204 protein-coding genes, 4 tRNA genes, 1 other RNA gene, 3 pseudogenes and 1 riboswitch (2 of these 213 only partly in view) are annotated in these 227,113 nt (G+C 72.5%); of the genes and pseudogenes, 87 read left to right on the top strand and 125 right to left on the bottom strand.

Annotation, left to right across the window (positions count from 1 at the left end):
* The 3 genes in view from F8R89_RS11615 to F8R89_RS11605 are tightly spaced (at most 50 nt apart) and all read left to right on the top strand, a layout consistent with a single transcriptional unit that may run on beyond the window.
* Positions 1–808, top strand: the 3' portion of a protein-coding gene (locus tag F8R89_RS11615) for an SCO2522 family protein (RefSeq protein WP_151783909.1). 173 nt of this gene lie to the left of the window's left edge; the window shows 808 of its 981 coding nt (coding positions 174–981); its start codon lies beyond the left edge, outside the window; the stop codon is at positions 806–808.
* Position 809: 1 nt separating this feature from the next.
* Positions 810–1,784 (top strand): SCO2521 family protein, encoded by a 975-nt coding sequence (locus F8R89_RS11610; protein WP_151783908.1) that lies wholly within the window; start codon positions 810–812, stop codon positions 1,782–1,784.
* A gap of 50 nt (positions 1,785–1,834) precedes the next feature.
* A complete protein-coding gene (locus tag F8R89_RS11605) occupies positions 1,835–2,764 on the top strand; it encodes a DUF6879 family protein (RefSeq protein WP_151783907.1) in 930 nt (309 codons plus the stop codon).
* On the opposite strand, the gene F8R89_RS11600 is transcribed toward F8R89_RS11605, so the two are convergent.
* Together F8R89_RS11600 and F8R89_RS11595 are read right to left on the bottom strand one after the other, a co-directional pair.
* Positions 2,748–2,942 (bottom strand): DUF397 domain-containing protein, encoded by a 195-nt coding sequence (locus F8R89_RS11600; protein ID WP_151783906.1) that lies wholly within the window; start codon positions 2,940–2,942, stop codon positions 2,748–2,750. The genes F8R89_RS11605 and F8R89_RS11600 overlap by 17 nt on opposite strands.
* A pseudogene (locus F8R89_RS11595) lies at positions 2,924–3,755 on the bottom strand (helix-turn-helix domain-containing protein). Before F8R89_RS11595 ends, F8R89_RS11600 begins: the two are co-directional and overlap by 19 nt.
* A 115-nt stretch (positions 3,756–3,870) precedes the next feature.
* Between F8R89_RS11595 and F8R89_RS11590 the strand changes: the two are divergent.
* From F8R89_RS11590 to F8R89_RS11575, 4 genes are all read left to right on the top strand, one after another.
* Entirely contained in the window at positions 3,871–4,077 is a 207-nt protein-coding gene (locus F8R89_RS11590; protein WP_151788077.1) for a hypothetical protein, read from the top strand.
* Entirely contained in the window at positions 4,074–4,289 is a 216-nt protein-coding gene (locus F8R89_RS11585) for a hypothetical protein (protein ID WP_151783905.1), read from the top strand. The genes F8R89_RS11590 and F8R89_RS11585 overlap by 4 nt, the downstream gene beginning before the upstream one ends.
* Positions 4,290–4,398: 109 nt before the next feature.
* Complete coding sequence (gene recO, locus F8R89_RS11580; RefSeq protein ID WP_062669369.1) at positions 4,399–5,145, top strand: DNA repair protein RecO; 747 nt, start codon at positions 4,399–4,401, stop codon at positions 5,143–5,145.
* A 27-nt stretch (positions 5,146–5,172) separates the two neighbouring features.
* Positions 5,173–6,012, top strand: coding sequence for an isoprenyl transferase (locus F8R89_RS11575; protein WP_151783904.1), 840 nt, complete (start codon positions 5,173–5,175; stop codon positions 6,010–6,012).
* Between the two features lie 62 nt (positions 6,013–6,074).
* Here the strand turns inward: F8R89_RS11575 and F8R89_RS11570 are convergent, their stop codons facing one another.
* The 5 genes from F8R89_RS11570 to F8R89_RS11550 form a co-directional block, all read right to left on the bottom strand.
* A complete protein-coding gene (locus F8R89_RS11570) occupies positions 6,075–6,476 on the bottom strand; it encodes a hypothetical protein (RefSeq protein ID WP_151783903.1) in 402 nt (133 codons plus the stop codon).
* Positions 6,477–6,601: 125 nt separating this feature from the next.
* Positions 6,602–7,018 carry a Fur family transcriptional regulator gene (locus tag F8R89_RS11565; RefSeq protein WP_055620854.1) on the bottom strand — a complete coding sequence of 139 codons (417 nt, stop codon included), beginning with the start codon at positions 7,016–7,018 and terminating at the stop codon, positions 6,602–6,604.
* Positions 7,019–7,078: 60 nt separating this feature from the next.
* The gene (locus F8R89_RS11560; protein ID WP_151783902.1) at positions 7,079–7,981 is read right to left on the bottom strand and encodes a metal ABC transporter permease; all 903 of its coding nucleotides are present in this window, start codon (positions 7,979–7,981) and stop codon (positions 7,079–7,081) included.
* Entirely contained in the window at positions 7,981–8,748 is a 768-nt protein-coding gene (locus tag F8R89_RS11555) for a metal ABC transporter ATP-binding protein (protein ID WP_151783901.1), read from the bottom strand. The genes F8R89_RS11560 and F8R89_RS11555 overlap by 1 nt, the downstream gene beginning before the upstream one ends.
* Positions 8,749–8,768: 20 nt before the next feature.
* The gene (locus tag F8R89_RS11550) at positions 8,769–9,737 is read right to left on the bottom strand and encodes a metal ABC transporter substrate-binding protein (RefSeq protein WP_151783900.1); all 969 of its coding nucleotides are present in this window, start codon (positions 9,735–9,737) and stop codon (positions 8,769–8,771) included.
* A gap of 163 nt (positions 9,738–9,900) precedes the next feature.
* Between F8R89_RS11550 and F8R89_RS11545 the strand changes: the two genes are divergently transcribed.
* The 3 genes from F8R89_RS11545 to F8R89_RS11535 are packed head-to-tail and all read left to right on the top strand — an operon-like array spanning position 9,901 to position 12,533.
* Positions 9,901–11,283 (top strand): glycine--tRNA ligase, encoded by a 1,383-nt coding sequence (locus tag F8R89_RS11545; protein WP_151783899.1) that lies wholly within the window; start codon positions 9,901–9,903, stop codon positions 11,281–11,283.
* Between the two features lie 49 nt (positions 11,284–11,332).
* Complete coding sequence (locus F8R89_RS11540; RefSeq protein WP_151783898.1) at positions 11,333–11,998, top strand: maltokinase N-terminal cap-like domain-containing protein; 666 nt, start codon at positions 11,333–11,335, stop codon at positions 11,996–11,998.
* Between the two features lie 7 nt (positions 11,999–12,005).
* On the top strand, positions 12,006–12,533 hold the full coding sequence (locus tag F8R89_RS11535) for a GNAT family N-acetyltransferase (protein ID WP_151783897.1): 528 nt from the start codon (positions 12,006–12,008) through the stop codon (positions 12,531–12,533).
* On the opposite strand, the gene F8R89_RS11530 is transcribed toward F8R89_RS11535, so the two are convergent.
* The gene (locus F8R89_RS11530; RefSeq protein ID WP_151783896.1) at positions 12,534–13,580 is read right to left on the bottom strand and encodes a chitinase; all 1,047 of its coding nucleotides are present in this window, start codon (positions 13,578–13,580) and stop codon (positions 12,534–12,536) included. It lies immediately after the preceding gene.
* Between the two features lie 182 nt (positions 13,581–13,762).
* Between F8R89_RS11530 and F8R89_RS11525 the strand changes: the two genes are divergently transcribed.
* Complete coding sequence (locus F8R89_RS11525) at positions 13,763–14,770, top strand: aldo/keto reductase (protein WP_151783895.1); 1,008 nt, start codon at positions 13,763–13,765, stop codon at positions 14,768–14,770.
* 41 nt (positions 14,771–14,811) lie between these two features.
* The gene (locus tag F8R89_RS11520) at positions 14,812–15,411 is read left to right on the top strand and encodes a TetR/AcrR family transcriptional regulator (protein WP_151783894.1); all 600 of its coding nucleotides are present in this window, start codon (positions 14,812–14,814) and stop codon (positions 15,409–15,411) included.
* A 4-nt stretch (positions 15,412–15,415) separates the two neighbouring features.
* On the opposite strand, the gene F8R89_RS11515 is transcribed toward F8R89_RS11520, so the two are convergent.
* From F8R89_RS11515 to F8R89_RS11495, 5 genes are all read right to left on the bottom strand, one after another.
* Positions 15,416–16,039, bottom strand: coding sequence for a GNAT family N-acetyltransferase (locus F8R89_RS11515; RefSeq protein ID WP_151783893.1), 624 nt, complete (start codon positions 16,037–16,039; stop codon positions 15,416–15,418).
* The gene (locus tag F8R89_RS11510; RefSeq protein WP_062669344.1) at positions 16,036–16,251 is read right to left on the bottom strand and encodes a hypothetical protein; all 216 of its coding nucleotides are present in this window, start codon (positions 16,249–16,251) and stop codon (positions 16,036–16,038) included. The genes F8R89_RS11515 and F8R89_RS11510 overlap by 4 nt, the downstream gene beginning before the upstream one ends.
* 94 nt (positions 16,252–16,345) lie before the next feature.
* Positions 16,346–18,613, bottom strand: a complete 2,268-nt coding sequence (locus F8R89_RS11505) for an ABC transporter permease (protein WP_151783892.1) — start codon at positions 18,611–18,613, stop codon at positions 16,346–16,348.
* The gene (locus tag F8R89_RS11500) at positions 18,610–19,302 is read right to left on the bottom strand and encodes an ABC transporter ATP-binding protein (protein WP_151783891.1); all 693 of its coding nucleotides are present in this window, start codon (positions 19,300–19,302) and stop codon (positions 18,610–18,612) included. Before F8R89_RS11500 ends, F8R89_RS11505 begins: the two co-directional genes overlap by 4 nt.
* A 171-nt stretch (positions 19,303–19,473) precedes the next feature.
* On the bottom strand, positions 19,474–20,919 hold the full coding sequence (locus tag F8R89_RS11495; protein WP_151783890.1) for an MFS transporter: 1,446 nt from the start codon (positions 20,917–20,919) through the stop codon (positions 19,474–19,476).
* A gap of 89 nt (positions 20,920–21,008) precedes the next feature.
* Between F8R89_RS11495 and dusB the strand changes: the two genes are divergently transcribed.
* On the top strand, positions 21,009–22,151 hold the full coding sequence (gene dusB, locus F8R89_RS11490) for a tRNA dihydrouridine synthase DusB (RefSeq protein WP_151783889.1): 1,143 nt from the start codon (positions 21,009–21,011) through the stop codon (positions 22,149–22,151).
* A gap of 15 nt (positions 22,152–22,166) precedes the next feature.
* On the opposite strand, the gene F8R89_RS11485 is transcribed toward dusB, so the two are convergent.
* From F8R89_RS11485 to F8R89_RS11475, 3 genes are all read right to left on the bottom strand, one after another.
* A complete protein-coding gene (locus tag F8R89_RS11485; protein ID WP_413251249.1) occupies positions 22,167–23,969 on the bottom strand; it encodes a CDP-alcohol phosphatidyltransferase in 1,803 nt (600 codons plus the stop codon).
* Between the two features lie 155 nt (positions 23,970–24,124).
* Positions 24,125–26,065, bottom strand: coding sequence for a glycogen debranching N-terminal domain-containing protein (locus F8R89_RS11480; RefSeq protein WP_151783888.1), 1,941 nt, complete (start codon positions 26,063–26,065; stop codon positions 24,125–24,127).
* Positions 26,062–27,513, bottom strand: coding sequence for an MGH1-like glycoside hydrolase domain-containing protein (locus tag F8R89_RS11475; RefSeq protein ID WP_225994368.1), 1,452 nt, complete (start codon positions 27,511–27,513; stop codon positions 26,062–26,064). Before F8R89_RS11475 ends, F8R89_RS11480 begins: the two co-directional genes overlap by 4 nt.
* A 121-nt stretch (positions 27,514–27,634) precedes the next feature.
* On the opposite strand from F8R89_RS11475, the gene F8R89_RS11470 reads away from it, so the two are divergent.
* From F8R89_RS11470 to F8R89_RS11460, 3 genes are all read left to right on the top strand, one after another.
* Positions 27,635–28,831 (top strand): ROK family transcriptional regulator, encoded by a 1,197-nt coding sequence (locus tag F8R89_RS11470; protein ID WP_151783887.1) that lies wholly within the window; start codon positions 27,635–27,637, stop codon positions 28,829–28,831.
* 406 nt (positions 28,832–29,237) lie between these two features.
* The gene (ppdK, locus tag F8R89_RS11465; RefSeq protein WP_151783886.1) at positions 29,238–31,958 is read left to right on the top strand and encodes a pyruvate, phosphate dikinase; all 2,721 of its coding nucleotides are present in this window, start codon (positions 29,238–29,240) and stop codon (positions 31,956–31,958) included.
* 332 nt (positions 31,959–32,290) lie between these two features.
* Positions 32,291–32,686, top strand: a complete 396-nt coding sequence (locus F8R89_RS11460) for a hypothetical protein (protein WP_225994367.1) — start codon at positions 32,291–32,293, stop codon at positions 32,684–32,686.
* Positions 32,687–32,819: 133 nt separating this feature from the next.
* Here the strand turns inward: F8R89_RS11460 and F8R89_RS11455 are convergent, their stop codons facing one another.
* Positions 32,820–33,620 (bottom strand): GntR family transcriptional regulator, encoded by an 801-nt coding sequence (locus F8R89_RS11455; protein ID WP_151783885.1) that lies wholly within the window; start codon positions 33,618–33,620, stop codon positions 32,820–32,822.
* Positions 33,621–33,860: 240 nt separating this feature from the next.
* Between F8R89_RS11455 and F8R89_RS11450 the strand changes: the two genes are divergently transcribed.
* Both F8R89_RS11450 and F8R89_RS11445 read left to right on the top strand, forming a co-directional pair.
* Positions 33,861–34,313 (top strand): ATP-binding protein, encoded by a 453-nt coding sequence (locus F8R89_RS11450; protein WP_151783884.1) that lies wholly within the window; start codon positions 33,861–33,863, stop codon positions 34,311–34,313.
* Positions 34,314–34,428: 115 nt separating this feature from the next.
* Positions 34,429–34,914: a hypothetical protein gene (locus F8R89_RS11445; RefSeq protein ID WP_151783883.1), complete on the top strand. Its 486-nt coding sequence runs from the start codon at positions 34,429–34,431 to the stop codon at positions 34,912–34,914.
* A 43-nt stretch (positions 34,915–34,957) separates the two neighbouring features.
* On the opposite strand, the gene F8R89_RS11440 is transcribed toward F8R89_RS11445, so the two are convergent.
* Entirely contained in the window at positions 34,958–35,761 is an 804-nt protein-coding gene (locus tag F8R89_RS11440) for a response regulator transcription factor (protein ID WP_192806356.1), read from the bottom strand.
* Positions 35,762–35,980: 219 nt separating this feature from the next.
* Here F8R89_RS11440 and F8R89_RS11435 point away from each other — a divergent pair, with 219 nt between their 5' ends.
* The 4 genes from F8R89_RS11435 (at position 35,981) to F8R89_RS11420 (ending at position 39,884) form a co-directional block, all read left to right on the top strand.
* Positions 35,981–36,589 carry a carbonic anhydrase gene (locus F8R89_RS11435; RefSeq protein ID WP_151783882.1) on the top strand — a complete coding sequence of 203 codons (609 nt, stop codon included), beginning with the start codon at positions 35,981–35,983 and terminating at the stop codon, positions 36,587–36,589.
* A complete protein-coding gene (locus F8R89_RS11430) occupies positions 36,586–38,250 on the top strand; it encodes a SulP family inorganic anion transporter (RefSeq protein ID WP_151783881.1) in 1,665 nt (554 codons plus the stop codon). The genes F8R89_RS11435 and F8R89_RS11430 overlap by 4 nt, the downstream gene beginning before the upstream one ends.
* Positions 38,251–38,426: 176 nt before the next feature.
* Positions 38,427–38,891 (top strand): excalibur calcium-binding domain-containing protein, encoded by a 465-nt coding sequence (locus F8R89_RS11425; protein WP_151783880.1) that lies wholly within the window; start codon positions 38,427–38,429, stop codon positions 38,889–38,891.
* A gap of 66 nt (positions 38,892–38,957) precedes the next feature.
* The gene (locus tag F8R89_RS11420; protein WP_151783879.1) at positions 38,958–39,884 is read left to right on the top strand and encodes an oxidoreductase; all 927 of its coding nucleotides are present in this window, start codon (positions 38,958–38,960) and stop codon (positions 39,882–39,884) included.
* Between the two features lie 10 nt (positions 39,885–39,894).
* Here F8R89_RS11420 and nirD read toward each other — a convergent pair whose 3' ends face one another.
* Genes nirD through F8R89_RS11405 form a run of 3 tightly spaced genes read right to left on the bottom strand, consistent with a single transcriptional unit; the run spans position 39,895 to position 44,065 of the window.
* On the bottom strand, positions 39,895–40,245 hold the full coding sequence (gene nirD / locus F8R89_RS11415) for a nitrite reductase small subunit NirD (protein WP_151783878.1): 351 nt from the start codon (positions 40,243–40,245) through the stop codon (positions 39,895–39,897).
* Positions 40,242–42,854 carry a nitrite reductase large subunit NirB gene (nirB, locus tag F8R89_RS11410; RefSeq protein ID WP_151783877.1) on the bottom strand — a complete coding sequence of 871 codons (2,613 nt, stop codon included), beginning with the start codon at positions 42,852–42,854 and terminating at the stop codon, positions 40,242–40,244. Before nirB ends, nirD begins: the two co-directional genes overlap by 4 nt.
* Positions 42,854–44,065 (bottom strand): NAD(P)/FAD-dependent oxidoreductase, encoded by a 1,212-nt coding sequence (locus F8R89_RS11405; protein WP_151783876.1) that lies wholly within the window; start codon positions 44,063–44,065, stop codon positions 42,854–42,856. Before F8R89_RS11405 ends, nirB begins: the two co-directional genes overlap by 1 nt.
* Before the next feature lie 193 nt (positions 44,066–44,258).
* Between F8R89_RS11405 and F8R89_RS11400 the strand changes: the two genes are divergently transcribed.
* Positions 44,259–45,041 (top strand): sulfite exporter TauE/SafE family protein, encoded by a 783-nt coding sequence (locus F8R89_RS11400; protein ID WP_151783875.1) that lies wholly within the window; start codon positions 44,259–44,261, stop codon positions 45,039–45,041.
* Between the two features lie 86 nt (positions 45,042–45,127).
* Here the strand turns inward: F8R89_RS11400 and F8R89_RS11395 are convergent, their stop codons facing one another.
* From F8R89_RS11395 to F8R89_RS11380, 4 genes are all read right to left on the bottom strand, one after another.
* Positions 45,128–45,796: a class F sortase gene (locus tag F8R89_RS11395; protein ID WP_151783874.1), complete on the bottom strand. Its 669-nt coding sequence runs from the start codon at positions 45,794–45,796 to the stop codon at positions 45,128–45,130.
* Positions 45,797–45,888: 92 nt separating this feature from the next.
* Complete coding sequence (locus tag F8R89_RS11390; RefSeq protein WP_151783873.1) at positions 45,889–46,407, bottom strand: hypothetical protein; 519 nt, start codon at positions 46,405–46,407, stop codon at positions 45,889–45,891.
* Positions 46,408–46,702: 295 nt separating this feature from the next.
* Entirely contained in the window at positions 46,703–47,629 is a 927-nt protein-coding gene (locus F8R89_RS11385) for an aminoglycoside phosphotransferase family protein (protein WP_151783872.1), read from the bottom strand.
* Between the two features lie 108 nt (positions 47,630–47,737).
* Positions 47,738–49,384: a M4 family metallopeptidase gene (locus F8R89_RS11380; RefSeq protein WP_151783871.1), complete on the bottom strand. Its 1,647-nt coding sequence runs from the start codon at positions 49,382–49,384 to the stop codon at positions 47,738–47,740.
* A gap of 101 nt (positions 49,385–49,485) precedes the next feature.
* On the opposite strand from F8R89_RS11380, the gene F8R89_RS11375 reads away from it, so the two are divergent.
* Positions 49,486–49,911 carry a gamma-glutamylcyclotransferase family protein gene (locus F8R89_RS11375; RefSeq protein WP_151783870.1) on the top strand — a complete coding sequence of 142 codons (426 nt, stop codon included), beginning with the start codon at positions 49,486–49,488 and terminating at the stop codon, positions 49,909–49,911.
* A gap of 4 nt (positions 49,912–49,915) precedes the next feature.
* Here F8R89_RS11375 and F8R89_RS11370 read toward each other — a convergent pair whose 3' ends face one another.
* Both F8R89_RS11370 and F8R89_RS11365 read right to left on the bottom strand, forming a co-directional pair.
* The gene (locus F8R89_RS11370; protein ID WP_151783869.1) at positions 49,916–52,081 is read right to left on the bottom strand and encodes a molybdopterin oxidoreductase family protein; all 2,166 of its coding nucleotides are present in this window, start codon (positions 52,079–52,081) and stop codon (positions 49,916–49,918) included.
* A gap of 101 nt (positions 52,082–52,182) precedes the next feature.
* On the bottom strand, positions 52,183–52,860 hold the full coding sequence (locus F8R89_RS11365; protein ID WP_151783868.1) for a vancomycin high temperature exclusion protein: 678 nt from the start codon (positions 52,858–52,860) through the stop codon (positions 52,183–52,185).
* Between the two features lie 222 nt (positions 52,861–53,082).
* Here F8R89_RS11365 and F8R89_RS11360 point away from each other — a divergent pair, with 222 nt between their 5' ends.
* The 4 genes from F8R89_RS11360 (at position 53,083) to dnaG (ending at position 59,017) form a co-directional block, all read left to right on the top strand.
* Entirely contained in the window at positions 53,083–53,952 is an 870-nt protein-coding gene (locus F8R89_RS11360; protein ID WP_151783867.1) for a sirohydrochlorin chelatase, read from the top strand.
* 481 nt (positions 53,953–54,433) lie between these two features.
* Positions 54,434–55,687 carry a deoxyguanosinetriphosphate triphosphohydrolase gene (locus F8R89_RS11355; RefSeq protein WP_192806097.1) on the top strand — a complete coding sequence of 418 codons (1,254 nt, stop codon included), beginning with the start codon at positions 54,434–54,436 and terminating at the stop codon, positions 55,685–55,687.
* Positions 55,688–55,817: 130 nt separating this feature from the next.
* The gene (locus F8R89_RS11350; protein WP_151783865.1) at positions 55,818–57,083 is read left to right on the top strand and encodes an NAD(P)/FAD-dependent oxidoreductase; all 1,266 of its coding nucleotides are present in this window, start codon (positions 55,818–55,820) and stop codon (positions 57,081–57,083) included.
* Positions 57,084–57,112: 29 nt separating this feature from the next.
* Positions 57,113–59,017: a DNA primase gene (gene dnaG / locus F8R89_RS11345; RefSeq protein WP_151783864.1), complete on the top strand. Its 1,905-nt coding sequence runs from the start codon at positions 57,113–57,115 to the stop codon at positions 59,015–59,017.
* On the opposite strand, the gene F8R89_RS11340 is transcribed toward dnaG, so the two are convergent.
* The gene (locus F8R89_RS11340) at positions 58,988–59,992 is read right to left on the bottom strand and encodes a nucleotidyl transferase AbiEii/AbiGii toxin family protein (protein WP_151783863.1); all 1,005 of its coding nucleotides are present in this window, start codon (positions 59,990–59,992) and stop codon (positions 58,988–58,990) included. The two genes, dnaG and F8R89_RS11340, sit on opposite strands and share 30 nt — an antisense overlap.
* A complete protein-coding gene (locus F8R89_RS11335) occupies positions 59,989–60,660 on the bottom strand; it encodes a hypothetical protein (RefSeq protein WP_151783862.1) in 672 nt (223 codons plus the stop codon). The genes F8R89_RS11340 and F8R89_RS11335 overlap by 4 nt, the downstream gene beginning before the upstream one ends.
* A gap of 139 nt (positions 60,661–60,799) precedes the next feature.
* Between F8R89_RS11335 and F8R89_RS11330 the strand changes: the two genes are divergently transcribed.
* Positions 60,800–62,101 carry an RNA polymerase sigma factor gene (locus F8R89_RS11330; protein ID WP_151783861.1) on the top strand — a complete coding sequence of 434 codons (1,302 nt, stop codon included), beginning with the start codon at positions 60,800–60,802 and terminating at the stop codon, positions 62,099–62,101.
* Between the two features lie 44 nt (positions 62,102–62,145).
* Here F8R89_RS11330 and F8R89_RS11325 read toward each other — a convergent pair whose 3' ends face one another.
* The 4 genes from F8R89_RS11325 to F8R89_RS11310 form a co-directional block, all read right to left on the bottom strand.
* A complete protein-coding gene (locus F8R89_RS11325; RefSeq protein ID WP_151783860.1) occupies positions 62,146–64,074 on the bottom strand; it encodes an ABC transporter ATP-binding protein in 1,929 nt (642 codons plus the stop codon).
* A complete protein-coding gene (locus F8R89_RS11320; protein ID WP_151783859.1) occupies positions 64,074–65,807 on the bottom strand; it encodes an ABC transporter ATP-binding protein in 1,734 nt (577 codons plus the stop codon). The genes F8R89_RS11325 and F8R89_RS11320 overlap by 1 nt, the downstream gene beginning before the upstream one ends.
* A gap of 212 nt (positions 65,808–66,019) precedes the next feature.
* Positions 66,020–67,468 (bottom strand): FGGY family carbohydrate kinase, encoded by a 1,449-nt coding sequence (locus F8R89_RS11315; RefSeq protein ID WP_151783858.1) that lies wholly within the window; start codon positions 67,466–67,468, stop codon positions 66,020–66,022.
* A 47-nt stretch (positions 67,469–67,515) separates the two neighbouring features.
* A complete protein-coding gene (locus F8R89_RS11310) occupies positions 67,516–67,824 on the bottom strand; it encodes a YtxH domain-containing protein (protein ID WP_151783857.1) in 309 nt (102 codons plus the stop codon).
* Positions 67,825–67,984: 160 nt separating this feature from the next.
* Here F8R89_RS11310 and F8R89_RS11305 point away from each other — a divergent pair.
* The 3 genes from F8R89_RS11305 (at position 67,985) to F8R89_RS11295 (ending at position 68,389) form a co-directional block, all read left to right on the top strand.
* Positions 67,985–68,057, top strand: a tRNA-Asn gene (locus tag F8R89_RS11305).
* A gap of 5 nt (positions 68,058–68,062) precedes the next feature.
* Positions 68,063–68,135, top strand: a tRNA-Asn gene (locus tag F8R89_RS11300).
* Positions 68,136–68,315: 180 nt separating this feature from the next.
* A tRNA-Ile gene (locus F8R89_RS11295) sits at positions 68,316–68,389 on the top strand.
* 599 nt (positions 68,390–68,988) lie between these two features.
* On the opposite strand, the gene F8R89_RS11290 is transcribed toward F8R89_RS11295, so the two are convergent.
* On the bottom strand, positions 68,989–69,594 hold the full coding sequence (locus tag F8R89_RS11290) for a SigE family RNA polymerase sigma factor (protein ID WP_151783856.1): 606 nt from the start codon (positions 69,592–69,594) through the stop codon (positions 68,989–68,991).
* Positions 69,595–70,177: 583 nt separating this feature from the next.
* On the opposite strand from F8R89_RS11290, the gene F8R89_RS11285 reads away from it, so the two are divergent.
* The gene (locus tag F8R89_RS11285) at positions 70,178–70,912 is read left to right on the top strand and encodes an alpha/beta hydrolase (RefSeq protein ID WP_225994366.1); all 735 of its coding nucleotides are present in this window, start codon (positions 70,178–70,180) and stop codon (positions 70,910–70,912) included.
* A gap of 71 nt (positions 70,913–70,983) precedes the next feature.
* Positions 70,984–72,258, top strand: coding sequence for an alpha/beta hydrolase (locus F8R89_RS11280; RefSeq protein WP_151783855.1), 1,275 nt, complete (start codon positions 70,984–70,986; stop codon positions 72,256–72,258).
* Between the two features lie 83 nt (positions 72,259–72,341).
* Here F8R89_RS11280 and F8R89_RS11275 read toward each other — a convergent pair whose 3' ends face one another.
* The 8 genes from F8R89_RS11275 to F8R89_RS11240 form a co-directional block, all read right to left on the bottom strand.
* Entirely contained in the window at positions 72,342–74,084 is a 1,743-nt protein-coding gene (locus F8R89_RS11275) for a VanW family protein (RefSeq protein WP_151783854.1), read from the bottom strand.
* Between the two features lie 194 nt (positions 74,085–74,278).
* Positions 74,279–75,418, bottom strand: coding sequence for a DUF475 domain-containing protein (locus F8R89_RS11270; RefSeq protein ID WP_151783853.1), 1,140 nt, complete (start codon positions 75,416–75,418; stop codon positions 74,279–74,281).
* A gap of 99 nt (positions 75,419–75,517) precedes the next feature.
* On the bottom strand, positions 75,518–75,802 hold the full coding sequence (locus F8R89_RS11265; RefSeq protein WP_225994365.1) for a DUF1876 domain-containing protein: 285 nt from the start codon (positions 75,800–75,802) through the stop codon (positions 75,518–75,520).
* A 365-nt stretch (positions 75,803–76,167) separates the two neighbouring features.
* Positions 76,168–77,202: a rod shape-determining protein gene (locus F8R89_RS11260; RefSeq protein ID WP_151783852.1), complete on the bottom strand. Its 1,035-nt coding sequence runs from the start codon at positions 77,200–77,202 to the stop codon at positions 76,168–76,170.
* Positions 77,203–77,456: 254 nt separating this feature from the next.
* Complete coding sequence (locus tag F8R89_RS11255; protein WP_151783851.1) at positions 77,457–78,797, bottom strand: carboxyl transferase domain-containing protein; 1,341 nt, start codon at positions 78,795–78,797, stop codon at positions 77,457–77,459.
* Positions 78,794–80,236, bottom strand: coding sequence for an acyl-CoA synthetase (locus F8R89_RS11250; protein WP_151783850.1), 1,443 nt, complete (start codon positions 80,234–80,236; stop codon positions 78,794–78,796). Before F8R89_RS11250 ends, F8R89_RS11255 begins: the two co-directional genes overlap by 4 nt.
* A gap of 161 nt (positions 80,237–80,397) precedes the next feature.
* Entirely contained in the window at positions 80,398–81,006 is a 609-nt protein-coding gene (locus F8R89_RS11245; RefSeq protein WP_151783849.1) for an O-methyltransferase, read from the bottom strand.
* A gap of 41 nt (positions 81,007–81,047) precedes the next feature.
* Positions 81,048–82,109, bottom strand: a complete 1,062-nt coding sequence (locus F8R89_RS11240) for a MerR family transcriptional regulator (RefSeq protein ID WP_151783848.1) — start codon at positions 82,107–82,109, stop codon at positions 81,048–81,050.
* A 133-nt stretch (positions 82,110–82,242) separates the two neighbouring features.
* On the opposite strand from F8R89_RS11240, the gene F8R89_RS11235 reads away from it, so the two are divergent.
* Positions 82,243–83,121 carry an ATP-grasp domain-containing protein gene (locus tag F8R89_RS11235; RefSeq protein ID WP_151783847.1) on the top strand — a complete coding sequence of 293 codons (879 nt, stop codon included), beginning with the start codon at positions 82,243–82,245 and terminating at the stop codon, positions 83,119–83,121.
* 13 nt (positions 83,122–83,134) lie between these two features.
* Here the strand turns inward: F8R89_RS11235 and F8R89_RS11230 are convergent, their stop codons facing one another.
* Positions 83,135–83,743 (bottom strand): hypothetical protein, encoded by a 609-nt coding sequence (locus F8R89_RS11230; protein WP_413251248.1) that lies wholly within the window; start codon positions 83,741–83,743, stop codon positions 83,135–83,137.
* A gap of 238 nt (positions 83,744–83,981) precedes the next feature.
* On the bottom strand, positions 83,982–84,551 hold the full coding sequence (locus F8R89_RS11220) for a DUF2269 family protein (protein WP_151783845.1): 570 nt from the start codon (positions 84,549–84,551) through the stop codon (positions 83,982–83,984).
* A gap of 186 nt (positions 84,552–84,737) precedes the next feature.
* Between F8R89_RS11220 and F8R89_RS11215 the strand changes: the two genes are divergently transcribed.
* The gene (locus F8R89_RS11215) at positions 84,738–85,511 is read left to right on the top strand and encodes an IclR family transcriptional regulator (protein ID WP_151783844.1); all 774 of its coding nucleotides are present in this window, start codon (positions 84,738–84,740) and stop codon (positions 85,509–85,511) included.
* Entirely contained in the window at positions 85,508–86,356 is an 849-nt protein-coding gene (locus F8R89_RS11210) for an SMP-30/gluconolactonase/LRE family protein (protein ID WP_151783843.1), read from the top strand. The genes F8R89_RS11215 and F8R89_RS11210 overlap by 4 nt, the downstream gene beginning before the upstream one ends.
* Positions 86,357–86,447: 91 nt before the next feature.
* Here the strand turns inward: F8R89_RS11210 and F8R89_RS11205 are convergent, their stop codons facing one another.
* Genes F8R89_RS11205 through F8R89_RS11195 form a run of 3 tightly spaced genes read right to left on the bottom strand, consistent with a single transcriptional unit; the run spans position 86,448 to position 89,690 of the window.
* Positions 86,448–87,851: an NAD(P)/FAD-dependent oxidoreductase gene (locus F8R89_RS11205; RefSeq protein ID WP_192806095.1), complete on the bottom strand. Its 1,404-nt coding sequence runs from the start codon at positions 87,849–87,851 to the stop codon at positions 86,448–86,450.
* Entirely contained in the window at positions 87,844–89,079 is a 1,236-nt protein-coding gene (locus F8R89_RS11200) for an MAB_1171c family putative transporter (RefSeq protein WP_151783842.1), read from the bottom strand. The genes F8R89_RS11205 and F8R89_RS11200 overlap by 8 nt, the downstream gene beginning before the upstream one ends.
* A complete protein-coding gene (locus F8R89_RS11195; RefSeq protein ID WP_151783841.1) occupies positions 89,076–89,690 on the bottom strand; it encodes a toxin-antitoxin system, toxin component family protein in 615 nt (204 codons plus the stop codon). The genes F8R89_RS11200 and F8R89_RS11195 overlap by 4 nt, the downstream gene beginning before the upstream one ends.
* 234 nt (positions 89,691–89,924) lie before the next feature.
* On the opposite strand from F8R89_RS11195, the gene F8R89_RS11185 reads away from it, so the two are divergent.
* Together F8R89_RS11185 and F8R89_RS11180 are read left to right on the top strand one after the other, a co-directional pair.
* Positions 89,925–91,433 (top strand): alpha-N-arabinofuranosidase, encoded by a 1,509-nt coding sequence (locus F8R89_RS11185; RefSeq protein ID WP_151783840.1) that lies wholly within the window; start codon positions 89,925–89,927, stop codon positions 91,431–91,433.
* 210 nt (positions 91,434–91,643) lie between these two features.
* Positions 91,644–92,303, top strand: a complete 660-nt coding sequence (locus F8R89_RS11180) for a DUF4360 domain-containing protein (RefSeq protein WP_151783839.1) — start codon at positions 91,644–91,646, stop codon at positions 92,301–92,303.
* A gap of 54 nt (positions 92,304–92,357) precedes the next feature.
* Here the strand turns inward: F8R89_RS11180 and F8R89_RS11175 are convergent, their stop codons facing one another.
* The 10 genes from F8R89_RS11175 to F8R89_RS11130 form a co-directional block, all read right to left on the bottom strand.
* Positions 92,358–95,789 carry a serine/threonine-protein kinase gene (locus tag F8R89_RS11175; protein WP_192806094.1) on the bottom strand — a complete coding sequence of 1,144 codons (3,432 nt, stop codon included), beginning with the start codon at positions 95,787–95,789 and terminating at the stop codon, positions 92,358–92,360.
* A 46-nt stretch (positions 95,790–95,835) separates the two neighbouring features.
* A complete protein-coding gene (locus tag F8R89_RS11170) occupies positions 95,836–96,501 on the bottom strand; it encodes a DUF7019 family protein (RefSeq protein ID WP_151788069.1) in 666 nt (221 codons plus the stop codon).
* A 106-nt stretch (positions 96,502–96,607) separates the two neighbouring features.
* The gene (locus tag F8R89_RS11165) at positions 96,608–98,242 is read right to left on the bottom strand and encodes a pyridoxal phosphate-dependent aminotransferase (protein ID WP_151783837.1); all 1,635 of its coding nucleotides are present in this window, start codon (positions 98,240–98,242) and stop codon (positions 96,608–96,610) included.
* A 127-nt stretch (positions 98,243–98,369) separates the two neighbouring features.
* Complete coding sequence (locus F8R89_RS11160) at positions 98,370–99,521, bottom strand: aldose epimerase family protein (RefSeq protein ID WP_151783836.1); 1,152 nt, start codon at positions 99,519–99,521, stop codon at positions 98,370–98,372.
* 58 nt (positions 99,522–99,579) lie between these two features.
* A complete protein-coding gene (gene mmsB, locus F8R89_RS11155; protein ID WP_151783835.1) occupies positions 99,580–100,824 on the bottom strand; it encodes a multiple monosaccharide ABC transporter permease in 1,245 nt (414 codons plus the stop codon).
* Complete coding sequence (gene mmsA, locus F8R89_RS11150) at positions 100,821–102,371, bottom strand: multiple monosaccharide ABC transporter ATP-binding protein (RefSeq protein ID WP_151783834.1); 1,551 nt, start codon at positions 102,369–102,371, stop codon at positions 100,821–100,823. The genes mmsB and mmsA overlap by 4 nt, the downstream gene beginning before the upstream one ends.
* 32 nt (positions 102,372–102,403) lie before the next feature.
* Positions 102,404–103,519, bottom strand: a complete 1,116-nt coding sequence (chvE, locus tag F8R89_RS11145; protein WP_383656236.1) for a multiple monosaccharide ABC transporter substrate-binding protein — start codon at positions 103,517–103,519, stop codon at positions 102,404–102,406.
* Between the two features lie 178 nt (positions 103,520–103,697).
* On the bottom strand, positions 103,698–104,660 hold the full coding sequence (locus tag F8R89_RS11140; RefSeq protein ID WP_151783832.1) for a hypothetical protein: 963 nt from the start codon (positions 104,658–104,660) through the stop codon (positions 103,698–103,700).
* A gap of 122 nt (positions 104,661–104,782) precedes the next feature.
* Positions 104,783–105,787, bottom strand: a complete 1,005-nt coding sequence (locus F8R89_RS11135) for a zinc-dependent alcohol dehydrogenase (RefSeq protein WP_151783831.1) — start codon at positions 105,785–105,787, stop codon at positions 104,783–104,785.
* Positions 105,784–106,941 carry a mandelate racemase/muconate lactonizing enzyme family protein gene (locus F8R89_RS11130; RefSeq protein ID WP_151783830.1) on the bottom strand — a complete coding sequence of 386 codons (1,158 nt, stop codon included), beginning with the start codon at positions 106,939–106,941 and terminating at the stop codon, positions 105,784–105,786. Before F8R89_RS11130 ends, F8R89_RS11135 begins: the two co-directional genes overlap by 4 nt.
* A gap of 313 nt (positions 106,942–107,254) precedes the next feature.
* Here F8R89_RS11130 and F8R89_RS11120 point away from each other — a divergent pair, with 313 nt between their 5' ends.
* Complete coding sequence (locus F8R89_RS11120; RefSeq protein ID WP_192806093.1) at positions 107,255–108,241, top strand: hypothetical protein; 987 nt, start codon at positions 107,255–107,257, stop codon at positions 108,239–108,241.
* A gap of 22 nt (positions 108,242–108,263) precedes the next feature.
* Here F8R89_RS11120 and F8R89_RS11115 read toward each other — a convergent pair whose 3' ends face one another.
* Positions 108,264–108,749 (bottom strand): MarR family winged helix-turn-helix transcriptional regulator, encoded by a 486-nt coding sequence (locus tag F8R89_RS11115; protein ID WP_413251247.1) that lies wholly within the window; start codon positions 108,747–108,749, stop codon positions 108,264–108,266.
* Between the two features lie 27 nt (positions 108,750–108,776).
* Here F8R89_RS11115 and F8R89_RS11110 point away from each other — a divergent pair, with 27 nt between their 5' ends.
* Positions 108,777–109,790 carry an NADP-dependent oxidoreductase gene (locus F8R89_RS11110; protein ID WP_151783826.1) on the top strand — a complete coding sequence of 338 codons (1,014 nt, stop codon included), beginning with the start codon at positions 108,777–108,779 and terminating at the stop codon, positions 109,788–109,790.
* A gap of 61 nt (positions 109,791–109,851) precedes the next feature.
* Here the strand turns inward: F8R89_RS11110 and F8R89_RS11105 are convergent, their stop codons facing one another.
* Positions 109,852–111,003, bottom strand: coding sequence for a serine hydrolase domain-containing protein (locus F8R89_RS11105; protein WP_151783825.1), 1,152 nt, complete (start codon positions 111,001–111,003; stop codon positions 109,852–109,854).
* A gap of 144 nt (positions 111,004–111,147) precedes the next feature.
* Here F8R89_RS11105 and F8R89_RS11100 point away from each other — a divergent pair, with 144 nt between their 5' ends.
* The gene (locus tag F8R89_RS11100) at positions 111,148–111,942 is read left to right on the top strand and encodes an EI24 domain-containing protein (RefSeq protein WP_151783824.1); all 795 of its coding nucleotides are present in this window, start codon (positions 111,148–111,150) and stop codon (positions 111,940–111,942) included.
* Here F8R89_RS11100 and F8R89_RS11095 read toward each other — a convergent pair.
* Complete coding sequence (locus tag F8R89_RS11095; protein ID WP_151783823.1) at positions 111,932–113,194, bottom strand: pyroglutamyl peptidase; 1,263 nt, start codon at positions 113,192–113,194, stop codon at positions 111,932–111,934. The genes F8R89_RS11100 and F8R89_RS11095 overlap by 11 nt on opposite strands.
* A gap of 107 nt (positions 113,195–113,301) precedes the next feature.
* Positions 113,302–113,883, bottom strand: coding sequence for a TetR/AcrR family transcriptional regulator (locus F8R89_RS11090; protein ID WP_151788068.1), 582 nt, complete (start codon positions 113,881–113,883; stop codon positions 113,302–113,304).
* A gap of 103 nt (positions 113,884–113,986) precedes the next feature.
* Here F8R89_RS11090 and F8R89_RS11085 point away from each other — a divergent pair, with 103 nt between their 5' ends.
* Positions 113,987–116,422: a glycoside hydrolase family 3 protein gene (locus F8R89_RS11085; RefSeq protein WP_151783822.1), complete on the top strand. Its 2,436-nt coding sequence runs from the start codon at positions 113,987–113,989 to the stop codon at positions 116,420–116,422.
* Positions 116,423–116,498: 76 nt separating this feature from the next.
* Here the strand turns inward: F8R89_RS11085 and F8R89_RS11080 are convergent, their stop codons facing one another.
* Complete coding sequence (locus F8R89_RS11080; RefSeq protein WP_151783821.1) at positions 116,499–117,476, bottom strand: aldose epimerase family protein; 978 nt, start codon at positions 117,474–117,476, stop codon at positions 116,499–116,501.
* Between the two features lie 10 nt (positions 117,477–117,486).
* Positions 117,487–118,377: an SGNH/GDSL hydrolase family protein gene (locus F8R89_RS11075; RefSeq protein WP_151783820.1), complete on the bottom strand. Its 891-nt coding sequence runs from the start codon at positions 118,375–118,377 to the stop codon at positions 117,487–117,489.
* Between the two features lie 249 nt (positions 118,378–118,626).
* On the opposite strand from F8R89_RS11075, the gene F8R89_RS11070 reads away from it, so the two are divergent.
* Complete coding sequence (locus F8R89_RS11070) at positions 118,627–119,121, top strand: DUF3145 domain-containing protein (protein ID WP_151783819.1); 495 nt, start codon at positions 118,627–118,629, stop codon at positions 119,119–119,121.
* Between the two features lie 88 nt (positions 119,122–119,209).
* Here the strand turns inward: F8R89_RS11070 and fabF are convergent, their stop codons facing one another.
* The 5 genes from fabF to fasR form a co-directional block, all read right to left on the bottom strand.
* Positions 119,210–120,481 (bottom strand): beta-ketoacyl-ACP synthase II, encoded by a 1,272-nt coding sequence (gene fabF, locus F8R89_RS11065; RefSeq protein WP_151783818.1) that lies wholly within the window; start codon positions 120,479–120,481, stop codon positions 119,210–119,212.
* A gap of 86 nt (positions 120,482–120,567) precedes the next feature.
* Positions 120,568–120,816, bottom strand: coding sequence for an acyl carrier protein (locus tag F8R89_RS11060; protein ID WP_004001566.1), 249 nt, complete (start codon positions 120,814–120,816; stop codon positions 120,568–120,570).
* 110 nt (positions 120,817–120,926) lie between these two features.
* A complete protein-coding gene (locus F8R89_RS11055) occupies positions 120,927–121,925 on the bottom strand; it encodes a ketoacyl-ACP synthase III (protein ID WP_151783817.1) in 999 nt (332 codons plus the stop codon).
* A gap of 16 nt (positions 121,926–121,941) precedes the next feature.
* Positions 121,942–122,853, bottom strand: coding sequence for an ACP S-malonyltransferase (locus F8R89_RS11050; protein WP_151783816.1), 912 nt, complete (start codon positions 122,851–122,853; stop codon positions 121,942–121,944).
* An 89-nt stretch (positions 122,854–122,942) separates the two neighbouring features.
* On the bottom strand, positions 122,943–124,148 hold the full coding sequence (gene fasR / locus F8R89_RS11045; RefSeq protein WP_151783815.1) for a fatty acid biosynthesis transcriptional regulator FasR: 1,206 nt from the start codon (positions 124,146–124,148) through the stop codon (positions 122,943–122,945).
* Positions 124,149–124,233: 85 nt separating this feature from the next.
* Between fasR and F8R89_RS11040 the strand changes: the two genes are divergently transcribed.
* Complete coding sequence (locus F8R89_RS11040; RefSeq protein ID WP_151788067.1) at positions 124,234–124,887, top strand: pirin family protein; 654 nt, start codon at positions 124,234–124,236, stop codon at positions 124,885–124,887.
* Between the two features lie 108 nt (positions 124,888–124,995).
* Positions 124,996–127,221, top strand: coding sequence for an MMPL family transporter (locus tag F8R89_RS11035; RefSeq protein ID WP_151783814.1), 2,226 nt, complete (start codon positions 124,996–124,998; stop codon positions 127,219–127,221).
* A 6-nt stretch (positions 127,222–127,227) separates the two neighbouring features.
* On the opposite strand, the gene F8R89_RS11030 is transcribed toward F8R89_RS11035, so the two are convergent.
* Complete coding sequence (locus F8R89_RS11030) at positions 127,228–128,043, bottom strand: serine hydrolase domain-containing protein (RefSeq protein ID WP_151783813.1); 816 nt, start codon at positions 128,041–128,043, stop codon at positions 127,228–127,230.
* A gap of 131 nt (positions 128,044–128,174) precedes the next feature.
* Between F8R89_RS11030 and F8R89_RS11025 the strand changes: the two genes are divergently transcribed.
* Both F8R89_RS11025 and F8R89_RS11020 read left to right on the top strand, forming a co-directional pair.
* Positions 128,175–128,654: a MerR family transcriptional regulator gene (locus F8R89_RS11025; RefSeq protein ID WP_192806092.1), complete on the top strand. Its 480-nt coding sequence runs from the start codon at positions 128,175–128,177 to the stop codon at positions 128,652–128,654.
* Positions 128,651–129,664, top strand: coding sequence for an aldo/keto reductase (locus F8R89_RS11020; RefSeq protein WP_151783811.1), 1,014 nt, complete (start codon positions 128,651–128,653; stop codon positions 129,662–129,664). The genes F8R89_RS11025 and F8R89_RS11020 overlap by 4 nt, the downstream gene beginning before the upstream one ends.
* Before the next feature lie 21 nt (positions 129,665–129,685).
* On the opposite strand, the gene F8R89_RS11015 is transcribed toward F8R89_RS11020, so the two are convergent.
* From F8R89_RS11015 to F8R89_RS11005, 3 genes are all read right to left on the bottom strand, one after another.
* A complete protein-coding gene (locus F8R89_RS11015) occupies positions 129,686–130,543 on the bottom strand; it encodes a DUF4429 domain-containing protein (protein WP_151788066.1) in 858 nt (285 codons plus the stop codon).
* Between the two features lie 58 nt (positions 130,544–130,601).
* The gene (locus F8R89_RS11010; RefSeq protein ID WP_151783810.1) at positions 130,602–131,819 is read right to left on the bottom strand and encodes an alpha/beta hydrolase; all 1,218 of its coding nucleotides are present in this window, start codon (positions 131,817–131,819) and stop codon (positions 130,602–130,604) included.
* A gap of 93 nt (positions 131,820–131,912) precedes the next feature.
* Positions 131,913–132,539 (bottom strand): TetR family transcriptional regulator, encoded by a 627-nt coding sequence (locus F8R89_RS11005; protein WP_151783809.1) that lies wholly within the window; start codon positions 132,537–132,539, stop codon positions 131,913–131,915.
* Positions 132,540–132,689: 150 nt separating this feature from the next.
* Here F8R89_RS11005 and F8R89_RS11000 point away from each other — a divergent pair, with 150 nt between their 5' ends.
* Positions 132,690–134,225: an MFS transporter gene (locus tag F8R89_RS11000; RefSeq protein ID WP_413251290.1), complete on the top strand. Its 1,536-nt coding sequence runs from the start codon at positions 132,690–132,692 to the stop codon at positions 134,223–134,225.
* Between the two features lie 217 nt (positions 134,226–134,442).
* Positions 134,443–134,748, top strand: a complete 306-nt coding sequence (locus F8R89_RS10995; RefSeq protein WP_151783807.1) for a small hydrophobic protein — start codon at positions 134,443–134,445, stop codon at positions 134,746–134,748.
* 163 nt (positions 134,749–134,911) lie between these two features.
* Here the strand turns inward: F8R89_RS10995 and aceE are convergent, their stop codons facing one another.
* Complete coding sequence (aceE, locus tag F8R89_RS10990; protein ID WP_151783806.1) at positions 134,912–137,659, bottom strand: pyruvate dehydrogenase (acetyl-transferring), homodimeric type; 2,748 nt, start codon at positions 137,657–137,659, stop codon at positions 134,912–134,914.
* Positions 137,660–138,022: 363 nt separating this feature from the next.
* On the opposite strand from aceE, the gene F8R89_RS10985 reads away from it, so the two are divergent.
* From F8R89_RS10985 to F8R89_RS10960, 6 genes are all read left to right on the top strand, one after another.
* Positions 138,023–138,460 (top strand): DUF3052 domain-containing protein, encoded by a 438-nt coding sequence (locus F8R89_RS10985; RefSeq protein ID WP_055620756.1) that lies wholly within the window; start codon positions 138,023–138,025, stop codon positions 138,458–138,460.
* A 116-nt stretch (positions 138,461–138,576) separates the two neighbouring features.
* Positions 138,577–139,035 (top strand): peroxiredoxin, encoded by a 459-nt coding sequence (locus F8R89_RS10980; protein ID WP_062667295.1) that lies wholly within the window; start codon positions 138,577–138,579, stop codon positions 139,033–139,035.
* Between the two features lie 148 nt (positions 139,036–139,183).
* Complete coding sequence (locus tag F8R89_RS10975; protein WP_151783805.1) at positions 139,184–139,759, top strand: calcium homeostasis/redox stress adaptation protein; 576 nt, start codon at positions 139,184–139,186, stop codon at positions 139,757–139,759.
* A gap of 115 nt (positions 139,760–139,874) precedes the next feature.
* Entirely contained in the window at positions 139,875–140,450 is a 576-nt protein-coding gene (locus tag F8R89_RS10970) for a TerD family protein (protein WP_151783804.1), read from the top strand.
* Between the two features lie 126 nt (positions 140,451–140,576).
* Positions 140,577–141,722, top strand: coding sequence for a DUF475 domain-containing protein (locus F8R89_RS10965; RefSeq protein ID WP_151783803.1), 1,146 nt, complete (start codon positions 140,577–140,579; stop codon positions 141,720–141,722).
* A 105-nt stretch (positions 141,723–141,827) separates the two neighbouring features.
* Positions 141,828–142,565 carry a TerD family protein gene (locus F8R89_RS10960; protein WP_151783802.1) on the top strand — a complete coding sequence of 246 codons (738 nt, stop codon included), beginning with the start codon at positions 141,828–141,830 and terminating at the stop codon, positions 142,563–142,565.
* A 15-nt stretch (positions 142,566–142,580) separates the two neighbouring features.
* On the opposite strand, the gene F8R89_RS10955 is transcribed toward F8R89_RS10960, so the two are convergent.
* Positions 142,581–143,396, bottom strand: a complete 816-nt coding sequence (locus tag F8R89_RS10955; RefSeq protein ID WP_151783801.1) for a TerD family protein — start codon at positions 143,394–143,396, stop codon at positions 142,581–142,583.
* Between the two features lie 186 nt (positions 143,397–143,582).
* On the opposite strand from F8R89_RS10955, the gene F8R89_RS10950 reads away from it, so the two are divergent.
* From F8R89_RS10950 to F8R89_RS10940, 3 genes are all read left to right on the top strand, one after another.
* Positions 143,583–144,752 (top strand): HpcH/HpaI aldolase/citrate lyase family protein, encoded by a 1,170-nt coding sequence (locus tag F8R89_RS10950; protein WP_151783800.1) that lies wholly within the window; start codon positions 143,583–143,585, stop codon positions 144,750–144,752.
* Between the two features lie 64 nt (positions 144,753–144,816).
* Positions 144,817–147,267: a phosphoribosyltransferase gene (locus F8R89_RS10945; RefSeq protein WP_151783799.1), complete on the top strand. Its 2,451-nt coding sequence runs from the start codon at positions 144,817–144,819 to the stop codon at positions 147,265–147,267.
* Positions 147,267–148,091 (top strand): HAD family hydrolase, encoded by an 825-nt coding sequence (locus F8R89_RS10940; RefSeq protein ID WP_151783798.1) that lies wholly within the window; start codon positions 147,267–147,269, stop codon positions 148,089–148,091. Before F8R89_RS10945 ends, F8R89_RS10940 begins: the two co-directional genes overlap by 1 nt.
* Positions 148,092–148,251: 160 nt before the next feature.
* On the opposite strand, the gene F8R89_RS10935 is transcribed toward F8R89_RS10940, so the two are convergent.
* From F8R89_RS10935 to F8R89_RS10925, 3 genes are all read right to left on the bottom strand, one after another.
* Entirely contained in the window at positions 148,252–148,473 is a 222-nt protein-coding gene (locus F8R89_RS10935) for an FmdB family zinc ribbon protein (RefSeq protein WP_151783797.1), read from the bottom strand.
* 9 nt (positions 148,474–148,482) lie between these two features.
* Positions 148,483–149,904, bottom strand: coding sequence for a hypothetical protein (locus F8R89_RS10930; protein ID WP_151783796.1), 1,422 nt, complete (start codon positions 149,902–149,904; stop codon positions 148,483–148,485).
* A 73-nt stretch (positions 149,905–149,977) separates the two neighbouring features.
* Positions 149,978–150,748 carry a DUF4097 family beta strand repeat-containing protein gene (locus tag F8R89_RS10925; RefSeq protein WP_151783795.1) on the bottom strand — a complete coding sequence of 257 codons (771 nt, stop codon included), beginning with the start codon at positions 150,746–150,748 and terminating at the stop codon, positions 149,978–149,980.
* A 220-nt stretch (positions 150,749–150,968) separates the two neighbouring features.
* Here F8R89_RS10925 and F8R89_RS10920 point away from each other — a divergent pair.
* Positions 150,969–151,040: transfer RNA gene (locus tag F8R89_RS10920), tRNA-Val, on the top strand.
* Positions 151,041–151,086: 46 nt separating this feature from the next.
* Here F8R89_RS10920 and F8R89_RS10915 read toward each other — a convergent pair.
* Positions 151,087–151,428: a hypothetical protein gene (locus F8R89_RS10915; RefSeq protein WP_151783794.1), complete on the bottom strand. Its 342-nt coding sequence runs from the start codon at positions 151,426–151,428 to the stop codon at positions 151,087–151,089.
* Positions 151,429–151,563: 135 nt separating this feature from the next.
* On the opposite strand from F8R89_RS10915, the gene F8R89_RS10910 reads away from it, so the two are divergent.
* Together F8R89_RS10910 and F8R89_RS10905 are read left to right on the top strand one after the other, a co-directional pair.
* Positions 151,564–152,289: a class I SAM-dependent methyltransferase gene (locus tag F8R89_RS10910; protein WP_151783793.1), complete on the top strand. Its 726-nt coding sequence runs from the start codon at positions 151,564–151,566 to the stop codon at positions 152,287–152,289.
* Positions 152,290–152,329: 40 nt separating this feature from the next.
* Positions 152,330–152,560 (top strand): DUF2277 domain-containing protein, encoded by a 231-nt coding sequence (locus F8R89_RS10905; RefSeq protein ID WP_151783792.1) that lies wholly within the window; start codon positions 152,330–152,332, stop codon positions 152,558–152,560.
* Between the two features lie 12 nt (positions 152,561–152,572).
* Here F8R89_RS10905 and F8R89_RS10900 read toward each other — a convergent pair whose 3' ends face one another.
* The 4 genes from F8R89_RS10900 to F8R89_RS10885 all read right to left on the bottom strand — a co-directional run bounded on the left by F8R89_RS10900 (position 152,573) and on the right by F8R89_RS10885 (position 156,494).
* Positions 152,573–153,205: a hypothetical protein gene (locus tag F8R89_RS10900; protein WP_151783791.1), complete on the bottom strand. Its 633-nt coding sequence runs from the start codon at positions 153,203–153,205 to the stop codon at positions 152,573–152,575.
* A gap of 124 nt (positions 153,206–153,329) precedes the next feature.
* Positions 153,330–153,950, bottom strand: a complete 621-nt coding sequence (locus F8R89_RS10895) for a DedA family protein (protein WP_151783790.1) — start codon at positions 153,948–153,950, stop codon at positions 153,330–153,332.
* A gap of 167 nt (positions 153,951–154,117) precedes the next feature.
* Complete coding sequence (locus F8R89_RS10890; protein WP_151783789.1) at positions 154,118–155,758, bottom strand: alkaline phosphatase D family protein; 1,641 nt, start codon at positions 155,756–155,758, stop codon at positions 154,118–154,120.
* 91 nt (positions 155,759–155,849) lie between these two features.
* Positions 155,850–156,494, bottom strand: a complete 645-nt coding sequence (locus F8R89_RS10885; protein ID WP_151783788.1) for an HNH endonuclease family protein — start codon at positions 156,492–156,494, stop codon at positions 155,850–155,852.
* Positions 156,495–156,866: 372 nt separating this feature from the next.
* On the opposite strand from F8R89_RS10885, the gene F8R89_RS10880 reads away from it, so the two are divergent.
* Positions 156,867–157,445, top strand: a complete 579-nt coding sequence (locus F8R89_RS10880; protein ID WP_151783787.1) for a TMEM165/GDT1 family protein — start codon at positions 156,867–156,869, stop codon at positions 157,443–157,445.
* A 238-nt stretch (positions 157,446–157,683) separates the two neighbouring features.
* On the top strand, positions 157,684–158,352 hold the full coding sequence (locus tag F8R89_RS10875) for an HAD family hydrolase (protein WP_151783786.1): 669 nt from the start codon (positions 157,684–157,686) through the stop codon (positions 158,350–158,352).
* Between the two features lie 157 nt (positions 158,353–158,509).
* Here F8R89_RS10875 and F8R89_RS10870 read toward each other — a convergent pair whose 3' ends face one another.
* A complete protein-coding gene (locus F8R89_RS10870) occupies positions 158,510–159,403 on the bottom strand; it encodes a peptidoglycan-binding protein (protein ID WP_151783785.1) in 894 nt (297 codons plus the stop codon).
* 284 nt (positions 159,404–159,687) lie between these two features.
* On the opposite strand from F8R89_RS10870, the gene F8R89_RS10865 reads away from it, so the two are divergent.
* Positions 159,688–161,757 carry an MDR family MFS transporter gene (locus F8R89_RS10865; protein WP_151783784.1) on the top strand — a complete coding sequence of 690 codons (2,070 nt, stop codon included), beginning with the start codon at positions 159,688–159,690 and terminating at the stop codon, positions 161,755–161,757.
* A 76-nt stretch (positions 161,758–161,833) separates the two neighbouring features.
* Here the strand turns inward: F8R89_RS10865 and F8R89_RS10860 are convergent, their stop codons facing one another.
* Positions 161,834–162,325 carry a GNAT family N-acetyltransferase gene (locus tag F8R89_RS10860; protein WP_192806091.1) on the bottom strand — a complete coding sequence of 164 codons (492 nt, stop codon included), beginning with the start codon at positions 162,323–162,325 and terminating at the stop codon, positions 161,834–161,836.
* Between the two features lie 190 nt (positions 162,326–162,515).
* On the opposite strand from F8R89_RS10860, the gene F8R89_RS10855 reads away from it, so the two are divergent.
* Both F8R89_RS10855 and F8R89_RS36170 read left to right on the top strand, forming a co-directional pair.
* Positions 162,516–163,058, top strand: a complete 543-nt coding sequence (locus tag F8R89_RS10855) for a hypothetical protein (RefSeq protein WP_413251246.1) — start codon at positions 162,516–162,518, stop codon at positions 163,056–163,058.
* A gap of 5 nt (positions 163,059–163,063) precedes the next feature.
* Complete coding sequence (locus tag F8R89_RS36170) at positions 163,064–163,732, top strand: hypothetical protein (RefSeq protein ID WP_192806090.1); 669 nt, start codon at positions 163,064–163,066, stop codon at positions 163,730–163,732.
* On the opposite strand, the gene F8R89_RS10845 is transcribed toward F8R89_RS36170, so the two are convergent.
* Complete coding sequence (locus F8R89_RS10845) at positions 163,721–164,164, bottom strand: DUF1992 domain-containing protein (RefSeq protein WP_151783781.1); 444 nt, start codon at positions 164,162–164,164, stop codon at positions 163,721–163,723. The genes F8R89_RS36170 and F8R89_RS10845 overlap by 12 nt on opposite strands.
* Before the next feature lie 98 nt (positions 164,165–164,262).
* Here F8R89_RS10845 and F8R89_RS10840 point away from each other — a divergent pair, with 98 nt between their 5' ends.
* The gene (locus F8R89_RS10840) at positions 164,263–164,655 is read left to right on the top strand and encodes an FHA domain-containing protein (protein ID WP_151783780.1); all 393 of its coding nucleotides are present in this window, start codon (positions 164,263–164,265) and stop codon (positions 164,653–164,655) included.
* 15 nt (positions 164,656–164,670) lie between these two features.
* On the opposite strand, the gene F8R89_RS10835 is transcribed toward F8R89_RS10840, so the two are convergent.
* A complete protein-coding gene (locus F8R89_RS10835) occupies positions 164,671–165,342 on the bottom strand; it encodes an O-methyltransferase (protein WP_151783779.1) in 672 nt (223 codons plus the stop codon).
* 269 nt (positions 165,343–165,611) lie between these two features.
* Here F8R89_RS10835 and F8R89_RS10830 point away from each other — a divergent pair, with 269 nt between their 5' ends.
* A complete protein-coding gene (locus F8R89_RS10830; RefSeq protein WP_151783778.1) occupies positions 165,612–167,666 on the top strand; it encodes a bifunctional glycosyltransferase 87/phosphatase PAP2 family protein in 2,055 nt (684 codons plus the stop codon).
* Positions 167,667–167,759: 93 nt separating this feature from the next.
* Here F8R89_RS10830 and F8R89_RS10825 read toward each other — a convergent pair whose 3' ends face one another.
* The 9 genes from F8R89_RS10825 to F8R89_RS10785 form a co-directional block, all read right to left on the bottom strand.
* A complete protein-coding gene (locus F8R89_RS10825; protein WP_192806089.1) occupies positions 167,760–168,176 on the bottom strand; it encodes a transglycosylase SLT domain-containing protein in 417 nt (138 codons plus the stop codon).
* Between the two features lie 325 nt (positions 168,177–168,501).
* Positions 168,502–169,329 carry an ECF transporter S component gene (locus F8R89_RS10820; RefSeq protein WP_151783776.1) on the bottom strand — a complete coding sequence of 276 codons (828 nt, stop codon included), beginning with the start codon at positions 169,327–169,329 and terminating at the stop codon, positions 168,502–168,504.
* Positions 169,326–171,011, bottom strand: coding sequence for an ABC transporter ATP-binding protein (locus F8R89_RS10815; RefSeq protein ID WP_151783775.1), 1,686 nt, complete (start codon positions 171,009–171,011; stop codon positions 169,326–169,328). The genes F8R89_RS10820 and F8R89_RS10815 overlap by 4 nt, the downstream gene beginning before the upstream one ends.
* A complete protein-coding gene (locus tag F8R89_RS10810) occupies positions 171,008–172,213 on the bottom strand; it encodes an energy-coupling factor transporter transmembrane component T (RefSeq protein WP_151783774.1) in 1,206 nt (401 codons plus the stop codon). The genes F8R89_RS10815 and F8R89_RS10810 overlap by 4 nt, the downstream gene beginning before the upstream one ends.
* The gene (locus tag F8R89_RS10805; protein WP_151783773.1) at positions 172,213–172,866 is read right to left on the bottom strand and encodes an SCO2322 family protein; all 654 of its coding nucleotides are present in this window, start codon (positions 172,864–172,866) and stop codon (positions 172,213–172,215) included. The genes F8R89_RS10810 and F8R89_RS10805 overlap by 1 nt, the downstream gene beginning before the upstream one ends.
* Positions 172,863–174,074, bottom strand: coding sequence for a prenyltransferase/squalene oxidase repeat-containing protein (locus tag F8R89_RS10800; protein WP_151783772.1), 1,212 nt, complete (start codon positions 174,072–174,074; stop codon positions 172,863–172,865). Before F8R89_RS10800 ends, F8R89_RS10805 begins: the two co-directional genes overlap by 4 nt.
* Before the next feature lie 117 nt (positions 174,075–174,191).
* Positions 174,192–174,354, bottom strand: a riboswitch (cobalamin riboswitch).
* A 168-nt stretch (positions 174,355–174,522) separates the two neighbouring features.
* On the bottom strand, positions 174,523–178,575 hold the full coding sequence (fxsT, locus tag F8R89_RS10795; RefSeq protein ID WP_225994363.1) for an FxSxx-COOH system tetratricopeptide repeat protein: 4,053 nt from the start codon (positions 178,573–178,575) through the stop codon (positions 174,523–174,525).
* A complete protein-coding gene (locus F8R89_RS36660) occupies positions 178,568–179,821 on the bottom strand; it encodes a TIR-like protein FxsC (RefSeq protein ID WP_151783770.1) in 1,254 nt (417 codons plus the stop codon). The genes fxsT and F8R89_RS36660 overlap by 8 nt, the downstream gene beginning before the upstream one ends.
* Positions 179,818–180,093: a hypothetical protein gene (locus F8R89_RS10785; RefSeq protein WP_151783769.1), complete on the bottom strand. Its 276-nt coding sequence runs from the start codon at positions 180,091–180,093 to the stop codon at positions 179,818–179,820. Before F8R89_RS10785 ends, F8R89_RS36660 begins: the two co-directional genes overlap by 4 nt.
* A gap of 149 nt (positions 180,094–180,242) precedes the next feature.
* Here F8R89_RS10785 and F8R89_RS10780 point away from each other — a divergent pair.
* Positions 180,243–180,636: pseudogene (locus F8R89_RS10780) on the top strand (aldehyde dehydrogenase family protein); the annotation flags it as partial.
* A pseudogene (locus tag F8R89_RS36655) lies at positions 180,572–180,712 on the top strand (ferredoxin); the annotation flags it as partial. The pseudogenes F8R89_RS10780 and F8R89_RS36655, both read left to right, overlap by 65 nt.
* A 16-nt stretch (positions 180,713–180,728) precedes the next feature.
* On the opposite strand, the gene F8R89_RS10770 reads toward F8R89_RS36655, so the two are convergent.
* Positions 180,729–181,355: a TetR family transcriptional regulator gene (locus tag F8R89_RS10770; protein WP_151783768.1), complete on the bottom strand. Its 627-nt coding sequence runs from the start codon at positions 181,353–181,355 to the stop codon at positions 180,729–180,731.
* Positions 181,356–181,563: 208 nt separating this feature from the next.
* On the opposite strand from F8R89_RS10770, the gene F8R89_RS10765 reads away from it, so the two are divergent.
* The 3 genes from F8R89_RS10765 to F8R89_RS10755 are packed head-to-tail and all read left to right on the top strand — an operon-like array spanning position 181,564 to position 184,795.
* Positions 181,564–183,000, top strand: a complete 1,437-nt coding sequence (locus tag F8R89_RS10765; protein WP_151783767.1) for a glycosyltransferase family 4 protein — start codon at positions 181,564–181,566, stop codon at positions 182,998–183,000.
* Positions 182,994–183,728: a class I SAM-dependent methyltransferase gene (locus tag F8R89_RS10760; protein WP_151783766.1), complete on the top strand. Its 735-nt coding sequence runs from the start codon at positions 182,994–182,996 to the stop codon at positions 183,726–183,728. Before F8R89_RS10765 ends, F8R89_RS10760 begins: the two co-directional genes overlap by 7 nt.
* Complete coding sequence (locus F8R89_RS10755; protein ID WP_151783765.1) at positions 183,725–184,795, top strand: prenyltransferase; 1,071 nt, start codon at positions 183,725–183,727, stop codon at positions 184,793–184,795. Before F8R89_RS10760 ends, F8R89_RS10755 begins: the two co-directional genes overlap by 4 nt.
* 40 nt (positions 184,796–184,835) lie before the next feature.
* On the opposite strand, the gene F8R89_RS10750 is transcribed toward F8R89_RS10755, so the two are convergent.
* From F8R89_RS10750 to F8R89_RS10730, 5 genes are all read right to left on the bottom strand, one after another.
* Positions 184,836–185,126: a hypothetical protein gene (locus F8R89_RS10750; protein WP_151783764.1), complete on the bottom strand. Its 291-nt coding sequence runs from the start codon at positions 185,124–185,126 to the stop codon at positions 184,836–184,838.
* 167 nt (positions 185,127–185,293) lie between these two features.
* Positions 185,294–186,010: a hypothetical protein gene (locus tag F8R89_RS10745; RefSeq protein ID WP_151783763.1), complete on the bottom strand. Its 717-nt coding sequence runs from the start codon at positions 186,008–186,010 to the stop codon at positions 185,294–185,296.
* A gap of 197 nt (positions 186,011–186,207) precedes the next feature.
* Positions 186,208–187,128 carry an N-acetylmuramoyl-L-alanine amidase gene (locus tag F8R89_RS10740; protein ID WP_151783762.1) on the bottom strand — a complete coding sequence of 307 codons (921 nt, stop codon included), beginning with the start codon at positions 187,126–187,128 and terminating at the stop codon, positions 186,208–186,210.
* A 46-nt stretch (positions 187,129–187,174) separates the two neighbouring features.
* Positions 187,175–187,825 (bottom strand): class I SAM-dependent methyltransferase, encoded by a 651-nt coding sequence (locus F8R89_RS10735; RefSeq protein ID WP_151783761.1) that lies wholly within the window; start codon positions 187,823–187,825, stop codon positions 187,175–187,177.
* Between the two features lie 101 nt (positions 187,826–187,926).
* The gene (locus F8R89_RS10730) at positions 187,927–189,669 is read right to left on the bottom strand and encodes an MFS transporter (RefSeq protein WP_151783760.1); all 1,743 of its coding nucleotides are present in this window, start codon (positions 189,667–189,669) and stop codon (positions 187,927–187,929) included.
* 182 nt (positions 189,670–189,851) lie between these two features.
* On the opposite strand from F8R89_RS10730, the gene F8R89_RS10725 reads away from it, so the two are divergent.
* The gene (locus F8R89_RS10725; RefSeq protein WP_151783759.1) at positions 189,852–190,394 is read left to right on the top strand and encodes a SigE family RNA polymerase sigma factor; all 543 of its coding nucleotides are present in this window, start codon (positions 189,852–189,854) and stop codon (positions 190,392–190,394) included.
* A complete protein-coding gene (locus F8R89_RS10720) occupies positions 190,391–191,305 on the top strand; it encodes a hypothetical protein (protein WP_225994362.1) in 915 nt (304 codons plus the stop codon). Before F8R89_RS10725 ends, F8R89_RS10720 begins: the two co-directional genes overlap by 4 nt.
* A gap of 24 nt (positions 191,306–191,329) precedes the next feature.
* On the opposite strand, the gene F8R89_RS10715 is transcribed toward F8R89_RS10720, so the two are convergent.
* Both F8R89_RS10715 and F8R89_RS10710 read right to left on the bottom strand, forming a co-directional pair.
* Positions 191,330–191,962 (bottom strand): response regulator transcription factor, encoded by a 633-nt coding sequence (locus F8R89_RS10715; protein WP_151788064.1) that lies wholly within the window; start codon positions 191,960–191,962, stop codon positions 191,330–191,332.
* 271 nt (positions 191,963–192,233) lie between these two features.
* The gene (locus F8R89_RS10710) at positions 192,234–193,727 is read right to left on the bottom strand and encodes a sensor histidine kinase (protein ID WP_151783758.1); all 1,494 of its coding nucleotides are present in this window, start codon (positions 193,725–193,727) and stop codon (positions 192,234–192,236) included.
* A gap of 298 nt (positions 193,728–194,025) precedes the next feature.
* On the opposite strand from F8R89_RS10710, the gene F8R89_RS10705 reads away from it, so the two are divergent.
* Entirely contained in the window at positions 194,026–194,883 is an 858-nt protein-coding gene (locus tag F8R89_RS10705; RefSeq protein WP_151783757.1) for a MaoC/PaaZ C-terminal domain-containing protein, read from the top strand.
* A 94-nt stretch (positions 194,884–194,977) separates the two neighbouring features.
* Here F8R89_RS10705 and F8R89_RS36165 read toward each other — a convergent pair whose 3' ends face one another.
* Positions 194,978–195,145 carry a hypothetical protein gene (locus F8R89_RS36165; protein ID WP_192806087.1) on the bottom strand — a complete coding sequence of 56 codons (168 nt, stop codon included), beginning with the start codon at positions 195,143–195,145 and terminating at the stop codon, positions 194,978–194,980.
* A 95-nt stretch (positions 195,146–195,240) separates the two neighbouring features.
* The gene (locus F8R89_RS10700; protein ID WP_151783756.1) at positions 195,241–196,395 is read right to left on the bottom strand and encodes a hypothetical protein; all 1,155 of its coding nucleotides are present in this window, start codon (positions 196,393–196,395) and stop codon (positions 195,241–195,243) included.
* A 247-nt stretch (positions 196,396–196,642) separates the two neighbouring features.
* Between F8R89_RS10700 and F8R89_RS10695 the strand changes: the two genes are divergently transcribed.
* Genes F8R89_RS10695 through F8R89_RS10685 form a run of 3 tightly spaced genes read left to right on the top strand, consistent with a single transcriptional unit; the run spans position 196,643 to position 199,436 of the window.
* Positions 196,643–197,497, top strand: a complete 855-nt coding sequence (locus F8R89_RS10695; RefSeq protein WP_151783755.1) for a Nif3-like dinuclear metal center hexameric protein — start codon at positions 196,643–196,645, stop codon at positions 197,495–197,497.
* Entirely contained in the window at positions 197,494–198,237 is a 744-nt protein-coding gene (locus tag F8R89_RS10690) for a zinc ribbon domain-containing protein (protein ID WP_151788063.1), read from the top strand. The genes F8R89_RS10695 and F8R89_RS10690 overlap by 4 nt, the downstream gene beginning before the upstream one ends.
* Positions 198,238–198,248: 11 nt before the next feature.
* Positions 198,249–199,436 carry a bifunctional RNase H/acid phosphatase gene (locus F8R89_RS10685; protein WP_151783754.1) on the top strand — a complete coding sequence of 396 codons (1,188 nt, stop codon included), beginning with the start codon at positions 198,249–198,251 and terminating at the stop codon, positions 199,434–199,436.
* Here the strand turns inward: F8R89_RS10685 and eda are convergent.
* A complete protein-coding gene (gene eda, locus F8R89_RS10680; RefSeq protein WP_151783753.1) occupies positions 199,419–200,051 on the bottom strand; it encodes a bifunctional 4-hydroxy-2-oxoglutarate aldolase/2-dehydro-3-deoxy-phosphogluconate aldolase in 633 nt (210 codons plus the stop codon). The two genes, F8R89_RS10685 and eda, sit on opposite strands and share 18 nt — an antisense overlap.
* 75 nt (positions 200,052–200,126) lie before the next feature.
* On the bottom strand, positions 200,127–200,909 hold the full coding sequence (gene yaaA / locus F8R89_RS10675; RefSeq protein ID WP_151788062.1) for a peroxide stress protein YaaA: 783 nt from the start codon (positions 200,907–200,909) through the stop codon (positions 200,127–200,129).
* Between the two features lie 72 nt (positions 200,910–200,981).
* On the opposite strand from yaaA, the gene F8R89_RS10670 reads away from it, so the two are divergent.
* A complete protein-coding gene (locus F8R89_RS10670; protein WP_151783752.1) occupies positions 200,982–202,418 on the top strand; it encodes an RNB domain-containing ribonuclease in 1,437 nt (478 codons plus the stop codon).
* Here the strand turns inward: F8R89_RS10670 and F8R89_RS10665 are convergent.
* Positions 202,369–202,992: a hypothetical protein gene (locus F8R89_RS10665; protein WP_225994361.1), complete on the bottom strand. Its 624-nt coding sequence runs from the start codon at positions 202,990–202,992 to the stop codon at positions 202,369–202,371. The two genes, F8R89_RS10670 and F8R89_RS10665, sit on opposite strands and share 50 nt — an antisense overlap.
* A gap of 11 nt (positions 202,993–203,003) precedes the next feature.
* A complete protein-coding gene (locus F8R89_RS10660; protein ID WP_151783750.1) occupies positions 203,004–203,756 on the bottom strand; it encodes a MerR family transcriptional regulator in 753 nt (250 codons plus the stop codon).
* A 149-nt stretch (positions 203,757–203,905) separates the two neighbouring features.
* Here F8R89_RS10660 and F8R89_RS10655 point away from each other — a divergent pair, with 149 nt between their 5' ends.
* Both F8R89_RS10655 and rnpB read left to right on the top strand, forming a co-directional pair.
* A complete protein-coding gene (locus tag F8R89_RS10655) occupies positions 203,906–204,445 on the top strand; it encodes a Uma2 family endonuclease (RefSeq protein ID WP_151783749.1) in 540 nt (179 codons plus the stop codon).
* Positions 204,446–204,499: 54 nt separating this feature from the next.
* Positions 204,500–204,901: RNase P RNA component class A (gene rnpB, locus F8R89_RS10650), an RNA gene on the top strand.
* Positions 204,902–204,919: 18 nt separating this feature from the next.
* Here the strand turns inward: rnpB and F8R89_RS10645 are convergent.
* From F8R89_RS10645 to F8R89_RS10590, 12 genes are all read right to left on the bottom strand, one after another.
* Positions 204,920–205,567: a hypothetical protein gene (locus F8R89_RS10645; protein WP_151783748.1), complete on the bottom strand. Its 648-nt coding sequence runs from the start codon at positions 205,565–205,567 to the stop codon at positions 204,920–204,922.
* Positions 205,491–207,104, bottom strand: a complete 1,614-nt coding sequence (locus F8R89_RS10640) for a DUF6177 family protein (RefSeq protein WP_225994360.1) — start codon at positions 207,102–207,104, stop codon at positions 205,491–205,493. Before F8R89_RS10640 ends, F8R89_RS10645 begins: the two co-directional genes overlap by 77 nt.
* Positions 207,101–211,081 carry a type VII secretion protein EccCa gene (gene eccCa, locus F8R89_RS10635; protein WP_151783747.1) on the bottom strand — a complete coding sequence of 1,327 codons (3,981 nt, stop codon included), beginning with the start codon at positions 211,079–211,081 and terminating at the stop codon, positions 207,101–207,103. The genes F8R89_RS10640 and eccCa overlap by 4 nt, the downstream gene beginning before the upstream one ends.
* Positions 211,078–212,001, bottom strand: a complete 924-nt coding sequence (locus F8R89_RS10630; protein ID WP_318841295.1) for a type VII secretion protein — start codon at positions 211,999–212,001, stop codon at positions 211,078–211,080. The genes eccCa and F8R89_RS10630 overlap by 4 nt, the downstream gene beginning before the upstream one ends.
* A gap of 327 nt (positions 212,002–212,328) precedes the next feature.
* A complete protein-coding gene (gene eccD / locus F8R89_RS10625; RefSeq protein ID WP_151783745.1) occupies positions 212,329–213,711 on the bottom strand; it encodes a type VII secretion integral membrane protein EccD in 1,383 nt (460 codons plus the stop codon).
* A gap of 13 nt (positions 213,712–213,724) precedes the next feature.
* Positions 213,725–214,015, bottom strand: coding sequence for a hypothetical protein (locus F8R89_RS36650; protein WP_151783744.1), 291 nt, complete (start codon positions 214,013–214,015; stop codon positions 213,725–213,727).
* 34 nt (positions 214,016–214,049) lie between these two features.
* Positions 214,050–214,928: an immunity 49 family protein gene (locus F8R89_RS10615; RefSeq protein WP_225994359.1), complete on the bottom strand. Its 879-nt coding sequence runs from the start codon at positions 214,926–214,928 to the stop codon at positions 214,050–214,052.
* A gap of 12 nt (positions 214,929–214,940) precedes the next feature.
* On the bottom strand, positions 214,941–217,358 hold the full coding sequence (locus F8R89_RS10610; RefSeq protein ID WP_151783743.1) for a hypothetical protein: 2,418 nt from the start codon (positions 217,356–217,358) through the stop codon (positions 214,941–214,943).
* Positions 217,355–217,747 carry a DUF6507 family protein gene (locus F8R89_RS10605; protein WP_225994358.1) on the bottom strand — a complete coding sequence of 131 codons (393 nt, stop codon included), beginning with the start codon at positions 217,745–217,747 and terminating at the stop codon, positions 217,355–217,357. The genes F8R89_RS10610 and F8R89_RS10605 overlap by 4 nt, the downstream gene beginning before the upstream one ends.
* Before the next feature lie 52 nt (positions 217,748–217,799).
* Positions 217,800–218,111: a pore-forming ESAT-6 family protein gene (locus F8R89_RS10600; RefSeq protein ID WP_151783741.1), complete on the bottom strand. Its 312-nt coding sequence runs from the start codon at positions 218,109–218,111 to the stop codon at positions 217,800–217,802.
* Between the two features lie 75 nt (positions 218,112–218,186).
* A complete protein-coding gene (locus tag F8R89_RS10595; protein WP_151783740.1) occupies positions 218,187–218,519 on the bottom strand; it encodes a hypothetical protein in 333 nt (110 codons plus the stop codon).
* A gap of 249 nt (positions 218,520–218,768) precedes the next feature.
* Entirely contained in the window at positions 218,769–219,404 is a 636-nt protein-coding gene (locus F8R89_RS10590; RefSeq protein WP_151783739.1) for a hypothetical protein, read from the bottom strand.
* Positions 219,405–219,508: 104 nt separating this feature from the next.
* On the opposite strand from F8R89_RS10590, the gene F8R89_RS10585 reads away from it, so the two are divergent.
* Entirely contained in the window at positions 219,509–221,038 is a 1,530-nt protein-coding gene (locus F8R89_RS10585; protein WP_225994357.1) for an esterase/lipase family protein, read from the top strand.
* Between the two features lie 46 nt (positions 221,039–221,084).
* On the opposite strand, the gene F8R89_RS10580 is transcribed toward F8R89_RS10585, so the two are convergent.
* Together F8R89_RS10580 and F8R89_RS10575 are read right to left on the bottom strand one after the other, a co-directional pair.
* Positions 221,085–221,423 (bottom strand): MazG-like family protein, encoded by a 339-nt coding sequence (locus F8R89_RS10580; RefSeq protein WP_151783738.1) that lies wholly within the window; start codon positions 221,421–221,423, stop codon positions 221,085–221,087.
* Positions 221,424–221,477: 54 nt separating this feature from the next.
* Positions 221,478–222,035 carry a DoxX family protein gene (locus F8R89_RS10575; RefSeq protein ID WP_151783737.1) on the bottom strand — a complete coding sequence of 186 codons (558 nt, stop codon included), beginning with the start codon at positions 222,033–222,035 and terminating at the stop codon, positions 221,478–221,480.
* A 145-nt stretch (positions 222,036–222,180) separates the two neighbouring features.
* Between F8R89_RS10575 and F8R89_RS10570 the strand changes: the two genes are divergently transcribed.
* Entirely contained in the window at positions 222,181–222,507 is a 327-nt protein-coding gene (locus tag F8R89_RS10570) for a nuclear transport factor 2 family protein (protein ID WP_151783736.1), read from the top strand.
* A 291-nt stretch (positions 222,508–222,798) separates the two neighbouring features.
* On the opposite strand, the gene F8R89_RS10565 is transcribed toward F8R89_RS10570, so the two are convergent.
* A complete protein-coding gene (locus F8R89_RS10565) occupies positions 222,799–223,563 on the bottom strand; it encodes an SDR family oxidoreductase (protein WP_151783735.1) in 765 nt (254 codons plus the stop codon).
* A 134-nt stretch (positions 223,564–223,697) separates the two neighbouring features.
* On the opposite strand from F8R89_RS10565, the gene F8R89_RS10560 reads away from it, so the two are divergent.
* Entirely contained in the window at positions 223,698–225,338 is a 1,641-nt protein-coding gene (locus F8R89_RS10560) for an alkaline phosphatase D family protein (protein WP_151783734.1), read from the top strand.
* On the opposite strand, the gene F8R89_RS10555 is transcribed toward F8R89_RS10560, so the two are convergent.
* Complete coding sequence (locus tag F8R89_RS10555) at positions 225,325–226,359, bottom strand: Gfo/Idh/MocA family protein (protein WP_151783733.1); 1,035 nt, start codon at positions 226,357–226,359, stop codon at positions 225,325–225,327. The two genes, F8R89_RS10560 and F8R89_RS10555, sit on opposite strands and share 14 nt — an antisense overlap.
* A gap of 89 nt (positions 226,360–226,448) precedes the next feature.
* Between F8R89_RS10555 and F8R89_RS10550 the strand changes: the two genes are divergently transcribed.
* Positions 226,449–227,113 carry the start of a multidrug effflux MFS transporter gene (locus tag F8R89_RS10550; RefSeq protein WP_151783732.1) on the top strand. The gene runs 715 nt beyond the window's last position, so the window shows 665 of its 1,380 coding nt (coding positions 1–665); its start codon is at positions 226,449–226,451; its stop codon lies beyond the right edge, outside the window.

Raw genomic sequence — 227,113 nt, 5'->3', positions numbered from 1 at the left:
CTCCGCCGCCCGGCGCGGCAAGCGCCCCCGCATCAGCACCTGCTTCCTCATCGACGACTACTTCAGCCGCTTCTCCACCCCGGCCGAACTCGTCCCGATGATCCTCAAGGAGGCCGAGAAGGCGGGCCTGGTCATCGACTACCTGGCCCGCGAGTCGGCCTGCGCGACCGCCGACCGGATCGAGCTCGCCGAGTCCGTCATGCACCGCCTGGTCGAGTCGCCGCCGCCCGGCAGCCACGGCTCCCGCCCGCCCGTCAGCCGCACCGGCTGGCTGGCCAACGGCGAGCGCAGCCCCTCGACGTCCCGCAGCGCCCTCGGCGCGGTCAAGGGCTGGGAGCCGCCGCAGGAGACCGCCGCCCGCAACCACTCCATCTTCATGGACGTCGAGCTGTGGTCGGAGAAGGACGGCCGCCGTCTGTGGTCCTGCCCCTTCCTCGCCGCCGTGTGGCAGCTCGCCCGGCTCGGCCTGCTGCGGCACCTGGGCGAGCCGGTCCTGGTGCCCACCGTGTGGGAGGGCGCGGACTTCCCGCAGGAGTGGGACCGGCTGCCGCCGGTGGTCAAGCTCAGCGACACCAACGCGGCGTTCAGCGCCTACCGGACGTGCAGTCTCATGCCGAACCGCTTCGTCGCCGTCGAGGACGCCGTACGGCTGATCCTCGACCAGATAGACGTCGACGCGGGGGCGCTGCGGCAGGTCGCCGAGCGGTCCGCCGCCGAGGGGGTGCCGGTGCCCGCCGCCGTCGCCCAGCGCGCCACCTACGTCTTCTACGAGGAGCCCGGCGACTCCGCCGAGGCCGAGGAGACCTGAGATGACGGCGGCCCCGGTCCACCCGGCGCGTTCGGTCCTCGCCTGCGGCGAGGTCCGCACCTGTCTGCTGCCGTCGCTCCAGGCCCTCGACATCCGGGCCGCCGCCCAACTGCTCCGGCTCCGCGCCGACGAACCCGTACGGGTCTCCGAGCGGCCCTCCATGCACGCGCTGTCACCCGAGGTGCTGACCGGCGTGGACTGCCGGCTGCCCTCGTCCAACGGCAGCAAGGTCCGGGGCGTCGGCACGGTCGCCGCCCGCGCCGCGTTGACCGAGGGCCGGCTCCTGCAGGCGACCGCCTGGTTCAGCGTGCCGGCCACCGGACCCGACCTGCGCCGGCCCTGGGGGCAGTACCTGGTGCGGCCGGGCCTCGTCGAACCGTTCGGCAGGCTGCCCGAGCAGGCCACCGCGGACGGGGTGCTGCGCGGCGCCGGACGCGGTGAGCTCGACCTCGGGGTGATCGCCGAGGGGCTGCTGGCCCAACTGCGGCGGCACGCGCTGCTGGACCGCCGGGTGCCGTTCAAGTCCAGCCCGACCCGGCTGCGGTGGGTGGCCCGGCGGGGACCGGCGGGGGAGCGGGCCTCGCTGACGAGTTTCACGCTCGCCGAGGGCGGACTGCGCACGATGGAACTGCGCCTCCCGGCCGACGTCCCGGCCGTCTCCGCCGCCGGTCTTTGCGAGGATCTGGCCCTGCACGACTGGCTTTTGACGACCGTTCAGCACATGCTGGACAACAGCAGGGTCGGAGCGGCGGGCGGTCCGCCCGTGATCGAGACCCTGCAACCGGTCGTCGTCCACCTGCTGCATCTGTGGATGCCGCGGGCCCACGTGGACCCCGCGCTGGCCCATCTGTGGGACGTACTGGAGGAGCGGCCGGGATTCTCCCGTCAGTGGGAGAACCTGAGCCGGCGCATCAGGGACCGACTGGCCCTGCAGGCCGTGGCGGCGCCGCAGCAGGCGCTCAGCGACGCGCGCTGAGGGGAGTCACCGCAGCACAACCGGAACCCGACGGGGGATGACAGATGAGCATGACGTCATTAGGGAACGGGAACGGCGGCCGCAACCAGCCGCAGACGCAGAACGCCGGACGGAACAAAGTGCTGCTCAGAGTGCTGGTCGCGGGCGTCGTCGGCGCCGTGACCTTCCTCCTGAGCGGTCTGCTGAACCAGGAGGACGACAACCTGTGGGAGTGGACGATGTCCATCTCCCTCGGCTGCACGGTGCTGATCGTGCAGTACCTGGTCGACTTCGGGGAGCGGTTCGAGAAGGTCGACCAGGGCTTCGCCGAGATCCTCTCCGCCACCGAACTGTTCAGCCAGGTCGACGGATCGGTGCTGCGCTCCGAGGAGGTCACCCGGCTCGTCCTCGGCTACACCCGGGTCCGTGAGCGCGGCGGCGACATCATGCAGGCCTTCGCCGAGAAGGAACTCGGGCGCCTGGCACGGATGATGGAGGGGCTGGGCAGCGGCACCGCGGACTGCCCCGGCGAGAACCACGAGTGGCTGATCGACCTCACCGACTGCACCAAGATGACCCTGGACGCCACCAGCACTTCCGTGGACCGGGAGTTCTGGTACAGCGGGCCGGCCGAGCGGTATCTCGCGGCGCAGGAGAAGGCGATTCGCCGGCGGGGCGTGGAGATCCGGCGCCTGTTCATCGTCCGCACCGAGGACGAGGTCACCCCCGAGCTGCGGGCGCTGTGCGAGGACCACCGCAGGCGGGGCATCGACGCGCGGATCGCGGTGCGGTCGCTGATGGAGGCCAACCCGAGGGTGAGCGACTTCATCGTCTTCGACGGCGAGCTGTGCCACGAGACCAAGCCGGACCAGGAGAACAACCCGGACAGCACCCTGCTGAGCGCCGACCCGGACCACATCGAGGACCACATCACGCAGTTCACGGACCTGTGGGCGGAGGCGGAGCGCCAGCAGACGCCCCGGGTCACCTCAGAGACGTGAGGAAGCCCTCCCAGGCATGGGCGGGGAACAGCAGCACGGGACCGTCCGAGGCGAGCTTGGAGTCCCGGACGGGGACGGTGCCGGGGATGCCTGCGGCGGCTTCCAGGCAGTTGCCTCCATCGCCGTTGCTGTAGGTGCTCCGGTGCCAGTGAGCGCCGCTCAGGTCGTCCGTGTGCATCGTCTGAAGTCCTCAGCTGCCGACTCGATCAGGGCCAGGGACGCGTCCGGAGACAGCGCGGCGCCCCTGAGCAGATCGTAGGCGCGGCTCGCACGCTTCACCACCGCCGGGTCGTCCAGGACGCTGCCCGAAAAGGACGTCTCGGTATAGGCAGTTGGCGGTGCGTCGTCGAACTCCATGAGGCGCAGCGAGCCGTTGTTCGCGGCCGCTCCCGCGGCGAACGGCAGCACCTGGAGCAGCACCTTGCGGCCGCGCGCGGCCGCCGCCAGATGCTCCAGCGCCCGCGCCGCGACATCCGGGCCACCGACCGGCACGCGCAGCACCGTCTCGTGCACGATGGCGCAGTACTCGGGCCGTGTGGCGTCCTCCAGGATCGCCGACCGCTCGGCACGCGCCGCGACCCGCTCCTCCACGAGATCATCCGTCGCGAACGGCTGCGTCGCCACGACGAGCGCCCTCGTGTACGCCGGCGTCTGGAGGAGCCCCGGAACGAGGGAGGGTTCCCAGTCGCAGATCCGCGTCGCCAGCCTCTCCAGCTCCGCCGTCCTCGCGAAGTAATCCGCGTACCGCCGGTCCCTGATGAGCTTCTGCCAGAGGCGCTCGAAAATACCGTCGGTCTGCAGGGCGTCGTCAATCCTCTGAGCGATATCCAGCTGAGGCTTTCGAAATCGCCTGTTCGAACTGGCCGATGTATCCGCCCGACACGAAAACCCGCGCCCCCAGTTCCGACTGCGTAATACCGGCGTTCTCCCGGCGCCTCTTCAGCTCCGCCCCGAAGAACTCCCACGCCGCCTGACGTGAACCGTTGGCCATGGCAACCCCCCCCTGCCCTGCGGTGCACTTGTAGTGCACGGACTCCCGCCGAGTGTAGGCGCCACGGGTCACTATGGACCGGGGATGCGTGAAATCCGAATTCGAGGGGAGCAAGGTGACGGAACGGCACTCGGCGCACTGCGTCGAAGAAGCGGAGGAAGTGGTGAAGGAATTGCGGGCCGCGCTGGAGAAGGCAGGAATTACGCTCCCGACACTCCGGATCGATCCGGCGAGTCTCGCGCGTGAGGCGCCGCGCCCGCTCGTCGAATTGGGCCGTTGCCCGGTGGACACCGCGCGGCGTCTCGCGGCGGTGCTGCGGTGAAGCCGTCCATCGGGTTGTATGTCTATGACACTCATTCGGGTCGGATCGGCGTGGTGATGGGCCACGAGGGCCCGTACGTCCAGCTGCGGCCGCACGGCGGCGGCAGGGAGTGGGACGCCGACCCGGCGTCCGTGCGCCCCGCGACCCCGGCCGAGCGGCTGCGCGCGGCCACGGCGTACGCGAACGCCCGCAGCAGGGGCGAGGTCCCCTGAGAGGGTGCCCCCGGCACTCAGCGCCACCGCCCCGGCACCGTCCGCACCGGCGGGGCGGTGGGGACCCCGACCGCACCCGCCGGTCACCCGCGTACGCGACAATGAGGGCATGAGTCTGTTCCGCGACGACGGCATCGTGCTGCGCACCCAGAAGCTGGGTGAGGCGGACCGGATCATCACCCTGCTCACGCGCGGGCACGGGCGGGTGCGGGCCGTGGCGCGCGGCGTGCGGCGCACCAAGTCGAAGTTCGGGGCGCGGCTCGAACCGTTCTCCCATGTCGACGTGCAGTTCTTCGCGCGGGGGAGCGAGCTGATCGGGCGCGGGCTGCCGCTGTGCACACAGAGCGAGACCATCGCCCCGTACGGCGGCGGCATCGTCACCGACTACGCCCGGTACACCGCCGGGACGGCGATGCTGGAGACCGCCGAGCGGTTCACCGACCACGAGGGCGAGCCGGCCGTCCAGCAGTACCTGCTCCTGGTCGGGGCGCTGCGCACTCTCGCGCGCGGCGAGCACGAACCGCACCTCGTGCTCGACGCCTTCCTGCTGCGCTCCCTCGCCGTCAACGGGTACGCCCCGAGCTTCGGGGACTGTGCCAAATGCGGCATGCCGGGACCGAACCGCTTCTTCTCCGTGGCCTCGGGGGGCTCGGTCTGTGTCGACTGCCGGGTGCCCGGTAGCGTCGTACCGTCGCCGCAGACCCTGGACCTGCTGGGGGCGCTGCTCACCGGTGACTGGGAGACCGCGGACGCCTGTGAGCCGCGGTACGTCCGGGAGGGCAGCGGGCTGGTGTCCGCCTATCTGCACTGGCACCTGGAGCGCGGGCTGCGCTCGCTCCGGTACGTCGAGAAGTAGAAGTAGCCAAAGGGAGACGAGAAACACATGGCCGTGAGTGGGTTCCTGGGGCGCCGGCGCCGCGAGTACAGGACGCCGGAGCCGCACCCGTCCGGTGCCCGCCCGCCCAAGCTGCCGGGCGAGCTGGTCCCGAACCATGTGGCGATCGTCATGGACGGCAACGGCCGCTGGGCCAAGGAGCGGGGCCTGCCGCGCACGGAGGGCCACAAGGTGGGCGCGGAGCGCGTGCTGGACGTCCTCCAGGGCGCGATCGAGATGGGGGTCGGCGCGATCTCCCTGTACGCCTTCTCCACCGAGAACTGGAAGCGCTCGCCCGACGAGGTGCGCTTCCTGATGAACTTCAACCGGGACTTCATCCGCAAGACCCGTGACCAGCTCGACGAGCTGGGCGTGCGGGTGCGGTGGGTGGGCCGGATGCCCAAGCTGTGGAAGTCGGTCGCCCGGGAGCTGGAGATCTCCCAGGAGCAGACCAAGGACAACGACAGGCTGACCCTGTACTTCTGCATGAACTACGGCGGGCGGGCCGAGATCGCGGACGCCGCGCAGGCGCTCGCCGAGGACGTGCGGGCCGGGCGGCTCGACCCGTCCAAGGTCACCGAGAAGACCTTCGCGAGGTACCTGTACTACCCGGACATGCCGGACGTGGACCTGTTCCTGCGGCCCAGCGGCGAGCAGCGCACCTCCAACTACCTGCTGTGGCAGAGCGCGTACGCCGAGATGGTCTTCCAGGACGTGCTGTGGCCGGACTTCGACCGGCGTGACCTGTGGCGTGCCTGCCTGGAGTTCGCCTCCCGCGACCGCCGCTTCGGCGGCGCCATCCCGAACGAGGAACTGCTGGCCATGGAGGGCCGCCAGGAAGAGGGCTGACCTGACGGGAACGGCCCCCTTCCACCGAGGCGGAAGGGGGCCGTTCGCGGTTCCGCTGACCTTTAGTGGTCGTTGAGGAACGTGTAGTCCTTGCACTCGCCGTCGGGCGCCCGGCAGAACTTGAAGCCGATGCGGGTGTTCTCCGGCAGGTCGAACTTGCCGCCCATGCTGGCCTTGCGGGTGGCGGTGTTGCCCTCGCCGCCGACGGTGAACGAGTAGCGCGGACTGCCGCTCGGGCTGCCGATGTACACGTTCATCGTCACACCGCGGCCGTCGGCGTCGTTGTCCTTGATCGTGACGACGTCACCGTACTCGTTGAAGAAGCCGGTGCCGCTCCAGTCGACACCCGGCACGTTCCCCCAGGCATCCCCCGTGTGCATGGTGTGGTCCGCGGCCGCCGCCGAATTGGCGACGGCCAGCACCAGGGCGGCGCTCGCGGCGGTCACACCAGCGATACGTCCCATTCTCAAGTTGTACTCCCCTGTTTCCTGTGTGGCTCCTGTGGTCGCAGAAGCCATGACGATCATACAAACACATGATCGGAAACAGGTCACTTGGTTATGTGATCCGGACAACTGCCCGGCACGGCTCAGCAGTTGGCGGACGCGCAGTCCGCGCAGGTGCCGAAGATCTCCACCGTGTGCGCCACGTTCACATAGCCGTGCTCGGCGGCGATGGCGTCCGCCCACTTCTCCACCGCCGGGCCCTCGACCTCGACGGCCTTGCCGCAGACGCGGCAGACGAGGTGGTGGTGGTGCTCGCCGCTGGAGCAGCGGCGGTAGACGGACTCGCCCTCGGAGGTGCGCAGGACGTCGACCTCGCCGGCCTCGGCGAGGGACTGCAGGGTGCGGTAGACGGTGGTGAGCCCGACCGAGTCGCCCTTGTGCTTGAGCATGTCGTGCAGGTCCTGGGCGCTGCGGAACTCGTCGACCTCGTCGAGGGCTGCCGCCACGGCGGCGCGCTGCCGGGTGGCTCGGCCCTTCACGGGCGGTCCTGCCGTCGTCACCGTTGCCTCCTCACGTCTGCGCCTTGCCCGCGCCATTGTGCCAGCCTGACCTGTGCCCGGTCAGACGCCGACCTTGCCCGCGCCGTCCCCGCTGTCCGGAACCGCGCACTCCACAGGGTCCCCGGCCGGCTGCGCCGCCGCCAGGGCCCGAGCGCGTCGCCGGGCCAGCGGGGTCGCCAGCGCGGTCAGCACGATGAACGCGCCGATGGTCAGCAGCACGATCGTCGCGCCGGGCGGGACGTCCTGGTAGTACGAGGTGACCGTGCCCCCGATCGTCACGGTCACACCGATCGCCACGGCGATCGCGAAGGTCGCCGCGAAACTGCGGGACAGCTGCTGGGCGGCCGCCACCGGCACCACCATCAGCGCGCTCACCAGCAGCAGCCCGACCACCCGCATCGCGACCGTCACCGTCACGGCCGCCGTGACCGCCGTGAGCAGGTTCAGCGCCCGCACCGGCAGGCCCGTGACCCGCGCGAACTCCTCGTCCTGGCTGACCGCGAACAGCTGGCGGCGCAGCAGCACCGTGATGAGGACCACGAACGCCGCGAGGACGCATATGGCCGTCACGTCCGACTCGGACACCGTGGACAGCGATCCGAACAGGAACGACAGCAGGTTGGCGTTGGCCCCGCCGGGCGCCAGGTTGATCAGCAGCACACCGCCGGCCATGCCGCCGTAGAAGAGCATCGCCAGGGCGATGTCGCCGCGGGTCTTGCCGTACCAGCGGATCAGCTCCATGAGCACCGCGCCGAACACCGAGACCAGCGTCGCGGTCCACACCGGCGACCAGGACAGCAGGAAGCCCAGGCCGACGCCGGTCATGGCGACGTGGCCGATGCCGTCGCCCATGAGCGCCTGGCGGCGCTGCACGAGGTAGATCCCGATCGCCGGCGCGGTGATGCCCACCAGGATCGCGGCGAGCAGCGCCCGCCGCATGAAGTCGTAGTCCAGGAATTCCATCAGCTCAGCAGTCCCGTCCGGATCGGTTCGGCGTCGTGAGCCGCGTGCGGGTGGACGTGGTCATGGCCGGGCAGCGCGTGCTGGCCGACCGCCTTCGGGGGCGGGCCGTCGTGCAGGACGCAGCCGTCGCGCAGCACGACCGCCCGGTCGATCAGGGGCTCCAGCGGGCCCAGCTCGTGCAGGACGAGCAGGACCGTGGCACCGGCCGCGACCTGCTCGCGCAGGGTGTGGGCGAGGACCTCCTGGCTGGCCAGGTCGACGCCCGCCATGGGCTCGTCCATGATCAGCAGCTCCGGCTCGGCCGCCAGGGCGCGGGCGATGAGCACCCGCTGGTGCTGCCCGCCGGACAGCGCGTCGACGGAGTCCTTGGCGCGGTCCGCCATGCCGACGAGCTCCAGGGCGTTCGCGACGGCCGCCCGGTCGGCCTTGCGGAACAGGCCGAAGCGGGTGCGCGAGAGCCGGCCCGAGGAGACGATCTCGGCGACCGTGGCGGGCACGCCGCCCGCGGCCGTCGTGCGCTGCGGGACGTAGCCGACCCGCGCCCAGTCGCGGAAGCGGGACCGGGGGGTGCCGAACAGCTCGATCTCGCCGGCGCTGACCGGCACCTGGCCGATGACGGTGCGCACGGCCGTCGACTTGCCGGAGCCGTTGGCGCCGAGCAGGGCGACGACCTCGCCGCGGCGGACGCCGAGGTCGATGCCGCGCAGGACCGGGCGCGAGCCCAGCTCGGCGCGGACGCCGCGCAGCGAAATGACGGACTCGCTCATGCCGTCCTCCAGAGAGTGGGTCATCGGGCGCCCAGCGCCGTCTTCAGGGCCGTGAGGTTGGCCTCCATGACCGCGAAGTAGTCGTCGCCCCTGGACTTGCCGGTGATGCCCTCCAGCGGGTCGAGGATGTCCGTCCTCAGTCCCGCGTCACGGGCGAGCGTCTTCGCGGTCTTGCCGGACACCAGGGTCTCGTAGAACACGGTGGTCACCCCGTCCGCCCGGGCCTCGTCGCGCAGTTCCTTGATCCGGGCGGGGCTCGGCTCGCTCTCCGGGTCGACGCCGGAGATGGCCTCCTGGGTCAGGCCGTAGCGCTCGGCGAAGTAGCCGAAGGAGGCGTGGTTGGTGAAGAAGACCTTGGTCTTGGTGTTCTTCAGGCCGTCGCGGAACTCGGTGTCCAGCGCGTGCAGCCGGTCGACCAGCGCGTCGGTGTTCTTCCGGTAGTCGGCCGCGTGCTCCGGGTCGGCCTTCGCGAACGCGGTCCCGACGCCCTCGGCGACCTCCGCGTACTTCACGGGGTCGAGCCAGACGTGCGGGTCGAGGCGGTGCTCGTCCTCGTCGGAGTGCTCCTCGCCGGAGTGCCCCCCGCCGTGGTCGTGGTCGTGCTCGACGTCGCCGTGGTCCTCCAGCTTCGTGAGGTCCGCGGCGTCGATCTTCGTCTTCAGGCCCGCCTGTTCGATGGCCTCGTCGACGGACGGCTGGAGTCCGCTGAGGAACAGCGCCGCGTCGGACTCCTCCAGCTCGGCCCGCTGATGGAGGCTGAGCTCCAGCTCGTGCGGTTCCTGGCCAGGTTCGGTGAGCGTGGTGACGTGCACATGGTCCCCGCCGATCCGCTCGGCGAGGAACTGCATCGGATAGAACGACGCGACGACATCGAACTTCCCGCCGCCGGCCGCGGCGCTGTCCGTCGAGCAGGCGGACAGGGAGCCGATCCCGAGGAGGGCGACAGCCGCGAGGGCGGCCCCGGATATGTGAGGTCGTCGTACGTTCATGACACTCATTTTCAACTGCACTGGAAACCATTGTCAACAAGCGTGTTCGGGCGTCCACGGAGCGCTACCGATTTGATTGGAGGGCAGGCCCCGCCGGTACCCTGAAGCATTCGCTGTAGAAGCGCCTCGCTTCGTCGCCCGTCGTCGTAATGAAGAGAGCACCGTGGCCGCCGACAAGATCGACACCATCGTCAGCCTGAGCAAGCGCCGTGGCTTCGTATTCCCCAGTAGTGAGATCTACGGCGGCACGAAGGCCGCCTGGGACTACGGACCGCTGGGTGTCGAGCTCAAGGAGAACCTCAAGCGCCAGTGGTGGCGTTACATGGTGACCTCGCGCGAGGACGTCGTCGGTATCGACTCGTCCGTGATCCTCGCGCCCGAGGTGTGGGTCGCCTCCGGTCACGTCGCCACCTTCACGGACCCCCTGACCGAGTGCACCTCCTGCCACAAGCGGTTCCGCGCGGACCACCTGGAGGAGGCGTACGAGGCCAAGAAGGGCCACGCCCCCGAGCACGGCCTCGCCGACATCAACTGCCCGAACTGCGGCAACAAGGGCCAGTTCACCGAGCCCAAGCAGTTCTCGGGTCTGCTGTCGACGCACCTCGGCCCGACCCAGGACTCCGGCTCCGTCGCCTACCTGCGTCCCGAGACCGCCCAGGGCATCTTCACCAACTTCGCCCAGGTGCAGACCACCTCGCGCCGCAAGCCGCCGTTCGGCATCGCCCAGATGGGCAAGTCCTTCCGCAACGAGATCACGCCCGGCAACTTCATCTTCCGGACCCGCGAGTTCGAGCAGATGGAGATGGAGTTCTTCGTCAAGCCGGGCGAGGACGAGAAGTGGCAGGAGTACTGGATGGAGCAGCGCTGGAACTGGTACACCGGTCTCGGCCTGCGCGAGGAGAACATGCGGTGGTACGAGCACCCGAAGGAGAAGCTCTCCCACTACTCCAAGCGCACCGCTGACATCGAGTACCGCTTCCAGTTCGGCGGCAACGAGTGGGGCGAGCTGGAGGGTGTGGCCAACCGCACCGACTACGACCTCTCCGCCCACGCCAAGGCCTCCGGCCAGGACCTCTCCTACTTCGACCAGGAGGCCGGCGAGCGCTGGACGCCGTACGTCATCGAGCCCGCGGCCGGTGTCGGCCGCGCGATGCTGGCGTTCCTCCTCGACGCCTACATCGAGGACGAGGCGCCCAACGCCAAGGGCAAGATGGAGAAGCGGACCGTGCTGCGGCTCGACCCGCGCCTCGCGCCGGTGAAGGTCGCCGTGCTGCCGCTCTCCCGCAACGCCGACCTGTCCCCGAAGGCCAAGGGCCTCGCCCAGGCGCTGCGGCAGAACTGGAACATCGAGTTCGACGACGCGGGCGCCATCGGCCGCCGCTACCGCCGCCAGGACGAGATCGGCACGCCGTTCTGCGTCACCGTCGACTTCGACACGCTCGAGGACAACGCGGTCACCGTCCGCGAGCGCGACTCCATGAAGCAGGAGCGCGTCTCCCTCGACCAGATCGAGGGCTACCTGGCGAGCCGCCTGATCGGCGCCTGACGCCCGGACCCCGCGTCGTATCCCCGGCCCGCCCGTGAGAATCTGCGGCATGGCCATCATCCACCGCACCACCCTCACGCCGACGAAACTGGAACTGCTCGCCGCCTGGCTGCCCTCGCGCCCCTGGTACGCCGGTTCCGGCGAGCCCCGGCCGGAGAAGGCCGGCGGCTTCCGGCTGGACGACCCCGCGGGCGAGGTCGGCATCGAGTTCATGGTGATCACCGACGCGTCGGCCCCCGAGGCGGCCGGATACCTCGTCCCGATGACGTACCGCGGCGCCCCCCTCGACGGGGCCGGACACGCCCTCATCGGCACCACGGAGCACGGCGTCCTGGGCCGGCGCTGGGTGTACGACGGCTGCCACGACCCGGTGCTGGTCGGCGAGTTGCTCGCCCTGATCGACGGGCGGGCCGAGGCGCAGGCGCAGAGCGTCTCCGACGCCGTCGACCGGGACGTCACCCGCTCCCGCACCGGCCCCGCGCTCAAGGGCGAACAGCCCGGCCTCCCCGTCGCCGAGGACCTGGCGCACGGCACCCGCGTGACCACGGCCGACGGCTCGCTCCTGCTGCACCGCGTGCTGAGCCCGGCCCCCCAGGGCGCCCCTGGGCTGCCCGGCGGCGCCCTCGGGCACGTCGGCGGCGTCTGGAGCCTGCCGGACGGCACCCGCGCCCACGGCCTCTTCGTCACCCTGCACGCCGGAACCGGCCAGGACTGACGGCCGTATGCGGACGCCCCCGCCCGGCGCGCGCCTCACCGACGGGACGGTCACCCTGTCCCCCCTCGGACCGGACGACGGTCCGGCCCATCTCGCGGGCGAGGACGAGCAGTTGATCCGCTGGCTCAGTGGCGGCCCCGGCACCCCCGAGGGCGTGGCGGCCTATCTGCGGCACTGTGCCGCGCAGTGGGCCGGCGGCGGCTCCCTGCGGGCCTTCGGCATCCGCGTGGACGGCGGCCGGACGCTCGCGGGGACGATCGACCTGCGCTTCGCGGCGGAGGGGCTCACGCGGGGGCAGGTGAACGTCGCGTACGGCCTCTACCCGGCCTGGCGCGGGCGGGGCCTGGCCACCCGGGCCGTCCGCCTGGTCTGCCCGTACGCGGCGGCCGAGGGCGCGCGGGCGGCCGTCATCCAGGTCGAGCCGGGCAACGCGGCGTCCGTCGCCGTGGCCCGCCGGGCGGGGTTCACGCCCGGCGGGCAGCGGTTCGCGGACGACGGGACGCTCTTCGACCGGTACGTCAGGGAGCTGCCGTGATCAGCGGCCCTGCAGCGCCTTGACGTTGTCGCCGAAGGTCCAGTTCTTCGAGCCGTCCCAGTTGAGCGACCAGGTCATCAGGCCCTTGAGGGCGCCGCCGTAGTGCCGCCACGCCTCGCCGACCTGGGCCGGTGCCAGGTGGCCGCCGCCCGCGCCCTGCTGCGCGGGCAGGCCCGGCACCTGCTTGTCGTAGGGGACGCGGATGGTGGTGCCCTGCACCACAAGGCCCTTGTCGAGGCAGTCGGTCTGGGCGACGAAGCCCTGGACGGTGCCGGCCTGGTAGGAGTCGCCGGAGCAGCCGTACAGGCTGCCGTTGTAGTACTGCATGTTCAGCCACCACAGGCGCCCGTTGTCGGCGTACTTCTTGATGACCGGCAGGTAGGCGCCCCAGATCGAGCCGTAGACGACGCTGCCGCCCGTGACGTACGCCGTCTCCGGGGCCATCGTCAGGCCGAAGCCGGACGGCATCCGGGCCAGGACGCCGTCGATGATCCGGATGAGGTTGGCCTGCGACGCCGACAGCTGGGCGATGTTCCCGCTGCCGGTCAGACCCGTCTCGATGTCGATGTCGATGCCGTCGAAGTTGTACCGCTTCAGGATCGGGACGATCGTGTCGACGAACCGGTCCGCCACCGCCGTCGAGGTGAGGTCGATCCCGGCGGTGGCGCCGCCGATCGACATCAGGATCGTGGCGCCGGCCGCCTTCGCCGCGCACATCTCCGCGGGCGTGGCCACCTTCACCCCGCTGTCCATGCCGTCCTCCCACAGCGCCGTGCCGTCGGAACGGATCACCGGGAACGCCGCGTTGATCACGTTGTAGCCGTGCCGCGCGATACCGGAGTCGGTGATCGGGGTCCAGCCGAAGGGCGGGTGGACGCCGTTGGCGGCGCCGTCCCAGTTCTCCCAGTAGCCCTGGAGCACCTTGCCGGCCGGTTTCGGCTTCACGGCACAGGTGTCGTCGGCGGACGCGGGTGCGGCGACGGGGAGTTGGGCGAGAGCGGCCGTCGTCAGCGCGACGGCGAGCACGCGCAGGGCGCGGCGGAGCATACGGGCCTCCCGGTGGGGGGTGCGGTGAGGTGTCGTAGGCATGACAGTGCTCGTGGTCCAGACCTTTCGTCAAGAGGTCTGGACCAGTGTTTCCGCGACGGGGGCCGATCGCGGCGAAGGTGGACTGGATTGACAGATGACAGATATTGAAATCTGTCATCTGTTACGGCACAGTGGAGGACATGACGATGCCAACCCGACCCCTCGGAACCACCGGCCCCCAGGTCTCCGCCCTCGGCCTCGGCTGCATGGGCATGTCGGCGCTCTACGGCGACGCGGACCGGGCCGAGTCGATCGCCACGATCCACGCCGCCCTGGACGCGGGCGTCACCCTGCTCGACACCGGCGACTTCTACGGCATGGGCCACAACGAACTCCTCATCGGCGAGGCCCTGCGCGCCGCGCCCGCCGAGCTGCGTGAGAAGGCGCAGGTCAGCGTGAAGTTCGGCGCGCTGCGCGGCCCCGACGGCGAATGGAGCGGCTTCGACGGCCGGCCCGCCGCCGTGAAGAACTTCGCCGCCTACTCCCTGCAACGCCTCGGCGTCGACCACATCGACGTCTACCGGATCTCCCGGCTCGACCCCGACGTCCCCATCGAGGAGACGGTCGGCGCCATCGCCGAACTGATCGAGAAGGGCCACGTCCGGCACGTCGGCCTCAGCGAGGTCGGCGCCGAGACGATCCGCCGCGCCGCCGCCACCGCGCCCGTCGCGGACCTGCAGATCGAGTACTCCCTGATCTCCCGCGGCATCGAGGCGGAGATCCTGCCCACCACTCGCGAGCTGGGCATCTCCGTCACCGCCTACGGCGTGCTCTCCCGCGGCCTGATCTCCGGGCACTTCACGCGCGACCGGCAGCTCGCCGCGCACGACTTCCGGGCCCACTCGCCCCGCTTCCAGGGCGACAACCTCCGGCACAACCTGGACCTCGTCGAGGCGCTGCGGAAGATCGCCGAGCGCAAGGGCGTCTCCGTCGCCCAGATCGCCATCGCCTGGGTGCTGTCACGCGGCGAGGACATCGTGCCGCTCGTCGGGGCCCGCACCCGCGAACGGCTCACCGAGTCGCTGGGCGCCCTCGACGTCACCCTGGACGAGGCGGACCTGACGGCGATCGAGGAGGCGGTGCCCCCGGGCGCCGCGGCCGGCGACCGCTACCCGGCCCCGCAGATGGCGCACCTGGGGACCGAGTAGTGCCAGCGGCGCGACCCGACACGCCGGGTACCGTCTAGGGCATGCCACCGACGTCCCCGACCCTGACCGCCGAGCGCATCCTCGAAGCGACCGAGGAGGTGCTGCGCCGCCACGGCCCGGCCAAGGCCACCGTGGTCGACGTGGCGCGCGCGCTCGGCGTCAGCCATGGCAGCGTCTACCGGCACTTCCGCACCAAGGCGGCGCTGCGGGAGGCCGTCACCAAGCGCTGGCTGGACCGGACGACAGAGCTCCTGGCGGAGATCGCGGACGCGCCCGGCCTCGACGCGGAGACCCGGCTGCGGGAATGGCTCGCGGCACTGTTCGCCGCCAAGCGCCGCAAGGCGTTCGACGACCCCGAGCTGTTCGCCACGTACTCGGTGCTGACCACCGAGACCGCCGAGTCGGTCGTCAGCGAGCACATCGACGACCTCACCGGCCAGCTCACCGCGATCGTGCGGGACGGCGTCGCGTCCGGCGACTTCACCGCCGCGGACCCGGCCGTGGCCGCCCGTGCCCTGTTCCGGGCGACCGACCGCTTCCACGACCCGCACTACGCCCGGGAGTGGGAACAGCCGGGCGTGCGGGACGACTTCGACGCCCTGGTGGACCTGCTGATCCGGGGGCTGCGGGCCCGCGCCTGAGCCGTCACCCGGTGCCGGACACCGCCGTGCTCCGCCCGAGGTAGGTCACCGGACCGGCGTCCGGCACCGCTATCTCGTGGAAGCCCAGGCGGTCGTAGAAGGCCCGCGCGCCGGTGTTCGCGGTCACCATGCACAGATGGACGGCCGGAACACCCCGCTCCCGCAGCGCCCCGAACAGCGTGTGCATCAGCGTCCGGCCGTACCCCCGGCCCTGCCAGCCGGGCAGCAGGTCGATGTGCAGATGCGCCGGATAGGCGGCCACCTCCGGCACCAGCATGCGCTCCGGGGTGTGCAGCAGCCGGGCGATCTCCTCGTCCGGCGTGCGGGGTTCGGCCGGATCCGGATAGCGCCCGGCGATCCGCGGCAGCCACTTCGCCCGGTACTCCGTCACGAACCGCGCGGTGTCCGCCGTCCCCACGACATAGCCGACGGCCCGCCCCCGGCCGTCGTCCAGCACGAACGCCAGCTCCGGCTCCAGGACGACGTACGGCAGCGCGAAGGCCGCCGGGAAGACACCGGGGTCCGCGTAGTACGGCCGGCTGTCCCCTCCCTGATGCGCCGTGCGCACACAGACGTCCTCGACCGCCGCGCGGTCACCTGGCTCGTACGGGCGGACATGACTCGTCATTCGCGCTGCGTCTCCGTCGGGTCCACGGTGGCCTGGTGGGCCTCCGCCAGGTGCTCCTCGGCCTTCAGCCACGGCAGGAACTGCGCCGCTCTGCGCCACCCGCAGGTCTCGCATCTCAGCGTGCGCTGCGGCCCCTTGCGCACGACCCGCACGACATGCACCCGCCCGTGCTGATCCCAGCGGCTCACCTTGCTCGTGTTGATCTCCAGCATGACGCCTCCAGCGTCCGGGGACAACGGCCCGTGGGGCGGGGCCGCGCAGCAAGGAGTGTGCAGTAACGCGCCGGACGGGCGATACCCCTCCGGGTCAGTCCCGGCGGATCAGCTCGGGGTCGATCCGCCGGCCCGTCAGCGGAAGCGTGCCGACGGCGGCGGCGACGAGGACCCCGGCGGCGCAGACCAGCAGCACCGGCACGCCCGCGCCGTCCCAGAACACCTCGCCGCCGCCCGTGACCAGGTAGGCGGTCTCCGCCAGCTTCCCCGCGACCAGGGCCAGCACGAGACCGATCGCGAGCGGCAGGACGACCTGGAGGCACTGGACCGCGCGCAGCACCCGGGGCCGGGCCCCGATCAGCGCCAGCGCGGTCACCTGCGAACGGCGTTCCACGGCCCGGTCCGTGACCGACACCAGGAACGCGGCGACCCCGATGACCAGGCCCATCACCATGCCCGCCACGAGGAGCGTCTTGATGACGGTGAGCTGCTGGAGCGCCTCGATGTTGACGCCGGCCGGGTCCACGTCGGCGGTCGGCGCGATCGCGCCGACGGCGTCCAGCACCGCGCGGACCGTCGACGGATCCGAGGACGAGGCCAGCACCAGGGTGGCCGACGCCGGGACGGCACCCGGCGGCAGTGTGTTGGGCGGGACCAGCAGGCCGGCGTTGGACACGTGCGTCACGCCCTGGCCCGCGTACCGCACGACCTCCTTCGGCACCGGGACCCGCAGGGTCAGCCGCCTGCCGTCCTTCCGCAGCGCGAACTCGGAGGCCCCGAAGGGCTCGTCCCCGGTGTTCGGGTCGGACAGCCGCATGACCTCACCGTCCTTGCAGCCCTCCACCCGGGCGGTCAGCGCGGTCAGTTGGGCGCAGGTGGCGACGAGGGCGTCGGCCTGGTCGTCGTCGGTGTCGCTGTCCAGGTCGTCGTCGAAGGACATCACTACGGCGGACACGTCCACGCCGGGGATCTCCCGCAGCCGCCGCTGCTGGTCCCCGCTCAACTGGGCCATCGGCAGCCCGTACTCCTGGATGGGTGAGGTGGTGCGCGAGACCTGGCTCAGCTCCACCAGGACGCCCTGGGCGAGGGACGCCGAGAACACCAGCAGGACCAGACCGGAGACCACGCGCAGCGCACTGCCCGGCTCGACCTCGTTGCGCCGCATGGCCAGATTGAGGGCGAGGTTCCCCGACCGGGCCAGCCGCCTGGCCAGCAGATACGACAGCAGGGGCAGCGCCAGGACCAGTCCGAGGCCGGTCATCAGGACCCCGGCCGGCATGAACAGGGCGTTGATGCCGTCGCTGCGGGCCGGGTGCTCGCCGAGGCCGGTCGCGGCGAAACCGGCGGTGATGCCGAGGCCGGTGACGAACAGCAGGCCCCAGCGGACGCGGGGCGCCCGGGGAGCAGCCGTACGGCGGGTCGCGAGCGGGTTCCTGGCCGCCGCGCGGGCGCTCGCCCGGCCGACGAACCAGGCCAGCGCCGGAGAGCCGAGAAGACAGACGGCCGCAGTCCCCGCCGACACCGCGCCGTCGGCGGCGTACCACTTCAGGCCGGGCAGCCCGGTCCGGGCGACGACCTGGTTGAGCAGCCAGAACTCGGCCAGGCCGAGCGCGGCTCCGAGCAGGGCCGCCATGACGGTCTCGGCGGCGTTGACCCGCTGGGTGCCCTTGGCGCTCATGCCCAGCAGGCGCAGCGCGGCGAGCCGGCGGTTGCGGCTGGCGGCGGACAGCCGCGCGCACACCGACAGGAACACCGCGAGGGGCAGCAGGACGAGGGTGGCCAGCGTGAAGCGGAGGGCCTCCAGGGTGGAGGGGTCGACCACCCGCGAGGGCGGGTAGTCCTTGCCGAACCCCTGCAACGCGCGTGCCTCGGAACCCAGTCGGGACCGGGTCGTGCCGACGTACGCGTACAGCTCGTCGGGACCGGTCAGACCGTCCGCGCCGATCAGGCCCTTCTCGACGCCCGGCAGCAGACCGCCCAGCCCGGGCTCGCGGCGCAGCTGCTCGTGCAGAGCGGGGGAGACGTACACCTCGCCCGGGCGGGGCAGCCGGTCCAGGCCGGGCGGCGGGGCGGGGACGTCCTCGCGGCCCACGGCGACGAAGACACGGCCGAACGGCCGGGAGCCGTGCGGGTCCCGGAACTCCCGCACCCACGTGGCCCCGCCCTCGGGCGCGCCGACGTGGAGGCGGGGCGTACGGGCGGCGGCCCGGCCGTCGTGGGCGTCGAGGATCGCCGGGATCGTGAGGACGAGGGCGAGACAGCACACACCGAGTGACCCGCCCAGCGTCATCAGCGCGAACCGGGCGCGGTTGCCCCGGCCGGAGCCCAGCAGCAGCCGCAGGCCGAGCAGGAACTCCCTCATCGCGCCGGCCCCTCGGGGGCGAGCACGCCGTCGGTCATCGTGTAGCGGCTGTCGGCGCGGGCGGCCACCGAGGCGTCGTGGGTCACCAGCAGCACGGCGGTGCCCTGCGAGCGGGCCAGTTCCAGGAACTCGTCGAGCACCGTGCCGGCGTTGGCGCTGTCGAGGGCGCCGGTCGGCTCGTCCGCGAACACCACGGCGGGCCGGTGCACCAGGGCCCGCGCGACGGCGACGCGCTGGTTCTGCCCGCCGGACACCTGCGACGGCCGCCGCTCCCGCAGATCGGCGATCCCGAGCCGGTCGAGCACCTCGACGGCGGCCTTCAGCGCGGGCCGCCTGCGCCGGCCGGCGAGCCGCAGCGGCAGGGCGGTGTTCTCCTCGATGGTCAGCTCGGGCAGCAGCTCGCCGTACTGGAAGACGAACCCGAACCGCTCCCGGCGCAGCGCGCTGATCCCGTCGTCGTCCAGCTCCGCGAACGACCGCCCCTCGAAGCTGACCGTCCCCCGGTCTACCGGCAGCACCCCGGCCAGGCAGTAGAGCAACGACGACTTCCCGGACCCACTGGCCCCGGTGATCGCCGCGACCTCCCCCCGCGCGAGCGCGAGATCCGCCTCCCGCACGGCAGGCGTGGAGCCATAGGCCAGGGCGACGTCCTGGGCGCGCAGAACGGGCGCGGACGCGGACGCGCACATGGAACTGGACGCACTGCTGTTGATCGTGTCCCCCGAGGTCCGGAGGGCCCCGGCTGGTCGGGCAGGGGCCCTGGGTCGTGCGATGACGTCGTGATCATCGGCAGCGCGGAACAGTAACAGCCCCTGTTCACCCGGTCATTGACGCTTCAATCGGGGCGATGCCCCGTACTGCTACGCCCCCGCCCGAACACCCTCCGATACCTCCGGCGCCTCCAGGGACTCCGCCGTGCGGGCCGCTGTCGTGCGGGCCCAGGGGCCCGTCGTGAGGAGGCCCACCAGGAGGACGAGGAGGCCGCAGGTGGCGACGATCCACCAGGCGGGGCGGGCCGCGGTGACGAAGGCGGTGCGGTAGGTGGCCGTGCCGACGCCGGAGGCGAGGACCGCGCCGACCACGGCGACGCCGAGGGCCTGGCCGAGCTGGCGGCTGGTGGAGGCGACGGCGGCGGCGACGCCCGCCTGGGCGCGGGGCATGCCGGAGACGGCCGTGTTGGTGATCGGGGCGTTCACGAAGCCGAAGCCGAGGCCGAACAGGACGTAGCCGAGGACGAGGGTGACGTTGGACGTCTCCGCCTCGAAGGCGGCGAACAGCACTCCCGAGACCGTCATCGACACGCCCGCTATGAGGAGGGGGAGGCGGGGGCCGCGGTTGCCGACCACGCGGCCCGCCAGCGGTGCGCACACGAAGCACAGCGCGGCCATCGGCAGCATCCACAGGCCCGCGTGCAGGGCGTCCAGGCCGCGCACGTTCTGCAGGTACAGCGTCGACAGGAACAGGAACCCGCCGAGCGCCGCGAACGCGCTGACCGCGATCACCGTCGCCCCGCTGAACGGCGCCGAGCGGAAGAACCGCAGATCGATCAGCGGCTCGGCGCGGCGGGGCTCATGGACGAGGAGGCCGACCAGGGCCGCCAGGGCCAGGCCCCCGAAGACCAGGACCTCGGCGGTCGGGGCGGTCGGGGCCTCGATGATCGCGTAGGTCAGCGCGCCGAAGAGGACCATGACCAGCACCTGCCCGACCGGGTCGGGGCGGCGCGGCCTCGCGGCCCGGGACTCCGGGACGAAGCGCAGGGTCAGCACCAGCGCCGCGAGGCCCACCGGCAGGTTGACCCAGAAGATCGACCGCCAGCCGACCGTCTCCACGAGCAGGCCGCCGATCAGCGGCCCCGCCGCCATGGAGATGCCGACCACCGCGCCCCACACCCCGATCGCCCGCGCCCGTTCGCGCGGGTCCGTGAAGGTGTTGGTGATGATCGACATGGCGACCGGGTTGAGCATCGACCCGCCGACGGCCTGCACCATGCGGAAGGCGATCAGCGCGTTCAGGTCCGGGGCGAGGGAGCACAGGGCCGAGCCGATCGTGAAGACGACCAGGCCCGCCATGAAGACGCGCTTGCGGCCGATACGGTCCGCCGTCGAGCCCGCCAGCATCAGCAGGGAGGCGAGGACGAGGGTGTACGCGTCGATCGTCCACTGCAGACCCGACGTGCTCGCGTGCAGGTCGCGCTGGAGCGCGGGCAGGGCCACGTTGAGCACGGTGTTGTCGAGGCTCACGATCAGCAGGCTCATGCAGCAGATCGCCAGGACCAGCAGGCGTCGGCGGTGGGACAGCTCGGGCATGCGGCCCAGCGTACGCCGATCTCGATAGTGCGTCTAACTAATGACCAGGCCATCCATTCGCACCCTGCGCCGTACGCGACAATGGGTGGATGCCCACGACCGTCCCGCCCGTGCAGATCGGCCCGCACACCGTCCGGCCGCCCGTCGTCCTGGCCCCCATGGCCGGGATCACCAACGCGCCCTTCCGCACCCTGTGCAGGGAGTTCTCCGGCGGCAAGGGGCTGTTCGTCAGCGAGATGATCACGACGCGGGCCCTGGTCGAGCGCAACGAGAAGACCATGCAGCTCATCCACTTCGACGAGAGTGAGAAGCCGCGGTCGATCCAGCTGTACGGCGTCGACCCGGCCACCGTCGGCAAGGCCGTCCGCATGATCGCCGAGGAGGACCTCGCCGACCACATCGACCTGAACTTCGGCTGCCCGGTTCCCAAGGTGACCCGCAAGGGCGGCGGCTCCGCGCTGCCGTACAAGCGGAACCTGCTGCGCGCCATCCTGCGCGAGGCCGTCAGCGGCGCCGGCGACCTGCCCGTCACGATGAAGATGCGCAAGGGCATCGACGACGACCACATCACCTACCTCGACGCCGGCCGGATCGCCGTCGAGGAGGGCGTCACCGCCATCGCCCTGCACGGCCGCACCGCCGCCCAGCACTACGGCGGCACCGCCGACTGGGACGCCATCGCCCGCCTCAAGGAGCACGTCCCCGAGATCCCCGTCCTCGGCAACGGCGACATCTGGTCCGCCGAGGACGCCGTACGCATGGTGCGCGAGACCGGCTGCGACGGCGTCGTCGTCGGGCGCGGCTGCCTGGGCCGGCCCTGGCTCTTCGCCGACCTGGTCGCCGCCTTCGAGGGGCGCACCGAGGACATCGCCCGCCCGTCGCTGCGCGAGGTCGCCGACGTCATGGTCCGGCACGCCACCCTGCTCGGCGAGTGGATCGGCGACGAAACGCGCGGTGTCATCGACTTCCGCAAGCACGTCGCCTGGTACCTCAAGGGCTTCGCCGTCGGCTCCGAGATGCGCAAGCGGCTCGCCATCACGTCCTCCCTGGAGGAGCTGCGCGCCGGCCTGGACGAGCTGGACCTCGACCAGCCCTGGCCCACCGGCGCCGACGGCCCCCGCGGCCGTACCTCCGGCAACAACCGGGTCGTCCTGCCGGACGGCTGGCTGAAGGACCCGTACGACTGCGCGGGCGTCGGCGAGGACGCCGAGCTGGACACCTCCGGCGGCTGACCGGCCGCCCCGGGGTCAGCCCTTCGACGGGTGCGGGGTCGAGCCGAACGCCGTCAGGAACCGGTCCCGGAAGGCGTCCATCCGCCACACCGGGGCGTCCTTCGCGGGCTTCAGGCCCTCCGTCCAGTGCCAATCGGCGATCTTCTCCAGCACCTTCGGGTCCTTCGCCACCACCGTGACCGGGACGTCACGGCTCGCCCGCTCGCCGCTGACCCGGGCGATCGGCTGATGGTCGCCGAGGAAGACGAGCACGGTGTCCTTCGTCCCGTAGCGCTCCAGCCACTGCGTGAGGCTGGTGACCGAGTACTGGATCGAGCGGCCGTACTCCTTCCGGGACGCGGTCGAGTCGGTGAGGATGTCCGACGGCCTGCGCCCCGCCTTCTCGATCGGCCCGAACACCGAGCCGTCGCCGACGTCGTCCCAGTCGACCATCTCCGGGATCGGCGCCCACGGCTGGTGGCTGGACGTCAGGATGACGAACGACATCAGCGGCCGGTCGTGCGGGCGCCCGTGCACCTGCCGCTGGAACGCCTCCAGCGCGTACTGGTCCGGCATCGTCGACCAGCTGAACTTCGGCCCCTCGTACCCGAGCCGATGGGCGTCGTACACCCGGTCCAGGCCGTACCACTCCGACTCCGGCCAGCCCTTCTGCACCCCGGGCATCACCCCGACCGTGTCCCAGGCGCCGCTCTTCTGGAAGGCGCGGGTCAGCGTGAGGTGGTCGCCCGCGGTGACGGTCCGGTAGCGCCGCTGGTTGTCGATCCACAGGCCCGACATGGTCGTGGAGTGCCCGAGCCAGCTGCTCCCGCCGTACGTCGCCGACGTCAGCCACCCGCTGCGCGCCCGATAGCCCGCCGTCGCCAGCGCCTGCGTGCCCGCGTCGAGGGTACGGCCCACCCCGGGCGCCATGACCGGGTCCTCCAGGGCGCTGCGGCCGTAGCTCTCGATGAACGTGAAGATCACGTCCTTGCCCCGCAGACCGCGCAGCAGCTGGTCGGGCGGCGTGTTCCCGAACGTGTCCGCCTTGGCGGTCTCGGCGAACGCGGCCTCGTCCCGCAGCGACTCCACCGTCCGCACCGCGTGCGTCTTGAGGACGCCGGCCGCGCGGTCGGACGCCACCGGCAGCCCCGCCAGCTGCAACCCCAGCGCGGCGCAGACGACCCAGACCACCCCGGCGGCGAGCGCGCCCCGGCCGGCCCGGACCCGGTGCCGGGCCAGCACGTTCGCCAGCCGGACCGTGGCCGCCGCCAGCACGGCGATCAGCAGCAGCGCCAGCACGACGAGGCCGACCGCCGCTCCGGTCGCCACGGCCCCGCCGAGGGTGTCGGCGACGTACGACTTGGCGTCCGGCAGCAGGCTCCAGTCCAGCGCGGCGTTGAAGCCGCGGCCCAGGTATTCGTGGAAGCCCATGTCGAGCAGGTTCAGCAGCGTCACCACGGCCAGCCCCACCCCGTACACCACCGCCGCCACCAGCCGTGGCCGCCGCGGCAGGACGACCACCACGGCCACACCGAGGATCGCCTCCGCCGGGACCCGGGTGAACCGGTCCGGCCGCAGCCCGGGGAACGTGTTCGGCAGGAGCAGCGCCCCGATCACGAGCAGCGCGGCGAGCGCCGTGACCGACAGGCTCAGGACCCGGGCGGCCGTGGGATACCGGGTGCGCCAGGCACGGAGGCGGGCGAGACGGGACCCGGAGGCGGGCGGGTCCTCCTCGGGAGCCCCCACGGTCCCTTCCGCGCCTTCGCTCTCCGCCGAGGCCGCCGCTCCGGTGGAGTCGTCGTCGGGGCGGCGTCGGCTGAGGCGTGTGAAGACAGGCACCCGGAGGTCCTTCCCGTACGAAAGCCGGTGGGGTGGCGGACCCGGCGTGGGGGCCCGGGTCCGCCACCGTTCCGTACGGGCGGGTGACCTGGTGCGTTCAGGCGGCCGGGCCGGGACCCGGCAAACAGCGCGCACACACTCGGCCAACTCCGGTGTCAGGCGCCCCCGACGGCCGTCAGGAGCGCCAACGGGGCCGCCGCCGAACGGGATTCACGGAGACACGCGTGCGGGTACGGCACCGGGCCCGCCGGATGCGTGTCGCGGCCGTAGCCCGCGATGACCTCCGGCAGCCGGTGCCCGGTCGCCGTCGCCGCGTCGACGAGCCCGTGCGCGACCGTGCGTGCCTCGTCGTGCAGCCCGTAGCGGGCCAGGCCCAGGGCGATCAGCGCGTTGTCGTGCGGCCAGACCGAACCCCGGTGGTAGGAGAGGGGGTGATAGGCCGCCTGACCGGAGGCCAGCGTGCGCACGCCCCAGCCCGAGAAGAAGTCCGGCTCCAGCAGCCGCCGGCCCACCGCCTCCCCGTACTCCTTGTCCAGCAGCCCCGACCACAGCAGATGCCCCGCGTCCGACGCCAGCGCGTCGAGCCGGTTGCCGTCGCCGTCGAGGGCCAGCGCGGGGAAGTCGTGCTCCCGCATCCAGAAGTCCCGCTGGAAGCGGTCGCGCAGATCGGCGGCCGCCTGCTCCAGCAGCGCCGCGTACGTCTCGTCGGCCCACACCGTGCGCGCGAGCACCGCCGTGCGGCGCAGGGCGTCGTACGCGTAGCCCTGGGCGCCCGCGGCCATCACCGGGCCGCCGGGGCGGGTGCCGTCCGCCGAACAGATGGCGCCGGGGGAGTCCTTCCAGTTCTGGTTGGCGAGGCCGCCCCGGTCGGCGCGGTACACCAGGTAGCCGCGCGAGGTCAGCCCTCCGTGGTCCAGCATCCAGCCGACCGCCGCGCGGGCGTGCGGCTCCAGGCGCCGGGCCAGGGCGGTGTCCCCGGTCCGCTCCACGTACGCGCCGAGGACGACGAGGAAGAGGGGCGTGGCGTCGACCGAGCCGTAGTACCGGGCGTACGGCACCTGCCCGAAGTGCGCCAGCTCGCCGTGCCGCACCTCGTGCACGATCTTGCCGGGCTGGGCGACGGACTCGGCGTCGGTCGTCGTCGCCTGCGTCGCCGCCAGGGCGGACAGCACGGCGGCGGCCGGCCGCGGGTGGTACGGCAGCGCGAACAGCGAGGTCAGCAGCGCGTCCCGGCCCAGCATCGTCAGGAACCAGGGGGCACCGGCCGCCGGCACCCGCAGGTCCTCCCCGTCGAGGCCGGTCGCCGGGACCTGGAGCGCGGCCAGGTCCGCCAGCCCCCGGGCGCACGCGGCGGCCAGCTCGGGCCAGCCGGTCGGGAAGGCGACGCCCTCCACGAACTCGCTCTCCTGCGCCAGCAGTTGACCGGCGAGCGCGCCGGGGGAGCGGGGCACGCGTAAGGCCCGCGCGTCCCCGTGCGGGCGGGCCATCACCCGCAGCGTCAGCTCGGTGGTGCCGTGCGGTTCGAGGTCCAGGGACCACACCAGGCGGCGGGCGCCGGTCCCGGTCTCCTCGACGGCGTCCGGCTCCGGCTCGGCCGTCACGGTCGTCGTCGACCGCCAGGTGCCGCGCCGGTAGCCGAACTCCACGCCGTGGTCGAGGACGTGGCGGGAACGGGTGGCGCCGGACTTCACGTAGGTGCGGTGGTCGGAGCGCAGTTCGAACTGGTCGGCGAAGTCGGCGTCGGCGGTGACCGCGAGACGGATCGTCGTCGGGACGGGCCGGTTGCTGGTCACCCGCAGGCACTCCACGAACGACCCGTCCCCCACGCCCTGTTCACGGAAGAGGGTGTACGCGGGCGGCTCCGAGCGCCCGCCGCGCGGGACCAGGACACAGCGCGCGGTGTCCCCCTCGGCGACCGGGGTCAGCGCCTCGGGCACCGCCCCGTCCACGGTGAGCTGCCAGCGGCTGAGGTGCCGGGCGTCGCGGACGAACAACCCGTCCGGGGAGCCGATGCCCCGCACCCCGCTGATGTCCCCGCCGTCGCCGACGGCCGCGAACGTCCCCCCGTACACGAGCAGATGATGCCGGTCCGTCATCGCCGGTCCCCTCCCTTGACTCCCTTGAGTTCCCTGACGTCCTCGAACTCCCCGGCGGTGGCCGCGCCGGGACCGCCGGCCCCGTCGGCCCCGTCGTGCAGCAGATCGAGGGTGAGCGCGGCGGTCCAGCCGAAGCCGGTCGCCCCGCAGGCGGCGCCGGTGTACGGGTCGACGTACTCGGCGAAGTCCGAGGCGGCGGCGAGGTCCAGCAGGGCCGTGCGCAGGGCGCGGGCCCGCTCGTGCTCGCCGTGCACGCGCAGGCCCCGCTCCAGCAGCCAGCCGGTGTTGAACCAGGCCGGGCCGCGCCAGTAGCGGTGCGGGTCGAAGGCCTCGCCGAGCAGGTCGTACGACGGGGCGAGGCGGGTCGTCGTGCCGAGGCCGAAGTGCGGGCCGTGGGCCGTGCGCACCAGGCGGGCCGTGATGTCCCGGGGCAGCGTCGGCAGCAGCAGCGGGATCAGCCCCGACACACAGCGCTCGGGGATCAGGCCGCCGCCGCGCACGTCCCGGCAGAGGAACATCCCGCGCGCCGGATCCCAGGTCCGCTCGATCAGCGCCGCCGTGAGCCGCTCGGCGCGCGCCCACCGGGCCGTGCCGGTCGCGCCGAGCTCCCGCGCGATCCGGGCGAGCGCCTGCTCGGAGGCGATCAGCAGCGCGTTGAACGCCGGGTCCTCGACGGCGAACTCGCCGCCTCCGTCGGCGTATCCGCCGTCCCGGTAGTCGGCGGCCAGCCGCACGTACCGCCCGTAGTCCAGGTCCGTGGGACGGTCCTCGGGCGAGCCGTGGTCGAGGTCGGCGCGGCGGAAGGTACGGGCCGGGGCCGGGGTGACCCGGGAGAGCGGGGCGTCCCAGGCCGGGCTGTTGTCCATGCCCTGCTCCCAGGGGTGCACGACCGACGCCAGACCGCCGCCGCCCAGGTCGCGGCGGTGCAGCAGATAGCGGTGCCAGGCGGCCAGCCGGGGATACACCCGGGTGAGGAAGCCGCGCGCCCGCGACAGCCCGGGGTCCGCGCGGTGCACCAGCCAGGCCGCCAGGGCGTGCACCGGTGGTTGCACGATGCCGGAGGTCTGTACGGTGCGCGGGGCGCCCGCCGCGCGCCCCGCGGTGGAGGAGCGCCAGAAGTCGGGGCTCGGGAAGTACGCGTCGAGCGGGACGGAGGGGTTGAACACGATGTGCGGGATCCGCCCGTCGCCCCACTGGGCGCCGAGCAGCGTCTCCAGCTCGGTCTGCGCCCGTAACGGCGAGACGTGCCGCAGGCCGATCGCGATGAACGCCGAGTCCCAGGACCACTGGTGGGGATACAGACTGCGGGCGGGCACCGTGGAGCCGCCGGTCCAGTTCTCCGCCAGCACGCGGGCCGCCCTGACGTGCGTCCCGGCCGGGTCCGGGGGTGGATCGTATGCGATGTCAGCTGCCGTGCGAAGCGCCGTGAGTTGGGCGGTGCGATCCACTCGGGACTCCCCGAAAGACATCCGGCCGACCGGGTTCGGTCAGGGCCACCGTAGAGTTACGTCTATTTAACACGCAAAACTCAATATGTAATGCAAGCTTGAGAAACACAAGGGGGTGTGCATGAGCGCACGGGGTCAGGTCAGCGCCGGGGAACTGCTCCAGCTGGTGCGGAGCGGACGGGCCGTCACACGCGGTGCGCTCCAGCAGGCCACCGGGCTGTCCCGGGCCACCGTCGGACAGCGCCTGGACCGGCTGTTCCGGGCGGGCTGGCTGCGCGAGGGCGCCGGGGGACCGGTGGACTCGCCGCTCGGCGGACGCCCCTCCATCACCCTGGAGTTCGACGACTCCCACGCCGTCGTCCTCGCCGCCGACCTGGAGACGCGGCACGCGCGCGCCGCCGTCCTGACGCTGACCGGCGAGATCCTCGCCGAGCACAGCGGCACCCTGGTCGTCGAGGACGGGCCGGACGCGGTGCTGGGCGACCTCGGCCGCTGGTTCGGCGAGCTGCTGGAGAAGTCCGGACACCGCGCCGAGGAGGTCTGCGGCATCGGGCTCGCGGTCCCCGGACCCGTCGACACCGACTCCGGACGCGTCGTCCAGCCGCCGATCATGCCGGGCTGGGACGGCTACGACATAAGAGGGCGGCTGGCCAGAGCCTTCATCGAGGCCACGGGCGCCCCGCGGGTCCCGGTCCTGGTCGACAACGACGCCAACCTCATGGCGTACGGCGAACAGCGCACCCACTTCCCGGACTGCTCCGCGTTCGTGCTGGTCAAGGTCTCCACCGGTATCGGCGCCGGGGTCGTCGTGGACGGCTCGCTCTTCCGGGGCGTCGACGGGGGCGCCGGCGACATCGGGCACATCCGGATCGGTGCGGAGGCGCGCTGCCGGTGCGGTTCGTACGGCTGTCTCGCCGCCGTCGCGAGCGGCGGCGCCGTGGCCCGGCGGCTCGCCGAGGACGGGGTGCCGGCCGCCTCCGGCTCGGACGTACGGGATCTGCTCGCGTCCGGGCACCCGGCGGCGTCCGCGCTGGCCCGGGAGGCCGGACGGCAGGTCGGGGACGTCCTGGCGACCGTGGTGACGCTGCTGAACCCCGGGGTGCTGATGGTCGCCGGGGATCTGGCCGGGACGGCGTTCCTCACGGGGGTGCGGGAGCTGCTGTACCAGCGGGCGCTGCCGCGCTCCACCGCTCATCTGCACGTGGTGACCTCGCGGCTGGGGGAGCGGGCCGGTCTGGTGGGCGCCGGGGCGCTGGTCGTGGAGCATCTGTACGCGCCGGAGCGGGTGGAGGAACGGCTGGTGGCGCTGGGGGTGTGACGCCGGCGTTTCTGTCCCGCGACGGCGTCCGCATGGTGAAATCCGGGTCCCTGTGGCAGCGTGATTCTCGCCACCCTTGATAAGGGTGACGCTCAGATGAGCGGATCTTGAGCGGCTGCACTTCTCCAAAGGGTGGCACTCCGTGCCACCCTTTGATCGTTCATCGATCGAACTCAGACGTGCGGTAAGCCCGCTCATGTGAGCGGTACTGCCTGCTTCTGCAGGGTGGTGTGTTCAAGAAGTGAAAACATGAGGCCGTCCTGGCTTGCCAAGCTTTGACTTTCGATCCACTGGCGGACGGGTGGTTACAGGCGTATGACGCGTCGGTGGACGTACCCAGGCGCCTTCGATCTGGGTATGTTCCTCGCCGTCAGGGCAGCCACCACGTCCTCGAGGGAGTCGAGCCGTGTCGGAAAACAAAGATCCTCACGTAACGAAGTTCGTTTACGACTTCACCGAGGGAAACAAGGACCTCAAGGACCTCCTGGGTGGCAAGGGCGCCAACCTCGCCGAGATGACCAACCTGGGACTTCCCGTACCTCCCGGCTTCACCATCACCACCAAAGCCTGCAAGGTCTACCTCGACAGCGGCGAGGAGCCGGCGGCACTGCGTGACGAGGTGAGTGCGCACCTCGACGCCCTCGAGCAGAAGATGGGCAAGAAGCTCGGCCAGGCCGACGACCCGCTGCTGGTCTCGGTCCGCTCCGGCGCGAAGTTCTCGATGCCCGGCATGATGGACACCGTCCTCAACATCGGTCTCTCCGACAAGTCGGTGCAGGGCCTCGCCAAGCAGGCCGGCGACGACCGCTTCGCGTGGGACTCCTACCGCCGGCTCATCCAGATGTTCGGCAAGACCGTCCTCGGCGTCGACGGCGACCTCTTCGAGGAGGCGCTGGAGAAGGCCAAGGAGGTCAAGAAGGTCACGGTCGACACCGACCTGGAGGCCGCGGACCTCAAGAAGCTGGTCACGGCCTTCAAGAAGATCGTCAAGAAGGAGGCCGGCCGGGACTTCCCGCAGGACCCGCGCGAGCAGATGGACCTCGCCATCAAGGCGGTCTTCGACTCGTGGAACGGCGACCGCGCGAAGCTGTACCGCCGCCAGGAGCGCATCCCGCACGACCTCGGCACCGCCGTCAACGTCTGCTCGATGGTCTTCGGCAACCTCGGCCCCGACTCCGGCACCGGCGTCGCCTTCACCCGCGACCCCGCCTCCGGCCACCAGGGCGTCTACGGCGACTACCTCCAGAACGCGCAGGGCGAGGACGTCGTCGCGGGCATCCGCAACACCGTGCCGCTCGCCGAGCTGGAGACGATCGACAAGAAGTCGTACGACCAGCTGATGCAGATCATGGAGACGCTGGAGAACCACTACAAGGACCTCTGCGACATCGAGTTCACGATCGAGCGCGGTCAGCTGTGGATGCTCCAGACCCGCGTCGGCAAGCGGACCGCGGGAGCCGCGTTCCGCATCGCCACGCAGCTCGTCGACCAGGGCCTGATCGACGAGACGGAGGCTCTGCAGCGGGTGAACGGCGCCCAGCTCGCTCAGCTGATGTTCCCCAAGTTCGACGAGCAGGCCAAGGTCCAGCAGGTCGGCCGCGGCATCGCGGCGTCGCCGGGCGCGGCGGTCGGCAAGGCGGTCTTCGACTCGTACACGGCCGTCAAGTGGTCGCGTTCGGGCGAGAAGGTCATCCTGGTCCGCCGTGAGACGAACCCCGACGACCTCGACGGCATGATCGCGGCGGAGGGCATCCTCACCTCCCGCGGTGGCAAGACGTCCCACGCGGCCGTCGTCGCGCGCGGCATGGGCAAGACCTGTGTCTGCGGCGCGGAGGAGCTGGAGGTCGACACCAAGCGCCGCCGGATGACGGTGCCCGGCGGACACGTCGTCGAGGAGGGCGACGTGATCTCCATCGACGGCTCCAGCGGCAAGGTCTACCTGGGCGAGGTCCCGGTCGTCCCGTCCCCGGTCGTCGAGTACTTCGAGGGCCGGATGCACGCGGGTGCCAGCGACGCCGACGAACTGGTCGAGGCCGTGCACCGGATCATGGCGTTCGCCGACCGCAAGCGCAGCCTGCGGGTGCGCGCCAACGCCGACAACGCCGAGGACGCGCTGCGCGCCCGCCGGTTCGGCGCCCAGGGCATCGGCCTGTGCCGCACCGAGCACATGTTCCTCGGCGACCGCCGTGAGCTGGTCGAACGCCTGATCCTCGCGGACACGCAGGAGGACCGCGAGGCGGCCCTCGCGGAACTGCTGCCGCTGCAGAAGAAGGACTTCGTCGAACTCTTCTCGGCGATGGACGGCCTCCCGGTGACGGTCCGCCTCCTGGACCCGCCGCTGCACGAGTTCCTGCCGGACATCACCGAGCTGTCGGTCCGCGTGGCCCTGGCGGAGTCCCGCCAGGAGCCCCACGAGAACGAACTGCGCCTGCTCCAGGCCGTGCACCGCCTGCACGAGCAGAACCCGATGCTGGGCCTGCGCGGCGTACGCCTCGGCCTGGTCATCCCCGGACTGTTCACCATGCAGGTCCGGGCGATCGCGGAGGCGGCCGCCGAGCGCAAGAACGCCAAGGGCGACCCGCGCGCCGAGATCATGATCCCGCTCGTCGGCACGGTCCAGGAGCTGGAGATCGTCCGCGAGGAGGCCGACGCGGTCATCGCGGAGGTCGAGGCGGCGACCGGCACCAAGCTGAAGCTGTCGATCGGCACGATGATCGAGCTGCCGCGCGCCGCGCTGACGGCGGGCCAGATCGCCGAGGCGGCGGAGTTCTTCTCCTTCGGCACGAACGACCTCACCCAGACGGTGTGGGGCTTCAGCCGCGACGACGTGGAGGCCTCCTTCTTCACGGCCTACCTGGAGAAGGGCATCTTCGGCGTCAGCCCCTTCGAGACGATCGACAAGGACGGCGTCGGCTCCCTGGTCGCCGCCGCCGCGAAGGCCGGCCGCGCCACCCGCCCCGACCTGAAGCTCGGCGTCTGCGGCGAGCACGGCGGCGACCCGGAGTCCGTCCACTTCTTCCACGAGGTCGGCCTGGACTACGTCTCCTGCTCCCCGTTCCGCATCCCGGTGGCCCGCCTCGAGGCCGGCCGCGCGGCGACGCAGTCGGAGGGCAGCGACCACCGCTGACCCCAGTGGGCCGGCGCCGGCCGCTGCCCCACCCCCGAACCCGGAGTCGCCGTCCGTCCCCGACCCTCAACACCGATGGGCGGCGACTCCGGAGCACGAAGAAGGGCGGCACCCGTGCGGGGGTGCCGCCCTTTCGTGCGTCAACTGCGAAACCGCAAAGGCGCGTCGCTAGTCAGGTCATACGAGGTTCGGTGGCATTGGCTGCCGTTGAACCCGTGCGAGAGTGCGGTGCCCTTGTTGTGCCCTTGGGCACCGTTGAAGTTGGGCCTGTCCGATGGGTCGTATGAGCTGAACGGGGACGTGGCCTACTGTTCGCTGAACGGAGGGGCCGCATGACGCGCGATACAGCTGAAGCAGAGGCGGGGATGAAGGGGATCACGTTTCCTGCCTGGCACGGAAAGCACTACGTGACGCTGGCTGAGCTACTCGTTCGCCTCGGCAGCTTCGGCCTGGGCCTGACCTGGCGCGTCGAGTTCGACGAGATCGTCGATCCTCGCTGTGTCGAGATGGAGAGACGGTCCGCCGACGCCGGCATGGACACGTTGACCTTGTTGTCGCTGACGACCCCCTTCCTTCAGTTGATCGACGCCGAAGCACGTGGATTCGCCGAGGAGAGGCTGGTGCTCGTCCTGACCGAATGCGACAGTTCCTCCTGGGACATCAAGGCTGTTGACGAGCGCGTACTCAACGAACTTCGCCACCACTACCCGGGTGCCGAGGATCTCTGAACGGGGCACTTCACTCCGGACGCAGCCATGAGCGGATCGCTGCCACGGTGACCGGTCCGTCAGTCTTTGACCTGGCGTCAGGCGAGTACACGCCAGGCGACAAGATCCCCTCGGGAACTACGGTAGGTCTGAATCAGGCCGGGTCGCCAGGTGCTGTGTCGGTGTTCGTGAGGTCAGCGTCTGCGGCGAAGTCGTATTCCAAAACGTAGGACGAGGCGTCCAGAGTCATCTCGTTGACCTCGACGGGGCGGCCTTCGCCGGTGAACGCGGTGCGGCAGATGAGGATGACCGGGGTGCCCGGGGTCAGGGCCAGTTGAGTCAGTTCGTCCGGCGACGGCATGCGTGAGCGGATCTCCTCGCGGAAGTGCACCGGCTCCTGGCCGAGTTCGGCGAGTCTGGCGTAGGTGCCGCCCGGCCCGGTGTCCTCCTCGGTGATGGCGGACCCGGCCACCAGGGACAGGGGGAGGTAGCTCGTTGCGAGCAGGACCGGCTTGTCGTCCACGACGAAGCGCCGGCGCCTCACGCACACGACGTCTTCGGCGGCCAGATCCAGCACCGCACTGATGTGGGCGGGAGCCATCTCTTCGGACACGGAGATGTGATCGACTTCCAGCACCCTGGACTCGGCGTCCACTGACCAGATCGAGCGGCCGTTGCCCCACTGGTCACGGGCCAGTCGCTGGATGCCGCGTCGGCGGAGCGGGCGGAAGGCCCGGACGAACACGCCGGCTCCCTTCCGGGCCTCGGCGATGCCCTCGTCCCGTAGGACGCCGAGTGCCTGCCGGGCTGTCATGCGGGCCACGCCGTGCGTGGCCATGAGGTCGTTCTCTCCCGGGAGCCGATCACCGGGACCGTACTCGCCCGACCGGATCGCCTCGCGCAAAGTGTCTGCGATCCGCTGGTACTTGGGCCGACGGTCGTCGGTAGCAGCCATCCCGGAACCCTCCTCGCTTCTCTAGACGCCTTAGGCCATAGGTCAGGTGCGGGCTTGCTGCGCGTAGCCGTCCCGTCGCTCATTCCGGCACCCCCTGGACGTTTTCCTTGACATCTCTAGAGAGGTGGCGGGATGGTCCAGATGTCTAGAGAGGTCAACCCGACTGGCCTCTGTCTGAGGCGTGGGGTGCCCTCATGCGGTCTGCGGCGGCTCCCTGCCTGTAGCGAGGAGAAAGCGCTGATGGCGTTTGTGATCGACCGTGACCCCTGTGGCGCATCGCCGAGACTCGGGGCGATGGCCCTGGACCCGGCGCCCGAGTCCGTCTCTCAGGCTCGACGCTGGTTCCGGAAGCTCATCGCCCCGTACGAGCCCGCCTGTTCGGTGGATGACTGCGTTCTGCTGATCTCGGAGCTGGTGACCAACGCGATCCTCTACGGACGGTCCGACGAGGAGCGGGTTGTTCGGGTCGAGTGGTTACGGAAGGGGTCGTCACTGCACGTGGAGGTGCACAACCCGGGATTCCCTGCGAGCGTGCGCCTCAGGCGACCGGACGCCGACGACGCTCACGGCCGTGGGCTGCTCCTGGTCGACTCCATCGCCGCTTCCTGGTACTCCGGGCCAAGCCGCTTCGGCGGAACGGTGGTCTCCTTCGAGTTGGCTGACGCCTGGCCTTCATGCCGTCGCGCACGATGACGGAGAGCCGCATCCGGGGCCTTTGCGCTGGTGCCTTCGGCGGTGTGCGAACCGCCGTAGCCAGCCACAGGTGACGACATCTGGCGTTGTCAGTGGGGCGTGGCAGTCTGCACGCATGATCTCCGTCACCGAGCTCAGGCTCTTCGCCGACTACTTTCAGATTCACGTCGCCGATGCCGAAGGCGACGGTGATCTGAGTGAGGCGTGGACCGCGGAGGCCGTCGCCGATCATCTCGCGGTGGTCGAGGACGCGTTGGGCGTCGGTACCGCCGTCAATGTCCACGTGGCCGTCACAGTCGAGCTTCTTGAAGGCGAACCTCGTGATGACCGCGAAGAGTTCGATCATGTCGTCGAGGGCAGTCTCCGTGTGGCGTCGGGGCGGCTCGTCGTCATGGGGTGTACGGACTACGGCCCGGACGCGGCCACGTTCTCGGTCGCCCCCGGTCGGCATCGGGTTCGGGTGTCCCGGAGCAATCTGGCGCGGGCGATCGAGGCCGACGTCGAGTCGGACGCCAGTCCCGAGACCGTGGAGAGAGTGCGGCTTCAGGTGTGGCCGGGGGTGGCGCGAGCGGTGGACGTTCTCAAGCGGTGGGGTGTGTAGGGCTCACGCCGGTGGTTCCCAGGAGGGGACAGCAGTCGGTGGGTCATGGGGACGGTACTCGCCGGCCGCCGGGTCCCGGTCGCACCGCCAGGCGGAAGCCGACTCCGCGCAGTGTCTGGATCCATGCCGGGTCGCCCAACTTTCGGCGCAAGGAAGCGATGTGGACGTCCAGCGTCTTGGTGGGGCCCTCGTAGTGCGGGTCCCAGACGCGGTCCAGGATCTGTTGCCGCGAGTACACCGCCCCCGGGTCCTCGCTGAGCAGTGCCAGCAGTTCGAACTCCTTCGGGGTGAGGGTGACCGGGATGTCGCCGACCCACACCTGCCGGGTGCGGCGGTCCACGACCAGGGGGCCGGGTGCCGTGTGAGGCGTGGCCTCCTCGTGTGGTGGCGCGGTCGTCTCCGTGCGCAGGCGGTTCATCAGTGTCTGTATGCGTTCCCGGTCCGACGCCGCCCGCGGGGGCCGGGCCTCGTCCGGGGGTGACGGGGCCGTGCGTCGCGTGCGCCGGGTGACCGCCCGTACGCGGGCCACCAGCTCCCGTACGCTGAACGGTTTCGCCAAGTAGTCGTCGGCGCCCAGCTCCAGGCCCAGTACCCGGTCGGCCTCCTCGTCCCGCGCGCTCAGGATGATCACCGGCACGTCCGAGACCTGGCGAATGCCCCGGCACACGTCGATGCCGTCCATGTCCGGCAGGCCGAGGTCGAGCAGGACGACGTCGCCGTACGCGCTGCGCAGGCCCTGCGCCCCGGTGGTCACGTGATCCACCGTCAGCCCGTAGTGCCGCAGCCCCTCCATCAGAGGTTCCGCGATCGTCCTGTCGTCCTCGATGAGCAGCACTCGTATGCCCATACCCATGCCTGTGTCCATGCCCATGCGTTCTGCTCTCCGTGGATTCCGCAGCAATTCCTGCCCTGGGCTCGACACGTTACAAGAACTGATCCTGCACAGGGAGTTGCGGGAGATTGTGGTCAAGGGCTGGACGCGTATTGTCTTTCTCTTAACCTTCCTCTGGGGCAGCCTCCCCTACGGTGCTGTGAACAGGCCGAACTTCCCCCCTAGGAGGCTGCGTTGAAGGCACTGCTGGATCGTGCGCGCTCGTTCAGGCGCTGGGTCGATTTCGAAAGCGGCGAATACCGGAAGCTGGCCGAAGGGCAATATCCCGAGGCGCTCTTCATCACCTGCTCGGATTCCCGGGTCATACCGGCGCTGATTACCGGCGCCCGGCCCGGCGAGATATTCGAGCTGCGTAACGCGGGGAACATCGTGCCGCCGTACGGCTGCCCCGGTCCGTCCGGGGAGGCGGCCACCATCGAGTACGCGCTGGAGGTGCTCGGAGTTCAGGACGTCGTCGTGTGCGGTCACTCACACTGCGGGGCGATGGGCGCCCTGAAGTCCGGCGACGATCTGTCCCGGCTCCCCGGCGTGGACGCCTGGCTGGAGCTGGCGCGCCCCGAGCTGACGCCGGTCCTCGCCTCCGCCTCCGACGACGACCCGTCGCTGCCCGACGTGTCGCAGGGCAACGTCGTCAACCAGCTCGGCGTCCTGCGGTCGTACCCGGTGGTGCGGCAGCGCATGGAGGCCGGGCGGCTGCGGCTGCACGGCTGGTACTACGAGGTCGACACCGGTCAGGTGCACGAGCTGGAGGGCGACGGCCGGTTCCGGGTGCATGCCGCATGAGCGGGGCGCACGCACGCGGCCGGACCCGGAGCCGGCAGGCCCCCGCCCAGACCCGGACCCCGGCGGCGGACCGGCCCGACCTCGTCAACGAGATCACCGCCTCCTTCGTCGTCTTCCTCGTCGCCCTGCCGCTGTGCATCGGCGTCGCCGTCGCCTCCGGTGTCCCCGCCGAACTCGGCATCATCTCCGGTGTCGTCGGCGGCCTGGTCGTCGGCGCGATCCGGGGCAGCACCCTCCAGGTCAGCGGCCCGGCCGCCGGGCTCGCCGCGCTCGTCGCCGAGACGGTGGCCGAGCACGGCCTGGCCCTGCTCGGGGTGATCGTCCTGTGCTCCGGCGTCCTGCAGATCGTCCTCGGCGTCGTCCGGCTCGGCCGGATGTTCCAGGCGATCTCGCTGGCCGTCGTACAGGGGATGCTGGCCGGCATCGGGCTGCCGCTGATGTTCAGCCAGCTCTATCCGATGGCCGACGCCAAGGCGCCCGGCGCCCCCCTCGACAACATGGCGGGCGTCCCGGACCTGATCGCCGCCGTTCTGGCCGATCCGCAGGCCGTGATCGCCACACTGCTCGGCATCGCGACCATCGTGCTCAGCTTCCTGTGGAAGAAGGTCCCCGGGGCGGCCGGCAAGATGCCCGCCGCGCTGGTCGCCGTCGGTGTCGGTATCGCGGTCGCCGCGCTGCCCGGCGTGGAGGTGAAGACCCTTCAGGTGGGCAACCTGCTCGGCTCGGTACGGATGCCGGGGCCCGGGGACTTCGCGGGGCTCGCCGACGTGGCGGTCCTGACCTCCGTCGTCACGTTCACGGTCATCGCCTCCGCCGAGAGCCTGTTCACGGCGGCCGCGGTGGACCGGATGCACAGCGGCCCGCGCACCCGCTACAACACCGAGCTCATCGCCCAGGGCGCCGGCAACACGCTCGCCGGACTGCTCGGGGCCCTGCCGATCACGGCGGTCGTCGCCCGCAGCTCCGCCAACGTCCAGGCCGGTGCGAAGACCCGGCTCTCCCGCACCCTGCACGGCCTGTGGCTGCTGGCCTTCGCGCTGCTGCTGCCGCAGGTGCTGGCGCTCATCCCGATCTCGGTGCTCGCGGGCGTCCTCGTGCACAGCGGCTGGAAGCTGTTCGCGCCGGCGGAGTTCCCCAGGATGTGGCGGCAGGACCGGGGCGAGTTCGTCGTCATGACGGTGACGACCGTGGTCATCGTGGCGACGGCTTTGCTCGAAGGCGTGCTCGTGGGGCTCGCGGCGGGGGTCGTGCTGGCCGCGCTGCGCATGTCGCGGACGGTGATCCGGCAGCACGTCGAGGAGGACACCGCGAAGGTCGTCATGGCCGGCAACGCGACCTTCCTGCGGCTGCCCGAGGTCATCGAGGCCCTGGAGGCGGCCGCCTCCTCCGGCAAGCCCCGTATCCGCCTCGACCTGACCGGGGTGACCCATCTGGACCACGCCTGCCGCAACCAGGTCGAGGAGTTCACGGCACAGCAGCGGGCCGCCGGCCTCCGGGTGGAGCTGCTGATGCCGGGCCCCGCCAGGACGGAGGCGCCCGCCAAGGCCCCGGCGGCGCCCGGCCCGGACGCCGAGTGGTTCTACCTGGACCCGGACCCGGAACCGCTGTCCGTGGACGACATCGTCCATGCGGAGAGCTACCGTCCGGTCACGTCACGTTAGGGTCACGGGTCTCCCATATCGCCCCGGCGCCTCCGTGGCCCGTGGCTAGGTTCGTCACCTCTTGAACCACCTCTCGGAACCGTTCGGGCCACTCGGACCACGCGTGTCACACACGCGCCGTCGTGCCACGTCGCCGTCGCCCGAGCCGTCTCCGAGTCATCAGGGAAGGACCCGCCGTGAACCCGCTCCGCACCCCCGGCGCCCTCGTCGCCGCGCTGGCCCTGGCCGCGCTGCCCGCCACCGCCGCCGCCCACGACGGGAACCACCCGTTCACGAACTGCGCCGAGGCGTACGCCAGCGGGTACTCCGACATCCCCCGCGGCGACCGGCACTACGGGTCCCATCTGGACCGGGACGGCGACGGCCTCGGCTGCGACAGCCCGCCCGCCGGCTTCGTCCCGGCCGACGACAAGGGCTCCGACGACACGGGGGCCGAAGAGACGACGTCCGAGGACAAGGCGTCCGACGACGAGAAGACCGGGGTCGGTGCCGCCGCGGACGACGGCGGCCGGGACGGCACCGACCTCGCCGAGACCGGCGGCTCCGACAGCACCCCGTACATCGCGGCGGGCGGCCTGGTCGCCGTCCTCGCCGGGGGCACGGTGATACTGGCGGTGCAGCGGCGGCGTACGAACCGCTGACGCGCGGCGGGCCGGTCCGGTCGTTCGTAGGCTGGCATGACCGGTACCGCGCGGAAGGAGCCCCACATGTCCCGCTGGAGCCCCCGTGACATCCCCGCCCTCGACGGCCGGACCGCCGTCGTCACCGGGGGCAACGGCGGCATCGGCCTCGCCACGGCACGGGAGCTGGCGGCCCACGGGGCGCGGGTGGTGCTCGCCTGCCGCAGCGAGGCCCGGGGCGCGGCGGCGGGGGACCGGCTGGTGACGGAGGTCCCCGGAGCGCTGGTCGAGGTGCTGCGCCTGGACCTGGCCGACCTCGGCTCGGTGCGCGCGTTCGCGGAGACGTTCCCGTACGGCCGGCTCGACCTGCTGGTGAACAACGCCGGGGTGATGGCCCTGCCGTACGGGACGACGGCCGACGGGTTCGAGACGCAGTTCGGCGTCAACCACCTGGGGCACTTCGCGCTCACCGGACTGCTGCTGCCCCGGCTGCTCGCGACGCCGGGCGCGCGCGTGGTGACCGTCTCCAGCCCGGCGCACCTGATGGGGAACATCGACCTGCGCGACCTCAACAGCGAGCGCCGGTACCGGCGGTGGACCGCCTACGCCCGCTCCAAGTCGGCCAACCTGCTCTTCACCCACGAGCTGGCCCGCAGACTGGCGGCGCGCGACGCGGACGTGGTGGCCGCCGCGGCCCACCCCGGCTACGCGGACACCGGGCTCCAGGCCGCCGGGCCGCGCATGGCGGGCAACCGGACCGGCGAACGGCTCGCGCACCTCGGCAACCGCCTGTTCGCCCAGCCGGCGACGGCGGGCGCGCTGCCGGTCCTGTACGCGGCCACCGCGCCCGGCGTCCGCCCCGACTCCTTCACGGGCCCGGCGTTCCTCGACTGGCGCGGCGCCCCCGCCCCCGCGCGGCGGGCCTCCTGGACGACGGACGACCGGGCGAGCGCCCTGCTGTGGGAGCACTCGGCCCGGCTGACCGGCGTGGACCCCGAGGCCCTGAAGCCCTGACGAAGCTTCGTCAGCCCGCCCGCACCTCGTACGTCGTCACCCGTACCGCCTCGTCGTCCAGGCACTGGCCCGTCTCCAGGTCGAACCGCTGCTTCAGCAGCGGGGAGGCGACGAAGGGCCGGCCCCGGTGCGTGCCGGTCAGGCCGCGGGAGAGGACCGCCGCGCCGCCGAACGGGTCGCGGTTGTCGATGGCGTACAGGCGGCCCGACCGGTCCCGGAACAGGGCCACCTGGCCGCCGTCCGGCAGCAGGGCCGCCACGCCCCGGCCCGGCAGCAGCCGGGAAAGGTCGCAGACCGGCAGCCAGTGGCCGCCCACCCGGACGTGGACCTTCACATCGGTGATCTCGGGAGCCAGGGTCATCGCTGGGCGCTTCCTTCCAGGACGTCGTCGGCGCGGGGACGCAGGCCGATGGACAGCAGGGGCAGGTCGGGCTTGATCTGGCCGCGCTCCGGGACGAAGCCGACGACCGGGTCGGGGGTGTCGGGCGCGTTCACGAAGGACACGAACCGCGCCAGTTTCTCGGGGTCGTTGATGGTCTCGGCCCACTCGTCGCGGTAGTGCGAGACATGGGCCGCCATCAGGGACTCCAGCTCCTCGCAGATGCCGAGGGAGTCCTCCACGACGACCTCGCGGACGTGGTCCAGGCCGCCCGGGATGCGCTCCAGCCACACGCTGGTGCGTTCCAGACGGTCCGCGGTGCGGATGTAGAACATCAGGAACCGATCGATCAGCCGGATCAGTTCGGCGTCGGACAGGTCCTGCGCCAGCAGGTCCGCGTGGCGCGGGGTGGCGCCGCCGTTGCCGCCGACGTACAGGTTCCAGCCGTTGGCGGTGGCGATCACGCCGAAGTCCTTCGACTGGGCCTCCGCGCACTCGCGCTGGCAGCCGGACACCGCCGACTTCAGCTTGTGCGGCGACCTCAGCCCCCGGTACCGCAGCTCCAGGTCGATCGCCATGCGGACCGAGTCCTGCACGCCGTAGCGGCACCAGGTCTGCCCCACACAGGACTTCACCGTGCGCAGCGACTTGCCGTAGGCGTGGCCGGACTCGAAGCCGGCGTCGACGAGCCGGGCCCAGATCAGCGGCAGCTGCTCGACGCGGGCGCCGAACATGTCGATCCGCTGACCGCCGGTGATCTTCGTGTAGAGGCCGAAGTCCCGGGCGATCTCGCCGATCACGATCAGGCCCTCGGGGGTGACCTCGCCGCCGGGGATGCGCGGGACGACCGAATAGGAGCCGTTCTTCTGGAGGTTGGCGAGGAAGTGGTCGTTGCTGTCCTGGAGGGCCGCCTGCTCGCCGTCCAGGACGTAGCCGCTCGCGCCGATCGTGGGGGCGAGGGACGCGATGACCGACGCGACCGTGGGCTTGCAGATCTCGCAGCCGTCGCCGCCGCGGGCGCCGTCGCGGCCGAAGCGGTCCAGCAGGTCCTGGTAGGTGGTGATGCGCAGGGCGAGGACGATCTCGTACAGCTCCTCGCGGGTCTGCGCGAAGCAGCCGCACAGGCCCTTGTCCACCTCGACGCCGGACGCCTCCAGCTCGGCGGTGACGAGCTGGCCGAGCACCTTCACGCAACTGCCGCACCCCGTACCGGCCTTGGTGCACTTCTTCACCTCGGGCACGGTGGTGCAGCTGTGCTCGGTGACCGCGCCGCGGATCGTGCCCTTGGTGACGTTGTGGCAGGAGCAGATCACCGCCTCGTCGGGCAGCGCGGCCGGGCCGAGCTGGGCGGGGGCGCCCGCGCCGGCCGGCAGCACCAGCGACTCGGGGGAGACCGGCGGGACCGAGCCGGTGAACGCCCGGAGCGTGCCGTACGCCTCCGCGTCCCCGACCAGGATGCCGCCGAGCAGGGTGCCGTCCCGGCCGACGACCAGCTTCTTGTACAGGCCCGCGCGGGAGTCGGAGTACACGACGTCCAGGCAGTCCTCGGTGGTGCCGTGCGCGTCGCCGAAGGAGGCCACGTCCACACCGAGCAGCTTCAGCTTGGTGGACAGGTCGGCGCCGGTGAAGGACGCCTCGTCGTCGGCGATCGTCGCGGCGGCCGTCTCCGCCTGCTCGTAGCCGGGGGCGACCAGGCCGTACACCCGGCCGTCCACGGCAAGGGCGCACTCGCCGATCGCGAACACCGACGGGTCGGACACCGTACGGCAGCGCTCGTCGACCGCGATGCCGCCGCGCTCGCCGACCGTGAGGCCGCAGTCGCGGGCCAGCTGGTCGCGGGGGCGGACACCGGCGCTGAACACCACCATGTCGGTGGCGAGTTCGGAGCCGTCGGACAGCTTCATCCCGGTGACGGCACCCGCGTCGTCGACCACGATCTCCTGTGTGCCGACCCCCGTGTGCACGCTCAGGCCCATGTCCTCGATGGTGCGCAGCAGCGCGGCGCCGCCGCCCTCGTCCACCTGCACCGGCATCAGGCGCGGCGCGAACTCCACGATGTGCGCCTCCACCCCGAGCCCCTTGAGCGCGCCGGCGGCCTCCAGGCCCAGCAGTCCGCCGCCGACCACGGCACCGGTGGTGGCGCGGGCCTTCGCGTACTCCTCGATCGCGAGCAGGTCCTCGATCGTGCGGTAGACGAAGCAGCCGTCGGCGTCCTTGTTCGGCACCGGCGGCACGAACGGGTACGAGCCGGTGGCGAGGACGAGTGTGTCGTAGGCGAAGACCTCGCCGGAGCGGGCGGTGACCTTGCGGGCCTCCCGGTCGACGTGGACCGCCGGGTCGCCGACGTACAGCTCGATGCCGTGCGTCTCGATGAACTCCATGTCGGTCAGCGACAGGTCCTCGGGTGTGCGGCCCGAGAAGTACGAGGTGAGCGCCACACGGTCGTACGCCGGACGCGGCTCCTCGCACAGCACGACCACGCGGTGCGTGGCGGTCAGGCCGCGCTCGGCGAGCGCCTCGAGGAAGCGCTGGCCGACCATGCCGTGGCCGACGAGCACGATCGTGGGGGTCGCCCCGGGGGTGGCCGTCATCAGGAGCCTCCATCGTTGGTGAGCAGGTGCAGCAGGGGGGCGTCGCCGGGGAGCGGCTCGGCGCCCTCCCAGGCGCGGGCGAGCGCGCCGACGGTGCCGAGTTCGCCGACGAGGACCCCGCCGACCAGGCGGTCGTCGCGGACGACGACCTTGCGGTAGGTGCCGCGGGTGGCGTCGGCGAGCTGGACGACGTCGTCGCCGGGCCGGGCCTCCGTCTCGCCGAACGCGGCGAGGTCGAAGAAGCCCTCGCCGGCCAGCGTCAGCCGGGTCAGCGCGCGGGTGCCGGTGTAGCGGGCGGCGCCGTCCCCGGCGAGCGAGGCGGCGAGCACGTCGGCCTGTTCCAGCGCGGGCGCGGCGAGCCCGTACACGGTCCCGGCGTGCTGCGCGCAGTCGCCGACGGCCCGGATGTGCGGGTCGGAGGTGCGCAGCTCGTCGTCGACGACGACGCCCTTGGCGACGTCCAGGCCGGCGGCCGTGGCGAGCCCCACCCGGGGGTGCACCCCGCAGGCCAGGACGACGAGGTCGGCGTCGAGCGCGTACCCGTCGGCCATCTCGACCGAGCGGACCGCCCCGCCGACGCAGAGCACGTCCCGGACGCGCAGCTCGGTGTGGACCTCGACGCCGAGGCCGGTCAGATGCCGCCGGACCAGCGCGGAGGCGGCCGGGTCGAGCTGGCGTTCCATCAGCCGCTCGGACTGCTGGGCGAGCACGACCTGGGCGCCGCGCAGCGCCAGCGCCCGGGCCGCGGAGACCCCGAGGAGCCCGCCGCCGATCACGACGGCCCGCACACCGGGCCGGACCGCCTTGGACAGGCCGAGGCAGTCGTCCAGGGTGCGGAAGGCGTGGACGCCCTCCGGCAGCACGTGGGCGGGGGTGAACAGGCCGCGCAGCGGCGGCAGCACCGGGTTGGAGCCGGTGGCCAGGACGAGGGTGCCGTACCCGATCGACCGCCCGTCCTCGAGGCGCACGGCGCGTGCCGTCCGGTCGATGCCGGTGACCCGGCCCCGGACCAGTCCGGCGGGCTCCGGCAGGGCGATCACGTCCGGGCTGTAGCGCCCGGCCAGCACCTCGGCGAGCAGGACCCGGTTGTACGGGCGGTGCTCCTCGTCGCCGACGAGCGTCACGTCCGTGCCGAGCTCGCCGAGCCGCCGGGCGAGCCGTACGCCCGCGAGGCCGGCGCCGATCACCACCACACGCGTATTCGAGGTCATGCCGACGAGCCTGCGGGCCGGGTGTTTCCCGGCAGCATCCCCTCTGTTTCCCGTGCGGAACGCTGCCCTCAACAGGGGCGGGGTACGGATGTGAGGGTTCGACGGGCCAGGTCGGGGGCGGTGTGAGGCGGGCCGGAGCGTGGACGACCCTCAGATGAATGGGCCGTGCACGCACCGATGTAGGGTCTCGGCCATGCCCGACATATCCCTGACCACGGTCGTCGTCCTGTGCCTCGCGGCCCTCGCGGCCGGATGGATCGACGCCGTGGTCGGCGGCGGGGGACTCTTGCTGCTGCCCGCCCTGCTGCTCGGCCTGCCCGCCGGCACCCCGGCCGCGTACGCGCTCGGCACCAACAAGGCGGTGGCGATCGTCGGTACGACGGGCGCCGCCGTCACCTACGTCCGCAAGGCGCCCGTGGACGTCGGGCTCGCCGTGCGCATCGGGCTCGCGGCCCTCGCCGGCTCCAGCGGCGGCGCGTTCTTCGCGGCCGGCATGAGCACCGAGGTCCTCAAGCCCGTGATCATGGTGGTGCTGCTAGCGGTGGGCGCCTTCGTCATCCTGCGCCCCGCCTTCGGTACGGCCCCGGCGTCCGGCCCGGTCTCACCCCGCCGCGTCCTCGCCGCGATCGGCCTCGCGGGCCTCGGCATCGGCTTCTACGACGGTCTCATCGGCCCCGGCACGGGCACGTTCCTGGTGCTCGCGCTCACCGCCGTGCTGCACCAGGACCTGGTCACGGCCTCCGCGACCGCCAAGATCGTCAACTGCTGCACCAACGCCGGGGCGCTGGCCACCTTCGCCTGGCAGGGCACGGTCTGGTGGCAGCTGGCGGCCGTGATGGCGGTGTTCAACCTGGCGGGCGGCACGATCGGGGCCCGTACCGCCCTGAAGAAGGGCAGCGGCTTCGTCCGGATCGTGCTGCTGACGGTGGTGTTCTCGCTGGTGGCGAAGCTGGCGTACGAGCAGTGGCTGGCGTGACCGGCGGACCGGCTGCTCGGCTGTCCGGCTGTTGGGCTGCTCGGCGGGCCGGCTGGCCTGCGGACCGACGGACCGGCTGACCGCTCTCAGCGGCTGCCCGTCAGATGCGCGAAGACGACCACGTTGCCCCGGTAGCCGGTCGCCCGTGAGTAGCCGCCGCCGCAGGTGATCACCCGCAGCTCGGGCCGGGCCGCCGGGCCGTACACCTTCTCGTCCGGGAAGTTCTTCGCGTCGTACACCTCCACGGCATCCACGGTGAACACGGCCGTGCCGCCGTCGCGCCGGTCCACCTCGATCGTGCCGCCCTTGCGCACGGCACCGAGCCGGTAGAACACGGCGGGCCCGTCGGCGTTGTCGACGTGTCCGGCGACGATCGCGGTGCCCGTCTCCCCGGGCGTCGTTCCGGACTCGTACCAGCCCGCGAGGTCCGGGCGTCCGGCGGGCGGCACGTCGAGGCTGCCCGAGGACGTCAGCCCCAGGCCGGTCAGCGGCGCGTCGACCCGGATCGCGGGGATGCGGATGCGGTCGGGCGAGGAGGAGGGAAGGGCCCGCGCGGCGGTTCCGGCGGCCCGCGCGCCGGCGCCCGGCGCGTCGGTGCGGGCGGCCTGCGCCGCCGACGGCTGCGGCGGAGGGTGCTCGGCGCCGCCGGCCAGCAGCAGCACGGCACAGCCGAGCGCCAGCACACTGGCCGCGGCTATCGCCACGTCACCCATCCTGCGGTCACTGCGCACCTGTGCCTCCTGGGCTCTCCTCATCGGCCCTCATCCCCCTCCGGGCCGCGAGGGGCGTCGGACCCGGAGGGGGAGAGGACGTGCGGTACCGGCGGACGGACAGCGGAGGGTGTCCGTCAGATCCCGTCGCCTCTCGCCCGGCGATGCAGGAGCCAGGTACCGCCCGCGGCGGCGACGGCGAGAGCCGTCACACCGGCCGCGGTCCGCACGGGGTCGTGGCCGAACGCGCCGCCGACCCCCGTCTTCACACTGCCCCGTGGATGCGTCTGGCCGCGCGGCGCGGTCAGCGTGACCACCAGGTCGCCGGTGACCCGCTTGCCGCCCTCCGCGCAGGTCGCGACGATCTCGTACGTGCCCGGCTGCGCGCTCGGCGGCACCCGGAACACCCCGGCCGCCTGCTCGTCGTGGGTGCTGGGCGCCAGCGTGAACGATCCGGCGCCCACCGCGCTGGCGTCACCGGCGGCGGCGCCCCGCGGGCAGAACTCCGTGTGCACGGTGACCTCCCCGCCCGGCTCGACCGAGGACGGGAACACCTCCAGGCCGCCGCTGTCCCCGCCGTACGCGGGGGTGACGACGAGCCCCACGGCGCCGGCGGCCAGCGCGGCCCCGGTCAGCAGACGGGCGGTACGTCGCATCGATGCTCCTCCGAGCGGAACACGGCCCGCGGCACCCCCATGTGCCGCCGTCTCGGCCGAGCCCCTGCCCTACCGAGGAAAGTCGCAGCGGCCCGCGAGCGCTTGTCGAGACCGGTCCGTGAGCGGGGTGAACGGGTGCCGCGGGGGCCGCCCATGACCCCGGCGCGGACGCCGTTTCAGCAGGTCATCGAGTCATCGGCGGCGCCGGAGGAAGCGAATCGGTTGTCCGGCGGGACACGCGTGTGAACGGGTGACGCGACCCCCGTTCCATGAACCCCGACCCTCCGCCCGCGTGTCACCGGTCGGCCAGCACCTCGGCCACCGTCCGCCGGGCCACGGTCGCCAGGACCGGGTTGGTGCCGTTGCCGCAGGTGTCGCCGTAGTGGTGCTCCGCCGTCAGGCCGAAGCGCAGGGCCCAGCCCCGGCCGCGCTCCCAGGTGGCGTCGTCGGCGCCCGCCGCCGCGCGGAAGACCTCACGGGCCGGGGCGTCCAGGAGGGTCCAGGTCGGCATGAGGTCGGCGGCCGGGTCGCCGGTGCCGAAGCAGCCGAAGTCGATGACGGCGGTGAGCCGGCCGGCGGAGGTCAGCAGATTGCCCGGCAGGAGGTCGCCGTGCAGCCAGACGGGGGCGCCGTCCCGGTCGGGGACCCGGAGCACGGCCTCCCACACCTCGGTGGCCGCCCGCGCGTCCAGGGTGCCGGCCGCCCCCAGGTCGCGGATCGCGTTCCGTACGTCGGCGTCGCCCGCGCGGACCGGGCCGCCCCGGTACGACGGCGGGCCGCCGGCGGCGTCCACCGAGCGCAGCGCGGCGACGAAGCGCCCCAGTTCACGGGCGGCCGCGGCGAGGTCGGCGGGCGGGGCGTCGAAGGCGTCCGCGCCGTCCAGCCAGGCGTACACCCCCCACGGCAGCGGGTACCCGGCGTCCGGCTCGCCCAGCGCGAGCGGCGCCGGGACCGTGAGCGGCAGGTGCGGGGCCAGCCGGGGCAGCCAGTGGTGCTCGGCGCCGACCTGCCTCCCCCCGCCGGGCAGCCGCGGCAGCCGCACGACGAGGTCGGGGCCGAGCCGGAACATCGCGTTGTCGGTCCCGGCGGACGCCACGCGCCGCACGGGCAGTCCGGCCCAGCGCGGGAACCGCCCGGCGACCAGCCGCTCCACCAGCGCCTCGTCGATGTCCAGTTCGCCGGCGCGCATCCGGACCGGGGGCGACTCGGGGCTGGACGGCATATGGCTCCTCAGGACGTGCGGGCGGGCGTCGGCCGTCAAGGTACGGGCCCGCACGGCGGCGCGGCCAGCCGTTTTCGCCCCGGCCGGACGCGCCCACCACCCCTGCGGTCAGGCCACGTTCACGGCCTTCCAGGCGGCGCCCACCGCCGCGTACTCCGTGCTGCCGGCCCCGTACAGGTCCTTCGCCGCGTTCAGCGTGGCCGTACGGGCGCCCGCGTACGTCGTGGAGGACGTCATGTAGACCGTCAGCGCCCGGTACCAGATCTTGCCGAGCTTGGCCCGGCCGATCCCGGTGACCGTCGAGCCGTCGCAGGTGGGGGAGTCGTAGCGGACGCCGTTGAGGGTCTTGGCGCCGCTGCCCTCGGCGAGCAGGTACGCGAAGTGGTTGCCGACCCCGGACGAGTAGTGGACGTCGAGCCCGGAGACGGACGAGCTCCAGCAGTCCGCGGACTCGCCGTCCCGCGACGGCTTGTCCATGTACCGCAGGGCGTCCCGGCCGAGCCCGGAGCGCACGACCCGCTCACCGATCAGGTAGTCGCCGGGCTCGGCGGCGTTGTCCGCGTGGAACTCCACGAGCGTCCCGAAGACGTCGGACGTGGACTCGTTCAGGCCGCCCGACTCGCCCGAGTACGTCAGGCCCGCCGTCTTGGACGTCACGCCGTGCGACATCTCGTGCCCGGCGACGTCCAGCGACACCAGCGGGCCGAGCTGGGTGCCGTCACCGTCGCCGTAGGTCATGCAGAAGCAACTGTCGTCCCAGAAGGCGTTGTTGTAGTCGTTGCCGTAGTGCACACGGTTGAACGAGCCCTTGCCGTCGCCCGCGATGCCGTTGCGGCCGTGCACGTCCCGGTAGTAGTCCCAGGTGACGTCCGTGCCGTACTGGGCGTCCACCGCGACGGTCGAACGGTCGCCGGTGGTGCCGTCGCCCCAGTGGTCGTCGGCGTCGGTGAACACCGTGGCCGGGGCGCGGCTCAGACAGATCGTCAGGATGCACAGGTCCGTCTTGTTCGCGGCGTCACCTGTGTACGTGCCGCCGCGCGTCGGGTCCTTGAGCTGGTACGACGGCTGGGAGCCGGACGTCTGGAGCGGGACCGTGCCCGCGTACAGCGACTTCCCGTCGCCGGACGCGGTCTCGATGCCGTCCCACGCGTCGATCCGGTCGCCGGTGCGGGCGTCGGTGAGGACCGTGCGGGCGACCGGGTTGCCGAGGGAGTCCTGGGCGGCGGCGTCGGTCCGCCAGGCCAGCCGCGGGGTGCCGTGCAGGGCGTCCACGACCAGCTCGGGGCGGGTGGTGAGCCGTCGCAGCGTCTGCCCGGCGTGGACGGCGCGCAGCACGCCCGCCGCGAGGTCGGCCGCCTTCGGCGCGGCGATCCGCGGGGTGACGCTCGCCAGGGAGAGGGTGCCGCGCGTGGCGCGGGAAGCGCTCCGGTAGGTGCCGTCCTTCGCCAGGTGGACGACGAAGTCGCCGCCGAGGACGGGCAGTCCGCGGTAGGTGCGGTCGTAGCGGACGTGCTGGGCACCGTCGGCGTCGACGACGACGTCCCGTACGGACGTGTCCTGGCGGGGCGTCAGGCCCAGCGTGCCCGGCATGTCCTCGAGGACCGCCGCCGCGTTGCGCAGCGCGGTGGCCCGGGTGGGTGTCCCGTCCGCCCCGGCGGTGGGGGACAGGGCGGTGGCCATCAGGGCGGCGACGGCGACGGCGACGCCCGCCACGGCCGGACGGGAACCCTTGAAGTGCGGCCGTATTCGGCTCATCGCTCTCCTCGATCTCGGCGGTGACCAAGATTCAAGAGGGCGTGCGCATGCCATGACCAGGGTGACGCCGTGGAGGTGTGTGAGGAGAGAGAATCGTTTCCGTGACCCTCTCTCCCCGACTGCCGTTCTTCGTCTACGGCACCCTGCGCCCCGGCGAGCCCCACCACGGCACCCTGCTGCGCGGCCGCACCCTCACCGAGGAGCCGGGACGCCTGCGCGGAGCGCTGCTGTACGACGGCCCCGGCTACCCGTACGCCGTGGAGGAGCGGGGCGCCGGCACCGTCGAGGGCGACCTCGTCACCGTCCGGCCCGATGACTACCCGGAGTTGCTCGCCGCGCTCGACCGGCTGGAGGAGTACCGCCCGGGCGACCCGCGCAACCTCTACGAGCGGGTCGCCCGCGAGGTCCTGCGCACCGGCGACGGCACGCCCGTCCGCGCCTGGGTGTACGTCGCCGCGCCCGCCGTCGCCGCCCGCCTGCGCACCCACGGCACACCGCTGGCGGGCGGCGACTGGAAGGCACGCTGAGTCCTCAGGGCTCGACCGTCTCCAGGCGCACCGCGCACGTCTTGAACTCCGGCATCCGGGACGTCGGGTCGAGCGCCGGGTTGGTCAGGGTGTTGGCGCGGCCCTCGCCCGGCCAGTGGAACGGCATGAACACCGTGTCGGGGCGGATGCCGGAGGTGACCCGGGCGGGCGCCACCGCCCGGCCCCGGCGCGACACCACGGCCACCGGATCGCCCTCGGCCACCCCGAGCCGTGCCGCCAGCCGCGGATGCAGCTCCACGAACGGTCCCGGCGCCGCGCTGTTCAGCTCCTCGACCCGGCGGGTCTGCGCACCCGACTGGTACTGGGCCACCACCCGGCCCGTCGTGAGCAGCACCGGGTACTCCTCGTCGGGCTCCTCCGCCGCCGCCCGGTGCGCCACCGGCACGAACCGGGCCCGCCCGTCGGGCGTGGCGAACCGGTCCAGGAACAGCCGGGGCGTGCCCGGGTGCGGGACGGCCCCCGCCTCGTCGCCGGCCGCGTCGTCCTCACGGGCCGGGTCGTCCGCGTGCTCGGTGACACCGTCGGCGTCCGGCGGCGCGGGGCACGGCCAGAAGACGCCGTTCTCCTCCGCCAGCCGCTCGTAGGTGATCCCCGAGTAGTCCGCGGCACCGCCCGCGCTCGCCCGCCGCAGCTCCGCGAAGACCTCCTCCGCGTCGACGGGGAAGCCCTTCTCCAGCCCCTCGTCCGCGCCGAGCCGCGCCGCGAGTTCGTGCAGGACCTCCAGGTCGCTGCGGACCCCCGGCGGCGGGTCGACCGCCCGGCGGCGCAGCAGCACCCGCCCCTCCAGGTTCGTCGTCGTCCCCGTCTCCTCCGCCCACTGCGTCACCGGCAGCACCACGTCCGCGAGTTCGGCCGTCTCCGACAGCACGACGTCGCACACGGCGAGGAAGTCCAGCGACCTGATCCGCTCCTCGACATGGGCGGCGCGCGGCGCCGACACCACCGGGTTGGACCCCATGAGCAGCAGCGACCTGATGTCACCGCCCAGCGCGTCCAGCAACTCGTACGCGCTGCGGCCGGGGCCCGGCAGCCGGTCCGGGTCGACGCCCCACACCCCGGCGACGTACCGGCGGGCGGCCGGGTCGTCCAGCTTGCGGTAGCCGGGCAACTGGTCGGCCTTCTGGCCGTGTTCGCGTCCGCCCTGCCCGTTGCCCTGCCCGGTCAGGCAGCCGTAGCCGGACAGCGGCCGGCCCGCCCGGCCCGTCGCCAGGCACAGGTTGATCCAGGCGCCCACCGTGTCGGTGCCCTTGGACTGCTGCTCGGGCCCGCGAGCGGTCAGCACCATGGCGTGCTCCGGCGCGCAGAACATCCGTACCGCCTCGCGCAGTTCGGGGACGGACACCCCCGTGATCCGCTCCACGTACTCCGGCCAGTGCGCCATCGCCGCGGCCCGCGCGTCCTCCCAGCCGGACGTCCGCTCGCGCACGTACTCCTCGTCGACCCGGCCCTCGGCGACGACCAGGTGCAGCAGGCCGAGGGCCAGCGCGAGATCCGTGCCGGGGCGGGGCGCGAGGTGCAGATCGGCCTGCTCGGCGGTCCTCGTGCGGCGCGGGTCGACGACGATCAGGGTGCCGCCGTTGTCCCGCAGCTCCTGGAAGAACCGCAGCGCCGGCGGCATGGTCTCCGCGAGGTTGGAGCCGACGAGGATCACACAGCCGGTGCGCGGGATGTCCTCCAGCGGGAACGGCAGCCCCCGGTCCAGACCGAACGCCCTGATCCCGGCCGCCGCCGCCGACGACATGCAGAACCGGCCGTTGTAGTCGATCTGCGAGGTGCCGAGCACAATCCGGGCGAACTTGCCGAGGCTGTACGCCTTCTCGTTGGTCAGCCCGCCCCCGCCGAACACCGCGCACGCGTCCGGGCCGTGCTCGGCGCGGGTGCGGGCCAGCCCCTCGGCGATCCGGTCGAGGGCCTCCGGCCAGCTCGCCGGCACGAGCGCCCCGCCGGACCGCACCAGGGGTGTGGTCAGCCGGCCCCCGGGGGCCAGCACCGCCGGCGCCGTACGGCCCTTGCCGCACAGCGCGCCCCGGTTGACCGGGAAGTCCGGGCGCTCGACCACCGCGACGCCCCCGTCCTGCGAGGGCGTGAGGTTCATACCGCACTGCAGGGCGCAGTACGGGCAGTGCGTGGGCGTCGCGATGTTCGGCATGCCGTTCAGCGTGCGTCGGCCGTGTTACGTGCGCGGCGGCTCCCCGGTTACACGGGCGGCACGGTGACCTCCCCGCGCGCCCGGCGGCGCCGTGAGGCCCGCTACCGGGCCGTGGCCAGCGCGTCCGCGACCCCGGTCTCGCGCCGGCCGAGGAAGCGCGGGTCCGGTTCGACGACGGCGTCCAGCGCCGCCTTGCCCGCCGCGAACAGCTCCCGGACCCCGCCGTAGTACCAGGTGACGTCGTGCCGGGCGGCCACCCCGACGCCGTAGCTGGCGACCCCGGCCTCCTCGCACAGCGCCACCGCCCGCCGGATGTGGAAGTCCTGGCTGATCAGCACCGCCTCGTCGACCCCGAAGATCTTCTTGGCCCGGACACAGGAGTCCCAGGTGTCGAAGCCCGCGTAGTCGCTGACGATCCGGGCGTCGGGCACGCCGTGCCGGACCAGGTAGGCGCGCATCGCGTCGGGCTCGTCGTAGTCCTCGCGGCTGTTGTCCCCGGTGACGAGGACGACCTCGATCCGTCCCGCCCGGTACAGCCCGGCCGCCGCGTCCAGCCGGTGCGCGAGGTACGGCGACGGCTCGCCGTCCCACAGCCCGGCCCCGAAGACGACGGCGACGTCCGTGCGCGGCACGTCGGCGGCGGTGCGCAGCCGGCCCTCGGTGGCCAGCCGCGTCCAGGTGGCCGGCAGCAGCGCCAGCACGCCCGCGGCCATCACGGCCCGCACGAGCCGCCGGCGCCCGGCACGGGTGCGCGGCAGACGCGGCCTCCGCAGACGCATCCCGGCCCCCTTCCCGTACGGCTCCCCGTGAGCCCCCGCCTCCCAGGACGCCCCGGCGGCGGGCACGGTTCACCCGCCCCCGCGTGACGGTCTTCACCCCGCGCGGACGGAACCGCAGGTCAGACGGCCTCACACCAGCCCCCGCCCGGACCGTGAACCCGGCGTAAGAACCCGTCATTCCCGCGAAACGGCACAGCAACCTCACCCCGCCACCATCGGTCCATGACGGCGTCGAACCCCCTGCACGACGAGTCCCCGACGGCCCACCTCGACAGTACGGCGCACCTCATGAACCGGATCAGCAGCCAGCTCGCCCGCCAGCTCACCCTCGTCGGCCCCGACGGCAGACGCCGCCCCGAGCCCCCCGCGCTCGTCGTCGTCGCCCACGGCAGCCGCGACCCGCGCGCCCTGCGCACGGTGACCGCCCTGCTCGACGAGGTCCGCGCGCTGCGCCCCGGACTGCCGGTCCACCTCGGGCACATCGAGCTGAACGAGCCGCTGCTCGCGGACACGCTCGCCGCCCTTGGCGACCGCGAGGCGATCCTGGTCCCCCTGCTCCTCGGCCGCGGCTACCACATCAAGCGGGACATCCCGGGCATGGCCGCCGCTTCCCGGGTCCGCGCCCGGGTGGCCGGCGCGCTCGGCCCGCACCCGCTCCTCGCGGAGGCGCTGCACGCCCGTCTGACGGAGGCCGGCTGGCGCACGCCCGAGGACGAGGCCACCCGCCGCACGACCGCCGTCGTCCTGGCGGCGGCAGGCTCTCGCGACCCCGAGTCCAAGGTGGACACCGCACGCACGGCCCGCCTCCTCGCCGCCCGCCTGGGCGTCCCGGTCGTCCCCGCCTACGCCACGACGGCGTCCCCGACCGTCCCCGACGCCCTCGCGGCCCTCGCCGCGCGGGGCCGCACCAGGGTCGCGGTGGCGTCGTACTTCACGGCCCCCGGCCGCTTCGCGACCCAGTGCGCCGACCAGGCCCCCTGGCTCGCCTCGTCCCCCCTGGGCACCCACCCCGCGATGGCCCACCTCCTCCTCCACCGCTACGACCACACGGCGGCCCCGTCGACGGCCACCCCATCCCTGGCGACGGCCTGAACCGGGGACTCACGCCGCACCCGGGCCACGGCCCCCCACTCGCTGAGCCACGACCACGAGCACCTGGCGCTCCCCGCCCGGGCCTCGGAGGACCGCACCCACCGGTCCGCCGGCCCACCACCACGGGCCCGCCCTCGACCTGAACCTCCGTGCCGCGCCCAGGCCCCACGGGCCACCCGCGCCGCCCGCTCGCCGGCCCACCGCCACGGCCGCACCGGCCCCTCACGGCCCCGGCCTCGACTCCGGCCCGCGCCGCGAGCTGCCAAGGACCCGGCGACGGTCCGCGCTCTGCTCGACGGCGACGACCGCACGGCCGCCCCGCGACGGCGGCCCACGCACCCCGCCCACCTGAAGCCGGCTGGCGCCGCAGGCCGGTAGCGGCCCCCACCACGACCTCAGGCCGGCGCCGGCCCCGGCCGAAGTCCCCGTCGGCGGGCCGGCGGGGCACCCCGTACCCTCCCTCTCGCCGTACTGTCGACGCATGTACTACGACGAGTCGGCAGTCGAACGCTGGGCACCGGAACCCGACAAGCGCCCCGGGCGTACGGCCTTCCAGCGGGATCGGGCCCGTGTGCTGCACTCGGCCGCGTTGCGCAGGCTCGCCGGCAAGACGCAGGTCGTGACGCCCGGGACGCACAGCAACGCCTGGGACCCCAGCCCCCGTACCCGTCTCACGCACTCCCTGGAGTGCGCCCAGGTCGGCCGGGAGCTCGGCGAGGCGCTCGGGTGTGATCCCGACCTGGTGGAGGCCGCCTGCCTCTCGCACGACCTGGGGCACCCCCCGTTCGGGCACAACGGCGAGGTCGCGCTCAACGAGTTCGCCGAGGACTGCGGCGGGTTCGAGGGCAACGCCCAGTCCCTGCGCCTGCTCACCCGGATCGAGCCCAAGCGGTTCACCCCGGAGGGCTCCGTGGGACTCAACCTCACCCGCGCCACCCTCGACGCCGCCACCAAGTACCCGTGGCCCCGCGGCGCCCACCCCACCGACCCGCGGTCGCCCAAGTTCGGCGTCTACGAGGACGACCGGCCCGTCTTCGACTGGATCCGCAAGGACGCCCCCGGCACCCGCACCACCTTCGAGGCCCAGGTCATGGACTGGTCCGACGACGTGGCGTACTCCGTGCACGACGTGGAGGACGGTCTGCACGCCGGGCACATCGACCCCAACTGCCTGCACGCCGAGCCGGAGCGCGACGCCGTCTTCGCCGTCGCCGTCGGCCGGTACGTGCCCGCCGACACCGACCCCGCCGAGCTCGCCGAGGCCCTGGACCGGCTCCTCGACCAGGAGTGGTGGCCGCACGGCTACGACGGCTCGGCCGTCGCCCAGGCCCGCCTCAAGGACGCCACCAGCCAGCTCATCGGCCGGTTCTGCCTGGCCGCCGAGGGCGCGACCCGTGCCGCGTACGGCGGCGGGCGGCTCACCCGGTACGCCGCCGAACTCGTCGTGCCGCGCGCGACCCGCATGGAGTGCGCGGTCCTCAAGGCCGTCGCCGACCGGTACGTCATGCAGCGCGCCGAGCAGGAGCGGCTGCGCGCCGACCAGCGCGTCGTCGTCGCCGAGCTGGCCGAGGCGCTGACCGCCCGCGCCCCCGACGGACTGGACCCGCAGTTCCGCGCGCTGTTCGACGCGGCCGGCGACGACCGCGCCCGCAAGCGCGTCGTCGTCGACCAGATCGCCAACCTGACGGACGCCTCGGCCCGCGCCCTGCACGCCCGCCTCAGCGGCCGGTCCTGAACCCGCCCCCCGTCCCGGCGACCCGGGCACCCGAAAGTGACCCTGCGTGGCCTGATCGGGTCACCCCCCCTTCCCGCATCACGCTGGGTGCGGGACGCTCGTGGGGCGGCACCTTACGAGGAGGCATGAAGTGGTCGACGCGGATCAGACATTCGTCATCGTCGGAGGCGGGCTGGCCGGCGCCAAGGCGGCCGAGACGCTCCGCGCGGAGGGCTTCACCGGGCGGGTGATACTGATCTGCGACGAGCGTGACCACCCCTACGAGCGACCGCCCCTGTCCAAGGGGTACGTCCTCGGCAAGGAGGAGCGCGACACCGTCTTCGTGCACGAGCCCGCCTGGTACGCGCGCAACGACATCGAGCTGCACCTCGGGCAGACCGTCGACGCCATCGACCGCACCGCGAAGACGGTCCGGTTCGGCGAGGACGGCACCGTCGTCCACTACGACAAGCTGCTGCTCGCGACCGGCGCCGAGCCCCGCCGCCTGGACATCCCCGGTACCGACCTGGCCGGCGTGCACCACCTGCGCCGGCTCGCGCACGCCGAGCGCCTCAAGGGCGTCCTGACCTCCCTCGGCCGGGACAACGGGCACCTCGTGATCGCCGGCGCCGGCTGGATCGGCCTGGAGATCGCGGCGGCGGCCCGTGAGTACGGCGCCGAGGTCACCGTCGTCGAGCACGGCCCGACCCCGCTGCACGGCGTGCTCGGCCCCGAGCTCGGCGCGGTCTTCGCCGAGCTGCACCGCGAGCACGGGGTGCGGTTCCACTTCGGGCGGCGCCTGACGGAGATCGTCGGGCAGGACGGCATGGTGCTGGCCGCCCGCACCGACGACGGTGAGGAGCACCCGGCGCACGACGTCCTCGCGGCCATCGGCGCCGCCCCGCGCACCGCCCTCGCCGAGGCCGCCGGCCTGGAGATCGCCGACGCCGCGCACGGCCGCGGGGTCGTGGTCGACGAACGGCTGCGCACCTCCGACCCCGACATCTACGCGGCCGGAGACGTGGCCTCCTTCCCGCACGCCCTGTTCGACACCCGGCTGCGGGTGGAGCACTGGGCCAACGCGCTCAACGGCGGCCCCGCCGCGGCCCGCGCGATGCTCGGCCGGGACGTCACCTACGACCGCGTGCCCTACTTCTTCTCCGACCAGTACGACCTGGGCATGGAGTACAGCGGATGGGCGCCCGCGGGCTCGTACGACCAGGTCGTGATCCGCGGCGACGCCGGCAAGCGCGAGTTCATCGCCTTCTGGGTGAAGGAGGGCCGGGTGCTCGCCGGAATGAACGTGAACGTGTGGGACGTGACCGAACCCATCCAGAAACTGATCCGCTCCAAGGCCCAGGTGGACACCGAGAACCTGGCGAACCCCCACATTCCACTCGAAGACCTCATCCCTTGAGTGTCCGTCCCGCCCCGTAGAATTCACGCGTGGCAGGACGGATCAACGACGAGGACGTGAAGGCGGTACGGGACGCGGTCCCGATCGACGCCGTCGTCTCCGAGTACCTCCAGCTGCGCAACGCCGGCGGCGGGAATCTGAAGGGGCTGTGCCCCTTCCACGACGAGAAGTCGCCGTCCTTCCAGGTCAGCCCCAGCAAGGGACTCTTCCACTGCTTCGGCTGCCAGGAGGGCGGCGACACCATCACCTTCGTGATGAAGGTGGACCACCTCTCCTTCTCCGAGGCCGTCGAGCGCCTCGCCGCCCAGGCCGGCATCACCCTGCGCTACGAGGAGGGCGGCTACAACCCCTCCCACCAGCGCGGCGAGCGCATCCGCCTGGTCGAGGCCCACAAGATCGCCGCCGACTGGTACATGGAGCAGCTCGCGACCAGCCCGGAGGCCGACACCGGCCGCCAGTTCCTCGCCGAGCGCGGCTTCGACCAGGCCGCCGCCCAGCGCTTCTCCGTCGGCTACAGCCCGCAGGGCTGGGACCACCTCACCCGCTTCCTGCGCGGCAAGGGCTTCACCGACAAGGAGATCATCCTCTCCGGCCTGGCCCAGGAGGGCCGCCGCGGCCCCATCGACCGCTTCCGGGGCCGCCTGATGTGGCCGATCCGCGACATCGGCGGCGACGTCGTCGGCTTCGGCGCCCGCAAGCTCTACGAGGCGGACAACGGCCCGAAGTACCTCAACACCCCCGACACGGCGATCTACCGGAAGTCCCAGGTCCTGTACGGCATCGACCTCGCCAAGAAGGACATCGCCAAGGCGTCCCGCGCGGTTGTCGTCGAGGGCTACACCGACGTCATGGCCTGCCACCTCGCCGGGGTCACCACGGCCATCGCGACCTGCGGCACCGCCTTCGGCGGCGACCACATCAAGATCCTGCGCCGGCTCCTGATGGACAACGGCTCGGCCCGCGTGATCTTCACCTTCGACGGCGACGCCGCCGGCCAGAAGGCGGCCCTGCGCGCCTTCGAGGACGACCAGAAGTTCGCCGCCGAGACCTACATCGCGATCGCCCCCGACGGCATGGACCCCTGCGAGCTGCGCCTCGCCAAGGGCGACGACGCCGTCGCCGACCTGGTCGAACCACGCACCCCGCTCTTCGAGTTCGCGCTGCGCCAGATCGTCGTCCGCTACGACCTGGACACCCCGGCGGGCCGCGCCGCGGCCCTCGACGAGGCCGCCCCGATCGTCGCCCGCATCAAGAACAGCGGCGCCCAGCACGAGGTCGCCGTCCAGCTCGCCGGCATGCTCGGCATCCTCGACACCCAGTTCGTGGTCAAGCGGGTCGCCCAGCTCGCCCGGTGGGCCCGCGAGCGCGGCGGCCGCGGCCCGGCCCCGTCCTCCCGCGGCCCGCAGCAGCCGTACGACGCCGCGCCCCGCCCCCGCGCCACCGGCCCGGCCCTCACCCTGCGCAACCCCGTCTACGCCACCGAACGCGAGCTGCTGAAGCTCGCCCTCCAGCGCCCCGAGCTGGTCTCCCCGGCGTTCGACGCGTACGGCGTCGACGAGTTCACCGCCGCGCCCTACGCCGCCGTCCGCCAGGCGATCATGGACGCGGGCGGCGCGGAGTTCGGCATCCAGGACCCGCAGGAGTACCTGGTCCGGGTCCGGGACGCGGCCCCCGACGACCAGGTCCGCGCGATGGTCACCGAGCTCGCCGTCGAGGCGATCATGCGCAGGACCGTCGACGAGAACTACGCGGGCGAACAGCTCGTCACCGTCCGCCGCCGTGCCGTCGAGCGCCGGGTCCGCGACATCCAGAGCCAGCTGACCCGCCTCGGCGCGGGCGGCGACCCGGCGCAGCTCGCCGCCGTGCAGAACGAGCTGTGGGTCCTCCAGCAGTACGACCAGGCGCTACGCGCCCACGGGGCCGCCGCCCTCTGACCGGCCCTCGAACGTCGGCGCCACCGCCCGGACCAGCCGGTCCACGAACGCCTGCTCGTCGTCCGCGTACTGCGGATACTCGGTGACGAAGTGCCGCCACTCGACGAACCCGAGCGCCTCCACGACGTTGCCGAAGCCGACGTACTCCTGGTACGGGTAGGGCCACTCGCCCGAGAGCCGGAACACCTCGTGCAGCAGCTCGTACGGCAGCGGGTGCCGCTCGGCGAGCAGCACCGCGTCGTACAGGTCCTTGCCCTGCGCGTGCATGTCGTTGATCAGCCACATCATCTTCCAGGCCAGCGACAGCGCGGGCGTGGCCGCCCAGAGGACGGCACCCCCCGGCAGCTCCACGGGCTCGGGCGGCTCGGGCAGCCGCTCGTTGAAGACGAAGTCGAGCTGGACGTGCCCCTCCGGAAGCCCCGGCGCGCTCCACGGCAGGACCATCCGGCGGCCCGGCACCCGCTCGTAGGTCCAGATGTCCTCCACGACGGCGCCCTCGGCCGACACCCGCACGCCGTCCCCGGACGCCTCCCCGGCGGCCCGCGCGATCCCGTCGAGCATCCGCGCGGTGCGCTCCTCCTCCATCCGCCAGGTCTCCGGCACGACGACGAAGTCGAGGTCGCCGGGCTCCCGGGCGGCCTCGCCGAACCAGACGGACATCAGCACGCTGCCGCGCAGCACCAGCGCGTCGGCCCACTCCGACCCGGCGATCGCGTCGAGGACCAGGTCCAGCGCCCGGCGCCGGGCCGCCCGCCAGGCGTCCGTGCGGTCGGGGTCGGCGAACGCGGGGTCGGTGGCGCGGTACGCGTTGTAGTGCTGCTTCATGCTCGGGTCGAACACCAGGCGCTGCGACACGTCCTCGCCGGGCACCGTCCGCAGCGTCAGCGGCAGGTCCTTCGCGCGCCGCGTGGCGTCGTCCAGCTCCTCGCGGGGCATCTCGCGCCACAGGCTCCACTTCCGCCAGGACCCGCTCATCGCCGCCTCTCCCGCGTCATGACGCCCCCGGCCCGCGCGCCGGAGGTCTCCCCGGCCGGTCCGTCGATCCACCCGTCGATCCATCCGTCGTCCACGGACAGATCGCTGTCGTACAGCACGAACTCCCGCTCCACGTCCACCACGTCGAGACCTGCCAGTCCGGCCAGCAGCCCCTCCAGGGCGCGTCCGGCGCCGGCGGCGTCCACCCCGCGGCACCGCTGCGTCACGAACCGCTCGTGCCGGGCGCCGACCACCCGGCGCGGGTTCCACGACAGATGCGCGCCGTACGGCACCACCCGGTCGGCCAGGGCCCCGAGATCCGTGTCCGCGGGCAGCCGCAGCTTCACATGGTGCTCGAAGTACTGCCCGCCGCCGCACGGCCCGGCCGGCACCTCCGGAGCCCAGGGCGCCGACTCGACCTTCACACGCACCGGGCTGAACCCGCCCGCCCGCAGCCGCGCCGCCACCTCCTCGGCGCCGGCCGCCGCCGCGGCCCACGAGGGCGCACCGGTCAGCGTGAGCATCGGCTGCGACGGCACCCGGCCGCGGGCCAGTTCGATACAGGTCAGCTTCAGACCCGCGGCGGCCGCCCAGCGGCGCAGCCGCCCGGACGCGGCCGCGTCGGCGCAGGCCACCGTCACATGGGTCTCGTACAGGGATCCGGACACCGCCGCATCGTGTCAGACCCCGCCGCGCACGGGCATCCGGGTTTCCCCGCCGACATCACCCCGTGGTCACGGCCCGATCGCAAAAAGTCACCGCACGCCCCTCGTGGCGGCGATGTGTCGTACCCCACACTGGGGGGCGGTGCCTGAGTCCTCGGAGCGCGGCCGGTCCGTCCCCCACGGATCCCACACCCCCGCGGTTCCGCTCATCGCGTACGGGACGGACAGCGGCGAGGCCGCCGACTCCGCCCTCGAAGCAGCGCTGCCGTACGCCTCGGCAGCGATCACCCTGGAGGTCGCCCCCGTGCAGACCCAGACCCTCGCCGAGACCGACACCCGCCCGGACGGCGCGGCGCCGGACGCGGACGACGACGTGCTCGCCGCGGTCCCCCCGCAGAGCCGCGTCGCGCACCACCCGGAGTCGGAGCCGCAGGCCCCGCCCGAGCCGCCGGACCCGCCCGCGGAGGCGCTGGACGAGGCCACCGAGCCGGTCGAGGCGCCGCTCCCGGCCCGGGTCCGCCCCGACACGGCGGGCCCCACCTCCGACCTGTTCCGCCAGTACCTGCGGGAGATCGGGCGGATCCCGCTGCTCACCGCCGCCGAGGAGGTCGAGCTGGCCCGCCGGGTCGAGGCCGGCCTGTTCGCGGAGGAGAAACTCGCCCGCACCCCCGACCTGGAGAGCCGGCTCGCCCAGGACCTGGACCGGCTCGTCGTCCTGGGCCGGATGGCCAAACGGCGGCTCATCGAGGCCAATCTGCGGCTCGTCGTGTCCGTCGCCAAACGGTACGTGGGACGCGGCCTGACCATGCTCGACCTCGTCCAGGAGGGCAACCTCGGACTGATCCGGGCCGTCGAGAAGTTCGACTACGCCCGCGGCTACAAGTTCTCCACGTACGCCACCTGGTGGATACGGCAGGCCATGTCCCGGGCCCTCGCCGACCAGGCCCGCACCATCCGCGTGCCCGTGCACGTCGTCGAGCTGATCAACCGGGTCGTCCGCGTCCAGCGCCGCATGCTCCAGGAACGCGGCTACGAGCCGACGCCGGAGGAGGTCGCCGCCCACCTCGACCTGCCGCCCGAGCGGGTCAGCGAGGTGCTGCGCCTCGCGCAGGAGCCCGTCTCCCTGCACGCCCCGGTGGGCGAGGAGGAGGACGTCGCCCTCGGCGACCTCATCGAGGACGGCGACGCCACCTCGCCGGTGGAGTCGGCGGCGTTCCTGCTGCTGCGCGAACATCTCGAGGCGGTCCTGTCGACGCTGGGGGAGCGCGAACGCAAGGTCGTGCAACTGCGGTACGGGCTCGCGGACGGCCGCCCGCGCACCCTGGAGGAGATAGGCCGCATCTTCGGCGTGACCCGCGAACGCATCCGCCAGATCGAGTCCAAGACCCTCAACAAGCTGCGCGACCACGCCTTCGCCGACCAGCTGCGCGGCTATCTCGACTGAGAAGGGGCCGCTCACACCAGGCGAGCGGCCCCCGCGACCGTTCCTCAGTCCACTTCGGCCACGGCCTGCGCGAACTGCGCCTTGTACAGGCGCGCGTAGGCCCCGTCAGCCGCCAGCAGCTCGGCGTGCGCGCCCTGTTCGACGATCGCGCCGTTCTCCATGACGAGGATGGTGTCCGCGTCCCGGATCGTCGACAGCCGGTGCGCGATGACGAACGACGTCCGCCCGTGCGCCAGTTTGGCCATCGCCTTCTGGATCAGCACCTCGGTCCGGGTGTCGACCGACGACGTCGCCTCGTCCAGCACCAGGATGACGGGGTCCGACAGGAACGCCCGCGCGATCGTGATCAGCTGCTTCTCGCCCGCGCTGACCCCCGACCCCTCGTCGTCGATCACCGTGTCGTACCCGTCGGGCAGCGTACGGATGAACCGGTCGGCGTGCGCGGCCCGCGCCGCCTCCTCGATCTCCCCCCGGGTGACGTCCCGGGCCGCCCCGTACGCGATGTTGTCCGCGATGGTGCCGCCGAACAGCCAGGTGTCCTGGAGCACCATGCCGATCCCGGACCGCAGTTCGTCCCGGGACATCCGCGCGATGTCGACGCCGTCGAGCGTGATGCGCCCCGACGACACGTCGTAGAACCGCATCAGCAGGTTGACCAGCGTCGTCTTCCCGGCGCCGGTCGGGCCGACGATGGCGACCGTGTGGCCGGGCTCCACCGTCAGCGACAGGTCCTCGATCAGCGGCTTCTCCGGCTCGTACCGGAACGACACCTTCTCCAGCGCCACCCGGCCGCGCAGCTCCTCCGGCCGCACCCCCGGCACCGGGTCCGCCGACTGCTCCTCGGCGTCCAGCAGTTCGAAGATCCGCTCGGCGGACGCCACACCGGACTGCACGAGGTTCGCCATCGACGCGACCTGCGTCAGCGGCATCGAGAACTGCCGCGAGTACTGGATGAACGCCTGCACGTCACCGATGGACAGCGCGCCCGACGCCACCCGCAGCCCGCCGACCACCGCGACCAGCACATAGTTGAGGTTCGACACGAACAGCATCAGCGGCTGCATGATCCCGCTGTTGAACTGCGCCTTGAACCCGGCCTCGTACAGCGCCTCGTTCTGCTCGGCGAACTGCCGCGCCGACTCCTCCTGCCGGCCGAACACCTTGACCAGCGTGTGCCCGGTGTACATCTCCTCGACGTGCGCGTTCAGCTTGCCGGTGGTCCGCCACTGCTGCACGAAGTGCGGCTGCGAGCGCTTGCCCACCCGGGTGGCCACGACGAACGACAGCGGCACGGTCACCAGCGCGACCAGCGCCAGCAGCCACGACACCCAGAACATCACGGCCAGCACGCCGATGATGGTCAGCACCGAGTTGATCAGCTGCCCCATCGACTGCTGGAGCGTCTGCCCGATGTTGTCGATGTCGTTGGTCGCCCGTGACAGCACCTCACCGCGCTGCCGCTTGTCGAAGTACGACAGCGGCAGCCGCGACAGCTTCGTCTGCACGTCCTCGCGCATCCGGTACATCGTCCGGTTCACGGCCCGGTTCACCAGCCGCGTCGCCACCGCCATCAGCAGACCCGCGGCGCCGAACACGGCCAGCGCGACCAGCAGCACGTTCCCCACGGCCGTGAAGTCGATGCCTTGACCCGGCGTGAAGTCGGTGCTGCGCAGCATGTCGGCGATCCGGCCGTCACCGCGCTCCCGCATCGCCGCGAGGACCTGCTCCTTGGTCATCCCGGGCTCGAACTGCCGCCCCACGATGCCCGCGAAGACCAGGTCGGTGGCCCGGCCGAGGATCTTCGGCCCGGCGACCGACAGACCGACGCTGACCACGACGCACGCCAGCAGCGTCCAGATGGTCAGCCGCTCCGGCTTGAACAGGGCGACGAGCCTGCGGCCCGACACCTTGAAGTCCAGCGACCGCTGGTCGGGACCGCCGCCGGCCATCATCCGTCCCATGGGCCCGGCCATCAGGCGGCCTCCGCTTCCGTCAGCTGGGAGAGCACGATCTCCCGGTACGTCTCGTTGTCCGCCATCAGCTCGTGGTGCCGGCCGGTGCCGACGACCTGCCCCTCGTCGAGCACGACGATCCGGTCCGCGTCCCGGATCGTCGACACCCGCTGGGCGACGATGACGACGGTCGCCTCGGCGGTCTCCCGCGACAGCGCCGAGCGCAGCGCGGCGTCCGTGGCGTAGTCGAGGGCGGAGAAGGAGTCGTCGAACAGGTAGATCTCCGGGCGCTGCACCAGCGTCCGCGCGATCGCGAGGCGCTGCCGCTGCCCGCCGGAGACGTTCGTGCCGCCCTGGGCGACCGGCGCGTCGAGCCCGCCCTCCAGGCGTTCCACGAACTCCCTGGCCTGCGCCACCTCCAGCGCGTGCCACAGCTCGTCGTCCGTGGCGTCCGGATTGCCGTAGCGCAGGTTCGTCGCCACCGTGCCCGCGAACAGGTACGGCTTCTGCGGGACCAGGCCGACGGTACGGGCGAGGAGCCGCGGGTCGATGCCGCTCACGTCCTCGCCGTCGACGAGGACCTGGCCTTCCGTGGCGTCGAACAGGCGGGGGACGAGCCCCAGCAGGGTCGACTTGCCGCTGCCGGTCGAGCCGATCACCGCGGTCACCTCACCGGGCCGGGCCACCAGGTCGATCGACTTCAGCACCGGCTCCTCGGCACCGGGATAGCGGAAGCCCGCGCCCCGGATCTCCAGATGCCCGTGCCGGCGCAGCTCGGTCACCGGCGCCTTCGGCGGGATCACGCTGGAGGAGGTGTCCAGGACCTCCTGGATGCGCTCGGCGCACACCTCGGCGCGCGGCACCATCATGAACATGAAGGTGGCCATCATCACGGACATCACGATCTGCATCAGATAGGCGAGGAACGCCGTCAGATCGCCGATCTGCATGCCACCGCTGTCGATCCGGTGGGCGCCGAACCAGACGACCGCGATGGACGACAGGTTCACCACCGTCATGACGATCGGGAACATCAGCGCGAGCAGCCGGCCCGTGCCCAGCGCCATGTCGGTGAGCTCGGTGTTGGCCTTCCGGAACCGCTGCTGCTCGTACTCGTCGCGGACGAACGCGCGGATCACCCGGTTGCCGGTGATCTGCTCGCGCAGCACCCGGTTCACCGTGTCGAGCCGCACCTGCATCGCCCGGAACAGCGGCCGCAGCCGGCGCACGATCAGCGTCACGCAGATGCCGAGCACCGGCACCACCGCGACCAGCACCCCGGACAGCGGCACGTCCAGGCCGAGCGCGAGCACGATCCCGCCGACGCACATGATGGGCGCCGAGACCATCAGCGTGAACGTCATCAGCGCCAGCATCTGCACCTGCTGGACGTCGTTCGTGGTCCGCGTGATCAGCGAGGGCGCCCCGAACTGGCCCACCTCGCGCGCCGAGAACGACTGCACCCGGTCGAAGACGGCGGCCCGCACGTCCCGCCCGAGCGCCGAGGCGGTGCGGGCGCCGTAGTACACGGCACCGACGTTGCACACGACCTGCGCCAGCGAGATGCCGATCATCAGCGCGCCGAAGGACATGATGTAGCCGGTGTCGCCGGTGACGACGCCCTTGTCGATGATGTCCGCGTTCAGGGTGGGCAGGTAGAGGGTGGCGCACGTCTGCAGGAACTGCAGCAGCACCAGCCAGCCGATGGGTTTTCGGTAGGGCCTGAGATAGGTCCGCAGGAGTCGTATGAGCACGCTGCTTCTCTCGGAGTGATCGGGTCGGCGACGGGGCGGTGGCTTGGTTGCCCCTGGCCCCTATCGTCCGACACTCCCGCGGCGTTACCTCAACCGATTAAGCCGTCGGCGGCGCTCCGTACGGCCATCCGGTGCGCCTTCCTACCGGCCTCTTACCTTCCGCTCACGTCCGGCCCTCGGGCGTCCTACGCGTCCCACGCGTTCTGCGCGTCCTACCGGAACGCCCCGGGATGCGTCTGCTCCCGCACCGACACGAACTGCTGGCGCACCGCCTGGCCCACCGCCAGCTCGTCGCCGGGCTCCAGCACCTGGCCCGCCGGTCCCTGCCAGAGCGGCGGGGTCCGCGGGTCGAGAGTGCCCTGCGTGGCACCCAGCGCCCACGCCGCCTGCCGGGCCGCGCCGATCGCCGCGTAGTCGGCGGGCTGCGGGACCACGACCTGCGTCCCGAACAGCGACGGCGCCGCCGCCTGTACGGCCGGCAGCTCGGCGGCCGCCCCCAGCAGGAAGACGCGCCGCACCTCCACGCCCCGGCCGCGCAGCACGTCCAGCGCGTCCGCGAGCCCGCACAGCATGCCCTCGAACGCCGCCCGCGCCAGATGCTCCGGCTTCATCGACTCCCGGCGCAGCCCCGACAGCGTGCCCGCGGTGTGCGGCAGGCTCGGCGTCCGCTCACCCTCCAGATAGGGGAGCAGGACGAGGCCGTGGGCGCCCGGCGTCGACTTCATCGCGAGGTCGGACAGGCTCTCCAGGTCGGGCAGCGACAGGAGTTCGGCGGTGCCGCGCAGCGTGCGCACCGCGTTGAGCGTGGTGACGACCGGCAGATGCATCCCGGTCGCGTCGGCCAGCGACGTGATGATCCCGGAGCCGTCCATGAGCGCCTCGGGGTGCACCGCCATCACGGACCCGGACGCGCCGAGCGAGACGACCGCGTCGCCCAGCCCGATGCCGAGCCCGAACGCGGCGGCCATGGTCTCGCCGGTCCCCGCGGAGATCAGCAGCCCCTCCGGCGTCGTACCGGCCGCCTGCGAGGGGCCGATCACCTCGGGCAGCATGGCCGCGTGGCCCAGCGCCAGCTCCACCAGGTCGGAACGGTAGACACCGCCCGCCGCCGACCAGTACCCGGTGCTGGAGGCCCCGCCCCGGTCCGTGGTCCGGCGCACCGGCCGGCCGAGCAGCTGCCACACCAGCCAGTCGTGCGCCTGCAGCAGGACGGCGGTGCGCGCCGCGTGCTCCGGCTCCGTCTTCGCCAGCCAGCGCAGCTTGGTGACCGGCTGCGCCGCCTGCGGCACGCACCCCACCGCCTGCGCCCACGCCTCGCGCCCGCCGAGCGCGTCGATCAGATCGGCCGCCGCGACCTGGGCACGTTTGTCGCCGCCGGTCATCGCGGGGCGCACCGTGTTGCCCTGCGCGTCCACCGGCACCAGCGCGTTCTGCTGCGCGGACACGCCGATGGCCTGCACGCCCTCCAGCAGTCCGCCGCCGGCCGCCTCACCGAGGGAGAGCAGCCACGCCTGCGGGTCGACGTCGGAGGGGCGCCCGCCGTCCGGCGACTCCACCGGGTGCGGGGCATACCCCTGCCTGAGCACGGCACCCGTGTCCGTGTCACAGACGACGATGCGAGTGAAATCGGGCGAACTGTCCAGCCCGGCGACTATCCCCATGGCCCAGATTGTGCCGCAGTATCGCGCCGGGCCGGGCCGGGGGCCGCTCAGGTGTTGCTGGTGCCCCAGTCGTCCTCGCCGCCTCCGTTGTGCGCGCTGCGTTCACGGAGGTTGCGGACGCGATCGGCGACTGACGCGGGAACGCGGTCCCCGACCTTGTCGCTGACCGTGTGGTACGCCTTGCCCGCGAAGACCCGGCCCTGCTGGGCCGCCGTCTCGGCGGTGTTGCGCACCGCGGGGTTGTGGGAGATCTCCCTGGCCGTCTTCTTCAGCTGCTCGTAGCGCTCGCGTCCGGCGCGAGTGCCGAGCACGTAACCGACGGCGAGTCCGACGACGAACGTGAGCCGGTAGCGCATGGCGGCCACCCTTCCCTTGCCTAGGTCCCTGATGCGGCGTCGGCGCCCCGGGGGGAACCGATTGGCGGAGCACCCCCCTGCTTGCGCTAATGTATGTGTCGCAGCGAGCGCACGCCCCCTGGCGAATACCCAGGTAGGTACGTTCGATGCAACGAGGCATTCCTCCGTAGCTCAATTGGCAGAGCAGCCGGCTGTTAACCGGCAGGTTACTGGTTCGAGTCCAGTCGGGGGAGCTCGGTCCTCCGTAGCTCAATTGGCAGAGCAGCCGGCTGTTAACCGGCAGGTTACTGGTTCGAGTCCAGTCGGGGGAGCATGCTGAACGAGGACCCCCGAAGGGGTCCTTTTTCATGCCGCCCCTCCTGCGGAGGGAACCGCGCAGGTCGGAGCGGTGTCCTTCAGGGCATGCGAAGTCGACCATACGAAGCAGGAGATCGTATGAGCGGCTATGCTGCGGCAGACGGCGCGCACACATGTACGCGACACGCCGCTATGGGGCGGTAGCTCAGCCGGTTAGAGCAGCGGACTCATAATCCGTCGGCCGTGGGTTCGAGTCCCACCCGCCCCACTCGGCACTTCTCTCAGAGAAACGTTTCTACCTGCGGAGCAGTGGAACGAGGGCTGCCCCTCCAGGGGCGGCCCCGTGCGTTCGTCCAGTTCAAGATCCGGGGACCTGCCGGGGGACACGCGACGGCTCAGGGCACGGCGCGCTCCGGTGGTGCACGCGGAGGGTCGGCAGGCCGGACAGCCCCACCAGAAGCGTCGGACCACCAGTGAGACGCGGGCCGCCGCCTGCGCCGCGTGGGACTCCGGACCGGGTGGGTGCGCGCGGCGGTCCGTGCCGTACGCGGCAAGACACGACTTAGGGGGCGACCGGGCCGGGTGTCCTGTCGGGTGGGGAGGGGGCGGGGGAAGGCGACGCGGTGCTGCTCGGGCTGGCCGGAGGCGGGGTGTCGGCGGGTAGTGCCGGATCACCTTGTGAGAGGAGGCGCGGCAGTATGAGGAGCATGGTGGCGAGTACGGCGGCCAGTGCGGCCAAGGCGGCCTTGCGCAAGCCGGGGCCGATGACCACCTGCCCGTGAGCCGGTGCAGGGGCAGATGGGCGCAGAGCGGTGATCTGCTCGGCCCGGGCCTGCAGTGCGGCGCGCAGGCGATCTTCGACTTCTGTCATGAGGCCTCCTCCAGTCTTCTGGCCAGGGCTGCGATCGCCCGGCTGGCGGTGGACTTCACGGCGCCGCGGGAGAGACCGAGCGTGGTGGCGATGTCCGCTTCGGTCATGTTGGACCAGTACCTGAGAACGAGGACCTCTCGCTGGCGCAGGGTGAGCTGCCGCAATGCGCGCAGCACTTCCTGGTGCTCCTCTTTGAGGAGGACCTCGTCTTCGGGTGGGGGCGCTGGAAGGACGCGCGGAGGGATGAAGGCGCGCACGGTACGGCGCCTGCGCAGCACGTCCCGGGAGGTGTTGACGACGCTGCGCCGTACGTAGGCCTCGGGGTCGGCGATGCTGTCAAGCGCGTCGCCGTGCCGGCGGTAGAGCCCTGCAAAGGCTTCCTGGACGACGTCCTCGGCGGTGGGGATGTCATCGACGAGGAGGACAGCCAGGCGCACAAGGTCGAGTCTGCGGTGGCGATAGAGCATGCCGATCTCTTCGGACGCCGTATCGGCGGGTCGTCCCTTTGAGCCGGGGTCTATTCGGCCCTGGGAGATGCGTGCGAGCAGCCACCTCCACCGGCTGTGGGGGAAGGAGCCTTCACAGGCCAACGCGGCAGCCATCGGCGCCCTTTCCCGTGGACGGCGCGGCGGCCTCCAGACGACGAGTGCTGGGTCCGGAGTGCGGAGGGAGCGCCGGGCGGGCGCCGCAGCCGGTGCTCCGGCAGAGGACTTCTGGCATGAGGGTCGAACCTGTCGGGTGATGCGAATAGGGGCAGGGCTCTGGGAGGGCGCCCTTTATTGAAAGGACGTATGGGGGCCCCTCAGGTTGCAGCCTGCCGTACGGAACGGGCGGGCATCGGCACGCGGACGGGTCGGCACCTTCCGAAGATTGATCGGGCCGCCACCCGCAACCTCGGTCGCCCCCGTACGTCTGTCAGGGCGTAGGAGGCAGGTTCCGGCTTGGCTCCGGGGTAGAGACGTCCGCTTCGGACCGTGCGCCGAGGCCACCGGATGAGATCCGAGGAACAGTGTGCTGAAAGTCAGAAGTGCCGCCGCGGCGCTGGCCTGTGCGGCCATGGTGTCGGGATGCGCGGGCCCGATCGGCGAGCGGTCTCGCGGCGCGGAGGCGTCCACCGCGCCCACCGCACGAGTACCGTCCGTGGTGGGGAGCAGCGCTCCAGCCGCGCCACGCGATCATGAACCGGTGGCGTACACACCGAGCTGGCCCGACCGGACGGTGCGCACGGGACGGGGGCATTTCGTCAATACGTGTGTGCCGAAGAGCTTGAGGAGCAAGGCCACCACCCTGACGACCAGTGATGGTGTGCACTTGTCGGCGCTGGTCCTGGGAGAGGGGCCTGACGGCGTGCTGCTGGACCATGAGCAGGGCTACAACATCTGCTCGTTCGTCGACATCGGACGCGAACTGGCACAGCGTGGCTATCACGTGGTGATTCCCGAGTACCGCAATCACGGGGCGTCCGAGAAGTCGGCCGACAACGAGCACATCGACCGTGACGCCCGGGCAGGGCTGGCTGAACTGCGCCGTGTCGGTGCCACGCGGGTCTTCCTGGCCGGGGCGTCGTGCGGAGGGACGACGGCGGCGATCGCCGGCGCGGACACGCCCCTTCGAGTGACGGGCCTTTTGATGATGTCCTCGCCCGCTCGATGCGGTGGGCTGGACGCCGTCGCCGCGGTGAGGAAGTACAAGCTGCGTGTTCCGACCATGCTCGTGGTGTCTCCCGGTGACATGGAAGGCGCGGTGGAGAAGCAGGTCCGTGAGGTGTACGCCGCCTCTTCCGCCCGCAACAAGGAGCTCGTCATCGACAAGAGCGGGTTCCACGGAACGGACATGATCAAGCGGACCGGAGCCGCAGGGACAGCGCTGCACAACCGGGTCATCACGTTCGTGACGGACTCCTACGCCGCTTCCCGCTGACACGAGTGGTGCCACGTTCGCCCGGGCCGAAAGGCAGCCCGGGGGCGTGTTGCGTACAGATGGAGTCATGGGTGAACAAGCACAAGCGTTTCAAGACTTCGGTCCGCCTGCTGACCGGGTCGGTGGCGGGACTGACCCTCGCGGCAGCCGCCTTGACGTACACGGCGACGGCGGATGCCACGGGGGCGGGCGGGGCGTACGGATCCTCTGCGGACGCGCCCGGGGGCACGAGGACGGTCCGCTATGACCTGGGTGATGAGGCCTGGCATCTGCCGCAGACGGGCGAGCCGGTCGAATTGAGCGGTGTGGTGCACTATCCCGCCGACCTGGGTGAGGGGCGGCATCCGCTGATCGTCATGCTCCACGGCTGGCACGAGAGCTGCGCCGACCGGCAGGCCGAGGCCGTACGCACGGCCGCGGAGGACAGTGGCGACGATGCCGCGTACGCGGCTGCCAGTGCCAGACTGTTCGCCTGGCCCTGTGCAAAGGGAACGCCCGCCCTGCCCAGCGAGGACGGGTACGACTACCTCGCCCGCGCGCTGGCCGCGGAGGGGTTCGTCGTGGTCTCGGCCGGCGCGAACGGCATCAACGCCTCCTCCGTGTCGGGCGACGAGAACGCCGCAGCGCGGGCCGATCTCATCAACCGGCACCTGCGCATGTGGCAGAAGCTCAGCACCAGCGGAAAAGGAGAACTGGCCGGGAAGTTCACGGATCCGGTGACCGGCGCGGCACGAAGCGTTGGATTCGTCCACCACCTGGACCTGGGCAAGGTGGGAGTCATGGGGCACTCTCGGGCGGGAGCCGGGGTCACCTGGCAGGCTGCGGACAGCCATCGGGGGCAGTGGCCCCGGGGCGTGAAGGTCAAGGCGGTGGCGGCGCTGGCACCCGCCTACAACGTGATGACGGAGAACATGTCCGACTACACGATCACCAGGACGCCCTTCGCGGTCGTCAGGGGAACGTGTGACGGACAGGTGGGCGGTGAGGCGTTCGCGTTCGCGGCCGACGCGGCCAAGGGGAATCGCAGCGGCTTCCACCGGTTCGCGGTCCGCGGGGCCAACCACAACTACTTCAACACGCAATGGTCGCCCCGGAGCGGCCAGGTCGCGGCCTCCGACGACGCCACGCCGGTCGAAGGGCATCCCGGGCAGTGCACCGACCACGAGGGTTCGACGCCGACCACACACCTGACCGAACCGCAGCAACGCCATGTCGCCATCACCTACCTCGGTGCCTTCTTCCACCGGTACCTCGACACCGACACGACGCAGGACCCCGTGCTGACGGGCGCCCGGCACCCCGTTGCAGCCATCACTGAAGTGGATGTGACAGCCTCCACGCCCTGAACGGCAGCCACACGTCCGGACGGGTCATCGCCACCGTGCCAGCCGGCCGTCCAGGGACGATCGACCAGGCCGTTGCCGGGAACTCACTCGCAGACGATCTCGTCCCGCGGGTCGTAGTGCGTGCGGAACGGCTCCCGCTTCACGACCCGTCCGTCCTGGACGAAGACCCGCTGCACGGTGACGTCGAATCCCTCCAGTGGGGTCTGCGGGACGCACTGGTCGCCGCTCAGGACCTTGCGCTCCGGCTGCTTCAGGTTGGTGCGCGGGCCCTTCTCCGAGCCGATCTCGTCGTACTTGCGGGTGCCGAGGAACGAGATCGTCACCGAGTGGTCGGTGGACTCGGCCTGGATGTACAGGGCGTGGCCGGAGTCGTTGGTGAAGCGCAGGTCCAGGCTGCCCCAGGCGACCGTGGCCTCCCGGCCCTCCGGGTAGCGCTCGATGTAGAACGAGTGGGCGCCGTGCTCGACCGGCTTGACGCCCGCGAACCACAGCGCGTTGTAGATGGTCGTGGCGACGGCGGAGACCCCGCCGCCGGGCGCCTTACGGAACTCGTCGTCGTAGATCATGATGCCGTCGACGAAGCCGTTCTCCGGGGTGCGTTCGCCGACCCTGCGGTTGAAGCTCCACGTCTCGCCCGGCATCACGACCGAGCCGTTGATCAGCTCCACCGCGCGGCCGATGTTGCGGGTGCGGTAGGGCGCCGGCTCGAAGTTCACCGTGAACGACGACATCCGCTCGCGCAGGCCCAGCCGCTCGACGTTGGCGCGGGTCACCTGAGGCTCGCTCACGCGCGTCGCGATCTCCCCGCTGCGCGCGGCGCCCCGCCGGGTCAGCAGCGGCAGTACGGCCTTGCCGAGCGCCTTGTCGGTGACCACATGGCCCGCGTGGCCGTCCTCGGCGACCCCGACCCGGTCACCGACCAGGCGCAGCTCGGCGTTGGCGGCCCGGGTGGGCAGGGCGGACAGCGGCCGGGCCACCGCCGGGTCGGCGCGCAGCCCCGCCGCGTCCAGCTTCGGTTCGAGCCGGCCCTCGGCGTCCGGGCGCATCGTCAGATACCGGCCGAGGACGGGCTGCTCGACGGTGAAGCGGTGCCCGGCGGCGGTGAGGGTGACGGGCGCCGACATGGCGGGACGGGCGAACTCGCGCACCGCCCGGTCCAGCTCGCGCTCCGTCACCTTCGGCGCGGTCGCGCGGGCCGGGAGCGCGGTGACGGCACGGGCGTCGCCGCGCTGGAAGGCGTCGCGCAGCGGGTCGAGGGCGGCGTCCGTGTCCAGGGCGTACCCCGGGTGCGGTGCGACGGTGCGGACCTCGCCGTTCTCGAACGAGACGGCGCCCTCGCGGACCTTCTGGTCGGCGTCCCGTGCGACCTTCCTCAGCTCGGCGCGGGCCTTGTCCTCGTCGACGCTCACCGACGGCTCGACCGGCCCGCCCGAGCGGAACAGGCCGCCGATCACGGTGAACGGGTCGAGGGCGCCGCTGCGGCTCGCCCGGTCGACGGTCCGCTCGTGGTCGAAGGCGAGGCCCAGCCGGCGGGGGTCGACGGTGCCCTCGCGGTCGCCGACCGTCACCCGGAGCTTGCGGGCGGCGGCCGGGGCGAGGCGGTCGTCCAGCTTGTGCACGGCCTCGGCGCGGCTGAGCCCGCCGATGTCCACGCCCCGCACGGTCGTCCCGTCCTCTATGTCCCCGCCGGCCGCGAGGAGCCCCGCGAGATACAGGCCGCCGAGGCCCACGGCCAGGGTGCCGCCGGTCAGGACGTAGGGGCGGGCGGAGGCCGCGCGGGACGACGGGCCCGTTCGCGGCGATGAGGGGGCGCGGCGCAGGCGCATGGGTCTCCCGGGCGGACGAGTGCTGGACGGAGCGCCGCGAGGCGCGGCGCTGTGCGCGAAGGCAAACACATCCAGCTAGCCATAAGCGGATGAAAACGCCTATGTCGAACACCACGTATGGTCCGGATCACGCGTGCGAAGCAGCCGCACGGCCCCGCGAACACGCCCTCACGCCCGCTGCGGGGTGATATGTCTCACGTGCCCGTCCGGGCCTCCTCGGACCGCTCCGGGTCCTCGTCCCCGGCGGCCGCGAGCGCCCGGTTGCGGCGCACGGACGCCAGGAAGGACGAGGCGATCAGGACCACGCCGACCAGGCCCGTGATCACCTCGTTGATCTCGTAGCGGATGGTGACCAGCAGGATCACCGCGAGGGCGCCGATGGCGTAGTGGGCGCCGTGCTCCAGGTAGACGTAGTCGTCGAGGGTGCCCTGGCGGACCAGGTAGACCGTGAGGGACCGGACGTACAGGGCGCCGATGCCCAGGCCGAGCGCCATCCAGAAGATGTGGTTGGTGATGGCGAAGGCGCCGATCACCCCGTCGAAGGAGAACGACGCGTCCAGGACCTCCAGGTAGAGGAAGAGGAAGAACGCCGCCTTGCCGGCGAGGGCGGCGACCGGACGTCCGCCCCCGGTTCGGGCCCGCTGCTCCTCCTCCTCGTGCTCGCGTTCCTCCTCCGCCTCCAGACGGCTCTCGAAGTGCGAGGACAGACCGCCCACGGCGAGATAGGTGATCAGCCCCGCGACCCCGGCGAGCAGGACCGTGGCCGCCTTGTCCGCGTGGCCACCGCTGACGTGCGCGTGCCCGGCGACCGTCGTGGCCGCGACCAGCAGCACGATCAGCGCCACGCAGGGCGCCAGCAGGTCGATCCGCCCGAGCCGCGCCAGCGGGCGCTCCAGCCGGGACAGCCAGGTGATCTCCCGTTCCTCCAGGATGAACTCCAGGAAGATCATCAGCAGGAACATGCCGCCGAACGCGGCGATCGCCGGATGCGCGTCGGTGACGAGGGCCTCGTAGCGGTCCGGGTCGTCCAGCGCCAGCCGTACGGCCTCGGCGGGCCCGACCCGGGCGCTGATGGCGACGATCACGACCGGGAACACCAGCCGCATGCCGAACACGGCGATCAGCACGCCGACGGTCTGGAAGATCCGCTGCCAGAAGGCGTTCATCCGCTTCAGGATCCCGGCGTTGACGACCGCGTTGTCGAAGGACAGCGAGATCTCCAGCACGGACAGGATCAGTACGACCCCGAACGCCTCCCAGCCCCACAGCCACGCCGCGAGGACGAGACCGATCACCGTGACGCCCATCGACCAGCCGAAGGTCCTCAGCAGCATCGCTCTCCAGGGGGTCGGGCGGCGCTCGGCGCGCGCGGCGGACGGACGACGGCCCCACCAGTACCAGGGGGATCACGGTGTAAACCGGGCCGGCGTCGCTCAGGGGCGTTCCCAGGCGCCCTGCGGCGCGCGGTCGGCCGGGCCGGCCAGCGCGACGATGTGGTCGGAGGCGACGTCGTGCAGCCGCAGCGCCAGGTCCTCCAGGGCGCGGCAGGCGGCCAGCTCGTCGCCGACCTCGGGGACGCTGCGGTCGACGGGGTTGCGGTGGGCCGTGCCCCGGCCCGTGACGGTCGACGTGTCCGGGGTCGTCAGCACGGCTTCGGCGAGGGTGTCGTCGCCGTCCTCGGTGATGTGGATGCGGACGGTCCAGTTCTTGTCATCCATCGCGATCACTTCCATGGGAAGAGGTCCCTACGCACGAGCGTGCGCCTGTTCCCCCGGCCGGGTCCACCCCGCCTTCCCCGAGGGGCCGTCTCCTCCCACGGGAGCACGTCCGCTTCCAACCGCTCCCACCGCGGAGGCATGACAACTGCCTCCGTGGGCACGATGTGCCGAAAGGTTGCGAAGAGAAGACTGGTCGCAACGGACCCGACGGACCAGGAGGGCGCCATGAAGGGCCAGACGTACGTACGCGTTCGGGTCACCCGCCGGCCGGCCGCTCCCCGTGACACACGGGGCGAGATCGACCGGCGCACTCCCTCGGGCCGGATCCTTCCCTACTGACCTGACCTGACCTGACCTGAACGGGCTCAGGTCGCCGGGTCCAGCTCCAGCGGCTCGATCCGGCCCTCCAGCATCGTGCCGAGACCCTGTACGGCGCAGACGTCGGGCCGTTCGGCGATGTGCACCGGCATGCTGGTGGCCTGCCGCAGCATCTCGTCGAAACCGGGGAGCAGGGCGCTGCCGCCGACCATCATGATCCCGCGGTCGGCGAGGTCGGCGACCAGGTCGGGCGGGCAGTCCCGCAGCACCTTGCCGATGCTGTCGAGGACGGCGGTGAGCGGCGTCTGGATGGCGTCCCGCACGGCCGCCGTGTCGACCCGCACGGACCGGGCGAGCCCGGTGCAGACGTCCCGGCCGTGGATCTCCGTGGACGCGGGGCCCTGCGCGGTGAGCCCGTTGCCGGACAGCGCGAGCTGGAGCGGCCGTACGTTCTGGCTGGGCAGCATCAGTTCGTGCTGGTGCCGCAGGTGCTGCACGATCGCGTGGTCCACGGCCTCGCCGCCGACCCGGATCCGCTCGGCCGTCACGATGTTGCCCAGCGACAGCACGGCCACCTCGGTCGCGGCGGCCCCGCACACCATGATCATGCTGGCCTCGGGCTGCTCCACGGGCAGTCCGCAGCCGACGGCGGCGGCGATCAGGGTGTCCACCAGCTCCACCCGGCGGGCGCCGAGGCCGACCAGCGTCTCGATGGCGGCGCGCTGGGCGAGCGGATCGGCGTCGTGCGGGGTGCAGACGGCGGCCCGCAGGAAGGGCCTGCGGCGCAGACCGCGGCGCATCTTGTCGCCCAGGAGGTGCCGCAGCATGCGCTGCGCCATCTCGATGTCGACGACCGTGCCTCCCGAGACGGGCCGGACGACGCGGATGTAGTCCGGGGTGCGGCCGGTCATCCGCTCCGCGAACTCGCCGACCGCGATGAGCGCGCCCGTGCGGGTGTTGACGGCGGCGGCGGACGGCTGGTCGACGACGAGCCCCGCGCCCTTCACATAGACGCGGGTCCTGGCCGCTCCCAGATCGACGGCGAAGTGGCAGCGTCGCAGCTGCTCCAGCGTGGCGGTCATGGTGGTCCTCCCGAGAGCGCAGACCATGGGTCCGCCGGGTGGGTGGCGGGCCTCGCGTGGGGTGCGTGGTCGTGGTGTCGCGAGACCGTGCGTGGGGCGGCCTCCCTCGCATCGTGCGCGCCGCCGGGTGCCGGTCGCCTTCTGGAGGGGGCCGGGCGGGGTGCCGCTGAATGGGGGGTTCTGTCCCTGAGGGGGCGTCAGACGGCGTGTCGGAGCGCGGGGAGCGGGGCCGGTTCGGCTAGGCCACCGCCTCCCTAGCCTTCGACGACGCCCCGGATCAGCCCCGCCTCGACGAGGTCCTGCGGGCGCAGGCGCAGCTGGTCCGCCGTCGCGTCCACCTCGTCCGGGCCGCGCTTGAGGATGGCCGCCGCGAGTTCCGGGGCGATCACCGAGAAGTAGCTGTCCGGGGTGGCCCAGGTGTTGCCCGGTGCCGCGAGGGCGAGCGCGCCGCCGGAGCCGCCCTCGCCGATCAGCAGGGTCGTCACCGGGGTGCGGACCGACGCCAGCACCGTGAAGAGGTCCGCGATGGCCGCACCGACGCCCGCGCGCTCCGCCTCCGCGTCGTTCGCGGCGCCCGGCGTGTCCACCAGCGTGAGCACCGGGATGCCGAGCCGGTCGGCGAGCCGGATCAGCCGGGCGGCGGTGCGGTACCCGGCGGGCCGGGTCGCCGTCCCCGTCTGCGCGGCGTACGCGACCGTACGGCCCTCGTGCTCGCCGAAGCCGCACAGCATGCCCTCCGGGTCCGCGCCGCCGCACCGGTCGCCGGTCAGGGCGACGCGGTGGGTGAAGTAGGCGTCCAGATAGCGTGCCGCGCGCGGGCGTTCGGGCGCTCGGGCGCGCCGCACCGCGTCCCGGCCCGAGACCGGCGCCCCGGTGGCGCCGCCGAGCGCGCGCGGCGGGGGTGCGGCCTCGCCGGACGGTGCCGTCAGCAGCCGCAGCCAGCGGCCGAGTTCGTGACGCAGCCGGCCGGGGCGGACCAGCGCGTCCACCGCGCCGGACGCCAGCTGGGCCTCGGCCGTATAGGCGGACGGGTCCGCGTCCGGCGGGCGGACCCGGGAACCGGCGAAGCCGACCTGGGCGCCGGGCAGCGCGAGCGTCACGTCGGCGCCCGCGCCGAGCGTCGCCCAGCCGCCGCCGGTCGTCGGGTCCCGCAGCACCGCGATCTGCGCCAGCCCGGCCTCCCGGGTGAGCGCCGACTGCCGTGCCACCCGCTGGAGCTGGGTGAGGGCGAGCATGCCCTCCTGCATCCGGCTGCCGCCCGTCGCCACCAGCGGCACCACCGGCAGACGGTGGGCGCGGGCATGGGTGTACGCCGCCTCCAGCCGGTCCCCGGTGCGCACGCCGAGCGAGCCGCCGAGATAGCCGAACTCGAAGGCGATCAGCATCGCGCGGGTGCCCTCGACGCTGCCGGTGCCGCACACCACGGACTCCCGCTCGCCGGTGCGGGCGGCGGCCAGGGCGCGGGCGTCGCCGTAACCCCGCCAGTCCAGCGGGCCGTCGGGGCGGTCGCCGGGCGGGACACCCACAGGGGGGAGTTCGGTGAAGTCCTCGGCCACCAGCGAGATGACCTGGCGGGCCGTCAGGCGTTGCGTCATGCGCCCAGCGCCCGCTTCATGATCTTCCCCATGTCGTTGCGGGGCAGGACGTCGAGGTAGCGCACCCGGCGCGGGCGCTTGTGCGGGGCAAGCCGCCCGGCGACATGGCCGGCGAGTTCCTCCGCCGACGGGGGCTCCCGCGGGTCCGCCGGGACGACCCAGGCCACGATCCGCTCGCCGAGGTCCGGGTCAGGCTCCCCGGTGACGGCCGCCTCCCGCACCCCGGGGTGCTCCAGCAGGGCGTTCTCGATCTCCCCGGCGCCGATCTTGTACCCGCCGCTCTTGATCAGGTCGGTGGCCTTGCGGCCGACGATACGGACGTAGCCGTCGGGGTCGCGCACCGCCATGTCGCCGGTGCGGAACCAGCCGTCCGCCGTGAAGGCGTCCCGCGTGGCGTCGGGCCGGTTCAGGTACTCCGTGAACAGGTTCGGGCCGCGCACCTGGATCTCGCCGACGCTCTCGCCGTCGTACGACGTCAGCGGGGTGCCGTCCTCCTCGACCAGCCGCAGCTCCACGCCGGGCAGCGGGACGCCGACCGTGCCGGCGCGGCGCTCGCCGTCGGCGCGGACGCTGGTGTTCATCAGCGTCTCCGTCATGCCGTACCGCTCGACGACCCGCTGCCCGGTCGCGGCGGTGATCCGCTCGTGGTCGTGGACGGGGAGGGCCGCCGAACCGGAGACGAGCAGGCGGGCCTTGCCCAGCGCCTGGGCCAGGCCCGGATCGTCCGGCAGCGCCCGCGCGATCCGGTGGTACATCGTCGGCACCCCGAACAGCATGGTCGCCCCGTCGTGCAGCTCCCGCGCGACCCCGTCGGTGCCGAACCGGCCGAGGTGGCGCAGCGATCCGCCGCGGCGCAGCGGACCGAGTACGCCGAGGACGAGTCCGTGCACGTGGAACAGCGGCAGCCCGTGCACGAGGACGTCCTCGCCGGTCCACGCCCAGGCGTCCGCGAGCGCGTCCAGGGTGTGGACGACGGCCCGGCGGGGGATCACGGCGCCCTTGGGCGGGCCGGTGGTGCCGGACGTGTAGACGACCAGCGCCGCCGCCTCGCCGGGCACCTCGGTGCCGGGGAGCGGGCCGTAGGCGCGTACGTCCACGTCGATGCGCTCCAGGTCGGCCAGTGGGGCGGGCAGTTCGTCGCCCGGGGCGGCGAGCACCGCCGAGGGCGCGCTGTCGGACAGGATGTGCCCGAGCTCCCGCTCCCCGGACCTCGGGTTGAGCGGGACGGCGGCGACCCCCGCCTCCAGCGCGGCCACCACCGCGACGGCGGTCTCCAGCGCGGGCGTCGCCCAGACCGCGACGCGGTCCGCGCCGCCGATCCGCGCGGCGAGGGCACCGGCCACGGCACCCAGCTCGCCGTAGGTCAGGGCGCGGTCGCCGAACCGCAGGGCGGGCCGCCCCGCCGGGGCGTCCACGAGGGCCGGGAAGAGAGAGGACACGCGTCGTACTCCTTGACTGCTCGACAGGGACGGCCGATCGACCGTCCGACGGACACCTCGGGCACCACGCTTCCTCCGTACACCATCCGCCGCCGGAAGAAACGCCCCCGGTCCACGCCGGGCGCGGCGGCCGGAAGGGGGCCCCGGCACGCCGACGTGCGTCAGCCCCGGTCCCGGCGCCGCACCCCCACCAGCGCCGCCAGGTCCCCGGCGAGCGGCAGTTCCACCGTGTCCAGCGCCGGGTGCCGCAGCCAGTGCATCCGGGGCCGGTCCACCTCACCGCCGTACCGCGGGGGCCAGCCGGTGGCCGGGGTGAAGTCGTCGACGACGACCCGGCCGCCCGGCACGAGCAGCCGGACCGGGTCGGCCACGCCGTCCCCGCCCTTGGCGGCACCGCCCCCGTCCAGCACCAGCAGGTCGTACGGCCCCCGCTCCGCGATCCGCCGCCAGTCGCCGTGCAGGATCTCCACCTCGGGCCGCTCGGCGAACACCTCGGCGGCGAGCCGCGCCCGTTCGGCGTCCCGCTCCACGCTGACCAGCCGCACCCCCGGCCGGGCGCCCTCCGCGAGCCAGGCCAGGCCCACCCCGCAGCCCGTGCCCGTCTCACCGATCAGCCGCCCTGCGCCGCCCGCGAGGGCGTACAGCAGCCGGCCCTGCTCCGGGCGGCAGGAGTGGACGAACCCATGGGCGCGGGCCACGGCGAGGGCGCGCTCCACGAGCGGCGGAAGCCGAACTTCCGTGGCGTGGGCGTCCGTTCCGGCGAGCGACATGGCCCCGATCCTGCCGTACCGGCCGCCCGCCGGGGGCGTGATCAAGCCGCGCGGCCGACCACGTCCGCCACCACACAGCTGACGTTGTCCGGGCCGCCGGCCTGCATCGCCGCCTCGATCAGGGCCCGTACGGTGTCGTCCGGGTCCCCGGCGGAGGCGAGCAGTTCACGGACGCGGGCGTCGGGGACGGCGGTGGTCAGGCCGTCCGAGCAGAGCAGGTAGCGGTCGCCGGGCCGGGCGTCCTGGAGCCGCAGATCGGGCCGGGCACCGGAGGACAGGGCCTTCACCAGCAGCGATCGCTGCGGGTGCGTGACGGCCTCCTCCGGGGTCAGCCGGCCCTCGTCGATCAGCGACTGCACCATCGTGTGGTCCTCGGTGATGCGGAACAGGGCGCCGTCGCGCAGCACATAGGCGCGGCTGTCCCCGATGTGCACCAGCGCCAGCCGCGACCCCGTCCACAGCAGGGCCGTCAGCGTCGTCCCCGCCTCATCGCCGCCGTCGGCCGCGTCCCGGACCGCCTCCGTGGCACCCCGGACCGCGTCCTCCAGCACGTTCAGCACGTTGCCCGCCGGGAGTTCGTCCGTGTCCAGGAAGCGCAGCGCCTCCACGGCGGCGGCGCTCGCGGGCGCGCCCGCCGGGCCGAAGCCGTCGGCCACCGCGAGCAGTCGGCCGCCCGCGTAGGCGGTGTCCTGGTTGGCGGGGCGGACCAGGCCCCGGTCCGAGCGAGCGCTGTAGCGCAGTTCCAGCATGGTGTCGTCCTTCCTCGGTTCCGTCAGCAGCTGTCCGACGAGGAACCCGGCGAGATCGCGCCGCGCGGCCGTGTCCGCCTCGACCCGCGCCCAGTAGGCGCGGATCTCCCGGGCGGCGGCGGCCGGAGGCAGCGCGCACACCTCGCGGATGAGGGCCAGCGGCATCCCCAGCCGGCGCAGCCACGCCACCAGCCGGGCCCGCTCCAACTGGCCCACCGCGTAGTAGCGGTAGCCGGTGTCCGGGTCGACCCGGTGCGGCCGCAGCAGCCGCAGCTCGTCGTAGAGCCGCAGGGCCTTGGGCGACAGCCGGCAGGCCCGCGCGAAGGCCCCGATCGTCAGCTCGTCCTCACGCATCCGGTTCCCCCTCGTCCGTTCGCACCGATGCTGTGGCTTCCCCGAAGGGGAAGGTCAAGCGGCCCGTACCGGTTCCCTCCGGCGCGCTTGTTAGCCTGCGCATCGCAACGCCCCCCAGCCCGGAGGAACCGTCGTGCCGCCCCGCATAGCCCTGGTCACCTGCCGTCCCCGGCCCGACGTCAGCGAGGACCGGGACCTGCCGGTGCTGGTGCGGGCCCTGCGCGAGGCGGGCGCCGGCGCCGACGCCGTGTTCTGGGACGACGATGGCGTCGACTGGGGCGCCTACGACCTCGCGGTGATCCGCTCCACGTGGGACTACAGCTGGCGGGCCGCCGAGTTCCTGGACTGGGCCGGGCGGTGCGGCGCGGCGACCCGGCTCGCCAACCCGGCGGCCGTGGTCCGCTGGAACGCCGACAAGCGCTACCTCGGCGACCTCGCGGCGGCCGGCGTCCCCGTCGTCCCCACCCGGTACGTGACCCCCGGTGACACCCCCGGCCTGCCCGGCGGGCACGAGTTCGTCGTGAAGCCCACGTCCGGCGCGGGCGCCCGGTTCGCCGCCCGGTACGCGCCGCACGAGCACGGCACCGCGCTGCGGCAGCTCGCCCGGATGCACGCCGACGGCCTCACCGCGATGGTCCAGCCCTACGTCCGCGCCATCGACACCGGCGGCGAGCGGGCCCTGCAGTTCTACGGCGGGCGCCTGCTGCACGCCAGCCGCAAGGGCGCCGTCCTCACCTCCGGCACCCCCTACGACCAGCGCAAGGTCGCCCACCCCGGCCTCGAGCCCTGGACGCCCACCCCGGCCGAACTCTCGGTCGCCGAGCGCGCCCTGGCGGCCGTACCGGACGCGGCCGGGCTGCTGTACGCGCGCGTGGACCTCGTCGACGGGGACGACGGGCTGCCTCAGGTGATGGAACTCGAACTCGTGGAGCCGAACCTCTTCCTGTCCGTGCATCCCGGCTCGGTGGCCCCGGTGACCGAAGCGATCCTGGCCGCCGCGGGCACGGCCTAAGGCGTGTTTCGCCCTAGTCGGCGACCGCCACCCGCTGCAACAGCCCCCACGTGAACTCGGCGGTCACCTGCCGCCGCGCCCCCGAGCCGTCCGGTGCCGTGAACGCCAGGCCCCAGCGGGTCGGGGCGCTGCCCTCCAGCGGGCGGGCCGGCGCGAAGGCGCGGGCCGCCTCGTCGACCGTGCACGACCAGGGCGTCAGGTCGTCCAGGGTGCGCAGCACCGGCGCCGGGGCGTCCGGGGCGCGCACCAGCCACTCGTTCCACACCGCCCCGCCCGGTGCGAGCAGCACCTCGAAGCGCAGCGTCGGCCACAGCGGCACCGGCCACCGCCACGCCTCGCAGTCCAGGTCGCCGACCCTGCGGGACACCACCGACTCGGGCGCGCCCAGCACCGAGCGGTAGCGGGCGGCGGAGCCGCGTGCCCGGGGCGAGCGGACCATCGCCTGCCAGCGCTTGTTCGCCTCGCGCATCTCGGCGAGGGACACCCCCAGCTCACGGCGTGCGTCCTCGACGAGACCGGGGTTGTGGTCGGCCATCCGGCGCAGCAGGACGAGCTGGAAGTGCAGGGGGGTGAACGGACCGGCGGCGTGCGGTCCGCCGGCGGGGCGCTTTCCGGAGGGCATGGGACCCATGGTCGCGCACCGGTCCGCCGGGACGGCGGCCGTCGGGCCGGAACAGCACCGAGTTGACGTGGCGGGGCCCGCGGAACGGCGGCACCCGGCGCGGCAGGCCCAGCGCGACGACGTACGAGCGCCGGAGGCGGCGGCTCGGCTCCGTGGAACCGGCGTTTCGAACCCGAACCGGGCCCGCGCGCCCGGCGGTTGACGGGCGTCCTGGGCAAGACGCCCCGACAGCGGCCCGTCAGGCGTCCTGGCGGACCCGCCGGCCCGCGCCGGACCGGGCGCGGGACGCCTCCTCGCGCTGCCGGCGTCCGCGCCGGGTCAGGCCCCAGGGCTTCAGTACCGAGATCACCGTCATGAAGACGTACGCGGACAGCGACACCACCGGGCCCATCAGGACGTCCTGCGTGTCCGGCAGCGGCCCGCCCGCGGCGACCCCCGCGACGGCGTCGTTCACGGCGGGCCGCAGGACGAGGGCGGTGGCCGCGGTGGTGGCCAGCGTCAGCCAGAACTTCGTGTACACCCAGCGGTGCCGGGCCAGCCCCCAGTGCGTGCCCAGCGACAGCACGAGCCCGCTGACCAGGGTGAGCAGGGCGAGCGGCAGCAGCAGCCAGTCGGCGAACAGCTTCATGGCCCGCACGGACGCCTCCACGGCCGCCGCGGACCCGGTGGTCGCCGCGGTGGTCCCGAGCGCCAGCAGTCCGAGCGTGAGCCCGAGCCAGCCGGCGGAGGCGATGACATGGACGACGAGGAGGCCCCGGCGGGCCGGGCGGCTCAGCCTCGTGGCGGTGGGGGAAGCGGTGGACGACATGGGCACCACGCTGCCGCGGAACAGCCCCGGAGGCGTCTGACGGCGGGAGTAACCCGGCGTACTGGCGAGGGAGTAGGCGCGCGGCCATTGCCGGGCGGTAGGGCTCCGACTAGCCTGTGTTCGTCATTCCGATCGGCTGTTGAAATATCGAACGCAGCCTCTTCGACACCAAGGAGGAGGCCGGACGTGGGACGCCTCGTACCTGCCGTGACCCGGGCTCTGGACATCCTCGAGCTCTTCCTCGACGGGGACGGCACGCTCTCCGCCCCCGACATCGTGCGCCGGCTCCAGCTGCCGCGCACCACCGTGCACGAGCTCGTCACCACCCTCGCCGCCCGGTCGTACATCGTGCAGGTGCCGGGCCAGCCGGGCCGGTACCGGCTGGGCGTACGGCCGTACCAGCTCGGCAGCCGGTACGCCGAGCAGCTCGACCTCGCCGCCGAGGGCCAGCAGGTCGCCCGGTCCGTCGCCGAGACCTGCGACGAGACCGTGCACGTGGCCATCCTGGAGGGCACCGACGTCATCTACATCGCCAAGGTCGACTCGACGCACGCCGTGCGCATGGTGTCCGCCGCCGGGCGCCGGCTGCCCGCCCACTGCACGTCGGTCGGCAAGATGCTGCTCGCCTCCCTCCCCGAGGCGGAGCTCGCCTCCCGCCTCCCCGACGGCGCCGCACTCGCCGCGATGACACCGAACAGCATCACCGACCCGGCCGTGCTGCGAGAGGCCCTCGCCGGGATCCGCGAGCGGCAGATCGCCGTCGAGAACCGCGAGTCCAACCCGGACGTCTCCTGCGTGGCGGCGCCCGTACGGGACCGCACCGGGCAGGTCGTCGCCGCCCTGTCCATCTCCGTCCCCATGATCCGCTGGAGCGAGGAGCGCCGCGCCGAGCTGGAGCAGCTCGCCGTGAAGGGTGCCGCCGAGCTGTCGGAGCGCCTCGGCCACCGGGGTGCGGCATGAGCGCGGCGTACGAGGTGGCGGTGCGGGCCGAGGCCGAGCTGGGCGAGGGCCCGACCTGGGACCCCGCGGCCGGTCACCTGCTGTGGATCGACATCCTCAACTCCCGTGTGCACACCTACGACCCCGCCTCCGGGCACCGCTCCGTGCGGACCGCCCCGCAGCACGTCGGCGCCGTCAAGCCCCGCGCGGGCGGCGGACTCGTGCTGAACCTGCGGGACGGCGTGGGCCTGCTGGACCCGGACGGCGGCTTCCGCTGGCTGCACCACGAGCCGGTGCCCGGCCGCCGCGCCAACGACGCCGCCGTCGCCCCCGACGGCTCGCTGTGGGCCGGCACCATGCGCTACGACGAGGCGCCCGGCGGCGGCACCCTGTCCCGGATCACCGGCGACGGCACGGCGGAGGTCGTCCTCGACGACGTGACGGTGAGCAACGGCACCGGCTGGAGCCCCGACGGACGCCTCATGTACTACATCGACACGCCGACCCGCCGGGTGGACGTCTTCGACCACGACGGCGGCCGGGTGACGAACCGGCGGCCCTTCGCCGGGATCGAGGACGGCGCCGGCTTCCCGGACGGGCTGACCGTCGACGCCGAGGGCGCCGTCTGGGTGGCCCTGTGGGACGGCTCCGCGGTACGCCGGTACACCCCTGACGGGACGCTGGACCGGGTGATCACCTTCCCGGTGCCCCGCGTGACGGCGTGCGCGTTCGGCGGACCCGGCCTGACCGACCTGTACGTCACCACGGCCCGGGTCGGCCTGGACGCGCCCCCGCCCCTGGCCGGCTCCCTGTTCGTGGTGCCGGGCGCGGGCAAGGGGCAGGCGCAGCCGGCCTTCGCGGGATAGCGCCGAGGGCGTGTTCCGCAAGTGGCGTCGTGCGCCCGGAGGGCGTGGCGAGCCAGGCGGGACTTCGCGGACACGTCCTACGGGACAGCCCTTAGGAGAGGCCCGCGTTCTTCCTCTCCTCGGCCGTCAGCGGCGGCCCGGTGAGCCGGGGCTTCAACGGCCCCACCGCCGCCGCCAGCAGCACCGACGGGCTCAGCAGCACCTCCGCCCGCCGCTCCAGCGACGTCACATCGGTGACGCGGCGGGCGATGCGCCCGTTGCCCGTGGCCGTGTGCATCAGCCGGTCCACGTACCCCGCCACCAGCCGGTCCCGCAGGGTCGGCCCGGTCTCCGTGGCGCCCGGGTAGAACACGTCCTGGCCGATCGCCAGGTCCCAGGCCGCCCCGACCGGCCGCGCCACGGCCTTCTGGATCCGCCGGGCCAGCCCCGCCGCGCCCCAGCCGTGCCGCCGGACCGTCTCGCGCAGGATCAGCGCGCTCTGCGCCCCGACCGCCATCCCGTGCCCGTACACCGGGTTGTACGCGGCCAGCGCGTCGCCGAGGACGGTGAAGTTCTCCGGCCAGGCCGGCATCCGCTCGTAGTAGTGGCGGCGGTTGGCCGTGGTCCGTGTGAAGGAGACGCCGGAGAGCGGTTCGGCCCGCGCGAGCAGGTCGCCGATGACCGGGTGCCGCAGCTCCTCGCGGGCGAACCGCGCGAAGTCGTCGTCGGAGGAGCCCGGTTCGCCGCCCCGGGTGCCGCTGAGCGTGACGAGCCAGCGGCCGTGCTCGATGGGCAGCAGCACCCCCGCCCGGCCGGGGCCGCCCGCGCGCGGGTCGGCCTGCACGTTGACCACCGGGAAGCCGTCCCGGGCCGGCTCGGGCGCGAGGTGCAGCCGGCTGGCGTACGCGAGCCCGGAGTCGACCTCGCGCCGCACCGGCGCGGGAAGCCCGAGCGCGGCCAGCCAGCGCGGCGCCGCCGAACCCCGGCCGGTGGCGTCCACGACCAGCCCTGCCTCCAGGGTGCTCTCCCGCCCGTCGCGCCCCCGCAGCCGTACGCCCGTGACCGCCCGCGCGTCGCCGAGGAGGTCCACGACCTCCGTGCCGTCGCGCAGTTCGATCCGCTCGTCGGCCAGGACGAGCGAGCGGACCGTCGCGTCGAGCAGGTCCCGCCCGGCCAGGACGATGTGGTGCGACTCGGGCCAGCGCCGGAACCAGCCGCGCGGCGACAGCGCGACCATGTCCGTGGTGATCGGCGCCCGGCGGGCCCCGGCCGCGCGCAGCGCCTCGCCGACGCCCGGCAGCAGCTCCTCCATCGCCAGCACCCCGCCCGACCACAGCAGATGCACATGGCGGGACTGCGGCAGGCCCTTGCGCGGGTCGGGTCCGGCGGGCAGCACGTCGCGCTCCACCACGACCACCCGGTCGGCGGACCCGGCCAGGGCCCGCGCCGCGAGCATGCCGGTATGCGATCCCCCGAGGACCACGGCGACTCTGGCGGGGGAGGGACGTTCACTCATGCGCGGACATGCTCTCTGCCGGGACGGCCGCGCGGGCGCGGACCGCCTTGATCTCGTCGGGCCTGCGCAGGACGCCGGAGACGGCGTGGATCTCGCGCAGCAGATAGGTGGTGTCGGGCTCGGCGGCGCCGTCGCCGTCCGGGACCCGGCGGCCGCTCTCGACGGCGTCGAGGATCGTCACGGCGACGGCCAGCGCCTGGGCCCGGTCCGGACCGGCGCCGAGTGCGAGGGCGGCGGCGTGGGCGCGCCGGCGCAGATCGTCGTCGAGATGGCGGGAGAGCTGGAGCAGCGCGTCCCGGATGTAGGTCTCGCGGCGGATCAGCCGGATCTCCGGCGCGGCCCGCAGCACGAACGGCTCGTGCCGGCCGGCGACCGGCCGCAGCAGCCGGGCCAGCGGTCCCAGCGCACGGCGCCGGCGCCGGACCAGCAGCCGCTCCTGGAGGTACTGTCCGGCGTGCGGGACGATCACGCCGACGGCGACCATCGTGGCGCCGATACAGGCGGCGGACGGGGCGACGTTGGTGTTCAGCCAGTCCAGGTCGTGCCCGGTCCAGCGGGCGATGATCGCGGTGAACTTGGCCGCGCTGAACGCCAGGTTGGTGACATAGCCGACGCTGAGGAACCGCAGCCCCCAGCGCAGCCAGCCGTCCAGGCCCTCGGTGCGGATCCAGGTCCAGATCAGCCGGGCGGTGATGAGACAGGCCACCGTGTGCACGATCAGGTAGAGGAGGATCTCCTCGCGCATGAACGGCGTGGACGCGTAGTAGGTGTCCAGGTCCTCGATCTGCTCCACGGGGACGTCGGCGAGCGCGAACAGCACCCACAGCGCGACCACGACGGTCGCGTACACGGAGACCACCCAGCGGGTCGCGCGCCGGGTCCGCTCCCGGCGGTCGGTGTGGCCGCCGCCGCGCCAGTGCACCACGAGCAGCAGCCAGGACGCGGACAGCGCGGTGATCAGGGAGTACACCCAGGGCGCGGCGATGTTGGGGACGCCGACGACCCGGTTGGTCCAGGCGATGGTGCCGGGGGCCGCGAAGACGAACACCATGCAGGCGAGCAGCAGCAGACCGCCCACGGCCCGCAGCAGCGGATCGCGCCACAGCTTCACGATGCTGGGCAGCTTGATCGCCAGGGCCGCGCCGAGGACGAGACCGGGGAGCCAGAAGGAGATGTAGAGGCCGGAGAGGAACTCGACCGGGCTCTCCGCCAGTTGCGGGTGGTTCACCGCGTCCTGCCTCCGCGTCCGCGATAGCCGAGCGAGCGGTGGACCGGGTCGGCCGAGGCGCCCTGTCCCTCGCCGGCCACCAGGGTCCGTACGGCGGCGGCCAGCCGGTGCCCAAAGTCGTCGGCCTCCGCCTCGTCGGTCTGCCGGGAGCCGTCGCGCGCGGCCACGGTGAGGGCCACGTCGTCCCAGCCGGGCCGCCCGGCGAGGGCGTGCGCGGCGGCGGTGCCGACGCCGTGGTGGTGGTGCCGGTGCCCGGCGTGCAGATGCCACAACTCGTGGCCCAGGATCACCAGTTGCTGGACCGATTCGGCGCGCTCCTCGACGATGACGAGGTCGAAGTCCTGGAACTCCACCCAGAGTCCGGTCACCTCGATCTCGTCGGGGAAGCGCTCGAAGCGCAGTTCGACGGGCCGGCCGCCGCGCCGGGCGCTCATCCGCGCGCACAGCGCGTGGCACACCTCGCGTACTCCGGCCGGGGCGCGGTCCCCGGAGCGGACGGCGGCGCTCAGGTCGCGGATCAGGTGCCGCATCGCGACGCCGGTGTGGGCACGCCGCAGCCGTAGCGCCGAAGCGACCCGGGCCGCCGTCGTGCGCGCGCCCGCGATGTCCATCGCACCCCCTGTTCCCCCCCCGCCGCCTCGACGGGCTGTTCGAGCCTACGCGGCCCCCGGTGTCCCCGTCATGCGGTCCGGCGACCGTCGTTCAACGGCGAACGACCGCCGCTCCGGGATCCTTTCCAGGGCATTGACGGGCAAGCGCTTGCACCTTACGGTCCCGTCCGAAGTCACGCACGCAGTTCGGTATTTCGTACAGACGGCAGCCCGCCCGCATCCCGAGAGGCGCCCATGACCACCGCCCGCTTCACCCTCGACCCCGCCTTCACCGTCGGCGACGTCGACCCCCGGCTCTTCGGCTCCTTCGTCGAGCACCTCGGCCGCTGCGTCTACACCGGCGTCTTCGAGCCGGACCACCCCACCGCCGACGAGCGGGGGCTGCGCCAGGACGTCCTCGACCTCGTCCGGGAGCTCGGCGTCACCGTCGTGCGCTACCCCGGCGGCAACTTCGTCTCCGGCTACCGCTGGGAGGACTCCGTGGGCCCCGTGCACGAGCGCCCCCGCCGTCTCGACCTGGCCTGGCACTCCATCGAGACGAACCGTTTCGGCCTCTCCGAGTACCAGGACTTCCTGCGCAAGACGGGCGCCGAGCCCATGATGGCGGTCAACCTCGGCACGCGGGGCGTCGCCGAGGCGCTGGAGCTCCAGGAGTACGCGAACCACCCCGGGGGCACCGCCCTGTCGGACCTGCGGATCGCGCACGGCGACAAGGACCCCTTCGGCATCCGGCTGTGGTGCCTCGGCAACGAGATGGACGGCCCCTGGCAGACCGGGCACAAGACGGCCCGCGAGTACGGCCGGATCGCGGCGGAGACGGCCCGCGCCATGCGCCAGTTCGACGGCGGCACCGAACTCGTCGTCTGCGGCTCCTCCAGCCGGTCCATGCCGACCTTCGCCGCGTGGGAGGCGACCGTCCTGGAGGAGACGTACGAGCTGATCGACCACATCTCGCTGCACGCCTACTACTGGCCCGAGGACGGCGACGTCGACTCCTTCCTCGCCTCCGCCGTCGACATGGAGTCCTTCATCGAGGAGGTCGTCGCCACCGCCGACCACGTGGGCGCGCGGCTGAAGTCGAGCAAGCGGATCACGCTGTCCTTCGACGAGTGGAACGTCTGGTACCTGCCCGAGTGGGTGGCCCGCTCGAAGACCTTCCCGCAGGACGAGTGGCCCGAGGCCCCGCGCCGGCTGGAGGACAGCTACAGCGTCACGGACGCCGTCGTCCTCGGCTCGCTGCTCATCGCCCTGCTGCGGCACGCCGACCGGGTCGCCGTCGCCTGCCTCGCGCAGCTCGTGAACGTGATCGCGCCGATCATGACCGAGCCGGGCGGCCCGGCGTGGCGCCAGACGACGTTCTTCCCCTTCGCGCAGGCCGCGCGGTACGGCCGCGGTCAGGTGCTGGTCGTCCGCGTGGACACGCCGACGTACACGACGCGCAAGTACGGCGAGGTCGGCCTGCTGCACGCCACCGCGGTCCGCGCCGAGGACGGCTCGGTCACCGTCTTCGCGGTCAACCGCGGCCGGAGCGGGCCGCTTCCGCTGGAGGTGGACCTGCGCGGCCTCGACGTGACCCGGGTGGTGGAGCACAGCGCCCTCGCGGACGCGGACCCGGACGCCCGCAACACCCTGGACGACCCCGAGCGGGTCCTGCCGCACGCCGTCGAGGGCGCGGCGGTGCGGGACGGCCGGCTCACGGCGGTGCTGGAACCGCTCTCCTGGAACGTGATCCGGCTGGCCTGAGCCGGGCCGGGGGGCGACGGCTGCACACTACAGTCGATTTACCTTCAACTACCATATAAATGGCCGGAGTTGGCCCCTGTGGAGGGCGCTTTCCGCCCCCTACGATGCGTACGCCTCCGGCCTTCACAGAAACCCCACCTTTTCTTCAAGGGTTCAACCAGGGTGGGCCGGGCCGGGGGCGCAGCCACCCCCCATCCCGAGGAGAGATCCATGGCACGTGGACTCCTGAGACTGCTGCTGAGCGGAGGCGCGCTGACCGCCCTGCTCACCGCGGCCCTGCCCGCCCACGCGGACCCGGCGTTCGAGGACCCGCCGCCGGACAAGATCGTCATCAAGGTCGCCACCGTGAACGGCTCCGGCTGTCCCCAGGGCACCACGGCGGTCGCCGTGTCCGAGGACAACACCGCCTTCACCGTGACCTACAGCGACTACCTCGCCCAGGTCGGCGGCAACTCCGACCCGACGGCGTTCCGCAAGAACTGCCAGCTCAGCCTGGTCGTGCACGTCCCCGGCGGGTTCACGTACGCCATCGCCAGCGCCGACTACCGGGGCTTCGCCGCCCTCCAGCCCGGCGCCAACGCCATGCAGCGGGCCTCGTACTACTTCCAGGGCTCCCCGAGCACCCAGTTCCGCAACCACCCCTTCAACGGCCCGCTCAACGACAACTGGCAGGCCACCGACGAGACCGACTGGGCGCAACTGGTCTGGGCGCCCTGCGGAGTCCAGCGCAACTTCAACATCAACACCGAGCTGCGCGTCAACCTCGGCTCGTCCTCCCCGAACAAGGTCAGCTTCATGACCATGGACTCCACCGACGGCGACATCAGCACGGTCTACCACCTGGCCTGGAAGGAGTGCCCGAAGAAGTAGCCCCCGCCCCGCACGGACACGGCCGGCCCCGCCACCTCCCGCCGGGGCCGGCCTTCACACGGACGGAGGCTTCCCGCCGCCACCGCCGGCGGGCCGCCGGACGTCCAGCTCCCAGTCGATCTCCCACAGTCGTACGACCTGGTCGGCACCCCCGGAGACGGCGAAGCGCCCGTCGGCGCTCAGGACGGCCGCGGCGACCTCACCCGTGTGTCCTCTGAGGGTCTGCAGGCAGGAGCCGTCGGTCACGTCCCACAACCGCACGGAGCCGTCCCAGCTCCCCGAGAGCGCGTAGCGGCCGTCGGCGCTCCAGCACACCGCGTGGACCGCGCCGGTGTGCCCGGCGAAGGAGCGCACACACAGCCCCGAGGGAAGAGCCCAGAGCCGCATGACGTGATCCGCGCCGCCGGTGAGCACGAACGCGCCGTCCGCGCTCAGCGCCGCCGCGCCCGGCGAGGACGGCGTCTCCAGCCGGTGCAGGTCGAGACCCGTCTCCACGTCCCAGACCCGCACGGTGCCGCCCCGGCCGAGCGTCAGTGCCAGCCTTCCGTCCGCGCTCAGCCCACCGGGACCGCCGCTCACCCTCCCCTCCAGGGTGTGCAGCACGTGCCCGGTCTCCAGCTCCCACACCACCGTCGTCGCGGCGTCTCCGCCTCCCCGGCCGACGAGGGCCAGCCGGTCCCCGGCACCCATCGACACCGAGCCGTGGACCCCCGGGGGTGTCTCCAGACGGTGCAGGACCCGGCCGCTCTCCGCCTCGCTCAGGTGCACGACGCCGTCGTCGGACCGGATGAGCGCGAGCCGGCCGTCGGCGCCGAGACCACTCGCGTCCTGTCCGTTGCGGCCCTCGAACACCCGCAGACAGCGGCCGGTCGACGCCTCCCAGAGCCGGACGGTGCCGTCCCAGCCGCCCGACAGCACCAGCCGCCCGTCGGCGCTCGCCGACACGGAGTGCACCCGGTCGGTGTGCCCCTCCAGTGCCCTGGCCTGCCAGACCGCCCGTACTCCCACCCGCACCGAGGAGAGCGAGAGGGCGTGCCAGGCGTCCAGCGCCCGCGGATGGCGCTCGTGACGCGGGGAGGACCGGGCCTTCTCCACCTGCCGACGGGCCGCGGCCCACTGTCCGGCGGCGAGGTGGCGCTCGGCGGAGTCGAGCAGGCGTTCCACGCGCAGGTCCAGTCCGGCCAGCTCGGCGTGCGAGCGCGGCCGGCTCGGCCGGAGCGGGGCCACGTGGCGGTCGTCCCCCCGTGTCCCCCACACCCGGACGTCACCGTTCTCACCGGCGGAGAGCACCCGGCGACCGTCCGCGCTGACGGCGACCGCGCGCACGGCACCGGTGTGCCCGTCGAACGTGCGCAGACACCGGCCGGTGGTCACGTCCCACAGCCGTACGGTGGTGTCCCGCCCCCCGGAGACGACCGTCCGGGAGTCGGCGCTCAGCCGGACCGCCGCCACCGAGTCCGTGTGCCCGGACAGGACGCGCAGGCAGCGGCCCGTGGCGACCTCCCACACCCGGACGGTGCCGTCATCGGAGCCCGAAACGGCCACAGTGCCGTCCTCGCTCATGCACACCGCGCCGACGGACCGGTCGTGACCTTCGAACGTGCGCAGACAGCGGCCGCTCGCCGCCTCCCAGAGCCCGAGCACGCCGTCCAGCCTCGCGGACAGCACCGCCCGCCCGTCGGCGCTCGGCCAGACGGGATGCACGTCGAGTGTGAACAGCGCGGAGGAGTCGCCGAGAGCGCACCAGTTGCCTTCCGAGTCCCACATGCGGACCATCGGGCCGCCGGTGCCGAACACGAGCAGCTGGTCCTCGGCGCTCAACCGGACGGAATGCACGGTCGTGTCGCTCACGTGCTCCCAGACGCACGCGCCCGCCTCCGTGTCCCACAGGCGCACCGTGTGATGCCGGCCGCCGTACACCTGCTCCACCCCCGCCGAGAGGATCAGCGTTCCGTCGCCGCCGAGACAGAGCGAGAACACGTCGCCGCTGTGGGCGGGGAACATCTCGAGAGGCTCGCCGGTCTCCGCGTCGAACAGCCGGATCAGTCCCTCCCCGTCCCCGGTCGCTGCCAGGCGCCCGTCCGGACTCAGATCGCAGGTGGCCGTCCCGGTGTGACCGAACCTGTGCAGCGGGCCGGCGGTCGCCAGGCCGTCGGAGCGGGCGTGCTCCAGGGCCGCCCGTACCTCCGCGTTCTCCGGCTCGTCGCGGGCCGCCTCCTCCAGCAGGGGCAGCGCGTCCTCCAGGGAGCCGCGTTCCAGGTGCACCTCGGCGAGCAGATGCCGCTTCACCCGGGCGACGGCCTCCGTCGCGGCGGGCACACTCTCGAGGCCGTGCACGAGCGCGTCGTCGGTCAGCCGCCCCGCCCGCCACCGCAGCAGACCGAAGTCGTACGTGGCCTCAAGGTGCCGCGGGTCCGTCGCGAGGGCCTCGGTGAACGCCGCCTCGGCCTCCTCGAACCGCCCGAGGTCCACCAGCGACAGCCCGCGGTTGTTCAGCTCGTCGGCCCGCAGCCGGACCGATTCGGGAGCCGGACGCCGATAGGAACGGCCCACCCGCGACGCGTGGACGTCGAGGAGCCGGGCGGTGATCTCGTCCATGCCGCGCGGCCGTTCGGCCGGATCCTCCAGCAGACACTGCGCCAGCACCTCGGCCAGCGGCTCCGGCATCGCGAGCCGGCCGCCGTACGCACGGCCCCACCGGCGGAGATCCGCGAGCACCGCCGCGGCGGACGGGCCGGCGAACCAGGTGATCCGGCCGAGGAACATCTCCAGCACGGTGACCGCGAAGCTCCACACGTCGCTGCGCCGGTCCAGCGGCCGGCCCGCCACCTGCTCGGGCGAGGCGTAGGCGGGGGTCATGCCGCCCACGGTGACCAGGACCGTGGCGTCGGGCGGCGATCCCGGTCCGGTCGTGCCGCCCCGCCCCCGCGCCGTCCGCGCCAGGCCGAAGTCGGTGACGCGTGCCGTGCCCCCGGAGTCCAGGACGATGTTCGCCGGCTTGACGTCCTGGTGGATCACACCGCGCTCGTGCGCGTGCCGCAGGCCCCAGGCCGTCTGGATCGCGATGTCGAGCACCCGGGCCAGCACCCTGCGGGAGCCGCCGCGGTACAGCCTGCCGTCGTCGATCCAGTCGCGCAGACTGCCGCCGTCCAGGTACTCGGCGAAGACGCGGGGGACGCCGCCCAGCGAGCGCACGTAGTGGCAGGTGCAGACGTGCGGGTGCAGCCCCAGCGACACCCAGGTCTCGGCCTCCCGGACGAAGCTCTCCCGGTCCTCGCGGTGCGCGAGCACGTCGGCGAGCGGTGTCTTGACGGCGAGGTCGGTGTTCCAGGCCAGATGACGGACCCGGTGGACCACCCCTGTCATCCCCTGCCCGAGGACGTCCCCCACCTCGTACAGACCGTCGACGGTGTCGCCCGGGGACCACACGGCGCCGGTGGTGTCCGCCGATCCGCCCGTTCCGTCCGCACGGAGGGACGCCGGCACCGTCGCACGGGGATCGACGCGCCCGCCCGGGGCGCGCCCCGCCGCGTCACTCGTCCGTCTGCGCCACATAGAGCGGTGTGCCCACGACGACGTTCAGCTCCTGTCCCTGATCGTCGGTGATCAGCCCCGACAGCAGCCGGCGTGCGAGGAACTCGGAGGGCTCGCCCGGCCCGCGCAGGGCCCGGTCGAGCCGTGCGACCTCGCGCAGCGTCCCCTCCTTGCTCCGGGCCGACTCGCCACGAGGAGGTCCCGCTGGGGCCGTCGCCGGCCGGTCGGCGGCGCCCTCCTGCAGCAGCCGGAACAGGGACGGGAGCATCGAGTGACCCATGAGACCGGACTCCGGAGGCACGCGCCGCCCGACGAGGTGGTGCGCCGAGCCGATGAGCGCGACGACCGTCCCGGCCTCCCGGCCCATCATGAGGAGCGGCCCGTCGGGGGCCGGGCCGAACCCGGACGTCCGCAGCTCGCACTCCCCGCGGAACCACGCCGACGGCTCGGACATCCACGAGATGTCGTGGTCGCGGTCGAGGTACGCCTCGACGATGTCCAGCCGGCCATACAGACCCGCCTGGGCGGGGCCCTTCTGGACCGTCAGGCCGACGACCTGAAGATCGACCTTCAGCTCGGTCGCCAGACCGGACAGCAGTCTGGGCGGGATCTGCCCGAACAGCATGTCCACTTTCGCCTCGGACACATACGCGTAGTAGCGCACGATCCCCCCGGTCGTCGTCCTGTCCCACACGGGCCACCCGGCATGACTGCCATGAGCAGGTTAACCATAGGACGCGCCACCGCCGCTCGAGTTGAGCGGGCGGCCGCTACCCGGTCTGCCCCATCCCCGCCGCGTTCGGCCAGCTCTGGGCCTGGGGCCAGCCGGTGGCCGGGGCCGGGGCGAGGCCCGGGACCGGGCCCGTGGTGCCGCGGACCTGGGCCGCGGTGAGGCCGCCGCGCGCGGGCACGCCGGGCGGGGTCGGGCCGGGCGGCACCATCGTCGCGGCCGGCGCCACCGGGGACGGGAACGGCATCGGGGTCGGGGTGGGCTGCGGAGCCGGGGCAGGCGCGGGGGCCGCGGCCGCCGCGGCCGGTACCGGGGCGGGCGCCGGCATGGGAGCGGGTGCGGGAGCCACCGGCGCGGGCGCGGGTGCGGGCGCGGGAGCCACCGGCATCGGGGCCGGCATGGGGGCGCCGCCGCCCTGCGGGACCGGCTGGGGCGCCGGCTGCGGCTGGGGCACGGCCGTGAAGCCCGCCCCGTTGGTGGAGCCCACCAGGCGGTCCACGGCCGCCGTACCCGAGCTGTAGCTGGTCCCGTTGCTCAGCTCCGGTACGGCGGCTCCCCTCCTGGACCCGTAGAGCACCTGCTCCAGGCCGGACACCAGGCGACGCACGTCCACCTGGGGGCGCACCACGAGTCGCAGGAAGCGGCTGGACGAACCGATCTTGTTGCCGCACTCACGGACCAGGATCCGGTGCTCGGTGAGCAGCCGGTCGCGGACCACGGTGCCCTCGGCGCCGACGGGGAGGCGCACGAAGAGGAAGTTGCCCTGGGACGGGTACACCGTCAGACCGGGCAGCGCCGAGAGGGCCCCCGCCATCTCCAGCCGGTCCTTGCGCACCTGCTGGAGGCTCTGCGCGTACTCGGCGCCATGGTCCTTCAGCATGAACACCACGTGCTCGGCGAAGGAGTTGAGGTTCCACTTCGGCAACATCGAGCGGACCATCCGGGCGAGCGCCGGGTTGGCCACCAGGTAGCCGAAGCGGATGCCGTGCAGGCCGAAGTTCTTGCCGAGGCTGCGCAGCACGATGACGTTGGGCCGCAGCATGGCCTCCTGGACGACCGACGGCTCCTGCTCGGCGTCCGCGAACTCCAGGAAGCTCTCGTCCACGACGATCAGGTCCAGATCGGCCATGGCGTCCATGAACTGCACGATGGCGTGCTTGTGCAGGAAGCCGCCGTCGGGGTTGTTCGGGTTGCAGATCACCGCGACCCGCGTCCCCCTGGCCCGGATGAACTCGGCGTACTGCGCGAGGTCCAGGGCGAACCCGCTGGACTCCTGGAGCGGGAACATGTCGACCCGCTTGCCCGTCTCCATCGGCTGGTCGGTCCAGCGGCCGAACGTGGGGACGGGTATGGCCAGGGACTCCCGGACCATCAGATGGTCGATCCAGGTGATCAGCTCGGTGGAGCCGTTGCCCATCGCCACGCACTGCGGCGGAAGCTGGAGCAGGCTGCACAGCTCGGCCGTGATGGTGTCGGCGCTGCTCGGGTAGTACGTGATGATGTCCCGCAGCTTCCCCGCCATGTCCTCGAACATCTCGGGCGTCGGGAAGTACGGGTTGCAGGGGATGCAGAAGTCGACCGGGCCGGCCCCGTCGCCGCCCTCGCGTGTCAGCGCCGCCATCGACGGGCTGTGTGCCGCGGTGCTGCGGAACAGCGAGGTGACGTTGTCGGCCATGGAACCTCCGTATGGGGCGGGCCCGGCGGGGACGACCGGGCCCGTCGTGCTTGGGTGGCCCGCGCGGGGGAGCACGGGCCGCCCCTACATACGGAGGTTCGGATGACGCCGTTCAATCACCGCTGAATCAGCGGGTGAACGAGTGCACCGTCGTGGATCGGTAGGTCTGGCCCGGTCGCAGCACCGTCGACGGGAACGACGGACGGTTCGGCGAGTCCGGGAAGTGCTGGGTCTCCAGGCACAGTCCGTCGCCCTGCCGGTAGACGCGGCCGCCCGTGCCGACCAGGGTGCCGTCGAGGAAGTTCCCCGAGTAGAACTGGAGCCCCGGCTCGGTCGTCGCGATGCGCAGGGTGCGCCCCGAGGACGGGTCCTTGAGCGTGGCGACCCACTCCGGGCGCGGCGAGATCCCCTTGTCGAGCACCCAGTTGTGGTCGATGCCCTGGCCGTACAGGAGCTGCTGGTGGGGCTCGCGCAGGTCCTCGCCGACCGCCTTGGAACGGCGGAAGTCGAAGGGGGTGCCGGCGACGCGCGCCAGTTCGCCGGTCGGGATGAGGCCCGAGTCGACGGGGGTGTAGCGGGAGCCGTCGATCTTCAGCTCGTGGTTCTCGATCGTGCCGCTGCCCTCGCCGGCGAGGTTCCAGTAGACATGGCTGGTCAGGTTGACGACGGTCGCCCTGTCGGTGGTGGCCGCGTAGTCGATGCGCCAGTCGCCGTACTTGGTGAGGGTGTACGTCACCTTCACGCGCAGGGTGCCTGGGTAGCCCATCTCGCCGTCGAGGGACGTGTAGTACAGGTGCAGGCCGACGTCGGTGCCCTTGGTGAACGGCTCGACGTCCCACACCCGCTTGTCGAACCCCTTGGCGCCGCCGTGCAGGCTGTTCTCGCCGTCGTTGACGTCGACCTGGTACGTCCTGCCGTCGAGCGTGAAGCGGCCCTTGCCGATCCGGTTGCCGTACCGGCCGATCAGCGCGCCGAAGTACGGGCTCGACGCGACGTAGTCGTCGAGGGAGCGGAAGCCGAGGGAGACGTTGGCGTACCGGCCCCGGCGGTCGGGGACCTCCAGGGACTGCACCACGCCGCCGTAGGAGAGGACCTTCATCCGGGTGCCGCCGTTGGCGAGCGACCAGCTGTGGACCTTCGTGCCGTCGGAGAGGGTGCCGAAGAGGGACCGGACCGGGGCCCGGCCTCCCGTGCCGTGCGCGTGCGCGTCGCCGAGGGTCGCGGCGGTGATGCCCGCCGCCGCGGCACCGGCGATGACCGTGCGTCTGCTCATGTCCATGTGCGGCTCCTGTTCAGGAAGGCGGGCCCCGCCGGAGCGGCGGGGCCCGTGCGTGGACCTACGAACCGACCTTGCGCTTGTTCCACACGTCGAAGCCGACCGCCGCCAGCAGCACCAGGCCCTTGATGACCTGCTGCCAGTCGGTGCCGATGCCGACGAGGTTCATGCCGTTGTTCAGCACACCCAGGACCAGACCGCCGATGATCGCGCCGAGGACGGTGCCGACACCGCCGCTCATCGACGCGCCGCCGATGAACGAGGCCGCGATCGCCTCCAGCTCGAAGTTCAGGCCGGCCTTGGGGGAGGCCGCGTTGAAGCGGGCGGCGAAGACCAGACCCGCCAGGGCCGCGAGCATGCCCATGTTCAGGAAGACCAGGAAGGTGACCTTCTTGTCCTTCACACCCGACAGCTTGGCCGCGGGCAGGTTGCCGCCGATGGCGTAGATGTGGCGGCCGATGATCGCGTTGCGCATGACGTAGCCGAACCCGACGAGCAGCACCCCGAGGATGAGCAGCACGATCGGGGCGCCCTTGTAGCTGGCGAGCAGCATCGTCAGCGTCAGGATGGCGGCGGAAAGCGCCACCAGCTTCAGCAGGAACAGGTTGAACGGCGGGACGTCCAGCGAGAACTCCTGCTGCCGGCGGCGGTCCCGGAACTCCTGGAAGACCACGACCGCGATCATCGCGAAGCCGAGCAGCAGCGTGAGGTTGTGGTAGTTGGTGTCCGGGCCGACCGTGGGCAGGAAGCCGTTGGCGACCTTCTGCAGCCCCTCGGGGAACGGGCCGAGGGTCTGGCCCTCCAGGAAGATCTCCGTCAGACCGCGGAAGATCAGCATGCCCGCCAGGGTCACGATGAACGACGGTATGCCGCCGTACGCGATGAAGAAGCCCTGCGCCGCGCCCGCGAGCGCGCCGACCGCCAGGCACAGCAGCACCGCGAGCGGCCAGGGCATGTCGTGCTTGACCATGAACACGGCGGCCATGGAGCCGACGAACGCCGTCAGCGATCCCACCGACAGGTCGATGTGGCCGGCGATGATGACCAGCATCATGCCGATCGCGAGGATCAGGATGTAGCTGTTCTGCAGCACCAGGTTGGAGACGTTGCGCGGCAGCAGCAGGTCGCCGTCGGTCCACACGGCGAACAGCACCACGATCAGGCCGAGCGCGATCAGCATGCCGTACTGGCGCATGTTGCGGCGCAGGCCCTCCAGCACCAGCTGGAGCAGTCCGTCGCCGCCGTCCCGCGCGCTCTTCCCCGGCGGCGCGGGGGCCGGGCTCTTGGCGGTCACATCCGTGCTCATCGGGTTACCTCTTTGTCCTTCGTCATCTGACGCATCAGCGATTCCTGCGAGGCCTCTTCGCGGGAGAACTCGCCGGTCAGCCGGCCCGCGGCCATCGTGTAGATGCGGTCGCACATGCCGAGCAGCTCGGGCAGCTCGGAGGAGATGAAGACGACCGCCTTGCCCTGGGCGGCCAGCTGGTCGATGACCGTGTAGATCTCGTACTTGGCGCCGACGTCGATCCCGCGCGTGGGCTCGTCCAGGATCAGCACATCGGGCCCCGCGAAGATCCACTTGCTGAGGACGACCTTCTGCTGGTTGCCGCCGGACAGCTTGCCCACCGGCTCGAAGACGGTCGGCGCCTTGATGTTCATGGACTTGCGGAAGCCCTCGGCGACCTGCCGCTCGCCGTGCTCGTCGACCACGCCCCGCTTGGCGACCTTGCCCAGCGCGCTGAGCGAGATGTTGCGGTTGATGGTGTCGATGAGGTTCAGGCCGTAGTGCTTGCGGTCCTCGGTGACGTACGCGATGCCGTGCTTCACCGCCTCCGGGACGGACTTGGTGCGGATCTCCTTGCCGTCCTTGAGGACCGTGCCGCCGTGGTAGCGGCCGTAGGTGCGCCCGAAGACGCTCATCGCCAGCTCGGTGCGGCCGGCGCCCATCAGCCCCGCGATGCCCACGATCTCGCCGCGCCGCACCTGGATCGACACGTCGTCGACGACCTTGCGCTGCTGGTCGATCGGGTGGTGCACGGTCCAGTTGCGGATCTCCAGGGCGGGGGCGGCGCCCTCCTCCGGCTCGTGCGGGGTGCGCTCGGGGAAGCGGTGCTCCAGGTCCCGGCCGACCATCCCGCTGATGATCCGGTCCTCGGTGGTCTCCGGGGCCTTCACGTCGAGCGTCTCGATGGTCCGCCCGTCCCGCAGGATCGTCACCGAGTCGGCGACCCTGCGGATCTCGTTGAGCTTGTGGGAGATGATGATCGAGGTGATGCCCTGCTTCTTCAGCTCCAGGATCAGGTCCAGGAGCTTGCCGCTGTCCTCGTCGTTGAGGGCCGCGGTCGGCTCGTCGAGGATGAGCAGCTTCACCTTCTTCGACAGCGCCTTCGCGATCTCCACGAGCTGCTGCTTGCCCACGCCGATGTCGGCGACGCGGGTGTCGGGGTGGTCGGACAGCCCCACCCGGCGCAGCAGTTCGGTGGCGTGCCGCAGCGTCTCCCGCCAGTCGATGAAGCCGCCCCGGGCGTGCTCGTTGCCGAGGAAGATGTTCTCCGCGAGGGAGAGGAACGGCGACAGCGCCAGCTCCTGGTGGATGATGACGATGCCGCGCTGCTCGCTCGCCCGGATGTCCTTGAACTCGCAGACCTCGCCCTCGAAGAGGATGTCCCCCTCGTAGGTGCCGTGCGGGTGGACTCCGGAGAGGACCTTCATCAGCGTGGACTTGCCGGCGCCGTTCTCCCCGCAGATGGCGTGGACCTCGCCCTGCCGGACGGTCAGGGTGACGTCCGACAGCGCCTTGACGCCGGGAAAGGTCTTGACGATCGAGCGCATTTCCAGGACGGGTCCCGCCATGGTCGTGCCTTCCAATCAGAGTGGGCCGGCGGTTAGTTGAGGTCGCTCGCCTTGATGTAGCCGGAGTCCACGACTTCCTTCTGGTAGTTGGTCTTGTCCACGGCGACCGGCTCCAGCAGGTAGGCCGGGACGACCTTCGAGCCGTTGTCGTAGGTCTTGGTGTCGTTGACCTCGGGCTTCTTCTTGTTGAGCAGGGAGTCGACCATGTTCACGGCCACCTTGGCGAGTTCGCGGGTGTCCTTGTAGACGGTCATCGACTGCTCGTCGGCGATGATCGACTTCACCGAGGCGACCTCGGCGTCCTGACCGGTGACGACCGGCAGCGGCTTGCTCTTGGAGCCGTAGTCGTCCGACTTCAGGGCGGAGAGGATGCCGATGGAGATGCCGTCGTACGGCGAGAGCACCGCGTCGACGCGCTCGCTCTTGTACGCCGAGGTGAGGATGTCGTCCATGCGCTTCTGCGCGGTGCCGCCGTCCCAGCGCAGGGTGGTGACCTGGTTGAGGGCGGTCTGCTTGGAGCGGACGACGAGCTGCTTCTTGTCGATGTAGGGCTGGAGCACCTTCATCGCGCCGCCGAAGAAGTAGCGGGTGTTGTTGTCGTCGTTGGAGCCGGCGAACAGCTCGATGTTGAACGGGCCCTTCTTGCCGTCCTCCAGGCCCAGCTTGTCGACGATGTAGCTGGCCTGGAGCTGGCCGACCTTCTCGTTGTCGAAGGAGGCGTAGTAGTCGACGTTCGGGGTGCCGAGGATCAGCCGGTCGTAGGAGATGACCGGGATGTTCGCGTCCTTGGCCTGCTGGAGGACGTTGTTCATCGACTTGTTGTCGATGGCCGCCACGATCAGCGCCTTGACGCCCTGGGTGATCAGGTTCTCGATCTGCGAGACCTGCTGGTCGGGGTCGTCCTCGCCGTAGACCAGCTTGGTCTTGTAGCCCTTGGACTCGAGGTTCTTCACGACGTTGTTGCCGTCGGCGATCCAGCGCTCGGAGGACTTGGTGGGCATCGCGATGCCGATCGTCGCCCCCTTCGTGCTGGCGTTGTCGTCCTTGCTGCCGCCCTCGCTGTCCTGGCCGCAGGCGGTCAGGGTCAGCGCGAGGGAGGCGACGGAGGCCATGGCGGCGAGTGCGGCTCTGCGACTACGCATGATCATCATCCTTGATGTGAGTGGAGCGGGGCTCGGTCGTGCTCGGGTCCGGTCGGTCCGGGTGCCGCGTGGGCGAATGCGAGGACGTGTCCGGGGCTGTTCGGGTCGGCTGGTCCGTCGCCCGAGGGTGTGTGGGATTGTGTTCGCCTGCGTCCGCTTCTGTGAAGGGGGTTTCGCCGGAACGTTATGCGCGTGTGTCGAAACGCGTCAGCGTTCCGGGCAGCCGTGAGCCGAGGGGCGCCATCGCGCCGTCGGCCCCGTGCCGCGCGAGCAGGTCCAGGGCCAGCCGTCCGCGCCGGACGCGTTCCCGGGCGGTGGCCAGCGTGAGCTCTCTCATGTGGTGGCCGTAGGGGTAGATGCCGGGGGCCTTGGAGAGCCCGAACTTCAGGTACAGCGGGGCGCCGCGCCGGATCAGCTCGGCGACCTCGTACATGCGCACATAGCCGCCGAGGTCGTCGGGGGCCTCGATGTACATGTCCATGGGGGCGGCGGAGACCCGCCGGATCTCCGTGAGGTGATCCAGCGTCAGGTCGCTCGGCACGTTCACCGAGTCGGCGCCCAGCCGCTCGTACACCGCGTACGCGGCCGGGTTGACCGGGCCGATCAGGGCGCTGACCTTCAGGGTGGTGTCGGCCGGGATGAGGCCCGTGACGCGCGCCCGGTGCAGCGTCCACAGCACGCCCTCGTCGGCGACCAGCAGGCACTTCACGCCCAGTTCGGTGGCGCGCACGGCGTCCTCGACACAGCCGGCCACCGCGTCGTGGCCGCGGGCGCGCAGCCCGGCCCCGCGGGAGTCGGTGCGGGTGGAGCCGCCGATGTCCCAGGTGCCGCGCGGGCCGGTGAACAGGCAGAGCTCGATGTCCCGTTCGGCCGTCGCCTCGACCATCTCGGTGATCTCGGCGTCGGTCAGCATCCACACACCGCTGCCCTGGCTGATCCGGTGGATCGGCACGTCCAGCCGCGAGGCTTCCTTCAGGACGACGGCCAGCGCCTCGGGGCCCTCGCACGAGGGGATCTCGGTGCGCCAGCGGCCTCCGCCGGGGAAGGTGTGGGGCGAGGCGTCGGCGGGGGAGGGGTCGGGCGCGCCCAGGCCGAGGGCGGCGAGTGCCTGCTCGCCGGGTCGTCGGGCTGCGGAGGCGTCGGTCACGGGATGTCCTTAGTGTTCGGTATTTCGGACGAGGTTCGCGTCTTCGGGTGTGCGGGACCTCGGTGGTACGCCGGCACGGGGACCGTCAGGGCGCCCCCGTCCCGGCGTACGGCCAAGGCCGCTCAGGGCCGGAGGAGAACCTTGCCCACCTTCGGGTCGCCGGAGCCCACGAGCTCGATCGCCTGCGGGAACTCCGTCAGCGGCAGTTCGTGCGTGACCAGTGGCAGCGGGTCGAGGAGACCGGCGGAGAACACCCGCACCGCGTGCGCCCAGGCGTCCGGCGGCGCCCCGAAGACGGTGTGCACCTCCAGCTGGCGTACGACGAGATCGGTCGGGTCGAGCCCGTGCGCGCCCGGCGCCGGGATGCCGGTGAGCACCAGGCGCCCGCCCCGCCGCAGCAGCGCGGCCGCGGTGCGCGCGGCGTCGGCGGACCCGGCGGTCTCCACGACGACGTCGTAACCGCCCGGCAGTTCCTCGTCCTTGGTGCGGAAGCCGGTGGCCCCGTACGCCCGCGACAGCTCCTCCCGGTCCCGGCGCGTCCCCACCACCAGCAGCTCGCCGGGCGAGTTCGCCGCCAGGAACTGCACGGCGAACATCCCGAGCGTCCCGGTGCCGACCACGGCCACCCGCTCGCCCGGCCGGGCGCCCGCCTTCAGCGCGGCCGCCGCGATACAGGCGGCCGGCTCCAGCAGGGCGGCGGCGGTCAGGTCGCAGTCGTCCGGCAGGACGTGCAGCAGCCGGGCCGGGAGCGTGAGCGTGGCCGCCATGGCCCCGGGCTGGGTGAACCCGGTCTCCTCGTACCCCGCCTCGCACAGCGTCGTCTCACCGGCGTGACAGCGGTCGCAGACCTGGCAGTTGCGGAACCCCTCGCCGACGACCTTCCGGCCGACGAGCCCCTCCGGCACCCCGGCACCGACGGCGGCGACGGTCCCGGACCACTCGTGGCCCGGCGTCAGCGGGTAACGGACGTACCCCTCGGGCCGGTTGCCCTGGTACAGCTCGCGGTCGCTGCCGCAGATGCCGGCCGCGTGCACCCGCACCAGCGCCTCGCCGGGACCGGGGTCACGCGGCGTGTGGGCGGCGAGCCGGTGCCGGCCGGGCGCCTCGACGACGACGGCGGTGCTCATCGCGTCCCCTTCGGCTTGCGCTGCTCCCAGCCCTCGGCCCACAGGTCGAACCGGGCCTGCTGCTGCGGGAACTCGGCGGCCGCGTCGGCGTCGAACTCCACGCCGAGCCCGGGGGCGTCGGAGAGGTGGAAGTAGCCGTCCACGACCTGCGGCGCGCCCTTGACCACCTTCTTGATCTCCGCGTCGGCGAAGTCGTTGAAGTGCTCCAGGATCTTGAAGTTGGGGGAGGTGAACCCGACCTGGAGGGAGGCCGCGGTGAGCACCGAACCGCCGACGTTGTGCGGGGCGACGAGCGTGTAGTGCGTCTCGGCGGTCGCGGCGAGCTTGCGGGTCTCCCAGATGCCGCCGATGTGGCCGACGTCGGGCTGGATGATGTCGGCGGCCTGGCTCTCGAACAGCTCCCGGAACTCGATCCGGTCGTGGATGCGCTCACCGGTGGCGACCGGGATGTCGACCTTGGCGGCGACCTTCTCCAGCGCCTTCAGGTTCTCCGGCGGGCAGGGCTCCTCCAGCCAGGCCGGCTTGAACGGCGCCAGCTCGTGCGCGAGACGGACGGCGGTGGCGGGGGAGAAGCGGCCGTGCATCTCCAGCATCAGCTCGGCGTCGGGGCCGATGGCGTCCCGTACGGCCTCGATGAGGGAGACGGCGTACAGGGTCTGCTGGTGGTCGAGCTCGAAGTGGCCGGTGCCGAAGGGGTCGATCTTCAGCGCCCGGTAGCCGCGCTCCATCACCGCGCGGGCGGCCTTGTGGTACGCCTCGGGCGTGCGCTCGGTGGTGTACCAGCCGTTCGCGTACGCCTTCACCTTGTCGGTGACCTTGCCGCCGAGGAGCTGCCACACGGGCACCCCGAGCGCCTTGCCCTTGATGTCCCAGCAGGCCATCTCGATCACGGCGATGCCGGACATCACGATCTCGCCCGCGCGGCCGTAGTCGCCGTACTTCATGCGGCGCACCAGGTCCTCGACGGCGAACGGGTCGGAGCCGAGGATGTGGTTGGCCTCGGCCTCGCGCAGATAGCCGATCAGCGCGTCGGTGTGGCCCAGCATCCGGGTCTCGCCGACTCCGGTCAGCCCCTCGTCGGTGTGCACCTGGACGTAGGTCAGATTGCGCCAAGGCGTCCCGACCACGTGTGTGCTGATTCCGGTGATACGCACGGCAGTTGCCCCTTGCTGCGTCGTCGGCCCATTCGGTTGTGCACCCGGCGATGTTCGATATTTCGTCACACGTTCGAAATGCTGACGTGACAGTAGGGAGGGGGCGACGGGGGTGTCAATGGGTCGCGCGCATAACGGTTTCGACACTGCTCGCGGTCCCCGATGCGGCCCCTTCGTCGCGGAGCGTGCGGGGCGTGTCTGGCGTGTCCTGGCATATCCGCCAACTGGTCATGCCTCTGCGCATTGTTGTCCACAAAACTTTCACAGGGGTGACTAGGAACGGTACGCGTCCGGAACCTAGTCTTCCCGCGTCATGGACTACTGCCACCCGTGCCGACGGCACCTGAACGGCGCACTCGCCTGTCCGGGGTGCGGCGCCACGACCGAACAGCCGCATGTGTACGCGGACGCCCTGGCCGGCGCCGCGTACCCGCCGCCGGCCGAGCGGTCCCCGGGCGCGCCCGCGGCGTACGCGGGGCAGTACACCGGCACGGAACCGGACGCTCCCGAGGGCGCGGACGCCCCCGCTGACACCGGCGGGCTCGCGGAGGCGGCACCGGTGGCCGGCCGGGCCGCGCGCCGGGCGGCGCAGCGACGCGGCCGCAGCCGCCGGCGCGCCCGCGACGAGCGGGACGCCCCCGCCGTCCCGGAGGACGGGCACACCGGCCCGGACGGCTACGACGACTCCGAGGAGTACGACGACCCGGAGGCGTACGACGACGAGGACGGCGACGAGGACGAGGCCGGGGCCGGCACGAGCCGCCGGGACCGCAAGGCCGCCGCGCACCGCCGCAGACGGCGCCGGACGCTGCTGATCGCGGCGGGCTTCGTCCTGGCCGCCGGCGGTCTGAGCCTCGCCGAACTCGGCATGGACGCCCCCGATGACACCCCTCCGACGGCCGCGGCCGGCGACTCCTCGGCGGACGGCGGCGCAGAGGGTGAGGTCGAGGCGTCGCCCGGCGCCACCGGCGCCACCGTCCGCACCGGGGCGGGCGCGGCCTCGGGCGGCCCGTCCGCGTCCCCCTCCGCCTCCGCGTCCGGCAAGGACGAGGACGAGGACAAGGACGACGAGGACGGGAAGAAGGACGAGGACGCGGACGGGGACGGCACCCCGGACCCGGAGTCCTCGTCGGAGGAGACGGCGGGCACCGGCGCCGGTACGCCGCCCCCGGCCCCCGACCCCACGCCGACCTCGGGCGGCGGCGGCGACCCCGACCCGACGGAGGACCCGGCCACCTCGGAGCCGACGCCCGACCCCAAGCCGACGGAGTGCAAGCGTTTCCTCTGGTGGTGCACGTAGTCGCTCGCCGGGGGAGCGGGCGTCAGTCCGCCAGCATCCGGCGCAGCAGATCGCGCAGCGCCAGCCGCTCGTCCTCCGACAGGCCCGCCAGCGGCTCCCGGGCGAACCGCAGGGACTCCCGCAGGTTCCGGGCCACCTGACGGCCCTCCCCGGTCGCGGCGGCCAGCTTCACCCGCCGGTCCGCCGGGTCCGGCCGGCGCTCCACCAGGCCCCGTGACTCCAGCCGGTCCACGATGCCGGTCACGTTCGACGGCTCGCAGCGCAGCCGCTGGGCCAGCTTGCGCATCGGCAGCGGCTCCAGCGAGAGCAGGCTCAGCAGCCGGGCCTGGGCGCCGGTGAGCGCGTGCTCCGCGGCCGCCTCCTCGTACTCCGCGTGATAGCGGGCCACGACCGCGCCGATGAGGTCGACGACCTCGAAGGTCAGCTCGTCCGGGCGGTTCGTCCTGGGTGGAGTGGTCACTCGTCCAGGGTAACGGGTTACTTGACATCCTGAAATATTCAGGCGCATGGTTGTTTCAGGTACTGAAGTATTTTGATGGAAGGGCACCCTGTGATCAACCGCGAATGGCACCTCGTCTCCCGTCCCGTCGGCTGGCCCAAGCCCGAGGACTTCGCCCTGGTCGAGACCGAGGTGCCCACCCCCCGCGACGGCCAGGTGCTCGTCCGCAACACGTACGTCTCGGTCGACCCGTACATGCGGGGCCGCATGTCGGCCGCCAAGTCGTACGCCGACCCCTACGAGCTCGGCAAGGTCATGCAGGGCGGCGCGGTCGGCGAGGTCGTCGCGTCGAACGCCGAGGGCATCGCGGTCGGCGACCACGTCCTGCACTTCTTCGGCTGGCGCGAGTACGCGGCCCTGGACGCGCGGCACGCCGTCAAGGTCGACCCCGAGGCCGCGCCCCTGTCCACGTACCTCGGCGTCCTCGGCATGACCGGTCTCACCGCCTACGCCGGACTGCTGCGCACCGCCGCCTTCAAGGAGGGTGACGCGGTGTTCGTCTCCGGCGCGGCCGGTGCCGTCGGCAGCCAGGTCGGCCAGCTCGCACGGCTCAAGGGCGCCTCGCGCGTCATCGGCTCCGCAGGCTCCGACGAGAAGGTGAAGCTCCTGGTCGAGGAGTACGGCTTCGACGCCGCCTTCAACTACAGGAACGGCCCCGTGCGCGAGCAGCTGCGCGCCGCCGCCCCGGACGGCGTCGACGTGTACTTCGACAACGTCGGCGGCGAGCACCTGGAGGCGGCCATCGGCTCCCTCAACCTGAACGGCCGGATCGCCGTCTGCGGCATGATCTCCGTCTACAACGACACCGAGCCCGCCCCCGGCCCGCGCAACCTCGCCCGGCTGATCCAGACCCGCGGCCGTATCGAGGGCTTCCTGGTCGGCGACCACTACGACCTGCGGCCGCAGTTCGTCCAGGAGGTCGGCCCCTGGGTCGCCTCGGGCGAGCTGAAGTACCGCGAGACCGTCGTCGAGGGCATCGAGAACAACCTGGAGGCGTTCTTCGGCGTCCTGCGCGGCGACAACATCGGCAAGATGATCGTCAAGCTCTGACGGTCCGGCCCGCGAAGAGGCCGCGCCCCACGCAGGGGGCGCGGCCTCTCCGCGTTCCCGGTCAGACGGCCAGCGCCGCGGTGTGCACCGCCCGCACCAGCCGGTCGTTCTCCACGGCCGCACCGCCCGGGTAGGCGTAGCGGCGCCGCGTGTAGCCGTACGCCAGACCGCTGCGCGGGTCGGCGAACGCCTGCGAGCCGCTCGCCCCGGCGTGCCCGAACGCACCGGCGCCCAGGAACGGGTACCAGGGGTCCGACACCGCCTGGAAGCCGAGCCCGAACGACTTGTACGTCCGGGACACCAGGTCCTGGCCGGTGGAGTGGATCTGGCCGACCTCGGCGACCGTGTCCGGCTTCAGCAGCGGCGGGCGCCCGCCCAGCCCGCTCACGGCCGCCGCGTACATCCCCGCGAGACCCCGCGCGGAGGCCACACCGCCCGCCGAGGCGGGCCCGTTCGCCCGCACCGCACGGGAGTTGGGGTAGTCCGCGAGCTGCCCCGGCATCGGCACATGCGTGTTGAAGGCGATCGAGGCCAGCGTGTGCGGTCCGGCCGGCACGGCGTCCAGCTCCGCCTGCTGCTGCGGCGTCGGCTCCATCGGCTGCACCGAGCGGTAGCGGTCCTCCAGCGCCTCGGGCAGCCCGAGGAAGAAGCCCAGGTCGTGCGGGGCGCGGACGCGCTCCTCGTAGACCTCCTGGAGGGTGCGGCCGGTGGCGCGCCGCACGACCTCGCCGGTGAGCGCGGCGACGCTGAGCGCGTGGTAGCCGAACGCCGTGCCCGGCCGCCAGAACGGCCGCTGCCCGGCGAGGCGTTCGGCGATCGCCCGGTCGTCGGCCAGCTCGTCCAGCGTGAACCCGGCGTCGAGTCCGACCACCCCGGCGCGGTGCGCGATCAGCTCGCGCAGCGTGATCCCGGCCTTGCCCTCGGCCGCGAACTCGGGCCAGTACGAGGCGACTTCACGGTCGAGGTCCAGTACCCCGTCCTGGACGAACAGTGCCACCACCAGATGGGCCGCGCCCTTGGACGACGAGAACACCCCGTAGAGGGAGTCGGCCCCGGCGCCCGGGCCCGCCCACAGGTCGACCACCCGTTCGCCGTGCACGTACGCGGCGACCTGGCCCTCGTAGTCCGGCCGTTCCGTGGCCACGAACGCCGCGAACTCCTCCCGTACCGCCTCGAAGCCGTCCGCGACCGTGCCGTGGATCTCCGGTGCCATCCGCTCTCCTCACCTGGCCCCTGATGTCTGCCGTGCTCACAACACCCGCCCCGGCCCGGCCCATTCCCCGCGATGGGGACGCCGTGACCGGGCACCGAAGCCGCCGTGACGGCGGTGTGACACACCCCGTCTACAGTGATCCGCATGCGCGATCTCGGTGCCGGTTTCAGGTTTCTCCTCAAGGGCCAGCGATGGGTGGCCCGGCACGGCAGGCAGTACGGCTTCGGGCTGATCCCGGGCCTGATCACCCTGGTGCTGTACGCGGCCACGCTGGTGGCCCTCGCGCTGTGGGGCCAGGACCTCGTGGGCTGGTCCACCCCGTTCGCCGACGGCTGGGCGAGCCCATGGCGGGGCCTGTTCCGCGGGTTGCTCACCGCCGTCCTGTTCGCCCTGGCCCTGCTGCTGTCCGTGGTCACCTTCACCGCCGTGACCCTGCTGATCGGCCAGCCCTTCTACGAGAGCCTCTCGGAGCGCGTCGACCGGGACGTCTCGCCCGACGGCACCGCGCCCGAGTCCGGGCTGCCGTTCTGGCGGGATCTGTGGATCTCCGGCCGCGACAGCCTGCGGATCGTCGTGCGCGCCGCCGTGTGGGGCGTGCTGCTGTTCGCGGCCGGCTTCATCCCGGTCGTCGGGCAGACGGTCGTCCCGGTCCTCGGTGTGGTCGTCACCGGCTTCTTCCTCACCGAGGAGCTGACGGCGGTCGCCCTCCAGCGCCGCCGCGTCGAGCTGCGCGAGCGCCTGACGCTCCTGCGCTCGCGCAAGATGCTCGTCTGGGGCTTCGGCACTCCGCTCGCCGCCGCCTTCCTGGTGCCGTTCGCCGCCGTGTTCCTGATGCCCGGCGCGGTCGCGGGCGCCACGCTGATGGCCCGGGAGCTGGCGGGAGAGGAGACGCGGGAGGACGAGCCGGGCGAGCCCGCGGGCGAGAAGGTCACCCGGTGACCGGACTGCCGGCCGCCACCGTCAGGATCGTGCGCACCTGGGCGATGATGTCCAGCCGGTTGCGGACGAACTCCGGGTCCGTCACCGCCCCCGACGCCGGGTCGGTGTTGCCCGCCCCGAACTGCAGCACCGGCGTGTGCACATGCCCGCCCGGCAGCACGTCGTGCAGCCCCAGGCGGTCGCGCAGCAGCGTCGCCCGGTAGGCGATCTCGTTGGACAGGTAGTCCCCGCCGCCGCCGGCCCGGGCGCTCGACCCGGGCGTCGGCCCGTCCGGCCGGACGACGGCCTCCGTGCCGCCCGCCGGGATCTCGGTGACGCTCGTGTTGTCGTACACGGGGAACCGGCCGGTGGGCGCGGCGACGATCGCCGCGTACGGCAGGGTGGTCGTCGTCCACTGCGGCTGCGAACCAGGGTCGGCGACCGGGGCCAGGCCGGTGCTGGAGGCGTTCTCGTTGTCCGGGAACCCGCCCCGCCAGGCCCCGTTGGTCCGCTCCACGTCGAACCGCCCGACCCGGCCCTGGCTCACGGTCATGAACAGGTCGACCCGCCCCAGGTGCGGCCGCAGCGCCCGCTCCACGGTCCCCTCGGCGAAGTCCCGCCAGCGCACCGGGAAGACGGCGGTCTCCACCCGCGCCGGACCGGCCGCCGTCCGCACGACCGTGCCGTCCAGCGCCAGCGCGGCCGCCCCCGACGGGTTGGAGATCCGGATGTCCCGGTCCAGCGTGAACGGGTCGAACCCGGTGACCAGGATGCGCCGGACGCCCTTCTCCCGCGGCAGCCGGAGGTCGCCCTGCCCGCGCGAGGTCCGCTCCAGCGCGTCCAGCAGTGCGGCCCGCCGCCCCTCGTCCAGGGCGAAGCCCGGCTCCCAGGTGCGCAGTTCCCGTGTCATCGTCAGCCGGGCCCAGTACAGCGGCCGGTCGTCGTCCCGGCTCAGATCGCCGCCCGCCGGACCCCGCCCCTGCGCCCGGTCGACGGCCCGCCGCCACAGCGCCGTCCCGTGCCGCTCGACGGCCCGGCGGGCCGCCGCGTAGCCGTGCGCGCCGTCCAGGGCGCGGGAGAAGGCGGCGGTGGCGGCGCCGAACCCGGAGCGGCGCAGGATCTCCTGGGGGGCCGCCTGGGTGAGCCGCCGCTCCTCGACGGTGGGGGCGGCGGCGGTCCTGGGGGTGGCGGCGGCGGTGCCGGTGGCGGGCGCCGCGAGGCCGGTCAGCAGGGCCAGGGCGAGCACTCCGGTCCGAACACGGGGGGATATCACGGCAGTTCGGGTCCTTCCGTCACGGTGGGGGTCGTGCGGGACGCCGGAAGTATCGCGTGACGGGAGAGGTCCACGCCATGGTGCGTGCGCCCGTCCGTCCGCCGCCGTCAGCTCCGCGGCTCGCCGAGCAGCCGCAGGAAGTCCCGGAACGCGCCCGGCATGTCCACCGACGCGGGGTCCAGCAGCCACTGGTACTGCAGCCCGTCCATGACGGCGACCAGCAGCGGGGCGGTGCGCTCGGGCGTCAGCCCGTTCGGCAGCCGGTCGCCGTACTCGGCGCGCAGCATCTCCGCCATGCTCGCCCGCACCCGCGTGTACCGCTCGGAGAAGTACGCCCGCGCCGGATGCCCGTCCGTCACGCTCTCACCGAGCAGCGCCGAGAAGGTCTGCACGATGCCCGGCCGCATCGCGTTGTACTCGACCAGCGCGGCCAGCAGATCGACCCGCCACCGGCTGTCCGGCACGGCGTCCCACCGGTCCCGCTCCTGGAGCACGGCGACGAGCAGCGCGTCCTTGGTCGGGAAGTGGTGCATCAGGCCCTGCTGGGTGAGCCCCACCCGTTCGGCGACCGCGGCCAGGCTCGCGCCCCGGTAGCCGCGCTCGGCGATGACCTCCAGCGCCGCCCGGACGATCTCGGCGCGGCGCTCCTCGCCCCTGACCCTCGCGTTCATGGCGTCACCGTACGGGATGCGCCCGCCCCTCATGTAACACGCGGATAACGAAACCTACCGGTCGACAGGTGACCGATGCAGGATGGTGCCCACAGCCCGGACTCGACGAGGAGGCACCGCGATGGCGGGAACGCGCACCCAGGCCGATGCAGCACGTGAGGCGGTCGTGGAGGCGGCCCTCGCCCGGCTCGACCTCGACGCGAAGACACGGCTGCTCTCCGGCCAGGACATGTGGACCCTGCCCGCCCTGCCCGAGATCGGCCTGCCCTCCCTCGTGATGTCGGACGGCCCGATCGGCGTCCGCGGGGTGCGCTGGACCGCCGACGACCCGTCCGTCGCCCTGCCCTCCCCGACCGCCCTGGCCGCCGCCTGGGACCCGGACCTCGCCCACCGCGCCGGCGTCCTCCTCGCCCAGGAGGCCCGCCGCAAGGGCGTCCACGTCCTGCTCGCCCCCACCGTCAACCTGCACCGCTCCCCGCTCGGCGGACGCCACTTCGAGGCGTACAGCGAGGACCCGTACCTCACCGGGGTCATCGGCGCGGGCTATGTCTCGGGCGTCCAGTCCGGCGGCGTCGGCACCACCGTGAAACACTTCGTCGCCAACGACGCCGAGACCGAGCGCTTCACCGTGAACAACGTCGTCGGCGAACGCGCCCTGCGCGAGCTGTACCTGGCGCCCTTCGAGCACATCGTGGAACACGCCAGCCCCTGGGGCGTGATGACCGCGTACAACACGGTCAACGGCACGACCATGACCGAGCACCGGCGCCTCGTCGAGGAGGTGCTGCGCGGCGAGTGGGGCTTCGACGGCGTCAACGTCTCCGACTGGGCGGCCGCCCGCGACACCGCCGCCGCCCTCGACGGCGGCCTCGACATCGCCATGCCCGGCCCCCGGACCGTCTACGGCGAGGCCCTCGCCCGGGCCGTGCGCGCCGGGGAGGTCCCCGAGGCCCGGGTCGACGACGCCGTGCGCAACGTCCTGCGGCTGGCCGCCCGCGTCGGCATCCTCCCCGGCGCCGAACCGGCCGTCACCGCCCTCCCGCCCGAGACCGACGGCCCCGCCCTCGCCCGCGAGATCGCCCGCCGCTCCTTCGTCCTCGTCCGCAACGAGAACGCCCTGCCGCTGCCGCCCGGCGGCACCGTCGCCCTGATCGGCGGCGCCGCCCGCGACGCCCGCGTCCTGGGCGGCGGCTCCGCGACCGTCTTCCCGGCCCGCACCGTCTCCCCGCTCGACGGCCTCACCGCCGCCCTCCCCGAAGGCGCCCTCACCTACGCCGTCGGCGCCGACCCCAGCACCGAACTCGGCGTGGCCGACAAGGGGTTCACCCTGCGGGCCGTGTGCCGGGACGCGTCGGGGAACGTCCTCGGCACCGGCTCCGCGCCCAGCGGGCACATCCAGTGGATGGGCTCCGACCTCCCCGACGGCGTCACCCACGAGACCCTGCACAGCGTCGAGCTGACCGGCACGTTCACCCCGCGCGTCACCGGCGCCCACACCTTCGGCGTCAAGGGCATCGGCGCCTTCACGCTCGTCATCGACGGCACCACGTACTACGACGACGTCCAGCGCCCCACCAAGGACGACCCGTTCATCAGCTTCTTCGGCGCCCCCGTCCCGCGCGCCCAGCCCGAACTCACCGAAGGCGCCCCCGTCGAGGTCTCCCTCACCTACGTCGTCGAGCACCCCGAGGACGCCCCGCTCAGGGTCGTCGGCTTCACGCTGGCCCACCAGGAGCCGCTGCGCGACCCCGACGAGCTCATCGCCGAGGCCGCCGAGGCCGCGCGCGCCGCCGACACCGCCGTCGTGGTGGTCGCCACCACCGAACGCGTCGAGTCGGAGGGCTTCGACCGCATCGACCTGCGGCTCCCCGGCCGCCAGGACGACCTGGTCCGCGCCGTCGCCGCCGCCAACCCCCGCACGGTCGTCGTCGTCAACTCCGGGTCCCCGGTGGAACTGCCGTGGCGCGACGAGGTCGCCGCCGTGCTGCTCGGCTGGTTCCCGGGCCAGGAGGGCGGCGCCGCCCTCGCCGACGTGCTCACCGGCGCCGAGGAGCCCGGCGGACGGCTGCCCACCACCTGGGGCTCGCTGGCGGACGCCCCGGTCACCGAGGTCGTCCCCACCGACGGCGAACTCGCCTACACCGAGGGCGTCTTCATCGGCTACCGCGCCTGGGAGAAGGCGGGCCGCGCCCCGGCGTACCCGTTCGGGCACGGCCTCGGCTACACCACCTGGGCGTACGAGTCCGCCGAGGTCAAGGGCGCCACGGTCCGGGTGCGGGTGCGCAACACCGGAGAGCGGCCGGGCCGCGAGGTCGTCCAGGTCTATCTGTCGCCCGCGGAGCCGGACGCCGGACGGCCCGCGCGGTGGCTCGCCGGGTTCGCCGGCGTCTCCGCCGAGCCGGGGGAGAGCGGCGAGGCCGTGATCGAGTTGACCCGCCGGGCTTTCGAGGTGTGGGACGAGACGACCGAGGCGTGGACCTTTGTGAAGGGTTCGTACGAGATTCAGCTCGGACGCTCGATCTCCGACCGCAGGCTGACCGCGACGATTAACGTCTGATCCGGGAGAAGTACCCAGGAACAGCCCCGGTCCGGGCCCTGACACCGGGACCGGGGCTCGGGCCTTCCCCCGCCCGTCAGCGCGCCGAGAAGGCGTACACCGTCTCCGACCGGTACACCTCGCCGGGCCGCAGCACCGTGCTCGGGAAGTCCGGCCGGTTCGGGGAGTCCGGGAAGTGCTGGGTCTCCAGCGCGATGCCGTCGCCGGGGGAGAAGGGCGCGTCCAGCTTGTCGGCCGTGTACAGCTGCAGGCCGGGCTCGGTCGTGGCCACCGTCAGCACCCGCCCGGTCGAGGGGTCGTACAGCTCGGCGACCTCCCGCGCGTCCTCCGTGACACCCTTGTCCAGCACGAAGTTGTGGTCGTACCCGGAGCCGACCTTGCGCGTCCGGCGGAAGTCGAAGCGGGAGCCCGTGACGTCCTCCAGGACGCCGGTCGGGATGAGGTCCGCGTCCACCGGGGTGAACCGGGAGGCGTCCAGCCGCAGTTCATGACCGCCCGCGTCACCGGCGTCCGCGCCCGCGAGGTTGAAGTAGCTGTGGTTGGTCAGATTCACCACGGTCGGCGCGTCCGTCACCGCCTCGTACACGAACCGCAGCGCCCCGTCGGCCTCCAGGGTGTACGTCGCCGTCACCTCCAGGCGCCCCGGGAAGCCCTCCTCGCCGTGCGGGCTGACCCTCGTCAGCCGCAGCCCGTGCTCGACGGGCGTCACGTCCCACACGCGCTTGTCGAAGCCCCGGGCGCCGCCGTGCAGCGAGTTCGGCGGGGTGTTGGGGTCGAGCGCGTAGGTGACCCCGTCCAGCGGGAAACGGCCGCCCGCGATCCGGTTGGCGTACCGCCCGATCAGCGCGCCGAGATACGGCCCGGTGTGCGTCACGTACCCGTCGAGATCGGCGAACCCGAGGACCACGTCGGCCGTCCGGCCGTCCCGGTCGGGCACCTCCAGTGACTGCACGATCCCGCCGTACGACAGGACTCGCGCCCGAACGCCCGCGCGCTCCAGGGTCCAGCGATGGACCTCCGTGCCGTCGGAAAGTGTGCCGAAGTGTTCGCTCATGAGCGGAACACTAGTTCGTGACCGTCCGGTAGGCGATCTCCGCCAGCCGCGCCTGCCCGTCGACGCTCGGATGGAAGAAGTCCCACTGGCTCAACTGCGCCTGCCCGAAACGGAAGTCATGCACCGCGCCGCCGTCGAACCGGCAGCGGCGGTCCTTCGCGCAGACGTCCCTCAGCACCGCGTTGTACGCCTCGACCCGGTCCTGCACGGTCGCCCGGCGCTCGTTCGCCTCCGCCGTCAGGGACTCCGCGTCCCCCAGCATCGACGGGCAGATCCCCAGCTTCCACACCTGACGGCCCATCGGGCTCGTCCGGCCCTGCTCCCACAGCCGCATCAGATTCGGCACGCTCGCCACGTACACCTGCGACTTCGGCAGCGACCGGCGCAGCGTGCGCAGCGCCTCCTCGAAGCTCGCGCGGAACTCGGCCACCGGCGTCATCGAGCCGACCGACCTGCGGCAGGCGTCGTTGGCGCCCGCCATCACCGTGACCAGCTGCGGCCGATGCGTCACGGCCCGCGCCATCTGGCCGGGAACATCACCCATCCGGGCCCCCGTCACCGCGAGGTTCCAGCTGCGCTCCGCCGCCTTCTGCCGGCCCAGCAGCCGTACCGCCAGGCTGTCGACCGCCGGACGGGTGCCGGTCGCCCAGGACACCTCGGGGCAGTCCGACAGGACCGCGCAGGCGTCGAAGCCGGTGGTGATCGAGTCGCCGACCGCCGCGACCGAGGCGGGGCTGCGGTCCCACACCGGCGTCGGCCTCGGCGAGGGCCGCGCGCCCCGCGCCGCCGTCCCCGACGGGGCGGGGCCGGCGCCGCCCACGGCATCACAGCCGGACGCGCCCAGCACGGCCGCGGTCACGGCGGCGAGGACCACGCGTGGGACAAGCCGTCGCATCCGCATACCCGTCCATCCCCTCGTCGGACCCGTCGAACTGTCCAACCCATGAGACCTCACCCGGGTTCCCGGGCCGCGCATGCAACGGCTCACACCCGTACAAGCGTCCTGCCGGGTGAATGGCGGGCGTTTCACGGCCCCGGGACCGACGGTACGTCACACTCCTCGCCCCGCCGCACGGTAGCCTCGCCATCGAACGTGGTCCCCGGCCACGCCCGCCCGATCGCAAGATGTCCGCTCAGCCCGGAGGTCCCGGTGACGACACGTGGAGTTCTGTACGTGCACTCCGCGCCGCGCGCGATGTGCCCGCACGTCGAGTGGGCCGTCGCCGGGGTGCTCGGCACGCGCGTCAACCTCGACTGGATCCGGCAGCCCGCCGCGCCCAGCACCTGGCGCTCGGAGTTCTCCTGGCAGGGCGAGGCCGGCACGGCGTCCAAGCTGGCGTCCGCCCTGCGCGGATGGCAGATGCTGCGCTTCGAGGTGACCGCCGAACCCTGCCCCACCGCCGAGGGCGAGCGCTACAGCTGCACCCCCGACCTCGGCATCTTCCACGCCGTCACCGGCATGCACGGCGACATCCTGATCCCCGAGGACCGGCTGCGCGCCGCCCTGACCCGCGCCCAGCGCGAGGAGGCGGACCTGGAGGCCGAGATCGCCAAGCTGCTGGGCAAGCCCTGGGACGACGAGCTGGAACCCTTCCGGTACGCGGGCGAGGGCGCGCCGGTGCGCTGGCTGCACCAGGTGGTCTGACCGCCGGCCTGACGGCCGCTCACCCCCGGGCACACGAAAGGGCCCCCGCCTCGAAGGCGGGGGCCCTTCCCATGCGTACGGGGGTCGCTCAGACCGTCCGGAACGCCAGGACCACGTTGTGCCCGCCGAAGCCGAACGAGTCGTTCAGCGCGGCGATACGGCCCTCCACGGGCAGCTTGCGGGCCTCGCCGCGGACCACGTCGGCGTTCGCCTCGGCCTCCGGGTCGAGGTTCTCCACGTTGATGGTCGGCGGGGCCACCCGGTGGTAGAGCGCGAGCACGGTCGCGACGCTCTCGACACCGCCGGCGCCGCCCAGCAGGTGACCGGTCATCGACTTGGTGGCGGAGACGGCCATGTGGTCGGCGTCGTCGCCGAAGACCTTGCGCAGCGCCTTCAGTTCGGCGATGTCACCGGCCGGCGTCGACGTGGCGTGCGCGTTCACGTGCACGATCTCCGCCGGGTCCAGGTCGGTGCGGTCCAGCAGGTTCTGCAGGGCGTGCGAGATGCCGCGGCCCTCCGGCTCCGGCTGCACGATGTCGTGCGCGTCGGCGGAGATGCCCTGCCCGACCGCCTCGGCGTACACCCGGGCACCGCGCTTCGCGGCGTGCTCGGCGGACTCCAGGACGATCACGCCGGCGCCCTCGCCGAGGACGAAGCCGTCGCGGGCGACGTCGTAGGGACGCGACGCGCCCTGCGGGTCGTCGTTGTTCTTGGACATCGCCATCATGTTGCCGAACGCGGCGATCGGCAGCGGGTGGATGGCCGCCTCCGTGCCGCCCGCGATCACCACGTCGGCACGGCCGGTGCGGATCATCTCGATGGCGTAGCCGATGGCCTCGGCGCCCGAGGCGCACGCCGACACCGGCGTGTGCACGCCCGCGCGGGCACCCACGGCCAGACCGACGTTGGCGGAGGGGCCGTTCGGCATCAGCATGGGGACGGTGTGCGGGGAGACGCGGCGGACGCCCTTCTCCTTCAGCACGTCGTACTGGTCGAGCAGCGTCGTCACACCGCCGATGCCGGAGGCGATGACCGCGCCCAGCCGGTCGGGGTCGACGTTCGGGTCCTCACCGGCCCTGGCCTCGAACCCGGCGTCCTTCCACGCCTCCTGGGCGGCGACCAGCGCGAACTGCGCCGAGCGGTCCAGACGGCGGGCCTGCGGCCGCGGGATGACCTCGGTCGGCTCCACGGCGATGGTCGCCGCGATACGGACCGCCTGGTCGGCGGCCCAGTCCTGCTCCAGGGGCTTGACGCCGGAACGTCCGGCGACCAGGCCCTCCCAGGTAGAGGCTGCGTCGCCACCCAGCGGTGTGGTTGCGCCGATACCGGTGACGACCACGGTGCGATTGGTCGGGCTCACGGGAATTCTTTCTCCAACGGATACGAGGATTCAGCGGCGCCACCGCCGGGTGGCGGGGCAGTCGGCCCAGAGGCCGGATCGGCGGATCAGCCCTGGTGCTTGAGGATGTAGTCGGTCGCGTCGCCGACGGTCTTGAGGTTCTTGACGTCCTCGTCGGGGATCTTCACGTCGAAGCGCTCCTCGGCGGCGACGACGACCTCGACCATGGACAGCGAGTCGACGTCCAGGTCGTCGGTGAAGGACTTGTCCAGCTGGACGTCCTCGACCGGGATGCCGGCGATCTCGTTCACGATGTCGGCGAGACCGGCGACGATCTCTTCCTGAGTGGCGGCCATGGTGGCGCTCCTTCGTTGTTGTTCAGGTTCTTCAGAGGGTTGGGCGCCCGCCGCACAGGCGGCAGGTGGTGCGCGTCCCGTGCCGGTTCACATGATCCGGCACGGAGTGCCTAGGGGAGAGTAACGACCGTGGCGGCGTAGACGAGACCCGCCCCGAATCCGATGACGAGCGCGGTGTCGCCGCTCTTCGCCTCGCCGGTCGCCAGGAGCCGCTCCATCGCGAGCGGGATCGAGGCGGCCGAGGTGTTGCCGGTGGTGCGCACGTCACGGGCGACCGTCACGTGCTCCGGCAGCTTGAGAGTCTTCACCATCGAGTCGATGATCCGCTCGTTGGCCTGGTGCGGGATGAAGACGTCCAGGTCGTCCGGGGCGATGCCGGCCGCGTCCAGCGCCTGCTGGGCGACCTTCGCCATCTCGAACACGGCCCAGCGGAAGACCGCCTGGCCCTCCTGCGTGATCGCGGGGAACTTGTCCGTGGAGCTGTCGTACTCGTTCCACGGCACGGTCTGCTTGATCGTCTCGGACTTGTCGCCCTCGGAACCCCACACCGTGGGGCCGATCGCCGGCTCCTGGGAGGGGCCGACCACGACCGCGCCGGCGCCGTCGCCGAACAGGAAGGCCGTGGCACGGTCCTCCAGGTCGGTCAGGTCGCTCAGCCGCTCCACGCCGATGACGAGGACGTACTCCGCCGAGCCCTCGACGATCATGCCCTTGGCGAGGGTGAGGCCGTAGCCGAAGCCCGCGCAGCCGGCCGAGATGTCGAAGGCGGCGGCCTTGTTCGTGCCGAGCTTGTCGGCGATCTCGGTCGCGACGGCCGGGGTCTGCTTGAAGTGCGAGACGGTCGAGACGATCACGCCGCCGATCTGCTCGGCCACGATGCCGGCGTCGGCGATCGCCTTGCCGGACGCCTCGATCGACATCGCGGCGACCGTCTCCTCGTCGTTCGCCCAGTGCCGGGTCTGGATGCCGGAGCGCGAACGGATCCACTCGTCGGACGAGTCGATCTTCTCCAGGATCACCTCGTTGGGCACCACCCGCGTGGGCCGGTACCCGCCCACACCGAGGATGCGTGCGTACGGGGCGCCCTTGCTGGGCTTCAGCTTCGCCATGCTCCGGGGCTCCTTGTCAGGCGTGCTCTGCGACGAGCTCGCGAGCAGCGTCGAGATCGTCGGGGGTCTTCAGCGCCAGGGTCTTCACACCCGGCAGCGCGCGCTTGGCCAGACCGGTCAGCGTGCCACCGGGGCACGCCTCGATGAGGGCCGTCACGCCGAGCTCCTTGAAGGTCTCCATGCACAGGTCCCAGCGGACCGGGTTGGCGACCTGGCCGACGAGGCGCTCCAGCACCTCGGTGCCGGTGGTGACCGCGCGGCCGTCCTTGTTGGAGACGTAGGCGACCTTCGGGTCGGCGGGGACGAGCTCCTTGGCGGCCTCGGCCAGCTTGTCCACGGCCGGGCCCATGTGGTGCGTGTGGAACGCGCCGGCGACCTTCAGCGGGACGACCTTGCGCACGCCCTCGGGCTTGTCCTCGCCCAGCGCGGCCAGCTGCTCCATGGTGCCGGCGGCCACGATCTGCCCGGCGCCGTTCATGTTCGCCGGGGTCAGGCCCAGCTTCTCCAGGTGCGCGACGCTGACCTCGGGGTCGCCGCCGAGCAGCGCGGACATGCCGGTCTCGGTGATCGCGGCGGCCTCGGCCATCGCCAGGCCCCGCTTGCGCACGAGGGTCAGCGCGGCGGTGTCGTCGAGGACACCCGCGTAGGCGGCCGCGGTGATCTCGCCGACGCTGTGGCCGGCGACGGCGCCGGGGACGATGTCACCCAGTGCCGCGGCGGACAGCAGGCCGGCCGCGACCAGCAGCGGCTGGGCCACCGCGGTGTCCCGGATGGCGTCGGCGTCGGCCTGCGTCCCGTAGTGGGCGAGGTCCAGTCCGATGGCGTCCGACCAGGCGCCGAGGCGGTCGGCGGCACCGGGCAGTTCGAGCCAGGGGGTCAGGAAGCCGGGCGTCTGGGCGCCCTGGCCGGGAGCGACGAGTACGAGCACTCTCACACTCTCTCTTGGGGACGGCCGACGCCGCCCGTGGGGACAAGGACGAAGAACACGAGGGGGTTTTGTGGACCCCCGACAAAAGACTAGAGCTGAAGATCGCCGTCGGCCAGACGCCCCAGGATCAGCGCGATCCGCAGCGTGAACGCGGAGCGTACATCGGACGGTGACCAGCCGGTGACGTCAGTCACACGTCGGAGCCGGTAGCGCACGGTGTTGGGATGGACGAACAGCATCCGCGCGGCGCCCTCCAGACTGCTCGCCTGTTCGAGATAGACGGACAGCGTCTCCAGCAGCGCCGACCCCGCCTCCTCCAGCGGTCTGTAGATCTCCTCCACCAACTGCTCGCGCGCGCTGGGATCTCCGGCGATGGCGCGCTCCGGGAGGAGGTCGTCCGCGAGGACCGGGCGCGGCGCGTCCTGCCAGGCCGTGCACGCCTTCAGCCCGGCGGCCGCCGCCTGCGCGGACCGCGTGGCGGCCAGCAGGTCCGGCACGACGGGCCCGGCGACCACCGGGCCGGCCGCGTACGGGCCGATCAGCGACTTGGCCACCGCCAGCGGGTTGTCGCTGCCGCCCGCGATCACCACCAGCCGGTCCCCGAGGACGCCCGTCAGCACCTGGAGCTTGGCGTGCCGGGCGGCCCTGCGGATCGCCTCCACGGTCAGCTCGCTGTCGCCGTCGGGCGCGGTGCCGAGCACCACGCAGACGTTGTCCGGGGAGTTCCAGCCGAGCGCGGCCGCACGGGAGACGGCGCCCTCGTCGGCCTCCCCGCTGAGCACGGCGTTCACCACGAGGGACTCGAGACGGGCGTCCCAGGCACCGCGTGCCTCGGCGGCCTGGGCGTAGACCTGCGCGGTGGCGAAGGCGATCTCCCGGGCGTACACCAGCAGCGCCTCGCGCAGCACCCTCTCGTCGCCGGGCGCCGCGACCTCGTCGATCGCCGACTCCATGACCTCGATGGTGGTGCGCACCATCTCCACGGTCTGCCGCAGCGTGATGGCCCGGGTCAGCTCGCGCGGCGCGGTGCCGAAGACGTCGGTGGAGATCGCCTGGGGCGCGTCGGGATGCCGGAACCACTCCGTGAACGCGGCGATGCCGGCCTGGGCGACGAGACCGATCCAGGAACGGTTCTCCGGGGGCATGGCCCGGTACCACGGCAGCGTCTCGTCCATGCGCGCGATGGCCTGCGCGGCGAGCGAACCGGAGGACTTCTCCAGGCGCTTCAGGGTCGCGGCGTGGGCGTGGACGTCGTGCGCGGCGGCTTCGGACTTTCGGGTTACGGGTTCGGGCACGGGGACAAGACTGCCTTATCGGGACGCCCGAGCGTGCCGGAGGGTCGCCCGCGGACTCCCCGGTGGGTCTACGGTGGTCCCCGTGATGGACGTACGGCGCGCCGGAGAGCGCTATCCGGGAGGGGATCCGGCCGCGGGCATCACCTCCCGCCACGCCTTCTCCTTCGGCCCGCACTACGACCCGGACAACCTCCGGTTCGGCGCGGTCATCGCCTGCAACGAGGAGCGGCTCGCGCCCGGCGCCGGATTCGACGAGCACCCGCACAGCCACACCGAGATCGTGACCTGGGTCGTCGAGGGCGAGCTGACCCACCGCGACTCCACGGGCCACGCCACCGTGGTGCGCCCCGGCGACGTGCAGCGCCTCAGCTCGGCGGGCGGCGTCCGGCACGTCGAACGCAACGACGCCGACGTGCCCCTCACCTTCGTGCAGACATGGCTGGCGCCGCTGGCCCCGGGCGGCGACCCGGCGTACGAGATCGTCCGCGGCATCGCCGACTCCACCCCGTACGCCGTCCCCGAGGCCGGCGCGATGCTGCATGTGCGGCGGCTCGGGGCGGGGGAGCGGACGGCCGTACCGGACGCGGCGTACCTGTACGTGCACGTGGCGCGCGGCGAGGTGCGGCTGGCCGGACAGGAGCTGGGTCCGGGCGACGCGGCCCGCGTCACCGGCGCCGCGGACCTGGAGGCGGTCGCGCTCACCCCGGCCGAGCTGCTGGTCTGGGAGATGGCCGGCTGACCCGCGTCAGCCGAACGGCCCACGCGGGCCCCGGCAGCGGATGCCGGGATGATCCACCCGGCGTCCAATGAGGGGGTCAGTGACCGCTCGGCAGAGAAGAGCCGGGGCATGGCCAGACGCAACACCGCTGGGGACCGGGGCGACGACGTTCCGGTGGGGGGACTGCGACGGCTCGGCCAGTGGTGCGCGCGCCACTTCGTGATCGTGATCGCCGCCTGGGTCGTCGCCCTCGGCGTGCTCCAGGCCCTCAACCACCTCCACGGCGGCGAGTACTCCGACAACTTCGCCCTGTCCGACGTGCAGTCCGAGAAGGGCCTGGACGTCCTCAAGGCGCACGACCCGCAGGCCGGCGGCTACAGCAGCCAGATCGTCCTGCACGACGCGGACAAGCCCCTCAGCGCGGCCGGCTCGCAGCTGTCGACCGCCGTCGCCGACCTGCAGAAGCTCCCGCACGTCCTGAGCGTGCAGAACCCGCTGGAGGCCACCTCCACCAAGGTCGGGCCGGTGTCCTCGGACGGGAGGACGGGCTACATCACCATCCGCTTCGACGAGCAGCCCTCCCTCCTCGGCGACAGCTATCTGGACGGCGTCGACAGCGCGGTGGAACCGCTCAGAAAGGCCGGCGTCGACGTCGAGTACGGCGGCTCGCTCGGCGAGCTGGAGCGGCCCGCCGGCAACGACCGGACCAGCGAGGCGATCGGGTTCGGCGTCGCCGTCGTCGTCCTGCTGATCGGCTTCGGCAGCGTCGCCGCCGCCGTCCTGCCGCTGGTCTCCGCCCTGATCGCCGTGGTCGGCGGACTGGCCTGCCTCGGGCTGCTCGCCCTCGCGTTCACCTTCGCCACCGTCTCGCCCACGCTGGCCACGATGATCGGCCTCGGCGTCGGCATCGACTACGCCCTCTTCCTGCTCACCCGGCACCGGCAGAACCTCATGGACGGCGCCGACCCGGTGCGCGCCGCCGGGCACGCCGCCGCCACCAGCGGACGCGCGGTCCTGGTCTCCGGCACCACGGTGATCGTCGCCCTGATGGGCCTGTGGGTGTCCGGCGTGACCTTCATCGGCCTGCTCGGCGTCGCCGCGGCCGTCACGGTCGTCTCCGCCGTCCTCGGCGCCCTCACCCTGGTCCCGGCCCTGCTCGGGCTGGTCGGCCGCGGGATCGACCGCTGGCACGTGCGCCGGCCCATCGCCGAGACCGAGGCGGGCGGCGACACGGCCCAGGGCACCTGGCACCGGTACGCGAAGCGGGTGGAGCACCATCCGTGGCGGTACCTGTCGGCCGGTGTGGTCACCGTCGCGGTGCTCGCCATCCCGGTCTTCTCGATCCAGCTCGGGCACATCGGCGACGGCGCCGACCCCACGTCCTTCACCGACCGGCGGGCCTTCGACCTGATGACGGACGCGTTCGGCGCGGGCTCCAACGGGCCCCTCACCGTCGTCGTCGACCAGAGCGACGTACCGGACTCGCAGCGCTCCGACCTGGCCTCGAAGACCCAGCAGGCCCTGGACGACGCGTCCGGCACCTCCTACGTCAGCCCGCTCCAGCCGACGCAGGACGGCGACGTGCTGGTCGGCACGGTCTACTCGGCGGTGTCCCCGCAGAACAAGGACACCACGAACCTCGTCAACCGCCTCTACGACCACACGCTCCCCGACGCGGCCTCCGGCACCGCAGCCAAGGGCTACGTCACCGGGACGACCGCCGCCCAGGTCGACTTCCGGGACATCGTCGCGGAGCGGCTGCCCTGGATCATCCTCGTGGTGGTCGGCCTGGCCTTCCTGATCGTCCTCGCGGTCTTCCGCGGCCTGCTGGTCGCCGTCAAGGCCGCCGTCCTCAACGTCCTGTCGATCGCGGCCTCGTACGGCGTCGTCGTCGCCGTCTTCCAGTGGGGCTGGGGCGGGCCCGCGCTGGGCGTGCACGGCAAGGTGCCCATCGAGTCCTATGTGCCGATGATGATGTTCGCGATCATCTTCGGCCTGAGCATGGACTACGAGATCTTCCTGCTGTCCCGGGTGCACGAGGCGTGGAAGCGCACCGGGGACGCCAAGGACTCCGTCGCCCACGCGCTGGAGATCACGGCACGCGTCATCACCTGCGCGGCGCTGATCATGGTGAGCGTCTTCGCCGCCTTCATCATCAGCGACAACATCGTCGTGAAGATGCTGGGGCTGGGGCTCGCCGTCAGCGTGCTCATCGACGCCACCGTGGTCCGCCTGCTGATGGTGCCGGCCGTGATGACGCTGCTCGGCGAGCACGCCTGGTGGACGCCCCGGTGGCTGGACCGGATCCTCCCGCACATCGACACCGAGGGCACCGGCGAGAAGCCGGCCCGCTGACCGGGGCTACACCTCGGCGAGCACCGCGTCCGTGAAGGGCGGCCACACCTCGGCCGCCCACGGCCCGAACGCCCGGTCCGCGAGCGCCACACAGGCCACGCCCGCGTCCGGGTCGACCCACAGGAACGTCCCGGACTGGCCGAAGTGCCCGAAGGTTCGCGGCGAGGACGTGGCGCCCGTCCAGTGCGGCGCCTTGCCGTCCCGGATCTCGAAGCCCAGCCCCCAGTCGTTGGGGTTCTGGTGCCCGTACCCCGGCAGGACGCCCTTGGTGCCCGGGTACTGCACGGTCATCGCCTCCGCGACCGTCCGCGGGTCCAGCAGCCGGGGCGCCTGCACCTCCGCCGCGAACCGCAGCAGGTCCCCGACCGTGGACACACCGTCCTTCGCCGGGGAGCCGTCCAGTGTCGTGTCCGCCATGCCGAGCGGCTCCAGCACCGCCTGGCGCAGATACTCCGCGAACGGGATGTCGGTCGCCTTGGCGATGTGGTCCCCGAGCTGCTCGAACCCGGCGTTGGAGTACAGCCGCCGCTCCCCGGGCGGGGCCGTCACCCGGTGCTCGTCGAACGCCAGCCCCGAGGTGTGCGCGAGCAGATGCCGCACCGTCGAGCCCTCGGGCCCGGCCGGCTCGTCCAGCTCGACCGCGCCCTCCTCGTAGGCGACCAGCGCCGCGTACGCGGCCAGCGGCTTGGTCACCGACGCCAGGGGGAAGCGGTGCCCGACGGGGCCGTGGGTACCGAGGACCGTGCCGTCGGCGCGGACGACCCCGGCGGCGGCGGTGGGAACAGGCCAGTTCTCGATCAGTGCGAGGCTGCTCAGCGACATGCCGTCGAGCTTAGGGGGTGACGCCCGCACCTCCGTCGGGCAGGAGGGCCATGGGCTTCAGGCCATGTCCCCCGCGTTTCTCACCGTTTCCGCTTGCTTGGAGCGCACTCCAAGGCCATAGCGTGGACGGTATGACGGTGATGGAGACCACGAGCACCGACAGCTGCGCCGCCCCGCGCCCCGACCGGCGCCCCCAGGGCCAGGACAGCTACACGATCAGCGAGGTCGTCGCGTTCACCGGCCTGACGGCCCACACCCTGCGCTGGTACGAGCGCATCGGCCTCATGCCGCACATCGACCGCTCGCACACCGGCCAGCGCCGCTACAGCAACCGGGACCTGGACTGGCTCGACCTCGTCGGGAAGCTCCGGCTCACCGGCATGCCGGTCGCCGACATGGTCCGCTACGCCGAGCTGGTGCGCGCGGGCGACCACACCTTCGGCGAGCGCTTCGAGCTGCTGGAGACGACCCGCCGGGACGTCCTCGCCCGGATCGCCGAACTGCAGGACACCCTGGCGGTGCTCGACCGGAAGATCGACTTCTACGCCGGCGCCGGCCGCCGCTTCGAACAGGAGAAGTACATGCACGAGACGACGGAGCAGGCCGGATGAGCGACGGCAGGATAGCCACCGCGCGCCTCGGCGCCGACGGACCCGAGGTGGGCGTCCAGGGCCTCGGCTGCATGGGCATGAGCTTCGCGTACGGCCCCTCCGACGCGGACGCCTCCCGGGCCACCCTGGAGCGCGCGCTGGAACTCGGCGTCACGCTGTACGACACGGCGGACGCGTACGGCGGCGGCGAGAACGAGCGGTTCCTGGCGCCGTTCTTCAAGGCCCACCGCGACGAGGTGGTGATCGCCACCAAGTTCGGCCTGGCGATCCACCCCGACGACCCCACGAAGCGGATCATCCGCAACGACGAGCCCTACATCCGCCGGTGCGTCGAGGCGAGCCTGAAGCGGCTCGACGTCGACGTCATCGACCTCTACTACCTGCACCGCCGCCAGGTGGAGGTGCCGTTCGAGGAGACCGTCGGCGTGATGGCGGACCTGGTCCGCGAGGGCAAGGTGCGCCGGCTGGGCCTGAGCGAGGTCACCGCCGGCGAACTGCGCCAGGCGCAGGCGGTGCACCCCATCGCGGCCGTCCAGTCCGAGTGGTCCCTGTTCAGCCGGGACATCGAGTCCGCCGTCGTCCCGGCCGCCCGCGAGCTGGGCGTGACCCTGGTGCCGTACTCCCCGCTGGGCCGGGGCTTCCTCACCGGGTCCTTCGCCCGCGCCGAGGAGCTGAGCGCCGACGACTTCCGCCGCCAGCAGCCCCGGTACACGGGCGAGAACGCCTCCGCCAACGCCGCCCTGCTCGAGCCGATCCGCGCCCTCGCGCAGGCCCGGGGCGCGACGCCCGGCCAGATCGCCCTGGCCTGGGTCCAGCAGCGCGCGGCGGTGCACGGCCTGCCCGTGATCCCGATCCCCGGCACCCGCAGGCCCTCCCGGGTGGAGGAGAACACGGCGGCGACCCGTATCGAGCTGGACGCGGCGGAACTGGCCCTGCTGGAGCCGCTGGCGCGGCGGGTGGCCGGCACCCGCTACGCCGACATGTCCTTCACGTCCGCCGGCCGGGAGTAGGACCCGGCGCGGCCGGAGCCGTCACAGCTCGGCGAGCAGCTCCGCCTTCTTGCCGGCGAACTCCTCGTCCGTCACCAGCCCCGCCTGGTGCAGCTCGCCGAGATGACGGATCCGCTCGGCGATGTCGGCCGGGTCGCGCCGCGGCGCCCCGGCCGGCGGCACGGCCACCGGTTCCGCCCGGCGGACCGCCGCGAGGACGGCCGCGGCGAACGGCAGCGACTCGTGCACCGGCCCGTACCCGAGTCCGAAGACGACGGCGGCCGGGTCCTGGTCGGCCTGCGCGGGCTGCTGCGAGGAGTCCCGGCGCAGCAGGCGCAGATGCCCCTCGAAGACCTCGGGCGAGCGCCACTCGACACCGCTCAGCTCGGCCACCGGGAAACTCTGGTCGCCCGCCTTCCACTTCGCCGAGGACGCACCCGTCCAGAACCACCTGAAATGGACGATTTTCCCGTCGAACGAGGCTTTTCCGTCATATGCCTTGAACTGCAACGGCACGTCGGGCGCGCCCACCAGGAAGTCCTCGGCCGAACCGGAGTCGGTCAGCCGCTCCCGCACCTCGTCGCGGTAGTACTCGGCGAGCGTCTCGCGCTCGGCCGGCAGCACCAGCCGGTACGGATCGCCGCCCTCCTTCAGCTGTCCCGCGGCCGCCGCCAGCAACGGATCGGCGCCCGGGCGCAGTTCGAGCCGCAGCACCACGGTCCCGCGTCTGCCCGGCGTCAGCGTCGCGTCGGCGATCGCCCGGTAGGGGACGCGGCGCTCCCCGAGGGCCTGGAACAGCTTCGGTGTCCGAAGGCCCCGTTCATAGCGGATGAGCACGGAGTCGGACTCGAACTCCCAGGCGGCATGAAATCCGGCCAGTACGTCACCCATGCGGCTCATCGTATGCGGCACGTGTTCCTCCGTCCCCACCCCGCGCACACCGCAGTTCCTCTCGTCTCTACGCGCGTCCGGCCGGCGCGGCGTCGGACAGGCCCGCACGGCACCCGACGGTGCCGTCGGCGCACCGCACCGACTCGTACGCGCCGACCCCGATCTCCGCGAAGTTCGTCACACTCTCCGTGCCGGGCTCGAAGTAGCCGCTGTGGCCCTTCGCGTCCCGGGCCGACAGCACCCGCGCGCCGAACGCCGAGGACACCGGGTCCTCGCCGTGCCCGAGGCCGCCGAGTTCCAGATACGGCACGTCCTGCACCCAGTCGTCGGCGTCCCGCATCGCCCACACGTGCGCGGTGGTGCGCAGCTGCGAGGCCCGCTCCACCCGCATGCCGGGGCTGCCCGCGACCGCTATGTCGGTGACCCGGCCCGGCAGTTCCCGCGCGGCCAGACCGCACAGCACCGAGCCGTAGCTGTGGCAGAACAGCGAGACGGGCGAGCGGCCCGGCAGCGCCCGCACCAGCGCGTTCAGCCGGACGGCCCCGTCGGCGGCGCGCGTCGCGGTCGCCGAGTCGAGGCCGAGCCCGCCGGGCGTCGTGTAGTCGGCCCAGGCGATGACGGCCGTACGCGTCGACGGCGCGGCCGCGCGCTCGGCGTCGTACAGCGAGCGGGCCATGCCGACCGGCGCCGAGTACTTGCGGTGCGTGCGCTGGAAGGTGAGCACGTCGGTGTCGACGCCGGGGACCACGACCGAGACCCGCTCGGCCCGGTCCAGGTCGCCGAAGACCTCCGCGGCCCGTCCGCCGCCGGCCGGGTCGAAGGCGAGGATCTGGCGGTCCGAGCGCAGCAGGGACCCGAAGCGCTCCTCGCGCTGGGCCGCGGCGCGCTGCCCGTCCGGTGTGAGACCGCTGTCGTGCACGCGCTTGTGCTCGACCTCACGCGCCTCGCGGAGCGCGACACGGTTGGCGCGGTAGCGCAGTTCGGCCGGGGCGCCGTTCATGTTGCCGACCGCGAGCGGATAGCGGCGCACGAGATGCGACCGCTGCTGCTCCGTGAGGGAGGTGAAGAACGAGGCGAGCCGGGTGGGGGAGGAGTCCGCCGCCGGAAGCCGGTGACCGGCGAGACTGCCGTGTTCCCAGGCGCTGAGCGAGGCCTCGAGCGGGGCGGCGCCGCGATGGTGCCGCAGTGCGGTCCAGCCCGTCGTCGCCAGCATCACGAACACGACGGCCAGTGCGAGCAGAGCGCGCCAGACGTTCAGTTGCGGGGTGGTGTCGAAGGAAGTCACTGGGAGGACACACTAGGAGAACCAGCGGGTCTCGCGTGAATCAAGTGACACGGATCACGTTTTGATCAAGGTTGTGTGAACGGGCCACCTTTCTCAGTGCGTTCGCCAGCTCCCGGTGAGCGCAGGACCGACCTGTTCCAGGTGCTGCACCGCCAACGCCCGTATGGCGTCCAGGCTTGTGTCGCCGCCCGTGGACCAGCACCGTTCCGTGAGCCGCATCACCCCGCCGAACACGGCCACCGCCAGCCGCGGCCGCGGGTCGGCGTCGACGTCCACGCCCTCGCGCTCGGCCAGCACCCGCGCGATCGCCTCCTCGATCTCCAGCGAGCGCCGCAGATGGGCGGCGAGCAGGACCGGCGTCGACTCGATCACCTGGTACATGCGCAGGAAGACCTCGACCGGCGCCACCGACTCGACCACCTCGCTGAGCGAGTCCCAGCTGTCCAGGACGGCCTGCCGCAGCGCCTCCATCGGCGCCTCGTGCGGCGGCCGGTCGCGCACCGCCCGCAGGAAGTGCGTCTCCGTCATCTCCTGCAGTGCGAGGGCGGCCTCCTCCTTGCCCGCGAAGTACCGGAAGAACGTGCGCTGCGACACGTCGACCGCGCCGGCGATGTCGTCGACGGTGGTGTCCTCGTACCCCCGTGTCGTGAAGAGCTCCAGCGCGGTACGCAGCAGTGCTTCCCGGGTGCGCTGCTTCTTGCGTTCGCGCAACGTTTCCATACGTGTCAGTTACCGACTTGTGAATTGGTTTGTCAATTGTCAGTGACTGTCACTAGCCTCGAACACATGACTAGTCAGACCACCATCGACACGACGGGGTCGGGGGGCGACGCGCCGGCGGTCCCCTCGGACGCGACGTCGGCCAAGGGGATGCGCGGACACCCCTGGCTCACGCTCATCACCGTCGCAGTGGGGGTCATGATGGTGGCCCTCGACGGCACCATCGTGGCCATCGCGAACCCCGCCATCGGCGAGGACCTGAAAGCCAGCTGGTCCGATCTGCAGTGGATCACCAACGCGTACTTCCTCGCGCTGGCCGTCTCCCTGATCACCGCCGGCAAGCTCGGCGACCGCTTCGGGCACCGCCAGACCTTCCTCATCGGCGTGGCGGGCTTCGCCGCCTCCTCCGCCGCCATCGGGCTCTCCCAGGGCATCACGATGGTCATCGTCTTCCGTGTCTTCCAGGGCCTGTTCGGCGCCCTGCTGATGCCGGCCGCGCTCGGCCTGCTGCGCGCGACCTTCCCGGCCGAGAAGCTCAACATGGCCATCGGCATCTGGGGCATGGTCATCGGCGCCTCCACCGCCGGCGGCCCGATCCTCGGCGGTGTCCTCGTCGAGCACGTCAACTGGCAGTCGGTGTTCTTCGTCAACGTGCCGGTCGGCGTCCTCGCCGTCGCGCTCGGCGTGTGGATCCTGCTCGACCACCGCGCGGAGAACGCGCCGCGCTCCTTCGACCTGCTCGGCATCGCCCTGCTGTCCGCCGCCGTGTTCTGCCTCGTCTGGGCCATCATCAAGGCCCCCGAGTGGGGCTGGGGCGACACCGGCGTCTGGGCGTTCATCATCGCCTCGCTCGCCAGCTTCGGCTTCTTCGCCTACTGGGAGACGAAGGTCAAGGAGCCGCTGATCCCGCTGGGCCTCTTCCGCTCCGTCCCGCTGTCCGCGGGTGTGGTGCTGATGGTCCTGATGGCCATCTCCTTCATGGGCGGCCTGTTCTTCGTCACCTTCTACCTGCAGGGTGTGCGGGGCCTGGGCCCGGTCGACGCCGGTCTGCGCCTGCTGCCCCTGACCGGCATGATGATCGTCGGCTCCCCGCTCGCGGGCGCCATGATCACGAAGGTCGGCCCGCGCATCCCGCTGGCGGGGGGCATGGCCCTCACCGCGCTCGCCATGTACGGCATGTCGACGCTCGACACGCACACCGGCAGCGGCGTGATGTCGCTCTGGTTCGCCCTGCTGGGCCTGGGCCTCGCCCCCGTCATGGTCGGTGCCACCGAGGTCATCGTGGGCAACGCGCCGCTGGAGCTGTCCGGTGTCGCCGGCGGTCTGCAGCAGTCCGCGATGCAGGTCGGCGGAAGCCTCGGCACGGCGGTGCTGGGTGCCGTCATGGCCTCCAAGGTCGACAACGACCTCCCGGGCAACTGGACGGACGCGGGACTCCCGCCGCTCGCCCCGGAGCAGCTGGAAGGGGCGGCGACCGCCGTGCAGAAGGGCGGCGCCCCCGTGCCTCCGGGCACCCCCGAGGCGATCGCCACGAAGATCACGGACGTCGCCCACGACACCTTCATCTCCGGTATGAGCGCGGCCTCCCTGGTCGCCGCCGGTGTGGCCGTCGTCGCCGTCCTCGTCGCCTTCCTCACCAAGAGGGGCGAGAACGCGGGCGCCGGAGTGGGCGCCGCGCACATCTGACGCGTGCGAACGGAGGGGTTCGCGGCGGGAGTTCCCTCATCAGGGTGACAACGCCGCGGATCCCTCCCGTCGTCCGGTCCCGCAGGTGACAGTAAGTCAAGCCGGGGCCAGCGGCGCGCTGCCGGAGGGGGACAGCGCGCCGCGGTCCGGCCGGGCGGGAATGAAGTCCGCCGCAGCGGTTACTCGTCAAGTCCAACGCCGAACCAGGGAGTTGACGATGGCGGGCTTCGGACATGGCACGCGCAGGCACCCCCGCTCACGTGGCCGGACGTGGTCACGGACCGGGCCGGATCGCGCGACGCTGGGAATCGTCGGAGCCATCTGCGCGGTCGCCGGATTCTTCGTACTGGGCATCATCCTCGGCCCGGTGGCGATCGTCTGCGGCTGGCTGGCCATGGGCCGCTCATGGTCGGGAGCCCGCCCGGTCCCCGCCCTGGTGGCGCTGGTCCTGGGCGCGATCGACACCCTGCTGGCGCTCATCTGGCTGGCGGGTGCGGCCGGCCCGGGCATCGGCCTCGCCTGACCCGCCCGGCCCCACGGCGGCCACCGCCGTGAAGGGCCGCGCCGGCGGGTCACCCGGCGCCCTGATGTTCCCTTCGGCCCGAGCGCCCTTCCGTACATGACGACGGGGTGGGGCGCCCCGCGGATCACCCGCAGGGCGCCCCACCCCGTCGCTCTTGCCGTACCTACGCGTCGCCCCCGGCCGCCCCCGGGTCCGCCGCCGTGACATCGAGCAGCTGGTACCGGTCGATGGCCTGCTTCAGGGCCGAACGGTCCACCTTGCCCTCCCTGGCCAGCTCGGTGAGCACGGCCAGCACGATCGAGTGCGCGTCGATGTGGAAGAACCGCCGCGCCGCGCCCCGCGTGTCCGCGAAGCCGAACCCGTCGGCACCCAGCGACTGGTACGTGCCCGGCACCCAGCGGGCGATCTGGTCCGGCACCGACCGCATCCAGTCGGAGACGGCCACGAACGGCCCCTCGGCACCGCTCAGCTTGCGCGTCACGTACGGCACGCGCTGCTCCTCCTCCGGATGCAGCAGGTTGTGCTCCTCGCAGGCCACCGCCTCGCGCCGCAGCTCGTTCCAGGAGGTGGCCGACCAGACGTCCGCCTTGACGTTCCACTCCTCGGCGAGGATCTTCTGCGCCTCCAGGGCCCACGGCACGGCCACACCGGACGCCATGATCTGCGCCGGCACCGAGCCCGAGCCGCCCTCGCTCAGCCGGTAGACGCCCTTGAGGATGCCCTCGACGTCGACGTTCTCGGGCTCGGCCGGGTGCTGGATGGGCTCGTTGTAGACGGTGAGGTAGTAGAAGACGTCCTCGCCGTGCGGGTGCTCGGCATCGCCGCCGTACATCCGGCGCAGACCGTCCTGGACGATGTGCGCGATCTCGAAGCCGTACGCCGGGTCGTAGGCGACACAGCCCGGGTTGGTCGAGGCCAGCAGCTGCGAGTGCCCGTCGGCGTGCTGCAGTCCCTCACCGGTCAGGGTCGTGCGCCCGGCTGTGGCACCCAGGACGAAACCGCGCGCGAGCTGGTCCGCCATCTGCCAGAACTGGTCACCGGTGCGCTGGAAACCGAACATCGAGTAGAAGACGTACACCGGGATCAGCGGCTCGCCGTGCGTGGCGTACGCCGAGCCCGCCGCGATCAGCGAGGCGGTGCAGCCCGCCTCCGAGATGCCGTCGTGCAGCATCTGGCCCTGCGGGGACTCCTTGTAGGCGAGCAGCAGATCCCGGTCGACCGCCTCGTACTGCTGCCCGAGCGGGTTGTAGATCTTCGCGCTCGGGAAGAACGAGTCCATGCCGAACGTGCGGTACTCGTCCGGCGCGATCAGCACGAAACGCCTGCCGAGCTCCTTGTCCCGCATGAGGTCCTTCAGGAGCCGCACGAACGCCATGGTCGTGGCGATCGACTGCTGACCCGAGCCCTTCTTCACGGTCGCGTACGTCTTGTCGTCCGGCAGCGCCAGCGGCTTCGACCGCACGACCCGGGTGGGCACATAACCGCCGAGCCCCTTGCGGCGGTCGTGCATGTACTGGATCTCCTCGGAGTCGCGCCCCGGGTGGTAGTACGGCGGGAGACCGCTCTCCAGCTCCTTGTCGGCGATCGGCAGATGCAGCCGGTCCCGGAAGCGCTTGAGGTCGTCGACCGTCAGCTTCTTCATCTGGTGCGTGGCGTTGCGGCCCTCGAAGTTGGGGCCGAGGGTCCAGCCCTTGATCGTCTTGGCGAGGATCACCGTCGGCTGGCCCTTGTGCGCCTTGGCCGCCGAGAACGCCGCGAAGATCTTGCGGTGGTCGTGACCACCGCGGCCCAGGTGCAGGATCTGGTCGTCGGTCATGCCCTCGACCATGGCGCGCAGCCGCTGGTCGTCGCCGAAGAAGTGCTCGCGGATGTACGCGCCGGTCTCGGTGGCGTACGTCTGGAACTGGCCGTCCGGCGTGGTGTTCATCTTGTTGACCAGGATGCCGTCGCGGTCCTGCGCGAGCAGCGGGTCCCAGGAGCGGTCCCAGATCAGCTTGATCACGTTCCAGCCGGCGCCGCGGAAGATCGACTCCAGCTCCTGGATGACCTTGCCGTTGCCCCGGACGGGGCCGTCGAGGCGCTGCAGGTTGCAGTTCACCACGAACGTCAGGTTGTCCAGGCCCTCGCGGGCGGCGATGGACAGCTGGCCCAGCGACTCCGGCTCGTCCATCTCGCCGTCGCCGAGGAACGCCCACACGTGCGACTTGGAGGTGTCCGCGATGCCGCGGGCCTCCATGTAGCGGTTCATCCGCGCCTGGTAGATCGCGCCGATCGGGCCGAGGCCCATGGAGACGGTCGGGAACTCCCAGAAGTCCGGCATCAGCCGGGGGTGCGGGTACGAGGACAGGCCGTGCGGCGCCTTGGACTTCTCCTGGCGGAAGGCGTCCAGGTTCTGCTCGCTGAGGCGGTCCAGCAGGAAGGCGCGCGCGTAGATGCCCGGCGAGGCGTGGCCCTGGAAGAAGACCTGGTCGCCGCCGTCGCCCTCGTCCTTGCCGCGGAAGAAGTGGTTGAAGCCCACGTCGTAGAGCGACGCGGAGGAGGCGAACGTGGCGATGTGGCCGCCGACGCCGATGCCGGGGCGCTGGGCCCGGGACACCATGACCGCGGCGTTCCACCGGGTGGCGTTCAGGATCTTGCGCTCGATCTCCTCGTTGCCCGGGAAGAAAGGCTCGTCCTTGGTGGCGATGGTGTTGACGTAGTCCGTGCTGCGCATCTCGGGGACCGCGACGCGCCTCGCGCGGGCCCGTTCGATCAGGCGCAGCATCAGATAGCGGGCCCGCTCCCGGCCGCGCTCGTCCACGGCGGCGTCGAGGGAGTCGAGCCACTCCTGGGTTTCCTCGGGATCGAAGTCAGGAACCTGACTCGGAAGGCCGCCAATGATGATCGGGTTGCGATCTGAACCGGAAGCCACGCTGTTCCTTACCTGTCAGAGGGCCGTGATTCTGGGGTTTCTGGGTGCGCTGCACCGCTCCCCATCGTGTACCTCGGGGGACCGGACGTCATCTCTACTGTTGGGTAACCGGCGTTTGGACAACGGTCGAGTGCCCCCGAAGGGTTCCCAAACTCACAAAGGGGGCACATTGGTGTGGTGCACGTCACCACGGAGCCATGTTCGGGTGCCAGGAGTTGCGGTGACACGTTCCGGATCGTCACCGTTTCGGCGGTCCGGACGGCCGGGTACTTGCGCGATCCGCCCCGCCCGTGTGGACTACGGCCAATGCTTCGCGCACGCGCGTGGCTGAGTTATTCCCAAGACATGATCAGGAGGCAACCCGTGAGCGCGACCGCGGACCACGCGGAGGAGCGGACGAGCCCTGCCGTCAGGCTGGGGTTCCAGCCCGAGCAGGTGGTCCAGGAGATCGGCTTCGACGACGACGTCGACCAGGAGCTCCGCGAGGCCATTGAGGAAGTCATCGGCAGCGAGCTGGTGGACGAGGAGTACGACGACGTCGCCGACGCCGTGGTGCTGTGGTTCCGCGACGAGGACGGCGACCTGACGGATGCGCTGGTGGACGCCACCACGTACATCGAGGAGGGCGGCTCCATCCTCCTCCTGACGCCGAAGACGGGCCGAGACGGCTACGTGGAGCCCAGCGACATCTCTGAAGCCGCGACCACGGCGGGGCTGTCGGCGTCCAAGAGCGTCAGCGTCGGCAAGGACTGGAGCGGCAGCCGGCTGGTGACGCCCAAGGCCGCGAAGTCCAAGAAGTAACCGGTGGCTGAGCCGGGCCGGACCCCAGGGCCCGGCCCGGCCTCCTGTGCGGCCCCCGGTGGCCGCTGCATAGGGTGGACACCACCCGGACAGCCCACCGAAGGGACACGACGACGATGGCGATCCAGGTCGGCGACAAGGCCCCCGACTTCGCGCTCAAGGACAACCACGGCCGCACCGTGCGGCTCTCCGACTTCCGCGGCGCGCAGAACGTCGTCCTGCTCTTCTACCCCTTCGCCTTCACGGGCGTCTGCACCGGCGAGCTCTGCGCCGTACGGGACAACCTGCCGCGGTTCACCGACCGCGACACCCAGATCCTCGCCGTGTCCAACGACTCCATCCACACCCTGCGCGTCTTCGGCGAGCAGGAGGGCCTGGAGTACCCGCTGCTCAGCGACTTCTGGCCGCACGGCGAGGTCAGCCGCGCCTACGGCGTCTTCGCCGAGGACAAGGGCTGCGCCGTGCGCGGCACCTTCGTCATCGACAAGGAGGGCGTCGTCCGCTGGACCGTGATCAACGCCCTGCCGGACGCCCGCGACCTCAACGAGTACGTCGAGGCACTCGACGCGCTCTGATCCACTTCGTCACCGACTCGACGCCGACACCCGCGATCGGTGGGTACAAGCCCTGCGAGCGACGGGAACCCGTCACTAGGATCGAGTCGTTGATCCGATACCGAACGCACGGCGGGGCTCCCGGCCCCCGGACATCAATGGAGGACTCGTGGGAGTCAGCCTCAGCAAGGGCGGCAACGTATCACTGACCAAGGAGGCCCCCGGCCTCACCGCGGTCATCGTCGGTCTGGGGTGGGACGTCCGCACCACGACCGGCACCGACTTCGACCTCGACGCCAGCGCTCTGCTGCTGAACAACACGGGCAAGGTCGCCAACGACCAGAACTTCGTGTTCTTCAACAACCTCAAGAGCCCCGACGGCTCCGTCGAGCACACCGGTGACAACACCACCGGTGAGGGCGAGGGCGACGACGAGCAGATCAAGGTGAACCTGGCGAGCGTCCCGGCCGACATCGAGAAGATCGTCTTCCCGGTCTCGATCTACGACGCGGAGAACCGCCAGCAGTCCTTCGGCCAGGTGCGCAACGCCTTCATCCGCGTCGTCAACCAGGCCGGCGGCGCCGAGATCGCCCGCTACGACCTCTCGGAGGACGCGTCCACCGAGACGGCGATGGTCTTCGGCGAGCTCTACCGCCACGGCGCGGAGTGGAAGTTCCGTGCCATCGGCCAGGGCTACGCCTCGGGTCTGCGCGGCATCGCGCAGGACTTCGGGGTCAACGTCTGACGTCACCCGGCGTGCCCGTCCGGGACACGTCCGGCCGTTTCCGGCGCCGTACCGTTTCGGTGCGGCGCCGGACGCGCAGAACAACCGAGAAGCACCACCTGGGGAGGACCACATCATGGGCGTCACGCTCGCCAAGGGAGGAAACGTCTCCCTGTCCAAGGCCGCACCGAATCTCACCCAGGTGATGATCGGGCTCGGCTGGGACGCGCGTTCCACCACCGGAGCCCCCTTCGACCTCGACGCCAGCGCCCTGATGTGCAGCGGCGGCCGGGTCATGGGCGACGAGTGGTTCGTCTTCTACAACCAGCTCAAGAGCCCCGACGGCTCGGTGGAGCACACCGGGGACAACCTCACGGGTGAGGGCGAGGGCGACGACGAGTCGATCCTGGTCGACCTGTCGAAGGTGCCCGCCCAGTGCGACAAGATCGTCTTCCCCGTCTCCATCCACATGGCCGACGAGCGCGGCCAGGCCTTCGGTCAGGTCAGCAACGCCTTCATCCGGGTCGTCAACCAGGCCGACGGCCAGGAGCTCGCCCGCTACGACCTCAGCGAGGACGCCTCCACCGAGACCGCGATGATCTTCGGCGAGGTCTACCGCTACCAGGGGGAGTGGAAGTTCCGCGCGGTCGGACAGGGGTACGCGTCGGGTCTGCGGGGCATCGCCATGGACTTCGGGGTGAACGTCTCATAACGCGATATGGGCAAAACCCGGGTCCGGGTGGGGTGCGCCACGACACCGACATAGACTCCGGGTTCAAAGTTTCGTAAAGCCGAGTACGGCGCGGGGGAGCCCCGTACACACAGGATTGGGTAGCCAGTGCTTCTGAAAACCTTCGGCTGGTCGTTCGTGGTCACCGCGCTCGGCCTGGTCGCAGCGGTCCTCTTCGGGGGGTGGACCGCTCTCGGCATCGTGGCGATCCTCTCGGTCCTGGAGATCTCGCTGTCCTTCGACAACGCGGTGGTCAACGCCGGGATCCTGAAGAAGATGAATGCCTTCTGGCAGAAGATCTTCCTCACCGTCGGCATCCTCATCGCCGTGTTCGGCATGCGCCTGGTCTTCCCCGTCGTGATCGTGGCGATCAGCGCCCAGCTCGGGCCGATCGAGGCCGTCGACCTCGCGCTCAGCGACAAGGACCGCTACCAGCAGCTCGTCACCGACGCCCATCCGTCGATCGCCGCGTTCGGTGGCATGTTCCTGCTGATGATCTTCCTCGACTTCATCTTCGAGGAGCGGGACATCAAGTGGCTGGCCTGGCTGGAGCGGCCGCTGGCCAAGCTCGGCAAGGTCGACATGCTGTCGGTCTGCATCGCGCTCATCGTCCTGCTGATCTCCTCGCTGACCTTCGCGGCCCACGCCCACCAGCACGGCGGCGCCCACGTCGACAAGGCCGAGACGGTCCTGCTCTCCGGCATCGCCGGCCTGATCACGTACATGATCGTCGGCGGTCTGTCCGGGTTCTTCGAGGACCGCCTCGAGGAAGAGGAGGAGCGCGAGCACGAGGCCGAGGAGGAGGCCGAGCGCAGCGGCAAGCCCCGCTCCGCGGTCGCCCTGGCCGGCAAGGCCGCGTTCTTCATGTTCCTGTACCTGGAGGTCCTGGACGCCTCCTTCTCCTTCGACGGTGTGATCGGCGCCTTCGCGATCACCAACGACATCGTCCTCATGGCCCTCGGCCTCGGTATCGGCGCGATGTACGTCCGGTCGCTGACGGTCTACCTGGTCCGCCAGGGCACCCTCGACGACTACGTCTACCTGGAGCACGGCGCGCACTACGCGATCGGCGCGCTCGCCATGATCCTGCTGGTCACCATCCAGTACCAGATCAACGAGATCATCACCGGCCTGATCGGCGTCGTGCTGATCGGCGCCTCCTTCTGGTCCTCGGTCCGCCGCAACCGCGCCCTCGCGGCCGCGGAGGGAAAAGCGGAGACCCCGGACAGGACTGAGGTGTCGTCCGGGGTGTGACACCCCCCAGGGTGAGGAACGCTCTGAGCGGGGCGGCCGGACGTCCGGCCGCCCCGCCGGTTTTGTGCAGGGACACGAACGTCCTGCGGGACGTGGGGGGCGGACATGGGCTTCTTGGACGGGCTCTGGCGTGGACGGGCGGCCGAGTTCGACTCGGGCAGCGCGTCGTCGAACGCGATCGAGCTGACGAAACGGCACGACCGGGTCTCGCTCACCCGGCAGGGAGCGGCCACCGGCCATCTGCGGATCAACCTGACCTGGCGCATGCGGACCTCCGACATCGGCGGGTCCCAGCGGGAGAGCCTGCTGCGGCACCCCTTCAAGGCGCTGCGGCCCCCGGAGGTCCTCGGGCACAGCCAGAGCATGGTCAACGTCGACCTCGACCTCGGCTGCCTGTACGAGCTGTCCGACGGCACCAAGGGCGTCGTCCAGCCGCTCGGCGGCTTCCTCGGCGACGTCAACGCGCCGCCGTACGTCAAGCTCAGCGGCGACGACCGGTTCGGCTCCGCGTCCGGCGAGACGATCTACGTCAACCTCGACCACCGTGACGACATCAAGCGGCTGCTGGTCTTCGTCTACATCTACGACCAGACCCCGGCCTTCGACCGCACCCACGCCATCGTCACGCTCTACCCCAGCAACGGGCCCCGCATCGAGATCGGCCTGGACGAACGGCACCCCCAGGCCCGCTCCTGCGCGGTGGTGACCATCGAGAACGTCAAGGGCGAACTGTGGGTCCGCCGCGAGGTCAAGTTCGTCTACGGCTTCCAGGCCGAGCTGGACCGCCTCTTCGGCTGGGGCCTGCAGTGGGGCCGCGGCTACAAGAGCAAGGCCGAGCACTGAGCGGGACGGCCCCGCTCAGCGTCCGATGAACTGCGGGCCCTGCGGAGGCAGCCGGACCTCCGGTGCCGGGCCGGGCGTGGTCGCCGGGGGCGGATAGCCGTACCCCGCGGCGGCGGCCGTACCGGCCGGCTGGGGGTAGCCGTACGCCGGCTGGGTCGGCGGCGGCTGCTGCGGATAGCCGTACGACGGCTGCGACGGCTGCGGCGGCACCACCGTCGTGGGCTGCTCCGGCGGCAGCGGCTGCGACACCTCGGGGACCTGGGCGGCCGGCGGCTCCTGCGCCGCCTCCGACTCGTCCACGGAGATCCCGAAGTCCGTGGCCAGTCCCTTCAAGCCGTCCGAGTAGCCCTCGCCCAGCGCGCGGAACTTCCAGCCCTCGCCCCGGCGGTACAGCTCGCCGCAGATCAGCGCGGTCTCCGCGCCCGTCTCCGGCTTGATGTCGAAATACGCCAGCGGCTCGCCCTCGGCCACCGAGGCGTCGTACAGCGCGATACGCAGGTCCCGTACGCGGTCGAACGGGACACCGTCCGCCGACGCGACGAGCAGAATCTGGCCGACGGCCGCCTCGACACCGCTCAGGTCTGTCTGGATCGTGTCGGTGAGGCCCTCGGCGCCCTGCTTCTTGCCGAGCCGCCACACCGTCCCCGAGGGGTGCCGGGGCTGGTTGTAGAAGACGAAGTCCTCGTCGGAGCGCACACGGCCGTCGGGGCCCAGGAGCAGAGCGGAGGCATCGACGTCGGGGACCCCCTGCCCGGGTGTCCAGCGCAGCACGGCGCGTACCGTGGTGGCCTCCAGCGGGATGTTCGACCCCTTCAGCATCGCGTGCGTCATACGGTCATCCTGCCCTCTCCGTCCTGGTCACGACAACGCGGGGTACACGGTGTGTGCGCGGATGTGCGGGTCCGCGTTACCAGAAATTCATGCCCGTCGGGAACCCCCGACATGGGTATCTACGTACTATTACCGGCCACCTGTGAAGAGGTCACAGGGGCCACTGAGTCACCACGGGGGAGCTCCATGCGTCATTTCGGGCACATCGCCCCAGAGGTGCGTCAGCGCCTGTTCCACCGGGAGCCGAGCGCCTTCACCGCGGACTCCGCGCCCCGGCTGCTCTCCGCCGCCCTCGGGGCCACGCTCTACAGCCCCGCCACCCGGCCCCGGCTGACCGACGACATCGTCAAGCAGCGCGACCGCGGCGTGGTCTCCATGGTGCTGTGCCTGGAGGACTCCATCGGCGACGAGGACGTGTCGGCCGGCGAGGAGAACCTCGTCGCCCAGCTCACCGACCTCGCGGCCCGCCCCGACGCCGACGACCCGCCGCTGCTCTTCATCCGCGTGCGCACCCCCGAGCAGATACCCGACCTCGTCCGCCGCCTCGGCCCCGCCGTCCGGCTGCTGTCCGGATTCGTCCTGCCCAAGTTCACCGAGGAACGCGGCATGCCGTTCCTGGAGGCCCTCACGGACGCCGAGACCGACAGCGGACGCCGGCTGTTCGCCATGCCCGTCCTCGAGTCGCCCGAGCTGCTCTACCGCGAGTCCCGCGTGGAGACCCTGGAGGGCATCTTCCGGGCCGTCGACAAGTACCGCGACCGGGTCCTCGCGCTGCGCCTCGGCGTCACCGACTTCTGCTCCTCGTACGGACTGCGCCGCGCCCCCGACATGACCGCCTACGACGTCCAGGTCGTCGCCTCCGTCATCTCCGACGTCGTCAACATGCTCGGCCGCGCCGACGGCACCGGGTTCACCGTCACCGGGCCCGTCTGGGAGTACTTCCGCGTCCAGGAGCGCATGTTCAAGCCGCAGCTGCGCCGCAGCCCCTTCCTCGAAGGGCAGGCCGAGGCATTGCGCGAAGCCCTCATCGAGCACTCCATGGACGGCCTGCTGCGCGAGATCACCCTCGACCACGCCAACGGCCTGCTCGGCAAGACCTGCATCCACCCCTCCCACGTCCTGCCCGTGCACGCGCTGTCCGTCGTCAGCCACGAGGAGTTCAGCGACGCCCAGGACATCCTCAGGCCCGACCGCTGCGGCGGAGGGGTGCTGAGGTCGCAGTACACGAACAAGATGAACGAGGTGAAACCGCACCGCGCCTGGGCCGAGCGCACCCTCCTGCGCGCCGAGGCCTTCGGCGTGGCCAACGAGGACATCGGCTTCGTGGAACTGCTCGCCGCCGGCATACCGGCCTGACCGGACCGGCAACCGCTCGGCCGGGCCCACGACGGGACGCCCGGCCCCTCGATCCAAGGGACGCATGAACAACGCAGTGAACAACGGGGTCTGGTCCGGAAGCTGGGTCGCCGAACGGCTCGGAGTCCAGCTCGTGGGCGACGACACGCTCACCGACCTGCTGGGCCTGGCCCTGCGCCGCAACCCGAAACGAGCCCACCTCCTCGTCTCGAACGTGCTCGGCAAGCACGTACCCCAGTCGCCCACCGTCGTCCACGGCGCCGGCCACGGCCTCGGCCGCCGCGTCCGCGACCTGCTGGGCGACGAGGACGCCGCCGCCGCGGTCGTCCTCGGCTACGCCGAGACCGCCACCGGCCTCGGCCACTGCGTCGCCGACGGCCTCGGCCTCGCGCCCTACCTGCACTCCACCCGCCGCCCCGTCCCCGGCGTCGCCCGCGCCGGCGGCTTCGAGGAGTCCCACTCCCACGCCACCTCCCACCTGCTGCTCCCCGAGGACCCCACCCTCCTCGTCGGCGACGGGCCCCTCGTCCTCGTCGACGACGAGTTCTCCACCGGCAACACGGTGCTGAACACCATCCGCGAACTCCACGAGCGCTACCCGCGCCGCCGCTACGTCGTCGTCGCCCTCGTCGACATGCGCTCCCCGGCCGACGCCGGCCGCCTCGACGACCTCGCCCGCGAGATCGGCGCCCGCGTCGACCTCGTCACCGCCGCCACCGGCACCGTACGGCTCCCCGACGGCGTACTGGAGAAGGGCCGGGAACTCGTCGCACGCCACGAGACCCCGCCCCCGGCCCCCACCGGCAGCACGGCACCCGCGCCCACCCGCGTCGACCTGCACTGGCCCGCCGGCCTCCCCGACGGCGGCCGGCACGGCTTCACGCCCGCCCACCGCACCCGGCTGGAGCACGCCCTGCCCGCCATGGCCGCCCGCCTGGCCCAGGCCCTCCCCGACGGCGCCCGCCGCGTCCTCGTCCTCGGCTTCGAGGAACTCATGTACGCGCCGCTGCGGCTCGCCCGCGAACTCGAGCAGACCACCGGCCTCGACGTCCGCTACTCCACCACCACCCGCTCACCCGTCCTCGCCGTCGACGACCCCGGCTACGCGATACGCACCCGCCTCGTCTTCCCCGCCCACGACGACCCCGCCGACGGCCCCGGCGAGCGCTACGCCTACAACGTCGCCGGCGCCGGCTTCGACGCCGTCGTCACCGTCGTCGACTCCACCGCCGACACCCCCGCCCTGCACGCCCCGGACGGACTCCTCGCCCAGCTCGCCGCCCAGACCCCGCACGTCCTGCTGGCCGTCGTCCCCTCGTACACCCCCGGACCCCTCGCCCTGCCCGAAAGGCCCCCGATGCTGCCCGAGCCCCTGCGCGGCCCCGCCTTCTCCTCGTACGCCCCGGAAGAGGTCGGCTGGCTGCTCCAGGACCTCTCGGACGTCACCCTGGAGGCACCCACCGAGGAACGCGAGGAGGCCATCCAGAGCGGCGGCGCCCACTACGCCGAATCCCTGCCCGTCGAGTACCAGCCCAGCGAGCAGTACCAGGAGCTCTTCCACAGCGCCCTCGAGGAGTCCGCCGCCCGCCTCGCCCAGGCCGTCGGCGCCGTCACCGAGATCGTCCTCGCCGAACGCTCACCCCGGCCCGTGCTCGTCTCCCTCGCCCGCGCCGGCACCCCCGTCGGCATCCTCATGCGCCGCTGGGCCCACTTCCGGCACGGCCTCGAACTGCCCCACTACGCCGTGTCCATCGTGCGCGGCCGCGGCATCGACGCCAACGCCCTGCGCTGGCTCGCCCGCCACCACGACCCCCGCGACGTCGTCTTCGTCGACGGCTGGACCGGCAAGGGCGCCATCACCCGCGAACTCGCCACCGCGATACGCGAGTTCGAGACGACCGACGGCATCACCGGCTTCGACCCCGAGATCGCCGTGCTCGCCGACCCCGGCTCCTGCGTCCGCACCTACGGCACCCGCGACGACTACCTCATCCCGTCCGCCTGCCTCAACTCCACCGTCTCCGGCCTGATCTCCCGCACCGTGCTGCGCGCCGACCTCGTCGGCCCGCACGACTTCCACGGTGCCAAGTTCTACCGCGAACTCGCCGGCTCCGACGTCTCCGTCGCCTTCCTCGACGCCGTCTCCGCCCGCTTCCCCGACGTCACCGACAGCGTCGACGCCACCGCCAAGGAACTCCTCTCCACCGACCGCACCCCCACCTGGGAAGGCTGGGCCGCCGTCGAACGCATCAGCGAGGAGTACGGCATCCACGACGTCAACCTCGTCAAGCCCGGCGTCGGCGAGACCACCCGCGTCCTGCTGCGCCGCGTCCCCTGGAAGATCCTCGCCCGCGCCGGAGCCGGCGCCGACCTCGACCACGTCCGCCTGCTCGCCGCACAACGCGGCGTACCCGTCGAAGAGGTCCCCGAACTCCCCTACACCTGCGTCGGGTTGATCCACCCCAAGTACACCCGCGGCGCCACCGGCGCCGACGGCCGGGCGGTGAACCTCTGATGCCCGTCATCGTCGCCAGCGACCTCGACCGGACCCTGATCTACAGCTCCGCCGCGCTCGCGCTCACCATGCCCGACGCCCGCGCCCCACGTCTGCTCTGCGTCGAGGTGCACGAGAGCAGACCGCTGTCCTACATGACCGAGACGGCCGCCCAGCTGCTCACCGACCTCGGCGACCGCGCCCTCTTCGTCCCCACCACGACCCGCACCCGCAAGCAGTACCAGCGCATCAACCTGCCCGGACCGCCCCCCACCTACGCCATCTGCGCCAACGGCGGGCACCTCCTCGTCGACGGCGTCTCCGACCCCGACTGGCACGCCCAGGTCACCGCCCGCCTCGCCGACCAGTGCGCACCCCTCGCCGAGGTCCAGGACCACCTGATGGCCACCGCCTCCCCGGCCTGGGTACGCAAGCACCGCGTCGCCGAGGACCTCTTCGCCTACCTCGTCGTCGAACGCGAACTGCTCCCCGAGGAATGGGTGAAGGAACTCGCCGTCTGGGCCGAGAACCGCGGCTGGACCGTCTCCCTCCAGGGCCGCAAGATCTACGCCGTCCCCAAACCGCTCACCAAGAGCGCCGCCCTGCGTGAACTCGCCCGCCGCACCGGCGCCGAACTCACCCTCGCCGCCGGGGACTCCCTGCTCGACGCCGACCTGCTGCTCGCCGCCGACCGGGGCTGGCGCCCCGGCCACGGCGAACTCGCCGACACCGACTTCACCGCCCCCGCGGTCACCGCCCTGCCCGAACGAGGCGTCCTCGCGGGCGAACGCATCCTGCGGGAGTTCCTGAAGGCGGCCGGCACGACAGCCGGCGCAACGGGCTAGTGCTGTGACAGGGAAGGTTCGCCGGGAAGCTCGCGGCGTCCGGTGCGGTGCATCGCAAGGCGGAGCATGACCCGCGTACTGGATGTACTCGGGTCATGCGACAACGCGGCGAGGTGCCGTGCCGGGCGCCGCGAGCCGGTGAACTTTTCCGGTCACAGCACTAGCCGCAGCAGCCCCCGCCGCAGCAGCCGCCACCGCCCCCGCCGGACGCCTTGGGCGCCGCGGGGGCGCTCGCCGTCCCGCCGACGGCCACCGTCGACAACAGCTTCACCGTGTCGTCGTGCCCGGCCGGGCAACTCGCCGGAGCGGACGACTCCGCCATCGGCCGGCTCAGTTCGAACGTGTCGCCGCAACTGCGGCAGCGGTACTCGTAGCGAGGCATGACCCCAGGTTAGCCCGGCCCATGACCGCCGCCCCGCTCCTCACGGATCTGCGCCACCACCCGCGCCACCGACTGCCGCACCGCCTCCGTCTCCGTCAGGAAGTGCCAGTAGTCCGGATGCCGGCCCTCCAGCGAGCCCGCCGCCCGCTCCAGCCGCGCCACCGACTCGTCCAGCGGACGCGCGTGCCGCGGATCCGGCGTGTTCCGCCCCGCCATCGCCAGCCGCTGCGCGTCCCGGATCGCGAACCGTGTCCGGTCGATCTCCTGCTGCGGATCCTTCTGCACCGCGTTCAGCCGGCGCAGCCGGTCACCCGCCGCCGACACCGACTCGTCCGTCGTGTTCAGCAACGCCCGCACCGTCGACAGCAACGCCGTCGCGTCCGGCCAGCGCTGTGCGTCCCGCGCCGCCCGCGCCTCCCGCAGCTTCACCTCGGCCTGCCGTACATTCTCCGCGGCCGCCTCCGGCACCCCCTGCAGGTCCTGCCAGCACGCCGCCGTGAACCGCCGCCGCAACTCGCTCAGCACCGGCTCCACCTGCTCCGCCCGCGTCGTCAGCGCCTGCGCCCGCGTCCGCAGCGACACCAGCCGGCGGTCGATCTCCGCCGCCCGCTCCGGCAGCCGCTCCGCCTCCGCCCGGATCGCCCCGGCCTCCCGCGCGACCCGCTCCGCCCGCTCCAGCGTCTGCGGCACACCATGCCGCCCCGCACCCTCGTTCAGCAGCGTCAGCTCCGGCCCCAGAGCCGCGAGGCGCGCCGCCAGATCGTCCGCCCGCAGACCCGACTCCCGCACCGCGTCCAGCGCGTTCGACGCCGCGAGCAGCCCCTGCCGGGCCCGCTCCACCGCCGGCGCCAACCGCGCCAGCTGCGTCTCCGCCTTCCCCAGCAGCGGCCCCAGCCCGTCCGCGAACCGCTCCAGCTCCCGCCGTACGCCGTCCAGGTCGTCCTTCGCCCGGCTCAGCTCCGCACGGGCCCGGCCCGCCGCCGCGGCCTCCAGGTCGTCACGGTCCAGATCGTGCGCGTCGACCGCCTCGATATAGCGGTGGCTCGCCTCGTCGATCCGCCGGCCCAGCGCGTCGAAGCCCTCGATCGCCCGCCGCGCTGCCGGCGAGTCGTCCACGGCCGCGATCGTCTCTATCGAGATCCGCAGATCCCGCTGCGCGGTGTCCAGCTCGTAGAAGGCGGCCGCGGCGGCGTCCTTCGCGGCCTGCGCCTCCGCCCGCTGGTTCTCCGCCCGCCCGCCGAACCAGCGCCGCGTCCCCCCGCCCGCGAACGCGGCAGGCAGCGCGAGGACGGCGACGACGGGAAGGGCGAGGGCCGGCATCAGGGGGGCCAGGGCCCCGAGCGCACGGGATCGGACCCGGCGTACAGGACGGTGCCGCCGCGTCACGGGCGGCACGGACGGCGAGTTCGGCTGCGGAGGTGTCGCCGTCACATCCCTCTCCCGTGCTGTCATTCACCCTGCCGGTGTCATTCTCCCACCGGTGAAGGACGAACACACGGGCCGGTCAGTTCACCGTTCGCACGGTGATGTTCCCATCACCGCTGTGCGCACTGATCCGCCGGGAGCTGGAGGCGTCCCGCGGCACGGACACGTCGACCGACCCGTCCCCGGCCTCCGCGTCCACCCGGTACCCGGCCCGCGGCACCTCGACCGTCACCGAACCGTCCCCGCTCCGCGTCTCCACCAGATCCGGCACGCTCCCCAGCGACAGCCGTACCGACCCGTCCCCGGACTTCGCCCGCACCTCACGCGACGTCACATCGAACACCCGCACGGAACCGTCCCCGGTCTCCAGGTCCAGCGCCCCACTGGAGTCGCTGACCTGCACCGACCCGTCCCCCGTCTTGATGTGCAACGGGTCCTCGAACCCCCGCGCCCGCACACTCCCGTCCCCGTCCAGCACCCGAACGGTGACCCCGCGCGGCACCTCGATCCGGTGCTTGGCGGCACAGTCGGCGACCACCCCGGAGCACTTCTCCCGCAGCACCAGCCGGTCGTCCTTCATCGACCAGGTCACCTTCGGATCGTCCCCGAACATCACCGACCCCTCGAACCACCGCGTCACCTCCACCGCTCCGGCCTCGTGCCCCTCGGCGGCGACGATCTCCAGCGCCGAGTCGTCCGAGTCCACGGTCAGCGTCCGCCCCTCCAGCGCGAACGACCGGTGCTCCGGCTCCTTGTCGTCATCGGCGGACGCCCCGCACGCACTCACCCCCGCGACCAGCGCCACGAGCACCCCGGCGACGGCGATCCGAGCGGGAACGGTACGGGCCATGACGATCTCCCCCTGAACTGTTCCGGACCCGTCCACGGCCCGGACTCCGACGATGCTCCGACCGTACGGACGCATCCGCCGCGAGAGGATCCGGCCCACCACCGGACCGGGGGTGGGGGTAGCCCCCGGTCCGGTGGTGGGCCGCCCGGGGAGGCCCGGGACCCCGGATATGGGTTTGCGGCTCGACGCCGGGGACAATGTAGGCTGTCGACTCGTTCTCGGGTGCGTAGCTCAGGGGTAGAGCGCCTGCCTTACAAGCAGGATGTCGGCGGTTCGAAACCGTCCGCGCCCACACGGAAGGAAGGACCCCGGTCGGGTGACCGGGGTCCTTTCGCGTGTCAGGGGGTCTCCTCCGGCCTCTCGTGCGTGTGCTTGAGCTTCATCCGGGCGTCGACCCGGGCCGCCCCGTCGAGCTGCGACCAGAAGCGGTGGCCGCTGACGAACACCGCGAGTTCGTGTTCGCGGCGGCGCAGCTTCTCGACCTCGGCCTGTTCGTCCTCCGTCCAGCCGGGGGAGGCCGGGCGCTCGATCTTGCGCCAGCCGTTGTCGTCGCTGAAGCCGTCCAGGGGCACGACCGACCAGGGGAGCCTTCTCAGCAGGGCCGACAGCTCGGCCCGGACCTGATGCAGCTCCTCCTGACCGGCGCGGAGGTCACTCGGAAAGTCATAGGGCGTAGCCACGGCTCAATGCTACGCCTGTTCGATTTAGGGGTGCGAGTCGCTTCGGGAGGTTCATGCGAACGGGTGTGTGGGGGGCGTATGTGGACGCGGAAATCCGGTGGTCCGGGCGTGGTCCGGCCGCCTACGGTCGGGCGCATGGTGGACGACTCTTTCGGGCATCCGTGGCTCGCCGCGTTGTACGACCCGCTCGACCCCGACCGCAGTGACCTCGACGTCTATGCCGCGATCGCCGAGGAGTTCGGGGCGCGGAGCGTGCTGGACATCGGGTGTGGCACGGGGGTGTTCGCGTTGCTGCTGGCCGACCGGGGGATCGAGGTCGTCGGTGTCGATCCCGCCCTGGCGTCCGTCGATGTCGCCCGGGCCAAGCCGGGGGCGGAGCGGGTGCGCTGGATCCACGGGGACGCGACGGCGCTTCCGCCGCTGCGGGTGGACCTCGCGACGATGACGGCGAACGTGGCACAGGCCGTCGTGGAACCGGCCGGCTGGCGGGGGACGTTGCGGGGGGCCCGTGAGGCGCTGCGGCCGGGCGGGCGCCTGGTGCTCGAGACGCGGGATCCGGCCCGGCGGGCCTGGGAGGAGTGGACGCCCGAGCGGTCCCGCCGGGTGACGGAGGTGCCGGGGGTCGGGGCGGTCGAGACGTGGTTCGAGTTGCTGGACGTGCGGCTGCCGCTGGTGTCCTTCCGGTCGAACTTCGTGTTCGGCGCGGACGGGGCGGTGCTGGCCTCGGAGTCGACGCTGCGGTTCCGCGAGCGTGACGAGGTGGAGGCCGATCTGGTCGCGGCGGGGTTCGTGGTGGACGAGGTGCGGGACGCGCCCGACCGGCCGGGCCGGGAGTTCGTCTTCGTCGCGCGGCGTCCCTGAGAAATTCACGCGGCGGGCCCGTCGGGGGGAGACTGGGCGCATGTGCCGCAGCATCAAGACACTCCGTCCGCCCGCGATGCCCGAGGAGGCGACGGAGGACGAGATCCGCGCCGCCGCCCTCCAGTACGTGCGCAAGGTGTCGGGTTTCCGGGCCCCGGCCGCGCACAACCGCGAGGTCTTCGACCGTGCCGTCGACGTGATCGCGCAGGCCACGGCCGAGCTCCTCGACGGCCTGGAGGTCAGGGGGCAGGCCGCCCGGCAGGCGGGGTGAGCCGGCCCGGCGTCAGTAGCGCTGCGCCTTGGCGATCTCCGCGGTCAGCCGGGGCTCGGGGGGCTTGCGGCTGATGGCGACGGGCTCGGCGCGTTCGCCGGGCTCGAGGTCCTCGGCGCCGACGAACCGGGTCTCGACGACCTTGCCGTCCGGGTCGCGGAAGTCGACCTGCACGGCGTAGGACGCGGTCTTGTCCGTGCGGTTGGTGATGGCGACGACGACGGCCAGCAGGTTGCCGGTGTCGGCGCGGGGCTTGCCGGTGAGGGAGACGTCGGCGGTGGCGTTGCCGCGTCCCTTGACGTCCTCGAGCTGCTTCTGTGCGGCGTCGTTGGCCCGTTTGACCTCCGCCGACACCGAGGCCTCGAACTCGGAGGCGCGGGCGGAGGCGGAGGACGCGGCGGCCGAGGCGCGCTCGCGGGCGGAGGCCTCCAGGGAGGACAGGCCGGGTGCCGGTGAGCCGGAGAAGGAGGCCGTGTCGGGGGGTGTCGGCGTGGGGCGGGCGGACGCGGCGCCGTCGCCGTCGTCGTCCCCGCCGCACGCGGCGAGTCCCGTGGCGCCCAGCACCGCGAGGAGGAGTGCGGCCAGGGCGGTGCGTGCGCGGGGCCGTCGGGGTGGTGTCGTCGCCTTCGGCGCGCGAGCGCTCATGGGGGTCCCTTTCGGACGCGAACACATCGGCCGGGCCAGGCGGCCTTCGATGTGACCCATCGTGCACGCGGAGGGGCCTCCCGGCCACTCAGGGTCACGGGAGGGTGTGGTCGGGGACGGACTTCTAGGCCGGGCTGCGGCGGACCAGGAACGTGGCCACGGCGCCGGCGCCGAACAGGGCCGCGACGGAGACGAGCGTGGCCACCCAGGTCGCGCCGAGCCACTGGGCGCCGAGGTAGCCGAGGGCGACGCTGTAGACGGCCCAGGCGAGGCCGGCGACGGCGGACCAGGGCAGGAAGTCGCGGGGGCTGCGGCGGGTGGCGCCGGCGCCGAAGGAGACCAGGGAGCGGCCGGCCGGGGCGAAGCGGGCGAGGACGACGAGGGCGCCGCCGCCACGGGACAGCGCGGCGCCGAGACGTTCCTGCGCGGCGGCGAGCCGGCGGGAGCGGGCGAGGGCGCGGTCCAGGCGGGGTCCGCCGCGCCAGGCGAGCCGGTAGGCGACGAGGTCGCCGAGGACGGAGGCCGTGGCGGCGCACAGGATGAGGGCCAGGATGTCGGGGACGTCGTCGGGGACCTGGCCGGTCGCGGCGCCGGAGCCGGCGGCCGCCGCCGTGGCCGCGGTGATGACGAGGACGCCGCTGGGCAGGACCGGCAGGAACACGTCCAGCAGGACCGACAGCCCGACGGCCGCGTAGATCCATGGGGCCGCCGTCAGCGATCCCACGTCCGCGAGACTTTCGAGCACCGCAACTCCCCGGTTTCACCCCCGTGGCCAACCGTGCCGCGGTGTCGCGGGGGAGCGGCAGGAGCGGCCTGTGTCAGCCATACAGCGTACGCCGCTGGTGTGACATCCGGTTCATCGGGGGCTCGTGTGTTCGGTGTGATCTGTCCAGCTCGTCGCACGGACGGGTGTCAGCGGGTGAGGTCGGTCTCCATGACCGTCCGCAGCCGTGCGGGTGCGCCGCGTCTCGCGCGGGCCTGCTCGAGCCGTAGCCGGGCGCTGCGTCCGCTGAGGGTCAGGGTCATCAGCTGGTTGCCGAACCAGGGCCCGCCGGTGCGGCGCCAGTCGATGGTGGGGCGCCGGGAGCGGCCGTGTCCGGCGACCCGGCCGCCGAGGCCGCGCGCGAGCGCGCTCCAGCCGAAGCGGAAGCCGAACCGGATGGCGGCGGGGATCGCGTTGTGCACGGGGGAGCAGGTGAGCTGGAGGACGCGGGCGCGGGGGCCCTCGTCGCCGGGCCAGGTGGGTTCGGCGACGTAGGCGTGGTGGACGTCGCCGGACAGGACGCACACGGTGGCGGGGGCGTCCGGGCCGGACCCGGCCTCGGCGACGAGGTCGGTCAGGGCGTCGAAGGACTCGGGGAAGGCCGCCCAGTGCTCCAGGTCGGCCGCCCGCCGCAGCTTCTCCCCGAAGCGGGCCCAGCGCTCGCCGCGGGAGCCCCGGCACAGGGCGGCGTCCCAGGCCTCGGCGTCGTGCACGAGGTGGGGCAGCAGCCAGGGCAGGGAGGTGCCGATGAGCAGGTGGTCGCAGGTCTCGGGCGCGTCGAGCGCCTGTTCGCGCAGCCAGCGCGACTCGCCGGGGTCGAGCATGGCGCGGGTCTGTTCGTCGAGGACGCGGGCGGCGCGGGTGTCCACCATGAGCAGGCGTACGCGGCCGAAGTCGCGCCGGTAGCTCCAGCGCACGGAGGCGGGTTCGGCGTCCGCCCGGCAGGCGAAGTCGCGCAGCAGTTCGGTGCCGTCGGGGACCGCGCGGACGGCGGCGTAGAGCGGGTCGGCGGCGAGTTCGCCGGGGGAGAGGTTCCCGAGGTGCTGGTACACCCAGTACGACATGAGGCCGCTGAGCAGGCGTTCGCGCCACCAGGGGGTGGCCCGCATGTCGGCGAGCCAGGCCGCGGAGGTGTTCCAGTCGTCGATCACGTCGTGGTCGTCGAAGATCATGCAACTGGGCACCGTGGACAGCAGCCAGCGCACCTCGGGGTCGAGCCAGGACTCGTAGTAGAGGGCGGTGTACTCCTCGTAGTCCGCGACCTCGGCGCCGGGCGGGTCGTCCAGGTCGCGGCGGGCGGCGAGCAGGCGGCGGGTCGCCTTGGAGGTCTCGTCGGCGTACACCTGGTCGCCGAGGAGCACGAGGACGTCGGGGCGTTCGCCGTCGGGTCCCGCGGCGATGCGGGTGGCCAGGGTGTCGAGGGCGTCGGGGCCGACAGGGTCCTTCTCACCGGCGGGGGCGGCGGCCCAGCGGCAGGAGCCGAACGCGAGACGTACGGGGTCGCCGGTCGCGGACGTGCGTATGACGGAGGGCGGGAACGGCGAGCCGGGCGGCGGCCACACCCGGGCACCGCCGAGGTGCACCTCGTAGGGGTGGTCGGTGCCGGGGGCGAGTCCGGTCACGGGGATCAGCGCGTAGTGGTGGCCGGCTATCTGGAAGGTGTCCGCGGTGCCGGCGGACCGGCCGGCGACCCGTACCTCCGCGGTGCAGGGGCGGCTCGTCTCGACCCATATGGTCGCGGCCGAGTCGTCGGCGTACCTCAGCAGTGGTCCCAGGCGCAGTTCCGCCACGTGATGCCTCCTCCGTCGCCCCGTACGGTACGGAACGACGGAGGGGGACCGACAGGCCCCTGCGATCACGGATTCACGGTGATCGCGGCGCTCAGCAGTTCGCGAGGTACGAGGTGAGGGCGGACTTCTCGGCCGAGTCGACGGAGAGGTCGTAGTAGTACTTCACCTGCACCCAGGCGCGGACGTAGGTGCAGCGGTAGGCGGTGCGGGAGGGCATCCAGGTGGCGGGGTCCTGGTCGCCCTTGGACTGGTTGACGTTGTCGGTGACGGCGATGAGCTGGGGCCGGGTGAGGTCGTTGGCGAACGCCTGGCGGCGGGAGGTGGTCCAGGAGCCGGCGCCGGAGTCCCAGGCCTCGGCGAGCGGGACGACGTGGTCGATGTCGAGGTCGGAGGCGGCGGTCCAGGTGGCGCCGTCGTAGGGGGAGTACCAGCTGCCGCTGGTGGCGGTGCAGGCGGAGTTGGTGACGACGTTCGTGCCGTCACGCTTGAGGACGGTCTCGCGGGTGTTGCAGGTGCCGGACTGGGTGATCCAGTGCGGGAAGAGGTCGCGGTCGTAGCCGGTGCGGTTCTCGGCGGCGACGGTGAGCTGGGAGAGGTAGCCGCGCGCGGTGGCGGCGCTGACCGGGGTGGGGAGGGCGGCGGAGGCCGTCGGGCCGTTGAAGAGTCCGGCGGAGGCGATGACGCCGGTCAGCGCCGCGAGTATGCTGACGCGTCGACGCGCGTAGAACGTGGGCATGCGAACTCCCTTGTGGGGTGGGGGTGTTGGCGTCCGGGCATGGGCATGCTCGCGACGCCGTGTTGCGGGGAGGTGTGCGCGCGGTAAGAAGTTAGTGGCGCGTACATGACATAACAAGGTTTACGGCGAAACGTTTCGCGTATGATGGGGGCAGCAGAAGGGGAGTAGCTCTTCGCCGGACCGTCGACATACTGCTCAGCTCGTCTGAGCCGGCGCCCGGAGGCGGACCTCGGTCATGGGGTCGGCCAGCGAGACCTTCGGCAAGCAGTGCACGTCCGTACCTCCGGTGCGGGCGACCCGTGCGCTGCCGTGCCGAGGTGTCGCAGTGCGGAACACACTCTCGGCGGGGCAGCCCCGACCGATTGAGGACCCTTGATCAGCCTGACCGTGGCGGCCGTCGTCTTCGGCGTCGTCTTCCTCGCCGAACTGCCCGACAAGACCGCGCTCGCCGGACTCGTGCTCGGCACCCGTTACCGCGCGTCGTATGTCTTCGCCGGTGTCGCCGCCGCCTTCACCGTGCACGTCGTGCTCGCCGTGGCGGCCGGCAGCGTGCTGACGCTGCTGCCCCAGCAGATCGTGCACGCCGTGACCGGCCTGCTCTTCCTGGGCGGCGCGGCCGTGCTGCTGCTGAAGAAGGACGACGGCGAGGAGGAGATCCGCAAGCCGGAGAACCAGTCCTTCTGGAAGGTGTCCGGCGCCGGCTTCATGCTGATCCTGGTCGCCGAGTTCGGGGACCTGACGCAGATCATGACCGCCAACCTCGCCGCCCGCTACGACGACCCGCTCTCCGTCGGCATCGGCGCCGTGCTGGCGCTGTGGAGCGTGGCCGCCCTCGGGATCGTCGGCGGCAAGGCGCTGATGCGCCGGGTGCCGCTGAAGCTGATCACCAGGATCGCGGCGCTCGTGATGCTCGGCCTGGGCGTGTGGAGCCTCTACGAGGCGATCGCCTGACGGCCGGCGGGTACGCGTGACCCGTACGGCGGGTACCCGTGACCCGTACGACGCGAGCCGAACGGCCGGTGAACGTTTCCGGATGCGGTGGCGCGAACGGGCCTCGGTTTTGTACCGTAGAAAAACAAAGTGGCTCCGCCCGTTTTCCCTGACCGGCGGGCGGATCCACCTTGTCCCTCCCGGGGGCCGCCAGGCCGCCCCGGCACCCCCGCGCCACACCCCCCGCTTGGAGTCGTCGATGCCGGCCGCCGCCGTCCCCACCGTGCTCACCGCCCGCGCCCTCCTGCTCGACATGGACGGCACCCTCGTCAACTCCGACGCCGTGGTGGAGCGCATCTGGCGCCGCTGGGCCGACCGGCACGGGCTGGACGGCGACGAGGTGATGAAGGTCGTGCACGGACGGCAGGGGTACGCCTCGATGGCGCTGCTGCTGCCCGGGCGGCCCATGGAGCAGAACCACGCGGACAACGCGCGCATGCTCGCCGAGGAGACCGCCGACATGGACGGCGTGGTGCCGGTGCCCGGCGCGGCCGCGTTCCTCGCCTCCCTGAGTGGGCTGCCGCACGCCCTGGTCACGTCGGCCGATGTCGCGCTGTCCACCGCGCGGATGGGGGCCGCCGGGCTCGCGCTGCCGGATGTGCGGGTGACCGCCGAGTCCGTGGGTGCCAGCAAGCCGGACCCCGAGGGCTTCCTCAAGGGGGCCGCCGAACTCGGTGTCGATCCGGCCGACTGTGTCGTCTTCGAGGACTCCGGTGCCGGTATCCAGGCCGGGCGGGCCGCGGGGATGCGGGTCGTGGGGGTCGGGCCGCGGGCCGGGCTTCATGGGCCCGACGTGCTGGTTCAGGACCTGCGGCAGGTGCGGGTCGAGGCCGGCGAGGGCGGGGCGATCCGGCTCGTCGTCGGCTGACGGCCCGCGTGGGGCTCGGGCCGGGTTTTCCCGCCCCCGCCGCCCCTGCCCGTCCCGTCCCCGGGGGCTGCCGCCCCCGGACCCCCGCTTCGGCCCTGGACGGGCCTCGTCCTCAAGCGCCGGACAGGCTGATCATCACGGGCTTCGTCGTCACGTGTCAGGGCTCGCTGGTCTCCGACTCCAGGCGCTCCCGTGTCTTCGCGTCGTACACGCCCCACTCCTGTGGCCAGATGCCCCGGGCCCACTGGTAGCGGGAGACCGCGTCCGTCACGTGCTGGTCGTAGGTGCCCCGGGCCGGCCGGTTGTACAGGCGCAGTTGGGTCAGGCGCAGTTCCAGTTCGACGACCTCCGGGCCCTGGGAACCCCGGCGCAGCACGGGCGGCTCCGGGTCGGCCGCCAGGTTGCCGTCCGCCGGGGCGGTGCTCGCGGCCGTGCTGGGGCTCTGTTCCGGTTCGGCCGAGGGGGACGGTGTCGGGGAGGCACCGGTCTCGGAGGGGGACGGGGACGACGACTCCGTCGGGTCGGTGGACGGGGACGCGGACGCCGACGCCGACGCGGAGGCCGACGGGGCGACGGCGGTGGCGCCCGGCGCGCGTGTCGTCTCCGACGTGCTCGCCGACGGCGCCGGCACGCCCGCCCGGACGTCCTTCGGCTGTGCCTCGTCCCGCGACGGGGCGTCGTACGCGAACAGCCCGCTCGCCAGGCCCGCCGCCGCGACCACGGCGACCACCGCGGCGCCCGCGCCGAGCAGGACCGTCCGCCGGCGCCGGCCGTCCCCCGCGGTGCCGCTGCCGCCCCGGTCCACGACCCGCAGGGTGGCGGTGGCCGGGTCGAACAGGCTCAGGTCCTGGGCGCTCGGCGCGCTCGCCCCGGGCGCCAGCGGCGTGGGCAGCGCGGAGGCCGGCGCCGGGACCGCGCGCAGCGCCATCGTCTCCCCCTCGTCCGGCGCGCCCTCGCCCTCCAGCTCCACGTATGGGCGTATGCGCAGCGGATCGAAGTCCTCCGCCGCGGCCGCCTCGGCCGTACGCGCCTCACGCAGCGCGTCCGACACGTCCTGGGCGCAGCCGCACTCCGGGGTGCGGTCGGCCGCCCTCGCCGTCCCGCACCGCGGGCACGCACGGCCGTCCGGGCGCTCTGTGCCCCCGGCCCCCTCGGTTCCCCTCGGCTCCGTCACGCGTCGGTCCCTCCCCTCGCGAACTCCCCAGATTATGCAGACGCCCTCCACGGCTTCTTCGCATACCCCGGAGAAGACCCGCTCCCCGGAGGACTCAACAGGCCATAACGGGATACAGCGATCACGATGGAGGGGAAAACGAGACCGTCGGGAGGTCTTTCATGGCCGGGGATGCGCACGGCAGTGCGGGGGGTGTGCGGGACACGCAGCCACCGAAGAGGCGGGCCGAGCCGCACGAGAACGTGCCCGGCAACGTCCTCGTCTCCATCGGCGCGCTGCTCCTCGGCATGCTGCTCGCCGCGCTCGACCAGACCATCGTGTCGACCGCCCTGCCGACCATCGTCAGCGACCTCGGCGGTCTGGAGCACCTGTCCTGGGTCGTGACGGCCTATCTGCTGGCGTCCACGGCCGCCACCCCGCTGTGGGGCAAGCTCGGCGACCAGTACGGACGCAAACGGCTCTACCAGATCGCCATCGTCATCTTCCTCGTCGGCTCCGCCCTGTGCGGCATGGCGCAGGACATGACCCAGCTCATCGCGTTCCGCGCCCTGCAGGGGCTGGGCGGCGGCGGCCTCATCGTGCTGTCCATGGCGATCGTCGGCGACATCGTCCCGCCCCGCGAACGCGGCCGCTACCAGGGGCTGTTCGGGGCGGTGTTCGGCGCCACCAGCGTCCTCGGGCCGCTCCTCGGCGGCGTGTTCACCGAGCATCTGAGCTGGCGGTGGGTGTTCTACGTCAACCTGCCCGTCGGCGTCGTCGCGCTCGCCGTCATCGCCGTCGTGCTGCACATCCCGCGCCGGGGCACCAAGCACGTCATCGACTACCTCGGCACCCTCCTGATCGCCGCCGTCGCCACCGGCCTGGTGCTGGTCGCGTCCCTCGGCGGGACGACGTGGGCGTGGGGCTCGGCGCAGATCGTGGGGCTCGCCGTGGCCTCCGTCGTGCTCGGGCTCGTCTTCGTCGCCGTGGAGCGGCGGGCCGCCGAACCCGTACTGCCCCTCAAGCTGTTCCGGGTGCGCACGTTCACGCTGTCCGCCGTCATCAGCTTCATCGTCGGCTTCGCCATGTTCGGCGCGATGACCTACCTGCCGACCTTCCTCCAGGTCGTCCAGGGCATCAGCCCCACCCTGTCCGGGGTCCACATGCTCCCGATGGTCGCCGGCATGCTGCTGTCGTCCACCGGGTCCGGGCAGATCGTCAGCCGCACCGGCCGCTGGAAGGTCTTCCCGATCGCCGGCACCGGGGTCACCGCCCTGGGCCTGCTGCTTCTGCACCAGCTCGACACCGGCACCTCCACCGCCCTGATGAGCGTGTACTTCTTCGTCTTCGGGCTCGGCCTCGGCCTGGTCATGCAGGTCCTCGTGCTGATCGTGCAGAACGCCGTCCCCTACGAGGACCTCGGTGTCGCCACCTCCGGCGCCACGTTCTTCCGCTCCATCGGCGCCTCGTTCGGCGTCGCCATCTTCGGCACGATCTTCGCCAACCGGCTCGACGACCTCCTCGTGGACGCCTTCCGCGGCGTGGAACTGCCGCCCGGCGCCTCCCTCGACGGCCTGCAGGCCGACCCGCGCGGCATCGCCGGACTGCCCGCCGCTCTGCGCCCGGCCGCGCTCGACGCCTACGCGACGGCCATCACCGACGTGTTCCTGTACGCCGTCCCCGTGGCCCTGCTGGGCTTCCTGCTGGCCTGGTTCCTGCGCGAGGACAAGCTGCGCGGCTCGGTGACCGCCCCCGACGTCACCGAGACCCTGGCCAGCAACCCGGTCGAGCGCTCCTCGTACGACGAGGTGTGCCGGGCGCTGTCGGTGCTCGGTACCCGGGAGGGCCGCCGGCGGATCTACGCGACCATCACCGAGCGGGCCGGGTACGACCTGCTGCCCGCGGCGAGCTGGCTGCTGTTGCGGATCAAACGGTACGGCTGGGTCGAGCCGGTCGTCCTCACCGAGCGCACCTCCGTGCCGCTGCGGGTCGTCCTGGAGGCCGCCCGGCAGATCGAGGGCCGCGGACTGGCCGTCCGTGAGGGGGTCGACCTCGTGCTCACCGACCGGGGCCGCGAGGTCGCCGAGGACCTGGCCCGCGTCCGGGAGGAGTCTCTGGCCGAGATGCTGGGCGACTGGTGGGGGCCCGACCGGCCCACCGACCTGGTCCAGCTGGTGAAGGAGCTCAACTCCGAACTGTGCGGCTCCGACCGGGAGCAGCCGCACAACGGGGTGCGGCCCGCGGAGGCGTGAGCCGGGGCGAGGCGGAAGCCGCGACGGGAAGCGTGCCGAGACGGGAGGCGCGCCGAGACGGGAGCCGTGGCGGGCGTCAGGCCAGCGTCTTGGCGAACCAGTGCTCGGCGTACACGTCGTCGTTGTGCGGGGCGGTCTCCGCGTAACCGAGCCGGGCGTACAGGGCGCGGGCCTCCACCAGGTCGTGCCGGGTGTCGAGGACCACGCGGGCGGCGCCGAGAGCCCGCGCCGCCTCCTCGGCGGCCCGCACCAGCACCGGGCCGCCGCCCCGGCCGCGCAGCGCGTCGCCGACGAACACCCGTGTCAGCTCGGCCGTTTCGGCGTCCAGCAGCCGCACACCCGCCGTGCCGGCCGGCTCGCCCGCCCACCGGGCCACCAGCAACGCGCCGCGCGGGGGCCGCAGTTCGTCCCAGGTGGGCGCGGCGATCTCCCGCTCCAGCTCCGCCGGGTCGGTACGCCGCCCCTCGTGCAGCAGGTACCAGCGGTCGCTGACCTCCGTGTAGTACGCCCGCCAGAGCGCGACGGCGGCGGGGGAGTCGGGGAGTTCGGGGGTGACGGTCCAGGACATGGCCGCCATCGTGGCACCGGGGTCCGGGCGGAGGCACCTCGTTAGTTCGGGGGACGGCCTCGCGGGAGGACGGAAGGACGGACAAAAGCCGTATACCGTGAACGGCCGTATCCTGTACGCCCGATGGCCGTTTGAGACGCCCTTTACCGGCAACCCGACGTCCATGTCAACTGGCGTGATCATTCTGATCGTGATTGCGGTCGTCGTCGTCCTCGGCGTGGCCGCCCTGGCCCTGCGCACCCGTGGTGCCCAGGGCAGCCGGGGCCTGAAGCGGCGCTTCGGCCCCGAATACGAACGGGCCGTGGCCCGCCACGACGGGGACACCAAGGCGGCCGAGCACGAGCTCGCCCAACTCGTCGAGCGGCACGGCGGGCTGAAGAAGCGCGCCCTGGACCCGGCCGACGCCGAGCGCTTCGAGACGCGCTGGACGGCGGCCCAGGAGCACTTCGTCGACGCGCCCCGCGAGGCGGTCACGGAGGCCGAGCGGCTGCTCGCCGAGGTGGCGGCGGCCCGTGGCTTCCCGGCCGGCGACCGGTACGAGGAGCAGCTGGAGGCGCTCGCCGTCCACCACGCTCCCCATGTGCAGGGCTACCGGCACCTGCACCACGTCGCCCGCAACGGGTCCGACACGGAGGAGATGCGCGCGGCCCTGCTGGAGGGGCGCGGCCTGTTCGAGGAACTCGTCGGAGGGCCCCGACGGACCCCCGAACGCACCCATGCGGGGAGGAGCTGAGGCACATGAAGGACGTCACCGACACCGACGCACGCGAGGACGCCCGGACCGGGACCGCCCCGGACCGGTGGCCCACCGCCCCGGACGACGGACGGACCGGCACGCGCGAGGGCGGCACGCAGGAGGCCGCCGGCCTGCGCGACGCCGGGGAGCGCCACACCCCCGGCACCGGCCCGGACACCAAGTCCCTCGCCGGGACGGCACCCGAGACCGACGGGACGCGCGGCACGCAGGACGTGCCTGGCACCGGGACCCATGGCACCGGTACTCACGGCACCCACCGCACCGCTACTCACGGCACGCACGAGACGCACGGCACCCACGCCCCCGGCACCCCGGGCACCGGCGAGCACGCCACCCCCGGCACCGGCACCGGGACCCACGGCACCACCGGCGCCGCGCACGCCGCCCTCCTTCCGGAGGGCGAGCGGGACCGGCTGGAGCTGCGGGTGCGGGACGCCGTGACCCACTTCGTCGACCGGCCGCGGGCCGCCGTCGAGGAGGCCGACGGGGCCGTCGAGGACCTGCTGGGACGCCTCACCGAGGCTCTGGCCGAGCGGCGCCGCACGCTGCGCGGGTCCTGGCAGGACTCCGACGCGACCGCCGACACCGAGCAGCTGCGTCTGGCGCTGCGCGACTACCGCGAGCTGGCCGAACGGCTGCTACACGTCTGACCCGTCCGTCCCGTCCGCCGCCGCCCGGCGTCCCTCCCGGCGCTGCCGCCACTCCCGTACGACCTCGTCGACGTCGTACGGCCGGCGGCCCAGGGGAGGGCCGGGCGGCGGCTTCAGCAGCATGTCGCGGATCTTGACGTTGACGTCCGTGACGATCTTGCGGGCGGCGCGCTCCGTGGGCGCCGCGTACGCCGCCTCCAGCGCGTCCTCCGCCTCCTTGCGCAGCGCCAGCGCCGGGGGCAGCACCGACAGGCCCTCACGGGCCATCTTGCGCTTCACCCACCACAGTTCGTCATACGGCTCCTCCAGATCGCGCGGCAGCGGCCGGCCGGCGCCGGGCAGGCGGTCGAAGTCGCCGCGCCCCTGCGCCTCGCTGATCTGATGGTCGACCCAGGACTCGAACGGCACACCGGGGGGCTTTCGCTCGGTCATGAGTTCATTGTGCCGGACACGATCGCGCCGGGCGATTTATCATGCGGCGTCGATGGTCGAACCGGCCGTCGGGCAAGGACGTTTCAGGAGGAGCGCACGTGCTCGAACTCACCATGGCCGCCGTGTCCGCGGCGGACGAGGGCGCCACGGCCGGCATGCTCATGGCCGACGCGCCCAGCGAGCCGGGCGCCGTGCTCCGGGTCGGCCGGGACAAGTCCGTGTGCCGGCTGGCGACCCCCGACGACTGGCTGTTCGTCTCCCGCGTCCACCTGGAGTTCCAGTGCGCCGCCGACGGCAGCTGGCACGTGACCTGGCTGCGCGGCTCGCAGGCCGACCCGTCCTCCGAGGTGGGGATGACCGTCGCCGGTCAGGTGCGGCCCATCGGGTACGGCCAGACCGTGTCGCTGCCGAGGGGCGGCAGCGGCGAGATCGTCGTCCACGACCGCACCGCCCCGCGCAGCGTCAACGTCGGCTTCTACCACGAGGGCTGAGCGCGCCCGCCCCGGTCACGCCCGCACCCGGGCCAGCAGGAACCCGTCGTAGCCCTTGGCGCCCACCGTCTGCACCGCCGTCGCGGTCAACCGGGGGTGCCGGCCGATCAGTTCCACGGCGGCCCGGGTGCCCCGGATGTCCGGCGCGTCGCTGTCCGCGTCGAGGACGGCGCCGCCCCGCACCACGTTGTCGACGACGATCAGGCTGCCCGTGCTGGTGAGCCGCAGCGCCCACTCCACGTAGTGCGGGTTGTTCGCCTTGTCGGCGTCGATGAACACCAGGTCGAAGGGCGCGGGGTTCTCGTCGGCCAGCTTCGGCAGCGACTCCAGGGCCGGGCCGACCCGCACCTGCACGATCCGGTCCAGGCCCGCCCGCGCCAGGTTGCGGGTGGCGACCTCGGCGTGCCGGGCGTCGTACTCCAGCGTGACCAGCCGGCCGTCCGCGGGCAGCGCGCGGGCCAGCCAGATCGTGGAGTACCCGCCGAGCGTGCCGATCTCCAGGATGCTGCGGGCGCCCTGGATCTCGGCGAGGAGCCGCAGCAGCTTCCCCTGCGGCGCCGTGACGCTGATGCTCGGCAGGCCCGCCGCGTCGCTCTCGCGCCGGGCCGCCTCCAGGGCGTCGTCCTCCTGTGCGATCTGGTCGGTGAAGTACGCGTCGACATCGCCCCAGAGCTGAGACTCGCTCATCGCATGGCCTTTCGGACTGCCGGCCGGGCGCACCGGCCGGATCGCGGCTGACGTTCCAGGATCCCCGACGGCGCGGCGCCCGGGGCCACCCGCGCGCCGCCTCACCGGAGGCGAACGGGCGGACCGCCGACTATCGTCACGGAAAAAGGTGAAGATGTCAGGCGAAATGGGGCATGCCTGCTTCTCCCCGAAGGACGGTACGAGCCGTCCGGCGTTGCGAAGATCCCCGTCGACCCGCGGGGCACATCGGGGCGGGAGGCCGACGAGGCGTGGCGAAGGCGGAGCACCGAGGGCGGCCGGCCGAGGCAGCCGGGGCCACGGCGGCCGGCACCGTCCAGGCACGTGTGCGGGCGATCCGGCTCGGCCTGTGGATGGTCGCCGCGTTCCTCGGCGCCCGCCAGGTGGCCGCCGTCCTCGGCAGCCCGCGCGGCGAGCGGCTGACCGACCTGGAGACCTGGGTCGGCCCGGCCGGCGTCCTGCACCTCGAAGGCTCGCTGTACGACTCCGAGCGGTTCACCGGCACCCCGTTCGGCGGGCTCGTCCTCAAGCCACTGACCCGGGCCGCCGAGGAGGCGCTCGGCTGGGGCTGGACCTTCGGCACCCTCCTCCTCGTCGTCGCCCTCGGGCTGGTGGCCGCCCGCGCCCTGCCACCGCCGGTCGGCCGGCGCACCGCCGTGCTCGCCGCGCCCGTCGCGATCAGCCTGCTGATGGTGTCGCTGCCGGTGCGCACCGCCCTCCACCTCGGCCAGACCAGCATCATCCCGGTCCTGCTCGTCCTCCTCGGCTGCTTCGCCGTGCGCGGGGAGCGGTTCAGCGGGGTGCTCATCGGCGTCGCGGCGGCCCTCCAGCCGACCCTGCTGCTGTTCACGCCCCTGCTGTGGTGCACCGGACGGCGGCGGGCCGCCCTGTCCGCCGGGGCCGCGTTCACCGCCTGCACGCTGCTGGCCTGGGCTGCGATGCCCCGTGACTCGGCCACCTACTGGGTCCACCACATCGCGGGGCTCGGCCTGGGCGGGCCCGCCGACGGCCTCGCCAACCAGTCCCTGCACGGCGCCCTGCTCCGGTTCGGCCTGACCGGGCCCCTCGAGATCGTCCTCCTGCTGGTCCTCGGTGCCGCCGTCGCCGTCCTCGCGCTGCGCCGCGCCGTGCGCTACGCCCGCGACGGGCAGCTCCTGCTCGCCGTCGCCGTCACCGGCTGCGCGGTGATCGTCGTCTCGCCCACCGCCTGGCAGCACCAGCTGCTGTGGGTGCTGCTCGCCGTCGTCGGCCGGGTCGGCCGGCGGGCCGGCGACCGGTACGCGTGGCCCGTCGCGATCGTGCTGGTCATGACACTGCCGGCGGACACGCTCGTGCCGGACAAGGTGGTCTTCCAGCCGCTGCGCGCCGATCTCGTGCTGTGCGCGGCGCTCGCCACGGCCGTCGTCGTGCCGTTCCTGCCGCGCACCTCGCCGTACTGGCGGACCCCGGTGCCGACGCGGTACGCAGACCCGGTGCCGTCCCGGTTCCGGCACATCCCGCTCGTGTCCTTCCTGCGCCGGGCGGTGAGCCGGCCCAACCTGCTCTTCGAGCTCGTGCTGATCCGCGTCACCTACTACGCCTACGCGCAGATCCGCCTCGCCGCCGCGGGCCCGTCCTCCGCGTCGGGGCGGGCCACCGCCGAGGAGCACGGGGCGCAGATCCACTCCGTCGAACGGGCGCTGGGCATCGACATCGAGCGCTGGGCCAACCACGCCGTCGTCGCGGCCGGCGGCCTGCGGGACTTCTTCGACTTCTACTACGAGTCGTTCCACTTCGGCGTGCCACTGGTGATCCTGGGCCTGCTGTACTGGCGGCGGCCCGTCGACTACCGCTGGGCCCGCACCGCGATCGGCGTCGCGACGCTCCTCGCCCTGGTCGGCTTCTGGCTCTACCCGCTCGCGCCGCCCCGCCTCATGCCGGGCCTCGGCGTCGTCGACACCGTGAACGGCCCGCAGGACTTCACCCAGCCCGACTACGGCACCCTCACCGAGCTCACCAACCAGTACGCGGCGATGCCGTCCCTGCACTTCGGGTGGTCCCTGTGGTGCGGTGTGGTCGTCGCCGTGCTCGCCCCGAGACGCTGGATGAAGGCGCTCGGCCTGCTGCACCCGCTGCTCACGGCGACAGCGATCGTCGTCACCGGCAACCACTGGGTGCTGGACGCGGTGGGCGGCGCGCTGGTCGTGGCGGCGGGCTTCGCGGTGACGTACCTGTTCCAGGGCCCGCGCGCCCGGACGGTCACCGCGGGGGAGAAGCGCAACCGCAGCGATCCGCGGGCCGCGGTGAGGGGCCGTACTCGGAGCTGATCCGGTACGCGCCCGAGCGCCGGCGTGCCGTGACGGACGAAAGCGGCGACCCGGGGATCGTGGGTCGCCGCTTTCGGTACAGGGTCGGCCGGATCAGTACCAGCCGTTGGACTGCCAGAAGCCCCAGGCGCCGCACGGGCTGCCGTAGCGGTCCTTCATGTAGTCGAGGCCCCACTTGATCTGGGTGGCCGGGTTCGTCTTCCAGTCCGAGCCCGCCTCGGCCATCTTGTCGCCCGGCAGCGCCTGGACGAGTCCGTAGGCGCCCGACGAGGAGTTGGTGGCGTGCGGGTTCCAGTCGCTCTCATGGTCGACGATCTTGGAGAAGCACTGGAATTGCGCCGAGTCCGCGATCATCTTCTGCGCGACCCGCTGGGCCGAGGAGGCGTCGCCCGTGGCGGCCTGGGCGGGCGCCGAGGCGAGCAGGGTGCCGGCCGTGGCGGCTGCCAGGACCGTACCGGCGAGGGCCTTCTTCGGGGCGGAGAGGCGGCGGAAGGCGGAGACGGCGGACACGGAGAACCTTTCGTACGGGGACGGGGGCCGCGGGCGGGCCGGCCACAAGGGCCCGGCATGCGTCGGCGCCGAGGCCCTGAGGGCACGTCGGCGCCGTGCGACGTCCTCTACCAAAACAGGCGCGGCACATGTCCGCAATGAGCCCATTTGCTAGTGGTGGCCGTATGCCGGGGGTGGGGTGTCCGTGTGACAGGGATCTCCCTGCGCAGGTCGGAGGGTGTTTTGGTGCGGTCATGACAGCCCTGTGGCCCACTAGGGCGGATCGTAGGTGACCTGGGTCATGTGGGATGGTTCACCGCGCCCCTGACAAGGGGCGCACGAGCGCTCACCGTCCGGGTGCGTCGAACGTGACCGGGCTCTCGAAAGCGGCCCGCCGCGTCGCCCGGCGCAGCGCCTTCAGCACCGCCGGACCCAGTACGGCCGTCAGCACCACGGTCACGATCGCCCGCCCCAGGTCCCAGCCGAGCGACGTGGCCACACAGTAGGCGGCGAACCGCGCCAGATTGGCGAGCGGTCCCAGCTCCGGCGCCGGGGAGATCGTCGAGGTGTCCTTCGGCAGATACGGCCAGCCCGCCATGTTCATCACCGTGCCGTACGCGAAGGCGGCGAGGAAGCCGTACGCCGCCAGCAGCGCCACCTCCGCGCGGCCCCGCAGCCGCTCCGCGCCCGGCAGCAGCCCCGCGCCCATGGTGAACCAGCCCATCGACAGCATCTGGAACGGCAGCCACGGCCCCACCCCGCCCGTGAGCAGGGCCGACGCGAACATCGTCACCGAGCCCAGGACGAAGCCGAAGCCCGGACCCAGCACCCGCCCGCTGAGCACCATCAGGAAGAACATCGGCTCCAGCCCGGCCGTCCCCGCGCCGATCGGGCGCAACGCGGCCCCCGTCGCCGCGAGCACGCCGAGCATCGCCACCGCCTTCGGGCCGAGCCCCGACTCCGAGATCGTCGCCGCCACGACCGCGACCAGCAGCATCAGCAGCCCCGTGAACAGCCACGGCGCGTCCTGCGCGTGCGCGTTCACCTGGGAGTCGGGCACGGCGAGGAACGGCCAGCCGAGCGCGGCGGCCCCCACCGCGCCGACCAGCACGAGGGCCGCCACGGACCGTGGCCCCAGCCGGACGGGCCGGGTCCGGTTCCCGGTGCCGCTCATGACAGGGCCTCCTGGACCTGGCCGACGGTCAGCCACCGCCGCGGGGCGAGGATCTTGGTGACCTGCGGGGCGAACGACGGGGAGGACACGACGACCTCGGCGGTCGGACCGTCGGCGATCACCTCGCCCTCCGCGAGCAGCACCACCCGGTGGGCCAGCTCCGCCGCCAGCTCCACGTCGTGCGTGGCCAGCACGATGGCGTGCCCCTGCCCGGCGAGGTCCCGCAGCAGGGCGACGAGATGCGCCTTCGCCGCGTAGTCGAGGCCCCGCGTCGGCTCGTCCAGCAGGAGCAGCGGCGGCCGGGCCGTCAGGACGACCGCCAGCGCGAGCGTCAGCCGCTGGCCCTCGGACAGGTCCCGGGGGTGGAGGTCGTCCGGGACGCCCGGCAGCAGCCTGGACAGCAGCGCCCGGCAGGTGCCCGCCTCGGCCTCCGCGTCGGCGTCCGCCGCCGCGCACTCGCCGGCGACCGTGTCGGCGTACAGCAGGTCGCGGGGCTCCTGCGGGACGAGGCCGACGCGGCGGACGAGGTCGCGGGGCGCGGTGCGGTGCGGCACGGACCCGCCGGTCAGCACGGACCCGGAGGACGGCGTCACCAGGCCCACGAGGGCGTTGAGCAGGGTGGACTTCCCGGCGCCGTTGCGGCCCATGAGGGCGACCGTCTCGCCGGGGGAGACCGTCAGGTCCACCCGCCGCAGCGCCCGCACCCCGTCCCGGGTCACCGCGAGCGCCCGCACCTCGGCCGCGTACGGGGACGCGGGGGCCGCCTCGGCCGTGGCGCGGGAGCGGCCGAACCAGCGGCGGGCCGGGGGACGGACCGGCGGCGGGGCGGGCAGCTCGGAGCGCGCGGGTGCGGGCAGGACGTCGTGGTCGCCGAGGCGCTGCCGCAGGTCCGCCGCCCGGCGCCGGGCGTCCCGGACCGTCAGCGGCAGCGGGGACCAGCCCGCCAGCCGGCCCAGCGCCACCACCGGCGGGAACACCGGGGACATCGCCATGATCTCCGCCGGGTCGCCGAGGACAGGCGGTTCGCCCGGCGCCGGGAGCAGGACGACCCGGTCCGCGTACTGCACGACGCGTTCCAGGCGGTGCTCGGCCATCAGGACCGTCGTACCGAGGTCGTGGACCAGCCGCTGCAGAACGGCCAGAACCTCCTCGGCGGCGGCCGGGTCCAGCGCCGACGTCGGCTCGTCCAGGACCAGCACCCTCGGATGCGGGGTGAGGACCGAGCCGATCGCCACGCGCTGGCGCTGCCCGCCGGATAGGGTGGCGATGGACCGGTCGCGCAGATCGGCCAGGCCCAGCAGGTCCAGCGTCTCCTCGACCCGGCGCCGCATCACGTCCGGGGCCAGCCCCAGCGACTCCATGCCGTAGGCCAGCTCCTCCTCGACGGTGTCGGTCACGAAGTGCGAGAGCGGGTCCTGGCCCACCGTGCCCACCACGTCGGCGAGTTCACGCGGCTTGTGGGTGCGGGTGTCCCGGCCGGCCACCGTGACCCGGCCGCGCAGGGTGCCGCCCGTGAAGTGCGGCACGAGCCCGCTGACCGCGTTCAGCACGGTCGACTTGCCCACCCCCGACGGCCCGACGAGCAGCACCAGCTCCCCCTCGGGCACCACGAGGTCCACGCCGTCCACGGTGGGCGCGGCGGCCCCGTCGTAGGTCACGGAGACGTTCTCGAAGCGGATCACGACGACTCCTCGCGGGCGGCGGCACCGCGCGGCGCCGGCTTCCTCGGTGCGGGCTTCCTCGGTGCGGGGCTGACGAACGCCGGGAGCAGCCCGATCAGGACGGCCGCCGCCGGCCACAGCGGAAGGGCGGGCGCCACCAGCGGCACCACACCCGGGTTCAGGGCCCCCGGCTCACGGCTCGCCGCCAGGGTCAGCAGAGCGGCGACGGCCGCGCCGGACCCGGCGACCAGCCAGGCGCGCGGCCCCCAGCGGTCGGGCCGGTACCGGGTGCGCGGGGAGCGGCGCCCGCCCAGCCGCAGCCCCGCCAGCGCCGCCGCCAGACCGGCCAGCAGCACCGGCAGCCCGTAGGTGCCGCCCGCCGCGGTCAGCAGCCCGTACGTGCCCGCGCACACGCCGAGCAGCCCGCCCAGGGTGAGCGCGGCGGTCGTACGCCGCACCCGGACGGGGACGTCGGCGGTGCGGCCGTAGCCGCGCGCGTCCATCGCGGCGGCCAGCGCGACCGAACGCTCCAGCGCGCCCTCCAGCACCGGCAACCCGACCTGGACCAGGCCGCGCAGCCCCCGGTCGGGCCGCCCGCGCAGCCGCCGGGCGGCCCGCAGACGCTGCATGTCGGCGATCAGATGAGGGGCGTACGTCAGGGCCACGACCACCGCGACCCCCATCTCGTACAGGGCGCCCGGCAGGGACTTCAGCAGCCGCGCCGGGTTGGCGAGGGAGTTCGCCGCGCCCACGCAGATGAGCAGCGTGGCCAGCTTCAGACCCTCGTACAGGGCCCTGACCAGGGTCTCGGCGGTGACCCGGCCGCCCAGCCGGATGCCCTGCGCCCAGTCGGGCAGGGCCACCTCGGGCAGGGTGACGAGCACATGGGTGCCGGGGATGGGGGAGCCGAGGGCCACCGCGAAGAACAGCCGGATCACGAGGACGGCGAGGGCGAGCTTGACGAAGGCGCCGTAGGAACGGGCCCAGGGGGCGTCCGGGCGGCAGCTCGCCACCACATAGGCGGACGTCGCGGTGAGCAGGGCGAGCAGCAGCGGATTGGTGGTGCGGGTCGCCGCGGTGCCCAGCGCCAGCGCCCACACCCACCAGGCGCCGGGGTGCAGGGGGTCGCGAACGGCCCGCCCAGCGTCGGGCACGGCCGGGGAGGGGGCGACCGCCCCCTCCGGGCCACCCCCGCTCCGCGTACCGCCGCGCCCCCCTGCCATCAGCCGCGCCGCCGTCGTGCCTGCCAGACGGCCGCGCTCGCGAGGACCACGACCGCCGCCACACCGGCGACGAGACCGACCGACGCACCGCCCTCCGGGTCGTCGTCCGGCTCGGTGGCCGCCGTGCTCCCGGTGCCCGCCGGCTTCTCGCCCTGCGCGACCTGCTCCCCGCAGCCCTTGCGCGGGTAGCCGTCGATCGCGCACAGCAGGGCGTTGGAGTCGTACCGCAGCGGACCGGCGACGGCCGCCAGGGCGTCCGCGGTCGTGGCGTCCGGGTCGACCCGCGCGCAGACGGTGCGCCGGGCAGGCGGCCGCTCGCCCGACGGGGCGTCGGCGGCCGTACCGAAGTCCAGGACGAGCGCGACGCGCTTCTTGCCGTCCCGCGCGGGCGTACGGGCGCAGATCACCGAGAACTCGGCCGCGCCCCGGGGCCGCGTGGCGTCCTTCGAGTCCTCGCTCACGGCGAAGCGGAACCCCTGGACATCGCCGTCGTCGGGGCGGGACAGCGAGGGGCCGAGGGTGGCGTACGACCAGGAGTCGCCGTCACGGTCCCAGAACGACCAGTAGCGGTACCCGGCGGCCTGGGCGGCCTGGGCCGCGCCGGCCGTGAGGACCAGCGCGGCCAGCAGGACCGCGAGGGCGCGCCGGATCACGCCCGCCCGCCCTTGGTGCGGTGGCTCAGCAGGAAGCCGATGCCGACGCCGACGACGAGGAAGACACCGATGTACCACCAGACGCCGAACGGGCTGTCGTCGTCCTTGTCCTCCTGGGTGTCCGCGCTCTTCGCGGCCGCCTTCTGCGGGGCCGGGCCGGTCGCGTTCAGCTTCGCGACCAGGTCGGTGCCGCCGAAGGCGCGCGGGTCGGTGCCGGTGGCGTGCGCGGCGAAGATCAGCTGGGCGTAGGCGGCGGGGCCGTTCTGCGCGGCCCACGCGGCGGCGTTGCCCTCCAGCCACTTCAGGGGCTTCGCGGCGGCCCCGGCCCCGCCCTGCGCGGCGAGCGCGACGACCGCGTCGGCCGTGTTGCCGTAGTCCGGCTGGTCGTCGGCGCCGGGCAGAGCGGAGACCAGGTGCCCGTCCTTCGCGAGGACCCGCGTCAGATAGGCGGCGCCGTTGGCGGCGGCCTGCTCGGGGGAGCCGGCCTTCGCGCAGGTGGCGTCGGCCTTCTCGCCGGCGCTCGTGACGAGCCCCTTGCCGAGCGCGCCGATCACCCCGGCCGCGGTGGCGTCGGCGTTGGCGGCCAGCCTGCCCTTCTTGTCCGGCTGGTAGGCGAACGCGCCCGCGTCGTCGCCCTCGCAGGGCAGCGCGAGGGAGAGCAGGGCGTCGTACGGCGACTTGCCGTCCCTGGTCACCTCGGCCGGCTTCTCGCCGGCGGCGGCCAGCGCGCCGACGACGACCGACGTCGAGTTGGTGTCGCTGGCGCCGCCCGGGGTGTAGCCCCAGCCGCCGTCCTTGTTCTGCACGGACTTCAGCCAGGTGACGGCCTTGCCGGTGACGTCGTCGTGACCGCCGAGGGCCGTCAGGGCCTGCACGGCGGCGGCGGTGCTGTTGCTGTCGACCATCACCTTGGCGTCGCACGCCTTGGCGGTGTCGGCGCGGTAGGCGGCGAACGCCCCGTTCGCGCACTGCTGCCCGGTCAGCCAGTCCACGGCGGACGCGGCGGGCCGCACCTTCGCGGTGTGCTGGGCGAGCAGCGCGAGGGACTGGCGCCAGACCCCGTCGTACGTCGGGTCGGTGGTGCCGTACAGCCCCTCGGGGAGGGACGCCGACGGCGACGGGGACGGTGAGTCGGCGGCCATGGCGGGCGCGGCCGCGCCGAGCACGACGGTGGCGGCCAGGGCCGCTGCGCTGCGGCGGACGTTCATGATCGGCGGGTGCCCTCTCCCTGTGGGGAGCCGGACAGCACGGGAGGACCCCCCCGGGCGGCTCGGCTCCGTATACCTCGACGGTGCCGTGCTCCGGCAGGCTGCCGGGACACGTGAGCCGGTCACGTCCGTCCAGGGCGGTCCGGCTCACCGGCCTCGGACTCGCCCGCCACGGGGGGCGGGACGCGGGGACCGGATCACGGTTGCGGGTCAGCGCCGGAATTGCACCGGCTTTCCCCTGAACGGGTGAGTGATGACGACCGGGACACTGTACCCGGGGGTAGGGCGGGGTGGTGAGGTGGCTGGGGGGTGCCCGGTCGGCCTCGGCCCCGCGCACGGCCGTCGGCCGGGTGGTCACCACCTCGGCCTCACGGGTGTGGGACCTGCGCGGCACGTCCCGATCCCGGCACCGCGGCCGGGGGGATCGAGAATCCGATCACACTGCGCCTCAGATCGGCTCGGGGTCGAACTCCCAGCCCGATCGCCTCCACTCGCGCAGCGCCAGGGCGCGGGGATGGTCGGCGCCGAGCCGGGCGGTGAGGGCGCCCAGCACCTCCTCGCGCAGTCGCTCGGCGGCCTCGGTCTCCCCCAGCTCGTTCAGCACCACCGCGAGGTTGGCGGCGCAGACCAGGGGAGCGGGGTGCTGGTCGTCGTCGAGGACATCACGGATCCGGTCCAGCACCGACTCGTAGGTCGCGCGGGCGATCTCCCGCTGACCCAGCGCCGCCTGGGCGTTGGCCACGTTCATCCCGCACATCAGGGTGAACGGGTGGTCGTCGTCGAAGATCTCGGCGAAGGCCCGCGCCGCCTGCTCGGCGTGCGCCAGGGAGGAGGCCGCCTCGTTCGCCGAGCAGAGGAGCACGGCCAGGTTCGCGTAGCAGGCCGCGGTGTAGGGGTGCTGGTCGTGGAAGAAGCGACGGCAGTCGTCCAGGACCCGGCGGGCCAGTTCGAGGGCCTCCTCGGTACGGCCCTGGGCGCCCAGCGCGCCGGCCAGCCCCAGCTGGAGCAGCAGCCGGTTGGGTGACGCCGACCCCTCCTCGGCGGGGAGGGCGGCGAGCACCGCACGGGTCAGCTCCTCCGCCTCCTGCGCCCGCCCCAGCCGGCGCAGCGCGCCCGCCAGGGCCTTGCCGGCGTTGACCGTGGTGGGGGAGGACGGCCCGAACTGCCGGTTGTCGAGACAGCTCTGGTAGGTACGCCGCAACTGGTGCTCCGCGCCCGCGTAGTCACCGCAGTCCAGGAGATCGCGGGCGTGGCTGATCGTCGATTCCCGGGTGTACGCGTGCTCGGAACCGAGGATCTTCTTCCGCATCTCCATCGTCTTGCGGTCCAGCCGCAGGGCGTCCGCGTACTGCCCCAGCACCCGCAGGCAGACGGCGTAGTTGTTGGCCGCCACGAGGCTGCGCGGGTGGTCCTCACCGAACAGTTCGAAGAGCCGCTCGTAGTTCCGGCGGTCGCGTTCCGCGGCCTCGCTGTAGCGGCCCAGCCCCCGCAGGTCGGCGGCCACACCGCCCGAGGTCATGAGGATGTGGAGGTCGTCCGGGCTGTCCAGGACCGCCTCCTGGCGGCGCAGGACGTCCATGTCCATGTCCAGGGCTTCCTGATAACGGCCCTGTGCGCGGAGGACGTTGCCGATCTGGAAGCCCATGTGCAGCACCCATCGATCCTCTTCGCCGCTGTGCTCCACCCATCCCTCGTGGACCCGCGTGCTGAGTTCGTAGGCCTGCTTGAGCTCGCCGCGGCGGCGCAGCTGGCGCACGCGGTCGACGATCAGCTTGCGGATGCCGTAGTCCGGTGTCGTCAGGGCCCACTTGGTTCCGAGGTGCGGCCAGATGATGCGGTAGCGCTCCCAGGTGTTGTGGTCCTCGGGGTCGTCCTGTTCGGGGCGGGCGGCCACCAGCGTGCGGAACACGGCGTCCCGCATGGTCTCCTGCTCCTCCTCCGTCATGTTGGAACGCACCGACATCTGCACCAGCCGGTGCACCTGGAGACTGCGGGACTTGCGGTCCACCGTGGCCAGCGAGAGGCGGCTCAGCTCCTGGAAGGCCCGCGCGATCATCTCCGTGCCGTCCAAGGGGCGCGGCCGGAAGCCTTCAGATGCCCGGCCCGACAGGGCCTGGGCGATCTGGGTGCTCTGCAGGAGATCGAGGGAGATGGGCCCGGGGCTGAACCAAGCCGCCAGCTTCAGGAGTTGCACGGCCGGCGGGAAGCTCTCGTAGAGCTGCTCGATCGCCACGCGCCACGTCTTGGAGACGTCGAGCAGCCGGTCCTCGGGGCTCGGGCCCTGCGCGTCGACCGCCGGCTGGCGTTCCAGGAGCTTGACGTACTCCTGGGTCTGCAGACCCGTCTCCCTGAGCACGGCGGCCGCGTGCTCCACCGCGAGCGGCAGGTCGCCGAGGGCCGCCGCCACTTCGTCGGCCTCCTCGGTGCTGCACTCGGTGAGCCTGCGCTTGAGGTGCGCCACGCTCTCCTCGCGTTCGAACACGCCGACGTCGGTGATCTCGGCGTACCGCTCCCAGCCCTCGGCCCGCTGGCTGGTGACCAGGATGTGACCGGACTTGCCGCTCACCAGCAGGTCGGACAGGTCGCTCACATGCTCGACGTTGTCGAGGATCAGCAGCCAGCGGCTGTAGGGCCGGCCCAGGCCGAGCGCCTCCTTGACGACGGTCGCCGTGGCCGTCGGGTTCTTGCGCTCGCCGACGCCGAGCGGGCCGGCCAGCTGGGCGTACTGCTCGACGGCGAGGTTCCGCTGGTCCGCCTGGATGTGCCAGACGACGTCGTAGTCGCCCTTGTAACGGTGGGCGAACTCCAGGGCGAGCATCGTCTTGCCGACGCCGCCCATGCCGCGCAGCAGCACGGTGCCGTTGCCGGCCCGCAGCCGGTCGCGCAAGTGCTCCAGCAGACGCTCGCGCCCGGTGAAGGACGGGTTGCGGATCGGCAGGGACTGCACGGCGGGCTCGGCCCCGGGAAAGCGCGGACCGCCGTCGCTCGCCGTGACCGGGCTGAACAGCGGCTGTGTCGGGGCCTCCACGGCGTTCAGCAGAACCTGCCGGGCGGCGTCCTCGTCGGCGCCGCACCGGGTGAGGTCGGCGGCCGTGCGATCGGAGAACGGGGCGCTCAGCCGTACGTCGTCCACCCGGACGGCGACCGGGCCGCGCGGGTTCTCGGCCTGTTCGAGGCTGTCGGCCATGTCCCGCCCGCCCCGTGCGGCCATGAACTTGCGGTAGGCGTGGGACAGGACGGCGAGGCTCCGCGTGGACGGTCCCGCCGCCCGGCCGGTCCCGGCCCGCTCCGCCGCGGCCGGGGTGCCCTGCGGCAGCAACTGCACACGGAAGCCCACGGACTTGAGGGTGAACTCGATCCAGTCGGCCCAGGTGCGGTCCTCGGGGACGAAGCTCACCCGTACCTCGGTGTCCTCCAGCGGTCTGGGCCGCTTGTACAGGGCGAGGACGCGTTTGCGCTCCGCGTCGTCCATGGGGGGCAGCGCGGTGACCTCGCCGTCGGAGATGACCTCCGTCAGCCGTTCGCAGGCGGCGAGCATCGACGTGGGGCGGCCGGGGGCGTCCCGGAACGGTGCCAGCAGTTCCTCGTAGGCGTAGAAGGGCCGGTAGGGGATCTCGACCTTGCCCCAGTACTCCTGGGCGTCCAGCGTGCAGTGGCGGCGGACGATGTCGGCGAACTTCGCCCGCATCTGCTCCCGCGCCGCCTCCAGACGGTCGGCCTCACCGTTGGCGTCCTCCACCCGCATGGGGACCGGGATGATGCGGATCCCGCGATAGCCGTAGAGGGTGTCGATCTTCTGCGCCACCGCGTGGGCGCCGTCCATGCCCTGGCTGCTCGGAGTGAACGCGACGACCAGGGCGTCCGGCAGCAGCACCGTGCAGACGTCGGAGACGTCGCTCAGTCCGGTGCGGCTGTCGATCAGGACGTAGTCGTAGTTCTGGGTGAGTTCGTGCTTGAGCGCCCTCACGAAGACCGGCCCGTGCCAGGTGTGGTCCAGGAAGCGCATCCAGTCGAACTGCGAGTACGCCGACAGGTACTCCTTGTTCTGCGTGCCCGGGGACACGTAGTCGAGCCGGCCGCCGCCGGGGAACTTCCAGTCCAGCGGGATGACGCAGTGGTTGAAACGGGCCTGCGAGTCCACCCACGCCGCCTCGGCGGCCACCCAGTCGTCCTCCGGGTGGCTCTCCGGCTGCCTGCGCTGCTCCAGCACCGTCTGGTTGAAGTGCAGGAAGAGGTCGATGATGCCGGACGCCGACCGTAACCGGTCGCGGTCCAGGAACGGGTGGAGGAAGCGGTCCAGGCCGGGCGCGTCGAGGTCCCAGTCGACGACCAGCACCCGTTTCCCGCCGGACGCCAGGATCCAGGCCGTGTTGGCGAGGGACATGGTGCGGCCGGTGCCGCCCTTGTAGGAGTAGAAGGTGACGACCTTCCCCGCGGCCGGCTCCTCCGGCTCCTGAGCCGGCGTCCCCGTCGTCTCTCCCGCGCCGTTCTCGTCAGTCACTGGTTCGTCCTCCGCTCCCCGTGACGCCGCGCCGGGCCGGCGTCGGGCGCGGGGAATCGTCCTGGATGGAATCGAGATACCGCAAATAGCAACTCTTCGCCAACTCCGCGAAAAGCCATGCGAAAGCATCGGGCTGGGCGATGCCCTGAGCGGCCGCGCCCCGGGCCGTGTGGCGCACGTCGTCCAGCTGCCGGTGCCAGGACAGCGTGTCCCGCAGCCGGTCGGTGAGCCGCTTCCTGTCGCGCTGCGTCTGCGGGTCGTCGCCCGCGAGGACCGCCATGACGGCCAGCCAGGGCCGGTTGGCCCGGTCGATGCGCCGCACCATGTCCGACGTCCTGGGGTCGCCGAGGGCCCACGCGTCGACCACCAGCACCCAGGGCGCGACCGGCCGGGCGGGCTCCCGTCCGGGTCCCTCGTGGACGATGCTCTCGTACGCCTTCTCGAAGGCGACCAGTTCCGGTTCGAAGCCGAGATTGCCGGCGAGGGCGAGGGCCTGCTGGATCAGCGATCCGGACGCCGTCCGGAACGGCCGCCACGCCTCGGTGTCCGGGCCGTACGTGGCCGCCTCACGCCCCGGAGGCAGCCGGCCGGCCGTCGGCGCGAGGGCCGTGATCCGCAAGGTCGGCTTCGACCGCTGCGGCGCGAACGCGTCCTCCAGACCGTGCCGGTCGCCCCACTGCCCCGCGTCGGCCGGCCGGGCCGGTGAGTCCTTCGCCGCCCGTGCGACACGTTCGGCGAGGCGCGCCAGCACCTGGCGGTACGCGCGCTGGTCGTCCTCCAGCTCCATGAGCCGGTACAGACCGGCTTCCGCGTACCGGTCCTGGGCGCGCCGCTCCTCGGCGCCACCCGCGCGCGGCAGATGGGTGGAGATCTCCAGCGCGGCCGGCGGCAGGGTGGTGCCGTCGGTGGGCGGGACCCACAGGACGGGGACCACGGCACGGCCGTAGTGCCGGCCGCCCCGGCGTTTGAACGCGGTCCACTGGCGTCCGCACAGCGGGTCGGTGAAGTAGCGCGGCGCGTACAGCGGGACGAAGACACGGCAGGCCGCCAGCGCCGACTGCCAGGCGCCGGACGGAGCGTCCGGGGTGTCCACGTGCCCGGCGTCCTGCGCCTTCACCCGGGTCAGCCGGGCCACCTGTTTGCGCAGGTCGTCGTAGAAGGAGAAGACCGGCTGGTCGGCGTCGGATCCGTGCGGCCCCGGGGTGCGGGCGTAGCTGAGGAAGAAGACCGGAGCAGTGGCAGTCATGAGTCCCCCTGGGTGCACGGCGCGAAGACGTTGCGCAGGTCGTCGAAGAGGCTGACGTCACAGGGTTTGAAGCGGGCCGCGGTGGCGACGTCGACGATCCGCTCGGCGATGCGCCACACGGTCCGCCGGTAGACCCGCCACCTCCCGGCCTCCATCAGTCCCCGCAACCCCATGAGCTGGAGGTCGTGGAACTGCTCCTGACGATTGTCCGGCGCGCGGGAGCCGGCGGTCCCGGAGTGCGTCTGCCCGTAGCTGTGGAAGAAGAAAGGCACCTGGGAATCAGGCGGGCGATCGGCTAAGTGCTCGTCGGTCACCTGCGCTGCCCCCTCCAGCCGTCCGGTGTTCCCTTGAACCATTCCACAGCAAAGTCCACCGAAGGAGCCATAGGGAGAAGCCGGGCAACTCTCCGGGCTTAGACCGCCCCGAGGGGGTGCTGTCCGTCCTGCCCGCCGGCCGCGAGGTCAGCGAGTACCTGGTCGGGCACCCCGGCGTCGACAAGGTCTACTTCACCGGTTTCGTCGCCGCCGGCGAACGCGTCATGGAGGTCGCCGCCCGCAACCTGACCCGCGTCACGCTCGAACTCGGCGGCAGGTCGGCGGCCGTGGTCCTCCCGACGCGGACGTCGAGGCGACCGTGGCCGGCGACCGCTGGACCCCGCCACCCAGGCAGGCCCGCTGGTGACGCGGCGTCAGTAGAGGCGCAGTATCGGCTACTTACGGACAGGGCACCCCTCGGCGGGCAGGCGTGAGGATGGGCGACCGCCGGCACGTCGAGGTCGACCGGTCGCTGCGCGTCGGCTCGGCCCAGTGCCTCCACCACGCCCCCGGCGGCTTCCGTCTCGACGTCGCCCGCCAGTCGCATCCGGCCGAGCCGGAGACCGACGCCGACGAGTCGCAGGAGTTCCGGCTCAGCGGCCCCGCGTCTCCTCCGGAGCCGTCAGGTCGATCAGCCGGCACACCGTCTCGATGTCGATCTTCACCTGGGCGATCGACGCGCGCCCCGACAGCCAGGTGATCAGGGCCGAGTGCCAGGTGTGCTCGATGACGCGGACGGCCGACAGCTGCTGCGGCGTCGGGTCCTCCAGACCCATCGCGTCCAGGATGATCATCGTGGTCTGGCGGGAGACCTGGTCGACCTCGGGAGAGACGCTGCGGTCCGCGAACGTCAGCGCCCGCACCATCGCGTCCGCCAGGTGCGGCTCGCGCTGCAGGGCGCGGAACGCCCGCATCAGGGTCTCCGCGACCCGCTCGGCCGCCGTCGCGCCCCGCGGCGGCTTCTTGCGCAGCGTGCCGTGCATGTGCTCCAGCTGGGCCTGCATCGTGGCGACCAGCAGATGCACCTTGGACGGGAAGTAGCGGTACAGCGTGCCGAGCGCCACCTGGGAGGACTCCGCGACCTCGCGCATCTGCACGGCGTCGAAGCCGCCCCGGCTCGCGAGCTGCGCGCTGGCGTGCAGGATGCGCCGGCGGCGGGCCTCCTGCCGCTCGGTGAGAGGCGGTGAGGGAGGGCTCGCGCTACTGACTTCCGCAGGCATGGATCCCGTCCGTGACAGTCGGTGAGGGTGGGTGACCGGACAGAGCATGCCAGGGGTCGGCCGTGGCGTGAATCACCTGATCCATCGCTCACAGCGGCGCTACCTGCCGGTAGATTCAGAGCCTCCTGAACGATCAAGTCTGAAACTTGTTCTAGATTAGCGTCCCGGCGTAACCTCGCGGGACAGAGCAGGGAGAGAGGGGCCCGGAGTGACCGCTGAGGCCAGGGAGGCCGGGTCTCCGACGGACCTTGCCGCCGACGGCGGGCGACCGCTCGACATCGCGCTCCTCACCTACAAGGGGAACCCGTTCTGCGGCGGCCAGGGCGTCTACGTCCGGCACCTCTCCCGCGAACTCGCCCGCCTCGGCCACCGCGTCGAGGTCATCGGCTCCCAGCCCTACCCCGTCCTCGACGAACACGACGACTACGCGGGCCGCCTCACCCTCACCGAGCTGCCCAGCCTCGACCTGTACCGCCAGCCCGACCCCTTCCGCACGCCGAAGCGCGACGAGTACCGCGACTGGGTCGACGCGCTGGAAGTGGCGACCATGTGGACCGGCGGCTTCCCCGAGCCCCTGACGTTCTCGCTGCGCGCCCGCCGCCTGCTGCGCGCCCGCCGCGGCGACTTCGACGTCGTGCACGACAACCAGACCCTCGGCTACGGTCTCCTCGGCGACGTCGGCGCCCCCCTCGTCACCACGATCCACCACCCCATCACCGTGGACCGCCGGCTGGAGCTGGACGCCGCCACGACCTGGCAGCGGCGGATGTCGGTCCGCCGCTGGTACGCCTTCACCCGCATGCAAAAGCGGGTCGCGCGCCGCCTGCCGTCCGTCCTCACCGTCTCCGGCACCTCCCGCAAGGAGATCGTCGACGACCTCGGCGTCCGGCAGGACCGTATTCACGTCGTCCACATCGGCGCCGACACCGACCTGTTCTCGCCGGATCCGTCGGTCCGCCGGGTGCCCGGCCGGATCGTGACGACGTCCAGCGCCGACGTCCCGCTGAAGGGCCTGGTGTTCCTCGTCGAGGCACTCGCCAAGGTCCGCACCGAGCACCCCGACGCCCATCTCGTCGTCGTCGGCAAGCGCCCCGAGGACGGCCCGGTCGCCCGTGCCGTCGAGCGCTACGGCCTCGAGGGCTCCGTCGACTTCGTCAAGGGCATCTCCGACGCCGAACTCGTCGACCTGGTCCGCTCGGCGGAGGTGGCCTGCGTGCCGTCGCTGTACGAGGGCTTCTCGCTGCCCGCCGCCGAGGCCATGGCCACCGGCACCCCCCTGGTCGCCACGACCGGCGGGGCGATCCCCGAGGTCGCCGGACGCGACGGCGAGACCTGCCTCGCGGTGCCGCCCGGCGACGCCGGCGCGCTGGCCGCCGCACTGACCCGGCTGCTGGGCGACGCCGGCCTGCGCGACCGGCTCGGAGCGGCCGGACGCGCGCGGGTGCTCCAGCACTTCACCTGGGCCAAGGCCGCCGAGGGCACGGTGGCCCGCTACCGCGAGGCGATCGCCGCCGGCCGGGGCCCCCGCGCCACGGCCGCCGGCACCGCCCCGGCCACCCCCGTCCGCTCCACGACCCCACCCGTCACCGCCCCGGCCTCCCCCCTCGTCGAGGGCGCCGACACCGAAAGCAGGGCCACGTGCTGACCGTCGACTTCTCCCGGTTCCCGCTCGCCCCGGGCGACCGCGTCCTGGACCTCGGCTGCGGCGCCGGACGGCACGCGTTCGAGTGCTACCGGCGCGGCGCCCAGGTCGTCGCGCTGGACCAGAACGGCGAGGAGATCCGCGAGGTCGCGAAGTGGTTCGCGGCGATGAAGGAGGCCGGTGAGGCCCCCGAGGGCGCCACCGCCACCGCCATGGAGGGCGACGCGCTCGCGCTGCCCTTCCCGGACGAGTCCTTCGACGTCGTGATCATCTCCGAGGTCATGGAGCACATCCCCGACGACAAGGGCGTCCTCGCCGAGATGGTCCGGGTCCTCAAGCCCGGCGGCCGTATCGCCATCACCGTCCCGCGCTACGGCCCCGAGAAGGTCTGCTGGACGCTGTCCGACGCCTACCACGAGGTCGAGGGCGGCCACATCCGCATCTACAAGGCGGACGAGCTGCTGGCGAAGATCCGCGAGGCGGGCCTCAGGCCGTACGGCACCCACCACGCGCACGCGCTGCACTCGCCGTACTGGTGGCTGAAGTGCGCGTTCGGCGTGGACAACGACAAGGCGCTGCCCGTGAAGGCGTACCACAAGCTCCTCGTCTGGGACATCATGAAGAAGCCGCTGGCCACCCGGGTCGCCGAGCGGGCGCTGAACCCGCTGATCGGCAAGAGCTTCGTGGCGTACGCGACCAAGCCGCACCTGCCCCGGGTGGACGCGAAGTGACCACTCCCCGGACAGAACACCTCGTCCTGCCCGGGGTCCTCACCGCCGAGCAGGCCGCCGCGACCGTGGCCGGCATCCTCGCGGTACAGCGGGAGGACGGGGCGATCCCGTGGTTCCGCGGACACCACCTCGACCCGTGGGACCACGTCGAGGCCGCCATGGCGCTGGACGCCGCCGGTGAACACACCGCCGCCGAGCGGGCGTACACCTGGCTGGCCACCCATCAGAACGACGACGGCTCCTGGTACGCCGCCTACCGCGACGGCGCCCACGACGACGTCACCGACACCGGGCGCGAGACCAACTTCGTCGCCTACATAGCGGTCGGCGTCTGGCACCACTACCTGTCCACGGGCGACGACACGTTCCTGGACCGCATGTGGCCCAGCGTCTACGCGGCGATCGAGTTCGTGCTGCGGCTCCAGCAGCCCGGCGGGCAGATCGGCTGGCGGCGCGACGACGACGGCACGCCCACCGAGGACGCCCTGCTCACCGGCTCCTCGTCGATCCACCACGCGCTGCGGTGCGCGCTGGCCATCGCCGAGCAGCGCGAGGAGCCCCAGCCGGACTGGGAGCTCGCGGCGGGCGCGCTGCGCCACGCCATCCGCCGCCACCCGGAGCGGTTCCTGGACAAGGACCGCTACTCGATGGACTGGTACTACCCGGTGCTCGGCGGGGCGCTCACCGGCGCCGACGCCGAGGCCCGGATGCGGGAGGGCTGGGGCCGGTTCGTCGTGCCCGGCCTCGGGGTGCGGTGCGTCGTGCCCAACCCGTGGGTCACCGGCGGCGAGTCCGCCGAACTCGCCCTCGCGCTCTGGGCGATGGGCGAATCCGACCGCGCGCTGGAGATCCTGCAGTCCATCCAGCATCTGCGGGACGCCGAGAGCGGCCTGTACTGGACCGGGTACGTCTTCGAGGACGACGCCATATGGCCGCGTGAACTCACCACGTGGACAGCCGGATCCGTCCTGCTGGCGGTCGCCGCGCTCGGCGGGCACGAGGCCACCTGCGCGGTGTTCGGCGGGGACCGCCTGCCGGCCGGACTGGACCCGGACTGCTGCGCCTGACCGCCGGGACCCGGTCCGGGGCCGGGTGCCGGCGCCGGTGTCAGTGCCGGTGCACCCGGCCGGCGATGGCGTGGCCGACGAACAGATAGACCACGGCGGCCAGGCCGTAGCCGGCGACCACGCGGGCCCACTCCTCGTCGAAGGTGAACAGATCGTGCGACCAGCCCGCCAGCCAGCGGGCGGCGTCATGCACGAACTGCACGAAGTCGTTGCCGGGGTTGGCCCCCAGCAGATACATGAGGATCCACAGGCCCAGGATGAGGGCCATGACATCGGCGACGATCGCGATGACCGTGCCGGCCTGGTTCGCGCTGCGATATCTAGGGGACATGCTCCTCGCTTGACCCCGGAACCCGGCTTGAAACCCGGCCTGCGCCCACGAGTTGTGCTCGTCCGGGCACCCGCGGGGAGCCCGGACGGTCCGTCAGCCAGAAGGTCGGGGAGACGGCAACGGCCCCCCGCCCGAAAGGGCGAGGGGCCGTCGTACGACGTGGGGACTCAGCCGCGCTGGATGCCGCTCGTGTCCTGGAGGACACCGCGACGGCCGTCCTGCGTCTGCGCGACCAGGGCCGCGCCGCGCTGCTCGACGGCCAGGTACCAGGTGCCCGGCGCCAGTTCGGCGATCGGGTTGGGCGAGCCGTCCTCCGGGAAGAGGGGACGCGCCACCGGCACGGCGAACCAGAACGGGGAGAAGTCACCGGCCGGCGCGGGCGCGGGCGCCTGCGGCTGACCGCCCCCGAACGGCGGCTGCTGCTGCCCCGGCGCACCCGGGTACCCGTAACCACCCTGCGGCTGCCCGCCGTAAGGCTGCGGCGCGGCCGGCCGCGGCGCCGGCACGAGCGCGGCCTGAAGCGCCGGCACGAGCGGCGTCGCCACGGCGGCACCGGCGAGGATGAGGGCGGCGAGGAAGCCGAGGATGAAGCCGGCCGCCGCGCTGGCGCGGTCCGGGACGTCCACGAGCGACCAGAACAGGGCCCAGGCCGTCAGGATGGCGAAGCCCGTGCCGACGGTGCCGAGGTCGAGACCGGCGACCTTGCGGGGCTGCGGCAGAAGGCGGTTCACGACGATCAGGGCGGCGCCGATGACCCCGCCCATGTACACGCCGAGGCCGAGGCCGAGGGAGTCCCACGCGTTCGTCTCCACATCGAACCCGGAGACGGAGTAGAGGTCGAGGAACGACGCGATGAACAGCAATACCGCTGCTCCGATCACCACGCCGTCGCCTCGAGTGAGGGAGCGGATATTCACTTCAGATCCTTCGTCAGTCGTCTCAACATCGGCATCGCTGGAGGCGTCGCTGTCACCATGTCGCCGTCTGGCCCCGGTGTGAAGCGTGGGGGTGGCCCCTCATCGTAAGGACGACCTTATCGTCCGTCCGACACGTCTGTCCGCCGGGATCCACCCGAAGACCACTACCCTCGCAGGAAACTCACGATTCCCTCAGAGATTCCCTGCGCCGCCTTCTGACGCCAGGCGCCGCTGGTGAGCAGTGCCGCGTCCTTGCTATCGCGCATGTTGCCGCACTCGATGAAGACCTTGGGAACCGTTGACAGATTGAGACCGCCCAGGTCCTGACGCGTGACGAGACCGGTGCCGTCGCCGACGTAGGTGGAGGGCGCGGTTCCGGTCACGCGGACGAAGGCGCCCGCGACCCGCTCGCCGAGAGCGCGCGACGGGGCCACGATCGGGCCGGTGTTCGCGTCGCCCTTGGCCACCTTGCCGGGCAGGATGACGTGGAAGCCGCGCTGTCCGGCGCCCGCGCCGTCGGCATGGATCGAGACGACGGCGTCGGCCTTCGCCTTGTTGCCGATCTCGGCCCGCTCGTCCACGCACGGGCCCCACGGCCGGTCGCCGTCCTGGGTGAACTTCACGGTGGCGCCCTGCTTCTCCAGCAGCGCGCGCATCCGGCGGGCGACGTCGAGCGTGAACTCGGCCTCCGGATAACCGGCGTTGGTCGAAGTCCCCGTGGTGTCGCACTCCTTGCGGTTCGTGCCGATGTCCACCTGGCGGTTGATCTCGGCCGTGTGCCGGAAGTTGCCGGGGTTGTGGCCCGGGTCCACCACGACCACCTTGCCCGCGAGCGCGCCCGTGTCCGAGGCGGACGGGGCCGGGCTCGGCTTCTCGTCGTCGGTGGGGGGTGCCGCCGGCCGGGTGCTCGCCTGCGACGGCTGTCCCGCCGCCTCGCCGGAACCGCCCCCGTCGTCGCCCACCGCCGCGTACACCAGCCAGCCGAGCAGCGCCCCCGGCACGAGGGCGGAGGCGGCCACGGTCAGGGCGCGGCGACGGCCGCGGCGGGGCTGCGGAGGATCGAAGTCCGGACCTGGGTACGACACGCCAGACACCTTACGGGCCGGTCCCGGACCGTGCCCTCGCGGCACATCAGAGGCCGTCACCCGTCCGCCGCAGGACCCGCAGCGAGTCGGTCGCCGACACCTCCGTGAAGGCGCCGGACGCGAGGGCCCGCAGGTAGACGCGGTAGGGCGCCTGGCCGGTGAACTCGTCGGCCGGGTCCGGGAACACGTCGTGGATGACGAGCAGACCGCCCTCGGCGACATGCGGGGCCCAGCCCTCGTAGTCGGCGTTCGCGTGCTCGTCGGTGTGACCGCCGTCGATGAAGACCAGCCCGAGAGGCGTTCCCCACACCTTCGCGACCTGCGGGGAGCGGCCCACCAGCGCGACCACGTGCTCCTCCAGGCCCGCCCGGTGCAGGGTGCGGCGGAACGTCGGCAGGGTGTCCATCAGGCCCAGTTCGGGGTCGACGGTCTCCGGGTCGTGGTACTCCCAGCCCGGCTGCTGCTCCTCGCTGCCGCGGTGGTGGTCGACCGTGAGGGCCGTCACCCCGGCCGCGCGGGCCGCGTCGGCGAGCAGGATCGTGGAGCGCCCGCAGTACGTGCCGACCTCCAGCAGGGGGAGCCCCAGCCGTCCGGCCTCGACGGCCGCCGCGTACAGGGCCAGGCCCTCACCCGTGGGCATGAAGCCCTTCGCGGCCTCGAAGGCGGCCAGGATGTCGGGCTTGGGGGCGGGGGCCATGGGGGTCCTCTCCGTCGTACGACCGTATGGGCGCCCATCGTGCACCACACCCCCCGTCACCTGGGCGACGGGGGGTGCGGGCGGGCCAGGGGAGGCGGGTCTCAGGCGGTGACCGCCTCGCCGGGCAGCGCGAGGTCGACGTCCACCGTGCCGTCCTCGCCGGGGTGCGTGGCCGCCGAGGCGAGCGGCGCGTGCCCGTCGGCGCGGGCGGCCAGCACGTAGGCGCCCCGCGCCGGGACCGCCAGGGCGTAGCTGCCGTCGTCGGCGGACAGGGTGGCACCGGCCTGCCGGCCGCGCCGGTCGATCAGGGTGACCTTGGCGCGGGCCACCGGGGTGCCGGCGGCGTCCAGGACGCGCCCGCGGAAGCCGTGCAGGGCCTCCTCGGCGCGCGCCAGGTTGGCGTCCTCCTCGCTGCTGGCACGCAGCTGCGGGTGGGCGGAGGGGCGCTGCCTGGGCAGGAGCAGGGCGAACGCGAGGCCGAGGACGACGGCTCCGGTCGCGATCAGGAAGGACAGCCGGAAGCCGTGCATGGTGGGGATCGCGACCCCGCCGACGTCGTTCGCCGTGTTGGCCAGCACCATGCCGATGACGGCGCTGGACACGGAGGTGCCGATGGACCGCATCAGGGTGTTCAGGCCGTTCGCCGCGCCCGTCTCCGAGGCCGGCACCGCGCCGACGATCAGCGCGGGCAGCGAGGAGTACGCGAGGCCGATGCCCGCGCCGAGCACCACCGCGATCACCAGGCTCTGCCAGGCCGCGCTCATCAGGCCGAGACCGGCGCCGTAGCCGATCGCGATGATCAGCATGCCGAGGATGAGGGTGGTCTTGGGGCCGTACCGCGCCGAGAGGCGGGCGTAGACGGGGGCGGTGACCATCATGGTCAGGCCGAGCGGGGCGACGAGCAGGCCCGCGACGACCATGGACTGGCCGAGGCCGTAGCCGGTCGACGTCGGCAGCTGGAGCAGCTGGGGCAGGACCAGCGAGACGACGTAGAAGCTGACGCCGACCATGATCGACGCGAGGTTGGTGAACAGGACGGCCGGGCGGGCGGTGGTGCGCAGGTCGACCAGCGGCGCCTTGACGCGCAGCTCGTACACGCCCCACAGGAGCAGGACGGCCGCGGCGGCACCGAACAGCCCGAGCGTCGTGCCGGACGTCCAGCCCCAGTCGCTGCCCTTGGTGATGGGCAGCAGGAACAGCACGAGACCGGCGGAGAGGCCGAGCGCCCCCGGGAGGTCGAAGGCGCTCTCCGCGCGGACCTCGGACTCGGGGACGACCAGCAGGGTCAGGCCGATGGCCAGGACGCCGAGGGCGGCGGCGCCGTAGAAGAGGGCGTGCCAGTTCGCGTGCTGGGCGACGAGGGCCGCGGCCGGCAGGGCCAGACCGCCGCCGACGCCGATCGAGGAGCTCATCAGCGCCATCGCGGAGCCCAGCCGCTCGCGGGGCAGCATGTCCCGCATCAGGCCGATGCCGAGCGGGATGGCGCCCATCGCGAAGCCCTGGAGGGTACGGCCGACGATCATGGGCAGCAGGGCGCTGGTGACGGCGCTCAGCAGGGCGCCGGCCACCATCACGGAGAGGCTGGCTATCAGCATCCGCCGCTTGCCGAAGAGGTCTCCGAGGCGGCCCATGATCGGGGTGGCGACGGCACCGGAGAGCAGGGTCGAGGTCAGCACCCAGGTGGCGTTGCTGGGCGTGGTGTCCAGCAGCTGCGGCAGGTCCTTGATGACCGGGACGAGCAGGGTCTGCATCACCGCGACCACGATGCCCGCGAAGGCCAGGACGGGGACCACGGCCCCGGAGGTCGCTCTGCCGGCGGGTCGTTCGATGGTCGTTCGTGTCATGTGTACGTCGAACTCCGTCTCCCCGGGCAACTATTCCGATGCTTTGGCACACTAACGAAATCTTGACCTTCTCTTGGGGAAGGGCCGCCGGCCCTCGATGGGGCGCCTGCGAAAATTCGTGCCGGCCGGGAGGCAACGGTTCCAGGGGCTCATGGACTCCTTTGGACATCAAGGAGGTGCCCATGGGGGAACGCAAGGCGGTCCGGGACGCGGAGTTCCAGAGCTTCGTCACCAGCCGCTGGCCACGCCTGCTGCGGACGGCTTTCCTCCTCACCGGCGAACAGCACGCCGCTGAGGACCTGACGCAGACGACGCTGGAGCAGGTCTACGTGGCCTGGCGCCGGGTGGGGACGGCCGACGACCCCGAGGCCTACGTACGGCGCGTGATGATCAACGCGCACGCGCGAAGACACCGGCGGCGGCTCAGGGAGTTCCTGGCGCCGAAGGACGACGCGGGCCTCGCCCGCGAGGTCCCGGACACCGGCGACCGCATCGCCCAGGCCGACGACCGCGACGCGCTGCTCGCGGCGCTGGCCCAGCTGCCGCCCCGGCAGCGGGAGGCCGTGGTGCTGCGCTACTGGGAGGACCTGACCGAGACACAGACGGCCGAGGCGATGGGCTGTTCCGTCGGCGCCGTGAAGAGCAACGCGGCCAAGGGCATCGCGAAACTCCGCGCCCTGCCGGGACTGGCGGAGATGGTCACGCAGGGAGGGCGGAGCCGATGAGCGCGAAGCGGCAGACGAACCACTACATGTCGATCGACGGCCTGACCGTCCACGACCCGGGGGACGCCGCCGAGCGCACCCCCTCCGACATCGCACCACTGCTCGCCGACGCCGCGGACCGCGTCGAGGTCGGTACGGCCCCGTACGCGGCGGTGCTGCGTGGCGGGCGCCGCCGCAAGGCCCGGCGGTGGGCCGCGGCGACGGCGACCGCCCTGGCCCTGGTCGCCTCGGCCGGCACCCTCGCGGTGACGGGGCTGCCCGCCGGGGACGGCTCCGGGGACACGTCGGTCGCCACGAACCCCGCGCCCCCGCCCGCACCGCCCGCCCCGGACGTGCGCACACCCTCGCGGACGCTGCTCCTGAGCGGCACCGACCACGGGGAGCCCTGGCGGGTCCTCGTGGACCTCTGGGAGGCCCCGCGCACCGAGCGCCAGGCCGCCACCCAGCTCGCCGCGATGCGCTCCTTCAACCAGCAGCCGGCGAACGTGGCCGGCGCCGCCGACCTCATCGGCCGCAGCACCTACTTCGTGCTGCGCGAGTACGGAGAGGCGGCCACGGCCCATGTGGTCAGCGAGGGCGCCTTCACGGAAGAGCCCGCCTCGTCCGGCGAGGACGTCGAGGCGGCGGCGATGCCGCTGGTGCCCGGCGCGAAGGACGCCGAGGGCGCGGAACGGCTGGTCGTCGGCCGGGTCGCCCTGGACGCCCGGAAGGTCACCTGCACCTGGAAGGACGGGACGACGACCGAGGTGCCGTCCTTCTTCGAGGCGGCCGGCGGGGCCACCCCCACGAAGTCGGTCGACCTGGGCGGCGACAACCCGCTGATCCGGGTGGTGGACGGCTCACCGGAGGCGTGGTTCGCGTGTGTGGCGCCCGAGGGCACGGCGTTCAAGTCCGTGGCGGTCACGAAGTAGAGGGCGGTCGGCTCGGGGCCGGGGTCAGAGCCAGCCCTGCTGCCGTGCCTCCCGCAGGGCCTCCGTCCGGTTGCGGGTGCCGGTCTTGCCGATGGCGGAGGACAGGTAGTTGCGGACCGTCGACTCCGACAAGTGCAGCCGGGCGGAGACGTCGGCGACCGTCGCGCCGTCCGAGGAGGCGTTCAGTACGTCGCGCTCCCGTGCGGTGAGCGGGTTGGGGCCGGCGCTGAGGGCGGCCGCGGCCAGCGCCGGATCGATCACCGTCTCACCGGTGAGCACCCGGCGGACGGCCCCGGCCAGCTCCTCCACGGGTCCGTCCTTGACGAGGAAGCCGGCGGCACCGGCCTCCATGGCCCGCCGCAGATAGCCGGGCCGGCCGAACGTCGTCAGGATCAGCACCCGGCAGTCGGGCACCTGGTCGCGCAGCTCGGCGGCGGCGTCGAGGCCGCTCATGCCCGGCAGCTCGATGTCGAGGAGGGCCACGTCGGGCCGGTGTGTGAGGGCGGCGTCCACGATCGCGTCCCCGGCCGACACCTGCGCCACGACCTCGATGTCCGGCTCCATCCCGAGCAGTAAGGCGAGTGCCCCGCGCATCATGCCCTGATCCTCGGCGAGCAGCACCCGGATGTGTCTCCCGGGCCGGCGATCCGTCGGCATCTCGTTCACGGCCCAAGCGTAGGGGGGTGGCGGGACGAAGGCACCGGCCGCGACCGAGCTTGCACGGGCCAGGGGTGCCTGCCCGGCCCGGCTCCAGGCAACGGCAATGCCGCACGCGCCCGCCGCCTCGGGTCGTCCGCCGCGTCCGCCGCAAGTCCCGCTGTCCCTACGAACCCGCCCGCGCCCTACGCCAACCGGTGCCCGGCATGGCCAGGCGCCCCCGCCTGCGGTTGCCTCCGGCGTCCAGCACACCGTCACCCCCGGCGCCGGCTCACCCCGCCCGCGACCCGGTAGCGGCCGGCACCGCGTCCACATCCGTGCCGTGCGCCGCCCGGACCGCCTGCCCCGGCCCTTCCGCCCCGTCCGCCGACAGGGCCCCCTGCCCCGCCCCCTGCACCCCATCCGCCGACCGGACGACGTGCCCCGGCCCTTCCGCCCCGTCCGCCGCCCGGACCACATGACCCGCCCCCGCTCCCTCCACCCCGTCCGCCGGAAGTTCCGCCGTCACCGTGAAGCCGCCTCGGTCCGGGCCGGCCGTCAGGGTGCCGCCGGCGGTGGACAGGCGCTCGGCGAGGCCCCGCAGACCCGTGCCTCCGGCGGTCCGGGGACGGTCGGTGCCAGTGCCAGTGCCAGTGCCAGTGCCAGTGCCAGTGCCAGTGTCCGTGCCGGCACCCGTGTCCGTGCCGGCACCCGTGCCCGTGCCGGCACCCGTGCCCGTGCCGGCACCCGTGCTCGTGCCGGCACCCGTGCCCGTGCCCCTGCGGCTGTCCGTGCCGTGGCCGTCGTCCGTGACCGTCAACCGGGCGCGCTCGTCGTCGCCGGTGACCGTGATCTCGCAGCGCGCCGCCCCGCTGTGGCGGACGACGTTCGTGGCCGCCTCCCGGACCACCCAGCCCAGCAGGGCCTCCGTCTGCGGGGCGAGCGGGGGTCCCGAGCGGCGGACGACCGGTTCCACGCCGGCCGCCCGCAGGGCCGAGGCCGCGCCGTCGATCTCGCGGCTCAGGCTGCCCTGCCGGTAGCCGGTCACCGCCTCGCGGATCTCCGTGAGCGCCTGCCGGCCGACCGACTCGATGTCGGCGAGCTGCGCCTGGGCCGCGTCCACGTCCCGGGTGGTCAGCCGCCGGGCCGCCTCCGCCTTCACCACGACCACCGACAGCGTGTGCCCGAGGAGGTCGTGCAGATCGCGGGAGAAACGCAGCCGCTCCTGCTCGACCGCCCGGTGCGCCAGCTCCTCGCGGGCCGCCCGCAGCTGCCGTACGGCGTCCGAGAGGGACAGGATCGCCGCCGTCACCATCGTCGAGATCCACGTGGCGTAGGCGATGCCGAGTCCGCCCCAGCCGTCGCGGGAGACGGCCACCGCACCCGCCAGCACGCCCAGGGCCGCCCCGGTCAGGCGCAGGTGCGGAAAGCGCACGGCCGCGCCCGTGGCCAGCCCGAGCAGCGGGAAGAACAGCAGCCAGGTGCCGCCGTAGGCCAGCGCCAGGGCGCAGGTCACCCCGGTCATCAGCACGAGCGCCACCCTGGTCGACGGTGCCTCCCGGGTCTCCTTCACGAAGGAGCGGAACGCTACGTACACGTAGAGCGAGTTGAACGCGAGCAGCCCCAGCCCGCCGATCAAGGGGTTCGCGGTCTCGCCTTGGAAGAGGTTGGACAGGGAGCCCAGGCCCAGGAGCAGCCAGGGCAGCAGGCTGTACCCGCTCGGCGCCGGCGTCTCGTCCCGGGCGCCCGCGCACGACGCCCCATGCCGCTTGAACAACCAGGCCATGTCCGTGTCCCCTGTCGCCGACGTCCGATGCCGATGTCCGATGTCCTCGACGGTACGGACTCGCGCGGCCGTCCGGCAGGGGCGGGTGTCCGGCGTCCGGCAGGACAAATGTCCCGGCCGAGTCAAGGCTGACGCGGCGTCAGGAGACTTCACAAGTGCCGGGGGCTCGGCTATACAGAGGGCGCCGCACTGGAACGCGTTCTAGAACGAGCGGGTTCCGCGGCCCCGTGACGACCTCGGTGCGGCCGACGGTGCGGACGGCCGTACCGAGGTCTCGACCGCCGCTGTCAGGAGCCGTATGCCCATCGACGCAGCCAAGGCCCTCGCCGCCGGACCCCGGACCGGCGAGATCTCCTGGAACTCCAAGGACGTCCAGCTCTACCACCTCGGCATCGGCGCCGGCGTCCCCGCCACCGACCCCGGCGAACTGCGCTACACCCTGGAGTCCCGGCTGCACGTCCTGCCCAGCTTCGCCACCGTCGCCGGCTCCGGGGCGCCCGGCGTCATCGGCGGACTGTCCATGCCCGGCATCGACGTGGACCTCGCCCGCGTCCTGCACGGCGGCCAGCACCTCACCGTCCACCGCCCCCTCCCCACCGAGGGCACCGCCACCGCCGTCCACCGGATCGCCGGCCTCTACGACAAGGGGAAGGCGGCCGTGCTCGTACTGCGCACCGACGTCGAGGACGCCGACGGGCCGCTGTGGACCGACGACGCCGAGATCTTCATCCGCGGGGAGGGCGGCTTCGGCGGCGAGCGCGGCCCCTCGAACCGCCCCGCACCCCCCACCGGGGAGCCGGACCGCGTCCTGGAACGGCCGCTCCGCGAGGACCAGGCGCTCCTCTACCGCCTCTCCGGCGACTGGAACCCGCTGCACGCCGACCCCGACTTCGCGCAGCGCGCCGGGTTCGACCGGCCCATCCTGCACGGGCTGTGCACGTACGGCATCACGCTCAAGGCCGTCGTCGACACCCTGCTCGACGGCGACGTGACCCGCGTGCGCTCCTACCGCACCCGTTTCGCCGGGGTCGCCTACCCGGGCGAGACCCTGCGCGTCCGCGCCTGGTCCGTCGAGGGCTCCGTGCGGGTCGCCGTGACCGCGGCCGACCGCGACGACGCACCCGTCCTCACCGACACCGTCGTGGACCACACCTGACAGGTCCGGACAGGAATCAGGAGGAGATCCGGACACGGATACGGCCCCGATCCTCCGGGGAGGACCGGGGCCGCGCGCTGTGCCCGGTGCGGCCTCAGGCCGCCGTCCCGGTCTCCTCGACCGGCTTGCGGTGACGGCCGCGGGGGGCCGTCTGACGGTCGCTCGCCGAGACGTCACTGGCCGAGACCGGACCCCGGTGCCGGCCGTGCCCGGCGGCCTCCTGGACCTCGGACGACGGCTGGGTCGTGGTGGCGTTGCTCATCGGTAAGGTTCACCCCGTAAACATGATCTTTCCAACAGCCGGGTGAGTCTAACCAACCCTCCGAGGGCCGGATCCACGCGTCGCGCCGACCGGCACTAGTTCGTTACAAGACCGCCCAAGGGTGCTTGCTGCAAGGGCACGGGACGCGTCACGACGGGACCCGGAGGCTCCGTTTCCCCGGTCGCCGAGGGCTCGCGTTCCGGCCTCGTCCCCGCCTCGGCCGGGACGGCCGGCGCCTCCACCCGGGCCACTCCGCAGGGGACGTCCTCGGTGGCGTACGGCAGCCGCAGCTCGCCCTCCGGGGACCACACCCCGGTGCCCGTCAACCAGCCGACAGGGGCCGCGAAGTGACGGACCGTCCGCTCGGCGGGCCGCCACACGCCGACCCAGCTGCCGACCGGCCCGTCGACACGCAGCGCCACCCCGCAGCTCTCCGGCGTCAGCACCTGGCCCGGCTGGATGGCGAACGGCGTGACCTCGTGGTCCGGCATCCGCAGCGACTCGGGGAAGCGCACCGGCAGGGTGCTGCCGAGGACGCCCCAGCCGAGCCGCGGCCGCCCCGGCGAGGGGGCGTCCGAGCCGATGAGCAGCAGCCCGCTGTCCGGGTCGGCGAGCAGGACCCGGTCGTCGCTGTCCGCCGTGATCTGCAGCAGCGGCGACACCTCGCCGTCCCGCTCCAGATCCACCACGATGGCCTTCGTCCGCCCCCCGGACTCCCGGTCGAGGGCCAGCATCCGCCCCTCCCGGTCCAGCCACACCCCGCCCGAGCAGCGCCCCGGGATCTGCGCCAGCCGCTCGGGCCCGAAGGCGCCGCCCGCCACCAGCCACACCGTGCTGGTGCGCCGCCCCACCGCCAGCGCGTACGCCCGCTCACCGCCCGGCGCCGGGGGCAGCATCCGCAGCCGGGTCCCGTCGTCCGGGCACTCGACCGCGCCCAGCAGCAGCTCGCCGGTGCCGGGGCCGGTCGGGTAGAGCAGGGAGAAGACATGGCGTCCGTCGGTCGGGCGGCGGACGAGGACCCGCCCGTCGCCCATCGGCTGCACCTCCGTGCCCGGCTCCTCCGGCTGATGGCTGGGCAGGGGGACGGCGTAGGGCTCGGGGCCGTCCAGGGTCCAGCGCTCCGGGAACCAGCAGTCGCCGTCCAGCGCGAGGCGGGCGGCGTAGGAGCCGTCCGCGGTGATGACGCACTGCGTCCGAGGCGCGTCGCCGTTGTCGGACTCCGCCGCGGACTCGATCGCACAGGCCGTCATGGTCCGGTCACCTCCGGTCACGACGCTAGTTTTCGCCCGCACAGCCGAGGTGCGGGCCAGGTTCCGCTTCACACAAAGGGGTGGCACAGGAACGATTCGCCTGAGGAAACGGGGACCCGTGTGCTGGACGGCGCCGCACGCGGCGGGGGAGGACCCGGGAGACCGGCGGGAAAGGCGGACGCGGACGCCGTACCGCCCGCCCCGGAGCCGGTACGGCCCCCGACAACGGCCAGGTAGCCTGTCCTTCGTGCCCCGTCTGTCTGAAGTCATCGCCGCGCTGGAGACCCTGTGGCCCGCCGAGCGGGCCGAGTCCTGGGACGCGGTCGGCACCGTCGTGGGCGACCCCGGCCAGGAGGTCTCCCGGGTCCTGTTCGCCGTCGACCCCGTCCAGGAGATCGTGGACGAGGCGGTCGAGCTCGGCGCCGACCTGCTGGTCACCCACCACCCGCTCTACCTGCGCGGAACGACGACCGTCGCGGCCTCCCACTTCAAAGGTCGCGTCGTGCACACCCTGATCAAGAACGACATCGCGCTGCACGTCGCGCACACCAACGCCGACACCGCCGACCCCGGCGTCAGCGACGCCCTCGCCGGCGCCCTCGACCTGCGTGTCACCGGCCCCCTCGTGCCCGACCCGACCGACCCGGAGGGCCGCCGGGGCCTCGGCCGCGTGTGCGAGCTGGACCAGCCGCTCACCGTGCGCGCCCTCGCCGCCCGCGCCGCCGAGCGGCTGCCCGCCACCGCGCAGGGCATCCGCGTCGCCGGCGACCCCGACGCCGTCGTCCGCACGATCGCCGTCAGCGGCGGCTCCGGCGACAGCCTCTTCGACCAGGTGCGGGCCGCCGGGGTCGACGCCTTCCTCACGGCCGACCTGCGCCACCACCCGGTGTCCGAGGCGGTCGCCCACAGTCCTCTCGCGCTGCTCGACGCGGCGCACTGGGCCACCGAGTGGCCCTGGTGCGAGCTGGCCGCAGCCCAGCTCGACGAGATCTCCGACCGCCACGGATGGGACCTGCGGGTCCACGTCTCCGCGACGGTCACCGACCCCTGGACCGCCCACGCGGCGTCCACCACCACCGATTCCACGGGAGCCCCCAACTGAACGCCGCGCCCGCCGACCAGATCCGCCTCCTGGACGTCCAGGACCTCGACGTCCGCCTCCAGCAGCTCGCGCACAAGCGGAAGTCGCTGCCCGAGCACGCCGAGATCGAGTCCCTCACCAAGGACCACACCCAGCTGCGCGACCTGCTCGTCGCCGCGCAGACCGAGGAGAGCGACTGCGCCCGCGAGCAGACCAAGGCCGAGCAGGACGTGGACCAGGTGCGCCAGCGCGCCGCCCGCGACCAGCAGCGCCTGGACTCCGGTGCCGTCACGTCCCCGAAGGACCTGGAGAACCTCCAGCGCGAGATCGTCTCCCTCGCCAAGCGCCAGGGCGACCTCGAGGACGTCGTCCTGGAGGTCATGGAGCGCCGCGAGTCCGCCCAGGAGCGGGTCGCCGAGCTGACCGAGCGCGTCGGCTCCGTGCAGGGCAAGGTCGACGACGCCGTCGCCCGCCGGGACGCCGCGTTCGAGGAGATCGACGCCGAGGTGGCCACGGTCACGAAGGAGCGCGAGGTCGTCGCCGCCGCCGTCCCGGCCGACCTGCTGAAGCTGTACGAGAAGCTGCGCGAGCAGCAGGGCGGCGTCGGCGCGGCCAAGCTGTACCAGCGCACCTGCCAGGGCTGCCGCCAGGAGCTCGCCATCACCGAGCTCAACGAGATCCGCTCGGCCGCCCCCGACACCGTGGTGCGCTGCGAGAACTGCCGCCGCATCCTGGTCCGCACGGCCGAGTCCGGCCTCTAGGAGCCGGTGCCGTGCGGGAGTTCATCGTCGAGGCCGACGGCGGGTCACGGGGCAACCCGGGGCCCGCGGGCTACGGCGCGGTCGTGATCGACGCTGCCACGGGCCAGACCCTCGCCGAGCGCGCCGAGTACCTCGGCATCGCCACCAACAACGTCGCCGAGTACCGGGGCCTGGTGGCCGGGCTGCGCGCCGCGCACGAACTGGACCCGGCGGCCACGGTCCACGTCCGCATGGACTCCAAGCTCGTCATCGAGCAGATGTCGGGCCGCTGGAAGATCAAGCACCCCGACATGAAGCCGCTGGCGTCCGAGGCGGCGCGGATCTTCCCGCCCGGCCGGGTGACGTACGAGTGGATCCCGCGCGAGCGGAACAAGCACGCGGACCGGCTCGCCAACGAGGCGATGGACGCGGGCAAGCGCGGGGAGCGGTGGAGCGCGCAGGACTCGACGGCGGAGCTGGAGGCGGCCGACGCGAGCGCTGCCACCGGGACGGCCTCCGGGGGTGCCGGCACCGGTGCCGGGGACGCCGGTACGACCGCGGCCCCCTCGTCCGGCTGGGCGCCCGCCGACATGGGCGCACCCGCCACCTTCGTCCTGCTCCGGCACGGCGAGACGCCCCTCACCCCGCAGAAGCGGTTCTCCGGCAGCGGCGGCACCGACCCGGCCCTGTCCGCCGCCGGCCGGGAGCAGGCCGAGCGTGTGGGCGCCGCCCTCGCCCGGCGCGGCACCGTCCAGGCGGTCGTGGCCTCGCCGCTCGCCCGCACCCGCGAGACCGCCGCGATCGTCGCGGGCCGGCTCGGTCTGGAGGTCGCCGTCGAGGAGGGCCTGCGCGAGACCGACTTCGGCGCCTGGGAGGGCCTCACCTTCGGCGAGGTCCGCGAGCGGTACCCCGACGACCTGACCGCCTGGCTGGCCGACCCGCAGGCCCGCCCCACCGGCGGCGGCGAGAGCTTCGCGGCCACCGCGGACCGGGTCGCCACCGCCCGCGACAAGCTGATCGCGGCGTACGCGGGCCGCACGGTCCTGCTCGTCACCCACGTCACGCCCATCAAGACGCTCGTACGGCTGGCCCTGGGCGCACCGCCGGAGTCCCTGTTCCGCATGGAGCTGTCGGCGGCCTCGCTGTCCGCGATCGCGTACTACGCGGACGGCAACGCGAGCGTGCGGCTCTTCAACGACACCTCACACCTGCGCGGGTGATTGGCCGAGACCGGCCGCCTCGCGAGCCAGCGTCTCGACCCGCCCCCAGTCCCGGGCCGCCACCGCGTCCGCCGGGAGCATCCAACTGCCGCCCACACAGGCCACGTTGGGCAGGGCGAGGTAGTCCGGCGCCGAACCGGGGCCGATACCGCCCGTCGGGCAGAACCGCACCTGGGGCAGCGGCCCGTACAGCGACCTGAGGTACGCGGTGCCGCCCGCCGCCTCGGCCGGGAAGAACTTCAGCTCCCGCACCCCGCGCTCCAGCAGCGCCACGACCTCCGACGCCGTCGACACCCCCGGCAGATACGGCACCCCGGACGCCCGCATGGCGTCGAGCAGGGCGTCCGTCCAGCCGGGGCTGACCAGGAACCGCGCCCCCGCCTCCACCGACCGCGTCACCTGCCCGGGCGTGAGCACGGTGCCGGCCCCGACCACGGCGTCCGGCACGGCGTCCGCGACCGCCCGGATCGCGTCGAGCGCGGCCGGGGTCCGCAGGGTCACCTCGATCGCGCGCAGCCCGCCCGCGACCAGCGCCCGGGCCAGCGGCACGGCGTCGGAGGGGTCGTCCACCACGACCACGGGGACGACGGGCGCGAGATCCAGGACCGATGTCATGGCGCACATCCTGCCGACGCGAAGCAGTCTGCGCAAAGCCCGTTGCGCAGACTGCAATGACCCCCGGAATGACGGCTAGTGGACCTCGTCCACGAGCACGTCCAGCGCCCACGGCTTCCCGGCCCCGGCGGGCGCCCCGGCCTCCACCTCGTACCCGAGGTCCCGCAGCGCCTCGACCAGCTCGGCCGGGTCCTTCGGCGCGGCCCCGTCCGTCAGCAGGCTCCGCACGATCCGGCCCTTCGTCGCCTTGTTGAAGTGGCTGACGACCTTCCGGGTCGGCGCGTGCAGCACCCGTACCGTCGCCGTCCGCCCGGCCACCTCACCCTTCGGCTTCCACGCCGCCGCGTACGCCGCCGACCGCAGATCCAGCACCAGCCCGCTCCCGGCGGCCTCCGGCAGCACCTCGGCCATCGGCGCCCGCCAGTGCCCCGCGAGCGCGCCGAGCCCGGGCAGCTTCACACCCATCGAGCAGCGGTAGGAGGGGATGCGGTCGGTGACCCGCACAACACCCCACAAGCCCGAGAACACCAGCAGCGACCGGGCCGCCCGCCGCTTCGCCGCCGCGTCCAGGGAGGCGAGGCCGAGCGCGTCGTAGAGCACCCCGGTGTAGATCTCCCCAGCCGGCCGGGCGCCCGCCGTCCGCAGTCCGGCGTTCTTCGCGACCTCGCCGCGCAGCCCCTCGCTGAGCCCGAGCACGTCCCGAGCCTTGTCCTCGTCACCCGCGCACAGCTCGACCAGCTCGGTCAGCACGGCCTCCCGTGCCCCGGCCAGCCCCGGCAGGGACAGCGACTCCGGCCTCAGCGGCGCACCCCGGCCGGACGCGGCCTTGCCTTCGGACGGCGGCAGCAGGACAAGCACAGACACTCCTTCGATCGAACCCCGCCCAGGGTACGGCGTGCCCACCGGGCCCCCTCGCCCTACGCTCGACTCATGCCCCGCCGCCACATCCGCGTGACCGGCGCCCCCGAGGCCCCTCTGCGCGCCGCCCTCACCGCGCTGCGCACCCGGCTCGACGTCCCCGCGAACTTCCCGCCCGAGGTCCTGGCCGAGGCGGAACGCGCCGCGAAGGCCCCCGTCCTCCCGGAACGCGACGCCACGGACATCCCCTTCCTCACCATCGACCCGCCCGGCTCCACGGACCTCGACCAGGCCCTGCACCTGTCCCGGCGGGGCACCGGCCACCGCGTCCGGTACGCCATCGCCGACGTCGCCGCCTTCGTCGTACCGTCGGGCGCGCTCGACCGCGAGGCACACCGGCGCGTGACGACCCTCTACTTCCCCGACACCCGCGTCCCGCTGCACCCCGAGGTGCTCAGCGAGGACGCCGCCAGCCTGCTGCCCGGCCGGGACCGCCCCGCCGTCCTCTGGACGATCGACCTCGACGCGGAGGGCCGTACGGTCGCCGTCGACGTCCACCGCGCCCTGGTCCGCAGCCGGGCGCGGCTCGACTACGCGGGCGTACAGCGGCAGATCGACGCGGGGACCGCCGAGGAACCCCTGGCCCTGCTCAAGGAGATCGGGGAACTGCGCGAGCGCCTGGAACTGGAGCGCGGCGGGATCTCCCTGAACGCCCCAGAGCAGGAGATCGTCGAGCACGACCACACGTACGAACTCGCCTACCGCGCACCCCACCCGGCCGACGGCTGGAACGCCCAGCTCTCCCTCCTCACCGGCATGGCCGCAGCCGAGCTGATGCTGGCCCACGGCACCGGCATCCTGCGCACGCTGCCCGCCGCCCCCGACGGCGCGGTCGGCCGGCTGCGCCGTACCGCCCGCGCCCTGGGCATCGACTGGCCGCACCACGTGTCGTACGCCCCGCTCGTCCGCTCCCTCGACCCGCACCGGCCGCATCACGCGGCCTTCCTCCAGGAGTGCACGACCCTGCTGCGGGGCGCCGGCTACACCCCGTTCCGCGACGGCGACCTGCCCGCCCTCACCACCCACGCCGCCGTGGCCGCCCCCTACGCCCACTGCACGGCACCGCTGCGCCGGCTGGTCGACCGCTACGCCTCGGAGATCTGCCTGGCGGCCACCGCGGGGGACCCCGTCCCCGACTGGGTCCTGGCGGCCCTCGACACCCTCCCCTCCCGTATGACCGAAGGCGCCCGGCGCGCGGGCACGGTGGAGCGGGAGTGCGTCGACCTCGTGGAGGCGGCGCTGCTGAAGGACCGGGTGGGGGAGGAGTTCGACGCCTGCGTGATCGACGTGGACGAGCGCCGCCCCACGTCGGGCGTGGTCCAGCTCCGCACCCCGGCGGTCATCGGCCGCGTCGACGCCCGCTCCCCGCTGCCCCTCGGCGACCCTCTGCGCGTCCGTCTCACGCGGTCGGACCCGGCGACGGCGAAGGTGCGCTTCGAGCCGGTGTGAGGCCGCCGAGGCCGACGAGTCCGTTCAGGTCGGCGACGAGCCCGGCGGCGTCGTCGGCATGGAACCGGACCACCCGGACGTCCCGCCCTCGCCGCCCGAGAAGCGGGGCATGCACGACGGGCTCGGCCAGCTCCACCGTCACGGTGGTCTGCGCCCCGACGGCCAGGTTCAGCTCACCCTCGGCCCCCGCATGGGTGGTCCGCAGCTCACGCCGCACCCGCGCGACGGCCGCGACCGGTATCCGCAGATCGACGTGTGCCGCCCGCCGGACCAGCAACTCGTCCGGTGTGAGCACATGGGGCCGTACGACGGAGGCGGCATGCATCCCGAGGACGAGCAGCAGCGTGTACACGTCGGCCGCGAACCACGCCCACCGCACGGCGGAATGATCGCGCAGCAGGACGCCCATCATGACCGACTCGATCACGACGACGAACCCGAAGCCGAGCATCGTCGCGCCCTGCCCCCGCGCGTACGGAAAGGCGACCCCGCCCGCGACCCCGTGCCGCCGCCGCGCCACCCACAGCCCGATACTGGCCAGCAATCGCAGCTCATGCCGGACCAGGGCGAGCACGACCCCGCCCCTCACCCCCGCTCCGAGATCATCACCAGCGCCCGACGGACGGCCTCCGCCTGGGCCGCCGGGAAATCGGCGTAGAAGGCCCGCAGAAAACTGTCACCGGAGTCGACCGCGAACCCCTCCGGCAGCACCTCACGGGGCAGACAGTCCACGAGGGCCCGCGCGGCCTCGTCCACCCGCGGATCGGTGGGATCGGCGTCGGCGAGACCGTCGAGCAGGGCGTACGCGGCGACGGCCCGCTCCTGCGCCCCGGGCACGGCGAACGCGTCGCCGAGCGCGGCCACGACCCGCTCACCGGCCCCGGGCGCCGCCGAGGTCTCGATGAGAGCGAGCAACTCACGGTCCTTGGCCGCCATCGGGGAGTCGGTCACCCGGGCCATGTCCCGGAACAGCGCCGCCAGTCCCGGCGACACCGGCCCCTCGGCGGGCAGCCCGCCCTCCATGTCCAGCAGTGCCCGCAACCGCGCCCGCCGCTCCCGGACGGCCGCCTCCTGCCGGGCGAGGTCGGCGTCGAGCTCGCCCAGCACCTCGACGAGATCCTTCCCCGCGTCCTCGGCCAGCACGTCCCGCACCTCGGCGAGCCCCAGCCCCAGCTCCGTCAGCCGCCGGATCCGCGCCAGCACGACGGCGTGCCGCAGGGTGTACTCCCGATACCCGTTGGCCCGCCGCTCCGGCTCGGGCAAAAGCCCCTGATGGTGGTAGTGCCGCACGGCCCGCGTGGTGACCCCGACCGCGGCGGCGAGTTCTCCGATCCGCATGGGACCAGTACAGACGTTGACGTCGCGGCAAGGTCAAGGGACGGCAGGCGGGGGCTGTGCCACGTTCGAGGGACGTACGCCCTCTCCCTGGGACAGATGACCGTCCGATGGCCCAGCCTGACCGATGACGGAGGAAGGGAGCGGACAGAGTGCTCCTGGAGGGCTTCCTGAGCCTGGACCCACTTCAGGGCTTCCGGGCCGAGCTGGTCGACGGGGAGATCGTCGTGGCGCCGCCGCCGGACGGAGATCACGAGAAGTACGTCAGCCGGATCGTGCGGCAGGTCATCAAGCACTCCGGGACCGAGATGGACTTCTCGGAGAACAAGGGGCTGCGACTGGTGAGCGGCGACTCGAGCCCTGCCGACCACGTGATCCCGGACGGCACCTTCGCTCCTCTGGAGGCCGACCTCTTCGCGGGAGCGGGGCCCTGGATGCCCTGCGACGGCGTCGCCATGGTGCTGGAGGTGACGGCCGCCAACCCCCGGAGAGACCGCGAGCCCAAACGCCGCTGCTACGCCCGCGGTCGTGTCCCCCTGTACCTCCTGCTCGACCGCGACGCCTCGCAGATCACCCTCTACAGCCTGCCGGAGAAGGATGACTACCGAGGGCGTTGCACCCGCCCCCTCGGTAAACCGCTCGCCCTCCCCGCCCCCTTCGCCTTCGAACTGGAGACGACCGACCTCCTCTGACCCGCCCGGCGACGACCGCCCCCTTCCGGCCGGTACCATGGTCGATACGGCAGACGAGCCGGGCGGACGGCCGCGTGGAGCCCTCAGGGGCTCCCCGAGGAACGTCCGGGCTCCACAGGGCAGGGTGGTGGCTAACGGCCACCCGGGGTGACCCGCGGGACAGTGCCACAGAAAGCAGACCGCCCGGCACTTCGGTGCCGGGTAAGGGTGAAACGGTGGTGTAAGAGACCACCAGTGCCTGGGGTGACTCAGGCAGCTAGGTAAACCCCACCCGGAGCAAGGTCAAGAGGAGCGCTGTGAAAGGCGCTCTGCGCGGACGTTCGAGGGCTGCCCGCCCGAGTCCGCGGGTAGACCGCACGAGGCCGGTGGCAACACCGGCCCTAGATGGATGGCCGTCGCCCCGGCTCCCGCGAGGGAACCGGGGAACAGAACCCGGCGTACAGCCCGACTCGTCTGCCGCTGACAGCTCCTGGATCAGCCGGCGGTCCAGACGACCGGCTTGTCGCCGTACGCGTCACCGTCGTCGAACTCGGCGCCCGTGACAGCGCCGTTCTGCGACGCGGCGAGCGAGCAGGTCTCGTACGACACGCCCTTGCCGAACTCGGCGGGCGCGGATTCCTTGTCGCACTTGCCCGGGATGTCGCCGATCAGCGAGACGCCCGTGCTCCGGCCGCCGTCCAGAAGCCCCCTGAGCTGGACGTACGCGCGCGAGAGGTCGGTGTCGCCGACGTTCTCGACCTTCATCTTGATGAAGTACGGCGTCAGGCCCTTCGCCCGCTCCCCGAACCGGGACATGTCGGCCTCGGTGCCCTTGTCGATCGCCGTGACGGTGATCGCGAGCGTGCCCTTCTTCTTGGCGTACTCGAAGGGCAGGACCGCCTTGTCGCCGACCTTCAGCCCGGTGCCCGGCGCGGTGACATCGCCCGCCGGCTGGGTGTCGCCGCCCTCGCTGTCGCCGCCGTCGGCGCTCGGGCTCGCCCCGTCCGGCGAGGGCGCCGTAGCCGCCGCCGTCGGCGACTCCTTCTCCGTCGCCCCGTCCTCGCTGTCACCGTTGCATGCCGTGAGCCCGAAGCCGAGCGTGGACACCAGAACGGCCGTCAGTGCGATACGCGCCTTGCGCATGTGTCGAATCCCCGCTGATGAATGAGTGTTGTCCGCCGATACGGCGATGTCCTGCGTAGTTTGTCAGGCGGATGTGCACGCTTGGTGACCATGAGGTGACGGAGACGTCGGGGAGCGCTGAGCCACCGTTCCTCCTCAAGGACGGACCGCCGACCTGGACGCCCTGAGGTGCTGGGTGAGCAGTCCGAAGGTGGACCAGGCCCGCGGGTCCGTTCCGTCGCCCAGGGGTAGTGCAGGGCGGGCTCGGCCGGGACGCCGAGCGGCACGGGGGCGGGGCGTGGGGCGGTCGCCCGGTGCGACGGACCTCGTCGTGGCCGAGCGTGAAGGACACGGGGAGCGGAGGCGGCTCGAGCCGCGCGGGGACGGTGAGATCGCCGCGTGCGGAGCGGAGCGCCGTGAGCAGCGTGACGAGGCCGTGCGCGGCGTCCAGTTCGGCTGCGAGAGGCTCGACCGCGTGCAGAGGCGGTGTCTCGTGTTCCGCGTAGCCGAGTACGAGGGTGATGTCCTCTTCGACGCCCGCCGCCGTCCGGAGCACGCGCAGGGTGGCGAGAGCGGGGCGGTCGGGCTGTCCGACGGCGATCAGCCAGCTGGGGCGGGGTGCACGGGCCCGGGCGAGGTCGGTCAGCCGGCGGGTGGACCAGGGGAGGTTGACCGGTTCGGCGGTGCTCCATCCCGCTGGTGCGGAGCCGGTCAGGTGCCGGAACGCGGCCTCCACTGCGCCGCCGAGTACGAGGTCCGTGTCCGCGGGGTGCCGCGTGCGCAGCGTCAGCAGAAGCTGACGTTCGCCGGTCTCGGGGGACGTCTTGAACACCTCGGCCACGGAGGTGGTGCCGGCCGTGTCCCGAACGGGGGTGAAGGTGCCGTCCTTCCAGTGGAGTACGGCACCGGACAGGCCGTCGTAGTAGCCGTGCTCGGGGTCCTGGACCACCCAGCGGTTGGGCAGGCCGCGCAGGGCCAAGCGGGTCGGCAGTGTGAGGCGGGCGGTGAGCGGGGTGACGATCTGCAGGGCCTGGCCGGCGGCGGTCGCGGTGCGCAGTGCGTCGGAGAGCCAGCTGGTCATGGCGACCAGGGGCCTGTCCTGCATGACCACGGCTGTCGAGTCGGTGAGGACGTCCACCGCGGGGGCCGAGGCGGCGGGCACCGGGATCGCCGAGAAGTCGGTGGTGACGGGGACGGCGTCCGTGGTGGCGGCCTCAGGGGGCCAGACCGTGCCGTCGAGGACGGTGGCCAGGCGCCCGGCGAAGGAGCCGGCGAGGCGTCCGGCCTCGGGGACGGCGGCCGACGCCCGGGCCTCGGTCCACCACACCGGGCCGTCCGCGACGGGGTGCCCGAGCAGGCGGCCGGTCTCGCCGGGCACCTGGACGAGGATCGGGGCTTCCACGGAGACCAGAGGCCGCCCGTCGGGGGCGCACAGCTGTACGACGGCGCCGTCGGCCGTCGTGCTCACGCCGAGGTCGGGGCCGCCCGCGTACAGGCCCGCCAGGAGCGTGGGCAGGTCCGGCATCCTCGGGGTGAGGGCGATGACGTCCTTGGTCACTCTTCGTCGGCCTCTTCGTCGGTCAGGGCGGTCTGGATCAGCTGGTGCCGGCGGCCTCGGCGGACGAGGGTGCCGCGTCCCGGTGGCTGCGCCGAGGCGTACAGACCGGGGAAGAGCTGGCCCTCGGTGCGTTCGCCGGTCATGACCAGCGCGGCTGTGCCGGTTTCCCGCAGGGCGGTCAACAGAGGTTCGTACAAGGCGCGGGAGGCGCCTGCGGTACGGCGGGCGAGGACGAAGTGCAGGCCGATGTCCTGAGCGGAGGACAGGTACGGAAGGAAGGGGGACAGCGGTTGCTGTCCGGCGGCGGTGAGGATGTCGTAGTCGTCGACGAGGATGACGATCCGGGGTCCGGTGAAGGCGGGCTCGTCGGTCGGCGGCGCGTCGGGGTCTGCCGTCTCGGGCAGGCGCTTCTCCAACTCGGCGGCGATCCCGGTGGACAGGGCGGCGGCGAGCTTGGCGTTGTGGGCGTAGCCGCCGCGGTAGGGCTCGGGGATGGCGCCGCGCAGGCCGCGGCGCGGGTCGAAGACGCCGAAGACGAGTTCCTTGTCCCCGTACCGTTCGACGAGCTGTCCGGCCACGAGCTTGAGCAGGTTGGTCTTCCCGCATTCGTTGTCGCCGAGGACCAGCAGGTGCTGGTCGGTCCCGAACAGGTCGAGGAGCGCCGGGGCGAGGGTGTCCTGGTCGACTCCGAAGGGGATCTTCACCGGTTCCGTGGCAGGGGAGGGCAGCCGGCCGGCTGGCAGGCGGGTGGGCAGCACCCGTACCGGAGGGGCGACTTCGCCGTGCCAGGACGCGCGGATGGTGCGGGCCGTGCGCTCCAGGGCGGGGCCCAGATCGCCGGTGGTGGGCCGGCTGTCGATACGGGGCAGGGCGACCTGCGCGAACAGCTTGCCGTCGGTCAGCGCACGGCCGGGGGCGTCGGGGGAGAGGGTCTCGGAGAGCTTGCGGTCGATGGTGGAGTCGGCCGGGTCGTTGAGGCGCAGTTCGACGCGGCTGCCGAACAGGGACTGGGTGGCGATGCGGACGTCGTTCCAGCGCAGCATGCCCGCGACGACGTGGATGCCGTAGCCGCTGCCGCGCTTGAGGAGGTCGGCCACCGCGTCGTCCAGGTCGGCGAACTCCTCCCGCAGGGCGCCGAAGCCGTCGATGACCAGGACGACGTCCGTGGCGCCGAGTTCCGGCAGCCGTCCCCGCGCGCGCAGGTGGCGCAGCTGGTCGACGGAGTCGATGCCGTGCTCGCGGAACGCTTCCTCGCGTCGTGTGAGCATGGCCCGTACCTCGGCGACGGTACGTGCGGCGCGTTCGTGGTCTGCGCGGGAAGCCATGCCCCCGACGTGGGGCAGGCCGGCCAGGGCGGACAGGCCACCGCCGACGAGGTCGAGGCCGTACACGGCGACGTCGTGGGGCGTGTGGGTGAGGGCCAGCGAGAGGACGAGGGTGCGCAGCAGGGTGGTCTTGCCGGACTGCGGGCCGCCGATGACGGCCGCATGGCCGCCCGCGACCGTCAGATCCAGCAGCCAGGGCCGCTGCCACTGGCGGGCCGGGTCGTCGAGGATGCCGAGCGGGACGCGGAGCGGTCCGTCGGTGTGGGCGAGGCGGGGACCGTCCGGGCCGGACCGCAGGGGGCCCGCGGCCGCGTCCAGGGTGGTGGCGTCGGGCAGCGGGGGCAGCCAGATCCGGCGTACCGGCGGGGCGCCGGTGGCGAGTCGGCCGACCATGACCGACAGGACGGTCGGGCCCGTCTCGCGCTTGGTGGCGACGGACTCCTCTGCCGCCTCCGCCTGCCGTGGCGCGCTGTACGTCGGGTAGGGCAGGGCGAGCGGCTCGTCGTCACGCTTCTCGAGCCGGGCCGGGCCATGGTGCGCACCCGAGACGTACCCGGCCTTGAAGCGTTCGTACGTGGAGGTGTCGACCTTGAGGTAGCCGAAGCCGGGCAGCGGCGGCAGGTGGAAGGCGTCCGTGGTGTCCAGGACGGTGCGGGACTCGTCGGCGGAGAAGGTGCGCAGTCCGAGACGGTAGGAGAGGTAGGTGTCCAGGCCCTTGAGCTTCCCGCCCTCGATGCGCTGGCTGGACAGCAGCAGGTGCACGCCGATGGAGCGCCCGATACGGCCGATGGACAGGAACAGGTCGATGAAGTCCGGCTTGGCGGTGATGAGTTCGCCGAACTCGTCGATGACGACGAACAGGTGCGGGAGGGGCTCGAGGTCCGGGCGCTTCGTGGCGCGCAGGCCGGCGTAGTGGCCGATGTCGGCGATGTTCCCCGCGTCCTTGAGGACCTGCTGGCGGCGTTTGACCTCGCCGGCCAGGCTGGCGTGGACGCGTTCCAGGAGGCCCGCCTGGTTCTCCAGGTTGGTGATCACCCCGGCAACGTGCGGGAGTTCGGCGAACGGAGCGAAGGTGGCGCCGCCCTTGTAGTCGACCAGGACGAGGGCCAGGTCCTCCGGGGAATGGGTGGCCGCGAGGGCGAGGACCAGGGTGCGCAGCAACTCGCTCTTGCCCGAGCCGGTGGCGCCCACGCACAGGCCGTGCGGCCCCATGCCCAGCTGGGAGGACTCCTTCAGGTCCAGCAGCACCGGCTCGTGCCGGTCCGTGAGGCCGATGGGGACGCGCAGGAAGTCCCGTTCGCCGCGCGGCGCCCACAGTCGTTCGAGGTCGAGCGTGGCCGGGTCGTCGATGCCCAGGAGCGCGGGAAAGTCCACCGGCCCGGACACCGGTGTACCCTCGGCCGCCGACTCGGCCGACAGCCGCAGCGGCGCAAGCAGACGGGCGACGCCCTCGGCGCCGGGACCGGTCACCGCGTCGGACGTGCCGTGGGCGGCCGGGACCTCGGGGGCGCGCAGGTCCTCCACGGTGATCCGGCCGGCGTCGACGGTGATGCGTACGGCGACCTGGTCGGGCTCATGCACCTGCTGTTCGAGCAGGTGCAGCACGGTGACGCCCATGTCGGGCAGGCCGATCGCCGAGTCCGGGCGGGGGAGTTCGGAGGCGGTGTCGCCGTAGGTGTCGGCGACGACGAGCATGCGCGAGGTCAGCCGCAGCGCGTCCCTGCCGGACAGGCCGCGGCGCACCTCGGCCGCGTACGCGGCACGCCGTCGCAGATCGGCCCCGCACAGGCGGGCCAGCGCGGCCAGGTCGGGGGCGATCCGGCGGGCGGCGACGGGACCGTCGTGCGCCTGGGTATCGAGGACGTGCGGAAGCCACTTGGCCCAGGCCCACGCGGACTCGTCGGCCGTGGCCAGGGCGAGCGCCACGTCGTCGGGCGCATGCGTGACCGCCGTCTGCAGAAGCAGGGCGCGGGCGACCCCGAGCACGCCCTCCCGGTCGCCGACGACGCTGACGTCGCCGGCCCGGTCCAGCGGCACGGTGAGCGGGAAGTCCGTGGTCGTGGCGAAGCGGTGCAGCAGAGCGCGGGCCTCGTTCAGCATGAACGGATCCGGCGGGGTGAGCACGCCGCCGGCGTCGCTCCGCGCGATCGCCAGTTCCTGAGCCGGTACGTCACCGATCCCCGCCCGCACCCGGAGGAAGTCGGCGTCCTGACGGCGGCGCTCCCACCGTCGCGCCGGGTCGCGCCCGAGGTCGTACAACGCCTCCGGTGGCGGATCGAGCAGCCGGGCACGCTGCCGCCGTTCCCGCTCCGCCGCGCCCAACTCCTCGCGCAGCCGCTCCAGATACTCCAGATACCGTTCCCGCTGGGTGCGCCGCGTGCGCTGCCCCTTGCCCCGCTGGGACAGGAACAGGGCCACCGCCCCGAACAGCGCCACGACCAGCACGATCGCGCCGATCACGGCGAACTGGCTGTTGCGGACGACCGTCATCAGCACGACGGAACTCAGTACTCCGGCCATGGGCAGCAGCGCGGTGGCCGCACTGCCGATCTTGCCCTCGGGCAGGTTCGGCGGCGCCTCGATCGTGCGCGGCTCGGCAGGGGCCGGCGGCCGGGTGGACCGCGCGGGCCGGTGGACGATCTGCTGGGTCACCGGGCGCGCACCGCCCGCCCTGTCACCTCGGCGGCCAGACGGACGGCCGCGTCGCGGGTGGCCTGGCTCAGCATGGCGGTGTGGATGGGGCCTCCTTGGGCGAGATGACGGTCGTAGGGGAGGTGGATCACCGGTACGCCGGGCTCACGCAGGTGCGCGACGGCGGACCTCACATCCAGCGTGGTGTCGGGGGAGACCGTGCTCAGGGCGACGACGGTGGTGTCCAGGGCGGAGTGCGGCAACCGGCCGAGCCAGTCCAGGACCTGGCGGGTGCCGTGCACGCCCTCGGCCGTCATCGGCGCGACGACCACCCGTGCGTGGGCGGTGTCCATCGCGGCGCGCGCCACCTCGCCGGGCAGTGTCTCGCAGTCCACCACCGTCACGGCGAAATAGCGCCGCAGGGCCGACGTCACCGTCATGTAGGCGCGCAGGTCCAGCGGGGCGCCGACCCGGCCCTGGCCCGCGGGCAGCAGCCAGCCGCCGTCGGCCACCGGCACCAGGTAGCCGGTCACGTCGGTCAGCCGCATGGAGGGGGTGAGGATCCGCGCGAGGTCGGCGCAGCACCAGCGCACCGTGTCCGCGCCCAGCCGTACGGGGAGCGTGCCGAGCGCCGCGTCGGCCTCCAGGGCGAGCACCGGGTCGTGCCGGTAGTGGTTGAAGGTACGGCTCAGCAGCGCGGACACTGTCGACTTGCCGACGCCGCCCCGGATCGAGGTGACCGCGATGACCCTGCCGGTCGTCACCGGTTGCTGCAACTCCTGCGCCCTCCGCGTCTGTTCGGCGACCTCCTGCCCGGCGGAGGCGGTGAGCTGCCGCAGGGAGCGCCCGGTGCGGCGGGCGACCGAGTCGCCGTGCTGAGGGCGGCCGAGGGCGAAGGTGAGGCGGGGGTCGATGGTGGGGAGGGACTCGGGGGCCGACACCGGGGCCGGGGCCAGGGCTGACGCCGGGGCGTGAGCCGGGGCAGGGACAGGGGGCCGGGCAGGTGCCTGCGAGGCGGGGATCCGGCGTGGGACGGCGGAGGAATTCGACTCGGGTGCGGGTGCGGGTGCGGGTGCGGGTGCGGGTGCCGGGGCCGGGGCCGGCGTCGGTCCTGTGTCTGGCCGCGTGGGGGAGGCGGAGACCGGGTCGGACCCGCCGGACGCGGACAGGACCGGTGCCTCCCGGGAGGAATCGCCGGCGAGCTCCCGCAACAGATCGTGCTGCCAGTCACTGCCCCCCGTCATGCCCATCGCCGTGTCCTCACGTCCTCAGGCGAAGGTGCCGAGCAGCCGCCCGTACACCCCGAACACGCCGATGACCAGCGGAAGCATGGCGATCACGGCGGTCGACTCGAGTACGTCGCCGAGGCGCCGCAGCCGCACCCGGACATGTTCGGCGGGCTCCACGCTCAGCACCACGAGCGGGACGATCGCGAGCAGGGACAGCGCGGCGATCGGCCCGCCGGTGCCGGTGTGCTCCAGCCACGTCACGACGAGCCGCACCGTGACGACGCTCGCGGCCACGAGCAGCACCACGACCTCGGCGGTGAGCGGAAACGCACGCGCCCGCAGGCCGAGCGCCACCATGACCATGACACTGAGCAGCACCGTCCACACCGTCACCGAGCGCAGCACCATGACCCCCGCGGCGGCAGCCGAGGCGGCCAGCACGACGGTCGCGATCGCCAGCCCGCGATGGGTCGCCGCGAGCGCGGTGGCCACCTGATAGCGGCTCACCGAGGCCCCACCCGTACGGCGGTCGTCCAGCCCGGTCAGGCCCGACGCCATCAGCGCCAGCCGCGGCAGCACGCCCAGGACGACGACGGAGGACGCCGCCAGCAGCGCGCCGGCCCGGGCCTGACCCGCCGCATCCCCGGCCCCGCCCTGAAGACCGGCCGCCACTTCCCACAGCACGAGACATCCGCCGACCGCCGCGGCCCCGAACAGCGCCCCGCGCCCCAACGGCGTGAACCACCCGGCGAGCACCAGCGCGATCGCCGAGGCCACGGCGAGCCCGGCGAGCCGCTGCGGGCCGGACCAGTCGTAGGCGTCGGCGCAGGTCCAGACGGCGAGCACGGCCAGGGCGCCGGCCGTGGCGATCAACGTGGTGGCCAGGCCGTGCAGCCGGGCACGCCCGCACAGCACCCCGGCGAGCGCGCCCGCACCGGCGACGGCGAGCAACCCGGCACCCACGGCCGCCAGATCGAACTGTCCGCGGGCGAGGACGCCTGCGGCGACCGCCCAGAACACGGTCGCGATCCCGGCGACGACCCTGCGCACCGCAGGACGCCACCGCCACGCCCGTACGTCGAGATCGTCGGCGACCTCGTCGCTCACGTCGTGCACGACAGGTGCCGACGGCGCGTCCTGCACGCGGACCAGCCGCAACACGGCCCCGTCCGGCACACCTGCCGACGCCAAGGACGAGCCGGGCTCCAACGCGGAGCCGTCCGTGGTGACCAGATGCCGTGACTCGGGCCGCGCGCCCACGCGGTCGTCCAGCAACCGCATGATCTCCGGCAGGAGAACCCCGATCGGCTCCCGCGAAGGCAGTACGAGGTCGATCCGGCGCCGCTCGCCGACCAGGGTCACCCGGCTGAGCGCCGCACGCCGGCCGGCCGCCGAGGGGCTCAAAGTCCCCGTAGATATCACGCGTTCGAACCTATCACCGGGTAGAAGCGGTCATTGTGGGGGAAGTTGCCGGTGAGGTGGCCGGCGGGGACGGGACCGAGGCCCCGTACGGGCTCTTCCCGATCACCCGATGCGAGACGAACGACCATCCGACGCATCCCGCGCACACCACGGCCGCGATCACGACACCGACGAACAACTTCCCCACCCTCTCGTCGGCGGACCGCCGCCGACGCTGCGCGCCGAAGAGCAGGGCGTCGCGAAGCCGACGACGGCGTACCGACACCGACTCCAGAAGCTGGCTGTCGTAGTCCTGGGCTGTCACGGTCGTCAGCCGCCTGCCTCTCGGAGAACGTGGATCACGTCTCGAACTCGCCGACCCATGAACGCCTCAGCAAATGCTTGGGCAAGTACTCGGACTCGACCTCGATCGGGAATTCGTTGTCGTAAGCCATACAGGCCAAAGCGAGGGGAGCGAGGGCCACTAGGCCGTCACCGCTCAGGACACGCGCTTCGTCGCCGGCCCAGTACTGCTTGTGCCCGGTGACGGCATCAACCAGTGCGTTGTTGAACTGCTCGGTTTCCCGCAGCTGGAAGCGATGGAAGAGTTCGAGCGGCGGATAAAGGATCTTCAGCATCATTTCCTTGTCAACGACGCCATCCCGCTCGGGATCGGTGCCTTTGACCGCCGCTACCAGCTTGTCCCACATCTCCGTGGCTCGACCGGCCCAATAGCTCTGGAGAGCCTCTACCCAGTCGTAGACGTAGTCATCGAAAACCGCCCCCTCGGGAACGGACTCACGCAGAAACGAAACAGGTACCCGCATCAGTCGATCGAGACGGTCGTTCTCACGGCAGATCGTCGCCAGATAGACCGACGTGAGCCACGCCCCCGCGTGCGTATAAGGTGTCGGCCCTGTCGCAGGCAGGTTCTTCACCTCGCCCGCGCTCCCGATCCGGCACGGTACGGGTCCCTCGGCGGCCGTGGCCGAGTCGAACAGAGCACAGCCGACCTGCATCGCTGTGACCCAGGCCTCCCACGTCTCGAGCTTCGCTGCCTCGGGATCCGTCAGGCAGTGCCACTTCGCCATGGTCAGGGTGCTGCTCAGCGCCCGGTGGCGGGACATCTCCGACCGTTCCATCCGGTCGAGAACCCGACGCGTCCCATCGATGAGCGGCGCCATGGCCTCGGCCGCGTTGTCCGTGCGGAAGCCATGGCGCGGAACGCTCGTGACCACTGAACCCCTCCTCTAACGGATCTTGAAGTATTCCATCACGGAACCAGCGTAGGACCCCGTGTTTTCATTGGCCTTCACCAGGACGTACTGCAGCTTTCCTTCTTCCAGGGCGTCTTCGAGGGCGTTGGCGATCTCGGTGTCTTTCCCGCCTCGCGCCCACATCTTTTCAAGAATTGTATAGAAATATTCCTTGGTGCCCTGTTTGACCATCATGCCCTCGTAGGGGCCCGCACCTCTGCGCCAGCCGAGGTCCGCCGAGGGTGCCTTTGCTTCGACGATCACAAAACCGCCGTCATCCCCAAGCTTGTACACCTGGTCGAACATGTCGGCGCCATTGGGCGTCTTGGGAAGTGGCACCCACTCTGCGCCTGGGAACTCATGCGGAACCACGTGCAGCTCAGCGGCCTTCTCGCCCAGCTTCTCGGATATCTTGCTGTTGTTGGGCACGTCGCCGAGCTGCTCGGCGTATGCCTCCTGTGCTCTTTTGAGGGCCTCATGCGCTTCGTGTGTGGGGGCTTCCTCGACTGCCTTTGTCGCGTCGGTGAGCTTCCCGGCCACCTTGCGGTCTTTCGCGAGCCTGTCGAGCTCGGGGCGATGCATCGGGTCGGCCGAGTCCGGCCCCAGCGGCGTCCGGCCGTACTTGACGTCAGACGGCCCGCTCGGCAGGTCGTTCTTGGCCACCAGCTTGCCGGTCCCGTCCCGGGCGAGGATGGGCAACTCGACTCCGTCAACGATCCTTGCGGCTTCCTTGCGTCGGTCGAGGGCGTCATAGTGTTCTTCGCGCCAGGCCGGGTCGTTGTTGGACTTCCAAACGTGTTCGTCCCGGATGCGCTTTCGTTCCTCGACGGTGAGGTCCCGGTCTCCGGCGGAATTCGTTCCTCCGGAATGGGGATTCGAACCGCTTGACCTCGCGGCAGATCTTGACGGCTCGTGGCCGCTACCGGTCCCGTTGGCATCGCCTGTTCCTTGGCGGGGCGACGATGCGTGCGAGGTGTGTCCCTGAACGCTGCCACCGGTATCGGCTGTTGTTCCAGCGGATCCGCCGCCTGTGTGCGTGGATGCCTGCGGTGACTGTGACCTGCCACCTACTCCTGCAAGTTCTCGCTCTCGCCCTGCCAACTCCTCCGACGGGGCCCGCGCCGTGACGGAAGGTTCCTGCACGGGCGTGCCGCTGGCGATCTTGCCGTCTTTGAGGACGATGAACCTCCCGTCCTCCACGACGAGCACGGAGCGACCTGAGTGGTCGGAGAATTCCAGGACGCTGTGCGGAGTCCTCACTTCGGAGACGTTGTTCGCGCCGCGCAGGCTATCCGTAACCTGGGCAATCTTGGGTATGGCGTGCCCCGTCACCTTGACCGTGGCACTGACCGGGTCGATCGCGTCGCCGACCTTCGCTACCGAGGTGGCGACCTTCGCCGCGGTTCCCGCCCTGCCGGCTGACGCGGCCTTGAGGGGGCCGGCGCCCAGGGTGAGGCCGTTGAAGACGACCGTGGCCGCGGCGCGGGCCGGGTTCTCCTTCCACATGTCCCAGGCGACGAAGGACTTGCCGAACTCCTTGGCGTACTGCTTGCTGTCCTGGGCGAAGTCGGACGCGAAGGCACCGGTCGGCTTCTGGCCGCCGGACTCCATGAGATACGTCTCGGCGCCGACGATCGCCCGCACCACGCCTTCCCACGCCTGGCCGGCGTCGTCCGAGCCGTGGACGCCGGCCAGGGTCGCGAGGCCGTCGACGGTGCCCCAGACGTTGTCGACGATGAACCCGTCCCAGAAGAAACTCTTGGCGTAATAGCCGAGGTCGTCCGGGTCCCACCAGTCGTGCGACTGGGTCTCGGGCGTGCCCCACGGGAGCTTCTCGGCCTGGTCGAGGACCTCGGCGCTGTAGCCGTAGAGGTCGGAGCCGAGCGGCATGAACTGCTTGTCGCCGGTGCTCATCACGTACTGGGTACCGCCCACCAGCGCGGTGATCTTGTTGTTGCAGGCGATCTCGGCCGCCGTGAACGCCGCCTGCGCGACGTTCACGTCGTGCATCAGCGCCTGGTGCTGCTCGACCTTGTCCGCGTCATCGGTCCAGTCCTCGTCGAACTCCCCGTCGGGCGTCTTCAGCCCCGCGACGAACGCGGTCGCCTTGCTCTGCAGACGCTCCAACCGCGCGATGACCGGCGCGACTTCCGCCGCGTACGTCGACAGGGCGTCGGCGACGGTGGCGACCTTGTCCGCGAAGGTGTCCGCGCCGTCACGGGCCGGTGCGGTGGAGGCGAGAAGCTGCTCCGCCTCCGGAGCCTCGTAGAAGGCCGACAGCCCCTGGAACTGGCGGTGTGCCTCCGCGCCGGCCCGGCGGATGCCGTCCGCCTCGACCCGCAGGGCGTCGGTGTGCCGCTCCAACTGGCCGAGATCGCCCGTGAACAGAGGGATGGAATCCGGCTGGATCACAGACGGCCCGCCTTCCAGCCGGTCGGCATGTCGGGCGTGACCAGCCCGGACGCCCGCCGCTGCACCTCGGCCGCCATCTCCAGGTCGCCCTCCTGGTACGCGACGGTGGCGTCCACCGCGCCGCTGACGGTCTTGCCGACGCGTGCGCCGATGAACTGCAGCTCGGTCGCGGTGCCTTCGATGAACTCCGCGAGGGCGGCGGCCACCAGCCCGGTCTGCCCCTTGTGCTCCCCGCTCGCCCCGCCAGGAGCGAGCGTCCCGGCCGCGGTGGCCGCGCCCTCCATGTCCTTCCCGTATGCCTGGACGATGTCGTCCAGGGCCCTCATCACCTCTCCGACGTTCGAGACCACACTCCCGACCCCGGACGGAGATACGTCCCACCTCGGCATGCGCCAGCCCCCGCTTCCCTCTCCCCGTTCCTGCTACCGCTGCGCGTGGGTGTCAGCCGATGTTGTCGACGGCCGCCTTCGCCCTGGTCAGGGTCGACTGCGCGGTTCCGTCGTTCTGCTCCATGGTCGTGCGCACCAGCCGGATGATCTCGCGGACCTCGGCGGCGGCGCGGTGCCAGCGCATCTCCTTGCCGTGGTACTCGTCGGCGACGCCGTCCGCGGCGAAGTCGGCCATCGCTGCCTTCACCGCGCGTTCACGGTCGGTCAGCACGCGCTCCAACTGGCCGATGATGCTCTGCAGGCCGATCTGGACTTCGCTGGAGGCGCCGGTGTCGTAGGAGCGGCGGTCCTGGTTCTGAGGCATCGTCAAGTTCCCCCTCTAGGACGATGATGGCGGGCTTCGGCGGGCGAGCGGGCGAGCGGGTGAGCGCTCGGGTGGTCAGCGTGCGCCGAATCGGGCCGCGTCGAAGTTGGCGGCGCCCATGTTCTGGTTCGCGTTCCCCTCCAGCTCCAGGTCACCGGAACCGAACGCGGTGTCCATCCCGGACTGGCCGCCCAGGATCGCGCTGAGGGAGCTGTTCAGGGCGTCGGTGATCTCGTCGGCGTGCATTTTGAAGGTGTCGAACGCGGCCTTGCCCGCCCCGTTGAACTTCCCCTCCAGCGGCTCCGCCGCCTGGATCAGCAACTGGATGAGCGAGCCCAGATCCTCGCTCGAGCCGACGGTGCTCTTCCCGAGCTGCGACAGGGTCGTCGACCCCATGTCGAACTTCATGTCCGTACCCCCGTACGTGTGCCGTGCAGTGCGGTTGGTCCGGCCGCACGGCGGCATCGAGTGTCACACGCGCTGTGCGAAACTTCGAACATGCTCTCGCATGATGTGTTGCATGCGCAACGCGGGGAGGGGTTCTGTGGCGTGATCCGGCTCATGTGCCGTGTCGGACAACGGGGTTGGTAGAGGCCAGGAAGAGGGTCTGGGGCGAGACCCCTCAACGTCATGGCTGGTTCGGCTGGTTGGCCGCACTCATCCACCAAGCGCCCCGACCGTGCTCGGCTCCCTCTCCAGCAGGTCGGTGATCCCCGCCTCCGCCGCCCGCGCCCGGCGCTGCGGGTCGGCTTCCGTGCGTTCGGCCTCGTACTTCTCCCAGTCCGCGGGTTGGAGGAACAGCATGTCGCCCGTGGCGGGGAGGATGAGGACGCCGCCGAAGGCCGGGTCTCCCGCGAACCAGGCGCCGTCTTCAGTGCCTCGGGGCCGGCGGCGGGTCAGTGACGCGTTCAGGGCTCGCATCTCGCCGGCTCCGTGCCGGCCGCGGATCGGCAGTTTCAGCGTGTGGACCGTACCGAGCAGCAGCCAGTCGGAGCCGCGGTGGTCCACCCGGCCCCGGTACTCCAAGAGGTACGTGCGCAGTACCCGTTCGCATACGTCGAGGCGGCGGCCGTGGCGGAGGCGGAGGAGAAGGAGGAGCAGGACGAAGAGGCCGGGCACGATCGGGAGGACCGTCAGGAGGGTGTTCGGTACGCCCGACGCGATCAGGGTGAAGGGCAGCGCGACCAGAGTTGTGCCAAGAGCGGCCCGCAGGGCCACATGACGGGTTCGGGCCGACCTGTTGTGGGCGACGACCTCCGTCACATCGGGGGGTCGGCGTGGCGGCTGCGGCATGCGGTGGCTCCTCCGGCGGCGCGGTGTCGGACAGCGTAGAGCGGCGTCACCCTCATGGGTGTCCCGGCAAGGCGTCGGTGCCCGGCTTCGGCTAGGCAGGAGACGTGACCCGTCCCCTGGAGGCTGTCGTGGACGACCCCCGCCGTCTTCCCCTCGTCTACGTCCGTGGTTTCGCCGGAGGGACGGCCGGGATCGACAAGGCCGTCGGTGATCCCTTCTACGGGTTCAACGAGGGGTCCACCCATGTGCGGGTCGGGGCGCACGACCAGCCGTTGTTCCATCAGTTCGAGAGCCCTCTGCTGCGGCTCATCCGTGAGGAGGGGTACGAGCTGCTGGTCGAGGGGAGTCAGGAGACCTACCTTGCCCAGCATGCGCGGGTGCCTCCCAACTCCGTCTGGGTGCACCGCTTCTACGACCGGTCCTCCAGTACCTGGGGTGGCCGGCCCGACGAGTACTGGCTCGAGCGTGCCGCCGCCGATCTGCTCGATCTCGTCGACCGGCTGCGGGAGAAGACCGGTTCCCCAGCCGTCCATCTCGTGGCCCACTCCATGGGTGGGCTGATCTGCCGGTGCCTGCTGCAGAAGGTGCTGCCGGACCGGGGGCGCGATGCCGCCGAGTGCGTCGGCAAACTGTTCACCTACGGCACCCCGCACGGAGGCATCGCCTTCGACCTCGGCGGCGGGTGGCTGGAGCGGATCCGGGACGCCGTCGGGATCCAGGGCGCCGACATCTTCGGGCCCCGGCGGATGTACGAGTACCTCACCCCGCAGGCCGAGTTCGACCCCGGCGGTCCGCCCGAGGGGTGGGACGCCCGGCAGATGCCCGACGGCGCCGGGGCGCTGCCGCTGGAGCGGGTCTTCTGCCTCGTGGGCACCGATCCCGCCGACTACGACGTCGCCTTCGGGCTGTCCTCCGCCGCCGTCGGGCCGCACAGTGACGGGCTCGTGCAGATCGAGCGGGCGTACGTGCCCGGCGCGCACCGGGCCTATGTGCACCGCAGCCACAGCGGGCGCTACGGGATGGTCAACTCCGAGGAGGGGTACCAGAATCTGCGGCGGTTCCTGTTCGGGGACACCCGGATCGAGGCGTCGCTGGTCGGGCACCGGTTGCCGGGCGACGACGACCTCGTGTGGCAGGCCGAGACGCGGCTGTCGGTGCGCGGGCTGCCCGTCGTGATGCACGAGCGGCTGGCCGCCCACTGGTGTCCGGTCCAACTCGACCGGCCCGTGGCAGGCACGGAGGCCGAGGCCGTACCGCTCGCCACCACCTTCCTCAACAGCGGGCTGCGTCCTGCGGCCGACGGGCCGATGCGGTTCATCCTCATGCTGCGGCTGCTCTCGCTGCGCGAGCACCGGGGCATCCTCAGCCTCGGTGACCACATCGAGCGCACCGCCGACTTCTCCGACACTCTCGTCATCGACGTGGGCACCCCGGAGGCCGGGCCCGGTATCTGGGCCGCCTGGAACTCGGAGATCGAGGGCGCCATCCGAGACCACGACGTCGCCGGGACCCCACGGGCCGACGAGGACCCCGCACCCGGGCGCTGGGTCGCGCACATCCCGCTCCCGGCGAGTGCGGCCCCCCTGGTCGGCGACGGCGCCAGGATCAGGCTGGTCGCCACGCCCTGGAGCTGAGCGGGCCCCCGCCCTCCTATGCCTTCGGCCCCAGCGACCGTTCCGCCTATGCCTTCGGCCCCAGCGACCGTTCCGTCACCCGCGCCAAGTGCCGTGCGAACACCTCCCGCGCGTCCGGCGTCAGTGTGCGCAGGGCGACCAGGGCCGTGATCACCACGTCGCAGAGTTCGGACTGCACGTCGTCCCACGTGTGGGTGACGCCCTTGCGCGGGTTCTGGCCGGTCGCCCCGATGACGGCCTGGGCGACCTCGCCGACCTCCTCCGACAGTTTCAGCATCCGCAGGAGCAGGCCCTCCCTCCCGGAGACGGGTTGTTCCGACTCCAGCCACGCCCACAGGGCGTCGACTGCCTTCCAGGGGTCGGTGGCGGCCTCGTCTGTCGTCATGCGGGGCAGCCTCGCACAGGACCGCTACGGCACAGGACCGCTACGGCACAGGACTCACTCCTCGAACAGCGTCTCCTGGTCCGCGAACTCGCCGTCCTTGTCGGGGCGGTCGAGGCGCCGGTTGCGGGCGCCCACCACCAGCGCGGTCGCCGCCGCCGTCACGCCGAGGGCCGTCGGGACCATCCAGCCCCGATCCAGGACGTGACCGAGCGCGTGGTCGAGGGAGAGCCGGCCGGGGCCCGTGACCGCGAGGCTCGTCGCGGCGAGGCCGAGGATGGCGGCGTGCTCGTAGCCGCCCTCCTGGTTGAAGAAGCCGTTCGGGGCGTGCACCGCGGCCGCGCCCGCCATGCCGCCGGCCGCCGCCGCGCCCGCGGCGGGGGTGGCCAGGCCCAGGGCGAGGAGCGCGCCGCCGCCGGTCTCCGCGAGGCCCGACGCCGTCGCGCTGGCCTTGCCCGGCTTGTAGCCGATCGACTCCATGAACTGGCCGGTGCCCTCGATGCCATGGCCGCCGAACCAGCCGAACAGCTTCTGTGTGCCGTGCGCCATCAGGACGCCGCCGGCTCCCAGCCGGAGCAGCAGCAGGCCCAGATCGTGTCGGTTGAAAGCACTCACAGCGACTCCCGGAAACAGGTCGGCAGGGGACAGGCCCGGCGGCGGGGAGCTCCCGCCCTTCCACCGTGACACCCGGGGCCCCGGCCCGCCCCGCCGCGGCGCCGTTCGGGTGGCGGGGCGGTGGGGGCGGTGTGACGCTGCCGGTATGACCATTCAGACGTCCAAGCTCAGCGACCCGACGGTCCGTGCCTTCGTCGAGGCGGTCAACGCCCACGACCGCGACGGCTTCATGAGCGTCCTCGCGCCCGGCGCGACCATGGCCGACGACGGCACCGACCGCGATCTGAACGACTGGGTGGACCGGGAGATCTTCTCCTCCAACGGGCACCTCGACGTCGACAACGAGTCGAATCAGGGCCGCGATCTCCTCGCCTCGTACCGCAACGACACGTATGGCGAGATGCGGACCCGGTGGCACTTCGAGGTCGAGGACGACGGCCGGATCTCCCGCTTCGAGACGGGGCAGGCCTGAGCCGTCTCCGCCCCCTCCTCACCGGCACCGTACGCACGGCAGCCGTTCCACCCACCGGTGTGTCCCCCGCGGTCCCACGCGAGGTCCACCCCCACCCCGGTGCGGTGGAACGGCTGCCGCGTCCCCCCTCGGTATGGCATGCGAACCCTGCTGCTCCGAATGTGAAGCTCTCGTGCAGGGCGATCTGAGCATAGGCCGCCCACCGGAGGTGATGTACCGGAATTACAGATTCCAGTTGTGCATATTGTGAAGGCTGAGGACGCGTGGCCCTCGTGCTCGCCCCGGCCCGCCTCAGCCCCGCCCCACGTACGGCATCGCCGTCGCCAGCACCGTCGCGAACTGGACGTTCGCCTCCAGCGGCAACTCCGCCATGTGCCGGACCGTGCGGGCCACGTCCGCCACGTCCATCACCGGCTCCGGCACCACCGAGCCGTCCGCCTGGAGCGCGCCCTGCCGCATGCCCGCCGTCATGTCCGTCGCCGCGTTGCCGATGTCGATCTGCCCCACCGCGATGCCGTACGGCCGCCCGTCCAGCGACAGCGACTTCGTCAGCCCGGTCAGCGCGTGCTTGGTCGCCGTGTACGCCACCGAGTGCGGGCGGGGCGTGTGCGCGGAGATCGAGCCGTTGTTGATGATCCGGCCGCCCTGGGGGTCCTGCTCCTTCATCCGCCGGTACGCCGCCCGCGCGCACAGGAACGCCCCGTTGAGGTTGGTGTCCACCACGTGCCGCCAGGCGTCGTACGGCAGCTCTTCGACCGGCACCCCGCCGGGGCCGAACGTGCCCGCGTTGTTGAACAGCAGGTCCACCCGCCCGAACCGCTCCACCGTGGCCGCGAACAGCGCGGTCACGTCCTCCTCGCGCGCCACGTCCGTCCGTACGGCGAGCGACGCGCCCTGTGGCACCAGTTCCGCCGTCGCCTCCAGCGTCTCCACGCGCCGCCCGGCCAGCGCCACCGACCAGCCCGCGCGCAGCAGTTCCACGGCGACCGCGCGGCCGATGCCCGAACCGGCGCCGGTCACCACGGCGATCCTCGTCCCCGTCTGCTTGTCGTCCATGGGGCGGCAGCGTAGGGGACGGTCCGCCATTCGGAACTCGGCTGTCCGCCATCCGGGTGTTGTGTACGCGCCAAGCTCGTGTCGTCCCGGTCCGGTCCCTCCTCCCGTGCCTCCATCGGGCAGGGGAGGACCGGATGACCACCACGAACGACCTGTCCCAGCACAGCCCCGAACTGCGCGCGGCGGCCCGGCACATCGGCCGCCGCCGCTTCCTGACCCTCACCGGCGCGGCCGCCGCGCTGGCCTTCTCCGTGCAACTGCCCGCCCCGGTCGCCGCGAGCGCCGCCGCGCGCGGCGCCCGCCGGATCGCCGACGACCCCTTCACCCTCGGCGTCGCCTCCGGCGACCCGCTGCCCGACTCCGTGGTCCTGTGGACCCGCCTCGCGCCCGTGCCCTTCCAGGCCGATGGCGGGATGACCGCGGAACCGGTCGCCGTGCGGTGGGAGGTGGCGCACGACGAGGCGTTCACGCGGGTCGCCGCGAGCGGTGAGACCGTCGCCCACCCGGAGTACCACCACTCCGTCCACGTCGACGTCACCGGACTCGAGGCCGGTCGCGTCTACCACTACCGCTTCCGCACCGGCACCTGGATCAGCGAGACCGGCCGCACCCGCACCGCCCCGGCGGCCTCGGCGGCGACGACCGCGCTGACCTTCGCCGCCGTCTCCTGCCAGGCGTACGCCGACGGCTACTACACGGCGTACCGGCATCTCGCGCAGGACGACGTGGACGTCGTCCTCCACCTCGGCGACTACCTGTACGAATACGCCGTCAACTCCGCCGGCGGCTACCGCAACTACACCGACCGCACGCTGCCCGCCGTGTTCAACCGGGAGGCCATGACCCTGGAGGACTACCGGCTGCGCTACGCCCTGTTCAAGTCCGACCCGGACCTCAGGGCCGCGCACGCCGCGCACCCCTTCGTCGTCACCTGGGACGACCACGAGACCGAGAACAACTACGCCGGCGACACCCCGGAGAACAGCGTCCCGCCCGCCGAGTTCCTGCTGCGCCGGGCCTCCGCGTACCGCGCCTACTGGGAGAACCAGCCCCTGCGCGAGCCCCAGCGGCCCACCGGCCCCGACATGCGGCTCTACCGGCGGCTGCACTGGGGCCGGCTCGCCCAGTTCGACGTCCTCGACACCCGGCAGTACCGCTCCAACCAGGCGTACGGCGACGGCGCCCAGGTCCCCGGACCGGAGATCGACGACCCGGCGCGCACGATGACCGGCGCCACGCAGGAGCGGTGGCTGCTCGACGGCTGGCGCGCCTCCACGGCCCTGTGGAACGTCGTCCCGCAGCAGGTGACGTTCTCCCAGCGCAAGTTCGACCTGACCGAGCCGTCACGGGTCTCCATGGACGCCTGGGACGGCTACCGTGCCTCACGGCGCCGGGTGCTGGACGGCGCGAAGGCCGCCGGCGTCGAGAACCTGATGGTGCTCACCGGGGACGTCCACGTCGGCTACGCCTTCGACATCAAGGACGACTTCGACGACGCCGGGTCCGCCACCCTGGGCACGGAGATCGTGGCGACCTCGATCGCCAGCGGCCGGGACGGCGCCGACAAGCCCGCCAACTGGGACACGTACATGAAGGCCAACCCGCACCTGCGGTTCTACAACGGCCGGCGCGGCTATGTCCGGGTGGCGCTGGGGGAGCGGCTGGCGCGGGCCGACTTCCGGACCGTGCCGTACGTGACCACGCCGGGGGCGCCGGTCACGACGGCCGCGTCCTTCGTCACCCAGGTCGGCGGGCACGGGCTCACGCCGGCGTGAGCGCGGGCGCCCGGTCCTCCCCGGGGGTCTCGCCGGGGTAGCGGACGCCCACGCGGTCCCGGATCGCGTCGAGCGTCCGCATCACGGCGAGGGTGCCCTCCAGCGGGACCAGCGGGGACTCGGTCTCCCCGGCGCGCAGGGCCCGCATCACCTCGATCGCCTCGTGCCGCATGGTGGTGCGGGGCCCGTCCGCCGGGTCGGCCGTGAACTCCTCGGGGTCACGGCCGTCGCGGTGCAGCACGAAGCGCTCCGGGTGGAAGAAGCCCTCCGGCACGTCGATACGGCCCGCGGAACCGGTCACGGACGCCACGGTCGGTGTACCGCCCGCGATCGAGCAGTGCAGGGAGGCGAGCGCGCCGCCGTCCCACGACAGCAGGGCGCCGGTCTGCAGGTCGACGCCCTCCGGGGACAGCGTCGCGCGGGCCGTCACGTCCGACGGCTCCCCGAGCAGCAACTGCGCGAAGGACACCGGGTACACGCCGAGGTCCAGCAGGGCGCCGCCGCCCTGCGCCGGGTCGCGCAGCCGGTGCACGGGCGGGAACGGGCCGGCCAGCCCGAAGTCGGCCTGGACGTGCCGGACCTCGCCGATGGCGCCGTCGTCGACCAGGGCCTTCAGGCGCCGCACCAGCGGGTTGCAGTACATCCACATGGCCTCCATGAGGAAGCCGCCGTGCTCCTTCGCCAGCGCGACCAGTTCCCCGGCCTCGCGGGCGTTCAGCGTGAACGCCTTCTCGCAGAGGACGTTGCGGCCCGCCTCCAGGCACAGTCCGGCGGCCTCGCGGTGCGCGGCGTGCGGGGTGGCGACGTACACGACATCGATGTCCTCGTCGGCCGCGAGGGACGCCCAGTCGCCGTAGGCGCGCGGGATGCCGAACCGCTCGGCGAAGGCGTCGGCCGAGGCCCGGGTCCGCGAGGCGACCGCGACCACCTCGGCGTCGGGCAGGTCGACCAGGTCCGCCGTGAAGGCGGCCGCGATCCCGCCGGTCGCCAGAATCCCCCACCGCACGCTCTGTTCCGCCACCGCGGGCCCCGCCCCTCGCTCATGTCGCACTCGGCACTCTGTTCGAGCTGAGAGCATAGAGGGCGGATCACTCGGAGAGGGAGGGGCTCATGAGCGACCGTGGGGGACCGGCACGGGACACGGCACGGGACACGGCGCGCGAGACGGCGTCCGGCACGGCACGGCCACCGGCGCCGCCCGCGCGGCGACCGGCCCGCGCGGCACAGCGCCGCACCGGCCTGCTGGTCACGTTCGTCCTGGGCGGGCTGACGGCGACGCCCCCGCTGGCGATGGACATGTACCTCCCGGCGCTCCCGGAGGTCACCCGCTCGCTGCACGCGCCCGCCGCCACCGTCCAGCTCACGCTCACCGCGTGCCTGGCCGGCATGGCGTTCGGGCAGTTGCTGGTCGGCCCGATGAGCGACCGCTGGGGCCGCCGGCGCCCGCTGCTCGCGGGTCTCGCCGTGTACGTCGTCGCCACCGCGCTCTGCGCGTTCGCGCCCACCGTCGAGGCGCTGATCGCCTGCCGGATCGCCCAGGGCCTCGCCGGGGCCGCGGGCATCGTCATCGCGCGGGCGGTCGTCCGCGACCTCCACGACGGCGTGGCCATGGCCCGCTTCTTCTCCACCCTCATGCTGATCTCCGGGGTCGCCCCGATCGTGGCCCCGCTCATCGGCGGGCAGATCCTGCGGGTGACGGACTGGCGGGGCGTGTTCGTCGTCCTCACCGTCGTCGGGGCGCTGCTGGCCGTCCTCGTCTGGTTCCGGCTCCCCGA

Source organism: Streptomyces sp. SS1-1, from assembly GCF_008973465.1.
In the GTDB taxonomy this organism is placed as follows: domain Bacteria; phylum Actinomycetota; class Actinomycetes; order Streptomycetales; family Streptomycetaceae; genus Streptomyces.
This window is presented reverse-complemented; position numbering and strand designations above follow the sequence as displayed.

Excerpts from the sequence above, each read along its gene's own strand:
- F8R89_RS11610 (WP_151783908.1), top strand. The coding sequence starts at position 810 with ATGACGGCGGCCCCGGTCCACCCGGCGCGTTCGGTCCTCGCCTGCGGC.
- F8R89_RS11605 (WP_151783907.1), top strand. The coding sequence starts at position 1,835 with ATGACGTCATTAGGGAACGGGAACGGCGGCCGCAACCAGCCGCAGACG.
- F8R89_RS11600 (WP_151783906.1), bottom strand. The coding sequence starts at position 2,942 with ATGCACACGGACGACCTGAGCGGCGCTCACTGGCACCGGAGCACCTAC.
- recO (WP_062669369.1), top strand. The coding sequence starts at position 4,399 with ATGAGTCTGTTCCGCGACGACGGCATCGTGCTGCGCACCCAGAAGCTG.
- F8R89_RS11575 (WP_151783904.1), top strand. The coding sequence starts at position 5,173 with ATGGCCGTGAGTGGGTTCCTGGGGCGCCGGCGCCGCGAGTACAGGACG.
- F8R89_RS11570 (WP_151783903.1), bottom strand. The coding sequence starts at position 6,476 with ATGGGACGTATCGCTGGTGTGACCGCCGCGAGCGCCGCCCTGGTGCTG.
- F8R89_RS11560 (WP_151783902.1), bottom strand. The coding sequence starts at position 7,981 with ATGGAATTCCTGGACTACGACTTCATGCGGCGGGCGCTGCTCGCCGCG.
- F8R89_RS11555 (WP_151783901.1), bottom strand. The coding sequence starts at position 8,748 with ATGAGCGAGTCCGTCATTTCGCTGCGCGGCGTCCGCGCCGAGCTGGGC.
- F8R89_RS11550 (WP_151783900.1), bottom strand. The coding sequence starts at position 9,737 with ATGAACGTACGACGACCTCACATATCCGGGGCCGCCCTCGCGGCTGTC.
- F8R89_RS11540 (WP_151783898.1), top strand. The coding sequence starts at position 11,333 with ATGGCCATCATCCACCGCACCACCCTCACGCCGACGAAACTGGAACTG.
- F8R89_RS11535 (WP_151783897.1), top strand. The coding sequence starts at position 12,006 with ATGCGGACGCCCCCGCCCGGCGCGCGCCTCACCGACGGGACGGTCACC.
- F8R89_RS11530 (WP_151783896.1), bottom strand. The coding sequence starts at position 13,580 with ATGCTCCGCCGCGCCCTGCGCGTGCTCGCCGTCGCGCTGACGACGGCC.
- F8R89_RS11525 (WP_151783895.1), top strand. The coding sequence starts at position 13,763 with ATGACGATGCCAACCCGACCCCTCGGAACCACCGGCCCCCAGGTCTCC.
- F8R89_RS11520 (WP_151783894.1), top strand. The coding sequence starts at position 14,812 with ATGCCACCGACGTCCCCGACCCTGACCGCCGAGCGCATCCTCGAAGCG.
- F8R89_RS11515 (WP_151783893.1), bottom strand. The coding sequence starts at position 16,039 with ATGACGAGTCATGTCCGCCCGTACGAGCCAGGTGACCGCGCGGCGGTC.
- F8R89_RS11510 (WP_062669344.1), bottom strand. The coding sequence starts at position 16,251 with ATGCTGGAGATCAACACGAGCAAGGTGAGCCGCTGGGATCAGCACGGG.
- F8R89_RS11505 (WP_151783892.1), bottom strand. The coding sequence starts at position 18,613 with ATGAGGGAGTTCCTGCTCGGCCTGCGGCTGCTGCTGGGCTCCGGCCGG.
- F8R89_RS11500 (WP_151783891.1), bottom strand. The coding sequence starts at position 19,302 with ATGTGCGCGTCCGCGTCCGCGCCCGTTCTGCGCGCCCAGGACGTCGCC.
- F8R89_RS11495 (WP_151783890.1), bottom strand. The coding sequence starts at position 20,919 with ATGCCCGAGCTGTCCCACCGCCGACGCCTGCTGGTCCTGGCGATCTGC.
- dusB (WP_151783889.1), top strand. The coding sequence starts at position 21,009 with ATGCCCACGACCGTCCCGCCCGTGCAGATCGGCCCGCACACCGTCCGG.
- F8R89_RS11480 (WP_151783888.1), bottom strand. The coding sequence starts at position 26,065 with ATGACGGACCGGCATCATCTGCTCGTGTACGGGGGGACGTTCGCGGCC.
- F8R89_RS11470 (WP_151783887.1), top strand. The coding sequence starts at position 27,635 with ATGAGCGCACGGGGTCAGGTCAGCGCCGGGGAACTGCTCCAGCTGGTG.
- F8R89_RS11460 (WP_225994367.1), top strand. The coding sequence starts at position 32,291 with ATGACGCGCGATACAGCTGAAGCAGAGGCGGGGATGAAGGGGATCACG.
- F8R89_RS11455 (WP_151783885.1), bottom strand. The coding sequence starts at position 33,620 with ATGGCTGCTACCGACGACCGTCGGCCCAAGTACCAGCGGATCGCAGAC.
- F8R89_RS11450 (WP_151783884.1), top strand. The coding sequence starts at position 33,861 with ATGGCGTTTGTGATCGACCGTGACCCCTGTGGCGCATCGCCGAGACTC.
- F8R89_RS11445 (WP_151783883.1), top strand. The coding sequence starts at position 34,429 with ATGATCTCCGTCACCGAGCTCAGGCTCTTCGCCGACTACTTTCAGATT.
- F8R89_RS11440 (WP_192806356.1), bottom strand. The coding sequence starts at position 35,761 with ATGGGCATACGAGTGCTGCTCATCGAGGACGACAGGACGATCGCGGAA.
- F8R89_RS11430 (WP_151783881.1), top strand. The coding sequence starts at position 36,586 with ATGAGCGGGGCGCACGCACGCGGCCGGACCCGGAGCCGGCAGGCCCCC.
- F8R89_RS11420 (WP_151783879.1), top strand. The coding sequence starts at position 38,958 with ATGTCCCGCTGGAGCCCCCGTGACATCCCCGCCCTCGACGGCCGGACC.
- nirD (WP_151783878.1), bottom strand. The coding sequence starts at position 40,245 with ATGACCCTGGCTCCCGAGATCACCGATGTGAAGGTCCACGTCCGGGTG.
- nirB (WP_151783877.1), bottom strand. The coding sequence starts at position 42,854 with ATGACGGCCACCCCCGGGGCGACCCCCACGATCGTGCTCGTCGGCCAC.
- F8R89_RS11405 (WP_151783876.1), bottom strand. The coding sequence starts at position 44,065 with ATGACCTCGAATACGCGTGTGGTGGTGATCGGCGCCGGCCTCGCGGGC.
- F8R89_RS11400 (WP_151783875.1), top strand. The coding sequence starts at position 44,259 with ATGCCCGACATATCCCTGACCACGGTCGTCGTCCTGTGCCTCGCGGCC.
- F8R89_RS11395 (WP_151783874.1), bottom strand. The coding sequence starts at position 45,796 with ATGAGGAGAGCCCAGGAGGCACAGGTGCGCAGTGACCGCAGGATGGGT.
- F8R89_RS11390 (WP_151783873.1), bottom strand. The coding sequence starts at position 46,407 with ATGCGACGTACCGCCCGTCTGCTGACCGGGGCCGCGCTGGCCGCCGGC.
- F8R89_RS11385 (WP_151783872.1), bottom strand. The coding sequence starts at position 47,629 with ATGCCGTCCAGCCCCGAGTCGCCCCCGGTCCGGATGCGCGCCGGCGAA.
- F8R89_RS11380 (WP_151783871.1), bottom strand. The coding sequence starts at position 49,384 with ATGAGCCGAATACGGCCGCACTTCAAGGGTTCCCGTCCGGCCGTGGCG.
- F8R89_RS11370 (WP_151783869.1), bottom strand. The coding sequence starts at position 52,081 with ATGCCGAACATCGCGACGCCCACGCACTGCCCGTACTGCGCCCTGCAG.
- F8R89_RS11365 (WP_151783868.1), bottom strand. The coding sequence starts at position 52,860 with ATGCGTCTGCGGAGGCCGCGTCTGCCGCGCACCCGTGCCGGGCGCCGG.
- F8R89_RS11360 (WP_151783867.1), top strand. The coding sequence starts at position 53,083 with ATGACGGCGTCGAACCCCCTGCACGACGAGTCCCCGACGGCCCACCTC.
- F8R89_RS11355 (WP_192806097.1), top strand. The coding sequence starts at position 54,434 with ATGTACTACGACGAGTCGGCAGTCGAACGCTGGGCACCGGAACCCGAC.
- F8R89_RS11340 (WP_151783863.1), bottom strand. The coding sequence starts at position 59,992 with ATGAGCGGGTCCTGGCGGAAGTGGAGCCTGTGGCGCGAGATGCCCCGC.
- F8R89_RS11325 (WP_151783860.1), bottom strand. The coding sequence starts at position 64,074 with ATGGCCGGGCCCATGGGACGGATGATGGCCGGCGGCGGTCCCGACCAG.
- F8R89_RS11315 (WP_151783858.1), bottom strand. The coding sequence starts at position 67,468 with ATGGGGATAGTCGCCGGGCTGGACAGTTCGCCCGATTTCACTCGCATC.
- F8R89_RS11310 (WP_151783857.1), bottom strand. The coding sequence starts at position 67,824 with ATGCGCTACCGGCTCACGTTCGTCGTCGGACTCGCCGTCGGTTACGTG.
- F8R89_RS11290 (WP_151783856.1), bottom strand. The coding sequence starts at position 69,594 with ATGGCTGCCGCGTTGGCCTGTGAAGGCTCCTTCCCCCACAGCCGGTGG.
- F8R89_RS11275 (WP_151783854.1), bottom strand. The coding sequence starts at position 74,084 with ATGCGCCTGCGCCGCGCCCCCTCATCGCCGCGAACGGGCCCGTCGTCC.
- F8R89_RS11270 (WP_151783853.1), bottom strand. The coding sequence starts at position 75,418 with ATGCTGCTGAGGACCTTCGGCTGGTCGATGGGCGTCACGGTGATCGGT.
- F8R89_RS11265 (WP_225994365.1), bottom strand. The coding sequence starts at position 75,802 with ATGGATGACAAGAACTGGACCGTCCGCATCCACATCACCGAGGACGGC.
- F8R89_RS11260 (WP_151783852.1), bottom strand. The coding sequence starts at position 77,202 with ATGACCGCCACGCTGGAGCAGCTGCGACGCTGCCACTTCGCCGTCGAT.
- F8R89_RS11255 (WP_151783851.1), bottom strand. The coding sequence starts at position 78,797 with ATGACGCAACGCCTGACGGCCCGCCAGGTCATCTCGCTGGTGGCCGAG.
- F8R89_RS11245 (WP_151783849.1), bottom strand. The coding sequence starts at position 81,006 with ATGTCGCTCGCCGGAACGGACGCCCACGCCACGGAAGTTCGGCTTCCG.
- F8R89_RS11240 (WP_151783848.1), bottom strand. The coding sequence starts at position 82,109 with ATGCGTGAGGACGAGCTGACGATCGGGGCCTTCGCGCGGGCCTGCCGG.
- F8R89_RS11230 (WP_413251248.1), bottom strand. The coding sequence starts at position 83,743 with ATGCCCTCCGGAAAGCGCCCCGCCGGCGGACCGCACGCCGCCGGTCCG.
- F8R89_RS11220 (WP_151783845.1), bottom strand. The coding sequence starts at position 84,551 with ATGTCGTCCACCGCTTCCCCCACCGCCACGAGGCTGAGCCGCCCGGCC.
- F8R89_RS11210 (WP_151783843.1), top strand. The coding sequence starts at position 85,508 with ATGAGCGCGGCGTACGAGGTGGCGGTGCGGGCCGAGGCCGAGCTGGGC.
- F8R89_RS11205 (WP_192806095.1), bottom strand. The coding sequence starts at position 87,851 with ATGAGTGAACGTCCCTCCCCCGCCAGAGTCGCCGTGGTCCTCGGGGGA.
- F8R89_RS11195 (WP_151783841.1), bottom strand. The coding sequence starts at position 89,690 with ATGGACATCGCGGGCGCGCGCACGACGGCGGCCCGGGTCGCTTCGGCG.
- F8R89_RS11185 (WP_151783840.1), top strand. The coding sequence starts at position 89,925 with ATGACCACCGCCCGCTTCACCCTCGACCCCGCCTTCACCGTCGGCGAC.
- F8R89_RS11180 (WP_151783839.1), top strand. The coding sequence starts at position 91,644 with ATGGCACGTGGACTCCTGAGACTGCTGCTGAGCGGAGGCGCGCTGACC.
- F8R89_RS11165 (WP_151783837.1), bottom strand. The coding sequence starts at position 98,242 with ATGGCCGACAACGTCACCTCGCTGTTCCGCAGCACCGCGGCACACAGC.
- F8R89_RS11160 (WP_151783836.1), bottom strand. The coding sequence starts at position 99,521 with ATGGACATGAGCAGACGCACGGTCATCGCCGGTGCCGCGGCGGCGGGC.
- mmsB (WP_151783835.1), bottom strand. The coding sequence starts at position 100,824 with ATGAGCACGGATGTGACCGCCAAGAGCCCGGCCCCCGCGCCGCCGGGG.
- mmsA (WP_151783834.1), bottom strand. The coding sequence starts at position 102,371 with ATGGCGGGACCCGTCCTGGAAATGCGCTCGATCGTCAAGACCTTTCCC.
- chvE (WP_383656236.1), bottom strand. The coding sequence starts at position 103,519 with ATGATCATGCGTAGTCGCAGAGCCGCACTCGCCGCCATGGCCTCCGTC.
- F8R89_RS11135 (WP_151783831.1), bottom strand. The coding sequence starts at position 105,787 with ATGAGCACCGCCGTCGTCGTCGAGGCGCCCGGCCGGCACCGGCTCGCC.
- F8R89_RS11120 (WP_192806093.1), top strand. The coding sequence starts at position 107,255 with ATGGACTACTGCCACCCGTGCCGACGGCACCTGAACGGCGCACTCGCC.
- F8R89_RS11115 (WP_413251247.1), bottom strand. The coding sequence starts at position 108,749 with ATGCGCCTGAATATTTCAGGATGTCAAGTAACCCGTTACCCTGGACGA.
- F8R89_RS11110 (WP_151783826.1), top strand. The coding sequence starts at position 108,777 with ATGGAAGGGCACCCTGTGATCAACCGCGAATGGCACCTCGTCTCCCGT.
- F8R89_RS11105 (WP_151783825.1), bottom strand. The coding sequence starts at position 111,003 with ATGGCACCGGAGATCCACGGCACGGTCGCGGACGGCTTCGAGGCGGTA.
- F8R89_RS11100 (WP_151783824.1), top strand. The coding sequence starts at position 111,148 with ATGCGCGATCTCGGTGCCGGTTTCAGGTTTCTCCTCAAGGGCCAGCGA.
- F8R89_RS11085 (WP_151783822.1), top strand. The coding sequence starts at position 113,987 with ATGGCGGGAACGCGCACCCAGGCCGATGCAGCACGTGAGGCGGTCGTG.
- F8R89_RS11080 (WP_151783821.1), bottom strand. The coding sequence starts at position 117,476 with ATGAGCGAACACTTCGGCACACTTTCCGACGGCACGGAGGTCCATCGC.
- F8R89_RS11075 (WP_151783820.1), bottom strand. The coding sequence starts at position 118,377 with ATGCGGATGCGACGGCTTGTCCCACGCGTGGTCCTCGCCGCCGTGACC.
- F8R89_RS11060 (WP_004001566.1), bottom strand. The coding sequence starts at position 120,816 with ATGGCCGCCACTCAGGAAGAGATCGTCGCCGGTCTCGCCGACATCGTG.
- F8R89_RS11055 (WP_151783817.1), bottom strand. The coding sequence starts at position 121,925 with ATGGCGAAGCTGAAGCCCAGCAAGGGCGCCCCGTACGCACGCATCCTC.
- F8R89_RS11040 (WP_151788067.1), top strand. The coding sequence starts at position 124,234 with ATGGACGTACGGCGCGCCGGAGAGCGCTATCCGGGAGGGGATCCGGCC.
- F8R89_RS11035 (WP_151783814.1), top strand. The coding sequence starts at position 124,996 with ATGGCCAGACGCAACACCGCTGGGGACCGGGGCGACGACGTTCCGGTG.
- F8R89_RS11030 (WP_151783813.1), bottom strand. The coding sequence starts at position 128,043 with ATGTCGCTGAGCAGCCTCGCACTGATCGAGAACTGGCCTGTTCCCACC.
- F8R89_RS11025 (WP_192806092.1), top strand. The coding sequence starts at position 128,175 with ATGACGGTGATGGAGACCACGAGCACCGACAGCTGCGCCGCCCCGCGC.
- F8R89_RS11020 (WP_151783811.1), top strand. The coding sequence starts at position 128,651 with ATGAGCGACGGCAGGATAGCCACCGCGCGCCTCGGCGCCGACGGACCC.
- F8R89_RS11015 (WP_151788066.1), bottom strand. The coding sequence starts at position 130,543 with ATGAGCCGCATGGGTGACGTACTGGCCGGATTTCATGCCGCCTGGGAG.
- F8R89_RS11005 (WP_151783809.1), bottom strand. The coding sequence starts at position 132,539 with ATGGAAACGTTGCGCGAACGCAAGAAGCAGCGCACCCGGGAAGCACTG.
- F8R89_RS11000 (WP_413251290.1), top strand. The coding sequence starts at position 132,690 with ATGCGCGGACACCCCTGGCTCACGCTCATCACCGTCGCAGTGGGGGTC.
- F8R89_RS10995 (WP_151783807.1), top strand. The coding sequence starts at position 134,443 with ATGGCGGGCTTCGGACATGGCACGCGCAGGCACCCCCGCTCACGTGGC.
- F8R89_RS10980 (WP_062667295.1), top strand. The coding sequence starts at position 138,577 with ATGGCGATCCAGGTCGGCGACAAGGCCCCCGACTTCGCGCTCAAGGAC.
- F8R89_RS10970 (WP_151783804.1), top strand. The coding sequence starts at position 139,875 with ATGGGCGTCACGCTCGCCAAGGGAGGAAACGTCTCCCTGTCCAAGGCC.
- F8R89_RS10960 (WP_151783802.1), top strand. The coding sequence starts at position 141,828 with ATGGGCTTCTTGGACGGGCTCTGGCGTGGACGGGCGGCCGAGTTCGAC.
- F8R89_RS10955 (WP_151783801.1), bottom strand. The coding sequence starts at position 143,396 with ATGACGCACGCGATGCTGAAGGGGTCGAACATCCCGCTGGAGGCCACC.
- F8R89_RS10950 (WP_151783800.1), top strand. The coding sequence starts at position 143,583 with ATGCGTCATTTCGGGCACATCGCCCCAGAGGTGCGTCAGCGCCTGTTC.
- F8R89_RS10945 (WP_151783799.1), top strand. The coding sequence starts at position 144,817 with ATGAACAACGCAGTGAACAACGGGGTCTGGTCCGGAAGCTGGGTCGCC.
- F8R89_RS10940 (WP_151783798.1), top strand. The coding sequence starts at position 147,267 with ATGCCCGTCATCGTCGCCAGCGACCTCGACCGGACCCTGATCTACAGC.
- F8R89_RS10935 (WP_151783797.1), bottom strand. The coding sequence starts at position 148,473 with ATGCCTCGCTACGAGTACCGCTGCCGCAGTTGCGGCGACACGTTCGAA.
- F8R89_RS10925 (WP_151783795.1), bottom strand. The coding sequence starts at position 150,748 with ATGGCCCGTACCGTTCCCGCTCGGATCGCCGTCGCCGGGGTGCTCGTG.
- F8R89_RS10910 (WP_151783793.1), top strand. The coding sequence starts at position 151,564 with ATGGTGGACGACTCTTTCGGGCATCCGTGGCTCGCCGCGTTGTACGAC.
- F8R89_RS10905 (WP_151783792.1), top strand. The coding sequence starts at position 152,330 with ATGTGCCGCAGCATCAAGACACTCCGTCCGCCCGCGATGCCCGAGGAG.
- F8R89_RS10900 (WP_151783791.1), bottom strand. The coding sequence starts at position 153,205 with ATGAGCGCTCGCGCGCCGAAGGCGACGACACCACCCCGACGGCCCCGC.
- F8R89_RS10885 (WP_151783788.1), bottom strand. The coding sequence starts at position 156,494 with ATGCCCACGTTCTACGCGCGTCGACGCGTCAGCATACTCGCGGCGCTG.
- F8R89_RS10875 (WP_151783786.1), top strand. The coding sequence starts at position 157,684 with ATGCCGGCCGCCGCCGTCCCCACCGTGCTCACCGCCCGCGCCCTCCTG.
- F8R89_RS10865 (WP_151783784.1), top strand. The coding sequence starts at position 159,688 with ATGGCCGGGGATGCGCACGGCAGTGCGGGGGGTGTGCGGGACACGCAG.
- F8R89_RS10860 (WP_192806091.1), bottom strand. The coding sequence starts at position 162,325 with ATGTCCTGGACCGTCACCCCCGAACTCCCCGACTCCCCCGCCGCCGTC.
- F8R89_RS36170 (WP_192806090.1), top strand. The coding sequence starts at position 163,064 with ATGAAGGACGTCACCGACACCGACGCACGCGAGGACGCCCGGACCGGG.
- F8R89_RS10845 (WP_151783781.1), bottom strand. The coding sequence starts at position 164,164 with ATGACCGAGCGAAAGCCCCCCGGTGTGCCGTTCGAGTCCTGGGTCGAC.
- F8R89_RS10835 (WP_151783779.1), bottom strand. The coding sequence starts at position 165,342 with ATGAGCGAGTCTCAGCTCTGGGGCGATGTCGACGCGTACTTCACCGAC.
- F8R89_RS10820 (WP_151783776.1), bottom strand. The coding sequence starts at position 169,329 with ATGAGCGGCACCGGGAACCGGACCCGGCCCGTCCGGCTGGGGCCACGG.
- F8R89_RS10810 (WP_151783774.1), bottom strand. The coding sequence starts at position 172,213 with ATGGCAGGGGGGCGCGGCGGTACGCGGAGCGGGGGTGGCCCGGAGGGG.
- F8R89_RS10800 (WP_151783772.1), bottom strand. The coding sequence starts at position 174,074 with ATGAACGTCCGCCGCAGCGCAGCGGCCCTGGCCGCCACCGTCGTGCTC.
- F8R89_RS36660 (WP_151783770.1), bottom strand. The coding sequence starts at position 179,821 with ATGACTGCCACTGCTCCGGTCTTCTTCCTCAGCTACGCCCGCACCCCG.
- F8R89_RS10770 (WP_151783768.1), bottom strand. The coding sequence starts at position 181,355 with ATGCCTGCGGAAGTCAGTAGCGCGAGCCCTCCCTCACCGCCTCTCACC.
- F8R89_RS10750 (WP_151783764.1), bottom strand. The coding sequence starts at position 185,126 with ATGTCCCCTAGATATCGCAGCGCGAACCAGGCCGGCACGGTCATCGCG.
- F8R89_RS10735 (WP_151783761.1), bottom strand. The coding sequence starts at position 187,825 with ATGGCCCCCGCCCCCAAGCCCGACATCCTGGCCGCCTTCGAGGCCGCG.
- F8R89_RS10730 (WP_151783760.1), bottom strand. The coding sequence starts at position 189,669 with ATGACACGAACGACCATCGAACGACCCGCCGGCAGAGCGACCTCCGGG.
- F8R89_RS10725 (WP_151783759.1), top strand. The coding sequence starts at position 189,852 with ATGGGGGAACGCAAGGCGGTCCGGGACGCGGAGTTCCAGAGCTTCGTC.
- F8R89_RS10720 (WP_225994362.1), top strand. The coding sequence starts at position 190,391 with ATGAGCGCGAAGCGGCAGACGAACCACTACATGTCGATCGACGGCCTG.
- F8R89_RS10715 (WP_151788064.1), bottom strand. The coding sequence starts at position 191,962 with ATGCCGACGGATCGCCGGCCCGGGAGACACATCCGGGTGCTGCTCGCC.
- F8R89_RS10710 (WP_151783758.1), bottom strand. The coding sequence starts at position 193,727 with ATGGCCTGGTTGTTCAAGCGGCATGGGGCGTCGTGCGCGGGCGCCCGG.
- F8R89_RS10705 (WP_151783757.1), top strand. The coding sequence starts at position 194,026 with ATGCCCATCGACGCAGCCAAGGCCCTCGCCGCCGGACCCCGGACCGGC.
- F8R89_RS36165 (WP_192806087.1), bottom strand. The coding sequence starts at position 195,145 with ATGAGCAACGCCACCACGACCCAGCCGTCGTCCGAGGTCCAGGAGGCC.
- F8R89_RS10700 (WP_151783756.1), bottom strand. The coding sequence starts at position 196,395 with ATGACGGCCTGTGCGATCGAGTCCGCGGCGGAGTCCGACAACGGCGAC.
- eda (WP_151783753.1), bottom strand. The coding sequence starts at position 200,051 with ATGACATCGGTCCTGGATCTCGCGCCCGTCGTCCCCGTGGTCGTGGTG.
- F8R89_RS10670 (WP_151783752.1), top strand. The coding sequence starts at position 200,982 with ATGCCCCGCCGCCACATCCGCGTGACCGGCGCCCCCGAGGCCCCTCTG.
- F8R89_RS10660 (WP_151783750.1), bottom strand. The coding sequence starts at position 203,756 with ATGCGGATCGGAGAACTCGCCGCCGCGGTCGGGGTCACCACGCGGGCC.
- F8R89_RS10645 (WP_151783748.1), bottom strand. The coding sequence starts at position 205,567 with ATGCGCAAGGCGCGTATCGCACTGACGGCCGTTCTGGTGTCCACGCTC.
- F8R89_RS10605 (WP_225994358.1), bottom strand. The coding sequence starts at position 217,747 with ATGCCGAGGTGGGACGTATCTCCGTCCGGGGTCGGGAGTGTGGTCTCG.
- F8R89_RS10600 (WP_151783741.1), bottom strand. The coding sequence starts at position 218,111 with ATGCCTCAGAACCAGGACCGCCGCTCCTACGACACCGGCGCCTCCAGC.
- F8R89_RS10595 (WP_151783740.1), bottom strand. The coding sequence starts at position 218,519 with ATGAAGTTCGACATGGGGTCGACGACCCTGTCGCAGCTCGGGAAGAGC.
- F8R89_RS10590 (WP_151783739.1), bottom strand. The coding sequence starts at position 219,404 with ATGCCGCAGCCGCCACGCCGACCCCCCGATGTGACGGAGGTCGTCGCC.
- F8R89_RS10580 (WP_151783738.1), bottom strand. The coding sequence starts at position 221,423 with ATGACGACAGACGAGGCCGCCACCGACCCCTGGAAGGCAGTCGACGCC.
- F8R89_RS10570 (WP_151783736.1), top strand. The coding sequence starts at position 222,181 with ATGACCATTCAGACGTCCAAGCTCAGCGACCCGACGGTCCGTGCCTTC.
- F8R89_RS10565 (WP_151783735.1), bottom strand. The coding sequence starts at position 223,563 with ATGGACGACAAGCAGACGGGGACGAGGATCGCCGTGGTGACCGGCGCC.
- F8R89_RS10560 (WP_151783734.1), top strand. The coding sequence starts at position 223,698 with ATGACCACCACGAACGACCTGTCCCAGCACAGCCCCGAACTGCGCGCG.